Annotated in this window: 184 protein-coding genes, 4 tRNA genes and 1 riboswitch (1 of these 189 cut by a window edge); of the genes, 90 read left to right on the top strand and 98 right to left on the bottom strand. The window is 54.8% G+C overall.

Features of this window, described 5'->3' with window-relative positions:
• The 4 genes from HED22_RS06610 to HED22_RS06595 form a co-directional block, all read right to left on the bottom strand.
• On the bottom strand, nt 1-236 hold a 236-nt coding region (locus tag HED22_RS06610; RefSeq protein ID WP_167720340.1), incomplete at its 3' end, for an efflux RND transporter permease subunit.
• Nucleotides 237-274: 38 nt separating this feature from the next.
• Entirely contained in the window at nt 275-1,447 is a 1,173-nt protein-coding gene (locus tag HED22_RS06605) for an efflux RND transporter periplasmic adaptor subunit (RefSeq protein ID WP_167720338.1), read from the bottom strand.
• A 149-nt stretch (nt 1,448-1,596) separates the two neighbouring features.
• Nucleotides 1,597-2,226: a TetR/AcrR family transcriptional regulator gene (locus HED22_RS06600; protein WP_167720336.1), complete on the bottom strand. Its 630-nt coding sequence runs from the start codon at nt 2,224-2,226 to the stop codon at nt 1,597-1,599.
• Between the two features lie 308 nt (nt 2,227-2,534).
• On the bottom strand, nt 2,535-7,370 hold the full coding sequence (locus HED22_RS06595; RefSeq protein WP_167720333.1) for an NAD-glutamate dehydrogenase: 4,836 nt from the start codon (nt 7,368-7,370) through the stop codon (nt 2,535-2,537).
• Between the two features lie 367 nt (nt 7,371-7,737).
• Between HED22_RS06595 and fabI the strand changes: the two genes are divergently transcribed.
• On the top strand, nt 7,738-8,496 hold the full coding sequence (fabI, locus tag HED22_RS06590; RefSeq protein ID WP_167720331.1) for an enoyl-ACP reductase FabI: 759 nt from the start codon (nt 7,738-7,740) through the stop codon (nt 8,494-8,496).
• 19 nt (nt 8,497-8,515) lie between these two features.
• Here fabI and HED22_RS06585 read toward each other — a convergent pair whose 3' ends face one another.
• From HED22_RS06585 to HED22_RS06575, 3 genes are all read right to left on the bottom strand, one after another.
• Nucleotides 8,516-9,157 (bottom strand): DUF488 family protein, encoded by a 642-nt coding sequence (locus HED22_RS06585; protein WP_167720329.1) that lies wholly within the window; start codon nt 9,155-9,157, stop codon nt 8,516-8,518.
• Between the two features lie 113 nt (nt 9,158-9,270).
• Nucleotides 9,271-9,345, bottom strand: a tRNA-Gly gene (locus HED22_RS06580).
• A 37-nt stretch (nt 9,346-9,382) separates the two neighbouring features.
• Nucleotides 9,383-9,457: transfer RNA gene (locus HED22_RS06575), tRNA-Gly, on the bottom strand.
• A gap of 218 nt (nt 9,458-9,675) precedes the next feature.
• On the opposite strand from HED22_RS06575, the gene HED22_RS06570 reads away from it, so the two are divergent.
• The 5 genes from HED22_RS06570 (at nt 9,676) to HED22_RS06550 (ending at nt 12,584) form a co-directional block, all read left to right on the top strand.
• Nucleotides 9,676-10,194: a prolyl-tRNA synthetase associated domain-containing protein gene (locus HED22_RS06570; RefSeq protein WP_167720327.1), complete on the top strand. Its 519-nt coding sequence runs from the start codon at nt 9,676-9,678 to the stop codon at nt 10,192-10,194.
• Nucleotides 10,195-10,328: 134 nt separating this feature from the next.
• On the top strand, nt 10,329-11,261 hold the full coding sequence (gene trxA, locus HED22_RS06565; protein ID WP_167720325.1) for a thioredoxin: 933 nt from the start codon (nt 10,329-10,331) through the stop codon (nt 11,259-11,261).
• Nucleotides 11,258-11,950 carry an LON peptidase substrate-binding domain-containing protein gene (locus HED22_RS06560; protein ID WP_167720323.1) on the top strand — a complete coding sequence of 231 codons (693 nt, stop codon included), beginning with the start codon at nt 11,258-11,260 and terminating at the stop codon, nt 11,948-11,950. Before trxA (HED22_RS06565) ends, HED22_RS06560 begins: the two co-directional genes overlap by 4 nt.
• Nucleotides 11,951-11,997: 47 nt before the next feature.
• Complete coding sequence (locus HED22_RS06555; protein WP_167720321.1) at nt 11,998-12,186, top strand: Trm112 family protein; 189 nt, start codon at nt 11,998-12,000, stop codon at nt 12,184-12,186.
• A gap of 20 nt (nt 12,187-12,206) precedes the next feature.
• The gene (locus HED22_RS06550) at nt 12,207-12,584 is read left to right on the top strand and encodes a gamma-butyrobetaine hydroxylase-like domain-containing protein (protein WP_167720319.1); all 378 of its coding nucleotides are present in this window, start codon (nt 12,207-12,209) and stop codon (nt 12,582-12,584) included.
• A gap of 131 nt (nt 12,585-12,715) precedes the next feature.
• On the opposite strand, the gene HED22_RS06545 is transcribed toward HED22_RS06550, so the two are convergent.
• Together HED22_RS06545 and ubiH are read right to left on the bottom strand one after the other, a co-directional pair.
• On the bottom strand, nt 12,716-13,372 hold the full coding sequence (locus HED22_RS06545; protein WP_167720317.1) for an OmpW family protein: 657 nt from the start codon (nt 13,370-13,372) through the stop codon (nt 12,716-12,718).
• A 200-nt stretch (nt 13,373-13,572) separates the two neighbouring features.
• A complete protein-coding gene (gene ubiH / locus HED22_RS06540) occupies nt 13,573-14,796 on the bottom strand; it encodes a 2-octaprenyl-6-methoxyphenyl hydroxylase (protein ID WP_167720315.1) in 1,224 nt (407 codons plus the stop codon).
• Between the two features lie 574 nt (nt 14,797-15,370).
• Between ubiH and HED22_RS06535 the strand changes: the two genes are divergently transcribed.
• From HED22_RS06535 to HED22_RS06515, 5 genes are all read left to right on the top strand, one after another.
• Nucleotides 15,371-15,709, top strand: coding sequence for a P-II family nitrogen regulator (locus HED22_RS06535; RefSeq protein WP_007088725.1), 339 nt, complete (start codon nt 15,371-15,373; stop codon nt 15,707-15,709).
• Between the two features lie 23 nt (nt 15,710-15,732).
• Nucleotides 15,733-17,061, top strand: coding sequence for an ammonium transporter (gene amt / locus HED22_RS06530; protein ID WP_167720312.1), 1,329 nt, complete (start codon nt 15,733-15,735; stop codon nt 17,059-17,061).
• Nucleotides 17,062-17,339: 278 nt separating this feature from the next.
• Complete coding sequence (locus HED22_RS06525; RefSeq protein ID WP_167720310.1) at nt 17,340-18,530, top strand: aminotransferase class I/II-fold pyridoxal phosphate-dependent enzyme; 1,191 nt, start codon at nt 17,340-17,342, stop codon at nt 18,528-18,530.
• A 56-nt stretch (nt 18,531-18,586) separates the two neighbouring features.
• Nucleotides 18,587-21,037 (top strand): DNA translocase FtsK, encoded by a 2,451-nt coding sequence (locus HED22_RS06520; protein WP_167720308.1) that lies wholly within the window; start codon nt 18,587-18,589, stop codon nt 21,035-21,037.
• Nucleotides 21,038-21,313: 276 nt separating this feature from the next.
• Entirely contained in the window at nt 21,314-22,999 is a 1,686-nt protein-coding gene (locus HED22_RS06515; RefSeq protein ID WP_167720306.1) for a methyl-accepting chemotaxis protein, read from the top strand.
• A gap of 114 nt (nt 23,000-23,113) precedes the next feature.
• Here the strand turns inward: HED22_RS06515 and HED22_RS06510 are convergent, their stop codons facing one another.
• Both HED22_RS06510 and HED22_RS06505 read right to left on the bottom strand, forming a co-directional pair.
• Nucleotides 23,114-23,323 (bottom strand): hypothetical protein, encoded by a 210-nt coding sequence (locus HED22_RS06510; protein ID WP_167720304.1) that lies wholly within the window; start codon nt 23,321-23,323, stop codon nt 23,114-23,116.
• Nucleotides 23,324-23,606: 283 nt separating this feature from the next.
• Entirely contained in the window at nt 23,607-23,771 is a 165-nt protein-coding gene (locus HED22_RS06505) for a hypothetical protein (protein ID WP_167720302.1), read from the bottom strand.
• A gap of 52 nt (nt 23,772-23,823) precedes the next feature.
• Here HED22_RS06505 and HED22_RS06500 point away from each other — a divergent pair, with 52 nt between their 5' ends.
• Nucleotides 23,824-24,051, top strand: a complete 228-nt coding sequence (locus HED22_RS06500; protein ID WP_175581126.1) for a hypothetical protein — start codon at nt 23,824-23,826, stop codon at nt 24,049-24,051.
• A 147-nt stretch (nt 24,052-24,198) separates the two neighbouring features.
• Here HED22_RS06500 and HED22_RS06495 read toward each other — a convergent pair whose 3' ends face one another.
• The 3 genes from HED22_RS06495 to lanM all read right to left on the bottom strand — a co-directional run bounded on the left by HED22_RS06495 (nt 24,199) and on the right by lanM (nt 28,263).
• Entirely contained in the window at nt 24,199-24,426 is a 228-nt protein-coding gene (locus HED22_RS06495) for a hypothetical protein (RefSeq protein ID WP_167720300.1), read from the bottom strand.
• Nucleotides 24,427-24,703: 277 nt separating this feature from the next.
• Complete coding sequence (locus tag HED22_RS06490; protein ID WP_167720297.1) at nt 24,704-25,000, bottom strand: hypothetical protein; 297 nt, start codon at nt 24,998-25,000, stop codon at nt 24,704-24,706.
• A gap of 98 nt (nt 25,001-25,098) precedes the next feature.
• Nucleotides 25,099-28,263, bottom strand: a complete 3,165-nt coding sequence (gene lanM, locus HED22_RS06485) for a type 2 lanthipeptide synthetase LanM (protein WP_167720295.1) — start codon at nt 28,261-28,263, stop codon at nt 25,099-25,101.
• 85 nt (nt 28,264-28,348) lie between these two features.
• On the opposite strand from lanM, the gene HED22_RS06480 reads away from it, so the two are divergent.
• Nucleotides 28,349-29,290, top strand: coding sequence for a GNAT family N-acetyltransferase (locus tag HED22_RS06480; protein ID WP_167720294.1), 942 nt, complete (start codon nt 28,349-28,351; stop codon nt 29,288-29,290).
• Between the two features lie 68 nt (nt 29,291-29,358).
• Here the strand turns inward: HED22_RS06480 and trxA (HED22_RS06475) are convergent, their stop codons facing one another.
• The 6 genes from trxA (HED22_RS06475) to tsaE all read right to left on the bottom strand — a co-directional run bounded on the left by trxA (HED22_RS06475) (nt 29,359) and on the right by tsaE (nt 38,830).
• Nucleotides 29,359-29,679, bottom strand: coding sequence for a thioredoxin TrxA (gene trxA, locus HED22_RS06475; protein ID WP_008888557.1), 321 nt, complete (start codon nt 29,677-29,679; stop codon nt 29,359-29,361).
• Nucleotides 29,680-29,852: 173 nt separating this feature from the next.
• Nucleotides 29,853-33,317: a double-strand break repair helicase AddA gene (gene addA / locus HED22_RS06470; RefSeq protein WP_167720292.1), complete on the bottom strand. Its 3,465-nt coding sequence runs from the start codon at nt 33,315-33,317 to the stop codon at nt 29,853-29,855.
• Entirely contained in the window at nt 33,314-36,475 is a 3,162-nt protein-coding gene (gene addB, locus HED22_RS06465; RefSeq protein ID WP_167720290.1) for a double-strand break repair protein AddB, read from the bottom strand. The genes addA and addB overlap by 4 nt, the downstream gene beginning before the upstream one ends.
• Nucleotides 36,475-37,236 (bottom strand): nucleotidyltransferase family protein, encoded by a 762-nt coding sequence (locus tag HED22_RS06460; RefSeq protein WP_167720289.1) that lies wholly within the window; start codon nt 37,234-37,236, stop codon nt 36,475-36,477. The genes addB and HED22_RS06460 overlap by 1 nt, the downstream gene beginning before the upstream one ends.
• Nucleotides 37,233-38,357 (bottom strand): aminoglycoside phosphotransferase family protein, encoded by a 1,125-nt coding sequence (locus HED22_RS06455; protein ID WP_167720287.1) that lies wholly within the window; start codon nt 38,355-38,357, stop codon nt 37,233-37,235. Before HED22_RS06455 ends, HED22_RS06460 begins: the two co-directional genes overlap by 4 nt.
• Nucleotides 38,354-38,830 (bottom strand): tRNA (adenosine(37)-N6)-threonylcarbamoyltransferase complex ATPase subunit type 1 TsaE, encoded by a 477-nt coding sequence (tsaE, locus tag HED22_RS06450; protein ID WP_167720285.1) that lies wholly within the window; start codon nt 38,828-38,830, stop codon nt 38,354-38,356. The genes HED22_RS06455 and tsaE overlap by 4 nt, the downstream gene beginning before the upstream one ends.
• 241 nt (nt 38,831-39,071) lie before the next feature.
• On the opposite strand from tsaE, the gene HED22_RS06445 reads away from it, so the two are divergent.
• Nucleotides 39,072-40,094: an NAD(P)/FAD-dependent oxidoreductase gene (locus tag HED22_RS06445; RefSeq protein WP_175581125.1), complete on the top strand. Its 1,023-nt coding sequence runs from the start codon at nt 39,072-39,074 to the stop codon at nt 40,092-40,094.
• A gap of 36 nt (nt 40,095-40,130) precedes the next feature.
• Nucleotides 40,131-40,529, top strand: coding sequence for a GFA family protein (locus HED22_RS06440; RefSeq protein WP_167720281.1), 399 nt, complete (start codon nt 40,131-40,133; stop codon nt 40,527-40,529).
• A gap of 6 nt (nt 40,530-40,535) precedes the next feature.
• Here the strand turns inward: HED22_RS06440 and HED22_RS06435 are convergent, their stop codons facing one another.
• Both HED22_RS06435 and lepA read right to left on the bottom strand, forming a co-directional pair.
• Complete coding sequence (locus tag HED22_RS06435; protein WP_167720278.1) at nt 40,536-40,994, bottom strand: heme-degrading domain-containing protein; 459 nt, start codon at nt 40,992-40,994, stop codon at nt 40,536-40,538.
• Nucleotides 40,995-41,125: 131 nt separating this feature from the next.
• Entirely contained in the window at nt 41,126-42,931 is a 1,806-nt protein-coding gene (gene lepA / locus HED22_RS06430) for a translation elongation factor 4 (protein ID WP_167720276.1), read from the bottom strand.
• A 546-nt stretch (nt 42,932-43,477) separates the two neighbouring features.
• On the opposite strand from lepA, the gene HED22_RS06425 reads away from it, so the two are divergent.
• Nucleotides 43,478-45,541, top strand: a complete 2,064-nt coding sequence (locus HED22_RS06425) for an ATP-binding protein (RefSeq protein WP_167720274.1) — start codon at nt 43,478-43,480, stop codon at nt 45,539-45,541.
• A gap of 111 nt (nt 45,542-45,652) precedes the next feature.
• Nucleotides 45,653-46,126, top strand: a complete 474-nt coding sequence (locus HED22_RS06420) for a hypothetical protein (RefSeq protein ID WP_167720272.1) — start codon at nt 45,653-45,655, stop codon at nt 46,124-46,126.
• 81 nt (nt 46,127-46,207) lie between these two features.
• Here HED22_RS06420 and pheT read toward each other — a convergent pair whose 3' ends face one another.
• The 4 genes from pheT to rpmI all read right to left on the bottom strand — a co-directional run bounded on the left by pheT (nt 46,208) and on the right by rpmI (nt 50,376).
• Nucleotides 46,208-48,616, bottom strand: coding sequence for a phenylalanine--tRNA ligase subunit beta (pheT, locus tag HED22_RS06415; protein WP_167720270.1), 2,409 nt, complete (start codon nt 48,614-48,616; stop codon nt 46,208-46,210).
• Between the two features lie 4 nt (nt 48,617-48,620).
• Complete coding sequence (gene pheS / locus HED22_RS06410) at nt 48,621-49,691, bottom strand: phenylalanine--tRNA ligase subunit alpha (RefSeq protein ID WP_167720268.1); 1,071 nt, start codon at nt 49,689-49,691, stop codon at nt 48,621-48,623.
• Nucleotides 49,692-49,805: 114 nt separating this feature from the next.
• Nucleotides 49,806-50,162 carry a 50S ribosomal protein L20 gene (gene rplT, locus HED22_RS06405; RefSeq protein WP_008888574.1) on the bottom strand — a complete coding sequence of 119 codons (357 nt, stop codon included), beginning with the start codon at nt 50,160-50,162 and terminating at the stop codon, nt 49,806-49,808.
• Nucleotides 50,163-50,178: 16 nt separating this feature from the next.
• Nucleotides 50,179-50,376 carry a 50S ribosomal protein L35 gene (gene rpmI / locus HED22_RS06400; RefSeq protein WP_167445371.1) on the bottom strand — a complete coding sequence of 66 codons (198 nt, stop codon included), beginning with the start codon at nt 50,374-50,376 and terminating at the stop codon, nt 50,179-50,181.
• Nucleotides 50,377-50,629: 253 nt separating this feature from the next.
• On the opposite strand from rpmI, the gene HED22_RS06395 reads away from it, so the two are divergent.
• Nucleotides 50,630-51,580 (top strand): AEC family transporter, encoded by a 951-nt coding sequence (locus HED22_RS06395; protein ID WP_167720266.1) that lies wholly within the window; start codon nt 50,630-50,632, stop codon nt 51,578-51,580.
• A gap of 64 nt (nt 51,581-51,644) precedes the next feature.
• On the opposite strand, the gene HED22_RS06390 is transcribed toward HED22_RS06395, so the two are convergent.
• The 4 genes from HED22_RS06390 to HED22_RS06375 form a co-directional block, all read right to left on the bottom strand.
• The gene (locus HED22_RS06390) at nt 51,645-52,049 is read right to left on the bottom strand and encodes a response regulator (RefSeq protein ID WP_167720264.1); all 405 of its coding nucleotides are present in this window, start codon (nt 52,047-52,049) and stop codon (nt 51,645-51,647) included.
• 52 nt (nt 52,050-52,101) lie between these two features.
• A complete protein-coding gene (gene infC / locus HED22_RS06385; protein ID WP_167720262.1) occupies nt 52,102-52,617 on the bottom strand; it encodes a translation initiation factor IF-3 in 516 nt (171 codons plus the stop codon).
• Nucleotides 52,618-52,846: 229 nt separating this feature from the next.
• Nucleotides 52,847-53,845, bottom strand: a complete 999-nt coding sequence (locus HED22_RS06380; protein ID WP_167720259.1) for a glycosyltransferase family 9 protein — start codon at nt 53,843-53,845, stop codon at nt 52,847-52,849.
• Complete coding sequence (locus HED22_RS06375; protein WP_167720257.1) at nt 53,842-55,056, bottom strand: glycosyltransferase family 4 protein; 1,215 nt, start codon at nt 55,054-55,056, stop codon at nt 53,842-53,844. Before HED22_RS06375 ends, HED22_RS06380 begins: the two co-directional genes overlap by 4 nt.
• Nucleotides 55,057-55,113: 57 nt before the next feature.
• On the opposite strand from HED22_RS06375, the gene HED22_RS06370 reads away from it, so the two are divergent.
• A complete protein-coding gene (locus HED22_RS06370) occupies nt 55,114-55,923 on the top strand; it encodes a carboxylesterase (RefSeq protein ID WP_167720254.1) in 810 nt (269 codons plus the stop codon).
• Nucleotides 55,924-55,961: 38 nt separating this feature from the next.
• Here the strand turns inward: HED22_RS06370 and HED22_RS06365 are convergent, their stop codons facing one another.
• The 5 genes from HED22_RS06365 to tsaD form a co-directional block, all read right to left on the bottom strand.
• Nucleotides 55,962-56,297 (bottom strand): Rieske (2Fe-2S) protein, encoded by a 336-nt coding sequence (locus tag HED22_RS06365; protein WP_167720253.1) that lies wholly within the window; start codon nt 56,295-56,297, stop codon nt 55,962-55,964.
• Nucleotides 56,294-56,707 (bottom strand): EVE domain-containing protein, encoded by a 414-nt coding sequence (locus HED22_RS06360; protein WP_167720251.1) that lies wholly within the window; start codon nt 56,705-56,707, stop codon nt 56,294-56,296. Before HED22_RS06360 ends, HED22_RS06365 begins: the two co-directional genes overlap by 4 nt.
• Nucleotides 56,708-56,710: 3 nt before the next feature.
• Nucleotides 56,711-56,989, bottom strand: a complete 279-nt coding sequence (locus tag HED22_RS06355; RefSeq protein WP_167720248.1) for a YciI family protein — start codon at nt 56,987-56,989, stop codon at nt 56,711-56,713.
• 102 nt (nt 56,990-57,091) lie between these two features.
• Entirely contained in the window at nt 57,092-58,096 is a 1,005-nt protein-coding gene (locus HED22_RS06350) for an NAD(P)H-dependent glycerol-3-phosphate dehydrogenase (protein WP_167720246.1), read from the bottom strand.
• A gap of 68 nt (nt 58,097-58,164) precedes the next feature.
• Entirely contained in the window at nt 58,165-59,223 is a 1,059-nt protein-coding gene (tsaD, locus tag HED22_RS06345) for a tRNA (adenosine(37)-N6)-threonylcarbamoyltransferase complex transferase subunit TsaD (RefSeq protein ID WP_167720423.1), read from the bottom strand.
• A gap of 290 nt (nt 59,224-59,513) precedes the next feature.
• Here tsaD and hemC point away from each other — a divergent pair, with 290 nt between their 5' ends.
• The 5 genes from hemC (at nt 59,514) to HED22_RS06320 (ending at nt 65,543) form a co-directional block, all read left to right on the top strand.
• Complete coding sequence (hemC, locus tag HED22_RS06340) at nt 59,514-60,458, top strand: hydroxymethylbilane synthase (RefSeq protein WP_167720244.1); 945 nt, start codon at nt 59,514-59,516, stop codon at nt 60,456-60,458.
• Nucleotides 60,459-60,482: 24 nt separating this feature from the next.
• Nucleotides 60,483-61,202, top strand: coding sequence for a uroporphyrinogen-III synthase (locus tag HED22_RS06335; protein ID WP_167720242.1), 720 nt, complete (start codon nt 60,483-60,485; stop codon nt 61,200-61,202).
• Nucleotides 61,203-61,259: 57 nt separating this feature from the next.
• Nucleotides 61,260-62,783, top strand: coding sequence for a mitofilin family membrane protein (locus tag HED22_RS19800; protein ID WP_167720240.1), 1,524 nt, complete (start codon nt 61,260-61,262; stop codon nt 62,781-62,783).
• Nucleotides 62,780-64,168 carry a heme biosynthesis protein HemY gene (locus HED22_RS06325; protein WP_167720238.1) on the top strand — a complete coding sequence of 463 codons (1,389 nt, stop codon included), beginning with the start codon at nt 62,780-62,782 and terminating at the stop codon, nt 64,166-64,168. The genes HED22_RS19800 and HED22_RS06325 overlap by 4 nt, the downstream gene beginning before the upstream one ends.
• 139 nt (nt 64,169-64,307) lie before the next feature.
• Complete coding sequence (locus tag HED22_RS06320; RefSeq protein ID WP_167720236.1) at nt 64,308-65,543, top strand: adenylate/guanylate cyclase domain-containing protein; 1,236 nt, start codon at nt 64,308-64,310, stop codon at nt 65,541-65,543.
• Between the two features lie 46 nt (nt 65,544-65,589).
• Here the strand turns inward: HED22_RS06320 and purH are convergent, their stop codons facing one another.
• The 4 genes from purH to HED22_RS06300 all read right to left on the bottom strand — a co-directional run bounded on the left by purH (nt 65,590) and on the right by HED22_RS06300 (nt 72,203).
• Entirely contained in the window at nt 65,590-67,167 is a 1,578-nt protein-coding gene (gene purH / locus HED22_RS06315; RefSeq protein ID WP_167720234.1) for a bifunctional phosphoribosylaminoimidazolecarboxamide formyltransferase/IMP cyclohydrolase, read from the bottom strand.
• Between the two features lie 343 nt (nt 67,168-67,510).
• On the bottom strand, nt 67,511-68,917 hold the full coding sequence (locus HED22_RS06310) for a VOC family protein (RefSeq protein ID WP_167720233.1): 1,407 nt from the start codon (nt 68,915-68,917) through the stop codon (nt 67,511-67,513).
• Between the two features lie 198 nt (nt 68,918-69,115).
• Nucleotides 69,116-71,065 carry a nucleoside-diphosphate sugar epimerase/dehydratase gene (locus HED22_RS06305; RefSeq protein WP_167720231.1) on the bottom strand — a complete coding sequence of 650 codons (1,950 nt, stop codon included), beginning with the start codon at nt 71,063-71,065 and terminating at the stop codon, nt 69,116-69,118.
• 124 nt (nt 71,066-71,189) lie between these two features.
• The gene (locus tag HED22_RS06300; protein ID WP_167720229.1) at nt 71,190-72,203 is read right to left on the bottom strand and encodes a glycosyltransferase family 4 protein; all 1,014 of its coding nucleotides are present in this window, start codon (nt 72,201-72,203) and stop codon (nt 71,190-71,192) included.
• Nucleotides 72,204-72,419: 216 nt separating this feature from the next.
• Here HED22_RS06300 and HED22_RS06295 point away from each other — a divergent pair, with 216 nt between their 5' ends.
• A complete protein-coding gene (locus HED22_RS06295) occupies nt 72,420-73,763 on the top strand; it encodes an RsmB/NOP family class I SAM-dependent RNA methyltransferase (RefSeq protein ID WP_167720226.1) in 1,344 nt (447 codons plus the stop codon).
• Between the two features lie 132 nt (nt 73,764-73,895).
• Nucleotides 73,896-74,561, top strand: coding sequence for a ribulose-phosphate 3-epimerase (gene rpe, locus HED22_RS06290; RefSeq protein WP_167720224.1), 666 nt, complete (start codon nt 73,896-73,898; stop codon nt 74,559-74,561).
• 85 nt (nt 74,562-74,646) lie between these two features.
• Here the strand turns inward: rpe and HED22_RS19795 are convergent, their stop codons facing one another.
• A complete protein-coding gene (locus HED22_RS19795; RefSeq protein WP_368484480.1) occupies nt 74,647-74,778 on the bottom strand; it encodes a DUF1674 domain-containing protein in 132 nt (43 codons plus the stop codon).
• A gap of 377 nt (nt 74,779-75,155) precedes the next feature.
• On the opposite strand from HED22_RS19795, the gene HED22_RS06280 reads away from it, so the two are divergent.
• The 5 genes from HED22_RS06280 (at nt 75,156) to HED22_RS06260 (ending at nt 80,679) form a co-directional block, all read left to right on the top strand.
• Nucleotides 75,156-77,537 carry a Tex family protein gene (locus HED22_RS06280; protein WP_167720220.1) on the top strand — a complete coding sequence of 794 codons (2,382 nt, stop codon included), beginning with the start codon at nt 75,156-75,158 and terminating at the stop codon, nt 77,535-77,537.
• Between the two features lie 117 nt (nt 77,538-77,654).
• A riboswitch (TPP riboswitch) is annotated at nt 77,655-77,762 on the top strand.
• A gap of 69 nt (nt 77,763-77,831) precedes the next feature.
• Entirely contained in the window at nt 77,832-78,641 is an 810-nt protein-coding gene (thiM, locus tag HED22_RS06275) for a hydroxyethylthiazole kinase (protein ID WP_167720218.1), read from the top strand.
• Entirely contained in the window at nt 78,638-79,285 is a 648-nt protein-coding gene (gene thiE, locus HED22_RS06270; RefSeq protein ID WP_167720216.1) for a thiamine phosphate synthase, read from the top strand. The genes thiM and thiE overlap by 4 nt, the downstream gene beginning before the upstream one ends.
• Before the next feature lie 152 nt (nt 79,286-79,437).
• A complete protein-coding gene (locus HED22_RS06265; protein WP_254869802.1) occupies nt 79,438-79,776 on the top strand; it encodes a hypothetical protein in 339 nt (112 codons plus the stop codon).
• Between the two features lie 297 nt (nt 79,777-80,073).
• Nucleotides 80,074-80,679, top strand: coding sequence for a superoxide dismutase (locus HED22_RS06260; protein ID WP_167720213.1), 606 nt, complete (start codon nt 80,074-80,076; stop codon nt 80,677-80,679).
• Between the two features lie 60 nt (nt 80,680-80,739).
• Here HED22_RS06260 and HED22_RS06255 read toward each other — a convergent pair whose 3' ends face one another.
• The gene (locus tag HED22_RS06255) at nt 80,740-81,348 is read right to left on the bottom strand and encodes a TetR/AcrR family transcriptional regulator (protein WP_167720211.1); all 609 of its coding nucleotides are present in this window, start codon (nt 81,346-81,348) and stop codon (nt 80,740-80,742) included.
• Between the two features lie 109 nt (nt 81,349-81,457).
• On the opposite strand from HED22_RS06255, the gene HED22_RS06250 reads away from it, so the two are divergent.
• Nucleotides 81,458-81,988, top strand: coding sequence for a DUF1772 domain-containing protein (locus HED22_RS06250; protein ID WP_167720210.1), 531 nt, complete (start codon nt 81,458-81,460; stop codon nt 81,986-81,988).
• 51 nt (nt 81,989-82,039) lie between these two features.
• Here the strand turns inward: HED22_RS06250 and HED22_RS06245 are convergent, their stop codons facing one another.
• Genes HED22_RS06245 through HED22_RS06235 form a run of 3 tightly spaced genes read right to left on the bottom strand, consistent with a single transcriptional unit; the run spans nt 82,040 to nt 86,142 of the window.
• Nucleotides 82,040-83,539 (bottom strand): aldehyde dehydrogenase family protein, encoded by a 1,500-nt coding sequence (locus tag HED22_RS06245; RefSeq protein WP_167720208.1) that lies wholly within the window; start codon nt 83,537-83,539, stop codon nt 82,040-82,042.
• Nucleotides 83,540-83,599: 60 nt separating this feature from the next.
• Complete coding sequence (locus HED22_RS06240; RefSeq protein ID WP_175581124.1) at nt 83,600-84,916, bottom strand: aspartate aminotransferase family protein; 1,317 nt, start codon at nt 84,914-84,916, stop codon at nt 83,600-83,602.
• Nucleotides 84,917-84,954: 38 nt separating this feature from the next.
• Complete coding sequence (locus tag HED22_RS06235; protein WP_167720206.1) at nt 84,955-86,142, bottom strand: FAD-binding oxidoreductase; 1,188 nt, start codon at nt 86,140-86,142, stop codon at nt 84,955-84,957.
• A 280-nt stretch (nt 86,143-86,422) separates the two neighbouring features.
• Here HED22_RS06235 and gcvA point away from each other — a divergent pair, with 280 nt between their 5' ends.
• Complete coding sequence (gene gcvA, locus HED22_RS06230; protein WP_167720204.1) at nt 86,423-87,355, top strand: transcriptional regulator GcvA; 933 nt, start codon at nt 86,423-86,425, stop codon at nt 87,353-87,355.
• Between the two features lie 22 nt (nt 87,356-87,377).
• Here the strand turns inward: gcvA and HED22_RS06225 are convergent, their stop codons facing one another.
• From HED22_RS06225 to HED22_RS06190, 8 genes are all read right to left on the bottom strand, one after another.
• The gene (locus tag HED22_RS06225) at nt 87,378-88,208 is read right to left on the bottom strand and encodes a heme ABC transporter ATP-binding protein (protein ID WP_167720202.1); all 831 of its coding nucleotides are present in this window, start codon (nt 88,206-88,208) and stop codon (nt 87,378-87,380) included.
• On the bottom strand, nt 88,205-89,272 hold the full coding sequence (locus tag HED22_RS06220; protein WP_254869823.1) for an iron ABC transporter permease: 1,068 nt from the start codon (nt 89,270-89,272) through the stop codon (nt 88,205-88,207). The genes HED22_RS06225 and HED22_RS06220 overlap by 4 nt, the downstream gene beginning before the upstream one ends.
• A gap of 14 nt (nt 89,273-89,286) precedes the next feature.
• A complete protein-coding gene (locus HED22_RS06215; RefSeq protein ID WP_167720200.1) occupies nt 89,287-90,144 on the bottom strand; it encodes a hemin ABC transporter substrate-binding protein in 858 nt (285 codons plus the stop codon).
• Between the two features lie 7 nt (nt 90,145-90,151).
• Complete coding sequence (locus tag HED22_RS06210) at nt 90,152-91,234, bottom strand: hemin-degrading factor (protein WP_167720198.1); 1,083 nt, start codon at nt 91,232-91,234, stop codon at nt 90,152-90,154.
• A 59-nt stretch (nt 91,235-91,293) separates the two neighbouring features.
• On the bottom strand, nt 91,294-93,357 hold the full coding sequence (locus HED22_RS06205) for a TonB-dependent hemoglobin/transferrin/lactoferrin family receptor (protein WP_167720196.1): 2,064 nt from the start codon (nt 93,355-93,357) through the stop codon (nt 91,294-91,296).
• A gap of 118 nt (nt 93,358-93,475) precedes the next feature.
• Nucleotides 93,476-93,643, bottom strand: a complete 168-nt coding sequence (gene hemP, locus HED22_RS06200; protein ID WP_167720194.1) for a hemin uptake protein HemP — start codon at nt 93,641-93,643, stop codon at nt 93,476-93,478.
• Nucleotides 93,644-93,844: 201 nt separating this feature from the next.
• On the bottom strand, nt 93,845-95,098 hold the full coding sequence (locus HED22_RS06195) for an MFS transporter (protein WP_167720192.1): 1,254 nt from the start codon (nt 95,096-95,098) through the stop codon (nt 93,845-93,847).
• Nucleotides 95,099-95,172: 74 nt separating this feature from the next.
• Entirely contained in the window at nt 95,173-95,805 is a 633-nt protein-coding gene (locus HED22_RS06190) for a LysE family translocator (protein ID WP_167720190.1), read from the bottom strand.
• A 429-nt stretch (nt 95,806-96,234) separates the two neighbouring features.
• Here HED22_RS06190 and HED22_RS06185 point away from each other — a divergent pair, with 429 nt between their 5' ends.
• The 12 genes from HED22_RS06185 to HED22_RS06130 all read left to right on the top strand — a co-directional run bounded on the left by HED22_RS06185 (nt 96,235) and on the right by HED22_RS06130 (nt 109,196).
• Nucleotides 96,235-96,468: a hypothetical protein gene (locus HED22_RS06185; RefSeq protein WP_167720188.1), complete on the top strand. Its 234-nt coding sequence runs from the start codon at nt 96,235-96,237 to the stop codon at nt 96,466-96,468.
• A gap of 382 nt (nt 96,469-96,850) precedes the next feature.
• The gene (locus tag HED22_RS06180) at nt 96,851-97,147 is read left to right on the top strand and encodes an SCP2 sterol-binding domain-containing protein (RefSeq protein ID WP_052657683.1); all 297 of its coding nucleotides are present in this window, start codon (nt 96,851-96,853) and stop codon (nt 97,145-97,147) included.
• A 33-nt stretch (nt 97,148-97,180) separates the two neighbouring features.
• Nucleotides 97,181-97,849: a DUF6134 family protein gene (locus HED22_RS06175; RefSeq protein WP_167720186.1), complete on the top strand. Its 669-nt coding sequence runs from the start codon at nt 97,181-97,183 to the stop codon at nt 97,847-97,849.
• Between the two features lie 55 nt (nt 97,850-97,904).
• On the top strand, nt 97,905-99,215 hold the full coding sequence (locus tag HED22_RS06170) for an OmpP1/FadL family transporter (RefSeq protein ID WP_167720184.1): 1,311 nt from the start codon (nt 97,905-97,907) through the stop codon (nt 99,213-99,215).
• Nucleotides 99,216-99,311: 96 nt separating this feature from the next.
• Nucleotides 99,312-101,003, top strand: coding sequence for a long-chain fatty acid--CoA ligase (locus HED22_RS06165; RefSeq protein ID WP_167720182.1), 1,692 nt, complete (start codon nt 99,312-99,314; stop codon nt 101,001-101,003).
• A 104-nt stretch (nt 101,004-101,107) separates the two neighbouring features.
• A complete protein-coding gene (locus HED22_RS06160; protein WP_167720180.1) occupies nt 101,108-101,512 on the top strand; it encodes a MerR family DNA-binding transcriptional regulator in 405 nt (134 codons plus the stop codon).
• Nucleotides 101,513-101,557: 45 nt separating this feature from the next.
• Entirely contained in the window at nt 101,558-102,694 is a 1,137-nt protein-coding gene (locus HED22_RS06155; protein ID WP_167720178.1) for a thiolase family protein, read from the top strand.
• A complete protein-coding gene (locus HED22_RS06150; protein WP_167720176.1) occupies nt 102,694-105,018 on the top strand; it encodes a 3-hydroxyacyl-CoA dehydrogenase/enoyl-CoA hydratase family protein in 2,325 nt (774 codons plus the stop codon). The genes HED22_RS06155 and HED22_RS06150 overlap by 1 nt, the downstream gene beginning before the upstream one ends.
• Nucleotides 105,019-105,040: 22 nt before the next feature.
• Complete coding sequence (locus tag HED22_RS06145) at nt 105,041-106,825, top strand: acyl-CoA dehydrogenase C-terminal domain-containing protein (protein ID WP_167720174.1); 1,785 nt, start codon at nt 105,041-105,043, stop codon at nt 106,823-106,825.
• A 55-nt stretch (nt 106,826-106,880) separates the two neighbouring features.
• Nucleotides 106,881-107,411, top strand: a complete 531-nt coding sequence (locus tag HED22_RS06140) for a thioesterase family protein (protein WP_167720172.1) — start codon at nt 106,881-106,883, stop codon at nt 107,409-107,411.
• A 62-nt stretch (nt 107,412-107,473) separates the two neighbouring features.
• Nucleotides 107,474-108,280 (top strand): enoyl-CoA hydratase/isomerase family protein, encoded by an 807-nt coding sequence (locus HED22_RS06135; protein WP_167720170.1) that lies wholly within the window; start codon nt 107,474-107,476, stop codon nt 108,278-108,280.
• 22 nt (nt 108,281-108,302) lie between these two features.
• On the top strand, nt 108,303-109,196 hold the full coding sequence (locus HED22_RS06130) for an NAD(P)-dependent oxidoreductase (protein WP_167720169.1): 894 nt from the start codon (nt 108,303-108,305) through the stop codon (nt 109,194-109,196).
• A 271-nt stretch (nt 109,197-109,467) separates the two neighbouring features.
• Here HED22_RS06130 and HED22_RS06125 read toward each other — a convergent pair whose 3' ends face one another.
• The 4 genes from HED22_RS06125 to HED22_RS06110 all read right to left on the bottom strand — a co-directional run bounded on the left by HED22_RS06125 (nt 109,468) and on the right by HED22_RS06110 (nt 115,110).
• Nucleotides 109,468-109,947, bottom strand: coding sequence for a hypothetical protein (locus HED22_RS06125; protein WP_167720167.1), 480 nt, complete (start codon nt 109,945-109,947; stop codon nt 109,468-109,470).
• A gap of 137 nt (nt 109,948-110,084) precedes the next feature.
• Nucleotides 110,085-112,202, bottom strand: a complete 2,118-nt coding sequence (gene mdoH, locus HED22_RS06120; protein ID WP_167720165.1) for a glucans biosynthesis glucosyltransferase MdoH — start codon at nt 112,200-112,202, stop codon at nt 110,085-110,087.
• A 57-nt stretch (nt 112,203-112,259) separates the two neighbouring features.
• On the bottom strand, nt 112,260-113,978 hold the full coding sequence (locus HED22_RS06115) for a glucan biosynthesis protein (protein ID WP_167720163.1): 1,719 nt from the start codon (nt 113,976-113,978) through the stop codon (nt 112,260-112,262).
• A 238-nt stretch (nt 113,979-114,216) separates the two neighbouring features.
• On the bottom strand, nt 114,217-115,110 hold the full coding sequence (locus HED22_RS06110; RefSeq protein WP_167720161.1) for an AraC family transcriptional regulator: 894 nt from the start codon (nt 115,108-115,110) through the stop codon (nt 114,217-114,219).
• 118 nt (nt 115,111-115,228) lie between these two features.
• Between HED22_RS06110 and HED22_RS06105 the strand changes: the two genes are divergently transcribed.
• Nucleotides 115,229-115,768: a YHS domain-containing (seleno)protein gene (locus HED22_RS06105; protein ID WP_167720159.1), complete on the top strand. Its 540-nt coding sequence runs from the start codon at nt 115,229-115,231 to the stop codon at nt 115,766-115,768.
• Nucleotides 115,769-115,903: 135 nt separating this feature from the next.
• Here HED22_RS06105 and HED22_RS06100 read toward each other — a convergent pair whose 3' ends face one another.
• The 4 genes from HED22_RS06100 to HED22_RS06085 are packed head-to-tail and all read right to left on the bottom strand — an operon-like array spanning nt 115,904 to nt 120,544.
• Complete coding sequence (locus tag HED22_RS06100; protein WP_167720157.1) at nt 115,904-117,502, bottom strand: gamma-glutamyltransferase family protein; 1,599 nt, start codon at nt 117,500-117,502, stop codon at nt 115,904-115,906.
• A gap of 9 nt (nt 117,503-117,511) precedes the next feature.
• Nucleotides 117,512-119,038, bottom strand: coding sequence for a tripartite tricarboxylate transporter permease (locus HED22_RS06095; protein ID WP_167720155.1), 1,527 nt, complete (start codon nt 119,036-119,038; stop codon nt 117,512-117,514).
• A gap of 13 nt (nt 119,039-119,051) precedes the next feature.
• Entirely contained in the window at nt 119,052-119,603 is a 552-nt protein-coding gene (locus HED22_RS06090; protein WP_167720153.1) for a tripartite tricarboxylate transporter TctB family protein, read from the bottom strand.
• A complete protein-coding gene (locus HED22_RS06085; protein WP_167720152.1) occupies nt 119,600-120,544 on the bottom strand; it encodes a tripartite tricarboxylate transporter substrate binding protein in 945 nt (314 codons plus the stop codon). Before HED22_RS06085 ends, HED22_RS06090 begins: the two co-directional genes overlap by 4 nt.
• Nucleotides 120,545-120,755: 211 nt before the next feature.
• Here HED22_RS06085 and HED22_RS06080 point away from each other — a divergent pair, with 211 nt between their 5' ends.
• Together HED22_RS06080 and HED22_RS06075 are read left to right on the top strand one after the other, a co-directional pair.
• Nucleotides 120,756-121,589 carry a sulfite exporter TauE/SafE family protein gene (locus tag HED22_RS06080; protein ID WP_167720151.1) on the top strand — a complete coding sequence of 278 codons (834 nt, stop codon included), beginning with the start codon at nt 120,756-120,758 and terminating at the stop codon, nt 121,587-121,589.
• Nucleotides 121,590-121,725: 136 nt separating this feature from the next.
• The gene (locus HED22_RS06075; RefSeq protein ID WP_167720150.1) at nt 121,726-122,397 is read left to right on the top strand and encodes a FadR/GntR family transcriptional regulator; all 672 of its coding nucleotides are present in this window, start codon (nt 121,726-121,728) and stop codon (nt 122,395-122,397) included.
• A 24-nt stretch (nt 122,398-122,421) separates the two neighbouring features.
• On the opposite strand, the gene HED22_RS06070 is transcribed toward HED22_RS06075, so the two are convergent.
• The 5 genes from HED22_RS06070 to HED22_RS06050 all read right to left on the bottom strand — a co-directional run bounded on the left by HED22_RS06070 (nt 122,422) and on the right by HED22_RS06050 (nt 127,472).
• Nucleotides 122,422-123,180 carry an aspartate/glutamate racemase family protein gene (locus HED22_RS06070; protein WP_167720149.1) on the bottom strand — a complete coding sequence of 253 codons (759 nt, stop codon included), beginning with the start codon at nt 123,178-123,180 and terminating at the stop codon, nt 122,422-122,424.
• Nucleotides 123,177-124,013, bottom strand: coding sequence for an ABC transporter permease (locus tag HED22_RS06065; RefSeq protein ID WP_167720148.1), 837 nt, complete (start codon nt 124,011-124,013; stop codon nt 123,177-123,179). The genes HED22_RS06070 and HED22_RS06065 overlap by 4 nt, the downstream gene beginning before the upstream one ends.
• A 2-nt stretch (nt 124,014-124,015) precedes the next feature.
• Nucleotides 124,016-124,873, bottom strand: coding sequence for an ABC transporter permease (locus HED22_RS06060; protein ID WP_167720147.1), 858 nt, complete (start codon nt 124,871-124,873; stop codon nt 124,016-124,018).
• Nucleotides 124,874-125,033: 160 nt separating this feature from the next.
• Nucleotides 125,034-126,350 carry a PotD/PotF family extracellular solute-binding protein gene (locus HED22_RS06055; protein WP_167720145.1) on the bottom strand — a complete coding sequence of 439 codons (1,317 nt, stop codon included), beginning with the start codon at nt 126,348-126,350 and terminating at the stop codon, nt 125,034-125,036.
• Between the two features lie 36 nt (nt 126,351-126,386).
• Nucleotides 126,387-127,472, bottom strand: coding sequence for an ABC transporter ATP-binding protein (locus HED22_RS06050; RefSeq protein ID WP_167720143.1), 1,086 nt, complete (start codon nt 127,470-127,472; stop codon nt 126,387-126,389).
• A 308-nt stretch (nt 127,473-127,780) separates the two neighbouring features.
• Between HED22_RS06050 and HED22_RS06045 the strand changes: the two genes are divergently transcribed.
• From HED22_RS06045 to HED22_RS19790, 3 genes are all read left to right on the top strand, one after another.
• On the top strand, nt 127,781-128,530 hold the full coding sequence (locus HED22_RS06045) for a GntR family transcriptional regulator (protein ID WP_167720140.1): 750 nt from the start codon (nt 127,781-127,783) through the stop codon (nt 128,528-128,530).
• A gap of 509 nt (nt 128,531-129,039) precedes the next feature.
• A complete protein-coding gene (locus HED22_RS06040) occupies nt 129,040-130,617 on the top strand; it encodes an aldehyde dehydrogenase (NADP(+)) (protein ID WP_167720138.1) in 1,578 nt (525 codons plus the stop codon).
• A gap of 177 nt (nt 130,618-130,794) precedes the next feature.
• The gene (locus tag HED22_RS19790) at nt 130,795-131,220 is read left to right on the top strand and encodes a GFA family protein (protein ID WP_167720137.1); all 426 of its coding nucleotides are present in this window, start codon (nt 130,795-130,797) and stop codon (nt 131,218-131,220) included.
• Between the two features lie 50 nt (nt 131,221-131,270).
• On the opposite strand, the gene HED22_RS06030 is transcribed toward HED22_RS19790, so the two are convergent.
• Entirely contained in the window at nt 131,271-131,720 is a 450-nt protein-coding gene (locus HED22_RS06030) for a PaaI family thioesterase (protein WP_167720136.1), read from the bottom strand.
• A gap of 300 nt (nt 131,721-132,020) precedes the next feature.
• Here HED22_RS06030 and HED22_RS06025 point away from each other — a divergent pair, with 300 nt between their 5' ends.
• Together HED22_RS06025 and HED22_RS06020 are read left to right on the top strand one after the other, a co-directional pair.
• The gene (locus tag HED22_RS06025; protein WP_167720135.1) at nt 132,021-132,197 is read left to right on the top strand and encodes a hypothetical protein; all 177 of its coding nucleotides are present in this window, start codon (nt 132,021-132,023) and stop codon (nt 132,195-132,197) included.
• Nucleotides 132,198-132,287: 90 nt separating this feature from the next.
• Nucleotides 132,288-133,220, top strand: coding sequence for a LysR family transcriptional regulator (locus HED22_RS06020; RefSeq protein ID WP_167720134.1), 933 nt, complete (start codon nt 132,288-132,290; stop codon nt 133,218-133,220).
• Nucleotides 133,221-133,230: 10 nt separating this feature from the next.
• On the opposite strand, the gene HED22_RS06015 is transcribed toward HED22_RS06020, so the two are convergent.
• Complete coding sequence (locus HED22_RS06015) at nt 133,231-134,031, bottom strand: sirohydrochlorin chelatase (RefSeq protein WP_167720133.1); 801 nt, start codon at nt 134,029-134,031, stop codon at nt 133,231-133,233.
• A 247-nt stretch (nt 134,032-134,278) separates the two neighbouring features.
• On the opposite strand from HED22_RS06015, the gene HED22_RS06010 reads away from it, so the two are divergent.
• The 3 genes from HED22_RS06010 (at nt 134,279) to HED22_RS06000 (ending at nt 136,879) form a co-directional block, all read left to right on the top strand.
• Complete coding sequence (locus HED22_RS06010) at nt 134,279-134,980, top strand: pirin family protein (protein ID WP_167720132.1); 702 nt, start codon at nt 134,279-134,281, stop codon at nt 134,978-134,980.
• A gap of 160 nt (nt 134,981-135,140) precedes the next feature.
• Nucleotides 135,141-135,614, top strand: coding sequence for a response regulator (locus tag HED22_RS06005; RefSeq protein ID WP_167720131.1), 474 nt, complete (start codon nt 135,141-135,143; stop codon nt 135,612-135,614).
• A 14-nt stretch (nt 135,615-135,628) separates the two neighbouring features.
• Entirely contained in the window at nt 135,629-136,879 is a 1,251-nt protein-coding gene (locus HED22_RS06000) for a response regulator (protein WP_167720129.1), read from the top strand.
• Between the two features lie 65 nt (nt 136,880-136,944).
• Here HED22_RS06000 and HED22_RS05995 read toward each other — a convergent pair whose 3' ends face one another.
• The 3 genes from HED22_RS05995 to HED22_RS05985 form a co-directional block, all read right to left on the bottom strand.
• Nucleotides 136,945-138,420 (bottom strand): sensor histidine kinase, encoded by a 1,476-nt coding sequence (locus tag HED22_RS05995; protein ID WP_167720128.1) that lies wholly within the window; start codon nt 138,418-138,420, stop codon nt 136,945-136,947.
• Between the two features lie 31 nt (nt 138,421-138,451).
• On the bottom strand, nt 138,452-138,931 hold the full coding sequence (locus HED22_RS05990; protein WP_254869801.1) for a hypothetical protein: 480 nt from the start codon (nt 138,929-138,931) through the stop codon (nt 138,452-138,454).
• An 89-nt stretch (nt 138,932-139,020) separates the two neighbouring features.
• Entirely contained in the window at nt 139,021-140,205 is a 1,185-nt protein-coding gene (locus HED22_RS05985; protein WP_167720126.1) for an EAL domain-containing protein, read from the bottom strand.
• A 152-nt stretch (nt 140,206-140,357) separates the two neighbouring features.
• Here HED22_RS05985 and HED22_RS05980 point away from each other — a divergent pair, with 152 nt between their 5' ends.
• The 5 genes from HED22_RS05980 to HED22_RS05960 all read left to right on the top strand — a co-directional run bounded on the left by HED22_RS05980 (nt 140,358) and on the right by HED22_RS05960 (nt 145,841).
• On the top strand, nt 140,358-141,326 hold the full coding sequence (locus HED22_RS05980) for a response regulator (protein WP_167720125.1): 969 nt from the start codon (nt 140,358-140,360) through the stop codon (nt 141,324-141,326).
• Between the two features lie 134 nt (nt 141,327-141,460).
• On the top strand, nt 141,461-142,165 hold the full coding sequence (locus HED22_RS05975) for a sugar transferase (protein WP_167720124.1): 705 nt from the start codon (nt 141,461-141,463) through the stop codon (nt 142,163-142,165).
• The gene (locus tag HED22_RS05970) at nt 142,165-143,367 is read left to right on the top strand and encodes an outer membrane beta-barrel protein (RefSeq protein ID WP_368484478.1); all 1,203 of its coding nucleotides are present in this window, start codon (nt 142,165-142,167) and stop codon (nt 143,365-143,367) included. Before HED22_RS05975 ends, HED22_RS05970 begins: the two co-directional genes overlap by 1 nt.
• Nucleotides 143,368-143,928, top strand: a complete 561-nt coding sequence (locus HED22_RS05965) for a polysaccharide biosynthesis/export family protein (protein ID WP_254869800.1) — start codon at nt 143,368-143,370, stop codon at nt 143,926-143,928. It begins immediately after the preceding gene.
• 227 nt (nt 143,929-144,155) lie between these two features.
• A complete protein-coding gene (locus HED22_RS05960; protein ID WP_167720122.1) occupies nt 144,156-145,841 on the top strand; it encodes a thiamine pyrophosphate-binding protein in 1,686 nt (561 codons plus the stop codon).
• A 38-nt stretch (nt 145,842-145,879) separates the two neighbouring features.
• On the opposite strand, the gene HED22_RS05955 is transcribed toward HED22_RS05960, so the two are convergent.
• Entirely contained in the window at nt 145,880-146,527 is a 648-nt protein-coding gene (locus tag HED22_RS05955; RefSeq protein ID WP_167720121.1) for a 5'-methylthioadenosine/S-adenosylhomocysteine nucleosidase, read from the bottom strand.
• A gap of 341 nt (nt 146,528-146,868) precedes the next feature.
• On the opposite strand from HED22_RS05955, the gene HED22_RS05950 reads away from it, so the two are divergent.
• Genes HED22_RS05950 through HED22_RS05940 form a run of 3 tightly spaced genes read left to right on the top strand, consistent with a single transcriptional unit; the run spans nt 146,869 to nt 151,076 of the window.
• Nucleotides 146,869-147,561 (top strand): DUF4956 domain-containing protein, encoded by a 693-nt coding sequence (locus HED22_RS05950; RefSeq protein ID WP_167720120.1) that lies wholly within the window; start codon nt 146,869-146,871, stop codon nt 147,559-147,561.
• Between the two features lie 41 nt (nt 147,562-147,602).
• Nucleotides 147,603-150,314 (top strand): CotH kinase family protein, encoded by a 2,712-nt coding sequence (locus tag HED22_RS05945; protein WP_167720119.1) that lies wholly within the window; start codon nt 147,603-147,605, stop codon nt 150,312-150,314.
• On the top strand, nt 150,315-151,076 hold the full coding sequence (locus tag HED22_RS05940; RefSeq protein ID WP_167720118.1) for a polyphosphate polymerase domain-containing protein: 762 nt from the start codon (nt 150,315-150,317) through the stop codon (nt 151,074-151,076).
• A 91-nt stretch (nt 151,077-151,167) separates the two neighbouring features.
• Here HED22_RS05940 and HED22_RS05935 read toward each other — a convergent pair.
• From HED22_RS05935 to HED22_RS05925, 3 genes are all read right to left on the bottom strand, one after another.
• Nucleotides 151,168-151,244, bottom strand: a tRNA-Arg gene (locus tag HED22_RS05935).
• A gap of 150 nt (nt 151,245-151,394) precedes the next feature.
• Nucleotides 151,395-153,131: an adenylate/guanylate cyclase domain-containing protein gene (locus tag HED22_RS05930; protein ID WP_167720117.1), complete on the bottom strand. Its 1,737-nt coding sequence runs from the start codon at nt 153,129-153,131 to the stop codon at nt 151,395-151,397.
• Nucleotides 153,132-153,298: 167 nt separating this feature from the next.
• Nucleotides 153,299-154,267: an alpha/beta hydrolase gene (locus tag HED22_RS05925; RefSeq protein WP_254869799.1), complete on the bottom strand. Its 969-nt coding sequence runs from the start codon at nt 154,265-154,267 to the stop codon at nt 153,299-153,301.
• Between the two features lie 285 nt (nt 154,268-154,552).
• On the opposite strand from HED22_RS05925, the gene HED22_RS05920 reads away from it, so the two are divergent.
• Complete coding sequence (locus HED22_RS05920; RefSeq protein WP_167720115.1) at nt 154,553-154,840, top strand: coiled coil domain-containing protein; 288 nt, start codon at nt 154,553-154,555, stop codon at nt 154,838-154,840.
• A gap of 98 nt (nt 154,841-154,938) precedes the next feature.
• Here HED22_RS05920 and HED22_RS05915 read toward each other — a convergent pair whose 3' ends face one another.
• Nucleotides 154,939-155,901 (bottom strand): ABC transporter ATP-binding protein, encoded by a 963-nt coding sequence (locus tag HED22_RS05915; protein WP_167720113.1) that lies wholly within the window; start codon nt 155,899-155,901, stop codon nt 154,939-154,941.
• Between the two features lie 195 nt (nt 155,902-156,096).
• On the opposite strand from HED22_RS05915, the gene HED22_RS05910 reads away from it, so the two are divergent.
• From HED22_RS05910 to HED22_RS05890, 5 genes are all read left to right on the top strand, one after another.
• Nucleotides 156,097-156,276: a zinc-finger domain-containing protein gene (locus tag HED22_RS05910; protein ID WP_040822460.1), complete on the top strand. Its 180-nt coding sequence runs from the start codon at nt 156,097-156,099 to the stop codon at nt 156,274-156,276.
• Between the two features lie 123 nt (nt 156,277-156,399).
• Nucleotides 156,400-157,623, top strand: coding sequence for a tryptophan synthase subunit beta (gene trpB / locus HED22_RS05905; protein ID WP_167720111.1), 1,224 nt, complete (start codon nt 156,400-156,402; stop codon nt 157,621-157,623).
• A complete protein-coding gene (gene trpA / locus HED22_RS05900) occupies nt 157,620-158,468 on the top strand; it encodes a tryptophan synthase subunit alpha (protein ID WP_167720109.1) in 849 nt (282 codons plus the stop codon). The genes trpB and trpA overlap by 4 nt, the downstream gene beginning before the upstream one ends.
• A gap of 55 nt (nt 158,469-158,523) precedes the next feature.
• Entirely contained in the window at nt 158,524-159,450 is a 927-nt protein-coding gene (gene accD / locus HED22_RS05895) for an acetyl-CoA carboxylase, carboxyltransferase subunit beta (RefSeq protein WP_167720107.1), read from the top strand.
• Between the two features lie 4 nt (nt 159,451-159,454).
• Nucleotides 159,455-160,741 carry a folylpolyglutamate synthase/dihydrofolate synthase family protein gene (locus tag HED22_RS05890; RefSeq protein WP_368484477.1) on the top strand — a complete coding sequence of 429 codons (1,287 nt, stop codon included), beginning with the start codon at nt 159,455-159,457 and terminating at the stop codon, nt 160,739-160,741.
• Between the two features lie 193 nt (nt 160,742-160,934).
• Here the strand turns inward: HED22_RS05890 and HED22_RS05885 are convergent, their stop codons facing one another.
• Nucleotides 160,935-161,696: a hypothetical protein gene (locus tag HED22_RS05885; protein WP_167720103.1), complete on the bottom strand. Its 762-nt coding sequence runs from the start codon at nt 161,694-161,696 to the stop codon at nt 160,935-160,937.
• 302 nt (nt 161,697-161,998) lie between these two features.
• Between HED22_RS05885 and polA the strand changes: the two genes are divergently transcribed.
• Both polA and HED22_RS05875 read left to right on the top strand, forming a co-directional pair.
• A complete protein-coding gene (polA, locus tag HED22_RS05880) occupies nt 161,999-164,818 on the top strand; it encodes a DNA polymerase I (protein WP_167720101.1) in 2,820 nt (939 codons plus the stop codon).
• A gap of 15 nt (nt 164,819-164,833) precedes the next feature.
• Nucleotides 164,834-165,211, top strand: a complete 378-nt coding sequence (locus HED22_RS05875) for a hypothetical protein (RefSeq protein WP_167720099.1) — start codon at nt 164,834-164,836, stop codon at nt 165,209-165,211.
• Nucleotides 165,212-165,307: 96 nt separating this feature from the next.
• Here HED22_RS05875 and dapB read toward each other — a convergent pair whose 3' ends face one another.
• The 4 genes from dapB to HED22_RS05855 all read right to left on the bottom strand — a co-directional run bounded on the left by dapB (nt 165,308) and on the right by HED22_RS05855 (nt 170,244).
• Nucleotides 165,308-166,108, bottom strand: a complete 801-nt coding sequence (gene dapB, locus HED22_RS05870) for a 4-hydroxy-tetrahydrodipicolinate reductase (RefSeq protein WP_167720097.1) — start codon at nt 166,106-166,108, stop codon at nt 165,308-165,310.
• Between the two features lie 129 nt (nt 166,109-166,237).
• On the bottom strand, nt 166,238-167,386 hold the full coding sequence (gene dnaJ, locus HED22_RS05865) for a molecular chaperone DnaJ (RefSeq protein ID WP_167720095.1): 1,149 nt from the start codon (nt 167,384-167,386) through the stop codon (nt 166,238-166,240).
• Nucleotides 167,387-167,490: 104 nt separating this feature from the next.
• Complete coding sequence (gene dnaK / locus HED22_RS05860) at nt 167,491-169,407, bottom strand: molecular chaperone DnaK (RefSeq protein ID WP_167720093.1); 1,917 nt, start codon at nt 169,405-169,407, stop codon at nt 167,491-167,493.
• A gap of 336 nt (nt 169,408-169,743) precedes the next feature.
• Nucleotides 169,744-170,244: a DUF2244 domain-containing protein gene (locus HED22_RS05855; RefSeq protein WP_167720091.1), complete on the bottom strand. Its 501-nt coding sequence runs from the start codon at nt 170,242-170,244 to the stop codon at nt 169,744-169,746.
• A 127-nt stretch (nt 170,245-170,371) separates the two neighbouring features.
• On the opposite strand from HED22_RS05855, the gene HED22_RS05850 reads away from it, so the two are divergent.
• Both HED22_RS05850 and nth read left to right on the top strand, forming a co-directional pair.
• Complete coding sequence (locus HED22_RS05850; protein WP_167720089.1) at nt 170,372-171,322, top strand: glycosyltransferase family 2 protein; 951 nt, start codon at nt 170,372-170,374, stop codon at nt 171,320-171,322.
• A 25-nt stretch (nt 171,323-171,347) separates the two neighbouring features.
• On the top strand, nt 171,348-171,989 hold the full coding sequence (gene nth / locus HED22_RS05845; protein WP_167720412.1) for an endonuclease III: 642 nt from the start codon (nt 171,348-171,350) through the stop codon (nt 171,987-171,989).
• Between the two features lie 42 nt (nt 171,990-172,031).
• Here nth and HED22_RS05840 read toward each other — a convergent pair whose 3' ends face one another.
• The gene (locus HED22_RS05840) at nt 172,032-173,339 is read right to left on the bottom strand and encodes a penicillin-binding protein activator (RefSeq protein WP_167720087.1); all 1,308 of its coding nucleotides are present in this window, start codon (nt 173,337-173,339) and stop codon (nt 172,032-172,034) included.
• Nucleotides 173,340-173,407: 68 nt separating this feature from the next.
• On the opposite strand from HED22_RS05840, the gene rsmI reads away from it, so the two are divergent.
• Complete coding sequence (rsmI, locus tag HED22_RS05835) at nt 173,408-174,466, top strand: 16S rRNA (cytidine(1402)-2'-O)-methyltransferase (RefSeq protein WP_167720085.1); 1,059 nt, start codon at nt 173,408-173,410, stop codon at nt 174,464-174,466.
• A 2-nt stretch (nt 174,467-174,468) separates the two neighbouring features.
• Nucleotides 174,469-174,852, top strand: coding sequence for a YraN family protein (locus HED22_RS05830; protein ID WP_167720083.1), 384 nt, complete (start codon nt 174,469-174,471; stop codon nt 174,850-174,852).
• Between the two features lie 22 nt (nt 174,853-174,874).
• On the opposite strand, the gene HED22_RS05825 is transcribed toward HED22_RS05830, so the two are convergent.
• Nucleotides 174,875-175,282 (bottom strand): DUF2000 family protein, encoded by a 408-nt coding sequence (locus HED22_RS05825; protein ID WP_167720081.1) that lies wholly within the window; start codon nt 175,280-175,282, stop codon nt 174,875-174,877.
• Between the two features lie 32 nt (nt 175,283-175,314).
• Between HED22_RS05825 and HED22_RS05820 the strand changes: the two genes are divergently transcribed.
• From HED22_RS05820 to HED22_RS05810, 3 genes are all read left to right on the top strand, one after another.
• Nucleotides 175,315-176,178: an AraC family transcriptional regulator gene (locus tag HED22_RS05820; RefSeq protein WP_167720079.1), complete on the top strand. Its 864-nt coding sequence runs from the start codon at nt 175,315-175,317 to the stop codon at nt 176,176-176,178.
• 147 nt (nt 176,179-176,325) lie between these two features.
• Nucleotides 176,326-176,958, top strand: a complete 633-nt coding sequence (locus HED22_RS05815) for a BON domain-containing protein (RefSeq protein ID WP_254869798.1) — start codon at nt 176,326-176,328, stop codon at nt 176,956-176,958.
• 93 nt (nt 176,959-177,051) lie between these two features.
• The gene (locus HED22_RS05810; protein ID WP_167720077.1) at nt 177,052-178,014 is read left to right on the top strand and encodes a transglutaminase-like domain-containing protein; all 963 of its coding nucleotides are present in this window, start codon (nt 177,052-177,054) and stop codon (nt 178,012-178,014) included.
• Nucleotides 178,015-178,217: 203 nt separating this feature from the next.
• Here HED22_RS05810 and HED22_RS05805 read toward each other — a convergent pair whose 3' ends face one another.
• A complete protein-coding gene (locus HED22_RS05805; RefSeq protein WP_167720075.1) occupies nt 178,218-178,556 on the bottom strand; it encodes a hypothetical protein in 339 nt (112 codons plus the stop codon).
• A gap of 123 nt (nt 178,557-178,679) precedes the next feature.
• Between HED22_RS05805 and HED22_RS05800 the strand changes: the two genes are divergently transcribed.
• The 4 genes from HED22_RS05800 (at nt 178,680) to HED22_RS05785 (ending at nt 184,073) form a co-directional block, all read left to right on the top strand.
• Nucleotides 178,680-179,669: an adenosine kinase gene (locus tag HED22_RS05800; RefSeq protein WP_167720073.1), complete on the top strand. Its 990-nt coding sequence runs from the start codon at nt 178,680-178,682 to the stop codon at nt 179,667-179,669.
• A gap of 438 nt (nt 179,670-180,107) precedes the next feature.
• Nucleotides 180,108-181,919, top strand: coding sequence for a translational GTPase TypA (typA, locus tag HED22_RS05795; protein ID WP_167720071.1), 1,812 nt, complete (start codon nt 180,108-180,110; stop codon nt 181,917-181,919).
• 159 nt (nt 181,920-182,078) lie between these two features.
• A complete protein-coding gene (locus HED22_RS05790) occupies nt 182,079-182,417 on the top strand; it encodes a hypothetical protein (RefSeq protein WP_167720069.1) in 339 nt (112 codons plus the stop codon).
• 90 nt (nt 182,418-182,507) lie between these two features.
• The gene (locus tag HED22_RS05785; protein ID WP_167720058.1) at nt 182,508-184,073 is read left to right on the top strand and encodes an MFS transporter; all 1,566 of its coding nucleotides are present in this window, start codon (nt 182,508-182,510) and stop codon (nt 184,071-184,073) included.
• A gap of 111 nt (nt 184,074-184,184) precedes the next feature.
• Here the strand turns inward: HED22_RS05785 and ptsN are convergent, their stop codons facing one another.
• From ptsN to rph, 13 genes are all read right to left on the bottom strand, one after another.
• Entirely contained in the window at nt 184,185-184,649 is a 465-nt protein-coding gene (gene ptsN, locus HED22_RS05780; RefSeq protein ID WP_044829846.1) for a PTS IIA-like nitrogen regulatory protein PtsN, read from the bottom strand.
• 38 nt (nt 184,650-184,687) lie between these two features.
• A complete protein-coding gene (gene raiA, locus HED22_RS05775; RefSeq protein ID WP_167720056.1) occupies nt 184,688-185,281 on the bottom strand; it encodes a ribosome-associated translation inhibitor RaiA in 594 nt (197 codons plus the stop codon).
• Nucleotides 185,282-185,443: 162 nt separating this feature from the next.
• A complete protein-coding gene (gene rpoN, locus HED22_RS05770; protein ID WP_167720053.1) occupies nt 185,444-187,033 on the bottom strand; it encodes an RNA polymerase factor sigma-54 in 1,590 nt (529 codons plus the stop codon).
• Between the two features lie 64 nt (nt 187,034-187,097).
• Nucleotides 187,098-187,931 carry an LPS export ABC transporter ATP-binding protein gene (gene lptB / locus HED22_RS05765; RefSeq protein ID WP_167720051.1) on the bottom strand — a complete coding sequence of 278 codons (834 nt, stop codon included), beginning with the start codon at nt 187,929-187,931 and terminating at the stop codon, nt 187,098-187,100.
• A gap of 14 nt (nt 187,932-187,945) precedes the next feature.
• Complete coding sequence (locus HED22_RS05760) at nt 187,946-188,824, bottom strand: LptA/OstA family protein (protein WP_167720049.1); 879 nt, start codon at nt 188,822-188,824, stop codon at nt 187,946-187,948.
• Nucleotides 188,825-188,834: 10 nt separating this feature from the next.
• Nucleotides 188,835-189,578: an LPS export ABC transporter periplasmic protein LptC gene (gene lptC, locus HED22_RS05755; RefSeq protein ID WP_167720047.1), complete on the bottom strand. Its 744-nt coding sequence runs from the start codon at nt 189,576-189,578 to the stop codon at nt 188,835-188,837.
• A 3-nt stretch (nt 189,579-189,581) separates the two neighbouring features.
• On the bottom strand, nt 189,582-190,592 hold the full coding sequence (locus HED22_RS05750) for an SIS domain-containing protein (RefSeq protein ID WP_254869797.1): 1,011 nt from the start codon (nt 190,590-190,592) through the stop codon (nt 189,582-189,584).
• Nucleotides 190,593-190,753: 161 nt separating this feature from the next.
• Nucleotides 190,754-191,368, bottom strand: coding sequence for a ribonuclease D (locus tag HED22_RS05745; RefSeq protein WP_167720045.1), 615 nt, complete (start codon nt 191,366-191,368; stop codon nt 190,754-190,756).
• 112 nt (nt 191,369-191,480) lie between these two features.
• Nucleotides 191,481-192,281, bottom strand: coding sequence for a hypothetical protein (locus HED22_RS05740; protein WP_167720043.1), 801 nt, complete (start codon nt 192,279-192,281; stop codon nt 191,481-191,483).
• 121 nt (nt 192,282-192,402) lie between these two features.
• Nucleotides 192,403-192,489, bottom strand: a tRNA-Leu gene (locus HED22_RS05735).
• 167 nt (nt 192,490-192,656) lie between these two features.
• Nucleotides 192,657-193,850, bottom strand: a complete 1,194-nt coding sequence (gene hemW, locus HED22_RS05730; RefSeq protein WP_167720041.1) for a radical SAM family heme chaperone HemW — start codon at nt 193,848-193,850, stop codon at nt 192,657-192,659.
• A gap of 109 nt (nt 193,851-193,959) precedes the next feature.
• Nucleotides 193,960-194,559, bottom strand: coding sequence for an RdgB/HAM1 family non-canonical purine NTP pyrophosphatase (gene rdgB, locus HED22_RS05725; RefSeq protein WP_167720039.1), 600 nt, complete (start codon nt 194,557-194,559; stop codon nt 193,960-193,962).
• A gap of 186 nt (nt 194,560-194,745) precedes the next feature.
• Nucleotides 194,746-195,462 (bottom strand): ribonuclease PH, encoded by a 717-nt coding sequence (gene rph / locus HED22_RS05720; protein ID WP_167720037.1) that lies wholly within the window; start codon nt 195,460-195,462, stop codon nt 194,746-194,748.
• Nucleotides 195,463-195,743: 281 nt separating this feature from the next.
• On the opposite strand from rph, the gene hrcA reads away from it, so the two are divergent.
• The 3 genes from hrcA to cobB all read left to right on the top strand — a co-directional run bounded on the left by hrcA (nt 195,744) and on the right by cobB (nt 198,404).
• Nucleotides 195,744-196,802: a heat-inducible transcriptional repressor HrcA gene (hrcA, locus tag HED22_RS05715; protein ID WP_167720035.1), complete on the top strand. Its 1,059-nt coding sequence runs from the start codon at nt 195,744-195,746 to the stop codon at nt 196,800-196,802.
• A gap of 51 nt (nt 196,803-196,853) precedes the next feature.
• Nucleotides 196,854-197,495, top strand: coding sequence for a nucleotide exchange factor GrpE (gene grpE, locus HED22_RS05710; protein ID WP_167720033.1), 642 nt, complete (start codon nt 196,854-196,856; stop codon nt 197,493-197,495).
• Nucleotides 197,496-197,639: 144 nt separating this feature from the next.
• On the top strand, nt 197,640-198,404 hold the full coding sequence (cobB, locus tag HED22_RS05705) for a Sir2 family NAD+-dependent deacetylase (protein ID WP_167720031.1): 765 nt from the start codon (nt 197,640-197,642) through the stop codon (nt 198,402-198,404).
• Here the strand turns inward: cobB and HED22_RS05700 are convergent.
• A complete protein-coding gene (locus tag HED22_RS05700) occupies nt 198,394-199,074 on the bottom strand; it encodes a helix-turn-helix transcriptional regulator (RefSeq protein WP_167720029.1) in 681 nt (226 codons plus the stop codon). The genes cobB and HED22_RS05700 overlap by 11 nt on opposite strands.
• A gap of 89 nt (nt 199,075-199,163) precedes the next feature.
• On the opposite strand from HED22_RS05700, the gene HED22_RS05695 reads away from it, so the two are divergent.
• A complete protein-coding gene (locus HED22_RS05695; protein WP_167720027.1) occupies nt 199,164-199,493 on the top strand; it encodes an NIPSNAP family protein in 330 nt (109 codons plus the stop codon).
• Entirely contained in the window at nt 199,490-199,837 is a 348-nt protein-coding gene (locus tag HED22_RS05690; protein WP_167720026.1) for an antibiotic biosynthesis monooxygenase, read from the top strand. Before HED22_RS05695 ends, HED22_RS05690 begins: the two co-directional genes overlap by 4 nt.
• 22 nt (nt 199,838-199,859) lie before the next feature.
• Here HED22_RS05690 and HED22_RS05685 read toward each other — a convergent pair whose 3' ends face one another.
• Nucleotides 199,860-200,831 carry a DMT family transporter gene (locus HED22_RS05685; RefSeq protein ID WP_167720024.1) on the bottom strand — a complete coding sequence of 324 codons (972 nt, stop codon included), beginning with the start codon at nt 200,829-200,831 and terminating at the stop codon, nt 199,860-199,862.
• 248 nt (nt 200,832-201,079) lie between these two features.
• Here HED22_RS05685 and HED22_RS05680 point away from each other — a divergent pair, with 248 nt between their 5' ends.
• Both HED22_RS05680 and galE read left to right on the top strand, forming a co-directional pair.
• Nucleotides 201,080-202,018 (top strand): LysR family transcriptional regulator, encoded by a 939-nt coding sequence (locus tag HED22_RS05680; protein WP_167720022.1) that lies wholly within the window; start codon nt 201,080-201,082, stop codon nt 202,016-202,018.
• 45 nt (nt 202,019-202,063) lie between these two features.
• Nucleotides 202,064-202,177 carry the 5' end (the start) of a UDP-glucose 4-epimerase GalE gene (gene galE, locus HED22_RS05675; protein ID WP_167720020.1) on the top strand. 879 nt of this gene lie beyond the right edge of the window, so only the first 114 of its 993 coding nucleotides appear in the window; the start codon lies at nt 202,064-202,066; its stop codon lies beyond the right edge, outside the window.

Here is a 202,177-nt window from a genome sequence, read left to right as displayed (position 1 = left end):
AGCATCCCCTCAACCCCGTTGATCTGCTCTTCAAGCGGGGATGCAACTGTTTCGGAAATCTCGGCGGGGTTTGCACCGGGGAATTTGGCTTCGACCACGACGGTTGGCGGCACGACTTCCGGGTACTCCGAAATCGGCAAACGCCACATGGCAATCAGGCCCGCCAAAAGTATCAGGACGGACAGGACGCCAGCAAAGATCGGGCGATCGACAAAAAAGCGCGAAAGATTCTGCATGTTTTTCAGCCTTGCTTTAAAGCGCAGTCACACATCGATTACGATGCGGAGGCCTGCAGAATTTCAGGTGCAACAGGCATACCCGGACGGACCTTCATGATGCCGTTGACGATCACAAGATCACCCTCGTTCAGACCGGACGTCACAATGCGCATGCCATTGATTTCCGACCCCAGCGTTACCTCGCGATAGGCAACCGTATTGTCGGGGTCGACGACATAGACAAACTTGCGATCCTGATCGGTGCTGATGGCTTCTGGCGAGACCATGATGACGTCGCTTTTGGCCAGTGTTCCGAGCTGAAGACTTGCAAACGTGCCAGGCAGCAGGCTGCCATCAAGGTTGTCAAACAGCGCGCGGGTCCGGATGGTGCCGGTGCGCGGATCAATGCGGTTGTCAAAACTGTGCACGTGACCGGAAACATGGCGACCATTCGACAGCGTCATATTGACCGGAATGGTTTGGGCTGCTTCGTCGATCTTGCCGCTGTCACCAAGGCTTGCAAAGAAGGTCTGCTCATCAAGGTCAAAGTCGGCATAGATTTCACCGGTTGAAACAATCGTGGTCAGGACCGGGGCATTGGCACCGGCATTGACCTGATTGCCCTCTGTCAGTTCAACCCGGCTGACGCGACCATTGATCGGCGCTTTGACATAGGCGTGATCAAGCTGAATTTCGGCCAGTTCAAGTTTGGCCTTTGCGCGACTGACATCACTTTGGGCAACCTGATGGGTGCTGAGGCGTTCGTCATAAACGCGCTTGGAAACCGTGCCGTTGGAAACAAGTTTCTCGGCCCGTTCCTTTTCCTTTTTCGCAAGCGACAGGTTTTGCCGGGCGGCAGCCAGTTCGGCGCGCGCTTCATCGACCGCGGCCTGATAACTGCGGGGGTCAATGACGGCAAGAATATCGCCCTGCTTGACCAACTGACCGTCTTCAAAGCGGATTTCGACAATCGCACCGCTGACCTGCGGGCGCAGCTGGACCTCTTCCACAGCACTCAGACGGCCGGAAAAGTTGCTCCAGAGGCGGACGGATTGCGTTTTGACACCCGATACGGTGACCGGGGTTGCCGGGGGGGCTGCTTGTTCGGTTTGAACCGCGACCTCATCAGCAGCGGAACCGGTGATATGCAGACCATATCCACCGGCAGCAGCAACCAGCGCCAAGGCAGCGACTGGCAGCAAAATTTTGCGTTTTGATCGAGACTGCATCTTACCATCTTCCAAATAGGTTGCACCGCACGTTGGCGGTCCGTTTGAATGGTTAAATGCATACCGATCGGTTTGATCGCAAGTGTAAAAACGCAAAAAAGCAGAAATTTTTTCAGATTTTTTTCGCGTAATTCACATGTAAATGTGTGTTAATTTTTCTCTAAATCTCTGAATTTACACTGTAAATTCAGGATTCGGCAAATGCCGTTGCGAATATCAGACCGCACGGTATCAAGGTCATTGAAAACCTGGCCATAGGTGAGCAAACCGTGAACATACTGGAAGATCATTCGCGCCAGGGTTGTCACATCACCATCCTGGTCCAGCATGCCCTCGCCTTTCAGGCCGCGCACCATGGACGACAGATATTTGATTTGTTCTTCGGCAAGTTCGCGTGAACAGGCCTGAATCGGTTCGTCTTCCGGCCCGACCTGACCACCGGCAGTAAAAATCGGGCAAACACAGACTTCGTTTTCACCCGGAACGGTATAGCGTTCCTGCTTGTTACAAATGAGTTCGATATAGCCGTTAAGCTGGTCAAGCGGTGGAACATCGGGGGAAAATATGGCGCGGAGCTCGTCCTTGCCCTTTTCCCAGTGATGGCGCGCAGCTGCGGCAAACAGTTCTGCCTTGCTGTCAAAGTGATGATAGAACGCACCCTTTGTGACCCCGGCATGCTTGCAAACATCACTGACACCAACATCGTGATAACTGCGCGTTGCCAATAGCTCCATCGCCGTTTCCAGCAGCTTGATCCGGGTTTCCGCGGCGTTCCTCATAACCTTAACCTGTTCTGTTTATGTAGTGCAGATATACATACCGGTTGGTATTTTTCAAGAAACACGCCGGTAATATTTTGATCACATCATATAATAATGGCAGCAGGATGACAGGAATTCCTATTCATTTCCGAGATCTAGCGCAAGCTCTGCAAAATCGTCATATCTGCCAATGGACCGGTATGTTCAATGTGACCGGCGCTGTCACAAGACGCAGCAGTAATTTAACGCCGGTAAAATCAAAGAAGGGCGCCCGTTACAGGCGCCCTTCCTATGCTTCACGACAGGGTCTTGCGATGTATCAGCGATTAGGCACCGATCAACGCCCTGATCTGCCGGTTGGCGACCGTGATCATGGCGAGATCGATCTGACCAGCCGAGCGCAGCTCGTTGATCAATTCATCGCAACGTGCACATCCGCGCTGGCGATCCTGCACCCAGATATCGAGCAAGTCCGATCCCGATGTGCCCTTCTTGCCGGCAGCCAGAACCGAGCGGGTCAGTTCGCGCTGATGACCGAACAGATCGTCGATCACGGCTGCACGGGCAAGCTTCTGCCAGTACGTGTCGGCTTCGATAGACTCGGCGGCTGAGCGCATCAGGCCCAACTGGAAGCGGGCCCCCACCGCAAAATAGGTGGCAGACACTTCGATGACGTCGCGTCCGGTCGCCTCTGCGATGCGGACCACATCACAAATGGCCACCATTTGCGCAGCGGATGCCACCCGCCAGGCAACATCTTCAGGCACACCTTGTGCCACCAGAGACTCGGCCTTTTGCGACAGTGCCGTGCGTGCAGCGGCATCTTCGGGCACGATTTCTTCAAAGCTTTCGATCACCTTGGAAACCGCAGGACGGAACATCTCGATCTTGTCACCGACATTCAGATCCTCGCAATTGCGCAGGAACCACTGGGTCACGTCGTTTACCATGCGGTTGATTTCGCGGAACATGCTGGTCTGGAGTTTGGCCAGCACCACGTTATCAAGCGCCTCGATCCCGTCCCACAAGTCCCGCAGGCCAAAGACGGACCGCGTGATCAGATAGCCACGCGACACATCAACCGCCGACATACCGGTGGCTTCCATCATGTCATGGACGAAGGTGCCGCCAACGCGGTTGACCAGACTGTTGGTCGCAACAGTCGCGATGATTTCACGCTTCAGACGGTGGTTTGAAATCGCATCGGCGTATTTCTTACGCAAGGCTGTCGGGAAGTAGCGCACCAGTTCTTCGACGAGAACCGGATCATCGGGCAGATCGGATTCAAGAATTTCGTCATAGAGCCACAGTTTCGCATAAGGCATCAGAACCGAGACTTCCGGACGGGTCAGGCCTTCATGCGCGTTGGCACGACGGGTGAGTTCCTCGTCATCGGGAAGATATTCAATTTCACGGTTCAACCGCCCTTCGCGTTCAAGCATGCGGATCAGACGGACCTGCGCATCCAGCAAATCGGCACTTACGGCATCCGAATTTGAAATCGCCTGACTTTGCAGATAGTTGTCGCGCAGCACGAGATCACCGACCTCGTCGGTCATATCGACCAGCAGCTTGTTACGCTGCTTTTCGGTCATATCACCGGCCGCAACCACTTCGCCGACAAGGATCTTGATGTTGACCTCGTGATCCGAGCAATTCACGCCTGCGGCGTTATCAATTGCATCGGTATTCAGACGGCCACCGGCATGGGCGTATTCAATACGGCCCCGCTGGGTCGCACCAAGGTTTGCGCCTTCGCCAACGACCTTTGCGCGAACTTCACGGCCATTGATGCGGATGGAATCATTGGCACGGTCGCCGGCATCAGCGTTAGTTTCGAGACTGGATTTGATATAGGTCCCGATCCCGCCGAACCACAGAAGCTCGACTTCGGATTTCAGGATAGCCTGCATCATTTCAGCCGGGGTGACCTTGCCACTGCCAAGCCCCAGCACCTTGCGGACCTCGGGTGACGGATCAAGAGTTTTGGCCTTGCGATCAAAGATATCCCCGCCCTTGGACAGGGTTTTCTTGTCATAATCGGTCCAGCTTGAACGCGGCATCTCAAACAGACGTTTGCGTTCGGCAAAGCTTTTGGCCGGGTCCGGGTCCGGATCGACAAAGATATGCATGTGGTTAAAGGCCGCGACCAGCTTGATCTGTTCAGACAGCAGCATGCCATTGCCAAACACATCGCCCGACATATCGCCAACACCGGCCACGGTGAACGGCGTGGTCTGGATGTTCTTGCCCATTTCGCGGAAGTGACGTTTGACCGACTCCCACGCGCCACGGGCGGTAATGCCCATTTTCTTGTGGTCATAGCCCTGTGACCCGCCAGATGCAAAGGCATCGTCAAGCCAGAAGCCATAATCACGTGCGACGCCATTGGCGATATCCGAGAAGGTGGCCGTTCCCTTATCAGCGGCCACAACCAGATAGGGATCATCGTCATCAAGACGGCGAACACGTTCGGGGGCAACGATTTCACCAGCAACGATGTTGTCGGTGATGTCGAGCATCCCGCTCATGAGCGTTTTGTAGCAGGCAATGCCTTCTTCAAGGAATGCTTCGCGGGTGCCATCGACCGGCGGACGTTTAACGACAAAGCCACCCTTGGAACCAACCGGCACGATCACGGCGTTCTTGACCATCTGGGCTTTGACCAGACCGAGGATCTCAGTACGGAAATCTTCCTGCCGATCCGACCAGCGAATGCCACCACGCGCAACCGGACCACCGCGCAGGTGGACGGCCTCGACCCGCGGGGAATAGACAAAGATTTCGCGCCACGGACGGGGCAGCGGCAAGTCTTCGATCATGCCGGAATTGAATTTGACCGACAGGTAGGATTTCGGGTTTCCATCCGCATCCACCTGGAAGAAGTTGGTCCGAAGGGTCGCTTGCACCAGATTGAGGAAGGCGCGCAATATACGGTCTTCATCAGGGTTCATCACATCTTCAAGACGGGTGATGATGTCAGCTTCAATTGCCTCAACCTCGTTCGCCAAGCCCGGATCACGATCCGGATCAAAGCGCGCGACAAACAGTGAAACAAGGGCGGACGCCAATGCCGGATTATTGGCAAGGGTCTTGGCCATATAAGCCTGCGAGAAGGCCGAGCCGGTCTGTCGGGTGTAACGGGCATAGGCGCGCAAAATAACGACTTCGCGCCAATGCAAATTGCCCAGAAGGACAAGCCGGTTGAACGCGTCGTTTTCAACCTCGCCATGCCACATGCGTACGAACAGTTCCTGGAACTTGCTGCGTACATCATGCAGGCTGAACTCGCCATCGACCTCAACACCGAAATCATGAATGCGGACATCACTGTCGACATCACGCGGACTGACCGTGAACGGGTTTTCGGTGATGACCTTAAGCCCCATGTTTTCCAGCATGGGAAGAACATCAGACAGCGGCACCGGTGCGCCGGGATTATAGATCTTGAAGCGCAGCTCGTTCTCGGCGGCCTCGATCGGGCGATAGAGGTTCACCCGCAGGTCATTGGCATTGATGACCTCCTCGACGCGTTCAATATCGAGTTCCGCACTTTCGACCGTGAACCGTTCGCGATAATCGCTTGAGAAGCTTTCCCCATAGCGGCGATGCAGCGCCAGACCGCGTTCCTCGCCCAGTTCGCGGACAAGAACCTGACGGAGGGTATCGGACCAGTCACGGGCGGCTTCGACCAGTTGGCGTTCGATATCGGTGACACTGTATTCCGGCAATTCACCAGGATTGGTTTTGACCAACAGGTGCAAACGCGCAAGCGGGCTGTCACCGATAAGGGTGTAATGGGCGGTGACTTTGCCATCAAAGGCATTTTCAATCACCGTCTGGAATTTGAGGCGCAGCTTGGTCGTGAAGCGGTCACGCGGGCAGAACAGCTGGCAGGAAACAAACCGTTCAAAGGCATCGCGACGCACGAACAGCGCGATACGTTGACGTTCCTGCAAATGCAGAATGCCCATGCAGGTGTGATACAGATCGTCGAGATCGACCTGGAACAGTTCATCACGCGGATAGGTTTCAAGGATATTGACCAGCGCCTTGCCATCGTGGCTGGCGGGCGGGAAACCGGCACGCTTGACCGTTTCGGCCAACTTCATGCGCAAAAGCGGGATCAGGCGCGGGCTGAGGTTATAGGCAACCGAGGTAAACAGGCCGACAAACAGATGCTGACCGACGACCTTGCCCTTGGCGTCGAACTGTTTGACGACAATCGTATCAAGATGCACGGACCGGTGCACGGTGGATTGCTTGTTGGCCTTGGTCACCATCAGCAGGTTCGGCTTGGTCACGAAGTCCTGTACCTCTGCCGACAAGTTGCCGATCTGGCGCAGTTCATCAAAAACATGAGTGCCTTCGCGTGACAGAATGCCAAGCTGATTTTTGACTTCGACATCCACCTGGGACTTTTTGCCACCGCTTTTAAAGCTGTATTCGCGATAGCCCAGGAAGGTGAAGTGATCGTTGTGAAGCCAGCCAAGGAAGTCCTGCACTTCGCGGCGATCTTCGTCGCTGGCACCCGCCTTGACCTCGCCGATTTCATCAAGGACTTCTGAGACCTTTTTGAGCATCGGTTGCCAGTCACGTACGGCCAGTGCAACGTCGGTCAGACAGTTTTCAAGACGATCATGAACCTTGGCAAGCACGTCCTGATCGGTTTGCTCGTCGATTTCGACATGCATGACCGATTCACGCGGATCATCGGTTTCTTCGACACCGGCGACCCCTTTTAGGTTGCCCTTGTCATCACGCGCAATGCGCATGATCGGGTGAATGACAAGATGAACCGTCAGATCAAGTTCGTGCAGAGCTGCTGTTACCGAGTCTACGAGGAACGGCATATCGGTATTGTTGATTTCGATCACCGTGTGATCGGATGTCCAGCCATGCTCTTCGAGATCGGGGTTATAAACCCGGATTTTGGCGGTATCGGCCGCGGGGCGCTTTTGCGCGAATTTGTATAGTGTCAATGCCGCGCCATAAAGCGAGTCGACAGATCGACCCGCCATGTCGTCAGGCGGAACGTCCTTATAAAAAAGGCGAACGAATGCTTCTGCATCCTTCGCCATTTCACCAGACATTCGTTGATGGATTTTCTCGACAACCTTGTCGATGACTTCCCGTTTTGGGTCGCCGTTTCGGGCTTTCATGACCAATTTCCCTTTTTCCCGGTTCTGTTTGCCAGAACCGAAACACCGATCTTTGCGACCGGTGCAACACACCACTGATTTTGCTTTATTTGGGAAGGAAAGCGGAGTTTTCCACCATAAACCTGTGTGGAAAGCCTGTGCGTTCCTTCACGCCTACACATAACGGATCATCTGCTTAAAAACTATGCTTCTGCACAAAAAAAAATCATCAAAGCAATAAACTAGCAGACGCCGCAAAATCATCGGCAGGGACCGATTGTCATAGAATTTTGCACTTTTTTGCAGCGCAAAACCCGGTACACTTTGAAATGCGCCCCGTTTTACCGACTACTTCGCACACGCACATGATCCGAAAAGGAACAAAAGCATGCTTGAAGGCAAAAAAGGGCTGATTGTCGGGATTGCCAATGAAATGTCCATCGCCTGGGGCTGCGCGCGCGTTTGCAAACGTGAAGGGGCAGACATAGCGGTCACCTATCTGAACGATAAGGCCAAACGGTTTGTAGAACCGCTCGCCCAAGAAATCGGTGCCCCGATCTTCACCCCATTTGATGTGCGCGACAAAGCACAGGAAGATGCGCTTTTTGCCGAAATCGAACAGAAATGGGGAAAGCTTGATTTTGTTTTGCACTCCATCGCCTTTGCGCCGGCAGATGACCTTCATGGGCGGGTGGTTGATTGCTCCCGCGACGGGTTTATGGCGGCGATGGATATTTCCTGCCATTCCTTTGCCCGTCTGGCCAAACGGGCTGAGCCGCTGATGCGTGATGGCGGTACCCTTTTGACCGTGACCTATATGGGATCAGAAAAGGTCATTGATCATTACGGCGTCATGGGCCCGGTGAAGGCAGCACTTGAAAGTACGACTCGCTATATGGCAGCCGAATTGGGCCCCAAGGGCATTCGCTGTCATGCGATTTCGCCGGGACCACTTCTGACCCGCGCGGCATCCGGGATTGCAGAATTTCAACATCTGATGGATGAAGCCACCCAACGCGCGCCGTCACATCGTCTGGTAACGATTGATGAAATTGGTGAACTGGCGGCGTTTCTGGCCAGTGACCGGGCGAAGTCATTGACCGGTGATGTGGTGCATATTGACGGTGGCTACAACATCATGGGCTAAGGTGAAGTCAGCCCGCCCGCTATCGGCGTTTAATGGCATCCTCTGCCCTGGGCGCGACGCGCTTGATCTGACGCGCCATTGCCAGTTTGCACTCTGCATCCGGATCAGGTGCAGCCGCCGCAAACAGATCGGGCGCATCCCCGCCATTGATCGCGATCATCCGGGCATCGGTTTCCGACTGGCATTCAACCCGACCGTCAAAAAGATGGCAAAGATCAAAACCGGCTTCTTTCAGCGCCGGGGCAATCAGCAACGTGCGATGGCAATCCAGCGGGTCCTTCTCGGCACACATCAGACAGATGCGGTATTTCTCTGCCCCCGAAACCAGCCGTTCGATGCCGGATTTGAAGTCATCTCGCTCAGCCATCAGGCCGTAGTCAAGCTGCCCGTCGGGATAAAGATCTGGGATTTGCGGCTTGCCACCCATCACATCGCCCAAGAAGACATAGGCAATGCCGTTTTCACGCAAGTATGGCCCGAAGCTCTCAGAATCAAAGGCTGTCCAATAACTTGATCGCTTGAAGGTCCGGATATCAGCCACCGCCGTAATACCGTGCTCCTTGAACAGGTTCAGCAAGCTATGCCGATCATGACCGGCATAGCCAACGGTGTAGATGATCCGCTCTGAAGACGCGGGCGAGGGAGAGATTGATCGAGTCATCACGCAAACACACGATAATTCGCGTTTGCTTGCAAGCCAGAAAAAGATCCCCGGCCTTGGGTCCACAAGCAAAAAGACCGCCCCGAAGGACGGCCTTTTTAAAACTTTCATCATGGAGCGGGCGAAGAGATTCGAACTCTCGACCCTAACCTTGGCAAGGTTATGCTCTACCCCTGAGCTACGCCCGCATCATCATGAAAGCGATGACTTCTGAAACCGGTCTGATGGAGCGGGCGAAGAGATTCGAACTCTCGACCCTAACCTTGGCAAGGTTATGCTCTACCCCTGAGCTACGCCCGCGTTCATCAGATTGTTTCTGCCCCTGTGGAGCGGCGCGGATAATAGCCCAACAAAGAGCGATTGCAACCCTTTTTTCCATGAAATCGCGACAACGGGAATTTTGGCGGTTTTCCTTGACTTTAAGCGTTTCAATTGTCGAAATCCGACCCGGTTTACGCAAATTTGCGTCCGGTTTTGAACTTGGTTATCTTTTGGCGCACAGCCGCAAGGGAAAGAGCATGAGCGATCCATCAACCCAGCTTTTCGATCACCTCGCCAAATTGGGCATCGAAACGACCACACATGAACACGAACCACTGTTTACGGTCGAGGATTCGCAAAAATTGCGCGGCGACCTGCCGGGTCTTCATTCCAAGAACCTGTTTGTCAAAGACAAGAAAGGTGAATTGTGGCTCGTCGTTGCCGAAGAAGAGACCGAAATCCGCATGAACCATCTGCACAAGCGGCTGGGATGTGCACGCCTGTCATTTGGCAAACCGGAACTTCTGATCGAAACGCTGGGCATCAAGCCGGGATCGGTAACGCCCTTTGCGCTTCTCAATGATCAGGAACGCAAGGTGAAACTTGCACTTGATGCCAAACTTGCCAACGGGGACGTGTTGAACTTTCACCCCTTGCGAAACGATCGAACCACGACAATTTCCTCGAAGGATCTGTTAACGTTTGTAGACTCTCTTGGCTATGAGGCAATGATCATTGATTTCGATGGCGAAGACGCGGCAACAGAAGATAAATGAACTACGGACATCTGAGGTAACGCCTTAAATTTGCTTATATTTAAGTATAGGTAGCACGCAATATCACATGAGCACCTCTTGTCGTCCGGGCAGGGCGGTATCATCTAGAATTCAGAATTAGCGAGTACACAATAATGTCGATCATTCTTGACGCGAATGCGCCGGATGGCGCCACCAGCCAAAATCAGGATTCAGACCTGATCAAGGACAGTTCTGTTGAAACCTTCGTCCAGGACGTCATCGAACCATCGATGGAAGTTCCGGTGGTTGTCGACTTCTGGGCGCCGTGGTGCGGACCATGCAAAAACCTGACCCCGGTGATCGAAAAGGTCACGCGGGAGGCTGGCGGACGCGTCAAACTGGTCAAGGTCAATATCGATGAGAACCAGGAACTGGCGATGCAGCTGCGCATCCAGTCGGTTCCGACGGTTTATGCCTTCAAGGGCGGGCGTCCGGTCGATGGTTTCCAGGGTGGACAGCCCGAAAGCGAAGTGCGCGCCTTCTATGAGAAGCTTGCTGGTGGCCCGATTGAAAGTCCGGTTGAAGCGCTTTTGGACCAGGCCGCTGAAGCTCTTGGCAATGATGACATACAGACTGCCTACGGACTTTATGGTGCGGTGCTGGAACGCGACGGCGAAGGTGAAAACGAACAGGCCACAGGTGGCGTGATCCGCTGCCTTGTCGCCATGGAAGAACTTGAGGCCGCGCGCCAGTATATTGAAGACATGCCAGAAACCCTGCGCCTGAAGCCGGCCGTCAGCGAAGCGATCAGCGCACTTGAACTGGCCGAGTCCGGTGCATCAAGCGAAGACCTTGATGCTGCCCGTGCCGCCGCAGAGGCCAACCCGAATGACCCGCAGGCGCAGTTTGATTATGGCATGGCGTGCTTTGCCGCGAACAAACGCGATGAAGCAGTCAATGCCATGATTACCATCATTCGCAATAATCGCGACTGGAACGAAGATGCAGGACGCACGCAGCTCCTGAAGTTTTTTGAAGCCTGGGGTCCGATGGACCCTGCCAGCGTCGCCGGACGCCGTGCCTTATCGACGGTATTATTTTCATGAGCATATGCGGCCACTTTGATCCTGAACTTTCGGATCTTCCGGAAACCATGCCGGTATTCCCGCTGAGCGGTGCACTTTTGCTACCGCGCGGGCATCTGCCGCTCAATATCTTTGAGCCGCGATACATGAATATGGTGAGTGATGCACTTGGTCAGGACCGTATGATCGGCATGATCCAGCCGCGTCCGGACCAGCGCAATGCCTATTTCATGGATCCGGATCACCCGGAGATCTTTTCCACAGGATGTGCGGGCCGCATTACCGCCTTTAGCGAGACCGACGATGGACGTTTTCTGATCACCCTGACCGGGGTATGCCGCTTTAACGTGACCGAGGAACTGCCGGAAAATTCTGGCGGGTATCGGCGGGTGCGCGGCGACTTTGCCCCGTGGAAGGATGACCTGACCCTTCCGGGCGATGATGACATGCCCATCAATCGTGACCGGCTGCGTATGGCACTTGAGGCCTATTTTGCCCAGCATTCGCTAAGGTCCTGCTGGGATACGCTTTCTGACAGTGATGATGAAATGCTGATCACCACGATTTCGATGGGCTGTCGCCTGAGTCCGCTTGAAAAACAGGCTTTGCTCGAATGCACAACCCTGTATGATCGCGGCGATATGTTGACAACGTTGCTTGAAATGGCTGTCCATGCCGACCCCAAGCAGACACACAGCAACACCAACTGAACATTCATGCCGTTTCAAGCGGCAGACCCAACCCGAAGGCTGAATTCATGACCGCAACCCCGAGCCCGGTAGACCCGAAACTTCTTGAAATCCTTGTCTGTCCGGTAACCAAGCAGGCGTTGGAATATGACCGTGAGAATAACGAGCTGATCAGCCCGAAGGCCGGCCTTGCCTACCCGATCCGTGACGGTATTCCGATCATGCTGCCCGACGAAGCCCGCGCCATTGAAGATTAAGGCAAAGGCTGTCTGTTATCATGTCCAATGACGGCTTTACCCCGGCTTTCACCCCGGTTGAAATCAATTACCTGCGTGACGACCGTATTCTGGAAATCATCTGGGATGACGGTACTCAAACGCGCCTGAGTGCTGAATTACTTCGGGTGGAAAGCCCATCGGCCGAGGTTCAGGGGCATCATCCATCAGAAAAGAAGATCATTGCCGGACGCCGCCATGTCGGCATTATCGATATCACGCCGGTCGGGAACTATGCCGTGCGCATCAGTTTTGATGATTTGCACGATAGCGGCCTGTTCAGTTGGCAATATCTCCGCGAGATGCACGACAAACAGGACAAGCTCTGGTCGGACTATCTGGCTGCACTTGAGGCCCGCGGGCTATCGCGCGAGCCGTAAAACTCGCGACATACTGGCGCGCATGCCGACTCACCCGTACTGAATGCCAATTGGCACAAAAAACGGCCCTGCCATAGACAGGACCGTTTTCGTATTTTGGCGGTATGGGAAAACTTCCCGAACAGTCGCCCTTAGAAGCGGTATCCAACGCCAAGACCGAAGACCCACGGATCAAGATGGGCTTTGGAGGTGTTGGCGCCATTATTGATGCTGATGTCAGTATCAAGAAATACTTTTTTGACATCAAGGTTAAGCGACCACGGTCCCGAAATCGCATAGTCAAAACCGGCCTGGAAGGCATAGCCAAAGCCATCATCATATTTGACGGAGTTGAACTGGCCCGGCTTGGAGTCATAGAAGAAGGTGTAGTTGATACCGGCACCAACATAAGGGCTCCAGCGGCTTTCCGGCATGAAGTGGTACTGCAGGGTCAAGGTCGGCGGCAGCAAACGCACAGAACCGGCATCTAGGTTCGGGTTCACCCAATCCAGATCATGCTGGGTTGTTGCGGCGATCAGCTCAAGTGCGATGTTGTCGGTCACGAAGTAGGAAAAATCGACTTCGGGCACAAAATCATTGTTCAGCTGGCCTTCACCAGATCCGATCGTATCGTCATAGGTGTCTTCGTCCGGAACCATCGCAATACCACGTGCACGGATAACAATGTCACCGGCCTGTTTGGTTTTGAATTCGGCGGTCTGTGCGGAAGCCGGATTGGCAGCAACAAGCGAAGCGGCCATCATGCCACCCAACAACGCGGTGCCAAGGAGTTTGGATTTGAATGACATTATCTGTCCCCTGTTAATTTGATCAACTCGGGGGGACATTGCGCTTTTCTGTTTGCTGACTTGTTGACACAAATCAACAACCGGTCAGAAAAAACGACACAGTTTTGAACGATTTTAAATGACCTTGTGCCATTTATCTTGAAAATTGCATTTTCTTGTGGAGCGACAACCAGCAATTTTCACCGAAGAAATTCCAGCGGTTACAAAGACTTGCCCTGCATCAGTTTGGGAAGTGTCCCGGCATAGCCCATGGCATGCGACATGAAGGTCTTTTTCAGTGGCGGGATTTTCTCAACAACAGCCAGTCCGATATCACGTGCCCAACGAATTGGTGCAATGTCATTGGAGAACAATCGGGTCGTGAGGTCAGTCACGGCCAGCATCACCGTGTTGTCGAAACGGCGCCACTGTTCATATTCTGCCAGCACATCCGCACTGCCAAGATCACGGCCAAGACGACGGGCATTGACCAGAATTTCTGCGAGAACGGCAACATCACGGATCCCCATGTTAAGCCCCTGACCGGCAATGGGATGCATACCATGAGCCGCATCCCCAATCAGCGCCAGGCGATCCTGGGTATAGTGATAGGCATGCTGCAACCCAAGCGGATAGCAGAAGCGCGGACCAATCACTTCGAGATCACCAAGATAGCCATCAAACCGGCGATGAAGTTCATCGACAAAGGTCTGTTCATCAAGATTGACCAGATAATTGGCCTGCTCGGTACCCTCAGTCCAGACGATTGAACAGCGGTTGTCGGTCATCGGCAGGATGGCAAATGGCCCCGCCGGCAGGAAGTGTTCAACCGCCAGGCCATTATGGGGCTGCTTGTGCTTGACCGTGCAGACGACCGCACTTTGCTTGTAGCTCCAGTTATAAGTCTTGATCCCGGCCCACTCGCGCAGCATCGACTTGCGTCCCTCTGCACCGATTGCAAGCGGCGCGCGCACAGACTGACCATCCGCCAGTGTAATCGTCATTCCGCCCTGATCGCGCGTAATCGTATCGACCCGTGCAGGTGCAATCATTTTGACCAGATCGTTTTTTTCGATGGCACGATAAAGCGCACTGCGCGTGACAAGGTTTTCAACAATATAGCCAAGCGGCTCGTCACCGACATCGTGATGATCATAGTGCAGGAAGAGCGGGCTTTGGCCATCGGCAATGCGGATATCAAGGATCGGTTCTGCACCGTCGGCCATGTTTTCCCAGGCACCGATCACTTCAAGTACCGATTTGGATGCCGCCGCAATTGCACAGGTACGTCCATCATAATTGGCCGTCAGGATGGTTTTGGGATCTGCATAATCAACCACCACCGACTTGATACCACCATGCGCCAGCGCCAAGGCCATGGACGCGCCATTCAATCCGCCCCCAAGAATGATGACATCGGTTTGAAGTGCCTGCTGATCATGCATGTCGCAATTTCCTGTGTCTTTTGGCCAATGCCCTGAATGCCGGTTTACCTTGAGGACCGGACGCCCGCGTTGACCTGACGCAATAGAGCGTCGTGAAAGCATTGTTTGCACATCTTTACCCTGCCAGATACGTCGCCACAACCCGCACCGATCATCCCGAAGCTGTTATCGAGACCTTGAGCACAGACACCGCGACAAAAAGCGTTCTGCACACAGCCATACAATCTCAGACGTCATGTTGTGACACATACGCAGCGGTTGCAGGCCAAACACTTCGGGTAAGGAAATGACGCGCTACAGAGCATTGAGCTGTAAGCGCTTTTCATTTCCCCGGCTGGTTGATTAAAAAATATGCACATTTTTTGAACAACAACAGATTTTGTGCAGATTTTAAGCCCTGTATGACCGCGCAGAGTCACAAACCTTGGGGCGTAACTTCCTATTTTTCATTTTAAAATCAAGTATTTAACAGTTTTATTTTGAGTCTGGCACGATTCTTGGTTTGGAACGTGGGACTGCGAAATCGTGATTACCACGTTGGTACTCAACGGATATGCCGGGAGGTCGCAATATTATGAAACTTGTTACTGCTGTCATTAAGCCGTTCAAACTGGACGAAGTCCGCGAAGCGCTTAGCGCTTTGGGCGTTCAGGGTTTGACGGTCACTGAAGTTAAAGGTTTTGGCCGTCAGAAAGGTCAGACCGAAATTTATCGTGGTGCTGAATACATGGTCAGCTTCTTGCCGAAGGTGAAGCTGGAAGTCGCCATCACGGATAATCTGGTTGATCAGGTTGTCGAAGCCATCACCAAAACTGCTCAAACCGGGAAAATCGGGGACGGTAAGATTTTCGTTCTTGATGTAAGCCAGGCGGTCCGTATCCGTACTGGTGAAACCGGCGACGACGCCCTGTAAGTCCAGAGACAAGGGGAGACATTATGACTATTTCCATGAAGAAAACCGGCCTTGCTGCAGCTGCAGCTACCGCCCTTCTGGCAATCGCTTCTCCGGCTTTTGCTCAGGATGCAGGCGTTCCGGCTGAAACCCAGTTCATTCTCAACAGCTTTAGCTTCCTGTTCAGTGGCGCAATCGTCATGTTCATGGCTGCTGGCTTTGCGATGCTGGAAAGCGGTCTTGTTCGGACCAAAAACGTTACCACCATTCTGCTCAAGAACATTTCGCTCTTCGCGATCGCAGGCATCATGTACTACCTCATCGGTTACAACCTGATGTACATGGATGTATCGGGCTGGATCGGTTCGCTGAGCCTTTGGAGTGCTGATGATGCAGCCGCTCTTGGTGGCGACTTCTCTGGCGGTTATTCCGCAACGTCTGACTGGTTCTTCCAGATGGTGTTCGTTGCAACCGCAGCCTCGATCGTTTCGGGTACTGTTGCCGAACGTATCAAACTGTGGCCGTTCCTGATCTTCGTCGTTGTTCTGACTGGCGTTCTGTATCCGATTACCGGTGCATGGACCTGGGGCGGCGGCTGGCTCGCAGAGATGGGCTTCTCTGACTTTGCTGGTTCCACCATTGTTCACTCCGTCGGCGGCTGGGCTGCTCTGACCGGTGCGATCATCCTTGGTGCACGTAAAGGCAAATACGGCGAAGACGGTTCTGTTCACCCGATGCCGGGTTCGAACCTTCCGCTTGCAACGCTTGGTACTTTCGTTCTGTGGCTCGGCTGGTTCGGCTTCAACGGTGGTTCCCAGCTTGCTATGGGTACCGGCGCTGATGTCATCGCAATTGCCAACATCTATGGCAACACCACGATGGCTGCTGCTGGCGGTGTGGTTGCAGCAATGATCCTGACCCAGATCCTTTACAAAAAGGTCGACCTCACCATGGCACTTAACGGTGCACTGGCTGGTCTGGTCTCGATCACTGCAGCTCCGGACACCCCGACCATTGGTTCGGCGATCATCATCGGTGCAATCGGTGGTATTCTGGTTGTTGTTGCAGTTCCGCTGCTCGACAAACTGAAAATCGACGACGTTGTCGGCGCTGTATCGGTTCACCTTGTCTGCGGTATCTGGGGCACGCTTGCTGTTCCGTTCACCAATGACGGTGCTTCCTTCGGCACGCAGATCACCGGTATCGTTGCAATGGGTGCATTCACCATCGTTGCTTCGTCGATCGTATGGTTGGCTCTGAAATTCACTGTTGGTATTCGCCTCTCCGAGGAAGAAGAAGCCAACGGTGCAGACGCAACCGAGCTAGGCATGGAAGCTTATCCGGAATTCGGTAAGGGTTCCCAGCGCTTCTAAGCGAGACATTCTGACGGGTACCGTGTTCGCACGGTACCCGATCCATCAGATCAAAAGCCCGTCCGGGATATCCGGGCGGGCTTTTTTCGTATGCAAAAGGCAGCTTGCTACGGTTTCGCGCAAAGTCAGCGCACTGGCGGTTTAACGCCGATTTCACGGCGCTCTTAAATGTTTCTTTGCACTTTTGGCATAGGGGTAAAGTCAGGGGATTTTACCCATCTTCTGAACAAGGGCACCGCACATGGCGGGCCACAGATCATGCTGGAATGACGACGAACATGTTTAACGCGCGCCTGGATCAATTGCCTGCCTATCCGTTTCCGCGATTGGCAACCCTGCTTGACGGTATTGAACCCGGTCAGCCGCCACTTGTGATGTCGATCGGCGAACCGCAGCACGAACCGCCCGCGATGATCACCGAAGCCATGGTCAAACATGCCAGCCTTTGGCACAAATATCCGCCCGGTGCCGGCACACCCGAACTCCGTGAAGCCATCAAGAACTGGCTGGATCGGCGCTATGACCTGCCCAAAGACATGATTGATCGTGATGATCACGTCCTGCCGGTCGCTGGCACGCGCGAGGCCCTTTATCTGATTGCCACCACAGTCATTCCGCAGGACCAGCCAGGTCCCAAACCCAAGGTGTTGCTGCCCAACCCGTTCTATCAGGTCTATTGCGGAGCGGCGGTTTTGAATGATGCCGAAATGGTGCCGCTTGCAGCGGGTCCGGAAAATGGTTTTCTGCCCGACCTTGACCAGATTGACCCTAAGGACCTTGATGCCTGCGCTCTATTTTTCCTGTGTTCGCCGGCCAACCCGCAGGGTGCCATTGCGTCGCGCGCCTACCTGGAACAGATCATTTCCCTGGCGCGCAAGCATGACTTCGTGCTGGCCATGGATGAATGCTACGCCGATATCTATGACACCGCTGCACCGACCGGGGCATTGGAAATCTGTTCTGCGCAAGGTGGGAACATGGACAATATTCTTGTCTTCCACAGCCTGTCGAAACGATCGAGCGCACCGGGGTTAAGGTCAGGCTTTGTTGCCGGTGATGAAAAAATCATCAAACGCTTTACAGCACTGCGCAGCTATTGCTCGGCGACCATTCCGATGCCGGTAATGGCCGCATCCACCGTGCTTTGGAACGATGATGCGCATGCCGAAGAAAATCGCGATCTCTATCGGGCGAAAATCGACATTGCCGAGGAAGTCTTTGGCAACCGGTTTGGTTTTTATCGCCCGCCTGGCGGATTTTTCCTGTGGCTTGATGTTGGCGATGATGAGGCCGCCACCCGGAAAATCTGGAAGGAAACCGGGGTCAAGGTCATTCCGGGAAGCTATTTGTCGATGACCGACGCCAAGGGCCACAATCCGGGCAAGCAGTTCATCCGCATCGCCCTTGTGCACGATCTTGAAACCACGCGGGATGGACTGACCCGCATCGCGCAGGCATTGGACAATTAGACTTCAGTGCTTCGCACCCGGCAGAGAAACAGGACCCAACCAGAACGGATACCCAAATGAGCAGCCAGTCAAACACTCTTGGAACCGCCTTCATGCCCGGCAGTCTCGTGACACTGCTAAAGCGCAGCGGTTTACGGTTTTGTGGCCTTGGGCTGGTGTTACTGGCCATGGCCCTGTTCATCATGCTGATTGGTTTTCACCCAGGTGATCCGTCCTTCAACCACGCAACCGACCGCACATCGGTATTTAATCCGCTGGGCATTGTGGGCGCCTATGGTGCGGATTTGATGTTGCGCACACTTGGTCTGGCCTCTGCCCTGATTGCCGTTTTGCTGGTTGGTTGGGGTTTGCGCCTGATTGCCGTGAAACCATTTCGCTGGATGTGGGTCCGCTTCCTTGTCCTGCCACTGGCTTTGCTTCTGGTCGCAACCTCGGCGGCAGCCATACAACCGGGCATGCACTGGCCGCTGACGGTTGGTCTTGGCGGCTTTGCAGGTGATTTGCTGCTTGGCAAGCTTCAAGCCGGGTTTGCGATGATCGGTGTACCCGGTGCGCGCGCATTGATTGCGCTGGCCTCGATGGTGCTTGGTCTGGCGTTGACGATCTTTTGCATGGCCTATTCCCTGTCGGAATGGGAACGACTGGGCACCGCCCTGTCCTTTGCGGGTGGCAAAGTGATATCAGGTATTCGCGCCATCATCCCGACCGGCAGCAATGATGAGCCGCAATCCAAGCGGGCACCGGGATCGCGTCAGGAACCATCCATGGAAAAAGGCAAGTCCAAGCTTGGTACGGCCATCTCGACCCGTAAATCAGAACCGTCAGTCACCCCGGATGAGGATGACGGGTTTGACGATGATGACGGAGATCATGAACCGCCGGTCCATATCGTCGCAGCGCCAGCGGCCAAACTGCAACCAAGCCAGAAAGCCGCTGCCCAACGTCAGGCATCCCTTGATCTGGGGACCGAAGAATACCGCTTCCCGCCGCTTGATCTGCTTGGTGAACCCGATCCGGCCGATGCCAACCCGATTGATCAGGAAGCACTGGCACAGAATGCACGCCTGCTGGAAACCGTTCTTCAGGACTTTGGCGTCAAGGGTGAGATCGTTCAGGTTCGCCCGGGCCCGGTTGTTACCCTTTATGAGCTGGAGCCCGCCGCCGGTGTCAAATCATCACGCGTGATCGGCCTTGCTGATGATATTGCGCGCTCCATGAGTGCAATTGCCGCACGTGTTGCCGTTGTACCGGGCCGTAACGTCATCGGCATCGAATTGCCGAATGTCCGCCGTGAAACCGTGCATCTGCATGAAATTCTGGCATCGAGCGATTTCGAAAAGAACAGCGGCAAGCTTAACATGAGCCTGGGCAAGGATATCGGTGGTACACCGGTCATCGCCGACCTTGCGAAAATGCCGCACTTGCTGATTGCAGGTACCACGGGTTCCGGTAAGTCGGTTGGCGTGAACGCGATGATCCTGTCGCTTCTCTATCGGATGAAGCCGGAAGAATGTCGCTTCATCATGATCGACCCCAAGATGCTCGAACTTTCGATCTATGATGGTATTCCGCACCTTCTGACCCCGGTTGTGACCGACCCGCACAAGGCGGTTGTTGCCCTTAAATGGGCCGTACGCGAGATGGAAGATCGTTATCGTGCCATGAGTCAGGTCGGCGTGCGTAACATTGCGGGCTATAACAAACGCATCAAGGAAGCCGCGGCCAAGGGCGAACAGCTGACCCGGCGCGTTCAGACCGGCTTTGACCCCGAAACAGGCAAACCGATCTTTGAAGATCAGGAACTGCCGATGGAGCCGCTGCCATTCATTGTCATCATCGTTGACGAGATGGCCGACCTGATGCTGGTCGCTGGCAAGGATGTGGAAGCATCCATCCAGCGTCTGGCACAAATGGCGCGTGCGGCCGGCCTGCATCTGATCATGGCGACCCAGCGCCCATCGGTCGACGTCATTACCGGTACGATCAAGGCCAACTTCCCGACGCGTATTTCCTATTCGGTGACCTCGAAAATCGATTCGCGCACCATTCTTGGTGAAATGGGCGCCGAACAGCTTCTGGGTCAGGGGGATATGCTTTACATGGGTCAGGGTGGCCGTTTGCAACGTGTCCACGGCCCGTTTGTATCTGACGAAGAAGTCGAAAGCATCGTTAAGCATCTGCGCGATCAGGGCGACCCGGCCTATCTTGAAACCGTCACCGAAGAACCCGAAGAAGACCCGGTCGCGGCCTATATGGCCGGTGGCAATGCCGGCGCATCTGGTGGCGCTGGATCGGATGATGACCTTTATAATCAGGCGGTCGGGATTGTGCTGCGCGAGAAGAAGGCTTCAACCAGTTTCATCCAGCGCAAACTTTCAATCGGTTACAACCGTGCAGCACGCATCATCGAACAGATGGAAGAAAATGGCGTCGTTTCGGCCGCCAACCATGTCGGCAAGCGTGAAGTCCTGATGGAAAACATGGATGGCAGCCCTTACGAGTATTGATCTAAGCAGACTCGAACGCCGGTCACAAACCGCCCGAAAGTATAAAAACCCCTTCCCCTTCGGTGGGGGTTTTTCTTTATCAAAACAACTACAGGGTGTGTTTTATTAACATTATTAAAACTAAGTTTCCTTTTTTATCATGAGCTTAGATAAACTTGCCCGGAACTACTTGGCATAAGTCAACGACTACCTTTGCGGGAAACGCAATTTAGGCACCTGGTTACCGTTCGCATCAAATGACGTCGACGGAACAACAAATCAGTTAACAGGTGCGTCATGAAACTCTCAGACTACTCTTTCGCGTGGAAACTACGTGGCGTGATGGTCCTCGTCGCGTTGGCCCTTGCCGCAGTGTCGATTAACGACCTTTATTCGCTCTACACGACCATGATCAAGGATCGCGAGCAAACCTTGCAATATGTCGTCGATCAATCGGCGTCGGTCATTGATGATTTTGCCAAGCGCGCAGAGCAAGGGGAGTTCTCTGAGGAAGAGGCCAAAAAGCTTGCCTTGGAAACAGTTAAAGCCCAGCGCTTTGACGGTCATAACTATGTTTTTGTTGCAAGCCTTGACGGCATGATGCTGATGCATCCGATAAATGCCGGTCTCAATGGCAAACCGGTATCGACGGTTAAAGATCCGACGGGTGCAACACCGGTTGTGGATTTGGTCAATGCGGCACGCAGCCCCGAAGGCGGTTATGTCAATTATGTTTGGCCACATCCCGATAGCAAAGAGGTCACGCCAAAGCTGGGATATGCAAAGGCGACCAGTGACTGGGATATGGTTGTCTCGGCCGGTGTCTATATGGACGATGTCATGGCCGCTTTCTGGCAAAGCACCACGAACGGCATCATTGTCTTTGTTGCTGTGCTTGTCGTCATTGGTGGCCTTGGCTTTGCCATTGAAAAAAGCACAACCGCCCCGATGCGCAACATTACCGAGGCCCTGTCACGGGTGGCAAAGGGTGATATTTCCATTCAAACCGAGGGCAAAGACCGCAAGGACGAAATTGGTGATCTTGCCCGTGCTTTGGAAGTCTTCCGGGAGAACCGCGAGAAAGCCGACCGTTTGCAGCAGGAACAGGAAGCTGCCAATCGGGCGCAGATCGAACGAGCCGAGAAAATCGATCAACGCATCAAGCAGTTTGAAAACGACGTTGAAAGCAATCTCGCCGTTGTTAATGCAGCACTTACCCAACTGCGCAGCACTGCATCGGAAATGGCCGGTCAGTCTGATGAAACCACGAGCAAAGCAGCCACAGTAGCGGCCGCGACAGAACAGGCGGCAACCAATGTAGACACCGTTGCCGCCGCGGCCGAGCAACTGGCCGCGGCGATTGACGAAATCACCTTGCAGGTTTCGCGCAGTTCAGAAATTGCACAGTCCGGCGCAGATGAAGCAGATGATGCCAGCAATATCTTTGCCGAGCTTGCCAACGCATCAGACAAAATCGGTGAAGTGGTCGAACTGATCCAGTCGATTGCCGAGCAGACCAACCTTCTGGCCCTTAACGCCACGATTGAGGCTGCCCGTGCAGGTGAGGCAGGCAAGGGGTTCGCCGTCGTTGCAGCAGAGGTCAAGAACCTTGCCAATCAGACAACCCGCGCCACCGAAGATATCGCCGGTCATATCGACGGCATTCAAAGCTCCACGCAGGGTGCGCTTGGCGCGATTGAACACCTCTCAGGACGCATGAAGGAGCTTAATGAAGTGGCCGGTGGCATTGCAGCCGCCGTCAGTGAACAGGATGCCGCAACAGGTGAAATCGCCCGTAACGTTTCTGAAGCTGCATCGGGCACAAAAGAGGTCGCGCACAACGTGGTTGGCCTTCGCGAATCTGCCGAAGAGGAACGCCAGGCATCTAATGAAGTCCTGCAGGCATCTGACAGCATGAGCGACAAGTCACAAGTCCTGCTCAGCCAAATTCAGGAATTCCTAAAGGATATCCGGGCCGCATAAACCCGCACCCGCTAGTACCAACAGACATCAAATGAAAAAGGCGAACCAATTTCGGTTCGCCTTTTTCGTTATGCACCTGTCTCGGGGAGCCGTGCGCAGCCCAAGTCAGGATTTTTAACAATACGGCCAGGTGCTAGAATTAGCTGCCGCCTGAATATCGGCCTCAAGCGCGCTACCGTAACTGGAACCTTGTGTCAGAGCACTCAGTTTGGGATCAGCGGCATCAGCACTGCCGGGCACTCCGTGAATCATAGAGGCCGCTCCGCCGCTGGAAATCCAGTTACGCATCAAGTCACTGGTTGCACCTTCTGAACTTTTCATCATCTCATGTCCCTTTTCATTATCGGAAATTAGTCGCGTTATGGTGGTTATGTTCGCAACAAGACGTTGATTTGGATTCAATTGCAAAACCATGTAGCCAAGTCTCTGCAGGAATGATTTGCAGAAGCTAGGCTTTTCAGAGACCAGCAACACATCCCGGATGGTAGGCAGCCGACATTGCCCACAGGACTGAATTCAATTTCTGTCGGAACACAACCTGCTGCGGTATAGATTTTCTCCGCAAAACAGAGTGGCGCGACACCAATACGCCTTCAAATGCAAGCGCTTAGTAACACGCTGCCGGGGTTGAAGCAGAAGCTGCAGAAGCTTGCAATTCAGCATCAGAATCACGCAACACATCGCCATTGACAGAGTCCGGCGCTGAAACCGCCCCGCCAGTGACCATCCAGTTGTTCATCATCTCGCCAACAGTGCCTTCGGTCGTATGCATTGTTCTCACCCATTCAAAAGGTTAAAAGACATCGCCTTATAATTGAACAACCTTGAGCCCTAAAAGTCAAATTGGTTTGGCTCATTTCTATCGCAACGTTGCTGAGGCTGCGACCGGCACCAAGGAAGTCGCCCATAACGTCGTTGGCCTGCGCGAAGCGGCTGAGGAAGAACGTCAGGCGTCGGGCGAGGTCTTAAGCGCTTCAAACAGCCTGAGCGACAAGTCACAAGCCTTGCTGGCGCAGATCCAACAGTTCCTGAAAGACATTCGGGCCGCCTGATCACGCGCAAAGCCCATTCCATTCATGACAAAGGCGGCCTCGGTTTCAGGCCGCCTTTTTTGTCTTAAACCACCATGCGGCTTCGCACGCTGCCAAACTGAAAACAGGGCGGATACAAACAGGTGTCTGTTCTGGCCAGGTTGCCCGTTAATTACTTAAAGGACAGCTTGTACCATAGTTCGTAACCGCAGCAGCGGACAGACCAGCTTCATTGGCATCAATGCTGTAGCAAGTCTGCACAGATCGCGTCAGCATTGCCGACTGGAGACCGCAATCATCACCCTTCGACATATCGCTTGATCCCGCATGGAGTGCACCACCCGATACCTGCCAAGCATTCATCGCTTCTGAATTCGCTGAAATCATCTGTTCCATTTGCCGGTCCCTTGTTATTGCGTCGTTTTACAGCGCCATTGAAAAAAACCACGGGCGCCAAGTCGACTTATGATTGCACAGACACATCCAAAAACCAGCTATTTTACTGAATGCCGAAGAGATAATTGTAGCGTCACCTCATCAGCCGAACAAAAAAGGCAGGGCTAAAACGCCTGCCTTTTCAAGCTCAACAATCGCGAAGTCGTTCTTGGTCGACATGCAGATGGGTTAATCAAAGTATGACCCGCCGCATTCGATTCTTTTGACTCAGAGCGGGTTAAAAGCACCTCATTGAGGGGGCCGACACGGCACCGGCCTTGAGCGCGGGGTCGGCAAGCTCATCTTTTTCAAGAAAGCCCATGCAACTTGGAACACGGGTCGGAAGTGCCGCGGATAACTCATGGTCGTTTTCAAATTTAACGCATGAGCCGATGTAACCTCCGTTCGACCCTACAGCAGCGGTTAGTTGATCATCCGCATGGTCTTCACAGCTGGTACCAATTGCAGCAATCGCACCACCCGATTGCTGCCATGCCAACATCTGCTCTGAATGTGAAGTAGTCGTTTTCTGCATTTGAGCCACCTTGTTCACGAGAAGCTAATACACTGAGAAGAATTACACACTCTTCGAAATCAATCCACAGTTGATACTCGCCCAATTTCTGAAAATGTTCAGCGTAAAAGCAATACAGGTCGTATCTGGTCAGGTGCAGCGACCTCCAAAAGCGCCTGACCAATACCCGGAAGCCCCTGCATCAGGTTATTTTGAAACACGCGGTCCCGGGCCATCAAGCCTATCGCTGCTGGATCATTCAGGCGATCCATCCAGGCATGAAGTCGATGGTTCAATACTGCTTTCAGATCGCTTGGACCAAGTCCGAGGCCATCAGCGTACTGCAGCATTGAAAACCGCCCGGCATGACCACAACAAAGGTTATCGCGCCCGCCATCGGGAACAGCCAGTACGGCGGCAATGGCGGTTTCGATCTCTTCACGGACATGCTGATCATCAAGCACTTCAAGCCCGGCCATGCGTGCCAGCCCGATGCCTGCAGCGCCATGGCACCATTGTATCGGGTCAGGTTTGGGCGTATCGTCACGCAAATCCGGCCAGCCATGGGCTTCTGGATCGAACAGACCGCGCTCATAATCAAGACCACGCTTTGCCAGAGAAAGGAATTCATCCTTTCCGCTCGCCTGATAAAGCTTCAGCAGCGCATAAACCAAACCCGCCGCCCCGTGCGACATCCCGGCCAATGTGTGATCCGATATGCCGTTCCAGTCCGCCGGATTGTCCGGCAGATGCCGACCACACAAAATGGCGCGTTCAAGCACATCAGGGTCCTGTGTACGATGATAAAGCCCGACAAGCGCAAGGATGGTACCTGCAACCCCGCTGATGACATCAAGTGCCTTGTCTGCATTCACAGCCGTGTCATTGATCGTAGAAGACACATCAAGTGCTTCATCAAGCAGTTCGGGTGCATCAAGCAGATCTGCGCAGCGACACAGCACATAGATCAGGCCGCCAATGCCTTCAAACCCGCCAATACCGTTTGATTGCCGTGCGGTTGCGCGCGGTGCAGCAAGCGCCTTGAACGCCATATCCCGCCATCGATCGAACCGATCAACTCCGTAACAGCTGGCAAAGAACAGGGCCAGACCAGCCGTTCCGCCATAGAGCATTTCATTCATCGCGGTTATCTGTAGCGCTTCGCCATCCGGACTGGCGTCTACTGTCACCCAACACGCGCTGTCCTCACAGACAATGGCCTGATCAGCGATTTCGGTTGCAATGGAAAGGGCAATTGTTTTTGCGCGCTCGGTAACATCGCCCTCGACATGGTTTGTCTGCGTCGGCCATGGGCAGCGGGCGGGTGGGAAATTGACCTCGCCAAGACAAATCATCTGGCGGATGATAGCGCTATCATAATCAATATTGCGTTTGAGCTGATCGAGCCGGTCTGCGACCTTTGGCAGGACGGCCGATGCGGTCAAATCGGTGGACACAAGTTCCCCTTCTGACCAAACGCCATTCTGATCGGTCTTGCCGGTAAAAAGCGGCACATCGAGACGTGCAAGTGCACGGCGTTCATGGGCCAGGATCGCCCAGCCCGGATAGTCATCAAGGTCCCAGCGCGCCCGACGGGCGAGACGTTCGAAAGTCAGGCTCCAGGTAACGCCGTCCTGCTGGTTTTGTGGGATGCAGACTGCCTGTTCAAGTTCCTGATAATAGGCGGTCGGGCGCAAAACGTGACGGATCCTCACATTCCGGAATTTGGCGATGGGTCCATCGGGCCCAAGCACGGCATCGCGATGATCCTGCAGGAATTCAATGGCATCGCGATAGCCTGCCAAAAGATCACTGACATATTCCGCCGGGTTGGCTGGCGCGCCATCAATCAGAAGCTCGATCCCCGAAAGCGGTCTTTCCTCGGTAATGGTCTCAAAGACCATATTGCCGTGATTGATATGAATGAGCTTTTCGATCTTTACCGTCTTTGGGGCGGCGTGGGCCAGACCACCATCATCCACCCAGTGGCCACCGATGTTTTTACGCTGGGGCAGCAAACCGACCGCGGAAATACCGGCATCATGGCGCTGGGTCGCCAGTTGTTTGGCATGAAGGGCAGGATCATTACCAGGCAAAAAGCGCAACTCGGGCTGAAACAGCGTTTCGAGATCAATCACCACCGGGCGACCATCGGCCACCAAGAAGTTTTCGTGATGCATGTCACTGCCTTTAAGCCAGTACATCACCGCCAATAACTGCCCGGACGCCCGGTAAAAGGTGTTCGCGTCGTGCCCGGAAAGTTCGGGTTTATGGGAAATGTATTCCATCCAGCCATAATCTGGCTGACACCACGTTTTCGCAGCACTCAGCCGGATGTCGGACCCGGTATTGATCAACCAGTCTGACAGGCTTTTCCAGGCTTCTTCGGCACGGATCGGACGCGGCTTATAGACGATCTTTGCGCCGTTTTCGAATTCAAGCACCAGAACAGACCGACCGTGGTCATGGGCATCAGATATCCCGCCGATGATCTTGGCCACCCGCCCCGGGCCCGATTGGTTTTCAAACACCGCGAAATGATCCGCAAAACGGGCATGATCACAATCAAGACGTTCAATAAATTCGCGAGTTGCGACAATCCACTGATCAACAATGGTCGCCATCAAACGGATCATCACCGGGCGATTGGAAATCAGATTGGCGAACGGCCCACCACGCAGTGCCGATTTGAAGGCATCGTATAGTTCACGACCCGATGCATCTTCGGGCTTGATACCAACCGCCTGACGGAACGACTCAAAGCTTTCAAAAAGCGTGCGTTCGCAAATCCGTGCCATGCGACGCAGCAAAATCGCATCAAGGTCTGCCTTGGCGCGCGCATTCAGGTTTCTAGACGAAAATCCGGTAACCTGTTTTCGGGCAACGCCAATAACCGGCCACAGGAAATCACCAAAGGCCACCTTTGTGGCAATTTCATCCGGGCAGGAATCCGATGCATTGTCACCGGCGATGATCGCATCAAAAATCCACTGCGCCGTTTCAAGCCATTCCGGTGGCGCTTCGCCGTCACGCAAAGCGACCTCACCCAGAAGCGGGGCACTGTCGTTGGCATGTAATCCGTCACGCGCAAGACGGCGAGCAAACAGATCATGATCGCCGATGGACGCAAAATCACACCAGCGCTGCAAATTGGCCTGATCAATCTCGTTTTGGGTTTCGGGGTCGCCCGAGTTGACATGTTTGGGCACGTATCGGCCGGAAAGACGTTCATCAAGGGTCGCAGCCTTTGCTGCAATTGATGCCCAAAAAGGATCGATGTTCATAGCTTGCCCTTGACCCAGACGCGAATTAAAGCCCTGATAGTTAAAGTGTAAATGTGATCCCGAGCCAAGAAAAGTTTTCGCAAACATGCAGCTGACTGCCGTTTCCAAGGACAATATCAAAGTTTATGCTGCCTATCGTCGCGAAATCGCCGACGAAGAAGGTCGGCGCTATTTCGAGACGATTGACCTTGAAAAGGTCATTCTTCGGGAAAACTGCGATTACTTCATCAAGGGCGACAGTGACGAGATTCTTTGCGCAATAACCATCAGACGCAAAGAGCTCCGCAATGGCAGTGTGCTTGTGATGATCTCAGTCGAGGATGTTGCCAAGAAGCCCGAAACACTGGCCAGTTTTCTGCGCCTTGTGTTGCAGGAGGATATCGGTAAAACCGCCAAAACCGATATCCGCTACCGTGCATATGATCCGCCCGGCTCGAAATTTGCGCCCGCAGCGATGGCGCAGATGGGTTTTGCTGAAATTCCGGGCACCTATCGCTACCTTCGTGAACCTGGCCCGCCGCGCGAAGGGGAATTCCCCCATGCCGATCGCGCGGTTGCCAAGGGGTACAGGACCCTTGTGCTTGATGACGCCTATATTGCGTCAGACCCGGAAATCTTTGAAAAGCTTGCAGATATCTACAACCGCGCCTTTTCAAACCGCGACAGTGTCACTCCGACAACGGCGGAGCGCATTCGCAAAAGCTATGAAGCTGAGGCCAATGAAATCATCATTGCCAAGCTTGGTGACGAGGTCACCAGCAGCATCACCCTGACAAACCTGGGCGATAGCGTTTTTTCACCGCAATATACCTGTGCAAGGCGGCATTGGGGGACCGGATCGGTTGATTTGATGTGTCGGCATTTGGCCGAGTTGGTGGCCGAACGCTGGAACGTCCCGATCATCGGTTATGCCGAAGCCACCAACGCCGCATCCTGGAAGGCGCTTGAGCGGTTTGGGCTGACGCGCGTCGAGGAATATATGGTCTGGGAGCGTGCCCTGAGCGCAGGTGATACATTCACGCTTTAGCCACGCGACAAACAAAAAGGCGGGCTGTTTATCAGCCCGCCTTTTTAAATTCTATGATCCGATGAAGATCAGATCGACTGGTTGATCCAGTCGACAAGAGCGCTTTTCGGAAGGGCGCCGACTTTCATCGCCGCGACTTCACCACCCTTGAAGATCATCAGGGTCGGAATGCCACGAACACCGTATTTCGCCGGGGTGTTCGGGTTTTCGTCGATATTCACCTTGGCGATCTTGAGCTTGCCGCCCAGTTCACCAGCGATTTCATCGAGATATGGGGCAATCTGTTTACACGGACCGCACCACTCAGCCCAGAAATCGACCAGAACCGGGTCATTGGAACCCAGAACGTCGGTATCGAACGAACCGTCGGAAACTTTAATCGTGGTCATACTTTCAGATCCTAGTTGTTACGAGGCAAGGCGGGCGAACCCGCAAACCTCGATCCGCTTTATGAGGCCAAGGTAGGCAGCACGAACCCAAACGTCAAGCGCATTGGAAGCTCCCGCGTCATCACGCGTGCGCGAAGTCAGGCACAGCGCAGAGTCGATACCAGTCGATAACATTAGCCAAATGTCAGAATATGATCGGGCAACTCCACCATCCACGGTCCGTTGGTCCAGAGGATGAAGCACCTGACCTTTTTACCCGGATACATCTGTGCCAGAGCCGCGCGATAGATCGACATCTGGCGGCGATAGGCACGCGGTGTATCTTCGACATTGCGCGGCGGCGGACGATTGGTTTTGTAATCAACAATCATCACTTCATCGCCGCGCACGACAAGCCGGTCAATCTGGGCCGACACCACATCGCCGCCCACGATGCCCACCAAGGGCACCTCGGCCCGTGATCCGGGCGCAAAGACCGGGGCGAAGGCCGGGTTATCAAAAATGCCCAGCGTTTCATTGGCGATTTCAAGCTGCTGGTCGGCCTCAAGGGCATGGACAGGCTGGGCAAGGAAACGCTCGGCGGCCTTGCGACGGGACTGTTTCGGAAGATCTGGCAGCAGTTCCAAAAGCTTGTGGATCAAAAGGCCTCGTTTGAAGCTTTGTCCCTGATCGCCCCCCAGTGGCGATTGAACCGCCGGCTCGTCTTCCAGCGGTCGACTGGGGGCGAGTGGTTTGGGCGGGAAGGATTCGGCTGGTGCAACTGCCCGGATCAAATGACGTTTCGATGATTGTTTTGAATCCGAAACATCTTCTGTGCGATCCGGTTTTGGCGCCTGGCTTTGATCGGTTTCCCACACCCAGCCTTCGCCGTCCCAGCCCGATCCGGAATAGGCCGAAAGATCAATCTGGGCCGGTTTGGCGTAGCCTTCCATTGCCTGTTGACACAGATTGTACCAGCAATGCTCAGGTGCCTTGCGCCGCCCCTGCCAACCGCAGATATACAGCCGGTCTTCGGCGCGCGTCAGCGCAACATACAGCAGGCGGTTATATTCCTGATCACGTTTGAGCGCGATATTATCGCGCAGGCGCGCAACAATATCGGTTTCAAGTGCCACACGCGGCAACCAGAACATCAGATTACGATCTTCCTGCCAGAACAGGTTGGGGGCCTGTGTTGGCACCTGCATGGTATCAGGCAGGAAAACGATGGGCGCCTGAAGGCCCTTGGCGCCATGCACCGTCATGATACGGACTTCATCACGCCCGCTTTGTTCAAGATCACGCTTGATTTCGGCATCGCCTGCCATCAACCAGTGCAGGAACCCCTGCAGGGTGGGTGCATGATCGGCCTCATAGCCCATGGCAAGGTTAAGGAATTCGTCAATCGGGTCATTGGCCTCAATTCCCAGACGGCCAACAAGACGGGCACGCACACCGCGGGCTTCCTCGCCCCGACCGCCAAGCAGTTCGGCATAAAGTTCAAACGGGCGTTCGTAATCGACACGGCCCAGCCACTTGAACAGGAACGCATAGGCGCGTGCAAACGGGGACCCGTCTTCGACCACTGCGGCCTTTTCACGCAGCGCGTGCCACAGGGTTCTGGGCCGGTTATGGGCAATTTCAAACAGCTGATCGTCATCAAGGCCAATCAACGGGCTTTTAAGTACCTCGGCCAGCGTCAGGTCATCTTCGGGCATCAACAGGAAACGCCCGAACGCCACCAAATCCATCACGGCGAGCTGATCGGTGATCTGCATACGGTCAACACCGGCGACCGGCACGTTGCGTTCTTTCAATGCCTTGACGACCTCATCGACAAACGCGGTACGACGGCGCACAAGGATCATGAAATCACCCGCGCGTACCGGACGGCCACGCGATGTCAGGATTTCCTTTTCATCAATCGCATGGCGGATGCGCCCGGCAATGACACGCGCCAGCCTGATTTCCGGGTCTTCCAGACGAACGATGCGGGTTGGCGGCGTCCATGGATCTTCGGGGGTGCGTTCTTCGGGTTCGACCGCCGGCCAAAGTTCGATCCGCCCCGCCTGCCCGACACGAAACGGACTGTGCAAAACGTCATCGCCCTCATCGCCGACACCTTGCCGCGCAACCGGGCCAGCAAAGACGCGATCCACCGTACCCAGCACCGCATCGGTCGAACGGAACGAGATGTTCATCGGGACTTCGCGCCAATCGGCAGCAATTTCACGCGCTCTTTCGCGGAAATAGCGGCGCATGTCAGCAAACTTTTCCGGATCAGCCCGCTGGAAGCTATAGATCGATTGTTTGGCATCACCGACGGCAAAGATGGTGCGCGGCTTATCGGCATGACGACCGGCATCGATAAAGAATTCCTCGGCCAGAATACGCACCACTTCCCACTGTTCGGGGTTGGTGTCCTGCGCCTCGTCAATCAGGACGTGATCAAGGCCTTCATCAAGCTTGAACAACACCCAGCCGGCAATCCCGGCCTGACGTTGCAAAAGCTGCAAACTGGTCAAAATAAGGTCATCGTAGTCAAGGCGAGCGTGCAGGGCCTTTTTGGTGGCGTAGCGATCCAGCATCGCATTGCCGATGGTAATCAGGGCCGATGTCGCACCGGCCATGGCGGCCGCCTTGCGCTGACGGTCCACCTCAACCAGACGCGCGCATTCCTGTTCAAGCGCATCGGCGCCCATCGGGTGGTTTTCGGCGGCATCCTTCGTGATCAGCTTGTCAAAGGGCTTCCCTTTTTCAGTGAAGAACACTCGGATGTAGTCGTTAAAAACAACTACTCGATCTTCAACAGTCGTCTTTTCAAGGAATTGAGCAAGTCCGGGCACCCGCTTGAGGTCGCTTTTTTTCCCGGACTCAAGAGCTGCTAGACCTCGCAATAAGCCGTCTCGATCAAAAGCATCATCCGAAAGCGCACGACGTAATATCTCCTCGTCATCCAAACCCATAGGCACACCAAGTGCTTTATAGACTGCTTGGTGCATTCGGTTGGAGCCGCCATGACTGTGCAACATGCGCTTCAGCCGCCCACGCTCCCGAGCGAGTTCCCGCATCAAATCGCCGAAGGCACCTTCACCGACTTGAGCCGTCACTACTGCAAGGGATCGAGCAAGCTGATCATCCCTTCCTGTACGAGCATATGCGAGAACTTCTTCCTGTACCGCAGCCATAGTTTCGTCCGCTGTACGGTCGTCCATGATTTCAAAATGCGGTGCCAAACCGGCTTCAAGCGGGAAACGACGCAACAGCGATTGACAGAATGCGTGAATGGTCTGGATCTTCATTCCGCCCGGCGCATCCAGCACGCGGGCAAAAAGCTGGCGGGCACGGATGGTTTCATCGGCACTGGGTGCTACACCGGCAAGATTGGCAAGATCAGCCTGAAGATCGCGATCCTCCATCGTCGCCCACAGACCCAATCGTTCATTGACACGGTTGGCCATTTCGGCCGCCGCGGCCTTGGTGAAGGTCAGACACAGAATGCGATGCGGCTCAGTACCCGACAGCATCAGGCGCAACACGCGATCTGACAGGACCTTGGTCTTGCCGGCGCCCGCCGAGGCCGACACCCAGACCGATGCTGTCGGATCAGACGCATTGCGTTGCAGGACGTTGGGATCAGTTTCACGCATTTCGGTCATGATTCATCCCCTTCGCCAACATCCTGTTTTTCCTGGATATTAGCGCTATCATCAACATCCTCGCTGCCCATCCATTCACGCAGGCGGGCGAGATGGACATAGTCGGAATATTTCGGTGCGTGATCAGGATGAGGAACACTGAGATAGGGCGTATCGGGATCGGCAAAGGCCGCAGCAAGCCCATTAACCCCGTCCACCGCCGCGTGTGCCAGTTCGGCCGGAGTGGTTTTCAAACTCTTGGCGTCCAGTTCTTCAATTTTTCCTGCTGGGTCACCGCCGGAGAGCTTCCAAAATGCCAAACTGGCCGGAGGCCCCGCAGGCACGTCGCCAAAGCCCCCCGTTTCAGCAATCGCCGCTTCGAGCGGCAATTGAGGGGCAAAACCGCTCACTACATCTTTTTTCGCAGGTACTTGGCCGGTTTTATAATCAATGATCGCAATCCCGCCATCGCGCAGCTGATCAATGCGGTCGGCACGGGCATAGACCTGAAATCCACTGCTGGTATCAAGGGTTCCGGCTTGCTCGGTATAGGATATTCGTACGGCATCGCGCCTGGCGGCTTCGGTCTGGATGAACCATTTGGCGATGCGTTCAAATCGCGGCCACCAAAAGGCCCAAAGACCCGGACGGGCGGCAAGCGGTTTGAACACTTCGCGACCAATGATCAACAGTTCCTGTTCGCCGTTCGGCGGCAAATGGTCGGGATGTCGGGTAATGAACTGATCAAGGGCATCATGGATCAGGTTGCCGTAGTGAGCTGCACCAGGGTCTTCATCGACAGCATCAAGTTTGCGCAAGCCCAAGATATGGCGGGCATAAATGGCATAGGGGTCGCGCATCAATGTTTCGATCTGGGTGACCGACAGACGATCCGGGCGGGCTGATACGGGTGGTGTGGGGGCCGGACGACCAATTTTAACACGCATATCGGGTGCAGGTTCATCAATCAGATCGGCCAGTGCACGCCAGTCAGCGGCATCGGGTTTTTCCATCGAAACCTTGGATTTGCGCAGAATGTTTTCGATCCGCAGCAACCAGCGTGACGGTACGGTTGGCGTGCCTTCAATACGCAGCGCACGTGTCATCACCACATCGGGCGAACAAAACAGTTGCTGAAAATCATGTGCTGATTGCCCGACCCGGTGTTCAGGCGCTGGCAGTCCAAAATTGCGCCGCATCGGGCGGCTCATCCACGGATCTGCCCCGGCTTCGGGGGGCCAGACACCCTCATTGAGGCCACCCAAGATGGTCAGATCGGCTTGCTGCATTTGGGCTTCGACCGTGCCCCAGATAAACAGGCGCGGATGTTTGCCATAGCGCGGACGCACAGCCCGATCAGCCATCAGCGCATCCAGAAATGCGCCATACCGGTTGCCGGGCATTGATGCGAAATCGCCGAGTGCATTGAGCAATTCATGAACGAAATCCGCCAGCGCCTCGCCCGCTTCGCCGCGCCACAGGCGGTCTGCCCCGGTTTGGGTGTCGCTGGCGGCCAAAGCCTCGGCCGCGGTGATGTGACTGCGCAGCAGATGGACCGGCGCATGCACTTTATCACCGGTCAGATCTTCAATCGGATCCAGACAGGTTTTGAACCGCGCAACCAGATCGCTGAGCCGCGCATGATCATCGCGGATGCGTTCAATCCGACCGGTGACGCTGCCTGACCCGGAAGCAGAGAGACGTGCAATTGTCTCTTCGCACCAGCCATCAAGGGCGGTTTGCAAACCATCAAGTCCCGGGCCCGGCCGGGCACCACGCAGGACTTCCTTTTCCAGCAAACGCGTCAGAACGCGGAAGTTTTCCGGTGACAAACCTGCCGCTGACAACGGGTGCTTGAGCAATTCCAGCAGGGGAACAGGCGCAAATTCCTCCTGCACGGCGCGCACGACAAGGCGCAGATAGATCGCAGGTGCGGTGTCATGCAGCGGGATACCGGCCGAGTCATCAATTTCGACTTCCCACCGGCGCAGTTCGGTCGCGACACGGCGCGCCAAACCGCGATCCGGCGTCACCAGCGCGCAGGTTTTTTCGGGATGTTCCAAGGCCTCTCGCATCATAAGGGCGATCGTGGTCGCCTCTTCGCGTGCACCGGAACAATCGACACGCAAAACCCCATCCATGACTTCCGGCGCAAACCCGGTGATATGGCGCCAGTGATGGGTGGTTTTGGCCGGACGCAAGGCTTCGCGCGCCAAACGGCGGCGCTCAATCGTTGCATCGCTTTCGGCGTCAAGGGCGGGCCATGGCAGGACACTGTCGGCGTGGCGGCCGATATGGCCGAGCGTCTTGCCCAGAAGATGCTGCGGATGGGCGGCATCATCGGAAATCGCGGCCCAATCTTCGTGACTGAGCCCCGCCATCAGACCGGGTAGAACCACACGTCCCTGCGGCATTCTCAGCACCGCAGCCATCAAATCCCGTAAGGCGGGAAACGGGCCAGTAGAGCCAACAATCAGTACCGGTGTTTCGGGCGGGTTATCGGCCCAAAGATCAATTTGCGCCTTGATCAGGGCATTGCGCCGCATCGCCCGGTCACTGACATCCTGTGCTTCGAGAATACCCGGCCAATGCACGGTCAGGATCTGCAGGAATTCCAGGGTAAGCTGCCAGTGTTCGGCGAATTCTTCGGGGACCAGTCCCTTAAGGTCATCAAAGGCGCAGTTTTCGGTTTGCACCTGATCAAGAAAACGTGCGAGTTCCCCGGCAAGGCGGGCGGCCTGATCGGCGGTTGGCTTTTCACCACGGTGATCGGGACGGCCCATGATCAGCTGGGTCAGCAGCAATTTGCGCTGAAGATCGGGGATGGCCGGGGGCAGATCAAGGGCGGCTTGTTCGCCACCCGCACCATAGATTGCCAATTCATCTTCATCGGCCTCACCCAGCGGACGAATGGTCGGAAGCAGGGTCACAGCACCCTGTGATTGCCGCAAAAACGCATCGCGCATTACCTTGGCGGATCGGCGATTGGGCACCATCAAGACATAGTCCGGCAGGCGATCTGGCTGATCAGCGGTCTCAGTGATCAGTTGTTTGGCGATCAGATCGGCAAAGGCAACACCGGGCGGAATGAAAAACAGGTTTGAAGGCGGCGTAACATCACCGGCGAAGGATGCTTCGTCATAGTCGGGCGCGTCCAGGTTATCAAACAGGTCGGCCATCAAACTCCCCCGGATGCGGCTTTCTTGGCACGTTCAACCTCAAGCGCCTTGGCGATAACCGGTTCAGACTCTTTAAGCGCCTCTGGCGTGCCGATATGGAAATATCCACCATCATGGATCAAACCATAACACCGACCAGCCGCAAGCGCCTTGTCATAAACGACATTCAGCGACCAAGCCCCATCTGGCGTGCCTTCAAACAGATGCGGTGCCAAGACCTGCACGCCGGTAAAGAAATAAGGCGCCGAAGCCGCATCACCGCGCCGTTTCAACCGACCATCCACCTGCCAGAAGAAATCACCAGCCCCGTCATAACCATAACCGTCCGCCACCGGATACAGAGCGAGCAACGCATCCATGTGATCCGGGTCAAAGGCATTGATCAGACGATCAAATAACGGTTCATGGCCTTCGGTCCAGAAAACATCGGCATTGGCGATCAGGATGGCATCGTCACCCAGTTTGGGCAGCGCATTTTTCACCCCGCCCCCGGTTTCAAGCAGGTCCTCCTCGGGCGAGGTGACAATGGCGGGTGCGGTTCGCGTCGCAACGTGATCAATGATTTGCTGACCCAGATAATGCGAATTGACCACCGCCTGCGTGACACCGGCTCCTGCCAGCTTATCAAGCACATGATCAAGCATCGGCTTGCCCGCGACCGATATCAGCGGCTTTGGCATCGTATCGGTGATCGGGCGCATACGCTTGCCAAGGCCCGCAGCCAGAACCATGGCCTGTGCCTTTGTTTCCGGTGCGCTCATGATTGTGCCTCTGTGCCGGATGCGTGGTTGGTTTTGGCGAGTTGCGGGGCGGTGCGTGCTTCTGGTGGAATGTGGGCATCCACCCAATCCTGAAGCGCCGGTAGGTTTTCCGCGGCTCCGCGCAGGATCATGTCCCAGCAGCGCGGGATAAAATCGAAATAGCGTGTCTTTCCGGCCTTGATGGCAAGCCAGCCAAACCGGCCAAGAATGCGGAAATTGCGCACCATCGAAATTGCGACATAGGCCGTTTCGAAATCTGAGCGATCAATATCGGGGAACGCGGCAAGGTAAAATTCCTTCATCCGCGCTTCAAGGTCCGGCCCGATATCATGGCGGACATCACGCAGGAGCGATGCCAGATCATAGGGCCTTGGCGCAATGGCTGCGTCCTGAAAATCAATGATACCGCAATCATCACCGCCCTCGCCATTTTCGACCAGCATGAGGTTATCGACATGATAATCGCGATGAATGATCACCTCGCCCACCTGCCAACACAACGGTAAAACGGTTTCAAGAAGTTGATCAAAGGTGGTGCTTGCCGCGTCCCGCTTGACGCTATCTGTGATGATGAGTGGCAGATAATCGTTCTTGAAGCTTGCCAGCATCCGACGCAGGTTTTCCGGGCCATAACGCACCAGACCGCAATCCCTCATTCCGCCGCCATCGCAAAAGCGATGCAAGCTAATCAGTTGTTCGACAGCCCGCAGATAGAGGGCATCTTGCGTCATGCCGTCAAACATCGCACTGCCTTGGAGCGCCTCGGTAAAGGTGATGTCACCAAAATCCTCGATCAGGACCAGCCCACGCTTTTCGTCAGCCTCATAGATTTCCGGCACCCGCCAACCGGCCTGCTTGAACAGGCTTGTGGTTTGCAACACCGGGCTGACCGAGGCCGGGCGTTCGGGATTATCATGAATGCCATGCGGATCGACATGGATGGCAGTGGGCGGAAAATCCATCAGTAGGGCCGTGTCATGACGGCGTTCAAGGCGGAAATACTGCCGGGCCGAGGCATCATCGACCAACGGCATGACCTGTGCGCTCTGCCAGCCGCAGGTGACCAGAAAATCCTGGCGTTCGGCGTTGCGACGTTCCTGATCGGGGCTTGCGCGTTTCATGACGGGTTCACCACCAGATCATTGATCCGGGCCATCCAGTCATCACCATGCGGTTCCAGGGTAAACACACGACCATCAGGGGTTGATCCGGGTTCGATATGAATATCAAGCCGGTTTTCCGGGGTGAGATATTCCAGCCTGTCCGGCCATTCGATCAGGCTGACCGCATCTGAAAAGGCATCCTCTATATCAAGCTCGTGAACTTCTTCGGGATCGGACAATCGATACAGATCAAAATGCCAGACCGGCACGCGATCAAGTTCATAAATCTGCACCAGCGTGAAGGTCGGACTTGGCACTTCTTCGTGCGGGTTCTCGGCCACCGCCCGGATGAAGGCGCGGCAAAACGCACTTTTGCCCATGCCGAGTGTTCCGTGCATCAAAATCACGTCACCTGCCTTGGCAATTGTGGCAAGCTTTGCGGCAAGGGCTTCGGTCCCGTTCTGATCGCTGACAGTGACTGTCCTGGTCATGATGTCCGTCTTTTGAATGGCTCTTGCATTCTGTTTTAGGGGGTTGATGCAGCCTTTCGCAATGATTTTGCGAAAACGGTCGATGCTTGTGCGGCAAATCACGGCGCGCCCCCGGAAAAAGGCCAGTTTACATTGCGATATCGTGCCCCAGATGCTATCTGGCTCGTTAAGAAATCCCGCACACCGCCGGGCTTGGGGTCAGTACCCTACCCAAATTCGATTTTATTTGGATGGAATGAGTATGTCAGACGCATCGCATAGCACAGATATTGCCATTATTGGCGCAGGCCCGGTCGGGCTTTTTGCGGTTTTCGAAGCCGGTATGCTGGGGCTTAAATCCCATGTGATTGACGCGCTTGATATGGTTGGCGGCCAATGCAGCGCGCTGTATCCGGAAAAGCCGATCTTTGACATTCCAGCCCATCCGCAGATTGCCGGTCAGGACCTTATTCATCAGCTGGCCAAACAGGCCGACCCGTTCGACCCGACCTATCATCTGGGTCAGCAGGTCACCAAGCTTGAAAAACGCGATGATGGCCGTTTCACGCTGGAAACCACGGCGGGTACGGTGATTGATGCCGGTGCGGTTGTGATTGCGGCCGGTTGTGGTGCCTTTGGCCCGAACAAGCCGCCGATGGATGGCCTTGAAGATTATGAAGGATCGGGTGGCGTTCAGTATTACGTCAAACGCCGGGCTGATTTCGCTGGCAAGAAAGTCGTGATTGCCGGTGGCGGTGACTCGGCTGTCGACTGGGCATTGTCCCTGCATGATCTGGCCGCAAAGGTCATGGTCGTGCACCGTCGCCCGAAATTCCGTGCAGCCCCAGACAGCAGTGCCAAGCTGCAGGCACTGGCCGAAGCGGGCAAGATCGAGATGGTCATCCCCTATCAGCTTAAAGGCCTTAAGGGTGAAAACGGCATCCTGTCGCATGTGGTTGTCGCGACGCTTAAAGGCGAAGAACGCGAACTTGAAGCCGATCACCTTCTGCCGTTCTTTGGCCTTGCCATGGAACTCGGTCCGATTGCCGACTGGGGTCTTAACCTCGACAAGAACCACATTGGCGTCACCCAATCGACCATGGAAACATCGGTCCCGGGCATCTTTGCCATCGGCGACATCGCGACCTATGAGCACAAGCTTAAACTGATCCTGTCTGGCTTTGCCGAAGGGGCCAGCGCCATTCACGCCGCACGGTCCTATATGTTCCCGGACAAGGAATTCCATTTCGAATATTCGACCACCACGGGCGTTCCCAACGAATAACCCGACATTTGGTCAAAGTTTTCAAGGAAGCGCACCATGACCACAAAACATCCCGAACATCGAGGGGGCTGTCTTTGTGGCGCGGTGCGCTTTGTTGCATCCGGGGACCCGATTGGCGGCAATCACTGCCATTGTGGCATGTGTCGCAAGGATAGTGGTTCGGGCGTCTCGACTTTTGTCACGTTCCCGACCAATGCCGTCATATGGAATGGCAAACCGACGGACTATGAAAGTTCGCCCGGCAAATATCGCGGATTTTGCCCGAAATGCGGATCAAGTGTCACCTGGCGCAAGGGCGATGATGACGGTTTCATTGATTTCCGCCTCGGCACCTTTGATGATCCAAGCCCTTTCAGGGCCCAAAAGCATCTGTGGATGAGCACCGCGCTGCCCAGCTTTGAAGGCATTGATCCGGATATCGAGCATTTCGACTGACGTGTCTCAGATCGAGACACCAAGATGTTCGGCCAGCACCCCAACGATCATGCCGTGATCCTCGTGCGACGCCAGACCCGACACTGTAATCGCCCCGATCACGCCGACACCCGAAACGCGGATCGGGAAGCTGCCGCCGTGATCGGCATAGTCGGCAAAATCAATTCCGTGATCCGCCAAGGTTTTGCCCCCGGCTTTTAGTTCCGCGCCAAAACGCATCGAGCTTTGATGTTCACGTAGAACAAGATTGCTTTTGCGCCGTGCCCAGACATCGTTGGCCGGTTTGGCACCGGCCAGGGATGCGTGAAACAAGGTGCGATCCGGGGTGCGGATATTGATGACAACCGGGGCATTTTGGGCCTGCGCGATGCCCACCAGTTTGGAGCCGATTGACCAGACGGTGTCTTCATCAAAGCGGTCAAACACCAGAATGTCTTCCTGTTTGGCAAGCTGGTCCAAATCCATCGCACGGCTCCTATAAAATGGGTTGGTCTTCGACCATCCTTAACGCAGCAGGCAGGCCACTGAAAGCAGCAAAGAAAAAAGGCTGCACCCACAATCGGATACAGCCTTTGTTTCGATATCGTAATTTCGGCTTACTTGTCGTCGCCCATTTTAAGCGCGTTGATAAAGGCCGACTGCGGAATTTCGACCTTGCCGAACTGTCGCATCTTTTTCTTACCGGCTTTCTGTTTTTCAAGCAGCTTACGTTTACGCGAAACGTCACCGCCGTAACATTTGGCCGTCACGTCTTTGCGGAGGGCCGAGACGGTTTCACGGGCAATCACCTTGCCACCGATGGCAGCCTGAATGGCGATGCGGAACATCTGGCGCGGGATCAGGTCTTTCAGACGCTTACAGATTTCACGACCACGATGTTCCGCCGCCGAACGATGGACCATCAGGGCCAATGCATCAACGGGCTCTTCGTTGACAAGGATGGACACCTTGACCAGATCACTTTCGTCATAGCCCGCGATCTCGTAGTCGAAGCTGGCATATCCGCGCGAGATTGATTTCAGACGATCATAGAAATCAAACACCACTTCGTTGAGCGGAAGTTTGTAAACCGCCATCGCCCGGTTCCCGACATAGGTCAGGTCCTGCTGAACACCACGGCGTTCGGTGCAAAGGGTCAGGATCCCACCAAGATATTCATCCGGCACCATGATTGATGCCTTGATCCACGGCTCTTCAATCGCCTTGATCTTGGTGACATCGGGGAAATCAGCCGGGTTGTGCAGCATGATTTCTTCGCCCTTGCTCATGGTGATCTTGTAGGACACCGAGGGGGCGGTTGTGATCAGTTCAAGCTCGAACTCGCGTTCCAGACGTTCCTGAATGATCTCAAGATGCAGCAGGCCGAGGAAGCCACAGCGGAAGCCAAGACCAAGGGCAGTAGAGTTTTCCGGTTCGAACTGGAACGATGCGTCGTTGAGATGCAGCTTTTCCAGCGCATCACGCAGAACTTCATATTCACTGGTATCGACCGGGAAAATGCCACAGAACACCACCGGGATGGACGGCTTGAAGCCAGCCAGCGGTTTGGCACAGGGACGTTTTTCCTCGGTAATCGTGTCACCGACTTCGCATTCGGCAACGGTTTTCATACCGCAGTTGATAAACCCGACTTCACCCGGGCCCAGTTCGTCAAGCGCAAGCGGTTTTGGCGTAAACACACCGACGCGATCAACTGTGTGGGTGACCTTGGCATTCATGAAGCGAATTTTCTGACCCTTTTTAAGGGTGCCTTCCTTCACGCGCACAAGAATCATCACGCCAAGATAGGCATCATACCAGCTATCAACCAGAAGGACTTCAAGCGGCGCATCCGCATCCCCGGTTGGTGCCGGCAGACGATGGACAAGTGCCTCAAGAACATCAGGGACACCAAGACCGGTTTTGGCGGAAATCATCACCGCGTCAGAAGCATCAATGCCAATGACTTCCTCGATCTGTTCCTTGACCCGATCAGGTTCGGCGGCTGGCAGATCGACCTTGTTCAGGACCGGAACGATTTCATGATCGTTTTCAATCGCCTGATAAACGTTGGCAAGGGTTTGTGCCTCAACACCCTGGGCGGCATCGACCACCAGAAGCGATCCTTCGCAGGCGGCCAGCGAGCGTGACACTTCATAGGCAAAGTCAACGTGACCCGGCGTATCCATCAGATTGAGCGTATATTCCTGCCCATCCTTGGCGGTGTATTTCAAACGCACAGCCTGGGATTTGATGGTGATGCCACGTTCACGTTCGATATCCATCGAGTCGAGAACCTGTTCGGCCATCTCGCGGTCCGTCAGCCCACCAGTCAAATGAATCAGACGGTCGGCAAGGGTCGATTTACCGTGGTCGATATGGGCGATAATCGAAAAGTTACGAATGTTCTTAAGGTCAGTCATTTTTGGCTGCTTCTGGCACTAAAATTGGCTGGCATTTCGCCGCGTGGCACATTTGTTTCGAAACGGTGTGATCACCCTTTATCCGGCTAATCAAAAACGCACAAATCGAAAGTCTTTGCATTGTACCCTGCCACGTCTGCCAGCCGTTTTTCGGCAGCGACGTCAGGTCAGATCGCATCATTGATGCGAACAGGGACAATCAGACAACACGTTTTGCGCGATCATTGCATCCTTCGGGAAATCGGTTTTGTCATTTCCCGGATCAATCACCAGCGGGTTTATAGGGGTTTTTGCGCCGAATTAGAAGCGTTGTGTTATGTTCAAGCCATGCGGCATTTGCAGGTACCCCGGGACGCGGAATTTGACCGGCGGCAAGATGTCATCATCAGGCGGGTTTTCGCGCCGTCAGATAATGTGCGATGGATCGCGAAGCTATGGTCAAACACATGAATTCATTTGTTTGTATCCTTTTCAACCATCTCAAAAAGACTTAGATTTGATAGTTGAGAAAATCATAATCTTGTGTGGCAGGATCACGCCAAAAACATGTTCATAACGTCAATCGAGCCATCCCTGTCGCGGCGCAGCCTTGTCAAGCTGCGCAAACGGCTTGCGGCGTTGACGCTGACAGGCGTTTTCGTCCTGCTTTTTTCTTTCTTCTTCATTCAAAAAACGCTCTATGACGGCGCTGTCGAAAATGCCAGCAGGCAACTCGAAGCTACGGCTTCTCGATTGGGCTCGATGCTGTTGCTCCATAACGATGTCGATTTGCAAAAGATCGTTCCGAACGATTCCGGCATCACTGTTGGCTTGCTTGATAATGACCTTAATCAGGTCAAGGGCTTCATCCCGCCCCATTTGATCGGCGATCTGGGCGAGTATATCAGCAACCAGCAGACAGACCGTGATTCGCTTCTTTGCGTACATAGCAGCGAGGTCATCGTCCTAGCCTATAGCAAGCTTACCGAAATCAACCGTATCGTTGTGACTTACACACCGCGTAGCACGCTTTTGCAGAACTGGCGCGAAGCGTTCATTTTACACGCACTGATGTTTGTCATGGCCATGGCCATTCTGTGCGGCTTGGCTATCTGGTTGTGGCAACGTCTTAAACGTCAGCACATGCGCGCAGCCCACCTGACCGAGCATTTCAGCGATACGGAAAACACCCTGTCAGAATGCGGCTGTGCTGTTTTGAGCTGGCCGGTAGATACCCCTGATGGCAAGTTGGCGACACAACTGAACTGGCCGGAAATCCTTGGTCCGACAGCAGATAAGATCGGCCCGACCATGACTGATCTGCTGGATCGTTTGTCACCGGCATCGCGCACCAAACTGCGTGGACCTTTGATCGACAATGTCTGGCCGGATGCGCGGGTTGGAACGATGGTCGACATTCGAACGGCCAAAAACCAGATGCAGCGTTTTTACCTGATGGCACATCGATTTACCGAGGATGATCGGGAATTCGTTTCAGTATTGCTGCTCGAAACAGCCGCACATCAGGAGTTGAGCCATCCGTTTGAAACCTATTTGCGTCATACACCCGAACCGGCAATTGCCGTTGATCTGGAGGGTATACTGCGCGGTTTCAGCCCCACACTTGAAGACCTGATGGGATTGCCGGTGCATGACATCGTCAATAAACCGTTCTTCAAGCTTTTCATTCCCGATGATCAACAGACCGCGATGACCGCCATGCGTCAGAAAAGCGGCTCAACAATGATGGGCGATGGCAAATCCATCCTGCGGGTTCTTGATCGCAAGGGGCACGTCCGCTGGCTGGCGTGGAATTGCGTCGGCCCGTTTGGAGACATGGTCTTTTGCAGCGCCCGTGATGTGACCGAGTTTGTCGAAAATGCCAACAAGCTGCGTGACGCGCTTGATCAGCTCAAACGCAGCAACGAAGACCTTGAACAGTTTGCCTATGTGGCATCCCACGATCTGCAGCAACCCCTGCGCATGGTCGCCAGCTATACGCAACTTCTCAAGCAGCGTTATAGTGGCACGCTTGATCAGGAAGCCGATGAATATATCGATTTCGCTGTTGATGGTGCCAAGCGTATGCACAAACTGATCAGTCATCTGCTTGAATATGCCAAGACGGGCACCAGCGAAGATTTCTCTCCGATTGACTGCAACCAGGTCCTGAACGAGGCGCAAGCTGACCTCAAGGATGTAATTGGCCGCGAACACGCCACCATTACCCACGACGACCTTCCTGTTGTCAAAGGTGACCGGATTGCACTTTCCCGGCTGTTCCAGAACCTGTTATCCAACGCCATCAAGTATCGCCGCCCCGGGGTTCCGCCGCATATATCCATCACGGTCGAACGCGACCCGGTGATGCCTGATTACTGGCGCTTTTCGGTGCGTGACAATGGCATCGGTATTCATCCGGAACATGCACAGCGAATTTTCCGCCTGTTCCAGCGCCTGCACAAGGACGAGTTTTCCGGAACGGGTCTTGGTCTGTCATTATGCCGCAAGATCGTTGAGCAGCATGGCGGACGCATCTGGCTTGATACCAGCCGCCCGGTCAGCGACCCCGGAACGACCATCATCTTTACCCTGCGGGTTCATCATCCAGACCAGCTGACAAGAAGCTAGCCAAGCCCTGTAACGTTCTTGCCGGGTCGCGCTGGCAAGTATCTTGCTTCGTGTTAAGCATGAAACGGGCAGACAGGTAAAAGCTGCCCTGTGCCTGCTATGGAGCGTTCAATGTTCAAGACCCAAATCCTGTGTCGCCCTGCACTCAAACCTGTTCTGGCGATGCTCGGCCTGTTGGCCCTGAGCGCATGTGGTTCGGACATGCGCACCATGAATGACAGCCACATGCAGACACTGGCTTATTACTTTGCCGAACACGAGCCCGGTGAACCACTTCCACGGGGGTGGCGTCGGCTGGATGGTGCGGAAATCAATTACCGTTTTGCAAATGAAACGTATGGCGTCTACTCGATTGACGAAGATGAGCAGTTGCTGGTCATGCATCTGTATGACAACGGCACCGGCCGACTGGAAGCCGATGATGATCGCGAACGCTGCGAATGGAACAGCATGGTCGATCAACTGACCATCGAATGCGATGACACCGATATGGAATGGCACATCTTTACCAATGGCCCCGACCTGATCGCGCTTGATCTGGACGAGGACGAATATGCTGTTCTGCGCAAACGGCCCGGTCGGTAATTTTGACCGGTTCCCTAAAAACAAAAAACGGGCTGCCCAATCAGGAGCAGCCCGTTTTTCATTGAGATTTCTGAAGCAATCCTAGGCGCGCAAGGAGCCACCTGTTGCCTTTTCGACTGCCTCGACAACCTTCTTGCTGACCGCTTCGATTTCTTCTTCGGTCAGGGTTGCCTTGGTTGGCTGCAGCGTGATCGAGAAGGCGAGTGACTTCTTGCCCTCCTCAATGCCTTTGCCGGCATAAAGGTCAAAGATCGTCACATCCGTGATCAGGTTGCGATCGGCCCCTTTGGCCGCCTTGATGATCGCCTCAGCCTTGACACCCTCATCCAGAAGGAAAGCAAAGTCGCGTTCAACCGACTGGAAGCTTGAAGCGTTCAACGCAGGACGGGTCGTGCCCTTTTTCTTGGGCATGGGCACGTTTTCCACAAACAGCTCAAACGCCACGACCCGGCCTTTGACGCCGAGTGTTTTAAGCACCTTCGGATGCAGTTCGCCGAAATAGCCCAGAACATTTTTCGGACCCAGCTGCAGGGCAGCTGAACGGCCCGGGTGATACCATTCCGGTGCACCGTCTGTATTGACCTGAACATTGGCGGCATTGGTGCCAAGTGCATCAATCAGAGCTTCGGCATCGGCCTTGACGTCAAAGACATCAACATCGCGGCGCGAACCTGTCCAGCTGCGCTCTGTGGTTGCGCCTGAACGCAGGCCAGCGGCCACCAGACGCTGATCACCCGGCTGATCACCAAAGAATTCCGGACCAACTTCAAACAGCGCCAAATCCGAGAACCCGCGTGCCTGATTGCGACCTACCGCTGCGATCATGTTGATCAAGGCGTTCGGACGCATGATATCAAGGTCGGAACTGATCGGGTTGGCCAGATAGAGACCGTCTTTGATTTCGCCAAACAGTTTTGCCCAGCGCGAATCTGTAAAGGACCAGGTCACGGTCTCGTATAGACCGCGCGATGCCAGGACACGGCGGGTCAGCCCCACACGTTTTTGCATCGGCGACAGAGCCGGAACCGGCAAGCTGCTCTCACGTTCAAGCGGGACGGTCGGGATCTTGTCATACCCGACGATGCGCAGCACTTCCTCGACCAGATCAGCTTCACCGACGATGTCCGGACGCCAGGTTGGCGCAACGGCGGTAATGACCGGCGCGGAACCACTGACTTCAAAACCAAGCGATTTCAGAATGTCGATGGCACGATCCGCCTCGACGGCAACACCACCTAGTTCCAGAATGCGGTCGATGCGCAGGTCAAAGGCATTGCGTGGGTTTGGTACTTCGCCTGCCTTGACGACATGCGAAACCTCGCCACCACAAAGCTCGGTGATAAGATGGGTCGCAACTTCCATGCCCCATGCAATCGACTGCGGATCAACGCCGCGCTCAAACCGATAACGGGCATCGGAATTGACCTGAAGCTTACGGCCGGTCTTGGCAATGCTGATCGGATCGAACAAAGCACATTCAACAAACACATTGGTCGTTTCATCAACGCAGCCGGTTTCTTCGCCACCGATGATACCGCCAATGCCAAGCGCCTTGGCCTGATCTGCGATCACGACCATCGAATCCGAAAGTTCGTATTCCTTGTTATCAAGGGCTGCGATCTTTTCACCATTGGTCGCGTAACGCACATTGATGTCACCTGACAGCTTGTCGGCATCAAAAACATGCAACGGACGGCCCAGATCGTGGGTCACAAGGTTGGTGATATCAACCAGTGCCGAGATCGGACGCAGACCAACGGATTCAAGACGGGCTTTGAGCCAATCCGGACTTTCAGCGTTTTTCACACCGCGGATGTAACGACCATAGAAGGCCGGTACCGCGTTGATTGCCGCAATGTCGCTGCTGATCGCAACGCCAATCGGGCTGTCAAACTTGCCGGCAACCGCTTCTTGGCGCGGATCATCTTTAAGCGAACCAATGCCCGCAGCCGCAAGGTCGCGAGCAATACCACGTACACCGGTGCAATCCGGGCGGTTCGGGGTCAGTCCGATTTCAAGGATCGGATCATCCGCCCCCAGAACGCTTGCGACCGGCGCACCGATTTCAGCGTCTTCCGGCAGTTCGATGATGCCGTCATGGTCTTCGCCAAGGCACAGCTCGCGGGTGGAGCACATCATGCCCTGACTTTCGACACCGCGGATTTTGCCCGGTTTCAGTTTGGAGCCATCAATCGGAATGATTGCGCCCGGCTGTGCGAGTGCGACTTTGATTCCGGTGCGCGCATTCGGTGCACCGCAAACGACCTGAATAACCTTTTCACCGGTATTAACACGGCAAAGCTTCAGGCGATCAGCATCAGGATGCTGACCGGCTTCCTCGATATGAGCGACACGGATGTCGGCAAGGGATGCCGCGCGATCGGTCACACCTTCGATTTCAAGACCGATATCGGTCAGTTTTTCGGCGACCACCTCGATCGATGCATCGGTATCAAGGTGCTCTTTCAGCCAATTCAGTGTGAATTTCATAATCTCAGCCCCTTACCATGTTCGGTACATCCAGCGGCACGAAACCATAATGTTTCAGCCAGCGCAGATCGGTATCGAAGAAGGTGCGAAGATCGGGAATGCCGTATTTCAGCATCGCGATACGTTCGATGCCCATACCAAAGGCAAAGCCCTGATATTCCTCGGGATCAAGACCACAGGCGCTCAGCACGCGCGGGTGAACCATGCCGCAGCCGAGAATTTCCAGCCAGTCGTCGCCTTCACCAATCTTGAGTTCCCCACCTTTGCGCGAACAGCCGATATCCATTTCGGCACTCGGTTCAGTGAATGGGAAGAAGCTCGGACGATAGCGCACCGGCACATCATCAAGTTCGAAATAGGTTTTGACGAACTCAAGCAGGCACCCCTTGAGGTGACCCATATGGGTCTTCTTGTCGATCACCAGACCTTCGACCTGATGGAACATCGGCGTATGGGTCATATCGCTGTCAGAGCGATAGGTACGACCCGGCGCGATGATGCGGATCGGCGGCGTTTTGCTCTGCATGGTGCGGATCTGCACCGGCGAGGTGTGGGTCCGCAGCACAAGGCGCGAACCATCTTCCTGTTCGGGCAGATAGAAGGTGTCCTGCATTTCACGCGCCGGGTGTTCCGGCGGAATGTTCAACGCGGTGAAGTTATGGAAGTCGTCTTCAACATCCGGGCCTTCAGCAAGGGCAAAGCCCATTTCACCAAAGATCGAGACGATTTCATCGATCGTCTGGCTGATCGGGTGAACACGACCCGCGGTTTCATCCGGACGCGAGGACAGGGTGACGTCGATCCGCTCACCCGACAGACGCGCCTCAAGGGCAGCATCTTCAAGGGCGGTTTTTCGGGTTTCGATTGCGCCAGCGACCTGGTCCTTGACGGCATTCAGCGTCTGACCAAATTCGCGACGCTGGTCCGGGTCCATCTTGCCAAGGTTTTTCATCAGGCCGGTAATGCGGCCTTTCTTGCCAAGGGCGCTGATGCGGACGTCTTCAAGCGCGGTCAGATCCGCTGCGTTTTCAACTTCCGCCAGAACCTCTTCGCGCAATGCTTCGATGTTTTCCATAACTTCCGACGCTTTGGCTTGGGTTTAAAATTCACAAAAAGAAAAGGGACGGCCAATATGGCCGCCCCTGATCAAATCAGGCAAGTGCCGATGAAACCTTTTTACAAAGGTTTATCAGTCCAGTGCAGCCTGCGCCTGGGTGACCAGAGCTTTAAAAGCTTCCGGCTCACGCACTGCGATGTCGGCAAGAACCTTACGGTCCAGTTCAACACCAGCCTTTTTGAGGCCATTCATGAACTGGGAATAGCTCAGACCGTTCTCACGTGCGCCAGCGTTGATACGCTGAATCCAGAGCGAGCGGAACTGGCGTTTCTTAACGCGACGATCGCGGTATGCATACTGCAGACCTTTTTCCACAGCCTGAACGGCGGTGCGGAAAGTATTGTTGCGGCGACCGCGGTAACCCTTGGCAGCCTTAATAACCTTGCGGTGACGAGCGTGCGAAGACACGCCCCCTTTTACACGAGCCATTTAACTCTCCTTAACCTTAACCGTACGGCAGGAATTTTTTGACGATGCGGGCATCGGCGTCACACAGAATCTCTGTACCACGCGCCTGGCGCTTCATCTTGGTCGGTTTTGCAGTCAGCAGGTGGCGTTTGTTTGCCACGTTGCGACGCACTTTTCCGCTTGCGGTCAGGCTAAAGCGTTTTTTAGCACTCGCTTTGGTCTTCATCTTGGGCATTTTTCTATCCTTGCAAAAGCAATGAAAACGAAATCCCCTACGGCGGCTGGGCATGCCCTGAAGGACCAATACAGACCTTCCAGCCTCACCACCTGTTTTGGGGACGGGTGGTTATAGACTCCGACTTGACCTTTTTCAAGGGCCAATTCCGCCCTTTCCCCTTGCTTTTTGCGGCATTGCGCCGCCATTGTGCCCAACGGCCACTTTTTGTAGCCTGAACTGCCACCCCGTATTTTGCCAACTGACTGATTACATGTCGCAAATCACATCAATCATTTTGCCATTCTTCGCCCTGATCGGCCTTGGCTGGGTCGGCGGAAAATTTCGGATCGTCTCCCCCGATGGCATGCGCGGCATCAACGGGTTTGTGTTCTATTTTGCCTTGCCCGCCCTTTTGTTCAAGGCACTGGCAACCCGCAGCCCCTCGGAAATCTGGCAACCTGATATCATACTGGCCTATGGGGCGGCGACCCTTGTGGTTTACGGTGTAACACGCCTGATCGCAGCAAAGGTGTTCGACCTCGACCCAACCAGCCAGACGCTGTTTTCCTTTGCAGGGACCATGGGCAATGTCGGCTTTATGGGGCTGCCGCTCATCATCGGATTACTGGGCCCCGAAGCCTCCGTACCACTGATTGTTGCCTTGGCAGTTGATCTGATTTTGATGCTGCCTCTATCCCTTTTGCTACTCGAAAGTGCAAAGCATGCCAAGGGCAGCAATCCGGCTGGCAAGATCATACGTGGTACCGTTACCAATCCGGTGGTATTGGCGATTATCGTTGGTGTCGCTGCAAGCTTGCTTGATCTTGAGTGGCCAGACGGTGTCGACTATCTGCTTGATCTTCTTGGGCAAAGTGCGGGCCCTGCAGCGCTGTTCGCCATCGGCGTTGCGCTGGTCGGTCGACCGATTGCCGAGAAGCGTGCGGAGCTTGCCACCATGTCGGTTGCCAAGCTGATCGTGCACCCGATCGCAGTGTTTATCGGTTTTTGGATTGTTGGTTCGACAAGCGGGCTTGAGACAAAGGCTATCCTCTTGCTTGCCGCGCTGCCCACCGCAGGAAATGTGTTCGTCGTTGCCACGACCTATGACCGCTATATCGTGCGGAGTTCCTCAATCGTGTTGGTGACGACGGCCCTTGGCGTCATCAGCTTTTCAGCATTTTCGGTTTATATCGACACGATTGTTGCTTGGCTTGTCCCCTAGTGGTGGACAAACCTGCTAATGCTCAAAAACGATTGAAAATCAGGACGCCGTAACAAACAGCAGATCAAATGGCGGTCTTGATGGTATGTGCCCGGCCGATCCACTTTTCGATTCGGCTCATCAGTTTTTCGCGGTTGATCGGTTTCAGGACAAAGTCGTTGCCCCCTGCCGCAACGCCGCCGCGCAGGTCTTCTTCGCCTTGCCTTGCAGTGACATAAATGATGGCACAGGCCAGATCGGGGAAATGCGTGCGGACATTGATCGCGGTTTCGAACCCGTTCATGTCAGGCATCATGATATCCATCAGGATAATGCGTGGACGCTTGGTCTTGAGAAGCTTGAGAAGATCCTTGCCAGAGGAAACGCCCTGAAACGTGAACCCGCCACTTTCGACGATTCGTTTCAGAAGAACCAGGCTCTTGGGGTCGTCATCGACACCAATAATCAGCAGATCATTTCCAGCTGGCATGGCATTCCCTCTTTGGCTTGGACCTTGGGGTAGAACGGCAAAACGCCGCGTCTTAACGCGGCGCCAGCACCATAATCATAACACGGCCTTCCATCTTTGGCATCATTTCGGGCTTTGCGAGGTCTTCAAGATCCCCCGAGAAGCGCTGCAACATGCCAAGACCAAGGTCCTGGTGAGCCATTTCACGTCCACGGAAACGCAACGTGACTTTCACCTTGTCTCCGCCGCCAAGAAACTTCTGCGCGGCGCGCAGTTTGACGTTGTAGTCATGGATATCGATATTTGGACGGAGTTTGATCTCCTTGACCTCGATAACCTTCTGTTTCTTTTTGGCCTCGTTCTGCTTCTTGCTTTGTTCGTATTTGAACTTGCCGTAATCAATCAGCTTGCACACTGGCGGCTCGGCATTCGGAGCAACTTCGACAAGGTCGAGGCCAACTTCGGCTGCCATTTCAATGCCTTCACGCACCGTCATCGGGTCGGACATGTTGCCTTCAGCGTCAACAACACAGATGGAACGGGCTTTGATATCCTCATTGACGCGCGGACCTTCCTTGGTCGGCTGCATCGGTTTGCGTGGTCGTGCTATGGATAATCTCCTATGGTCATCAAACAAATCGGTCAGAAACAGAAACAGTAAAACACACAGGCAACTTAACAGGTGTTTTCTGCAAGACCTGACCTAGCATATCCACGTGCGTTCAGAAAGCAATGATTTTAGGCACCTATAGCGGCTTCAAAGCGCCATTTTCCGCGCTTTTGTTCCTTAATGCCAAATAGAGCAAACACCCTAAATCCTAATCAACCAGATCAAGGCGCTGACGAATGACATCCATAACCCGATTTACGGTCAGTTCACGCAGATCGCCTTCACGCACGATACTCACGGCATTCGGGCCATGACCGCGCGGCGCACAGCGTTTCGGATCAGAATCACGGGAAAACAAAACGACTGACGGCGCACCGGCAGCAGCGGCAATATGCATGGGTCCGGTATCATTGCCAATCGCCAGCACCGATCGCGCAGCAAGCGATGCAATATCAAGAAAACCTGTCCGCCCCATCAGATTACGCGCCTTGGGGCACATCTGATCAATCCGGTTCAGAACATCTGCTTCACTGTCAGTGCCGATCAGAACCGGCGTCAACCGATAGTCAGCCAGCTTCTTGGCCAGCAACCCGAACCGTTCGGCAGGCCACCGTTTCACAGGGCGATGCGGCGCACCGCCAGGACAGATCAGCACAAACGGGCTTCGAATACCAAACCGGTCCAGATCGATATCCGGCCCTGAAATAAACGGCGCCGGAACATCCTTGATACCTGCGTCAGCAAGCTGTTCAGCCAAGCGGTCGATCGTATGCATGCTTGCGCGTTCCGGATTTGCATGCGGATGTGAACATCCCCTGGCAATACCCGACCACTCAGGCTTGGGACCTGGCCATAGAAGCTTGAAATAGAAACCGGTTCGATCAGACGTCTGAAGGTCATAGATACGATCAAAGTTGCCATTCTTCAGAAAACGACGCAGTGCGAGCACTTCCCGCGGCTGGCTCAATTTCGGACGGCGGTCAATGGCGATTGAGTCAAAAAATCCGGTTGCCTTCATCAGATCGACATAAGGCCGCGTGGTCAGAACAGTGATATGCGCATCGGGGTGGGCAGCGCGAATGGCCGCAAACGGCCCCATGGCCAACACAACATCGCCAAGAGCCGACAGCTTAATCACCAAGATACGCTCGCGTGCATCAGAACCGTCGGATTCCGTCGCCAAATGCTCAGCTTGCTTGTCGATCATGCAGCGTTCCTGATCACGCGGCGCAGCGCCTTGGCATAAACATTCAACGTCCGCTCTGCCATTTGCTCTAACGAAAACTCGGCGATAACGTGATTTCGTCCCTTGGTTGCCAGTTTGGCGCGTTTTTCCGGTGTCAGGTTCAAAACCTGAATAAGCGCCCGAGAGAGTTGATCAACCTCACCGGGACTTACCAGCCAACCAGTCTCACCGGGCAGCACCGTCTCCATCGCCCCACCATGGGCAGTCGACACAACCGGGCGCCCCATTGCCTGCGCCTCAGAGGGGATACGACCGAAGGCTTCGGGCTCTGTCGATGGACATGCGACAACATCTGCCAGCATGTAAGCTGCCGGCATATCGTTGCAGTGGTCAACGATATGAACAATGTCCTCAAGACCCAATCTGCGAGTCATCTGCAAAACTTCTTCACGATATCCGGTGCGGCCCTGATCGGAGCCGACAATCAGACAGCGAACCTTACGATGGCCAAGTGCCTCAAGAACGGCGGGCAGCGCTTCTATCAGAAAACAATGGCCCTTCCAGCGCGTGATACGCCCCGGCAACATAATCACATATTCTTCGCCATCGAGACGCCACTGGTTAGAAAGTGCTATCAGGCGTTCCTGACTGACATTCTCCGGGTTGAACAAATCAACGTTCGTGCCGCGCGGTACGATATTCAGGCGGTCCGGCTCGACCTTGTAATACTTGTTGATGTGATTGGCGATGTGCTTGGAAATCGCGATCACCTGATCACCCATGGTCATTATCGCATTATAGCGGCGCTTGAAGGGGTTATTGTAGCCGGAATAGGTGCCGTGGAAGGTCGTGACAAACGGAATGCCAGCCTTGCGTGCAGCAAAGTAAGCACTCCAGGCCGGGGCACGCGACCGTGCGTGGATGATATCGACACCCTCGTCGCGGATGACCTTGACGAGTGCATCGATATTCTTGCGCATGGTCAGGACGTTTTTCGACTTTAATGGCAGATTGATATGCTTCGCACCAAAACGGGCCAATTCACGTTCCAGCCGGCCACCCTGTGAAGCGACAAGCGCCTTGCCACCGCCATCAACGATGGCGCGCGCAATATCGACTGTCCCGCGCTCCACACCACCAGCATCCAGTTCGGGAAGTACCTGTAAAATAACGGCAGGTCGATAGTCCCCGCCTTGCGCTTGGGGCTCTGATCGATAGACTGTATCTGTCATTACTTCTGACGCGCTCATGCAACTCCAACCATCAACACCCAAGGACCCAAGCCCCGAATGACACATGACCTGCCGACGCAACAGCCTGCAAAGCCCGAATTTCTCAACCGTCCAGATGGCTTAAAAATCGCATACCATCACACACCGGGCAAGCAATCTGACGTACAGGTGCCCAATACGCCCGGTGTGATGTTTCTTGGTGGTTTCATGTCAGACATGACCGGAACCAAGGCAACTCACCTTGAGGCGCACTGCATTCGGCAGGGGGTGGGTTATACCCGCTTTGATTATTCCGGTCACGGACAATCGTCGGGCAAATTTGCCGACGGTACGATTGGTCAATGGGCCGGAGATGCCATTGCAGTTCTTGATGAAATCACCTCAGGCCCGCAGATTCTTGTGGGGTCGTCGATGGGTGGCTGGATCATGCTTCTGGCAGCCCTTGCCCGCAAAGAACGCGTTGCCGGTCTGGTTGGTATTGCTGCTGCACCCGACTTTACAGAGGACCTGATGTGGGCGCAGTTCAGCGAAGATCAGAAAAAGACCATCATGGACGAGGGTGCCCTGATCGAGCCGACCGAATATGGCGATGATCCCTACACGATTACCCGCGATCTGATCGAAGATGGCCGTAACCAACTCTTGCTGTGCAAGCCAATTGACCTCACCTGCCCTGTCCGGCTGGTTCAAGGCATGCAGGACCCGGACGTGCCTTGGCAAACGGCGATCCGCCTGACCGAGGCATTGGTCACCGACGATGTCCGCGTGGATCTGATCAAGACCGGCGATCATCGCCTGTCAGAGCCAGATCAGCTGGACGTAATCACCAAACACATTGATGAAGTGATTGCAAAGACGACAGGATAACGCCCGATCCTGGCAATAACTCCACATATGGCAGACGATCAGGCCAGCACGACCTGATCGTCTTTAACTTTCACCGCAACTGGTTCAAGCATGTCGCCTGCGCACGGGCCGGAGACGCATTCGCCGTCTTCGATACGAAAACGTGCACCATGGGTCGAACAGATGATTTCATCGCCAAAATCGCTGATGAATTCGTCGGGCTCCATATCCAGCGGCACGCCGATATGCGGGCAACTGTTGATATAGCCAAAAACGTCATCGCCACTGCGGACAACGAAGATGCCGGTGCCGCCAAGATTAAGGCCCTTGGCACCAGTGGCATCGAGATCGCTGAGCGCACACAGAACTGTTCCGGATTCTGGCAGGTCGCTCATGGGTCGACCCCGCCCATCTCGCAAATCGCGGCCCAGGATGCGTCATCAATCGGCATGACCGACAAACGTGATTGTTTGAGCAAGGCAAGATCGGCAAAGCGTGGATCAGCCTTTATATCGGCGAGGGTCACAGGTGTTTTCAACGGCTTGACCGTTTCGAAATCCACCTGAACGAACTTGCCCTTTTCATCGGTAGGGTCCGGATAATATTCGCGCACCACCTCAACAATGCCGACAATCCGCTTTTCATTCACCGAATGATAGAAGAACGCCTTGTCGCCGATTTTCATCGCACGCAGGTTCTTGGCGGCCTGATGGTTACGTACACCATCCCAGCCTTCCACACCCTTTTTGACCTGGTCGTCCCACGACCAGCTTCCCGGTTCGGTTTTGACCAGCCAGTATGCCATTTATCAGAAGACCTTTTTAAACGGGCGAATGACAACGGATTCGAACAGGCCAGCCTTGGCATAAGGATCATTGGCTGCAAATTCGCGGGCATCATCGATACTGTCGAACTCGATGATAAAGACAGACCCGTTCATGCCTTCCATATCGGGATCAAGGGTCGGACCCGCCGCGACAATACGATCGGTAAAACCGCCTTTGATGTAAGCAAGGTGGTCTTCACGATTGGCCTTGCGGACATCAAAGTGCCCCGGCTTATCGACACAACGAATGTAGAAATGCATGGACGGTTTCCTGCTTCTTTATGAAATCAATTTCCGTAAATTGACAGAAGCCCCGCGCATTCTCAAGCCGAACTGCGACGCAAATAACCGTGAGAAAGGGATTTAATCAGTGTTTTCAAGTTCATCGCGAAACGGACGCTGCAACAAGGCATTGATCGTACTGCGCAGATCCGCATCGTGATTTGCCACCTGATCAACCGCCGCACAGATTGGCATTTCCACACCATATTTGCTGGCAACGGCGGTGATGGATGCGGCTGTATGGACACCTTCGGTCACGGAACGACGTTCTGCCAGAATGTCTTGCGCCTTGCGGCCCTCGCCCAGTGCAACGCCAAAGGTGTAGTTGCGAGATAGGGTCCCGGTACAGGTCAGGGTCAAATCACCAAGACCGGCAAGCCCCAACATGGTTTCAACCCGACCACCCATGGCAACCGCCAGACGCGACATTTCGGCAATACCACGTGTAATCAGGGCCGCACGCGCGTTGTCACCCAATTTCAGGCCGGCCACCACGCCACTTGCAATCGCCAAAACATTCTTGATTGCACCAGCAACCTCCACACCGGCGACATCGGTGCTGAAATAAGGACGGAATTCCGGCGTACCGATCAACTCCACCAGACGTTTGCCCAAGGCACGATCTTCGCAAGCCAGTGTAATGGCTGCTGGCAGCCCGACGGCGACTTCCTGTGCAAATGTCGGTCCCGAGAGGACCGCGACCGGCACATCACCAAGGGTTTCGGACACCACTTGTGCCATCAGCGCGCCGGTTTCCTTTTCAATGCCCTTGCAGCAAATCACCGCCGGAAGCGTATCTGGCCAATGAGATGACAATTTTGTCAGGGTTTCTCGCAAATGCTGCGCAGGTGTTACCAGCAGAACCGCATCAGAATCGCGCAAACCCTCATAATGCGTGGTCGCCCGCAAGGCACCCGGCAGTTCGATACCGGGCAGATAAAGGTCGTTTTCACCCTTTGTGTTAATCCGGTCAGCCAGTTCATCGTTGCGCAAAATCAGTTCAACGTCTTCACCAGCCCGCACCGCCTGAACAGCCAAGGCCGTTCCCCAGGCACCGCCACCGACAACAGTAATGCGCTTTTTCATGATGTTTTTCCGGCAAAAATGAAGTTATTTCGAGGATCGGCAACTACGTCAAACACGGCGGATTTGTCTTACGCCTTAACCCCGGCACCCGGACGTTTGGGCGCTTCGGGATCAAGTGGCCAACGCGGACGCGGCTTGAAATCAAGATCATCGCGTTCCCCCAGCCGGAACCGTTCCAAGCCAGCCCAGGCGATCATCGCGGCATTGTCGGTGCAAAGATGAAGTGGCGGCGCGACAAGCTCCATACCGGCCTGATCGGTCAGCTCCACCAGTCGGCTGCGCAGGTACTTGTTTGCAGCAACCCCGCCCGCAAGCACCAGCGTCTTGCCAGCGGGATAATCGCGCATGAATTCAAATACCGCATTGCGTGCGCGATCAATCAGGGTGTCACCTACCGCGCGTTGGAATGATGCAGCAAGGTCGGCTTTGACTTCCTTGGTCTGCTGTTCGACCGGAAAACTATCCATATAGGTCCGAACGGCAGTTTTAAGACCGGAAAAGGAAAAATCGCACCCCGGACGCCCACGCAAGGGGCGTGGCAGACCGAAACGGTTCGGGTCACCCTTGGCAGCGATCTTTTCAAGCGCCGGGCCACCGGGATAACCAAGCCCCATCATCTTGGCCGTTTTATCAAATGCTTCGCCGACTGCATCGTCAATCGTGGTGCCGATACGCTTGTATTTGCCAACACCCTCGACAATCAGAACCTGACAGTGACCGCCGGATACCAGCAATAACAAGTAGGGAAATGCGACATCGTCGGTCAGTCGCACAGTCAGCGCATGACCTTCAAGATGATTGACGGCAAGGAACGGTTTTTGCGCGGCAAAGGCAATCGCCTTGGCGGTCATGGTACCGACCATTACCCCACCGATCAGTCCCGGGCCACCAGTGCAGGCCACGGCATCAAGATCATCAAAATCAACACCGGCATCATCCATGGCCTCGGCCACCAGACGATCAAGATGTTCAAGATGGGCACGCGCGGCAATTTCGGGCACAACCCCGCCATAGGGGCGATGATCATCAAGCTGGGACAAAACACGGTTTGCCAAAATTTCGCGCTTGTCATTCACGACGGCTGCGGCCGTTTCATCACAGCTTGTTTCGATACCCAGAACGATCATGATCCTGATCCGTTTCACCAACTCTGCCGACATGCGCGGCAATCGGAATTCGATTATAGGCGTGGCGATGATGTAGCGGAAAGTTTCTGTGCTTTCCACCCCTGTGCTGCGCAACGGCCATATGCAGTTATCGCGTTTCGCCGGCGGGTCGAAGTTTTTTGACCTGCGACCTAAATCAATGCAGCCGAGTTTCGAGCAATTACAATCACCGAAAATTCTCGCCTTTTATCGGGGCAGAAGGCTGCCCGCAGACCTTGTTTTCAAACAGTTTTAAGACTAAGACTTCACCCATGACAGATACAGCAAAACTTCGCATCGGCACCCGTGGTTCGCCCTTGGCTCTGGCTCAGGCACATGAGGTCCGTGACAAACTGGCAAATGCCCATCCGGAACTTGCCGAAGAAGGCGCAATTGCCATCACCGTGATCACAACAACCGGTGACAAGATCCTTGATCGCGCCCTGTCGGAGATCGGTGGCAAGGGGCTGTTTACCAAAGAAATCGACGACGCCCTTCTGGGCGGCGAGATTGACCTTGCAGTTCACAGCATGAAGGATGTCCCAACGGTCTTGCCCGATGGCATGATCTTGCCGACCATTCTGCCGCGTGAAGATGTCCGCGATGCGTTTATTTCGCTGAAATACAAAAGCTTTGCCGAAATGCCGGCCGGATCCGTGATCGGATCGGCATCTCTTCGCCGTCAGGCCATGATCTTAAACAAGTTTCCCGATCTCAAGGTCGTGACCTTCCGTGGCAATGTGCAGACACGTCTGCGCAAACTGGGCGAAGAACAGGTGGACGCAACCCTTCTGGCGATGGCTGGCCTGAACCGCCTGGGGCAACCTGATATTGCCACTGCACCCATTTCCGAAGACGAAATGCTGCCCGCCGTTGCACAGGGCGCAATCGGGATTACCATCCGCGAAGTTGATACGCAGAGCAAAGAATGGCTTTCTGCACTTCATTGCGAAACGTCCGCCGTTCGGGTTGCAGCAGAACGTGCGGCCCTTAAGGCACTTGATGGATCATGCCGCACCCCGATTGCAGCACTGGCCGAATTTCAGGATGATGGCAGCCTGCGACTGCGTGTCTCAATTGTGCGTCCCGATGGCAGTGAACGTCTTGATACAGAACGCATGATCGCCCAGCCGGATATGGAAACGGCGAGTGCGGCGGGTACAGATGCCGGTGAAGAGCTTAAGCAGCGTGGCGGACCGGATTTCATTTCCGCTTGATCTTGGCAACAGACAGGGACGCAGATGGGACCCTTGGTACTAAATACCCGGCCCGACACAGACTCTGCCGACCTTTTGGCCGCGCTTGACAAGCGCGGCTTCCGCCACCTGTCTGCGCCGATGCTGAGTATTATCTTTCCGACACCGGCAGACCCGCTTGATATCAGTGTCTACCAGGCAGTGATCTTTACATCTGCCAACGGCGTGCGGGCCTTTGCCAAGCTGACCGAAGACCGTTCACTTCCCGCCTATTGTGTTGGCGATGCCACTGCCCGAACATGCCGTGACTACGGCTTTGATGATGTCCATTCGGCCAATGGTGACATCCATGATCTGGCCGCATTGATTCGCAAAATGATTGATCCCGCAGGCGGAACCCTTTTTCATCCGGCCGCGCGCAAAACCGCCGGTGATCTTGGTCAAATGCTATTGGCTGACGGGCATCGGGTCGACCGGCAAACCGTTTACGAAGCGCAGGAAAGCGACACCCTTTCAGGGGATGTCCTTGAGGCGCTTCGCAAGCATCATATTGAAGCCATTTTATTTTTCTCTCCCCGCACTGCAGAAACCTTTGTTAAGCTTGTGCACAGCTATAAGCTGGAGAGAGACTTGGCCGGAACAAGCGCGATTTGCCTGAGTCCGGCGGTGCAATCGAAGATATCCGACCTTACATGGCATAGAACGCGCGTTGCATCACAACCGACACAAGAATACCTTCTTTCTGAGCTAGGGTCCCTGTCGTGATGGCATCCTGCGCCTGACGCCGTTTTGGGAATAACCGCAAACTGCAATGGTCTGATCGTGAAAACACCAGAAACGCCAAAAACCAATGCTTCCGCAAAATCGGCCGACACCAAAGAGTCGTCTGATACCATTTCCGTTGATAGCAAGGGCAATGCGAACTCGACCCCGAAAAAGGCCGAGACAAGCACTGCGTCGAAGTCCAGCGTACCAAACGCTGGAACGGCCAAGTCTGGCGAAAGCACCGCGACCAAAGACAACAGTGCTGCCGGCAAACCCAGCAGCGAAAGTGCAGCAACGAGTAGCACAGCAAAACCTGAAACCAAGGATGCCAAACCCGGCGAAAGCGCAAAGGCCGCAGCAGCCAAGTCGGGCACAGCGCCAAAACGCAAAAGTGGTGGTGGCGGCAAAGCCCTGTTCCTGTTTGTGATCATCATCATCGGCGCTCTGGCCGCCGGTTGGTTGACCCGCGCAATCTGGTGGCGCGATGCGGAACCGGTCCTGGCCCAATATGTGCCAAGTGAGCTCCTTGCCGAAATCGCGCCCGAGGGCTTTGGCCCGGATTCCGCGAACGGCAGCGACGTTACCGTTACGAACGCGCCTACAAATGGTACTTCTTCAGATAGTGCAACACTTCCAGACCCCAGCAAAGATGCCGGAATGGCTGAGAAGGATGATGGTGCGCTCGCAACCGAAGAAATGCTGCCAGATGCAACCGATGACAGCGCATCAACAGCAAGTGCCAGCCCCATCCCGGATGGATCTGTGGTTGTTGATCCCGATCTGACAGAACGCCTTTCACGTCTGGAAGGCACGATTGATGCCCTTCGTGAACGTCTGAATAACGAACGTGGCGATACACTGAACAACACGGTCACGCGCCGTATGGCCGAAATCGAAACCCGCACGGCACCGATTGAGGAACTGGCACGGGTCGAAAGCGAACTGGCCGGTGTGGCTAACGAAATGCGTGAACTGTCCGCCCGACTGTCGACCATGGAAGAAGAAGTTCGTGCGACCAGTGGCCTGCGTGTCGAAAGCCGCGGTCAGGCAATTGCCATGGCCGTTACCATCCTGCGCGATGCCCTTCAACGTGGTGGACCGTTCGTAATTGCACTGAACCAGCTTGAGCGCAGTGCAGGCGATGACGAAGTAATTGCAGAACAGATCACAACCCTGAAACCATTGTCAGAACAAGGCGCACCGACCCTTGAAAAGTTGCGCCAGTCTTTCCCTGTTATGGCACAGGAAGCCGTTGCGGCCGCAACCGATGACCATTCTGGCAGTGTCCTTGATGCCACGTGGGCGAACATCAAAAAGCTGATCCCGATCCGCCGTGTTGATGCAGCAGGCGAAGAGTCGCTTGAGGGTCGCCTGGTTCTGGCCGAAAACGCGCTTGCACAGGATGACCTTGATGCAGCTGTCGCCGCCCTTCAGGGGGTTGAGGGCGATCATGCCGCCGCCGCCGTCAGTGACTGGCTCCAGGCCGCTGAAAATCGCCAGACCCTGAATGAGGCGATTGCGACACTCAGCTCACACGCGATCAGCATTCTGACCAGCACCAGTCCGGAGGGCAGCCAATGATCCGCCTTCTGATTTTTATTCTGATCACTGCGGCACTGGTTTTCTGTACCGTCTGGTTTGCCGATAATCCGGGCCGCATGACGATTGTCTGGCTGGGATATCGCTTTGACGGATCAATCGGCATGGTCACCCTTGCACTGCTGGCCCTGACTGCGGTTCTGGTTCTGTTGTGGCGCGGTTGGACGATTATTGCCAATTCGCCGGGCTGGCTTGGCCGCCTTCTGGGCAGCCGCCGCCGCAAAAAAGGTCAGCAGGCTCTGACCATGGGCTTGCTGGAACTGGCATCTGGCGATGTGCGCCAAGCGCTTCGACACACCCGCGCGGTTGATCGCTATCTTGAAGATGACACACTGACCCGCCTGCTGACTGCGCAGGCAGCCGAACTTGATGGCAATAACGACGCCGCCAAGCGCCAGTTCGAAGCCATGCTGGAAAAACCCGACTCGGCGTTCTTTGGCCTGCGCGGCCTTTTGCAGTTGGCCTTGAAGGCCAATGACCGTGAAGCTGCTCTTGATTATGCCGAACGCGCACACCGTTTGCGGCCGCGTAACCCGGCGGTCATCGTCACACTATTTGACTTGCTGTTGACCTCAAAACGCTGGGATCGTGCCCTTAGCCTGCTGGTTGATGCAGAAAAGGCTTCTGTTTTCAGCGAAACTGAACTGACCCATCGCCGTGCCCTTCTGATCACCGCCAAGGCAGAAGATGCGATTGCCGAGGGTGAAAATGCAGAAGCCATCAAGCTTCTGCGCAAGGCACTGAATTCTGCGTCCGACTTCACCGGGGCGGCTGTTCTGCTGGCCGGGCTTTATCGTGATCTGAAACAGGATAGCAAGGCCCGCGATGTGGTGATCCAAAGCTGGCGGACGGCTCCGTCCGCGGCACTGGGTACGATTTTCCGGGAAACGCTGACCGGCGATCCGCTGGCGAAAGTCAAATCGGTCGAGAAACTGGTTGCCAACAATCCTGATCATGTCGAAAGCCAGATTGTTCTCGCCGAGGCTGCCCTTGAAGCAGATCTCTGGGGTATCGCACGCAGCAATATTGAAAAGGCTATGGCAACCAAGGCAGAAGCACGTCATTACCGTCTGATGGCTGATCTTGAGCTGCGCGAAAATCAGGATGGTGCCAAAGCCCGAGAATTGCTGATCAAGGCAAGCCATGCCAACCCGGACCCGGATTGGCGTTGCGGGGCCTGCGGCGCTGAAACCGATCGCTGGGTTGTTTCCTGCCCGTCCTGTCATTCATTTGGCAGTGTCGAATGGCGCGCACCGCTGCGCGTTCATCAGAACGATCAAAACGATAAGCCATCAAACCAGGCAGCCGCAGTTGCCATTGAGGGCAATGTGATTGATCAGGCGCCAGATCAGGCCGTGACAACCTGAAATAAGAAACCCACACGGCTCTTGAGGTCAAACCGGACACGATGGCTCACCCCGGATGGACAAAAGATCAACAAACGACTCGGCGGCTCTGGACCAGCCCTTTCCTTTAAAGCGGCTGTTCAAGCGCCGATTCATGCCGATGGCCGGTGTTTTTCTGCTTCTGTCCATCCTGCTGATCGGAATGACGGCACGTGAAGTCGTAGGATCGATTTATCTTGAGCTTGCCCAGCGCCGCGCACAAACAATCGCGCGCGCAGTAGAAGTCGCAGCACCCGATGCCTGGCAAGCATTGATGTCGGGTCAAACTGCCGAGGAGCTTGCCCACCTATCCGGGGCGCAACCACTTCGCAAAGCATTTTCCGATGAAGTCAGAGAGCTCAATCTTCCTGAACTCAAGGTCTATGACCTCGAGCGAAAGGTGCTGTTTGCGACTATTTCCTCTGAAATTGGCACCAGAGAAGATGGCGCAGCCCTGATTTCTGTCATCGAGAACAGTGCGCCGGAAATTGTCACCAAGGACCTAACCGACGGCTCCCAGCAATATGAGCTATATGTTCCCGTTTTTGATGCTGAAAACACCCTGCGGGCTGTTTTTGAACTCTACGAACCGGTCGGCTATCTGGACAAGATTTTCACCCGAACAATCATTCCGTCGATTGCTGTACCTCTGATATTGCTGCTTGGTCTCTTGTGGGTTCTTAATCAACTTGTTGGCCGTGCACAGGCTGATATTGATGCCCGTACCGGTGCCCTCAACGAATTGCGCAAAAGACTAGAGTCATTTGTCTCGACATCTGCTGTCAATGCTGCGCGCGCGAGCGATCAACAAGGCAAGATCACATCTCAGAATGTCGTTACCACGCTTTTCTTCTCTGATATTCGCGATTTCACCGGCTTTTCAGAACAGAATTCACCCGAAGACGTTGTTGGATTTCTCAATGAACTGATGTCGTTGCAGGTTCGAATCCTGCGTGCCCATGGCGGCGATATCGACAAGATGATAGGCGATGCGATACTTGCCCGTTTCGATAGAGATGATGGCGGGGCAAGCGCGCTTGTCGCCGCAGAAGAAATCCTGACAACAATGGGTCAGTTCAATTTCCCGCGTGCATTGGGCATTGGTATATATCGCGGATCGGTCATTTCAGGTGCAATCGGCCCGGAAGACCGGCGTGATTACACAGTTATCGGGGATTCCGTCAATGTCGCGGCACGGCTCTGTTCGGCAGCAAAGGCCGATGAAATTGTCGTTGATGCCGATCTGACAGATCAGAGTTTCGGACCGCTTGAGGAAATCACGGTCAAGGGCCGAAACGCACCGATTACAGTCCGACGCAAACACATTAAAACAAAAACGGCGCCTCCGAAAAACTGATCGGAGACGCCGTATTTTTAAAGTGAGCTTACTGGGTGCCAAACACCTAGTGGCGGAAATGACGCATGCCGGTAAAGACCATGGCGATGTCATTTTCATCAGCTGCGGCGATGACTTCTTCATCGCGCATGGAACCACCCGGCTGGATCACTGCGGTGGCACCCGCCTTGACCGCGGCAAGAAGACCATCCGCAAACGGGAAGAACGCATCAGAAGACACGACCGAACCCTGCGTCCGCAGATCGCTTTCATCTGCGTTTTTGCCAGCTTCTTCGGCTTTCCACGCTGCAATGCGCGAGCTGTCCACACGGCTCATCTGACCGGCACCGATGCCAACAGTCTTGCCGTCTTTGACATAGACAATGGCGTTTGATTTGACGTGCTTGCCAACGCGGAAGGCAAACAGAAGGTCATCAAGTTCTGAGTCGGACGGTTTGCGCTTGGTAACGACCTTGAGCTCTTCACGTTTGACACGACCGGCATCGCGGTTCTGCAAAAGGTACCCGCCTGCCAGCGACCGAAGAGTCATGTCTTCACCAGCCGGATCGGCCATGCCGCCGGTGACCAGAAGACGCAGGTTTTTCTTCGCTGCCAGAACTTCCTTGGCGGCGTCATCTGCATCCGGGCAAATCACGACTTCAGCGAACAGCTTGGCAATTTCTTCGGCCGTTTGCTTATCAAGGGTACGGTTGACCGCGATGATGCCGCCAAATGCTGATACCGGGTCACAGGACAGCGCCTTGTGATAGGCATCAATCAGAGTTTCACCTTCGGCAACGCCGCACGGATTGGCATGCTTGATGATTGCAACCGCCGGCTTGTCATCGAATTCAGACACCAGCTCAAACGCGGCATCGGTGTCATTCAGGTTGTTGAAAGACAGTTCCTTACCCTGAAGCTGGGTCGCGGTCGCCACACCCGGGCGGTTTTTGCCATTGGTGTAGAACGCGGCCTGCTGATGCGGGTTTTCGCCGTAACGAAGCGTCTGTTTCAATTCGGCTGAAACATTAAGGCGCTGCGGGAAGGTTTCACCGAGTTCACCGGCAAACCAGCTTGAAATCGCCGAGTCATAAGCACCCGTGCGGGCAAAGGCCTTGGCCGCCAGAACGCGACGGGTTTCAGCCGTGGTCGCACCATCGTTGCCCTTCATCTCGGCAATGACGCGGTCGTAATCGGACGGATCGACAACCACAGTAACCGATTCATGGTTCTTGGCCGCAGAGCGGATCATGCTTGGCCCGCCGATATCGATGTTTTCGATGCAGGTGTCGAAATCGGCACCCTTGGCAACGGTTTCCTCGAACGGATACAGGTTCACACAGACCAGATCGATCGGGGAAATGTCGTTATCTTCCATCGCCTGCATATGGCTGGAAAGAGAACGGCGGCCCAGAAGGCCGCCGTGAATCTTCGGATGAAGAGTCTTGACACGACCGTCCATGATTTCGGGAAAACCGGTGTGATCGGCAACTTCCTTGACCGGCACACCAGCGGCTTCGATTGCCTTGGCAGAGCCACCGGTTGAGAGGATTTCAACGCCCTGGGCGTGAAGGGATTTGGCAAATTCGACCAGACCGGTCTTGTCGGAAACGGAAATAAGCGCGCGCGCAATACGAGCAGTCATTGGGTTCGCTTTCATGCATCAATTTGATGAAGGTTGCGGACCCATTGATGATATATCGGCCCACAAAATCAGGAAGCGCATGGCTGCTCGTGCATGCGAAATGACAGTGTGCAGGCGAACCGGCCTTCAAAAGGGATCAGACAACAACGCATCCGATCCGGGCCGACACATGATCAATGAGTCCGAACCATGTTTCGCGCGGAGCTTTAGCATGTGCGGCGCAAAATGTGGACCCCGAATTCTTGCATGGCGGCTTTCTGAGTGTGTTGAGACAAATCCACACGCCAACAAAAAAGCGGGGCAGCATCACTGCCACCCCGTTCAAATTCTACCAAGCTAGCGATCAGGCAACGTTTTTACGCACACCAAGTGTTTCAAGGGCAGTGTTCAGGGAGTCCTGCTCAAGGCCAGCGTAGAGGGCAAGTTCGTCACCAACCGGCGCCCCAAGGCATTCCTCGAACACATCCTGATTGGACTGTTCGGAATAGTTCTTCTGTTCGTCACTGCCAAGATTCGACTGGAAAATCCCGGCGGCACTGACCGGCAGGAAATCCTCATAAATGATCGGATCTGCCCGCAGATACCCCTGATCTACCAGCTCATCGATAGAACTGGTCAACTCACTCTTCCTCGCTGCATTCAGACCAGCCTTGGTCGGGCTATAGCGGAAGAAGGCCAGTTTCTCGACACGCAGGGTTTCGTAATCATCCGGGAAAGCCAGGAAACGTTCGGCCAGTTCCGTTTCGTAATCACGCGCGTTCGATCCACCGGCATTGATCTGCACCGCAAGGCGGGTCGCGGCCAAAAGCGTATCGTAAAGCTTGCGGCCTTCTGCAGTCAGGGCAATGCCGCGCTGCTCGATCTCGCCAAAGCGTGCGGTGTGGGTGCCAGCCTTTTCATCGGCCTTGTTTCCGATGAAGTTTACCGATTCTTCCAACGCCTTGAAGCTGGTCTGACGCAGCACGATCGGGCAGGACCGTGCGGGCGGGCCTTCGACAATGGCCTTGGGCGTAATGCCGCGTTTGGGCATGTCTTGTTGCACGGCATCGATATCAAGGGTGCGCGGCGTCAGGTGGTTGATATGCGGCCCCTTGAAGCAGACAACATCAGCAATCAAGCGATGGGCATCATGCAGCTTCTGATAGGTTTCAAGCGTTACGGTCGCATCACTGTGCCAACGGAAGGTTTCCAGTGCCTCGGAAACGAACTGTTCGGTCTGGCTTCGGGTCAGACCACCATTTTTCTCTGCCAGATAGATCAGCTTGATCGCATCCGCGGTAAAGATGTCACGCTTTGCCAGAATGCTCTCGGCCTGCTTTCGCAGATCTTCGTCTTCGATCAGTTCAAGACGCAGGAGCGAGGTAAAGACGCGGAACGGATTGCGTTTAAGCGCTTCCTCGTCAACCGGGCGGAAGGCGGTTGAATGCACCGGCACACCGGCAACGGACAAGTCGTAATAGCCGACCGGATGCATGCCCATGACCGCAAAAAGTCGGCGCATGTTGAAAAGCTCTTCAGGCTTGCCCAGCCGGATTGCACCATGGCGCTCCAGATCAATACGCTCAAGCTCGCCATTATGCTCGAGGCTTTCGGCAAATTTGGGATCAGCTTCAAGCATGTTCTGATTGATTTCGGAAACCAGCTCCATCAGCGTGCCATATTGCGGTACTTCACTGCGATACATGTCAGACATCGCGCTGGAAAACATCGAACGGATTTCATCAGGATGGACAAAGGCGTCTGTCGACATGGGGCCTCCAAAAGACGGGATCACATTGAACCTGTGGAATGACCTTGCCGGACAAGATCATTCCCAATCAGCATCAGAATGGGAAAATATGGCCCGTTTTCAGGCATGACAAACGACAATTTGGCACGAATTCATTCCAATAAAGAATGAACATGCGGCTCTTCGAACGACAAAAGGAAAATGCAGTGAGAAATAGCTTTAAGAGGCTGTCTCGGTTTCGCTGCCATTCTTGTCAGCAAAGATCGACTTCACGCCGATCTCGGGCGGCTGAAATTCCGGGACCAACTGACTGATCAGTTCCAGCGTTTTTGCCGTGTTGCGGTTGGTCGCACTGTCTTCAAGCGCATCAAAGACCTGCTTGATAAGACCGTAATCAACCACACGCGGCGCTGCCAGAAGCACACCATCAGTTTCGGTCGGAACGGGCGGCTCGGAATCGTGGAAAAGCTCTTCGTAAAGTTTCTCGCCGGGGCGCAACCCGGTGACCTTGATTTCCACATCCTCATCGGGTTGCAAGCCCGAAAGCAGGATCATCTGTCGGGCGAGATCGATGATCTTGACCGGACGCCCCATATCAAGGACGAAAATCTTGCCACCCTCGGTCACGCCATGACGCCCAAGTTCTGCGGACTGCAGAACAAGTTCCACCGCCTCGGCAATGGTCATGAAGTATCGGGTGATACCTTCGTGGGTTACGGTCAATGGGCCGCCAGCCTCAAGCTGGCGCTTGAACAGCGGCACGACGGAACCGGTAGAGCCCAGAACGTTGCCAAAGCGCACAGTGACAAAGCGTGTCGATCCACGTTCTTCAGGCGGCAAGGTTTCCAGCGCCTGACAGTAACATTCCGCCAAACGTTTTGATGCCCCCATGACATTGGCCGGATTAACCGCCTTGTCAGTTGAAATCAGAACCATCGTACCCACACCGGCTGTTCGGCAGGCCTCAGCCACATTGCGCGTGCCAAGGGTGTTGGTCAGGACACCTTCATTGGGGTTGTGTTCGACCAGCGGCACATGCTTGTAGGCTGCCGCGTGAAACACGATTTCAGGTTTGTAGCGATCGAATACCTGACCGATCCGGGTTCGATCCCGTACATCGCCCAGAATACTGTCGCGCGGCAGGTCGGGGTATTTTTCCGCCATTTCCATATCAATGGCGTAAAGCTGGAACTCGCCGGCATCCAGCAAGGTCAGGCTGCTGGGGCCATAGGATGCGATCTGACGCACCAGTTCCGAACCAATCGACCCACCTGCGCCGGTGACCAGAACCCGCTTGCCGGCAATCATTTCGCGCACACGATCGCGATCCAGTCTGGCCTGCGGACGCCCCAGCAAATCTTCAATCGCGACGGGGCGAATTTGCAGCGGATCGGCAAGGCCTTCGCGCAGATCACCAAGTTTCGGCAGACGCGCCAGCGTCATGCCATAGCGATCAGCAACCTCGACCCATTTGGCGTTATCTTCATGGCGCAGGGCATCACCGCTCAAAACCAGTCGACGCGGCAAGCCATATCTGCCCTTTTGCAATTTCCGAAGGACGTCTTCGAGCTGATCGACAGTCGCCAGAACATCAACGCCATGCATGTTCCGCCCGACCCGGCCCTGGGTCAGGGAAACGATACCAATGACCTTGAATGGGGTATCAGCAGAACGTTCGGTTTCACGGATAAAGGCTTCTGCTTCATCCCCTGCCCCGATCAGCAGGACTGGCAGGCGTGATGTGCCTTGGCGCACCAATGCACGCGCCGTCGATTTATCCTTGGCAATCCGATAGGTCAGACGCGATCCGCCCAGAAGCGCCATCAGCAGGAACCACTGAATGATCGGCGCTGAACGCGGCATCCAGTCCAGACGCGTGGTCAGAAACAGAACAAGGAAAAGGACGGCAACCGCAACAGAAACCGCTTTGGCAATCCGGATGACGTCATTCAGCGACGCATACCGCCAGATGCCGCGATACAACCCGAAATACCAGAAGGATACGGCAGCAATCAGCGTAAAGATGCCAGCCGAAAACAGAATATTATGCGGCGCATAGTAAACCACGCCTTCGCCGACCCGCAGGTACAATGCCAACGGGAAGGAGATTGCCGCCATGATGATGTCATGGACAAAGGCGATATGGCTTCGCTGAAACGATCGCAGCATGCGGTCCCTTATTCGCAGGTTTCTGTTTTTATAAGGATATACCCACTTTGCGATTGGCGGATAAGGCTTTCTTTTTCGCGCCCCACCCCGATCAAGTCAAGCAGTGCACGCATCGGATGAATGTTCATTTGTCCATACTGTCGCGCACCGGCATGCGCACCATCATCCCGACCAGTCCTAGCACAACAATCAACGCGGCAATCACCCGCATCCAGTCCGGTGTGTCACTTTGCGCAAAACAAACACCGATCAATACAAGATTGCTGATCAGGATCATGACCGACACCCGTGCGTGGGAAAAGCCGCGCTGAGTGGCCTTTTGGTAGAAATGTTCGCGATGGGCCTGCCAGATTTTTTCGCGCCGCAGAGCGCGCTTGATCAGGGTAAATGTTGCATCAAACAGGTAATAGGATGGCAGGATCAGCGCGATCGCCCATGCGCCTTCGGAAGCGACCTTTAACAATACCCAGCCCAGTATAAAGCCCAGCGGGACTGAGCCAACATCGCCAAGAAACAGTTTTGCCGGATGCCAGTTCCAGATCAGGAACCCGATCATGATCGCAAGAATACCAAGCCCGATATAACCAAGCCCGATAAATTGCGGCAGCGGCACAAAAAGTGCCAAGATGAAAACCCCGAGGCCAATTGACCCGGCCTCGACCCCGGTAATGCCATCAATCCCGTCCATGAAATTGAACAGATTGATAAACCAGACCCAGGCCAGAACCACCAAAACATGATCCAGCCAGATTGGAACCAAACCACCCAGAACCGGTTTATCAAGCGCCAGCATGCCGATAAGCACGGCAACAAATTGCAGGGCAAAGCGTTTGGCTGCCGACAAATCATGGCGGTCATCAAGCCAGCTCAGCAATCCAAGCCCCGCACAAGCACCCAGCATTAGCCAAGGCCCGATTGCACTCACGCCAGTGAAACCAAAAACAACTGCAACCAACACAATCAAAAGCGGCGTTACGGCAAGCCCGCCACCACGCGGAGTCGGCACAGCATGGCTGGAACGATGGTTGGGCATATCGAGGATCGCCTTGCGCCGCAAATAGTTCAGAACCACCCACGTCAGCAACATTGAGCCGATCAGAAAGATGCTTGCAAAGGTCGCAAGTCCGGCAAAAGTCATCGTTGGATCGCCCTTGTCCCTGTCTCCGTCAGATTGATCCGTCTGGATTAGCCGGACCCATCCCCTACCGCAAGGCTTTTCACCCCGCCCCGTGTAGCATCCATTACCGACACAACCGCACAGATCAGCCATGCCATGCAAAACCATGCTTGATGCTTTACAGTTTGTCGCGCTGCGCTTAACTACTGCACATAAACCGAAACCGGAGATATCCCTTTGGCAGAACGTCGTTCCCGTCCGTCCCAGCGCAACGCCCCCCGCAAACAGGTGGAGGCCCCGGATCCGCGCATGCTTGCGCTTAAAACCCTGCAGGAATTGCGCGGCGGTGAAGTGACGCTGGACGAACTTCTGTCAAAGCATGGCTATGGCCTGCCATCGCTTGATCGTAATTTCCTGCGTCAGCTTCTTGGCACCACATTGCGCCATCTGGGTGAAATTGATGCGGTGCTTGCCCCGCGCTATCAACCACCACAGGACCGGGTTGCTGCACGCCTGACCAACATCATGCGTCTTGGCGTCGCCCAGTTGTTCTTTATGGACACAACCGATTACGGTGCAGTCGACAGCACGGTCAATCTGACCCGCGATGCCGGTTTGCATAAATATGTGAAGCTTGTGAACGCAGTTCTGCGGGGCTTGCAGCGTGACGGCTTTGAGTGGCCAGAAGGTGTCGAAGACTGGCAGCTTAATATCCCGGCATGGCTGCGCGGATCATGGAAAAAGGCCTATGGCGCTGAGATCGCCCAGGGCATTGCCGAGGCCAGCCTTGGTCATGCGATGCTCGATCTGTCGATCAAGGACCGTACGCAATCTGCCGAGTGGGCTGAAAAGATGGATGGCATTGTCCTGCCGACCGGATCAGTTCGCCTTGAACCGGGCCGACGCATTCGTGATCTGCCGGGTTACAAGGATGGTGATTGGTGGGTACAGGATGCGGCGGCGGCCATTCCGGCAACCCTGTTTTCGGCCTACAAGGACAAAACCATCTATGATCTTTGCGCCGCTCCTGGTGGCAAAACCATGCAGCTGGCATCTCATGGCGCCAGCGCAATTGCGGTCGATAAATCCGAAGGCCGCCTGAAACGCGTGTTCGAAAACCTTGAGCGCGTCTCACTGGGCGCGGCTGTTGTCACGGGCGATGCCACCGATCTGGCACCCGATACGCCACGCGCCGATGCGGTATTGCTTGATGCACCTTGCTCTGCGACCGGTACCATTCGTCGCCATCCCGATATTCTGCTGCGTCAGAATGACAAACTGATGCGATCGCTTCTGCCAATTCAGACCAAGCTTCTTAATCAGGCAGACAAGCTTTTGAATGTCGGGGGCGAGCTGATCTATTGCACCTGTTCGCTGCAACCCGAAGAGGGCGAGCATCAGGTCAAATCATTCCTTGCCGATCACCCGAACTATGAACGCAAAGCCATCAGCGCTGATGAGCTTGGTGGCTGGGATGAGGCTATCAATGATGACGGTGAACTGCGCATCTTGCCAATCCACATGGCCGATTTTGGCGGCATGGACGGCTTTTTCTGCGCCCGCCTTGTCAAGAAGGCCTGACTTTCAGCCAAAAGTTCATGGTTTGGCGCACACGACGCAGCCTTGAGTCCCATTCGGGTGACATGGGGGGCAATTTGGGTTATGAGAAGCCCGAATTTCCCATATCCCGCATTGCTTCAGGACCCGAGACGCATGACCTCGTCAAACATTAAAATCGCACCTTCGATCCTTTCGGCCGATTTCGCACAGCTTGGCGTTGATGTCCGCGCTGTTGATGAAGCCGGTGCAGACTATATCCACATTGATGTGATGGATGGCCATTACGTGCCCAACATCACCATTGGCCCGGACGTGGTGAAGGCACTGCGCCCGCACAGCAACAAGGTGTTTGACGTGCATCTGATGATCGCGCCGGTCGATCCCTATATCGAGGCATTTGCCAATGCCGGTTCTGACATCATCACTATCCACGCCGAAGCCGGCCCGCACCTGCATCGCTCGCTTCAGCTGATCAAATCGCTCGGCAAAAAGGCTGGTGTGTCGCTGAACCCGTCGACCCCGGAAAGTGTCATTGAATATGTCATGGACATGGTCGATCTGGTTCTGGTCATGACCGTGAACCCGGGCTTTGGCGGTCAGAAATTCATTCCAAGTCAGCTTGAGAAAATCAAACGCATCCGCAAGATGATTGATGCCACCGGCCGCGATATCGACCTTGAAGTCGATGGTGGCGTAAACCCGGAAATCGCGCCCAAGGTGATCGAAGCTGGCGCCAATGTTCTGGTTGCCGGTTCTGCGACCTTCAAAGGCGGCCCGGGCGAATATGCCAATAACATCAAGGCCATCCGCGGCGCGTAATTCGCAGCTTCACGGATCGCAAAAACAATTAAGGCCGGGGCAATATGCTCCGGCCTTTTGCGTATCTGGCTCAAGCAGCCTGCAATCAAAAATCGATGCAGCGGCCCTTGTTTTCCCAATCGCCAAAGCGGGTCGGTTCCGGGCCTTTGGGTCCGCCGATTTCGCGGGCCTTGGCAGCAGCTTCCTTGGCGGCCTTGGCTTCTGCGAGCGCATTGATTGCATCCTGAGACAACTTGGGTGCTTCCTCTGCCCCGGCAATGTCGTCAGATACCGCATCGGTATCAACCTGCGGCTCTGCCTTTTCCTTGGGAACTTCGTGGATGACGGTTTCGCGGAACTTTCCGGCCATTGGCTTCTCCTGCTGTGGGCGCGGCCTCGTAAATCATATTTGCCAAAGAAATAGCGTCCCCAACGGGTATCGGCAAGTCTGCTTGCCGATACGGCAAACGGTACTCAAACCCGTGTGATTTCAGGCCTTTGGAATCAAACAGGGAATCCTGATGTGGACGCGCGCGAAATTTTGGCAAAAACAGACTCTTTCCCAGTGCGCTCAAAGCCGTTATTCCAAGCGTACGAGCAAAACAAGGAGAAACCATGCGTCCAATCCCCCAGCGTATCGCCGAAGAACTTTCGGTTCGTCCGGAACAGGTCATTGCCACCATCGAGATGCTTAATGAAGGCTCCACCGTTCCGTTTATCGCCCGTTACCGCAAGGAAAAAACCGGCGGGCTTGATGACACCCAACTCCGTACGCTGGAAGAACGCCTGCGCTATCTGACCGAGCTTGAAGAACGCCGCGCATCGGTGCTTGAAAGCATCCGTGAGCAAGAAAAACTCACCCCGGAGCTTGAAGCCCAGATCAACGAGGCCGACACCAAGACCCGCCTCGAAGATCTGTATCTGCCCTACAAGAAAAAGCGTCGCACCAAGGCCCAGATTGCGCGTGAAGCCGGGCTGGAGCCACTGGCCGACAGCCTGTTTAACGACCCGACGCTTGAACCGGAAACCGAAGCGGCGAAATTTGTCGATGCCGAAAAAGGCATTGAAGACACCAAGGCCGCCCTTGATGGTGCGCGCCAAATCCTGATGGAACGCTTTGCCGAGGATGCCGACCTTGTTGCCAAACTGCGTGATCATTTGTGGAATGAAGGTGAAATCACCGCATCCGTGATCGAAGGCAAACAGGCCGAAGGGGCCAAGTTCTCAGACTATTTCGAACATTCCGAAAAAATCAAAACCTGCCCGTCGCACCGTGCGCTGGCCCTGTTCAGGGGCCGCAATGAAGATATCCTGCAGCTAAAACTGACCCTTGGCGCTGAGGATGAGGCGCGTCCGCGCAGCCAGCCGGGCCGGGCCGAGGTGATGATTGCCACCCATGTCGGTATTGCCGACAAAGGCCGGGCTGCGGATAAGTGGTTGATGGATACCGTGCGCTGGACCTGGCGCGTCAAACTGTCGCTGTCGATCGAGCTTGATCTGTTTGGCACGCTGCGTGATTCCGCCGAAGAAGGTGCGATCAAGGTGTTTGCCGATAACCTCAAGGACCTGTTGCTGGCAGCCCCCGCCGGGCAAAAGGCGACCATGGGTCTCGATCCGGGTGTGCGCACCGGGGTCAAGGTTGCGGTTGTTGATGCCACCGGCAAACTGGTCGATACCGCTACGGTTTACCCGTTCCAGCCACGCAATGACGTTGAAGGCGCGATCAATACCATGGCCGCCTTGGCGTCACGCCATCAGATCGAACTGATCGCAATTGGCAACGGAACCTTTTCACGTGAAACCGATGAGCTTGCCGGTCAGATGCTTAAACGTTTCCCGGCACTTAAGGCGACCAAAGTCATCGTCAATGAAGCTGGCGCGTCGGTATATTCTGCATCGCAGTTCGCGGCCGAGGAATTCCCAGACCTTGATGTATCGCTTCGCGGGGCTGCATCAATTGCCCGCCGCTTGCAGGACCCGCTGGCAGAACTGGTGAAGATCGAACCGAAATCCATCGGTGTCGGTCAGTATCAACATGATGTTTCTGAAACCAAACTGGCACGTTCGCTTGATGCCGTGGTTGAGGATTGCGTGAACGGCGTTGGGGTGGACCTTAACACCGCCTCCATCCCGCTTTTGACCCGGGTGGCGGGCCTGACCGAAACACTGGCGCGCAATATCGTCGGATACCGCGACTCCAACGGTGCGTTTCAATCGCGGGCAGATCTTAAAAAGGTCGAACGTCTGGGACCAAAGGCATTTGAGCAATGCGCAGGCTTCTTGCGTATTCGCGGGGCAACCAACCCGCTTGATGCATCGGCCGTGCACCCGGAAGCCTATCCGCTGGTCGAAAAGATCAGCTCCAAAGCTGCTAAACCATTGGCCGAGCTGATCGGGGACTCGGCCTTTATCAAAACGCTGCGCCCGGAAGACTTCGCAGACGACACATTTGGTGTGCCGACCATTCGCGACATCATCGCAGAACTGGACAAACCTGGCCGCGACCCGCGCCCGGAATTCAAGACCGCCAAATTCACCGAGGGTGTGAATGAGATCAAGGATCTGCGCACCGGCATGAAGCTTGAAGGCACGGTCACCAACGTGACCAATTTCGGGGCGTTTGTGGATATCGGCGTGCATCAGGATGGCTTGGTCCATATTTCGCAACTGGCCGACAAGTTCGTCGAGGACCCCCGCCAAGTGGTCAAGGCCGGTCAGATTGTGTCGGTCACCGTGATGGAAGTCGATGCCCCGCGCAAGCGCATCGGGCTATCGATGAAATCGGCCCCCGATTACGAAGGCACACGTGAAAAGCGCGGGGATAATCGCGGTTCTGCACCGCGTGGCGGCCAAGCCGGTCATGGCGGACGCCCACAGCAGTCTTCAGGCCCGCGTCATCAAGGCGGCCAAGGCCGAGGCAATGCCGGTGGCGGCTCTGGCGGTGATGGTGGTGCCATGGCAGCCGCCCTTAAGGCCGCTATGGAACGGCGCAAGTAACGCGAGCCAAGACATGATCGAAACGGCGGGATGACCGATGCCAATCCCGCCGTTTTTGATTTGTACGTTCATGCCAATCGGATGAATTGACAGAACACGGTTTAAAACCCATCTTGAGCCTTCACCAAGGGGAGCCCCGCCAAAGGGGGCTGAGAAACTGCCGCGCAGTGACCCTTTGAACCTGATCCAGTTCATACTGGCGTAGGGACGGTGCGGACGCTGATCACAACGTTCTCCATCTTTCCGACTTCGAACTGGGTCTCCAACCGCAAGTTTCTGCATTGGAGCCTCGACATGACGACTGAAATCCCCCGGACCGCGAGCGATCTGTTTGAACGGATGCGTGCGACCAATCCGCTGGTCCAATGCATCACCAATTATGTCGCAATGAACTATGCCGCCAATGTGCTGCTGGCGGCGGGTGCATCGCCCGCCATGGTGCATACGCCCGAAGAATCCGGTGAATTTGCTGCCATCGCCGGTGCGCTGACAGTCAATATCGGCACCCTGTCGCCCAACTGGGTTGAAGGCATGATGGCTGCTGCCAAATCGGCCAACGAGGCGGGCAAGCCCTGGGTACTTGATCCGGTGGCCCACTTTGCCACCGGCTATCGCCGGGAAGCTGTGGCAGCGCTTTTGAAACTCAAACCCACTGTTATTCGTGGCAACGCATCGGAAATCATTGCCCTTGGCGGCGGTCAAAGTGCCGGTCAGGGTGTTGATAGTGGTGATCCGGTCGAACAGGCTGAAGAAGCCGCGCGCGGTCTTGCCAGTGCGCAAGGTTGCGTTGTTGCCGTCACCGGAGAAGTTGATTTCGTCACCGATGGCAATCGCTCTGTCCGCATTTCCGGCGGGTCGGACCTGATGCCGAAAATCACCGCCACCGGTTGCTCCCTGACCGCGCTTGTCGGGGCCTATCTGGCGGTTGCACCGGATCAGGCGTTTGACGCCACCGTTGCCGCCCTTGGAAACTTTGCCGTAGCAGGCGAAATCGCCGCAAAAACCGCGAATGGTCCGGCATCCTTCATGACGGCCTTTATCGATGGTTTGCATTCTCTTGATGCCGCGACTTACGCCAAGAACCTTCGGATCGACGTTCTATGAAGTCGTTTGATCTGTCGCTTTATCTCGTGCTTGATCCCGATCTGTGTCGCAGCCATTCGATGGTGGAAACAACGATGGCCGCGATTGCAGGCGGGGCGACCCTTATTCAGCTTCGCGACAAGAAGGCCGGGACCGACGGCCTCATTCGGGTTGGTCGGGAACTGATGCAGGCCATGGAAGGCACAAACGTGCCATTGATCGTCAATGACGACATTGATGCTGCCATCGCCATTGGCGCGCATGGTCTGCATGTCGGTCAGGATGATCTGCCATCGCAAATTGCCCGCGACCGCCTTGGCGCGGACAAGATCATTGGCCTGTCGATTGAAAGCGAAGAGGTCGCGCAAAAGGTTGACCACAGCATTGTCGATTACGTCGGCATCGGACCGATCTTTGCCACCCCGACCAAACCGGACCATAAACCGGCCATCGGATTTGACGGGCTTGAAAAGCTGGTGCGGATGGTCGGACTACCATCGGTCGCAATTGGCGGGCTTAAGGGTGAACATGTCCTGCCGGTGCTTGAAAGCGGTGCAGATGGCCTTGCAGTCGTCTCGGCGATCTGTGGGCAGCCCGACCCCGAACAGGCCACCGCCGATATTGCCAAAAAACTTAAGTCAGCGCGGACCCATCTGCCACAATAGGCCGCCAGTCGCGCGGGCGTTGGCTTTCACAGTGCCAATGTACATGCCCGCGCGCCTACTGCATGCCTGCCGCGCCCAAAGCGCAGTCTTTGGCACGGAAATGCCCTATTTGCGCCGTTAATTCTTCGGCTTCGCACGCCAGATTACCAAGCATGAACCAAGCACAACCGCGCGAGGAAGACATGCTTAGATCTCTGCGCAGCAAGCCGGTTGCCATTGCCCTGATTGGTCTTATGACGATCACGACAGCCGCGCTGGCTGCTATCAAATCTGCCCCGAAACCGACAACGGACAGTGTCACCATCCATTCCGAAATGACCAAGGGTGAGGTCACGCTCAGCCATCAGGATGACGGTACTATCGCAATCAAACGTGATTGCGTCCGTTTCCCGTGCAAGATCGATATCTCGTCACTCCGGCGCGGTGAATATGACGTCACCCTGACAAATGGCGACGAAAGCCAGAAGATGATGGGGCTCTATAAAGAATAGGCACCCAGCCTTCACCAACACCCGGACGCGTCAAAATTTTCCAGAAATTTCCGGGAACGTTTTTGGGGCCCGGATGTTCATAATGTATCAGACCATCAAACGGTAACGCCCCGACACGTTGCATAAACGCCCATGCGTGCTAGATAAGAGATCACGGGTAACACACCCAATGCACCTGTTGGTCGTGCAACAAGGCTTTCCAAATTGTTGCACGGGATTTTCACTTTTATCGAAGGTGCAAAAAGGGATATGTTGCGTTACCGCACAGACACATAATGAAAATCGAGGAATTGTATCATGGCATTTGAACTCCCAGCACTTCCGTATGCATATGACGCGCTTGCACCGGTCATGTCGGCTGAAACCCTTGAGTTTCACCATGACAAACACCACAACGCCTATGTTGTGAACGGTAACAAGCTGCTCGAAGGTTCGGGCCTTGAAGGCAAGTCGCTCGAAGAAGTCGTTGTTGCATCCTATGGCGACGCTTCCAAAGCAGGCCTGTTCAACAACGCTGCCCAGCACTGGAACCACATCGAGTTCTGGCAAATGATGAAGGGCAATGGCGGCGGCGCCATCCCGGGCGAACTCGAAAAGAAAATCGTTGAAGACTTCGGTTCGGTTGATGCCTTCAAGGAAGCCTTCGTTCAGGCTGGTGTAACCCAGTTCGGTTCCGGCTGGTGCTGGCTGGCAATGGACAAATCCGGCAAACTGGTCGTCACCAAGACCCCGAACGCGGAAAACCCGCTCGTTCACGGTCAGACCCCGCTGCTCGGTTGCGATGTTTGGGAACACTCCTACTACATCGACTACCGCAACGCGCGCCCTGACTACGTTAAAGCGTTCCTCGACAAGCTCGTTAACTGGGAATATGTCGCAGAGCGCTTCTCCAAAGCTGGCTAATCAGCAACGCTTTGAGATTGAATTAAAGAAAGCGGCTCCTTTTCGGGGCCGCTTTTTTGTTTAGGGATTATGTTCCGCAAACAACTGACAGAGTTGGTCATAGGCACAATCCGCACGTGTTGTAATGTCGGCATTGGATAGATCAGAAAGTGTTCCGATAACCCGGCGCACCTGCCAGTCCCCGACCAGAAGAGACAAATACGTCTCTGCCACATTTTGGGCATCCCCCTCCTTGAGCCAGCCTTGCGCAACCCCGCGATCAAAAACATCGACAATCATCGGCATGACGGTATCGCGGCCACATTCACCAATCACCTCGCCCAACATGCCTGATGTATCGGATGCTGCTGCACGGTTCAGCATCACGGCACGCTCACTGACCAGCAGTTCCAGAAGCCTTGGACCAACGGCCTTGATGATATCTGCGGCTGCATGATCGGGTTGTGATAAATCACGAAGCATGTCTGTCACGGCACGCGCATTTTCGCGCACCAGTTCGGCAAAAAGACCGCGCTTGTCGCCATACCAGCGATACATGGTTTCGTTTGAGGCGCGGGCGCGCTTTGCAATCGCGAGCATCGACGCACCGACATATCCCTTTTCGTGCAGGATTTCATAGGCAGCCTTTTCAATATTTTGTTTTCGTTGAGCCTTGGTAATCGGGGGCATGTGCAGTTTATCTCCGATTGCTTGACATAATCGTACACATATGTACGATTATGTACCGTATAGATATGTACGGTTACAGGATTTTCCCAACCAATGAAAGCGTAGAGCCATGATCATCGCCACCCGTTTTCTTGCCTTTGCCGCCATCCTGTTTCATGGCGCGATTTTCGGGTTTTTCTATGCCTGGGTTTGTTCAACAATGTGGGGATTGGACAGTGCGCCCCCTGAAACTGCTATCGCGGCCATGCAGGCAATGAACGGATCAGTTCGAAATGCGACCTTTGCCCCGGCATTCTTTGGCACACCGGTCATTTCCCTTGTAACCGCAATTCTATGTTTTGCGACCCAAAGCCGTACTGCCGGATACTGGTTTTTGGCCGCATGTGTAACTTATTTTTCGGGCGGACTGTTGCTAACCATGGCCGTCAATGTGCCAATGAATGAAGCCCTGGCATTAATCGAAATACCGGCGGACCCACAAGCCGTTGGTAAAATCTGGTCCGACTATTCCGCACCTTGGCAATTCTGGAACCAGACCCGTACCGTATTGTCCGCCATCGCCCTGGTATTTGCGATGTTGGGTCTTTATATGCTTGCGCAGCGTACCCTTTCCCCGGCAGGTCATAATTCGCATAAATAAACCCCGCCGGAAAACCGGCGGGGCTTGGATCAAACCGGATCAACGATGTGATCAGATATCGAATTTAATACCCTGAGCCAATGGCAGCTCGCGGGAGTAGTTGATGGTGTTGGTTGCGCGGCGCATGTAGCCTTTCCAAGCGTCCGAACCGGATTCACGACCGCCACCGGTTTCTTTTTCACCACCGAAGGCACCACCGATTTCAGCACCGGACGGGCCGATATTGACGTTGGCAATACCGCAATCGGAGCCAACCGACGACAGAAACAGTTCGGTTTCGCGCAGATCGGTCGAGAAGATGCACGACGACAGGCCCTGCGGGACGTCATTCTGAAGCGCGATGGCTTCTTCAAGCGTCTCGTAGGTCATGACATAAAGGATCGGTGCAAAGGTCTCGTGCTTCACGGTCTCGGTCTGACCCGGCATTTCAACCACCGACGGGGTGACATAAAACGCATTCGGGTATTCCGATTCCAGGGTGCGTTCGCCGCCATGAACGGTACCGCCGTCTTTCTTGGCGTTCGAAAGTGCCGTCTGCATGTTGGTATAGGCTTCCTCGTCGATCAGCGGACCAACCAGAACACCGTCTTCCAGCGGATCGCCAATTTTCACCGACTTGTAGGCCGCAATGATTTTCGGCAGCAGCTGATCCTTGACGTCCTTATGCACGATAAGACGACGCAAGCTGGTGCAACGCTGACCACAGGTACCAACAGCCGAGAACACAACCGCACGAACGGTCATATCGATATCTGCCGACGGGGTGACGATCATGGCGTTGTTGCCGCCCAGTTCCAGAATGGTACGGCCAAAGCGCTGCGCAACACGCGGAGCAACTTCGCGGCCCATGCGGGTCGAACCGGTTGCGGAAATAAGCGCGACGTCACGGCTGTCGGTCATGATCTCACCGATTTCACGATCACCGACAACAACCTGATGCAGGTTAGCTGGTGCATCGCCAAATTTCGCCATCGCCTTTTCAAGGATCTTCTGGCACGCCATTGCTGTGACCGGGGTTTTTTCCGACGGTTTCCAGATCACGGCATTACCGCAAGCAAGTGCAAGCGCAGTGTTCCATGCCCACGGTGCAACCGGGAAGTTAAACGCGGTGATCAAACCGGCAACGCCAAGCGGATGCCAGTTTTCCATCATTTTGTGGCCCGGACGTTCGGACGCGATGGTCAGGCCGTAGAGCTGGCGTGACAGACCAAGGGCAAAATCGCAGATGTCGATCATTTCCTGAACTTCGCCAAGACCTTCCTGATAGATCTTGCCGCATTCAAGCGATACCAAACGGCCCAGCGGCTCTTTCGCGGCACGAAGTTCATCACCCAGAAGGCGTACCAGTTCGCCGCGACGCGGACCGGGCACCTGACGCCATGCGCCAAACGCCTTTTTGGCATTGCCGATGACATCGGTCATTTCGGCCGGGGTGGTTTCGGTAACACTTGCGAATTCCGAACCGTCAACCGGGGTCTGGACACTGAGCGTGCCATTGGCAATCTCTGCTTCGGACAGACCAAGTTCGGTCAGAATGGATTTGTAGCTCACAGTAAAACTCCCTTCGTTTTAAACTCTCCGGCGCGGATCACCGGCAAATTCGATCTCTGTTCAATCCTTGATATCGGCCACCTTGGGGAGCAGCTTGGCGATGATGGCAAAGGCCTCATCGACCTGATCAAACGGAATGGTCAAAGGTGCCAGCAGGCGCACAACATTGGCGTGTTCACCACTTGGCATTAACAATAGCCCGTTTGCGCGAGCCAGTTGCAACAAGGTTTGCAGACGTTTGGGTGACGGTTTGCCGTCATCTGCAATCAATTCAAAGGCACGCATCGCGCCGATCCCGCGCATGTTGCCGATCACATGCCCACCGGGCAGATCGCGCAGCCATGCGATATGGGTGGCGTATTTTTCACCAAGCTGTTTGGCGCGTGCGGTAAGATTTTCAGTTTCCAAAACCTCAAACACGCCCGTTGCCGCAGCACAGGCCACCGGGTTGCCCGAATAGGTGCCGCCGAGCCCACCGGGGGCAAGCGCATTCATGACATCCTCGGCACCGGTAATGGCCGCCAACGGGAAGCCACCACCAATACCCTTGCCCATCACAAGGATATCGGGTGCAACACCGGCATGCTCAATGGCAAACATCTTGCCGGTTCGGGCAAAGCCCGACTGAATTTCATCGGCGATCAAGACCATGCCGTTTTCATCACAAAGACGACGCAGGGCGGCAAGGAATTCACCATCCACAGCACGAAAACCGCCTTCGCCCTGAACGGGTTCGATCACCACTGCCCCGACCGATGCCGGATCGGCGGAAACAGCAAACAGCTTGGCAATGCCCGCCATCGCATCATCAACCGATACACCGGTTTCAGGGCAGGGATATGGCAAATGCCAAACAGGCCCCGGCAGCGGGCCAAGCCCGGTTTTGTAGGGTTTGGTTTTTCCGGTCAGTGCCAGTGTGGCAAGGGTCCGACCATGAAACGCCCCCTCAAACGCGATCACCCCGGTGCGACCGGTAAAGGCACGCGCAAGCTTCAGCGCATTTTCCATCGCCTCTGCCCCGGAATTGGTCAGCATTGATTTTGCCGGGCCTTCAATCGGGCAGTTTGCCGACAGCCAATCCGTCACCGCGACATAAGGTTCATGCGGCAGCGCGTTATAGCAGCTGTGGGTAAAGCGTTCGCACTGGGCGGCAACGCGTTCCATCACGACCGGATTGCGATGGCCAACATTCAACACACCGATCCCGCCAATGAAATCGATATAACGTTTGTCGTCGACATCCCATGCCTCGGCATTGAGCGCACGATCAAGATAAACCGGATGCACATTGCGCACGCCAGCAGATACCGAGCCCGTGGCACGATCCCGGATCAGGGTGCTGTCATCAGCAGATTTGGTGTTTTCGTCACGGGGCATGTGGGGGCTGCTCCGACCTTTTTGATGATACAAATGACTTAGATAACGTTCAGTTCAAGCACCGGGGCATTATCGCGGATGCGCTCATAGCCAAACACTGACAGATCAAGGGTTTCGTACGCGCCTGTTGTGATCAGCTCGGCAATGCCACGACCAACTGCCGGGCTTTGTTGCAGGCCGTGGCCCGAGAACCCGTTGGCAAAGATGAAGTTTCCAACATCGGTATGACGGCCCAGAATCGCGTTCTGATCCAGCAGGTTATAGGAATAATGGCCCGCCCAGGCATTAACGACCTTGATCGCCTCGAACCGTTCGCACCGCTCATACAGGCCCGGCCAGATGATGTCGTCAAACAGGCTGTGATCGACATCGAAATCCCAGCATTCCGGATCGCGGTCCTTGGGCGGGGCGATGCCGGTGATAAAGAACTCGCCTTCCGGGCGGACATAAAGACCGCTTGGATCAATCAGCATCGGACAGGATGCGTTGATGTCTTGTGCATCCCGACAATTGAACACAAAGATGCAGCGTTTGCGCGGTTCGACCGGAATTTCGAGACCCGCCATGCTGGCGACCTTTGATCCGCCGGTGCCCGCAGCATTAACAAGCTGTCCACAACCAAAACGACGACCGTCTTTCAGAACCACACCCGTCACTTGATCGCCATCACGCAGGACTTCGACGACTTCGCCGTCAATATAGTCAGCACCGCGACGACGCGCCTGTTTGCGAAACGCCTGCATCAGGGAATAGGCATCAAACCATCCCTCCCCGGTGCGGCCCCAGCAACCAGCCGCCAGATCAGATGTATTCATCCACGGATATTTTGCAGCCAAATCATCCGGCTCCATCCAGATGATGTCGCCACCAAATTCAGTTTGCGTCGCGTGGTTCTGACGCAGGATGTCGCGGCCCTGATCGGTCGCAAGGATCAGATAGCCCTTTTCATGCAGGGCAATGTCGACGTCCGGGTCAAGATCGCGGTTCAGATTGCGCAGAAACTGAATGCCATAGGCCGACATTTCAATATTGATCGGGGTTGAAAACTGCTGGCGGATCGATGCCGCCGAGAGGGCCGTCGAACAGAACTCATAGGTCGAGTCCTTTTCAATCACCAGAACCCGGCCCTTGAAATCATCACGGCCTGTCAGATGCCATGCGATGGAACTGCCGACCACGGCACCACCGACGATGATCACATCATAATTTTCGTCAACAGAACCCATTCTTGCCTTCTACCCAATGCAATATGTTGCCGTCCGGCCCTTGGTGGTCCGGTATTTTGAATGTTGCGCTGGATACCGTTACACGAATGAAAAGGGGGAGCTATCCTTCCAAAACATTCCAAAGTAACAGCATTCCAGCGCGGTTGGCCTTCGGCCCAATCGCTTCTTGGGGTGGCGCGAGGGGGCTTTGAACCGTTTAAAACGGTACGCCTTGGCTGCACAGCAAACAAACGATATATTCGCACCATATCATTCCATTTTGTTATGAACTGGTTTCACCATGCGCCGCGTCCTGCCCTCCCTTACCGCCCTGCAATTCTTTGAAAGCTCGGCCCGCCATCTGTCCTTTACTCGGGCTGCCGAGGAACTCAATGTCACGCAAAGCGCGATTAGCCGTCAGATCCGTGCGCTTGAGGAATACTTGGGTCGCGATCTTTTTCGGCGTGTCAAAAAGCGCCTGAAACTGACAGCGGCCGGTGAAGCCTATGCAGCCCAAGTACGCGACCTTCTGGACCGGGCGGAGGCCGCAACCCTTCAGGTCATGGCCTATTCCGATGCGGGCGGGATGCTTAATGTCGGGACCTTGCCGACATTTGGCGCACGTTGGCTTGTTCCACGCCTGGGCGATTTCAAGTCGACCTGGCCTGACATTCAGCTCAATCTCATTACGCAAACGCGTGAGTTTAATTTCGACCGGGAAGGCATAGATATCGCCATTCACTTTGGCGAAGACAACCTGCCGGGTTGTGTGACGCACCGTCTGATGGGAGAAACCCTGATTGCGGTGTGTGCGCCCAAGCTATTGAAGGAAAATGATGATCTGCCGATTGCACGTGAACGGGTGCGCAACTGCACCCTGTTGCAGCATTCAACCCGCCCGCGCGCCTGGCAGGACTGGCTGGCGGCAACCGGTGTTGCCGTGGTTGATGAATTGGCCGGCCCCCGGTTTGAGCATTTCCACATGGTCATTCAGGCGGCTGTGGCGGGGCTTGGACTGGCGCTTTTGCCGGAATTTCTGGTGCGTGAAGAACTTGAAAGTGGGCGACTGGTCGCACCGTTTGATGTCTCCATCCCCAATCAGCACGCCTATTACGTGGTCTACCCCAAGGAAAAGGAAAACAACTTTGCCGTCCGGGCATTCCGTGACTGGCTGATTGCAACGTGTCGCACCGAACAGGAAGGGCGCACCGTCCCGTCCGGCACCGCCGCCTGATATCGTGCCTGTATAGAGCCAGTCAGGCTGATTGGCTGACTAGAACGACTCCGCCCGCGGGGTCATTGATCGCCCTGATCGGGCTTTTAAACACCGATGACAACAAATCCGGTGCCATGACGTTTGTTACCGGGCCTTGCGCGACAACCTCGCCGGCGGTCAGGATTGCAACCTGATCGGCATAGGTCAGGACCTGATTGAAATCATGCAGGATCATCAGGACCCCGACGCCATGCTCCTTGGCTTCACGCCGGGCAAGGGCCAGAACCGCATGTTGATGAGACACATCAAGACCGGCTGTCGGTTCATCAAGTAGCAAAAACCGCGCGGCAGATGTTGGATCGTCGTCCTCGCTTGCGCCGCTTTTGCCGGTGGCATCCTTCATGCCCCAAAGCTGCACCAGCGCACGGGCCAGATGAACACGCTGTTTCTCGCCCCCTGACAAGGCCGGATAGGCGCGATTTTGCAGATGGGTGATGTCGGCAAGCTCAATCGCGCGACGCACCTGTTTCTGATCAAACTGGCGAGTCGAAACCTTGCGAAACGGGGCACGGCCGAGTGCGACCACATCAAACACCGTAAAGGGAAAGGTCATCGAAGCGGCTTGCGGCATCACCGCACGTTCCTGCGCCAAATCAAGGGCGGAAATGCTCGAAAGAGGACGACCGTTCTGAACAACCGTGCCCCCGCTTGGGGAAAGCTCGCCCGCCAAGACCTTCAGCAAGGTAGACTTCCCTGCACCGTTCGGACCAAGGATGGCCAGCACTTCGCCCGGCGTTACCACGATCGAAACATCACGCAACAGATAACGTCCGCGCGCTTTGAAATCTGCCTTGTGCGCCATCAGGGTCATAGGCGACGCCTTTTCTTTTCAACGATCAGAAGCCCGAGGAAAAACGGTCCGCCGACAATGCCGGTAACAAGCCCGATGGGCAGTTCAGCCGGAAGGACAATGATACGGGCCACCGCATCTGCCGCGGTCAGAATGATTGCCCCGCCGATTGCCGATGCTGGCAGGACGTATCGGTTATCGGGCCCGGTTGCCAGACGCACCAGATGCGGCGCAACCAAACCGACAAAACCGATGATGCCAGAAACCGCCACCGCCGCCCCGACAACAAGGGCAGTGATCACCGTGGCGCGACGTTTAAGATGTTCGACCTCAACACCAAGATGGCGTGCCTCGGCCTCACCTAGCAAAAACAGATTAAGCGGGGTTCCAAGCCGGATCAGATAGGCAATGCCCAACACCATGACGATCAGGGCGGGCATATCGGTCGGCCCATTGCCCGAAAGAGCGCCCATCTGCCAAAAAGTCAGGCTGCGCAACTGGGCATCGTCGGCCATATAGGTAAAGACGCCCACACCGGCAAAGGCGATGGCATTGATCGCAACGCCAATCAGCAACATGATCGCCGCATCCGTCCGACCGTCCTGACGTGACAGAATGCTGATCAGCACCGTCGCCAGAACCGCACCGCCAAAGGCCGCCACCGGCACGCCATAAGGCCCGAAGGCCGCATAGTAACTGCCCATTATCAGGTGACCTGCGACAATCATCGTCACCGCCCCAAAGGCGGCACTGGCCGAAACACCAATGATGCCGGGATCGGCAATCGGATTGCGAAACAGGCTTTGCATTACGGCACCGGCAAGTCCCAACCCGGCCCCAATGACGATCGCCCGCAGGATGCGTGGCAGCCGCAAACTATCAAGAATGCGGGCGTCAAAGGCGTCAATGCCGACCTCGGTTACGCCGATGCGTTGCCCAAGATGAACAAACACATCCCCGACCGAAATCTCGACCCCGCCCATGCCAAGCGACACAACGGTGGCAGCACAGAGCCCGACCATCAAAAGGATCAAAAACAGTGCCGATCGGTTGACCGGTAGCTGCATTTGCAGTGCTGCAACCATCTGTTTCACAGCGATCACGATCCCTGTTCTGCCTTACGAAGATGGTCGGCAAGCGCACGGATTTCCGCGGCTGATGACGGGCCAAAACCAAGAATGGTCGATGCGGAAATGGCAAGTACCCGACCATTCGCCACCGCCTTGTTCAAACCAAGGACCGGGTGGGCCTGAAGCCCTTCAATCCCGCCCAACTGATCGATGGTTGACTGCGTTACCAGCACATAGTCGGATGCGTCAGATGCAATCACCTCGGGCGAGACGGGCTTGAAGCCATCAAAGCCCGCCATGCTGTTGGCCCCGCCGATCATGGTGATGATTTCGTCGGCCGTCGTTTCCTGCCCGGCTGATAACGGTTTGCCATGACCGACCGCCATAAGGAACACGATGCTTGGCCGATCAGCGCCATCATTGTCCTGCAATTGCGCCAGATCATCCTGCACCCGGTCAGAAAGTAGCTTTGCCGCATCCCCCCGACCAAGCGCATCCCCCGCCATCGCAATCGCATCAGACAGGTTTTCCATCTTTGCAAGCGACGGCAGAATGACAATCGGAATGCCAAGGTCGGAAAGCTCGTTCAGAACCACATCCGGCCCGGACTTTTCCACACCGACGATCAAGTCCGGCTTGAGGCCAATGATGCCTTCGGCCGCCAGTTGGCGCATATAGCCAACCTTTGGCAGGGTTGGCACAGGGCCGGGTCGGGTGCTTGTGCTATCAGTTGCAATCACGCTGTCGCCAGCGCCAAGCGCAAAGACGATCTCGGTCGCGGGTGCCCCGACAGTGATCACACGCCGGGGTTTGCCATCGGCAATGGCGGGCATGTACAGCCCGACAATGCCTATGATCGCCAAAATAAATCCGGTGAAATGACGCATGGCCCGATTACTCCGCCACTGCTGCCATAGTGTTTTCCAGACGTGGCAAGCTTTCAGCCAGCTTCTGCCAATCGGGATTTTCCGGATCCTTGCGTTTGCGTTCCCCACAGAAGATCGCGAAATTGTTCAGATCACGGTCATAAAGTTCAATGGTGGTTACCATGCCTTCGCGGATCGGTTTGCGTACAATCCATGCCTCAAAAACCTGATCCATGCGCAAATGCAGGGTAAAGGTCGGATCCATAATGTTGATCCAGTCGCCCATTTCGCGAATGGTCTTGATCGGACCCGTATGGATCTGGATGGCACCACTGTTGCCAACAAAGACCATGATCGAAATACCGCTTTCAGATGCCTTTTCAAGCAAGGTCTTCAGCGCATCCGCACTCAGCCGTTCGGCAAATTCCGGCCCGGCCAGGCGCATGCCTTGCTGACGACCAACATTAAAGTCCTTGAGCATCCCGTGATACTGATGGACGTCCGTCATCCGGCGCCAATGTGCACGCAGGTTTTCAACATCGACATCCTGATCAGGAAGCGTGACCGGTTTTGGAAGTGATGGCAGGACGTCGATTCCCGGCGACTGATTGTCGGCCTTGAAATCATTGACCAGTTTGTCATAGGCGGCTTCATCGGATTGGTCGGTCAGGAAAATCTTGTGAATGGCGCATCCGTCATGACCGAAGATCTGGAAACTGCGGCGGCGTCCTGCGCGCGGGTTGTTGGTTTCAACGGCAAATCCATGTCCCCAACGCCCAAGGAACAGGCGCAAATCAACATCGTGATTAAGCACCAAGCCCATTTCACCATTGATGCTGACCTTGCCAAAGGTCCCGGTCTTTTCATGCACCACACTGGGATTACGCGTCAGGATCTTGACCTGACCCAGTTCTTCCAACCGGGGAATGAAATCGTCCCAGCCAGCATCAAGGCGCACGACATTGCTGCCAATACCAGCAGCAACCAGTTCTCCCTCGCTCAGGCCCAGTTCAGCAGCGATATCCACGGCATATCCATTGGCCTCACCGGTGGAAAAGGCCTTCCAGGCTTCCGTGGCATTTTTGAAATTGTTCAAAGTATTCTTGGTCATGGCGTTTGGTTCTCCATACAGAACAGACGGCGCGCGCTAACGCGCCGTCCGGCCCCGTTTTAGAATTTCATGCTTGCGGAAATTTTGAAGTTGCGACCCGGCTCATAGATGATCGCATCACTGGTGCGGTAGGTCTGATCAAGCAGGTTGTCGATACCGGCATTAACCTGCAGACCATCGACATACTCATCAGCATCCCAGCGGGCGAACAGATCAAGACGGGTATATCCACCACGATCTGCGGTATCGTCGGGCATACGGTCCTGCTTGGCGACCATGGTTGCACGCCCGCCGAGTTCAAGCCCGTAATCCATCAAACGATACCCGCCTGACAGGCTCAGCTTATCGCCCTGGATGTTGGACAGGTTTTCCCCGGTTTCACTGTTTTCACCGCGCAGAATGGACGCTGCCACCCCGGCAAAGACAACGCCGGTATCGTAATTGACATCTGCCTCAAAGCCCTTGATTTCGGCTTCTGGCAGGTTGCTGCTGGTTGTGGTTCCGGTAAAACCACCGGTCACACTTTGTTCGATGTAATCGGTGATCTCGTTTTTGAAGACAGCAACCTTCGCCCGCAAGCTGTCGCGGCTGGTAAACAGCTGATCGGCCTTGAAGTTCGTACCGAATTCCCAGGTCTTTGCCTTTTCCGCATCAAGATCGGGGTTCGGAACAAACTGGTTGTTCCCGAAGTGAATGCCATCATTGTAAAGCTGCGTCAGGGACGGGGCATTGAAGGCTTCCGCATAGCTGACATAGGGCTGCATCCAGCTTGTCAGGCGATAGCTTGCCGAGAAACGCGGCGAAATCGCATCATCCGTGCGGCTGCTGCCACTGTCAGAAGACAGATCGAAGCTGTCATACCGTATGCCTGCTGTCAGTTGCAGCGCATCGGTCACATCAAGCTGATTATCGATATAAAAACCCGAAATCAGCATGTCGGCATCAGGGAAAAGTCCCGGCGTCGGCGCACCGTTACGGCGCCCTTCCTGACTGTCTTCGAAGACCTCCCCCCCAAGCGTGACCGCAAGATCGGTCGATCCAAGCTCGAAACGGGCGGTATTGCTGCCTTCAGCGCCAAGGGTGACGAGATCGCGTTCATCCAGTCGAGTCTGGCTCAGACGGCTTTCATGGATGTTGGTGTTCATGCCATAGACATTGACATTGGCATCAATCAGGTCGCTGCCATCCGAATAATAATCGAACCCAAGCACACCGGTGGTCTGTCTGGTTTTACGTTTAACGATCACGGTGGTGGAACCCACCGCACTATCAGGCGAGGTCGGCAGGATGTGATGGTCAGCATAACGCTGCAACATCAAGTGGACATTGCCGGTATCACCAACATCGACGGACCCCTTGAACAACCCGTTGATATAGTTGTCATCGGTGTATTGTTCTTTGAGGCCATCACCGGTTTCATAGTTGCCGCTGTTCAAATGTGACAGCGACACCAGAACATCGGAACCTTGCGTCGGCTTTGCATAGGCCATGGAATTAAGCGTCAAAGCGCTGTCAACCGATGCGTAGCCGGTTTTGAACCGCGCACCAACGCGTTCACCATTTTCAAGCATGTCATCAGCGGTAACGGTTTCAAGCGCAAGCACACCGCCAAGTGCCCCCGTACCCTGCATCGTTGATGCCGGACCACGGAACACCTCAACCTGTTTGAGGGTTTCCGGATCAAGGAACAACCCGCCCTTGTGACCGGACCGGAAATTGGCGCGCGCACCATCAAGACGGATTACGACACGGTCATCGGTCAACCCGCGAATGCTCGGCATCTGGGCAGTTGCGCGTGGCCCGCCAGACGTTTCAACACCCGGAAGGCTGCGCAGGATATCGCCAAGATTTTGCGGCTGATAGCGATCAAGTTCCTCGTCATCAATGATCGAAATCGACGCCGGCGCATCAATGGCGGTGGTTCCGACCTTGCTTGCGGTAACAGTAACCGTATCAAGTACGACCGCAGTTTCATCCGCAGATGCATTTTGGCCGTCGGTGGCGTCGGTGGTCTGGGTGTCGATGGCGGGCTGGGATGCCGGTTCCTGAGCGTGGACGGCAACGCTGAGCGCGAGCGTGGAAACTGTCGCCAGAAGAAGGCGCACAGAAGTGGTTCGAACCATAATGATTCCCCTGTAAGGCAGCTTTAGCTTTGGACCGATTTCGGCTGGCTGGCTGGCTTGTGCAGGGCACTGGCGCGCTGGCTGGCAAATGGTGTGATGTGAGGTGGCGTTTGAACGCCTATTTGGTCAGGATCAGTTTGTTGTTTGATGTCAGGCGCAATCTGTATTCTTCCCCCTGATGGATAATGATGACTTCGCGATCATCGCCCATCAGTTCCTGCACCTGCATCTGTTTCACCGTGTCGGACTTTCCTGCAAATCCCGGTTCTTCTGCGATGTGGGACATCGCGAACTCCTTGCTGGGCTGAACGTTATTAATAATGATTTGCATCTCTTAGAGTTGTTGCGAATGCAAGTCAAGTTCATTGTTACAAGAAAAATGGCAGTGGTGATAAAGGTCACGTCATAAGAAAAGGGCGCTCATTGCAATCAATGAAACGCCCTTATCCCGGAATGCAAATGTGTCTTTGCAAATGTGCAGGGTCTATTAAGTTCCGATTTTGGTGGCCGATCCGGCCCGCATCGACGCAATAAGCTGGATGGTCACGACCGCGAACAGGAAGTACAGCGCGACCTGCCAGTCGCCCAGAAGGTCGTGCAATGCCCCGAACAAAACCGGCCCAATTGCGGCAAACAGATAACCCACAGACTGAGCCATGCCCGACAGCCGTGCAGAGGTCTGCGGATCGGCGCCGCGCATGCCCACAAGGGTCAGCGCAATACTGATCATGCTGCCTTGACCAAGCCCCATGCACACCGCCCAGACATACGGCAACTCGGTGGTGGCAAAGACAAAGCCCGGAATGGCGATGATCAGCGGGATATGAAGAACCAGCATCGCCAGTTTCTTGTTGGCAATTTTTGAATAAATCAATGGCGCGCCAAAGGCCGCCGGAATGCCAAACACGTTAAACAGGGTCAGAAGCGTCGCCGCTTCAGCTTCGGAAATCCCGTGATCGATGAAGACTTTGGCGACCCAGGCCGTGCCGGTATAAAACATCAGTGACTGACAACCAAAAAACAGTGCCAGCCACCAGGCTTCGACATTTTTCCACAGCGATATGCGCGCAACCGGTGACGGCACAGGTCCGGTATGGCGATACCGCAACATCGGCAGCCAGCAGATAAACGCAATGGCGGCAAATACCGCCCATACTCCAAGCGACCAGCGCCAGTCACCGTCAGCCGCATTTCGGATCGGGATCGAAATGAATGCAGCGATCGTCGCACCGCTGGACATGGTAAAGGTATAAAGCGCTGTCACCAGTGCCACATGGGTCGGGAAACTGCGCCGTACCAGTGACGGGGTCAGAACGTTTAAAACAGCAATCGCGGCCCCCAGAATGATGGTGCCGATCACCATGATGTCATAGGCGCCACTGGCCCTCAGCCCCTGCCCGATGGCAATGAACAGCAGCATGGTCAAAAGTGTCGCTTCCAGACCAAACTTCTGCCCCAGACGCGGCGCAAACATCGACAGCACGCCAAAGCTCAGAACCGGCAGCGTCGTTAGCAAGCCAAGCTGCGTGCCTGAAAGTGACAGGTCGGTACCAATAATTTCCGCCAGCGGCCCCAGTCCGACAATACTGCCACGCATATTTGCCGCCAGAAGCAGGATCGCCAGTAAAAATCCTATATGTGCGCCCAGATGATGGAAGCCGCGCCCGGTGCCAGAAGCCGGGGCCCCTGCCGTTGACGTGCTGTCAGAAGGGTTCGTTTGCGGGGCGGTCTTGTCAGTCATTTCGATGATCCGTGTTATGTCGCGATGGTGGCGCAAACAGAGGTTGGGTTCTCAGTAGTTCGGCAATCCCGGCACTAGACAGCAACAACACCCCACAATACGCGAAGCGCAATCAGCACAAACAGAACCGCAATGATACGCTCTATCCAAGCGGCGTGATCGCGCAACCAAGGCAAAACCGCCCCATGCGACAATCCGACGGCCACCAGACAATACCAGGCCGCATCAATCGCAGCAGCAGTGAAGGCAAGAAGGAACTTGCCGCTCCATTCAAATTCGGGAGATACGAACTGGCTAAACAAGGCCAGAAAAAACAACGCGATCTTAGGGTTCAGGAAGGCAATCATGAAGCCATCACGCGCAGCCTGAACAACCGAACCGGATAGCGCCCGCCCCCCTTCGACATTGAACTTTGACCCCGATCCGGCAGCACGCCATGCCTTGATCGCAAGCCAGATCAGATAGAGCGCCCCCAGTATACTGACCGTATTGTGAAAGACCGGCACCGTCTGAAAGAGAATGCCAAGGCCTGTCATGGTGATGACGGCGTAAAAACCAATCCCGAGCCCATGAGCAAGCGCACAGGCAAATCCGGCCTGACGGGATTGCCCGACGGAATAGCGCAGAACGACAGCCAGACTGGGGCCTGGCGTCATTGCACCCAGAACGCAAATGGTTGCAACCGACAACCAGGCGGCAAAGCTCATGACGTTTCCTTTTGGTGGCAAAGGTTCAAGCCTGCTTTGGAAGGCCCAAAGCTATCTGCTTGCCAGAACTGTTTCAACCGAATTGAATTCTGGCGATAAAGCGCAGCTGTCGCCGCCAAACCAATGTGATTTCGCGTGAAATACGGGATTGAAGCATATCGCGAAGGGAAATCGTCCCCTGCTGATACCTTTTTGCACCGGAAATGGCCGATCAGACATTATTGAGAACCAAACAACAGACGAAAGACCGTTTCCAAGCGCCCAATCCCACTTCAGAAGATCTTTCTGGCTGCCATGTTATCGACATAACTGCCCCAAACCCTCCCCATTGCCGTCAAAGTGCTTCCCATTTTCTCTCGCATGCTCTTTTACCTCAAAAAGGTCCATAAATAACCAAACGATAAGAGCAAACGCGAAGGGATAAGAGAGATGCGAAAGACAGCCACAATTCTTGCCGTTGCCGGGGCATTGGGACTGTCCGCCTGCAGTGGATTGAATGACCGCGACCAAAAAATGCTGAGTGGCGGCGCCATTGGCGCCGGTGTCGGCGCGGTCGGAACCGTGATCACTGGTGGCTGCGTCACATGTGGTGCCGTGATTGGCGGGGCCGTGGGTACAGGGGCCGGTTACATCATGCATGAAAACGAGCAAGCCCGAAAATAAACCCGGATTCGGGACAGAGCTGAACCGCACGTTCAAGCGCGACAACGTTTTCATTACGTGCTGAAGACCAGATATACCCCAAAGCGGCGAAAAACCAGGGGTTCTCAGCTTGCCTGTCATCGCGCATGCCAAACCCCGGACCTGCCACCTGTGATTGTTACTAGGTTGGCATTCAGACCAGACCCTACACCTCAAATGCCCGGTATATCCGGGCATTTTTTGTGGTCATTTGGCAAAATGTTCAACATTGAACCTTTTAAAATTCAATGTCTTAATGGTTGTGTATTTTTCCCTTTCGTTATTTGTTTTACGTTAACGTCACTTTGTATTAAGGTCCTGTCATAACCAAAACAAGAATACCAGCTGACTGAGGGAGGCGTTCGTGGATGACATCCTCGAAACCGTAAAAGAAAAACTGCCGCAACTGCGCGGCTTGAATGCTGTCGTTGCCTTTGATTGCGGCGATGACGGGCATATCGTTGTGGATGCCACCGGCGATGAACCGGAAATCAGCGACGATGATCTGTCCGATGCCGATTGCATTCTCAAGATCAAGAAAGCCAACCTCGAAAAACTGATCGCCGGAAAACTTGACCCGATGCTTGCCTTCACCATGGGCAAACTGAAGATCAAGGGCTCCATGGGCGTGGCAGCAAAGCTGTCATCTATGCTCGACTGAGTTGGTCGGAATGATCTGTTGTATGGGGGAAACATGCGTAATCGCATCGCAAAAGGCAGCATATCGGCCCTGATTGCCGGCTTTGTGATCCAGTGTGCCACCACGTCGCTGGCATTTGGATTGGAAACACTGAATTTCCGCGTGCTTAAGGACGGGGAACCGATCGGTTATGAAAAGGTCGAGATCACGCCGACAGTAACCGGCCGAACCGTTGAGGTCGAGACACTGACAGATGTACGGGTACTGTTTCTAAGATTTCATTACGATCATCAGCGCACCGAACAATGGCAGGACGGCAAGCTGGTTTCGGTAGAGACCATCACCAATGATAACGGCACGCACTACACCTGGCAGGCCAGCTATGACGCCGATTGTTATGTGCTTTCGGGCAAGGGTGTCGGGAAACGTGATGCCTGTGACGGCGCTTGGCCTTTGACCTTGTGGCATGAGGATGTCACAGGCAAAACCGATCTATTTAGCGTCATCAACACCGATCCCTATCGCGTCAACACACAGCGGGTCGGGGAAGAAACCGTCATGGTCGAAAGCCGGGAAACACCGGCAGTCCATTACAAAATGTCTGGCGATGTCGACCGGGACCTCTGGTACGGCATTGACGGAAAACTGCTCAAAACAAGTTTTAAAAGGAAAGGTTACGACATCGATTTTATCAGGGTCGATGCGATAAACCTTCAGCAATAAAAGCGGGCGTTTTGAATCACAGATTTGAAGCGTTACAAGATTAAGGGAGAAACGAATGTCCTACTTCAGGAAGGGCTGCCTCTGGGGAGCAGCTTCAGGCACCGCACTTCTATGCGCACTTGCCAGTGTTGGTACCGCGCACGCATCGGGTTTTCAGGTCCGCGAAACCAGCGGCACCCTGCAGGGATCAAGCTTTGCCGGCATGACCACACTGTCCACCGACGCATCCACCATGTCCTATAATCCGGGCACGGTTGGCCAGTACAAGGAAACCAGTTATAGCGCGGGGATCACGGTCATTCGGCCCGTGGCCAAGGCAACCAACACAGTTGCAACCAACGGCGCGCGCACGGTGATCGCACAGACCGGCGGTGGCTACAAGGATATGGCGCAAGATGCTGCGGTACCAAACGCACATGCAGTCTGGAAGCTAAACGATCAGATCAATCTCGGCGTTTCGATTACCGCTCCTTGGGGCCTCGTTACTGATAACGATTCAGACTTCGCCGGTCGTTTCTTTGGCACGACTTCAAAAATCAAAACCGTCAACATCAAACCCGTTGTCGCTTATCGTTTTGACAATGGCTTGAGCATCGGTGCAGGACCGCAGGTTCAACGATTTGAGGCTGCCCTTAGCAAAGCCGTTCCGTCACTTGGTGGCGCAGTCGGAGAGGGCAACTCAACGGTCGAAGGTGACGACATCGGTTACGGTTGGACTGCCGGGATGAACTGGGAACTCACGAACACCACCCGTGTTGGTCTTTCCTACATTTCCGAGGTTGAACACAAACTCAAAGGCGACATCACCTTCGACAGCGCCGCAAAGGGCTTAGCCACCCCCTGGATCGACCGCAAAACAACTGCCAAGATCACCACGCCGGAGTCCATTGCTTTTGGCGTTTCGCACGACCTGTCTGATCAATGGACCGTCATGGGTGACATGCAGTGGACCAACTGGAACTCGGTTAGCGACCTTGTCTTTAACTACAGTGGTCTGATTAATAATGCTTCGGCAACTACAGGCAGTACGACTGAAAACTATCAGTGGGGGACTTCGTGGTTTGGTGCCCTTGGTGCGCGTTACCAACACAACGAAAACTGGTCCTTCACTGGCGGCGTTGCCTATGATGAGACCCCAATCAAAACCCGTAACCGCAATGTGCGGCTACCGGATTCCGATCGCTACTGGGTTTCGCTTGGCGCCACATACAAAGCTGCTGACTGGGCCGATGTGACACTGGGTTACACCCACATCTTTGCAGATGAAGCACGGGTAGATCATGCCTCTTCGGTCGTAGGCAACTATGCTGCCGACTACGAAGCACATGTCGACATCCTAGCACTCCAGGCGAAATTCAAGTTCTGATCTGGTATACTGTCCGATGCGGGGTGCCATGGCGCGCTGCATCGGGCTCCCTTTTTTTGCCCGCAAAGTGACGTTAACGTAATGGAGTTAACGCAAGTGAACAAAGTAAACGTTCAAGATTCCCCGATCCTGCGCGATGGCGTTGATATCAGCTCGCCGGTGAAAACACGTCCCGTGCATGAAATCTTCGACAATGCGGCAGCCCGGTTCCCAATGCGCCCGTGCGTGGATTTTCTCGGTCGGATTTATGATTACAAAACCATCGCCGAACAGATTGATCGCGCGGCTGAAGGCTTCAAACAGCTTGGTGTGCGCAAGGGTGACAAGGTCGGGCTGTGCCTGCCCAATACGCCCTATTATGTGGTCTGTTATTACGCGATTCTGAAATGCGGCGGTGTGGTGGTTAACTTTAACCCGCTCTATGCCAAGCGCGAGATCGCCTATCAGATCGAGGATTCCGGCTGTCGCCTGATGGTGACGCTGAACCTGAAACAGATCTATCCCAAGGTTGCGGCCTGTCTGGATGAAACCTGCCTGAAGCGGATTGTTGTTTGCGAAATGAGCAGCATCTTGCCGCCGGTCAAGAGTGTGCTGTTTTCGCTTTTCAAGCGCAGCGAATTGGCCGAGGTGCCAGCAGATCTGCGTCACATCCCCTATTCGCGTGTCATCGGCTGTAAGCCGATTGATCGTGTGGTGGATATTGATGTCCATGATCTGGCGGTCTTGCAATATACCGGCGGCACTACCGGGCGACCGAAGGGCGCGATGCTGACCCATGCCAACCTGAGTGCAAATGTTGATCAGCTGACCCGCTGGATGCCGGATGCCAATCCGGGCCACGAAGTAACCCTGTGTGTGTTACCGTTCTTCCATGTCTTTGCCATGACGGTTGCTCTGAACACTTCGGTCAATTTGGGGGCGGAACTGGTGCTGCAGCCGCGCTTTGAGCTGAATTCCCTGATCAAGGCGCTGGACAAGAAAAAGGTCACCATCTTCCCGGGTGTTCCGACAATCTATACGGCGATCAATAATTCACCGGAAACACTCAAATACGATCTGTCGCATATCCAATGCTGCATTTCCGGGGGTGCACCGCTGCCGGTTGAAGTCAAAAACCGGTTCGAGGAAATTACCGGTTCCAAGGTGGTTGAAGGATACGGTCTGTCTGAAGCAAGCCCAGTTTGCACCTGCAACCCGCTAAAAGGGGATAACAAGGAAGGCTCGATCGGGCGCCCCCTGCCAGGCACCGAAATCGAAATCCGATCCCTCGACCGTCCGCAACAAGTCATGCCACCAGGTGAAAAAGGCGAAGTCTGCATTCGCGGACCGCAAGTCATGCCCGGTTATTGGCAAAACGATACGGCCACCGATGAAGCATTTGTCGATGGATGGCTAAGGACCGGTGACGTTGGCTATCAGGATGCGGATGGCTACACATTTCTGGTCGACCGCCTGAAAGACGTCATTTTGTGCAGCGGTTACAACGTCTATCCGCGCGCCATTGAAGAGGCACTTTATCTGCATACCCAGATTGCCGAAGTCACCTGCATCGGGGTGCCCGATCAATATCGCGGGCAGGCCCCCAAGGCGTTTGTTCGCCTGAAAGATGGCGTGACGGATGTGACCGCCGAAGACTTGCGTGCATTTCTTGATGACAAGATTTCAAGAATCGAGATGCCGCGCGAAATCGAAATCCGCGAAGAACTTCCCAAAACCATGGTCGGCAAATTGTCGAAAAAGGAACTGGTCGAGGAAGAACGACAAAAAAGGGAAGAAAATACGGCTTAGTTGCAATGCGTTAGCGTCACACTACACACACAGAAAAAATATGAGTGACGTTAACGTAAACTAATTGACGTTAAGTGAAAAATAGATACCATAAAGGGCGAACAATGACCAAAATTGACGAACGGTTTTATACCGTTCCCGAACTGGCCGACGATCTTGGCATCACGCCGCGCACCATCCGGTTTTACGAGCAAAAGGGGCTCCTAAACCCGCAACGTGCCGGCACGACCCGGGTCTATACCCGACAGGATCGCGCCAAATTGCTCCTCATTTTGCGGGGCAAGCGACTGGGCTTCAGCCTGAAAGAGATCGCGGATTATCTCGATCTTTATGGCGCAGACCCAACCCAGGCAGAGCAGATCAAGATGCTTCTGGAACGCGTTCGGGAACGGATTTCTGACCTCGAAGAACAGCGTCAGGCACTGGACGTCACTTTGGATGAACTGCGCGACATCGAACAGCAATCGGTTGATGCGCTTGAAGAAAAAGGACTCGATCCGGCACCGTAACAAGTTTCCCGGATCAGAGGACAGCTCAGGAAGGAAGACAAAGCCATGACCAACGCCGTAATTGCCGGATATGTCCGGTCACCGTTTACCCCGGCCCGCAAAGGGGCCCTTGCCAAGGTTCGTCCTGACGATCTTGCGGCACAGGTCGTCAAAGGTCTGGTCGAAAAGACCGGTATTGATCCCAATGCGATTGAGGACCTGATCCTTGGCTGCGCCTTTCCGGAAGGCGAACAGGGTTTTAACGTTGCTCGCCTGATCACCTTTATCGCTGGTCTGCCCCGCTCAGTCGCAGGTGTTACGGTCAACCGGTTCTGTGGATCTTCCATGCAGTCGATCCATCAGGCCGCTGGCGCAATTGCCATTGGTGCGGGTGATGTCTTTGTCTGTGCCGGTGTTGAAAGCATGACCCGTGTTCCGATGATGGGCTTCAACCCGCTGCCCAACCCGGAACTGTATAAAGCCATGCCCGAAGCCTATATGAGCATGGGCGATACGGCCGAAAATGTTGCCGCCAAGTACAGCCTGACGCGCGCCGATCAGGAAGCCTTCGCGGTTGAAAGCCACAAACGTGCCGCAGCAGCGCAATCTGCTGGCAAATTCAGCGATGAAATCATCCCGATCCAGACCAAAGACGGTGTGGTGTCCGAAGATGGCTGCATCCGCGCAGAAACCACCGCCGAAAGCCTTGCCGATCTGAAACCGGCCTTCAAGGAAGACGGCGTTGTTACCGCAGGTACTTCTTCGCCGCTGACCGATGGCGCGTCGGCCGTTCTGGTTTGTTCCGAAGAATATGCCGCCAAAAACGGCCTGACCCCGATTGCCCGTATCAAGTCGGTCGCAGTTGATGGTTGTTTGCCGGAAATTATGGGCATCGGCCCGGTCGGCGCATCTAAAAAGGCCCTTTCGCGTGCTGGTTTGACCTCGGCTGACATTGATGTCACCGAACTCAACGAGGCCTTTTCCTCCCAAGCGATGGCAAGCATTTCCGATCTGGGTCTGGACGCTGCCAAGGTCAATATTGATGGCGGCGCGCTGGCGATTGGTCACCCCTTGGGTGCGACAGGCGCGCGTATCGTTGGCAAGGCGGCCGCAATCCTCAAACGTGATGGCGGCAAATATGCGCTGGCATCCCAGTGCATTGGCGGGGGTCAGGGAATCGCGACCATTCTGGAGGCGATGTAATGACCGAATTCAAACAGGTTGCCGTTATCGGCGCCGGTGTTATGGGGGCTGGGATCGCTGCCCATATCGCCAACTCAGGGACACCTGTCCTGCTGCTTGATATCGTTCCCGAAGGGGCCAAAAACCGCAATGCGGTTGCCGAAGGTGCGGTCGCCAAGATGCTGAAAACCGATCCGGCGCCGTTTATGTCCAAACGGGTCGCGAAACTGATCACATGTGGCAATATCGAGGATGACCTTGATAAAATCGCCAAATGCGATTGGGTGATCGAAGCCGTCATTGAACGCCTCGATATCAAACAGGATCTCTATCGCAAGATTGACGCAGTACGTGCCAAGGGATCGGTGGTGTCGTCAAACACATCAACCATTCCGCTCGCTACCCTGATTGACGGGATGGATGAAAGTTTTGCGCAGGACTTCATCATCACCCACTTCTTCAACCCGCCGCGTTACATGCGCCTGCTGGAACTGGTTGGATCAGACGTCACCCGTGATGGCGTGATTGATGCGGTTGCCGATTTTGCCGACCGCAAACTGGGCAAAACCTGTGTCACCTGCCATGACGAACCGGGCTTTATCGCCAACCGTCTGGGTGTCTACTGGATTCAGGCCGCCATGGTTGAAGCCATGGACCGCAACCTGACGATAGAAGAAGCCGACAGTGTCATTGGCCGTCCGTTCGGCATTCCCAAAACCGGCGTCTTTGGCCTGATGGATCTGGTGGGTCTTGATCTGATGCCCCATGTGCAGTCCAGCATGGCCGGCCTTTTGGACAAGTCCGATCCGTTCCACGCGATCTACCGCGAAAGCGAACTTGTCAGCAAATTGATTGCCGATGGCTATACCGGTCGCAAGGGCAAGGGTGGTTTTTACCGCCTGAACCGCGAAGGTGGCCAGAAGGTCAAGGAATCGGTTGATCTGCAAACCGGTGAATTTGCCAAATCCGAAAAAGCCCGGCTCGGCAGTGTCCGCGCCGCTGGCAAAGACCCGCGCAAGCTGATGGAAGCTGCTGACAAGGGTGGTCAATATGGCCGCGCTGTCATGGGCAAGACCCTTGCCTATGCTGCCTTTATTGCCGAGGCTGCCGCCAAGTCCATCGTCGATGTCGATGATGCAATGAAGCTTGGCTATGCCTGGAAAACCGGGCCGTTTGAGTTGATTGATGCCATTGGCGTTGATGCGCTGATTTCGATGCTGGAAGAGGACGGCGTTGAAGTCCCGGCCTTGCTGAAAAAGGCAGCTGGCAAGTCGTTCTACAAGGTCGAAGATGGCGATCTTTATTATCTCGGCTTTGATGGCGACTACACCAAGGTCACCCGCCCGGATGGGGTCATCCTGCTTGAAGACATCAAACGCAAATCCGAACGCGTCGTCGGCAACCGCGCCGCATCGCTTTGGGATATCGGCGATGGCGTTGCCTGCCTTGAATTCCATACCAAGATGAATGCCCTTGATGCAGATGTTCTGGGCGCGATCAAGACATCGATCCGGACTGTCAAAAAGCAGTTCAAGGCGATGGTGATCTATAACGAAGGCAGCAATTTCTCCGCTGGGGCAAACCTTGGACTGGCATTGTTTGCCGCCAATATCGCCGTATGGCCGGAAATCGAAAACCTGGTTGAAACCGGTCAGGAAACCTACAAGGCGTTGAAATATTCACCCTTCCCGGTGGTCGGTGCCCCCAGTGGTCTTGCCCTTGGCGGCGGCTGTGAGGTCCTTCTGCATTGTGATGCGGTTCAGGCGCACGGCGAAACCTATATCGGGCTGGTTGAACCCGGTGTTGGTCTGATCCCGGCTTGGGGCGGGTGTAAGGAAATGATCCGTCGTTGGGCGGAAAATCCGAAATTCGTCAAAGGCCCAATGGCGCCAAGTGCCAAGGCGTTCGAGATCATCTCGGTCGCGACCGTTGCCAAATCGGCAATGGAAGCCAAGGAAAACCTGTTCTTCCGCGAAGGCGACGGCATCACCATGAACCGCAATCGTTTGCTGGCCGATGCCAAGGAACGCGCATTGTCGATGGTCGAAGGTTACGAAGCGCCCGAAGAATTCACCTATCGCCTGCCGGGCGAAAGTGCGCGGGTGGCCTTTGAAATGGCTGTCGATGGGTTCCATCGTCTTGGCAAGGCCACCGATTATGACCGCGTTGTTGCAGGTGAACTGGCAAAGGTTCTGGCCGGTGGCGATACCGACGTGACTGAGGAACTGTCCGAAGACGACATGCTTGAACTCGAACGCGAAGGCTTCATGCGTCTGGTCCGCAATGAAGGCACCATGGCCCGGGTCGAGCACATGTTGCTGACCGGCAAGCCGTTGCGCAATTAACCGGTCCAGGAGGAAACAGAAAATGGCTGAATATAAAGCACCCTTGCGCGATATGCGCTTCGTCCTGACCGAACTGTTTGATTTCAACGATATCAATCAGATGCCCGGTTGCGAGGATTTCACCCCTGATGTCGTTGACGCGGTTCTCGAAGAAGCCGCCAAGGTCTGTGAAGAGGTCCTGTTCCCGATCAACCGGTCGGGCGACGAGGAAGGCTGCACGTGGGATGACGGGGTCGTTACGACACCGAAAGGTTTCAAGGAAGCCTATCAGACCTTTGCCGAAGGCGGCTGGACGGGCATCGCCTGCGATCCAAAATACGGCGGTCAGGGCGCGCCGAAATCGATCAATGCACTGGTCGAGGAAATGATTTGTTCGACCAACCTGTCCTTTGGCATGTATCCGGGTCTGTCGTTTGGCGCCTATGCGGCGCTACACAGCCACGCATCGGATGAACTCAAAGACAAGTTCCTGCCCAAAATGGTCGATGGCACCTGGTCAGGGACCATGTGCCTGACAGAGCCGCATTGCGGAACCGATCTTGGCATCATCAAAACCAAGGCAGAGCCGCTTGGCGACGGGTCCTACGCGATTTCCGGCACCAAGATTTTCATTTCCGCCGGCGAACATGACCTGACGGAAAACATCATCCATCTGGTTCTGGCCAAACTGCCTGATGCACCGGCGGGAACCAAGGGCATCTCGCTGTTCCTTGTTCCGAAATTCATGGTCGGCGAAGACGGATCACTTGGAGATCGCAACGCGGTCAAATGCGGTTCCATCGAACACAAGATGGGGATCAAGGCATCCGCGACCTGCGTGATGAACTTTGATGGCGCTGTCGGCTATCTGGTGGGCGAACCCCATCAAGGCATGCCCGCCATGTTCACCATGATGAATCAGGAACGGTTGTCGGTTGGCATTCAGGGTCTTGGCCTTGGCGAGGCGGCCTATCAGGGCGCACGTGCCTATGCCAAGGATCGCCTGCAGGGCCGTGCCCTTACGGGTGCGAAATCCCCCAACCAACCGGCGGATTCGATCATCGTGCATCCCGATGTCCGTCGCATGTTGCTGAGCGCGAAGGCCACCAATGAAGGTTGCCGGGCAATGGGCATGTGGGTTGCACGTGAGCTTGATACCGCCAAGCATCACGAAGACCCGGTCAAACGCGAAGAGGCCGACGAGTTCGTTCAACTGATGACCCCGATCGTCAAGGCACTGTTCACCGATTGGGGCTTTGACAACACAAACACCGGTGTTCAGGTCTTTGGCGGGCATGGCTATATCCGCGAATGGGGCATGGAACAGTATGTCCGTGATGCCCGTATTGCCCAGATTTACGAAGGCACGAACGGCATTCAGGCCCTTGACCTTGTCGGGCGTAAAATGCCGTCCAAGGCCGGGCGTTACCTGCGCCGGTTCTTCCATCCGGTGCAGGAATATATCGAGGCCAACGTTTCAAACGGTGAACTTGGCGAATATGTCCAGCCGCTTGCAAAGGCTTTCATGCGCCTGCAACAGGCAACCGGTGAGCTGGCCCAGCGCGGGATGAAAAACCCCGATGAAGCAGGCGCCGCTGCGACCGAATTCCTGCGTCTGTTCGGTCTCGTTGCGGTTGGCTTCATGTGGGCCCGCATGGCGGAAATCGCGCTGGCCAAACAGGGCGATGATGAAGACGGGTTTTACAAGGGCAAGCTGATCACGGCCAAGTTCTATATGGAACGCGTCCTGCCGCAATCAGGTGCCCTGTTCAGCCAGATCATGTCGGGGTCTTCGACCATGATGGCCCTTGACGAGGAGTTGTTCTGATCATGGCTATGGGCCGCATCCACCAAGAACGGGCATCCAAGCACGGAGTTTTGTCGTGAACCTGATTTTCCGACTGGTCCGTGTGGTGATCCTGTCCTTGTTGCGGCCCCGCCTGCACCCGCTTGATCCATCAACCCTGCATTTTCGGGCATGGCCGCTGGATCTTGATATCAACGTGCATATGACCAATTCACGGTATTTCGCGCTGATGGATCTGGGTCGAACCGAACTGATCATGCGCAATGGCATCGCCAGTCAAATGCTTAAACGCAAATGGCAGCCGGTTGTGTCGGGATCGACCATGCGGTTCAAGCGTGCGATCAAGCCGTTTCAGAAATTCGCGCTCGAAACCCAGGCCCTCTATTGGGACGACAAGGGGTTTTATCTTGAACAGCGCTTTGTCTCTAAGGGCAAAACACTCGCCCTTGGCGTGGTCAAGGCGGTCTTTGTTGGCCCGTATGGCATCGTAGCACCCGAGGATATCTGTCGGATGGTCGGGGCAGATGAAACGTCCCCTTCCATGCCCGATTGGCTTTCCGGGTGGCCCGATATGGAAACCGCGATTGAAGCCCGACTGGCGATTTAACACACTGCAACAACCGGAAAACCGGGGAAAAATGCGCCAAAAACCGCGCAGGAGGAAACACCATGGCATCGGAAGACGCCGTACTGCTTAACATCTCTGATGCGGTCGCAACCATCACGCTGAACCGCCCGGATCGCATGAATGCGCTTGATCAGGCGATGGTCACTGGCTTGTCCGCCGCAATGGACAAGATCGAAGCCAACCAGTCTGACATCGGCGCGGTCATTATCGAAGGATCGGGCGGCACCTTCATGGCCGGTGGCGATGTAAAGTTCTTCCATCAGATCAGTCAAACACCGCCAGAAGAAGCCCGCCCGATGATCGAGGACCTGATTGGCCGGGTTCACGACATCATCTTGCGCATCACAGCCCTGCCCTGCCCGGTGATCGCCAAACTTGAAGGCGCGGTTGCCGGATTTGGCCTCAGTCTGATGAATGCCTGTGACCTGGCCGTTGCCGCCGAGGATACGGTTTTCACACTGGCCTATATTCATATCGGCACCTCGCCCGATGGCGGCGCGACCCATTCACTAACGCGTTTGGTCGGCATGAAACGTGCCAAGGAAATCGCCTTGCTTGGCAATCGGTTCAGCGCCGAGGAGGCCCATGATTTCGGCCTGATCAATCAGAAGGTACCCAAGGATCTTCTGGCCTCGGTCACTGCCAAATATGCCAGCCGCCTTGCCACCGGCCCGCGTGATGCAATCGCCCGCACAAAGGCGCTGCTGAATACGGCACCGGAGGCCGACCTGAAGACGCAACTGCAAGCCGAGGCCAAAGCATTCGCCGACAGTGCTCTCAGTGCTGATTTCCGCGAAGGTGTTGCCGCCTTTGTCGAGAAACGCAGTCCCGATTTCGGCAAATCATAAAAAGAGTTCAGGGAAGAATTTGATGACGAGTCTTAGAGGCAAAACACTGTTCATCACCGGCGCATCACGCGGGATTGGTAAGGAAATAGCCCTGCGTGCGGCGCGCGATGGTGCCAATGTCGCGATCATTGCCAAAACCGATGAACCCCATCCCAAACTGCCCGGGACCATCCATAGTGCCGCCGCCGAGATCGAGGAAGCCGGGGGTAAGGCACTGGCCCTTAAGACCGACATTCGCGATGAAGACCAGATTGCCGCGGCGGTGGCCAAAACCGCCGAGACGTTCGGCGGGATTGATATTCTGATCAACAACGCCAGCGCGATCAATCTGACCCCGACCCTGCAAACCCCGATGAAACGGTTTGATCTGATGCATCAGGTCAATACGCGCGCCAGCTTTGCCTGTGCGCAGGCCTGCCTGCCGCATCTTCTGAAATCGGACAATCCGCACATCCTGACGATGTCGCCACCGCCCAACCTGTCGCCGCAATGGTTTGCCAATCACACCGCCTATACGATTTCGAAATATGGCATGAGCTTGATCACCCTTGGCCTGTCTGCCGAATTTGCCGATGAAGGCGTGGCTGTGAATTCGCTTTGGCCGGTCACGGTGATTGAAACCGCAGCACTGAACATGATCCCCGGCCTTGAACAGGGCCGTGCCCGCACACCGCAAATCATTGCCGATGCGGCGCATGCGATCCTGACCGCCCCTGCGCGCGAGGTTACGGGTGGTTTCTTTACCGATGAAAGCGTGCTTGAGGCCATCGGCGTGACCGATTTCGAACAATACAACCTGACACCGGGCAAAGCGCCCTATCCCGACTTCTTCCTGGAACTTGATCGCAACGGCAAGAACGATCCGCACGTTGCCAAACTGCTTTCGAAACTGGGCCGCTTTCACAAAGCAGCCTGACCGTCATGGCGCCGGGGAAGTGTGTGCTTCGGCGTCTCGTAGGGGCCTGATTTTACGGCTGTGGATGATCTGCACTGGAAATCGGGCTCTCTCGCCCGCTGAACTCAACCCGCCCTTTGTGGCGGGTTCTTTTTTTGCCCAAAGCCTTGCAAATCGCACACATAAAGGCACCGCCACAGGGGATAATGGCGGTGCCGCCTTCGCATTAAACGCTAGACGTTGAGGGATATGATGAAAAAGCGTGAAGCGAAGGAATGGTTATTTAAAGGGTTCAGGAAGCCTGACGTTCCAGTGACTGACGCGGCATTTCACAGGCAACAAGGCCCGGTGTCGGCAACATCATCTGTACTGAAAGTGCTATCGCGAGGTCACGGTGATCGCGTTTCGCATCGAGGAAATGCTCCGACCAGATCCCGTCACGGTTGGCTGACAGAAACGCACAGCGCAGCATCGAAAAACGGTTCGACCCAAAACAATCATGTTCGCCTGTGATCTGTGAAAGCCAACCGGCAATCGCGTCATGGGCGGCCTGATCAAGAATGTCCTGCATGCTGGCCCGGTCATTGGCCGCAATGCTGTCTTCTGCCAGCGCGTCACGCAGGGCATTGATCATGCGCTGACTGGCCTGCGGGGCATTCACACCAAATGAACGCAGCCACGCACCTGCCGTATCTTCGATCAGGCGCGTCATCGCAGCAGATTCAAATGCGGCGTAGGTGAAACCCTGTTTTGCAACGGTCATGTCAGTCATTCGTGTGGCCCTCCGGGCAATAACCAATCAGCGATTTTTAACGCTTCGTTAAGCATGAAGATCGCTGAAAAAACGCGGGATATTTTGCTCGAATCTGGGCATTTTTGTGGCGCAGGAAATCTTTTTAAAACAAACCACTAGTTCGCGGTTGCCGGACCTTCAACCGCTAGGTGATCACGCCCTGCCATGATCTGATCAAGCGGTTTGACCGGCCATGACAAAATCAGAAGCTTTTCATCGCGTGTCAGGCTTTCCACACCCAGCCTAGCAAGCTTTTCATAGATGATGCCGATTTCAATCGCGGTACGGGCATCGGGTTTGCGTACCGGCAACAGGGCCGAATGCAGCGCATTGGCATAGGGATCTTCGATCAGGCGCAACAACCCGTCTTTGACATCGTCATCACCGCCTTCGGCATTGATGCGGTCAAGCGCACGAAGTTCATCCGGACTGTCATATTCTTCGGGGGTAACAAAAAGCTGCATGCGCCTTGCTGCCTTTCCGATGGCAAGGCTGCTGGAATAATGCGTCAGCCACGGCGACAGAATGAGACCAGCCAAAATCGGCGACAGCCACCAGAAAAACGCCGTATCAACAAACACGGCAACCGCCCCCCAGATCAGACCGATCACAATGATGGTGCGATGGGTTTTAAGGGCGGCCTTGAACGGTACCCCGGCATCATCACGTTCCTGCGCATCCCAGCCAACCTGATTGCCGGTCAGAACCGAAAACACGAACTGGGAATGCAGCATCATCATGATCGGGGCCTGCAAGGCCGAGTACAGGGTTTCAAGCAGGCCACTGGCCAGCACCATCACCCCGCCATACTGCTTGCGATCACGCCCCAGACATACCATCAGGATCGAAATGATCTTGGGCAGAACCAGCATGCCGATGGTAAAGATCAGCAACACCAGCATCTCAAAGGATCGATCCACTGGCCATTGCGGGAACATGGTGAACTGACCGGGGAAAAAGCTGTAGGTCAGCTGGGTGTTCTGAAGTGTCGCAATTGTCGAGCTCAGCAACAGCAAAAGCCAAAGCGGCGATGACACAAAGCTCATCACACCCATAAAGAAATGCAGACGGCTGAGCGGCTTGAAACCCGGTGCGACCATCAGACGCGCATGCTGCATATTGCCCTGACACCAGCGACGGTCGCGGATGGCAAAATCAATTAGGTTGGGCGGCAATTCTTCCCAGCTGCCTTCAAGTTGCGGGATCAGCCAGCACCGCCAACCGGCCTTGCGCATGAAGGCGGCCTCGACGAAATCGTGGCTCAGAATATGACCGCCCATCGGCGGCTTGCCCGAAAGCACCGGCAGGCCGCAGCATTCAATAAACGCCTTGGTGCGAATAATCGCGTTGTGGCCCCAATAGTTCGAACTGCCCATGCACCAGAATGACAGGCCCGCTGACATCGTCGGGCCATGCACACGTGAAATGAACTGCAAGATACGGGCAAACAGGGTCTGACGGCCGGTCGGCTGCGGCGGACTTTGGATGATCCCGGCATCCGGGTTGTTTTCCATCAGATAGGCCATATTGACCATGGCCTCGCCGGACATGACGCTATCGGCGTCAAAGACGATCATGTGATCGTAATTGGCAGCATAGGTCTCACAGAATTCCTTGAGGTTACCGGATTTACGTTCGGTATTTTCCGCCCGGCGGCGGAAGAAGATCTTGCCGCGCGCATTCAGATCCGAACACGCCTTGGCCCATGCCATTTCCTCGGCAATCCAGATATCGGGATCGCGGGTGTCCGACAACACAAAGAAATGAAACGCATCAAGTTCCCCGGTCGCGGCCAGACTTTCGTAACTGGCGCGCAACCCGGCAAAGACGCGGTTGGGGTCCTCGTTATAGACCGGAATCACCACAACGTTTTTCGACCGCAAATGACCTTTGCGCGTGATCGGTTTGAGGCGCTTGAGCGTGATGGCATCCAGTTTCAACCCGCGTAAGACAAGCCCGACAATCCCGGTAAAGAACGAAAGTGAAATCCAGGCAAAGTTGATGGTAAAGAACGCCACCACCACCATTTCCATGATGGTCAGCTGGTCCGCCCCCAGAACGTCGGCCATCAGCCAGGCGGCATAGGCGGTCGCTGCAATCGATGCCCCGAACAGGAAAAACCGCCGGGACCCGACGCCGGGCCCGCGCAGTTTGACCGTCGGATCACAATGGGTGTCATCAAGGCCGTTTGCGGGGATAGTCCCTTTTGATGTGGTGTTGGCGGCTTCTGTCATCTGGCTCATCCGGGCTTGTTTGTTTCTTGCAATCGATGGCACGTGATCCCAACAGGATCAGAAGGCCCACGGCATGGTCCAGGTCTCGCTCAGGACCTTGTCCTGATACAGGATGAAGGCCCGAAGGTTGCTTGACGTGGCATCACCGGTATTGACCAGATCAAAGGTCACGCGCACACCGCCATTTTCGGGATCAGGCAGGACACGGACATTGCGGATATCCCCCTCGGATGTGCTGATATCAGCGCGCAGGTTCTTGGCATCCTTGGTGAAATAATCCAGATCACCACCGGCAAAGTTCAAAACAAACCGTGTTCCGGCCTGATCGTCATCGCCTTGGCTTGCCAGACGTTGAATTCGGGTGTCGGTTGCCTGCGCCATACCATGAAGGCCCGTGCCGTCACGGGTCGCGGTTACACTATATGCGACCTGCATTTCACCACCTGCGACCGGTTTGGTTTCCGGCACCCAATAGGCAACGATATTGTCGTTGGTTTCCGACGGGCTCGGGATTTCGACCAGCTCGATATGGCCCTTGCCCCATTTGCCCTTTGGCGTCACCCAATAGCCCGGCTGCTGGTCAAAGCGCCGTTCGAGATCCTGATAATGATCGAAATTGCGATCGCGCTGCAAAAGGCCAAACCCGATAGGGTTTTCATCGAGGAACGAGCTCATCTGCAGGTCTTCCGGATTATCAAGCGGGCGCCACAGCCATTCGCCGCGTCCGTTATTGATCAGAAGCCCGTCGCTTGAATGGACTTCGCCGCGATAGTCATCAAAGAACCGGCGGCGCTGTTCACCAAACAGGAACATGCCATTCAGCGGCGCAATGCCGATCTTCTCGACCGCGTCGCGGAAAAACAGGTGAGCCTTGATATCGGCCTGACTGCGCGTACCCGGCGTAATATCAAACTGATAGGCACCGGTGACCCGCGCGCTATCAAGCAGGGCATAAACCGTAATGGTGTTGCTGCCATCCTTGGGCTCGACAATCCAGAATTCGCGAAAGACCGGGATTTCCTCGCCAGTCGGGCCGGCAAGATCAACCGCAAGGCCGCGCGCCATCTGCCCAATCGACTGACCCTGCCCCTGAAGGCGGAAATAGGATGCGCCAAGAAAACGGGTCAGTTCATCATTGCTGGTGACATCCGAAAGTGGATATTTCAGGCGGAACCCGGCATAGTTTTGCGTGGAGAAATTATTGCCCGACAGGCCGGTCTTGCCGAAATCAAACAATCCGGCCGAATACGGAATGACCTGAACTTCACCGTCACGCACCAGATTGATGGTGACCGGCACATCATACATGCTACCCGGATGAAACAGCTCCAGACTGAAATCCGTCTCGGCCGGGTTAAAGAAGGCACGCTTCGATTTGAAGCGGATCTCGGCGTAATCCTCTGCGCTTAGTCCCGAAAGGGATTCAGACAGTTCGCGATGCGGATTTTCAAATGGCTGTTTGGCCAGATTGCGTGCAAGCTCGGTCACCATCGCCGGATCAAACATCACAGGCTTGGAAACATTGGGCTGTTTCGGCAAATCTGGTTGATCTGTGGGCGCGGCATCCGCAGTCACTTTTTCTGACGGGCCCTGGCTATCTTCTGCGTTTTCGCTTGGCGCTATTTGCGCCGACGGCGCCACAGTTGCCGGGGCCGGATCACTTTCCTGTGCATGGATGGTCGCCGCCCCGCCGATCATGATCAGTGCGGATGCAGCGGCACCCAAAAGAACACGCCTGAGGGGCAGCTTCATGTGCTGCTGGAAATGTTGCGTCATGCTCTTATCTGCTACCAACCGTTGGATTTTTTACGAATTTATTGGTTGCTGTTGTGCACAGGAAACAGGGCAGGAATGTGTCGTGATCAGGGTAAGAATCCGCAAAAGGCGCACATGCCAAGCAGCCCGAAAGGATTGCTTTAATCCCGGACATGTCATTGGCAAAGCGTCATTTTTGCATGGGCAGTAACGAAAAAACGCGGCAAAGAACCGCTTGACGGAAACCTGAAACCGTTTGTCAAACGACAGTTTGCAACAGGCTGTTTTCCCCGCTGGAATCGGCATGTAATTCGCGCGGTGAAACCTTGTGGCGTTGCTGGATGGCGCGCGCAAGTGCGGTGGTACTGCGATAACCGACCTGACTTGCCACCGCCTGCAGTCTTTTGCCTTCGCGCAGCAGGCCAAACGCCAGATCAAGTCGGATGGTTTGCAAAAAATCACCGGGTGACGTGCCCAGCAAGTCGCGAAACCGTGCTGCAAAGCTCGCGCGTGACATGCCAGCCGTTTCTGCCTGCCGCTCAACCGACCAGTTTTCACCGGGCTTCTGATGAAGTTCACCCACCACGCGCGCAATCCGTGGATCACGCATGGCGGCCAGGATCCCCGGCCGCACAAGGTTCTGCGCCTGACAATGGCGCAACACCATCAGCAACAGCAGATCGACCAGAAGATTGATCGCAGTGCGTTGTCCGGGTTGTGTCATCTGCGATTCAGAAAAAAGCTGGCCGGTAATTGCCTCAAGCCCGGGGATCTCGTCAAAGGGCAGCACAAGATATTCCGGCAAGCCCAGCTTCGCCGGGCTAAGACCCGTATCGGGAAAATCCAGATTGGCACAGACAACTTCCGAACCACGTTCAGGCGTATCGATATCGTGCGGCAAGGGGCTTCCGAACAGAACAATACCCGGCCGATCAAGAAGGATCTGTTCGCGCCCGTCAAACAGAACGCGCATGCTGCCGCGTTGCAGAACATGCAGCATCCCCTGTTGTTGGGCTGGCAGGTCTGTTGAGCCCTGATGATGACTGCTACCACAATGGGTTCCGGCAAAAATCACATCGCCACGCGGATGATTTCCGGCAAACAGATCGGAAAGAACATCCTTCTCAGACGAATTGCGTGCTTCCTCAGACAACAAGTCACTTCTCCGACGATAGGCTGTTTTCAGATTTCAAGACGTCCTCTTGATGAACCAGTTCCGTGATCGCCTGCCAGTAAACACCCGGTGATCACCCCGTGAAGGAGATGAAAAAATGACCAAACGTTCGAATTTCATGCGTTCCGCTGCCCTGGCTGCTGTCCTGGGTATCTCTGCCGTTGGCAGCACTGTCGCGACCACCGCAACGGCAAACGCTGCACAGGAAGTCAACATTGTTGATGGCTACGCCCTGCAGGGTTTCGACCCGGTTGCCTACTTCACCGTTGGCGCCCCGACCCCGGGCAACTCCGAATTCAAGACCGAATTTGGTGGCGCAACCTATCGCTTTGCCAGCGCTGAAAACCGTGACCTGTTCAATGCAAACCCGGAAAAATACGCGCCGCAATATGGCGGGTTCTGCGCCTTTGGTGCGGCAATGGGTCGCAAATTCGGTGCTGATCCGCAGGCATGGCGCATCGTTGACGGCAAACTTTATCTGAACCTGAACAAGGAAATTCAGAAACGCTGGGTTGCCGATATCCCGGGCTTCATCCGCGGTGCTGACCACAACTGGGACATCATCGAGACGATCGAAGACGCCAAACTGGCCGACGAAAAAATGGCGCCAGAAGGCCTGACCATCGGCGCTCAGTAATCCGGCAAACGGATTATTCTATCCGGGTTCCTCTCTGGCTCCCTGTTGCCCGGTAAGGAAATGGCCGGTCCACAAAAGTGGACCGGCCATATCTTGTTTCAGATGACTGCGAATGCCGATCTGAAAGCAAACCCGTCAGTATCCGACAGCACAACCATCCTTGCGCGGGTCCGAGCCGGCAACGTACCCGGCATCGGTTTTGGCAATCAGCTGCGCGCCGCCAAAACCGAAGTTTGTGCTGTCAGGCGTCTCGACCTTGATCGCATGGCCCTTGGCCTTGAGCGCGTCGATCACATCCGCCCCGACCGAGGTTTCCACCGCAACATTAAGCCCCGAAAGCGCCTGCCAGCGCGGAGCATCGGCTGCGGTTTGCGGATCCTGCCCCCAAAGCTGGGTGCGCAGCGTCATTTGCAAGTGCCCCTGTGCCTGCATCGGACCGCCCATGACGCCAAAGCTCATCACCGGATTGCCATCCAGTCCCATAAGGAAGGCCGGAATGATCGTCTGGAACGGACGCTTGCCACCCTTGACCAGGTTGGGGTGACCGTCTTTCAGGCTAAAGCCATGACCACGGTTCTGCAGGCTGATCGAGGTGCCCGGCACCACAACGCCGGACCCAAAGCCCATATAGTTCGATTGAATGAACGACACCATCATGCCGTTTTCATCCGCCGCACTGACATAGACCGTACCGCCATGTTTGGGGGCACCGGCCTTGAAGTCCTGCGCCTTGTTGGCATCAATCAGGGCGGCGCGCGATTTCAGGTAATCATCAGACAGCAGATGCTCGACCGTGACATCGGTCATGTAATCGAGATCTGCGACATATTCACGCATATCGGCGAAGGCCAGTTTCATCGCCTCAATCTCAAGATGAAGCGCCTCAACCGAATCCGGTTCATAATCGGTAATGTTGGTATGGCGCAGAATACCCAACGCGATCAGGGCCGAAATGCCCTGCCCGTTTGGCGGGATTTCATGGAGTTTCACATTGCCAAAGCTTTGCGAAATCGTGCCGACCCAATCAGCCTTGTGATTGCCAAGGTCGTCTTCGGACAGGGCCGCACCATGTTCCTTGGCAAAGGCCGCAATCTTGCTGGCCAGTTTACCGCGATAGAAACTCTCGCCCTTGGTTTCGGCAATATCGATCAGGCTTTCGGCTGCGGCCTTATTCACAAACAGCTCGCCCGCTTTCGGCGCATTGCCGCCCGGCAGGAACGCCTCGGCAAAGCCCGGCTGTTTGCCAAGCAAATCACCGCCCATTTCCCAAAGGGTAGCGATGATTGGCGATACGGCAAAACCGCGGGTCGCATATTCGATGGCCGGCTCGAACAGTTTTTCGAACGGCAGTTTGCCAAACTTGGTGGAGATTTCCTGCCACGCAGAGACAGCACCCGGCGTGGTAACGGCTTCCCAGCCACGCTGTGGCATGGTGTCCGCCCCGGCAAAGCGTTCCGGTGTCCAGTCGGCCGGTGCGCGGCCCGATGCATTCAGACCATGCAGTTCCTTGCCGTCCCAGATAATCGCATAGGCATCCGAACCAAGACCATTACCGGTCGGTTCAACCACGGTCAGCGCAATGGCAGAAGCCAATGCCGCATCGGCGGCATTACCACCCGCCAGCAACATTCGCAAACCGGCCTGGGCCGCAAGCGGCTGGGATGTTGAGACCATATTGCGCGCCAGCACCGGTGAGCGGCGTGAGGCATAAAGCGCGTCGTGACGAAGTTTCATTGGAGTCTCCTAATCGCCGTCTTGTTCATCGGTGGCAGGACGGTCTTTTTTGCGCATCTTCAGGACCGAACGGACACTGAAGATGACCGAAAGAAGGGCCGCCGCCAACAGAACGGCGGAAATCGGACGGGTAAAGAACACCGTCCAGTCGCCGTCACTCATCAGTGCGCGGCGCAGATTGGTTTCGGCAATCGGCCCCAGAATGACCCCCAGCACCAGCGGGGCCAGCGGATAATCAAGCGATTTCAGGCCATAGCCAACAAGGCCAATCGCGCCGAGCAGATAAAGATCGGTCACCCGGTTATTGAGCGCAAACGCCCCTATGACACAACAGATCATCACGGTCGGCACGATGAACTGTTTGGGAATGTCGGTCACGCGCAGGAACAGACGCATCGACAGGACACACACCACCAGCATCATCAGCGACGAGACAACCATGGCAACGAACATGCCATAGGCCAGATCGGCATTGTCCATGATCAGACGCGGACCCACCGAAATGCCATGCACCATAAGGGCCGCCATCAGGATGGCATCAACTGCAGACCCCGGAATACCCAATGCAATCATGGGAATAAGACCACCGCCCGCCGTGGCAGAGTTCCCGGCTTCGGACGCAATCACGCCATCGGGCGTGCCTTTGCCAAACTCCTCGGGATTTTTGGAACTGCGCTTGGCCTGATCATAGGCCAGAAGGTTGGCGATTGATCCCCCCGCACCCGGAAGGGCACCGATAAACACACCAACAAGTGACGAACGCACCAAGTTGACCGGATGCATCAAAACTTCACGCATCACCGACCATGTCTTGAATTCGATCACATCGGGAATAAGCGCATCGCTGCTATTGCCTTTGCCGTGATCCTCGACCTCGCCCATCAGCTGGCTGATGGCAAAGATCCCGATCAGAACGACAAGGAATGGCAGGCCGGGCAGCAAGATCGATGACTCAAACGTCAGGCGCGGCTGACCCATCATGGGGTCCGGGCCAATCGTCGCCAGACCCAAGCCAATCACACCGGCGATCAGTCCGCGCATCAACGAATTGCCCACAAGGCTTGCGACAATGGTCAGCGCAAAGACGATCAACGAGAAATATTCCCAAGGCCCCAGCTTGACCGCAATCATCGCAAGCGGCGGAGCGGCAAGGATCAGAACGATGGTGGAAATGACAGTCCCGAAGAAGGATGACCAGACACCAAGTGAAAGCGCACGCCCCGGTTCACCACCACGCGCCATCGGATAGGCATCAAAGGTGGTTGCGACCGAACTTGGCGTTCCGGGAATCCCCAGAAGGGCGGCACTGATCAAACCACCGGTATAACCGCCGACATACACCGACAGCATCACCGAAACCCCCTGCAGCGGCCCCATGGAAAAGGTCAGCGGCAAGGTCAGAATGATCGCCATTGTGACGGTGAAGCCCGGAATGGCCGCCGCAATGATCCCGGCAATCGACCCGATCAGCATGTAAATCAGGGTATCGAATGCGAAAACCTGATGTGCACCGGCAAGAAATGCATCCAACATCATCGTAAAACTTTATCTAGCCCGCGAACAAAACGCCGCGCGGGAGGAACACGTTAAAGACTTCTGCAAACAGCATGTTCAAGCCGACCGAGAAAATCATGGCGGCGATCAGCGATTGGATGAGAGTCTTTTTGGAAATACCTGCGATCATTAATTGGGCGATCAGCAGAAACACAAAGGTGGTCAGTGAAAAGCCACCAAGCGGCAGCAAAGCCAGATACACCACCAAAAGCCCGAACAGGGCAAAGGAATAGCGTCGGGCAACAAGCCATTTGGCAAATGACGTCCCCAGACGATTCGCGCCCCCGGCCTTGCGGATATCAATCACCGCCCGTACCGCCGCAGTCAGGCAGAGAACGGCAAGCACCCCAAACACCAGCTCAGGGAAGGAACCCGCCCCAAGCGGCTCCCAGCGCGAGGTCGGCAACGTGCTGGCGCGCAGGCTCAGAAAGGCGGCACCCGAACCGATAACGATATATGAAATCAGCCGTGCGACTTCACTTCTTGCACGAAGAGCAGCGGACGCACTTGCGTCCGCTGCTGCTGCTTTCGCAGTCGACTGACTCATCCCTGAAGTTTGCCGACAACTTTGTCGACTTCACTGTCAAGTTTGTCGAGATAGGCTTTGTATGCCTCGTGACCGAGATAGATTTCCGCCGAACCGGCATTGGTCATCTTTTCACGAATATCAGGCAGGGACATCGCTTTTTCGAGTGCGGTATCCAGTGCTTCAACGATCTCGTCCGGGGTACCGGCCGGAAGCACAACACCACGGGTCACAGCCATCGACAGATCATAACCCTGTTCGGCCATGGTCGGGACGTCCGGCTCTTCTGCAGTACGTTCTTCGGTGCCGACACCGGCAAAGATCAGATCGCCGTTTTTGACAAACTCGCTGGCCGATGCAACGTCACCAATAACGATGTCAACGTTGCCACCAACAGCAGCGCGGATACGCTCGCCGGTATCACGGAAACCGACATAGCTGAACTCGACACCAAGCGCTTCTTCGATCATCGCCATGTGAAGATGGGGAACCCCACCAAGTGTCACACCGGCGCGCACGGCACCCGGATTTGCTTCGGCATAAGCCTTGAGCTCTTCAAGGTTCGAGAAGTTGTCGTTTTTCGACAGAACCAGATACTGCGGCGAGGAGGTCACAAGTGCGACCGGAATGAAGTTCTTGTAGCTCAGCTCGGTGATGCCAAGCTTGTTGGCGGTGTAAAGACCTTCATGAATCTGGGAAATGGTATAGCCATCTGCCGGTCGCTTGGCGAACTCGGCCAGACCAACCGTCCCGCCAACACCGGGCATATTGACGATCGGCACCGGCTGACCGGTGACTTCGGTCAGACCCATTGCGACGATACGCATCAGGGTGTCACTGCCGCCACCCGGGCCCCATGGCACGATGAATTCGATCGGTTTTTCTGGATAGTCCTGCGCCTGTGCCGGACCTGCGATGGCCGCGGCCAGCAAACCGGCAGCAACTGCAATCTTGCGGAACATGTGTATCGCCTCCTGATATGTCGTCTGCAATATCTGAACCATTAATACTTTGGTTCAATTTCTTTGTCCGTGCATTGTTGGCAGCAACAAACCAATTTCGCAAGTGCAAAAATAATATATGGCTGTAAATAAGGATTATGTTGCACATTTCCGTCAAAGATGAATAGTACCACTTATAGATTGATATCATAATTGGTACGGATTGGTTCGAATGTTTGAAATGGATGGCGCCATGAGCCTGTATCTCGTCTGGGGGGCAGCCATGCTGTTTGCCGGCGTCCTTGGCGGGATCATGGCCGGGCTTCTTGGTGTTGGCGGCGGGATTGTGATTGTCCCGGTGCTGTATCATTTTCTGACCACCATGGGTGTTGACGAAAGCCTTCGCATGCAGGTCGCCGTTGCCACGTCGCTCACCACCATCATTGCCACGGCAATTTCATCAACCCGCAGCCATTATAAAAAAGGTTCGGTCGATACCACCCTTCTCAAACATTGGGGTCCGGCCATCATTGTCGGTGTGATTCTTGGCACCGCAATTGGCGGTCTGGCCGACGGCCGGGTTCTGACCATCGTCTTTGCGGTTGTCGCCCTGCTCGTGGCTGGCAACATGATCCTGGTCAAAGACCGCGAAACCGGCGCAACCAAGAACCCGCCGAAATCCGTCTGGGCGGTGCTCGGTGTCATTGCCGGCAGTCTTTCGGCAATGATGGGAATTGGCGGCGGTACCATCTGCGTACCGGTCCTGAATTTCCTTGGCTATGACATCCGCCGTGCGGTTGGCACCTCGGCTGCAATCGGCCTGATTATCGCCCTGCCCGGCACCATCGGCTATGCCATGTCAGGTATCGGCGTTGATGGCCGCCCGCCCTTTTCGCTGGGTTATGTGAACGTTTTGGCCGCAGCCCTTCTGATCCCGATGACGGTTCTATGCGCCCCGATCGGCGCCCGGATCGCGCATACCATCCCGCGCCGCGCCCTTCGCATGTGCTTTGGCCTGTTTCTGGCGATCACGTCTGCGCGCATGTTCTATGACCTGCTAAGCTGAAGAACCGCCCACACATCTGATTACAAACAGAAATAGTGCGGGCTTGTTCTTTGATAAACCAATAGCTTACAATGATAGGTGCGCATTGGTTCGCGCGAGGGAACGATAGAAACGTCATTAAAAATGAACAACAACCATGACTGAATTTGCCACTCAGACGCTGGCGGAAAAGCTCAAGACCGGCTTTACCCAAGGCGCTTTCGTCAAGGACGGACGCGTCATTGCCGAACGCACACTTGCCGAACAGCTTGATGTCGGTCGGCGCGCACTGCGTAAAGCACTTGATCAACTGGAATCCGAAGGCCTGATCTGGCGCCGACAGGGTCAGGGCACCTTTGTTGGCACGCCGCCAACCCCGCGCCTGCGCAAACTTGAAGGACTGGCCACCAAGACCAGCCCGTTTGAAATCATGGAAGTACGTCAGGAAATCGAACCGTCCATGGCGCGGTTCGCAGCTCTTCGCGCCTCACAGGGCGATATCGATGCCATGCGGGGCATGATCGAAAAGGCCGCCAGCGCAACCACACAGGCCGAATACGAAAAGTGGGATGCGGCCTTTCATCAGCGCTTGGCCGAGTCGGTCAAGAACACTTTATTTCTGGCCGTATTCGAGGCCGTCAACGCCGTTCGCCGCGAAGCCGCCTGGGCCCGACTGCGCGAAAGCAGCCATTCAGACACATTGATTGAAGAACTCAGCACCCAGCATCGTGACATCATCAATGCGATTGAGCAGCGCGACCCCAAACGCGCCGAAGACGCGATGCGCCGCCACTTGTCAGAGGTGGAATACGCGCTGAAACAAACCTGACCCTTCTGAAGGTTGGGCCGCGGTTCAGCCTTGGGGGGCAAATTCCGCAAACATCCCTTGATAGGGTTTGAGTGGCGGTTTGGCATAGGCGCCTGCCTTGCTCGTCCGCAGGCCCAAAAATGCCATGGCTTCGATCATCTTGACCGCCGCACTGACCCCGTCAATCACAGGCACGCCCAGTTCTTCCTGCAGACGATCCGCAATATCGGTCATGCCCGCGCAGCCAAGCACAATCGCCTCGGCATAATCATCCGAAAGGCACATCTCGGCCTGCTTTTTAAGCGCTGTGTAGGCTGCGTTAGCATTGTCGCATTCAAAATCAAGCGTGCGCACACCCGCCGCCCGAACGACACATTGCGATGACGCGCCGTATTTGGAGACCAGATGTTCAAGCGGTCGGACGGATACCGCCATCGGGGTGACTATGGCAAATCGCGATGACACGGCAGCTGCCATACGCATGGCGGCTTCACAAAGACCCAGAACCGGTGCACTGGTCAAACAGCGCGCGGCGTCCACCCCGGTATCATCAAAGCAGGCAACAACATAGCCACCGATGGGATCTGCTTCTTGTTCCGGTGCTGCTTCCAGTTCGCGAATGACCGACAACAAGCCAACACTGGCGAAGGCTTCGTCGTAATAGCCCTCGATGCTGTCTGGCCCGAAGGTCGGGTTAAGCGCCAGAACCTTTGCCGTGGGCCCGACAATCTTTTGCGCCTGTTCACCGATCTTCTTGGTAAAGCCGGTCGACAGGTTGGGATTGATAACGGCGATGCGGCTCATGCTTTTTGTCCTTTGCGACGGCGCATGATCGCAACCGTCCCCAATGCCAGCGCAATCACCAGGAACGAGAACCCGGTGGTCACCGTGCCCAGCGCATAAAGTACTGGCGTCGTGACATTGGTCGTCATGCCATAAATCTCAAGCGGCAGGGTATTCAGCGCACCTGCCGTCATCAGGGTGCGGGCAAATTCATCGTAAGACAGGGTGAACGAGAACATCGCAACCCCGATCAAGCTGGGCCCGACCATCGGCAGAACGACATATTGGATGGTCTGCCAGTTGCTGGCGCCAAGGTCACGTGCGGCTTCCTCAAAGGACGGATCAAAACGGTTAAACACCGCAAACATGATCAGAAGCCCGAACGGGAACGTCCATGTCAGATGCGCCCCCAACGCAGAGGTAAACCATTGCGGCTGCCACTGGACAATGTTGAACAGCAACCCGATGCCCAGCGAAATCAGGATCGACGGCACGATCAAACTGGCAATTGCCAGATAAAAGACGATGCTGTCCCCCTTGTAGCGTTTGCGAAACGCCATGCCAGCCATAAAGGAAACAACAACCGTCACCACCATGACAATCAGGCCAAGCTTAAGTGATCGACTGAACGATCCGCCAAAATCACCAACTGCCTGCTTTTCAAACAGATTGCCAAACCAATGGAACGAGAAACCGTTCATCGGGAAGGTCAGGCCGCCATTCTCTCCCTGAAAGGACAGGATGAAAATGGTCAGCATCGGGCCATAGAGAAACAGCACAAACAGCGCGAAGAAGGCCGCAAGGAAATAGAAGCTGGTCGGACGGCGTTCGCGATTTTTTGAGAAAAATGCCATGATCACAGCTCCTTGCGGATATCAACAAGACGCAAAAGCGCCGTCACGATCAGCAACACCGTAATCAGCAACACCACGGCACTGGCGGCGGCGGCTGGATATTGCAAAAGCCCGATTTCATTGGAAATCTGCAAACCGACCGACGCACTCTGGCCACCGCTCATCAGACGCACCGTGATGAAATCCCCCATCACGACGGTGATGACAAAGATCGACCCAATGGCAATGCCGGGCTTTGACAGTGGCACGATGATGGATTTCAACGTTTCAAACCCGCTGGCACCGGCATCACGGGCCGCCTCAACCAGCGACCGGTCAATGCGCATCATCGAATTGAAGATCGGCACCACCATGAACAGCGCATAAAGATGCACATCTGCCAGAACGACTGCGAAATCGGAAAACAGCAGGAATTCAAGTGGTTGATCAACAATCCCCAGATTAATCAGCGCCGAATTCAAAAGCCCGTTACGTCCAAGGAACGGGATCCACGAAATCATGCGGATGATGTTTGAAGTCCAGAACGGAATGGTGCACAGCATGAAGAACACAATCTGCCAGGTCAGACTACGCACGTGGAACGCCAGGAAATAGGCGACCGTAAAGCCGATGATCAGGGTGAAGAACCAGGTCAGAACGGCATACTTCAAAGTATTGAGATAGATGCTCCACGTCACCGAGGAGCCGAGCAGATACTTGTAATTCTCAAAAATGAAGTCAGGCAGGATACGGTATTCGTCATAGTCCCAGAAACTGACCACAACAATGGTCAGAAGCGGGATGACAAGAAACACCGCAAAGATCAGCGCCATTGGCGAGATCAGGAAATAGGACGATCTTTTTGACGTATCAGAAGCCATGCTCTGTCCTTGAAACCCTGCCAGAAAAACAAAAAGAAAAACGCTAAAGGCAAAAACGAATAATTGGCTCCGGCCCGGCACCGGAAAGGTCAAAAACTGACATCAACAACCGGGATGACGGGCGCGGCCAAAACCGCGCCCACCCAATATCTGTCGCAGATTATGCTGCGATGAATTCGTTCCACTTGCGGACCATGTGCTTGTTCTCGTCCATGACGGAGTTCCAGCACGCGACCGAGCCCATACGCTCTTCGTAGGAACCGCCATCGCGAACCGCACCGGCTTTTTCCATGACCTTGCCTTCCGGGCTGAGGATGTCTTCCTTGGCTGCTTCGCCTTCCATCCAGTAGCCCCATTCGTTTTCGGACATGTACTTTTTCGCGGTTTCAGGTGCTGCGCTGTAGTAACCCTGACGGTTAAGATATGCGCCAACCCAGCCCGACAGATACCAGTCGATATATTCGTACGCTGCATCAAGCTCGAGACCCGAGAGGTGCTTGGCAAGGCCGATACCACCACCCCATGCACGGTAACCTTCCTTGAGCGGCTGGTATTTGCATGCGATGCCTTTGGAACGCACAGCAGCAACGGCCGGCGACCACATGGACTGAATGACAACTTCGCCAGATGCCATCAGGTTGACCGACTCATCGAAGCTCTTCCAGAAGGCACGGAACTGACCGGCTTTCTTGGCATCGATCATGACCGCGATGGTCTTGTCGATTTCTTCCTGGGTCATGTTGCCTTTATCGCCATAGGTGACTTCGCCCATGGCTTCGCAAACCATCGCCGCATCCATGATGCCGATTGACGGAATGTTCAGGATCGATGCCTTGCCCTTGAATGCCGGATCAAGCAGATCGGCCCAGCTGTTGATTTCGCGATCGATCAGGTCGGGGCGAATGCCAAGGGTATCGGCATTGTAAATGGTCGGGATCAGGGTCATCCAGTTGGTCGGCTCGGATGCAAAGGTCGTGCTGTCCATGCCTTCAACAAAGCCAACAGTATGCGGCGCGGTACCCTGGGCAATCTCGGAATCCGGGGTCAGTTTACCGGTGATGAACAGCTTGGAGATCGCATCATAGTTCTTAAGCTTGGAGGTATCCATCGGCTGCATGGTGCCGGCCGGGAAGACCTTCTTACAGATCCAGTATTCGATGTCGGCAATATCAAACGAGTTCGGCTGGGTAACAGCGCGCTGGGCAACCGCATCGGAATCAAGGGCGGTCATCTGAAGGTTGATGCCCAGATCTTCCTTACATTTTTCCGCAATCGCATTGATGTTCGAAACGCCGGTACCGAACTGACGCAGGGTAACGTCCTTGATGTTCTGGGCCCAGATGGTCGGGAAGCCGGTGATCGCACCCGAACCGATGGCAGCACCGGTAACAGCAGCGGCACCCTTGACAAAGCCACGGCGCGAAACGCCTGTATCCGTCTCAAGATTGGTATCGGAAATTTTCTTCTCGATCGTCATGTGAAGCACTCCTGATAGATTGTTGATTTATTTCATTCAGGCCAGAACATGCGCATGTTCCGGCTTCCAATAGGCGATGAATTTGTCCAGTCGCCTGACCGGTGCCTGCCGAAATTCGCTTTCGGTCTTCATTAGGGTTAGTTCCTTGCCGTCGGACGTGGTGGCGACAATGCGCACCCAGAGGCCGAGATACTCGACCGTGGTAATTTCGACAGGGATTTGCCCGTTCTTGCAGTCTTCGGGTGGGGTTTCGTCCAGACCGATCAGGTCGGTACGAATGGTGAATTCAATCTCTTCACCCGCCTTGCCATCGGCAAAACCGGGCAGAAGAAAGCTGTCCGGCCCCCTTGTCAGAAGGGTGCCTGCCGGACTGGATTCAGAAACGGTACCTTTGAAGATGTTCTGACCACCCATGAAGTTCGCGATGAAACGCGATTTGGGCTGGTTAAAGATTTCGTGCGGGGTGCCTTTCTGGCGAATGATCCCGTCTTCCATCACGACAACCATGTCCGAAAGGGCCAGTGCCTCGTCCTGGGCGTGGGTCACGTGGACAAACGTGATGCCAAGTTCCTGTTGCAGGCGACGCAACTCATCACGCATGCGCGCGCGCAGGAACGGATCAAGGGCTGAAAGCGGCTCGTCAAGCAACAGGACGGACGGCTCGGTAATCAGGGATCTTGCCAGTGCAATACGTTGCTGCTGCCCGCCTGAGAGCTGGTCGGGCTTGCGGTCCGCAAATTGCTCCATATGGACCCGGGCCAGCATCTCTTTGGCCCGATCTTTACGATCCGATGGGGAGACACCTTGCATCTTAAGGCCAAAGGCGACGTTCTCCGCACAGGTCATGTGCGGGAAAAGCGCGTAATTCTGAAACATCATCGCCGTGCCGCGTTTGACCGGCGGCAGTTCGGTCACATTGCGATCCCCAATCAGAAGATCGCCTTCGCTGATCACCTCGTGACCGGCGATCATGCGCAGTGTGGTTGACTTGCCGCACCCTGAAGGGCCGATCAGGCAGCAATACGCCCCTGCCGGAATTTGCAGATCAATCGATTTAACTGCCTGTGTGCTGCCATAGAATTTACTGACAGCAATCAATTCAATGGCCCCATTACCCGTCATCCGCTCACCCGTCGCTGCATGCAAAATTGTTAACAATCATGTCAGCGATCCAAGGCAAGATGCGTGCCACTTGTTTTTATTGGCAGTTTTTCAGCGAGTCCCAGCAAATGCCTGAAACCGTGCCGTTTGTGCGGAGCGTCATTCTGCCCGTTTTATGTTCATTTTATGCACTTTTATTGAGCACATTGATTAACGTGCAAATTTTATAATCATCTTCATTTGACGGGTGATAATCACAGGCCAGTTTTCTGTTGTGCAAATCGTCAACAATTTTGTAGAAATATATAACCACCAAACGAACATGAACGATGGAAAGTATCGTCACGATGGCCAAGGCCGAGCAGACCGGCAGCTATAAAGGCAGTGAAAAACTGCGCCCGGAGGAAATGATCTATCACGAGATGCTCGACGCGATCCTTGATCGTCGTCTTGAACCGGGTATGAAGCTTGTCGAGGAAGATCTTGCCAAGACCTTTGGTGTCAGTCGTGCGCGTATTCGCGCAACCTTCCTGCAGCTCGCCCATGACAAGCTGATCAATCTGGTCCCCAACCGCGGTGCCTTTGTATCCGAACCGACCATTGACGAGGCCATCGAAGTCTTTTCTGCACGCCGCATGATCGAGGATGGCGTTGTGCGCAAAGTCGCAACCAACATGACGGACGAACGCGCTGCACAGATCAAGACACATCTTGATCGTGAACATGACGCCCATCATCGCGGTGATCATCGCGCGGCCATCATCCTGTCGGGGGAATTCCATCTGCTGCTGGCGCGCCTCAGCGGAAATCTGGTGATCGAGGAATTTCTTGAACGGCTGATCCTGCGCACATCGCTGATCATTGCGATGTATGAAAGCCCGCAACCGGTCGATTGCTCCCACACCGAACATGACCAGCTGCTTAATGCACTGCTTAGCGGTGACGGGGATGTCGCGGCAGCCGAAATGTCACGTCACCTTGACGCCATCCGCGACCGCCTGCAATTGCAGCGCCCCAAGCCGGGCAAAACCGATTTCGCCAGCATCTTTGGCCGCATGCCGACCTCTGAAGCTAGCTGACCACCGCCACGCCAGGCAGCGACAGACAAACGCGCCCGACCTTGGGGCCACAATCGCGTTTGTGAACCTTCCTCACATTTCTGATTTCAAATGCGCTGAACCATCACGCTTGCATGTCGTCAAAACCAGGAACGGCGGAAATTGACGGCGCCATCCTGCGCGCGCTGTCCGCATTCATGCGCTGCTTCGCAACTTCTTCCCAAGACAACGTCCACCAACGCAATGCCAGAAAGACTTGCGTTATCAATCGGATTTATTTTTTGTATAAAGTATTCGAATAGTAGATTGGTGCATTTTATGACCCCACCTCGTTAGGCCGCTCAGCGATGCCACGTTATTATCATATTGTATGATGTTTACATCAGCAGTCCGAAAATCTAAGCTGCGGCCAGTTTTCAGATTGCGCCATTTGGCTTGATCCCGCCCGCTTTGTCGGGTGTGTGGTGTCAGGCCGGGTCGAACTGCGCAATCCCGTCAGGTACAGGATTAACCCCACAGGAGATTCCCACATGCTAAGTGGAAAGCACTATATCGCAGGCGAATGGCTTGATGGCCCGGACGTATTTCAGGCTGACAATCCGTCGACGGGCGACAAGCTCCCGACCAAGTTCCAGCACGGCACCGAGGAAATTGTCGATCAGGCGGTCGCCGCAGCCCAGGCCTGTGCGGAAGAATTCGCATCCATGCTGCCGGCCAAGCGTGCCGAATTCCTGCGCGCCATTGCTGATGAGATTGATGCACGCGGCGATGAAATCACCGAAATCGGGACGCTTGAATCTGCCCTGCCTGCTGCACGCCTGACCGGCGAGCGCGGCCGTACAGTTGGCCAGTTGCGTTTCTTTGCCGACTGGATCGAAGAAGGATCCTGGTTCGAAGCCCGCATCGAAACCGCACAGCCCGATCGTGAACCGCTGCCAAAACCCGACATCCGCGTGATGAACAAGGCGCTGGGTCCGGTGGGTGTCTTTGGCGCATCGAACTTCCCGCTGGCCTTTTCGACCGCAGGCGGTGATACCGCCTCCGCACTTGCTGCTGGTTGCCCGGTTGTCTTCAAGGGCCATGCTGCCCATCCGGGCACCTCGGAAACTGTCGCAAAGGCCATTGAGGCCGCGGTCAAGAAAACCGGCATGCCCAAAGGCGTGTTCAGCCTGATCCATGGCGGCACCCGCAAGGTCGGCCAAGCACTGGTTGCCCATCCGCTGATCAAGGCGGTTGGCTTTACCGGATCGACCGGTGGTGGTCGTGCGCTGTTTGACATTGCGGTTTCGCGTCCGGAACCGATCCCGTTCTATGGCGAACTGGGTTCGAACAACCCGGTCTTCCTGCTGCCAGAAGCCATGAGCCAAAAGGCGGCCGACATTGCCAAAGGCTGGGTTGCGTCGCTAACCATGGGTGTGGGGCAGTTCTGCACCAATCCGGGTCTTCTGATCGCGCTTAAGGGTTCTGACCTTGATCGCTTTGTCGATAAAGCTGCAAGCGAGCTTGGCCAGATTGAAGGTACGGCGATGCTGACCGATCGCGTATCAAGCGCCTATCACGACGTCACCGATGCCATGACCAAACATGGCAAAGTGACATGCGCGCTGAAACGCCGCGACTCTGATGGCAAATTTGAAGGCAGCCCGGCGATCTTCCGCACCACAGCCGCTGACTGGAAAGCCAACCTGGAACTGGCCGAGGAAATGTTTGGCCCGGCTGGCATCATTGTCGAATGTGACAATGTTGAAGAAATGATCGCCCTTTCCGCCACGCTGATCGGTCAGCTGACCGCAACCATACACATGGTTGATGGCGATGCCGATCTGGCCAGTGCACTGCGTCCGGCGCTTGAAAAATGTGCAGGTCGTATCCTGATCAATGGTTGGCCGACCGGTGTCGAGGTCTGCCATTCGATGGTGCATGGGGGTCCTTATCCGGCCAGCACAGACTCGCGCTCGACCTCGGTCGGGTCGCTTGCGATCAAACGCTTTATCCGTCCGGTCTCCTATCAAGCCTTCCCGGATGCCTTGCTGCCCGCCCCGATCAAGGATGCCAATCCGCTGAACATTCCGCGTCTGGTGAATGGCAAATGGCAGATGCCGGGCTAATCCGTTACATATGAGACGAACAAAAGGGGCGCGGTTTGGTTATCGCGCCCCTTTTCGTTTTTTCATCTTCAGGGATCATCACGATTCTTTGTGTGTCAGGTACGGTATTTCCGCCGCTACACTCAGTATTCTGAACCACAACGATAACCCACCAAAACCGCAGAGCGAGCCTGGCCCATGAGTAAAAACTACACCGGAAAATGCGCTTGCGGTGACGTCCGCTATGTTGCCCACGGACAGCCGAAAGTTGTCGCACAATGCCATTGTGAAGAATGCCGTCGCCTGAGCGGGACGGGTCATACAGTGGGTGCCATGTTCCCATCGAAATCTGTTTCGGTAACGGGAAAACTGTCCCAGTTCAAATACATGTCCGGCGAAGGGTCAGAAGTTACCAAATCGTTTTGCGCCACTTGCGGCAGTCCCATCCATGGAACGAATACGCGCACACCTGACCATATGACCCTGTCACTCGGGACAATGGATGATGCTTCCGACTTGGGTATCGAGGTTGTCATCTTTGCGTGTGACAAACCCCATTGGGACCAACTCGACGAGCACGTCATTTCATTTCCGACACAGCCAGATTGGAAACCGGAAGACTGAACTGAGGCCGTCGCCTCAAACCCTCCTCAGCACGAAACCGAAAGCACACATCAGGCGTCGCGTGGCACACCGTTCGGATCGTCACTGCCACGATGATATTTGAACGTGCCTGTTGATGTGCCAATCACATTGCCTGCTGCGTCATAAGCCGTTGCCTCGGTAAAGACCACCTTGCGACCGCCCCCTTGCTTGCGCGCAACCACACGCACAATTCCCTGTTTTGCCATGCCCAGAAAATTGGTGGTCAGCGACAGTGTCAGGGATCTGCGCACATTGCCCGGCACCGGACAAAAACACACCGCATAGCCCGACGCCGTATCCATCAGGGTTGTCAGAACCCCGCCATGCAGAATTCCGGCCCGGTTGCAGTGATGGTTTTGCACATCAAGTTCGACCACCGCATGGTCTTCGGCCCATTCCACCAATCGATAGCCCAGATGATCCTGGAGGCCACTGCCGTGGGCCTGTTCATAGGCAAGATTATCGTTTGAACCGGTCATTTTCGGGCCACCCCTGTGATCAAGAATTCCCAAGCTATAGCAGAAATTGTCCAGACCGGAAAACCGCGTTGAGTCGCCTGCAACAGATGGCACCCAAATCGGTCAAACCCGGTTCATCATTCTCAAACCTGCCTGCTTGTTGCGCAGCGCAACATGAAATAACGACTTTATTTCAATATCTTGATTATACCGTTCTCCAAACAAGAACGGGATAGCGGTGAAAGGAGAATAGTCATCAAAACCGGCTGCCGATATACCTGAAGTCACCCCAGATACACACGATCTACAAGGATCAAAGCCATGACCACGATTGCTTATAATGACGCCACCAGCATTGAACGTGAAGTCCGTACCGGCTGGTTCAAGGCCCTTGTGCAGGCCTTTCAGGTGGCAATCATCATGAAGGCCTCCCAGGCGAAAAACCACGCAGATCTGACTGCAGACTGGAACAAGGCAATGCGTCAGGTTCAGGGTTAATTTCCCAAAACCTTGCGGTTTGTGAAGATCTTTGTGTCATCGCATTGCAAAGCCCTTGACGCTGCGGGGTGAACCACCGACAACGGTTCCATGCAAAAGTTTGACATCGTTACCATTCGGCTGTTTGTCGCCATCGTGCGCGCCGGAAGCATCAATGAAGCCGCCCGGCGCGAACATATCGCGACATCGGCTGTTTCGCGCCGCATTGGCGAACTTGAAGCCATGCTGGGTGTCAAACTTCTACGCCGCCTGCCACGCGGGGTCGAACCGACCGAAGAAGGCACGATCTTTGCCCGTTACGGCGAAAAGCTTTTGGGCGATCTGAACCACCTTTCCAACGAATTGCGTGATTTCAACGCAGGCGAAAAGGGCAAGATCTATCTTGCCGCCGTGACCTCGGCGATCCTGACGGGCCTGCCGGGTTTTCTGGCCGATTTTGAACGCGATTTTCCCCATATATCGGTCGATGTCCGCGAACTGACATCGCGCGAAAGTGCCGAGGCCGTCCGCGAAGGTCGGGCTGATCTTGCCATTCTGGCCGATAACAGTCCGCTTGGCAGTCTGGCCCATGATGTGTTTTGTGATGATCCGATCTGGGTTGTGACACCAAAGGGCCACCCGCTGATTCCCAATGCAGACAATCCCAAACCGGTTAAATTTTCCGAGGCTGCGAAATACGACATCATCTCGCTGTTTGAAGGCGGGGTAATCGATGATCTGATTTCAGAAGCCGCCGCCAAAATGAAACTCGACATGCATCCACATATCCGCGTGGTGCGTTTTGGCTCCTTGCGGCAGATGATTGCAGCCGGTCTTGGTATCGGCTTTTTGCGCAAAAGCTCGGTCGCGGGATATCTGGGGCATATGAATATCGCCGGCGCGCCAATTGCCGATGACTGGGCAAAGCGCCAGCTGCTGATTGCCCACGAGGGTGACTCAAACCTGACCAGTGCTGCGCGTTTGTTCCGCGATTATCTGTTACGGAAATCGGCTGAAACCCGGTTCAAGCCGGTCTTGGGCTGAACCGCGATCCTCAGGCGGATCGTTGAACCCGTTCGCCCCACAGATCCTGACCGGTCGGGCCAAGCGGAACCGCCATGCCGCCAAAGCGCGCAACATGTCGTTCAGCTTCGTCCAACACCAGTCCGGGCAATTCCGACCACTGCCCAATGGGTGGCAAGACGTCGATCATTTCACCGGATTTTGCATCAATCAGTTCGGGTAAATCTTCCCGTGCATGGGTACCGCCACCTGCCAGCATCGGAACCACGATGACCTGGCGGTGCGATCCGATATCGCGCCAATCGGCAAGCGACGGAGATCCTTCGATATTGCCAATGCAGATTTCCGCCCCGACGCAAATCCGGCTCAGCCGATCAGCCAGTCGCGCGGTTTCCGGCAGCGATTGCGTCAATGTCTTCAAGCCGTGCGGAACAAGGAAAACAGAGGTCTGCGACAAATCCCAATCGCGCTTGCGTGCAGATGCATGGACGCGCGCGGCAATCATTTCAGCAAAACCGGGCAGATTGATTGCAGGCGGCAGGATAACAGTGTCACTTAACCCCGCCTGATGCAGCTTGGCGGGCAGTTCTTCGAAAACCAGATAGCCCTCGCTAAAGAACAGCGGAAATACAATCAGGCGATCGGCAGCACCAGATGCCTTAAGCATTTCAAACTGGTCACTGACCGCTGGCGTGCTTCGCATATAGCCAAAGCTGACCGGACCATTCCAGTCAGGCGCAATGGTCCGGGCAAGATCACCAGCCGGGTCGCCACCTTTACCACTGTTGCCATGGGACACCATCATCAGTGTCGGCATTTCAAGATCTGTCATGCCCTTCACCATTATTGCTAACTCTAGAGCTTAGTTTGTAATACGCGTCGTGCAACCATCTGGATCGCTGGTTTGACATGAAAACTCAAATAGGGCGGGGACCTTCTGGGTCTGGGTCTGGGTCTGGGTCTGGGTCGATTGTTGCGCAATTCGCAACACATTGGCGATAATTACGTGAATTGTCTCCTTATTGGAAAAAGGTATTCTGTTCTCAACAACAGTACAGACAACCTCATGGAGGTAGACAATGCTTATCAAAGTTGATGCAGATACCCGTGGCCGCGCCCAGTTTGGCTGGCTTGATTCCAATCATACCTTCTCGTTCGGGCACTATTACGACCCCAATCGCATGGGTTGGGGTCCACTTCGCGTGATCAACGAAGACCGGGTCATTCCCGGTGCCGGTTTTGACACCCACGGTCACAAGGATATGGAAATCATTTCCTATGTTCTGGACGGTGCGCTTGAACATAAGGACAGCATCGGCAACGGGTCGGTCATCCGTCCGGGCCGCCTGCAACGCATGACGGCGGGGACCGGTATCCGCCATTCCGAATACAACCATTCGAAAACCAATCCGGTGCATTTCCTGCAAATCTGGATCATTCCCGAGGCCGCCGGTCTTGAGCCGGGCTATGAGGAAAAGGAAATCGCACGGCGTGATACCGGTTCCGGCCTGACCCTGATTGGCAGCCGCGATGGACGGGAAGACTCGATCACCATTCATCAGAATGCCGATCTCTATGTCGCCCATCTCAATGATGGTGAAAGTGCGCAGCACAAGATCGGAAAAGGCCGTATCGCCTGGGTACAGGTCGCACGTGGCAGCCTGAGCGTGAATGGTGAAACCCTGCGTGCCGGTGATGGCGCAGCAATCAAGGATGAAGACGTTCTGGTCTTTGATGATGCCAGTGATGCAGAGGCCCTTGTATTTGACATGGCCGCCTGATCGAAAACAGAAAACATCCGCTATCCGCAACGCGGCCTGCCATCCAGGCAGGCCGCGTTTTTTTGCTGTCCTCATATGGGGATATTGAAAACGGCTCAAACCGTGGAAAATGTCACCTGAACACTACATATATCTTGTACAATCCATTCGGTGGCACGCCATGAACATCGCCTCACCAAGCAACAGTCAGAATGATATTGAAATCGCCGAGGGCCTGCGCCGATGCAAGGGCGACAATGCCTACGGCAAAGCCAATGCAGAAAAACGTTTTCTGCTGGTTGATGACAGTATTGAAGTCCGCTTTTCGGTGCGGCGCGTCTTGCGCAGTGCTGGAGTGACGCAAATTGATGTCGCCGAGAATGGCGAAAACGCCCTTCAAATGATTGCCCAAGCTGGCCGAAAACAGACGCCTTATGACGTGGTAATCCTTGATTACATGATGCCGGGCATGTCAGGCATCGAGTTGCTCTATGAAATCAAGCGCCGCGAAATCAAGAATGCGGAAGGAACCCGCAAAATCATGCTGACCGGGTTTTACGATACCAAGGTTAACGAGGAAGCCAAATCCGTCGGGGCCAGCATTGTGCTGAGCAAACCCTGTGACGCCGCCAGCCTGTCGGCGGCGATTTCCTAGATACGCCCAAAGAAATGACCCAAAATGCTTCGATCATATTCGTCGACGATGACCCCAATGTCTTGCGGGGTTTGCGTCGGCGCATGTTTTCAAAGCGGCCAAGCTGGCATGTGCGATTCTACGAAAGCGCAGAACAGGCCCTTATCGGGTTGGAAGAACAGCCTGCAGATGTGGTCATTTCCGACATGCGCATGCCATCAATGGACGGGGCAGAGTTCCTGCGCATTGTCGCAAAACGATCCCCGCAGACATCGCGCATTTTGCTGTCGGGCTATGCCGACGAAATCGCCATTCAGAATGGTGCGGCCGCCACGCATCACTTCCTGACCAAGCCGTGCAGCGACAATGACATCATTCATGCTGCCGAACGTGGTTTGATCCTTAACGGGTATTTGCGCGATCCCTTGCTGGTTGATCTGCTGTCTCGTGTGCCAGCTGATCTGATGTGGCCATCGACCTTCCGGCGCTTGCACACCATTTTGCAATTCAGCGGCCCAAGCAGCCATACGGAGCTTAATGAATTCGCCCACGATTGCCCGGCACTGACCGCACTCGCGGGCGTGCTTGCCCGGCGTGAAGACCTTGTTCCGAAAGAGGCACATCCCGATTTCATCACGCTTTTGGATATTCTTGGCATCGAGACGATCAAGGCATTGTGTGCCCTTTGGTGCGAATTGGGTCAGCCAAGCAATTTTGACAGCGACCAGATCGATATCGCCCTTCACCGTCCAATTGTCCTCGGTCAGATGGCCGCCAATATCGCGCGCCTTCGAAATCTGGCTCCTGAAGCCGTCGATCAGATCCGTGCAGCAGCGCTTCTGTGTCACATCGGCGAAGTCATTACCGCCAATGTTCTGCCAGACGAACATGCCGCCAGTCGTCGGCGGGCAGACGCCGATAACTGCGATATCATATCGGCCGAAGTCAGCGAGATGGGGTTTGCCCATCCGGCTGTTTCCGCCTGCATTAGCGCTTGTTGGGGCTTTCCCCATCAAATCACGGAAAACATCGCGTTTCACCATCGTCCGGAATCCGCACCAACGGCCCAATCGGAAAGCCTGCTGATTGTCTATGCCGCACAGCATTTTGCCCGCAAGGCCGGTGTTGATGGTGCCAAACGCGCCCGGAAATACGATCTGGCCAGCGGCTATATCACCAAATGCGGCGCGGCCGCCGACTGGCCAGTCTGGGAACGGACCTGCCTTGAAAAACATGTTCCGCTGGAACGCGCCGTGCACGGAACAATCACGCAGACCGCGATCTGAAATTTCTCATGCCAAATTGGACATCGAACTCCATCTGCCGGACTGGTTGGTTTTATTTCAGCGGACTATCTCAGAAGACTGTTAAGGTCACTCGGCCCTTCAAGAAGGTCGGAACTGGTGTCGGCCATCGCGGCGTGATCGGGTTTTGGCAGCCGGATCACGAATTCGGCCCCGTCAGTATAATCCGCTGACAAGGTCAGATCGCCGTTGAAATCATCCTGAATAAGCTTGCGACAAATCGGCAAGCCCTGCCCCGTCCCGACCCCGCGTTCCTTGGTGGTAAAGAAGTAATCAAAAATCCTTTCACGGATTTCTTCAGGCACCCCACCACCATTATCGCGCAGACGGATATAGACGTTGTCCTCGTCAGACGTCACCAGCAGGTCGATATTGCCCCGTCGCTGGTCACTTTCGCGAATGGCCTGGGATGCATTGACAATCAAATTGATCAGCGCCTGCGACAGATGGTTTCGGCGCCCGCTGACCTCCGTGACATCCGATTGCATGACAACGTCCAGATCAGCGATATGCTTGACCTGGTTACGGGTCAGCGTCACAGCAGTATCGATTTCCTCGGTGATGGAAATCAGTTCGACTGCATCAGTGGTCGGATGGGCGAACTTGCGAATGCCACGCACGATTTCAGCAATGCGGTTCAGACCCTGAATGCTTTCATCTATGGCCATCGGCACTTCTTCGGTAATGAAGTCGATCTTGTCTTTTTCAAGATTGAGCCGTGCCGGTTCGCTCGGATTCTTGCGTTCTATTGCACCGACCAGATCGGAAAAACTGTCCGAGAGGAATTCCAGATTGTTCTGGATGTATTGTGCAGGCGTGTTGATTTCATGGGCAACCCCGCCAGCCAGTGTTCCAAGGGCGTGCATTTTGGCGTAATCGGCGGCTTCTTCGATCACTTCCTGTTCCTGACGTGCCTTTTGGGCAGCGATATCGGCAGCAAAAATCTTCTGGCGCTGGCGGATCAAAAAGCTGCAAAGAACCGCCATGACGACTACGCCAATAAAGAACAGATAGGACAGAACCTGAATGTCGGTCTTCACGACCGAGATATTGTTGGCATTGTAGACCGAGACAAAGTTGGTGGTTCTCACCACCGCCTGCTGCAACGCCTCGTTCATCGGCTCCAACAAGCGATAAAGCGTGCTCAGCTTTTCTTCGGGATCGGCGATGGTCGCGAGGGTAGCGTCGATCTTGTCGATCTGGACTTCAAGCTGTTCGATCGTTTCGGCAACTTCCGGCACTGTGAAAAGCACCTTGAAACCTTCGCCATCGCGCAGCAGGAAGACGCGGCTTACCAGAATTTCATATTCCAGCAGAATCTCGTCGACGATATTGTCATCCAGACCAGCCCGGCCAAACGCGGCCTCGATATCGCGCTGAACCACCAGAAACTGGCGCTGAACCTGAAAAACCGCCCAGACGAAATTTTCGCGATAGGTGAACCGCTCATCGTCAAGCTGGCGGACAATTGCCGTGGAAAGAATGCCGTAAAGCGCGACAAACAGGACCAATGCGATAAACATGGCCCTGCCCGTCGTCTTGAAAAAGAATGACTTAATTCGCTGCATCAACCGACTTTACCTGCCAGACGGAATAAGCCCAATAGGTGTCCGTCTGAAACCGCTCGTCTGCATCATATGGAAAGATGACCCAGAACGGTCCCTTCTCGCGCACCGACATTTCGGCATCGTTGAGGTGATAGGCCAGAATGGCACCGTCTTCACGCAGGATATCGACCGGCACCATCACGTTGTAATCATTAAGTGCTGAAACACGCACGGTGTCTGCTTCCAGACCATAGGTGTCAAACAGCAGGTCAAAGGCAACACCACGGAAGGTTTGAACACCCTCCGTCCACTGGGTCGAGGTGTTGATTTCAGTGGCCTGCAGTTCCTTCAGTTCCTGAAGGGGCACCTGGATCGTTTCACCATCTGCCTTGGTCATGGACAGCGTGCCACCCGCCAACGCCGGGCCGGCAAAAAAACCAAGCAGTGTGATCGCGGCCACGATCCGTTTAAGTGTGCTTTTCATCATCGTTTTCATGCTCCATCACATGCCTATACAGAGTGGTCACCGGCAAGTGTTTTTCAATGCCCAAAACCGGAAATTTGACGCGATATTACCTAGCCCGATGCCTGAAGCGATGCCATCGCGGTTTCTTCCCACAATTCGAGAGGAACCGGCGTGCCAAGGTGGAAGCCCTGCAGTTCGGTGATCCCGTATAGCTGCAGCTTCTCGGCGATCTTGGCGTTTTCGATGCCCTTGGCAGAAATTGACAGACCCATTTTCGAGCAGACCTGCGCGATCCATTCGACAAACGCATCATCAAGGAAATCAGTCATGATGCCCCGCACCAGATCACGATCAAGCTTGATCCCGGCAAAGACTTCATGGCGCAGCAAATCAAGCGAGTTGTTCCCCGAGCCGAAATCATCAATCAAAAGCCCGATCCCCCGTTCGCGCAGACGGGTGGCATTTGCCAGCATTTCCAGATCGTTGGACAGTAATTGGCGTTCGGGTATTTCAAAGGTCACATGGACCCCGCGCATACGCATCTTTTCGTAAAAGCGAAGGATCAGCTCGAAAAATTGCGGGGTCTTGAGCGAAAAGGCCGCCAGATTGACCGCAAGGTTGGCCTGATCCCCCAGAAGGGCACTATATCGCGGCGCCTGATCGACCATGATCGCCATCAACTGACTGCCAAGGCGATTGATCACCGGATTGTCCTGACAGCTTTCGAAGATCTCGTCGATGCCAAATTCCTTTTCAAGTGACGGCATGCGACACAGTACCTCTGCCCCGCACAGACCAAGGTCACTGGCGCGGAAACGCGGCTGCAGGACGGTGTGGAAGTCTGCGCGATCGATCGCATTGTTGACCATAAGTGCAGACGGGCCTGACGGCGCCTTCTTGACGTCCATGTCTGCGTTGAGAATACGGTCAATCGACTCTTTGAGGTCCGCAACCGAGATCGGCTTGGCCAGAACACGGGTTACCATGGCCTGATTAATTGCTTCACGCAGCGACAGGTTCGATACATTGCCAGACAGCAGCACGCGATGAATGCTCGGGGCCATGCGCGCCGACTGCTTAAGGAACGAGATACCATCAAGGTCAGGCATGACCAGATCGGCGATGATCAGGTCGGTCCGCTCGCGGTTTTGCGCGAGCCAGTCCAGTGCCGCCTGCCCGTCCGTATGGGTGACAAATTCAAAGCACACCGACAGGGTGCGGCGCACCGCAGCCAGCAACTTTTCATCATCATCAACCATCAGAACGACGGGGCGTTGTTTTTCAACCTTATCCATAAATGGACAACTCCGGAACGCGGATCACCGCGAAAATCTTCTCAGACAGAGGCCCATAAATGCGTGATATACAAACAGCAGGGCTTTGAAGGTCCGGAGATTAATGTCAGACTAGCTTGCTCCAACATCCCCATTTGTGGAGGGCACCTTTAATGACGGCCAAAAAGACGGTCCGGATTGCATTTGTTGATGATGACGAAAACCTTCTCTCGTCTCATCGTCGCAATTTTGCCCGCCTGCGTCCGGATTGGGAGGGCACCTTTTTCAATGATCCGCTTGCCGCGCGCGATGCGATTGCGGCGGATGCGGATATTTCAGCCGTTATTCTCGATATTCATATGCCCGGCATGACCGGTCTCGAACTTGCTGCCGAGCTGCGCACGGCCCGCAAGGACCTGCTCATTCTGATGCTGACGGGATATGCCGATCTGCAATCAGCATTGCTGGCAGTCAATGAATTGGGAGTGTTTCGTTTCTATCCAAAGCCGACCATGCTTGAAACGATGCTTGATGACATCGAGGCCGAGATCAAAAGTCGTCTTGGTCAAAGCGAAGACACCCTGCCGACCGAATTTCTTGATCTGTTTGAGCTGGGCGTGATTGCCGTTGATGAGAACCTCAATATCCTTCATCTGAACTCGCAGGGGGCCGACGTATTGCGACGATCGTCGCTGGTGCAGTCCGGATCCCAAGGGCGCCTGATCATTGATCCAAGCCCCGAGGGACTGGCAGCCTTTCTGTCCCCGCCCGGAAAGAATGTACCGCGCAGCCATCAGAGCTTCTCGCTTGAAAGTGACGGGGAAAAGCTTTCGCTTCTGATCCGTCGCGTGCCGAAAAAGGCCGACGGCAAACAGAGCTTCATGATCATTCTGGTCGATCCGACCCAACAGCGCCCGCCAGCCATTGACGATTTGATGGATCTGTTCGGACTGACGCGCTCCGAAGCCAAACTGACCCAAAAACTGGCCGAAGGACTGGCCCTTGATCAGGCAGCAGAACTTGTCGGGATTTCACATAGTTCCGCGCGCACCTATCTTAAAACCATCTTTTCCAAGACCGGTGTGAACCGCCAGCCACAACTGATGAAAACGGTGCTTTCAAGCATCCCGTCATTGCGCTAACGCGCGGAAATTTTGGGCATAAATCAACCCATTCAACCAAAGACCCACACCATAAAAACTTGAAAACGCCACCAATATATCTACCCTGAGTTATGAAATATCAGGGTCTTAACTGTTGAGGTGAGGCATCCGGATTGATAGGGGATACAGACACATCAGAACTGCGGCCAATCTGTAATCGGTCGATTGCCTCTCATGACGGATGTGTCAAACGCCTGTGTGATTGTATGCTGGCCGGGATCGGTCTGGTTGTTCTTTCCCCGGTCCTTGTCATTATTGGCGCAGTACTGTTTGGATTGGGCTTCAACAAACCGCTTTTCGTTCAGAAACGCGTGGGTCAAAACGGCCGAACCTTTGTGATTTTCAAGTTTCGCACCCTGCGCGACAGAACCTGCCGTCCACTATCCCCACGCGTTCGGCGATATGCCGAAACCTTTGCTTCCTTATTGCGCCACAGCGGGCTTGATGAGTTACCGCAATTTATCAATGTGCTTCGGGGCGAGATGTCACTCGTCGGGCCACGTCCGCACAGCCTTGCAGATCACCACAGCTTTGCCCGGCATATTCCGGATTATGCAGGCCGGCTTGTGATCAAACCGGGAATGACCGGCTGGGCACAAGTTCAGGGCTGGCGCGGCCCGGTTTGCACACCCGATCAGTTGCGCGGGCGCCTAAATTGCGATCTGGACTATATCGCCCGTCACAGTCTTGCTCTTGATGTTGTAATCCTGATCCGCACAGCCGCCCTGCCGCTCAAAATGCTGTTACGACCAGCGCGATACCGCAAAAACTGCCTTGGCCCACAACCCTGTCTTCGTTGTCACCGGCGTATGGTATAATGCAAAGATATTTGTTGCCAATCCTGCTCCTATCCGCGTGCATACCGACATCCGCCAGCGGGATGGATGAACCAGAATACCCCGGAGGCATCCGGTTGGGACGCGTCCTTGCAACCCCGTCGCTTGATACCGGCACGCGATATGACAGCAACATTTATAAAAGCGATACCAACCCGACCAGCGATGTCATCACAACCCTGACCCCGCGTCTGACCGTTCAGGGTGATTGGCGGGCTTTTCATCTGCATCTGGCGGCGGGCGGTGAGCTGGGCTTTTTTGCCGATTCATCCAGCGATGATTATCAAGACCTTGAAGTTCAGGCGGCGGGCAGTCTTGAGCTTGGCCCAACGTCCTTTGAAGGCGCGATTGATGTCAAACGCGCCCATGACCCGCGTGGCAACAACGATGTCCCGACCAGCGCGACAGAACCGGTGATCTACCGCGATATCGATGCCCGGCTTGGCGGACGCCATGTGGCCAATGGCCTGCATTATGAATCACAGTTTTCACTTCGCCGTCTTGCCTTTGATGACAGTACGGCACGCAACGGATCGCGCATCCGCAACGATGATCGTGACCGTCTTGAATTGCGCGAAACCCTGCGTGTTCTGATGCCGCTTGATCTTGGCCGCGAAGCCTATGGCGAGGTCAGCTTTAACCAACGGCAATATGACCGTACCCCCGATGACGGCGGGCGCATCCGCGATTCATCGGGCTATCAGGCGCTTGGCGGCATCCGACTTGATCTGACCGATTTGATCAGGGCCGATCTGGCGGCGGGCTGGATGAGCCAGTCTTATGCTGATCCGGCCTTTGGCAACATTGGCGATTACACCCTGCGTGGTGATTTTGACTGGTCGATGACTCGCCTGACCGACATCACGTTCAATGCCGCGCGCACCGTGCGCGAAACGACCCAGACCGGGGCCAGTGGCATTCTGGCCTTTGAGGCCGGCACAGGACTTTCCCATGAACTGCGCCGCTGGCTTAGCGTTTCAATCAATGCCGCCTACAGCGCTGAAAACTATCAACAGACCAGCCGACGTGACACGATCAGTCAGTATGGGCTTGGCATGCGCTATGACCTCAATCGCTTTGTCCAAATTGAAGGCGGGATTGACTATGAGCTGCGAAATTCAAACAGCACCGGCGAAGATTATGAACGCCTGCAAAGCCACATCCGCCTCAAGCTGGAGATGTAGATGACCACCAAGAGCCTGATGCCCGGATCGATACACCGAGACCTTTGTGCTGTCCTGAGCCTGCTCTTCACACTGTTGATCGCGCCGGTGGCAGCTGCTCAGACCATCTATGTCATGGATAGTGGCGATACGGTGCGCGTCACTGTGTTTGGCGAACCGGACCTGTCAGGTGAATTCAAGGTCGATGCGATGGGCAGGCTTAATCTGGCGCTGATCGGACCGATTGATGTCCGCAATCTCACCACAGATCAGGCGCGGCAGAAAATCCATGATGCCTATCTGGACGGTTATTTGCGCCATCCAGATATCGCAGTCGAAATCATCGCCTTTCGCCCGTTCTTCATCATGGGGGAGGTCAATCAACCGGGATCCTATGATTATGTCCCGGGCATGAATGTCCTGAATGCCATCGCGGTTGGTGGCGGCCTGACCTATCGCGGGGATGAAAATGATATCGAAATCCTGCGCGGTCATGATGCCTCGCGCGTCATCATCCCGGCGACGCTTGCCACCATCGTCATGCCCGGTGATATCGTCAGGGTGGCGGAAAGGTACTTCTAAATCACTACGATCTGGCAGATTTGCAGTACAATCCACTATGAAATTTCGATCAAAACGCAGGGGTTTTAGAACCGCTCCACATATGGTCGGATTTTCCGCTGTCTTGCCAGCCTCACATCTTTACCTTTGCCCGTTTTCCATGATGAAATCGCGATCACGCCATTGAACGATGGCAAATAGATAAACACAAAAACCGACTTTGCCCCACGCAACGGAGTTCTTAAAACATGTCCGGGAAAACAGAGATGCGCCAATCTATGCAGCAACGACATGGTGGACGTATTCTGGTCGATCAACTGGCCCTGCACGGGGCTGAACGTGTCTTTCTTGTCCCGGGCGAAAGCTATCTCGCTGTGCTGGATGGCCTTGTCGATCATCCCGACATTGATCCGATCATTTGCCGTCAGGAAGGCGGGGCCGCCATCATGGCAGAGGCCTATGGCAAGCTGACCAACAAGCCTGGCATCTGCATGGTCACCCGCGGTCCGGGTGCGACCAATGCATCGGCCGGTGTGCATGTTGCCCATCAGGACAGTACACCGATGATCCTGCTGGTTGGCCAGATCGGGCGTGACATGGTCGATCGCGAAGCGTTTCAGGAAGTCGATTACCGCAAGATGTTCGAACCCTTGGCAAAGTGGGTCGGGCAGATCAATGACATCAACCGCATCCCGGAATATATCAGCCACGCCTACCACATCGCGACATCCGGCCGCCCCGGCCCGGTGGTTCTGGCCCTGCCCGAAGACATGCTGTCATCCAGTGCCGAGGTGCTCGACGCCAAACCCTATGTCCCGATTGAGGCCAAAACAGCGCCTGATGACGTCTCGCGCTTCCGCGATGTTTTGGCCAAGGCGCAAAAACCCGTCATGATCGTCGGCGGGGGCGGCTGGACCCGTGAATCCACTGAAAGCCTTAAATCGTTTGCAGTTCGTAACAATGTGCCGGTGGCGACCAGTTTCCGGTGCCAGGACTATATCCCCAACACACATTCCCACTTCATCGGCGATGTCGGCATCGGCATCAATCCGAAACTGGCCGAATTCATCAAGGACAGCGATCTTGTGATCCTCGTCGGATCGCGCATGGGGGAAATGACCAGCAGTGGCTATAGCCTGCTGGAGATCCCCTGTCCGAAACAGAAACTGGTTCATGTTTACAGCGGGCCGGATGAATTGGGCCGGGTTTATCGCCCGGATGTGGCAATCAATGCCTCCCAACGATCCTTCCTGCGGGCGATTGCCATGATGGAACCGGTAGACGGATCTGCACGTGATGAGATGACCGAAACTGCGCACGCCAATTACATTGCCTTTTCCACCCCGGTCGAAACCCCGGGCGATGTCAAAATGGCCCATATAGTCGCCGAACTGCGCGAAAAGCTGCCTGACAATGCGATTGTCACCAATGGGGCGGGCAACTATGCCGCCTTTTTGCACCGTTTCTTCCGCTATCGCGAATACCGCACCGAACTGGCCCCGACGTCGGGCTCGATGGGTTATGGCTTGCCCGCCTCAGTCTCGGCCAAGCTCGCCCATCCGGATCGCCCGGTGGTCTGTCTTGCTGGTGATGGTTGCTTTTTGATGCACGGGCAGGAATTCGCCACCGCCGTGCAATATGGTGCGAATATCATCACGCTGGTGGTCAATAACGGCATGTTTGGCACCATTCGCATGCATCAGGAACGCAACTATCCCGGTCGCGTTTCGGGCACCGAACTGCACAACCCCGATTTCGCCGCCTACGCCAAGGCCTTTGGCGGATATGGTGAAACCGTCACCAAAACTGAGGATTTCGGCCCCGCCTTTGACCGCGCGGTCGCAAGTGGCAAGCCCGCCATCCTTGAAATCCAGGTCGACCCACAGGCGCTCACCCCAATCAAAACTCTTGATCAGATAAGGTCTGGTACGTAATCGAAACGATTTGGCAATATATGAATGTAGTGGCGGGATCAGGCCTTTGGCAGTATGATCTCGCCGCTTTCCAACCCGGCTTTCAGTGCATCAACAGCACCGGCCAGTTTTTCGTCAACCACATGCAGATAGGCCGTCCAGTCTGACAGTTTGGAAAGCTCTTCCTTACCATCGGAAATGCCGCGCAGGCCAATCAACGGCACATTAAACTTATGGCAGGCGCGCAGGATGGCAAAGCTTTCCATATCGACCATGTCCGCATCAATCACGTCATAGGCCGCACCCGACACCACATTGGCCCCGGTCGACAAACGGGCTTCAGGAATGCCCGGTATACGGTGCGGCATGTCGATTTCGGCTGGTAAATCAACAAACGGTGTGCAGCCCTTCTCAAAGCCCAGGACCGACGCATCCATATCCCGATACGATACCGAAACGGCCTGATAAACTTCTGCCTGCTCCAGCGTGCGCGACCCTGCCGATCCCAGCGTCACCACAAGATCAGGCAAATCATCCGACAGCTTTAATTCGGTCAGAGCTGCGCTCAGATTGATCGCAGCCTCCACCGGCCCTACCCCGATCATCAACGGCGTAAACCGCTCCTTGAGGTATTCGCCATACTCCGCCGGTGCCGCCATGCAAAACAGCACATTATGACCTGCAAGATCGTGAAGGTAGCCGCGCATTCAAATTGCCTCTGTCCGTCAAAGTGTCGATTTTTCACAATAATTGTGAACTATGGTCTTGCAAGACTGACTTATCAATCCGCAGAGACCGAAAACTAACTGATATGCCAATTCAATTCTGCATCGGCGAATGAGCCTCTTCATTACTTGGCCTTTTGGGAAGCAGTTGAATGCACGAATTAGTCGCCTGTTACCGCAACCTGCGTCATAGTTTAGTCATTTTCACCCTTGTTCCCAACCGTCAAACTGTACTAAACCAGAAATCGAAATTTATAGTGAAAATTTCCAAAAAGTAAGAACCTCACAATTTAAGCGTGGTTACCACTGAAAGCATACATAGAATGGATGAACTAATAAGAGAGTCCTTAGGTGACTTTAATATTATCACAACGATTGCCGTTATTGATGTTATATTCTCAATAGTTGCAGCAAGTTTTTTAAATATTGTTCTCGCTAAATTCTACATCATGACACATGGTGGATATTCTTATTCTCGTTCTTTTGTACATTCTATCGTACTAGTTGGCGTTACTATCTCATTAATCATGATTATTATTGGGTCAAACATAGCGCGTGCATTCGCACTGGTTGGAGCCATGTCGATCGTCCGCTTTCGGAACCCCGTTAAGGACTCAAGAGATCTTGTTTTCATATTTGCAGCAATAGCTGTTGGAATGGCTTGTGGCACACAGTTCTACCAATTCGCGGCAATTTTTGTTTTTGTCTTTTGCCTTCTGCTTTTGGGGTTCAAGTTCTTCCGGTTTGGCGACCTCGCACATATGGGTTATGTCATCAAACTGCACATGAAGACACAAGATCGCCCTATGCTCAACGAAACACTTCATGAATTTGCGAGCCAATACAATATTATCGCTGTCGAAAAGATGCAGCGAGGCGAAGGCATGGAAAGCGTGATTGTTGAACTTGAGCTTAAACGCAAAGTAATTCATCAGGATCTTCTCAGCGCCATTGAAGAACGTGTAAACCCAGAATCCGTTAGTATTCTTGTTGGTGAAGGAAATGTAAGTGCTTAATTTTAACATCCGCGCCCAGAAGACATGACAACTCGCAACACATGATGACAAAACGAAGAATATCTCTGATTTCCCTAGGAATTGTTCTTGCATTGTTTGGTGTATTGTTTTCCGGTGCGTACTCAAACATTGCGAAGTATAGATTTGTTATTCTTCAAGCTAACGAGCCGCTGTATCACAAAGCGCTTGTAGCTGCTGCTCTGAGCTATGATGCAACACTTACAGTGTTTAACAGCATTGCTGCGTCGTTTGACGATGAGAAGTTGCAAGCTAATTCTCAGCTTAGCGATCTTCGAATTTCTGTACCGCCAAACGCTTTCAAACACATGGCCTCGAATCTGCCTGAAAGCGCAAAAGCTAAGTATTTCCGGGGAGAAATATTATACCCGGATGGTGAATGGCGGAAAATGAAGTTTCGGTTCCGAGGGAGGAACATCTGGCATTGGTCACCAGAAAAACCTTCTTTGCGCATTAAGCTGAAGAAAGATAACCCGATTGATCTGCAGCGCCACATCAATCTGGTAAATCCCGAAGACCTAACAATGGCCGCTAATTATTACGGCGAAGAGCTCGCGAAAAAGTTTGGTGTACTCAGTCATAACAGCGAAATGGTGCGCCTGTTTGTCAATGACGCTTATTACGGTGTCTATCAGATGACAACACGCGAAGACGAAAATATGCTCCGTGTAAACAAACGAATTCCCGGCCCGATATTTGTCGGGGATCAACTAGGCAGACATTGGGCACCACAGCAGTTTGAAGTCTCTGGAGACCTCGATGCTTTGGAATATATTTCTCCGATAGAGCAACTGGTATCTAGTATCCACATGCCAAACGGTCCTGAGAAATATGAGGCACTCTGGTCCATTCTGGATATGGAGAAAACTGCCTCGTGGATCGCCATGCTGAACCTAACCGGCGGAAAACACACGGATTTCCACCATAATCACGCCTATTATTTTGACCCATCAATCGGCAAACTCGAGCCTCTGACTTCAGATATCCTGGCCTTGGGTACAGCACTGTACCCAGGGCCAAGGGACAGACTCACCAAAGATCATTTCCCCGATCACACTCTACCGCTAAACGAACAAATACACCCATTACTTGACGTAGCACTAAAAGATCCACGGTTTTACGACCTTCGAAACAAACGTCTGTATCAAGCGATGGAGAGTTTTGGCTCCGTCGAGCAACAGCATATAGAGCTAAATGAGCTTTATGAGAAAATTGAGCCAGATGTCAAAGCTGACCGGCGCAAGGCCTTTGTCATGTCGACATTTGCTGGATGGTTTCGAATGCCATACTCCAACGGTCAATTCGACGAAGCACGCGAGGATGTTCTTAAATGGATTGAGCTGAGGGACTCATGGCTGCGAGACAAACTCTCTAACACTGCCCTGCAAATAACTTCATCCCCCGATGATAGCGGAGGTAGTTGGCTGCTTGTCTCGGTGAATGGAGATTCCTCGGTTGATTTGGATTTGTCGCAATTTCCATCTGGTTCAGTTTATGGGAAAATCCCGTTTTCCGAAAGGGTGTTACCTTTGTTAGCTTCAAAGCTAACTTTGTATCCTGGCCTCAGAGAAGACCACGAATATTTTTACGACCTGACCGACGACAGGCGTGTCCCCGAATATTACCTGTTTGCGGATAAACAAAATTATCTGCTGCACTTCACCCAAACCTCTGCGACCGATCTTCAGGAAATGGTTTCGTCGATCTGGTCAAATGGGGTTACAGGACTCGCGATTTTGCCAGAGCATAGGATTGAAGATCGCATCGATGTCGATAGCGTCGAGTATAACCCTGTATCGCAGCATATCTGGACTTTCCCCAATCCAAACATAGATGAAATCGTCTTGGGCCCCGGTCTCGTCAAACTTAACGAAGACCTGATTTCAAACCCAGGCCAAGCAATTCGTATTCTTGCGGGGACAACCATTGAATTGGCCCATGGTGTGTCTGTTGTCTCACAAGGACCCTTGAGAATCGAAGGAGAGCGCGAATCACCAGTAAAAATTTTGCGTCAAAACCCAGATGAAGCCTGGGGAGTAATCGCTGCGCACGGGCGGGAAACTTCGGGCAGCTATATCCAATATGCCGACATTTCAGGGGGAAGTCGTGCGACGATATTAAACGTGCAGTACTCCGGAATGGTTACGTTTCGCTGGAGCAAGAATGTTTCAGTCTCACACACTTCAATTCACAACAATATTGTTGGAGATGACACTCTTCACCTGGTGCACAGCACTGGTACACTTTCCAATGTCAAACTGCGTGACTGTTTTGGCGACTGCGCTGACCTCGACTACTCTAGCGCAAGTTTAAACAAGATATACGTGCAAAACGCTGGCAACGACGCTTTGGATTTCATGACGTCAGAAGCCTCAATTATGGACAGCTATCTCGAAAAAGTTGGGGACAAGGGTGTCTCTGGCGGCGAAGCTTCCAAGATTGAGATAACTTCTGTGCAGATCGAAAATGCCGTTACTGGCGTCGCCGCTAAGGATGACAGCCAAGTAAATTTGAAGAACATTACGTTTTTCAAAAATGAAGTGGCAATTGATGTCTTCCACAAGAACTGGCGTTACGAAAAAGCTGGCTCTGTTGAGGTATTAAACAGCGAATGGAAAGACAACATTGTTGATATCCGTGCCATTGATGGAGGCCAAGTTACTGCAACGGCCTCGATAGGCTTGGAAACCCTGATTGAAGACCAAGGCAAAATAACCATCAATGTTGGGTCCTAGATGCTTCATCGAACATTTACGAACCGGTTTGAGGTCAAGTACCTTGTATCCCAGAAGAAAGCTTTAGATCTACGAGACGCTTTGGGAGATTTGTTTGTTACAGATGAAAACACCCAAGGACAAAGTGGTTATTTCAATTACTCAATCTACTTTGACTCTCCGAGGTACTACTTTTACCGCCAAAAACTCGAAGGACAACTGGAACGTGTCAAGCCGCGCTTGCGGGCGCACCTTCCAAGTCTGGCCGCGAAACCCGATCAATGGTTTCTTGAGCTCAAGGGGCGTCATGGGCAAACGGTGCAAAAGCGCAGAGCAGCAATTGATTTAATCAGCGCCCAAGGACTGGTCGACGGGGAAAATTTTGTCGCTGACGGAGAGCTTGAAGCACTGCGAGATTTCGAGTTTATGTGGCTGCGTCTTGCTCTTCGACCAGCGGTTACAGTCTTGTATTTCCGAGAACCGCTCAATAGTCATATATTCCCGAATGTCAGGATAACCTTCGATCACCGGATATCCGGGAACCTAGATTTCAATCTTAAAAATGCGGGCCAACGTATGGATTTTATCACCTCACCGAGTGAGGTGTTGGTCGAACTGAAGTTTACCGACTCTATCCCACGACTGGTGATGGAGATATTTAGGCGACTTGAAATGAAACAGATAACGTTTTCCAAGTACGCGCTATGCTTGGAATCCTGTATTGATAAACTTCCTGAAACCGCAGGATTCCAACGAAAAGCCATGCGAGTCCCAAAATATTAAATTTCATCACGCTGCAACAATGACAGACGTCGAAGCACAATGCGCTCACGAATCGTTTCAAGACATTGGAAGTGAATTCAAAAAGGAAAGATGGCGCACCCGACAGGATTCGAACCTGTGGCCTTCGCCTTCGGAGGGCGACGCTCTATCCAGCTGAGCTACGGGTGCGCAATATGTGGGGCCATGACTGGAATATGTGGCCCGAGTGCGATGGGTGATACAGGTTTTGGCCTTAACGGGCAAGGGTTTTCGAACCCGTTTGCGGCCTTAATGATCACCGATCATGGTTAAGGTAACGTTGGCGCGGAAAGCCTGCAATCAGCTTTCTACATCGCGGCGTTCATACGGATCGCGCACCACCCATGTCCCGTTCCATTCGCGGTCCTGTTCGCGCCGCTCAAGGCGTTCCATCCGGTTCATCATCAGTTGGGCGGCGAAGTCGCTGTCATCAAATTCCATGACTTCTTCATAAAGCGGGCGGGCCGCATCGAAATTGCCATCACGGTAATGCGCCATAGCGGCTTCGTATTTGCTGCGCCATCCGCGCCGTTCCTCGGAAAGCTGCCCACCGGGGGCGAGGACTTCATACAGGAACACGACCTTTTCCGTGCCCAGAAGCACGACATGATCAAGATCACGCATTTCAACCTCACCCGAGGCCATGCTGGCGGTTTCGTGCGAGGCCAGAATTTGCGTACCATAGACCCGGTTGGCCTTTTCCAGACGGTTGGCATAGTTCACGCAATCGCCAACCACCGTATAAGCACGTGATTTGTCCGTCCCGATGGAGCCCACAACCACCTCACCGGTCGCGATCCCGATGCGGATTTCAAGGCCATGATCGCCAATCAGATCAGCATATTTGGTTTTAAGCGCATGAAAACGTGCGACCTGTTCAAGGGCGGCCTGACAGGCGTGACCGGCATGGGCGCCCTCGCCACAGAATGGCGGGCCCCAGAAGCCAATCACCCGGTCGCCAACAAAGTTGTCGATAATGCCGCTGTGATTGGCAATCGGTTCGGTCATTGCCGTCAGATAGTCATTGAGGAAATCAACAAGCTTTTCGGGCGGGGTATGTTCGGCCAGCCAATCAAACCCGGTCAGGTTCACGACACTGACCGTCATTACGCGCTTTTCGGAGTTCTCAAGCGCGGTTTCCTGATTAATAAGATTATTGATGACTTTCGGATCAACATATTTGCCAAACCGTTCACGCATGCGGAACCGTACGCGGAGTTCACGGGTCATGCGGTTAAAGGCATCGCCCAAGCGACCAAAATCGCCCTTTGAGCTGAACTCAAGCTTGGTATCGAGCTTGCCCGACTGAATGGAATTCAGCGCATTCGTGGTCTTGCGCACGGCAACCACCACCGCATGCGCCATGTAATACGCCAGCGAAATGCCGATGATGACCGCGGCCAGCATCATGATGAATTCGGCCTGGATCAGGAAATCTTCGCGCTTGGAAACGTTTTCAACCGTTTGCGCGGCATAGTCTTCCAGAAGACGGATTTCATTGCGCAGGTTAAGCACGATAATCCGGTGCAGACCGCGCACGGTCTTTTCCTGTGCCCCGGCATCGGGCAGGTTGCCCGCGCGCACCTGATCAAGAAGCCGTTCAACACCAAGGGAAAACTGTGCAGACACATCGGCAAATTCACGCATCCGCACATCAAGATCAAGCAGCACCCCTTCGTCAAAATGACCGGATGCCTGTGCGCGTCCAAGGGCGGCAAAGGTAAAGGATTTGCGGAAAGCCTGTTCGATCTGGGTTTGCTTGGCTTCGATTTCGATCTCGATGCCATTCAAAAGCGATGTCTGCGGCCCGTCACTTTCGACCACACGCATGTAACGGTCGATCAGCGAAATCTGTTCAAGCTGGCGCGCACGCACATCGGAAAGGGAATCCTTTACCGGTGTGACATAGCGCGACACCGCCTCAAGATCGCCATTGATGCCAAGGGACTGGATCACGGAGAACCCGGTGGCCACGACGAGCCACACGACAAAAAAGGCCGCGACACCCAGGAACTTCGCCCGAATGGTCCTTAGCATGCCGGTCCTGATCCTCCGGTTAAGTGATATTGCACCGTCAATCGCTGCTTGGCATATCGGAACGAAGCAACGGTTCGACAACCCGCATAATGCATTGCAACTCTTTAAAAAAGTCTACCAGACCTTAAAAAAGGCTACCTGATCGGCAAACGAGGGTCAAAATACAATCATTTGATTGTGCAGGAATAATTTTGTTCGGTTTGCTCGACCGTCACCCAACGCCGAATATCCTCGATCACCACCGGCCCGTTCAGATCACGCAGAAGCATGTGATAACCCGCGTCATACAGACAGCGCTGATAGGCCGGCAACCCAAGGCTTGATAGCTCATTATCAAGGGCCTCGACCGCGTCGGGCGGGATCACCTGATCCTGCTCACCCGAAAGCAAAAGGGTGGGTACGGAAATGTCACTGGCCCGCTTGCGTGCCATATCCATGATATCGGCAACACCGGCAATCATATCCACACGCACTGATGACATCATGTAGGGATCGCGCGAAAGGCGACGCAACATTTCGATATTGTCCGACGGCCAGATATCAAGCCCCCGCCCGGTCAACGGCAACCAAGGCAGGCTGTGCGAGAAGATCGAAAGCGGGGCTGTCTGATACCACGGCATCATGTCACGGTTCCAAACCGCCGGTGCCACAAGAACCAGCCCGTCCATCAGATGCCCGCGCGTCGCAGCCGCAATGATCGCGACCGCCCCACCCATCGAATTGCCGAGAAGGTAAATCGGCGTATCGGGGTAGCGGGCGCGCAGCAGCGTCAAGGCATCACTGGCATCATTGACCATGCTCGCCGCCCCGGCCCAGAACGGTCGCGTTGGCGTACGGCCAAATCCGCGCTGATCATAGGCATAGATCGCAATCCCGCGCGGGCCGATTTGTTCACCAAGTTCCATGAAGGCATTGGCGTAATCGCCCATTCCGTGCAAGCCAAGGATCACCGCACTCGGATTTTCCAGATCGCCCCAGCTTTGCAGCGAAAGCTTCGTGCCATCACTGGCAATATAGGCTTCATCTTCAAGGGATATTTGGGCAATCGGTGGGCCGGCCGGATGGATGGTTGGCGCACAGGCGCTAATCATCCCGGCAAACAGCAACAGGACACAGAGGCGGACAACGGGGAGCATAAAACACGCTGACAAGACGGTGACCAACCCTAAGCGGGAAACAGAACCACTCAATGAAGATTATAATGCCTGCGCCCGCAAGTTATTGTCGCAAATTAGATATTTTAAATGGAAACGCGCGTTATTGGGGAAATTCTGGTTTAAGGTTTAACCAACCGGACCAATCCATTAGAATTGCAAGCGGTTCAGCGGGTTTTATAATCCAATGACAGATGCAGACATTGGGTATTATGCCTTGTTGCCATATCGATCGTTCCACACGTTTTTCAACGAAAGGATACGACCATGAGCATGAAAGAAGCTTACGAGAAAAAACTGGAAGCCCAACTCAAAGAGTGGAGCGCCCAGGTTGACAAGCTTAAGGCGCAGGCTGACGCGGCAGAAGCCGATGCACAACTGCAATATCAGAAACAAGTCCAAGAGCTCCGCGCCATGCAAGAGGACGCCGAGCAGAAGCTCCGGCAATTGCAAAAATCAAGCGATACCGCCTGGCAAGACCTGAAAGCTGGCATGGATAACGCTTGGGACTCGCTTGAAACCGCGATGAAAATGGCCTCTAGCAGGTTCAAGTAGTCGAGCAGATCAAAACAGCAATCAAACAAAACCCCGCAAGTTTTTTGCGGGGTTTTGCATATCTGGCCAGATAACTGAATAAGTTCAGGCACGCAGGATCATGCAGCCTGACCCGCGCGCGCTTTATTGTTGTCACGCGTCAGCTTCAGGAAGATGTCTTCAAGATCGCCTTCCTCGGTCGACAGGTCCTTGATCGCCAAGCCGCAGCCGTGGATCGCCTCAAGGATTTCTGCCATCTGCGTATTGCTGGGGCGATAATGCAGGGCGATCTGGTTTTCCGATTTAAGCTCTGCGCCCCATGGCGACAGGGCATCGGGTACTGCGTTCAGCTCATTATTCACGGTCAGAACCAGCGTCTTGTGATCGATCCGACGCAGCAGGCTGCGCTTGTCTTCATGGGCAATCACATTGCCCTGATTGATGATCGCGATCTCGTCACAGAGCTCTTCGGCTTCTTCAAGGTAATGCGTGGTCAGAACAATGGTGACACCAGCGGCATTGAGCTCCTTGACATAGGACCAAAGCTGCTGACGCAGTTCGATATCAACACCCGCAGTCGGTTCATCAAGAACCAATACTGGCGGGGTATGAACCATCGCCTTGCCGACCAGAAGACGACGACGCATCCCGCCCGAAAGGGAACGGGAATACGAATCAGCCTTGTCCGACAAGCCAAGGGCGGCAAGAATCTCGTCCGTGCGGCGTTCCGGTTTAGGAACACCATAAAGACCCGCCTGCAGTTCCATCACCTGACGCGGGGTGAAAAATGCATCAAGGTTGAGTTCCTGTGGCACGATCCCGATGGAACAGCGCGCGGCCCGCATCTGGGCTTCGATATCATATCCCCAGATTTTTGCCGTACCGCTGCTCTTGGTCACCAGACCAGCCAGGATGTTGATAAACGTAGACTTTCCGGCACCGTTCGGGCCCAGAAGAGCAAAAAACGAGCCGCGTGGAATCTTCAGCGAAACGTTATCAAGGGCAAGTTTTTCGCCGTTTGATCCCTTATAGACCTTTGTCAGCCCCTCGACTTCGATGGCATAGTCGGGCATTGCAGTCATATGTCAGTGATCTCCACTCTTTTCCGCGTCGCTTGTTTGCGCTAAGACCATGGGGCGCCATGAGCACGCGGAAGTATTGATTGAATATGGCCAATCGGTATCATTCCCGGGAAACCGGGGTCAATGCTGTCCACGCTGCGTGGCCAATCCCGATGGTCATACAAGCCTGAAAATGGCAAACTTGGAACTGGATATATGAAGATCACCGAAGAAATCAAAGTCGGCACGCTAAATGTTGCCTGTGACGGCGGAAAAGGTCACCTTGGGCACCCGACCGTGTACCTTAATCTTGAGGAAAAAGGCGAGGTGGTCTGCCCGTATTGCTCGAAAAAATATATCTTCGACAAATCCTTGGCCGAGCACGCCGCCCATTAATCCGTTACACCCGTTTCGGGGTACAGTAACCAGCCAGCGCGACAAACCCTGTCTGCGCTGCGGATTAATCAGTCGTCGCCAGTCTATGCCGCAGTTCTTGCGGTCTACCCACGGGGAATTTCTATGACGTCTTCATCGCCCAAGCCCAACAGCTACCGCACCTTACCCGATACAGACGGGCATTTTGGCAATTACGGCGGACGTTTTGTCGCCGAAACCCTGATGCCGCTGATTCTTGAGCTCGAGCAGGCCTATAAAGACGCCAAGAATGACCCGGAATTTCACAAAGAGCTGGATTATTACCTGAAATATTATGTGGGCCGCCCGAGTCCGCTTTATTTCGCCGAACGCCTGACCGAAGAACTTGGCGGCGCCAAGGTCTATTTCAAGCGTGACGAGCTCAACCATACCGGTGCGCACAAGATCAATAACTGTATCGGGCAGATCCTGTTGGCCATGCGCATGGGCAAAACCCGGATTATCGCCGAAACCGGCGCCGGGCAGCACGGTGTCGCGACCGCAACTGTTTGCGCACGTTTCGGCCTGCCCTGCACGGTCTATATGGGTGCCAAGGACATTGAACGTCAGTCGCCCAACGTGTTTCGTATGAAGCTTCTGGGGGCTGAGGTCAAAGCAGTCGAATCGGGTTCACGGTCGCTGAAAGACGCGATGAACGAAGCGCTGCGTGACTGGGTGACCAATGTCGCTGATACGTTCTACATCATCGGAACGGCTGCCGGTCCGCACCCGTATCCGGAGCTTGTCCGTGATTTCCAGTCGGTCATCGGCAACGAAGCCAAAGAACAGATCATGGAAGCCGAAGGGCGCCTGCCGGACCTTCTGGTTGCTGCCATCGGTGGTGGCTCGAACGCCATTGGCCTGTTCCACCCGTTCCTTGATGACAAGGATGTCGAAATCACTGGCGTCGAAGCCGCCGGTCACGGCGTTCACACCGGCAAGCATGCCGCCAGCCTGACGGCAGGCGCACCGGGGGTCCTGCACGGCAACCGCACCTATCTTTTGATGGATGATGATGGCCAGATCACCGAAGCAGATTCGATTTCTGCCGGTCTTGATTATCCTGGCATCGGTCCGGAGCATAGCTGGCTCAAGGATATCGGACGTGTCGATTACGTCGCGATCACGGACAAAGAAGCACTTGAAGCATTCAAGCTGTGTTCTGAGTGCGAAGGTATTATTCCTGCACTTGAGCCAAGTCACGCACTGGCGCATGTCATGAAAATCGCACCGAAAATGAGCAAAGACAAAATCATCATCGTCAACCTGTGTGGACGTGGTGACAAAGACATCTTCACTGTGGCCGAAGCTTTGGGAGTTAAACTGTGAGCGACGCGATCATCGGCGGCAAAGACCGCATCGAAAAACGTTTTGCCAAGCTCAAGGAAGAAGGCCGTGCAGGTCTGGTCACCTTCATCACCGCAGGCGACCCGGACCCCGAAGCATCGTTTGAGATTCTCAAGGGCCTGCCCGAAGCCGGTGCCGATATCATCGAACTGGGCATGCCGTTCACCGATCCGATGGCCGATGGCCCTGCCATTCAGGAAGCATCGAACCGTGCGCTTGCCGCAGGCATGCATATGCGCAAGACGCTTTCGCTCGTGCGGGGCTTCCGCGATCAGGACCACGAAACGCCGATCATTCTGATGGGATATTACAACCCGATCTATATCTATGGGGTTGCTGAATTCCTTGAAGATGCCCGCAATGCCGGGGTTGATGGCCTGATCGTCGTCGATCTGCCACCTGAAGAAGACGCAGAACTTTGCGTTCCGACCGTGGAAAAGGGTCTGTCCTTCATTCGTCTGACCACGCCGACCTCTGATGACAAGCGTCTTCCGAAACTTGTTCAGAATACCTCGGGCTTTGTTTACTATGTCTCGGTTGCTGGCGTGACCGGTGCCGGATCGGCCAGCAACGAGCAGATCGTCGAAGCAATGGAACGCCTGAAGCGCCATACCGATCTTCCGATTGCGGTCGGATTTGGCATCAAGACCGCAGCCCAGGCAGCAGACGTGGCAAAACAGGCAGATGCTGCTGTCGTTGGATCGGCAATCGTATCAAAAATTGCCGAAAGTCTTGACGAAAATGGCAAGGCCACCGATAAGACCGCCTCTATGGTTACCGACCTTGTGAGTGAACTTGCAAACGGGGTCCGAAACGCGCGCAAATAGCCTGCGCTGCGTTTGATCGAACCGATATAGACAGAACCAAGGATCAGTATCCGATATGTCCTGGCTGACTGAATTCGTCCGTCCAAAGATTCAGAAACTTGTTCGCCGCACCGATGTGCCAGAAAATCTCTGGCACAAGTGCAAATCCTGCGAACAGATGATCTTCCATCGTGACCTGGCAAAGAACAATCATGTTTGCCAGCATTGCGGTCATCACATGCGGATTTCCGCCAAGGACCGTCTCGCGACCCTGTTTGATGGTGGCAAGTACCAGACCATCGAACTGCCGAATGTTCCGGTCGATCCGCTGAAATTCCGCGATCAGAAAAAATATACCGACCGCCTCAAAGCCGCACAGGCCAAAGCAACCTTCAAGGATGCGCTGGCTGTGGCCCATGGTGAAGTTGGTGGGCATGCAACCGTTATTGCCGTTTTCGATTTCTCCTTCATGGGCGGATCAATGGGCATCGCGGTGGGCGAAGGCATCGTTGCTGCGGCCGAACTGGCCTGCGTGCAGGATGCAGCCCTGATCATTGTCCCGGCTTCGGGCGGTGCGCGTATGCAGGAAGGCATTCTCAGCCTGATGCAGATGGCACGTACCACGGCCGCGATTGAAAAGGTCAAGGAACAGGGTCTGCCGTATTTCGTGCTCCTGACGGATCCGACCACCGGCGGTGTTTCGGCATCCTTTGCCATGCTGGGCGACATTCAGATCGCCGAGCCGGGCGCACAGATCGGCTTTGCCGGTCGTCGCGTGATCGAAAGCACCATCCGCGAAAAACTGCCAGACGACTTCCAGACGGCCGAATACCTTCTGGAACATGGCATGGTGGATATGGTTGTGCCGCGTTCGGAACTGAACGCGACCTTTGGCCGCCTGATCGACATGATCCGTCGCACCAAACCGGGTGCTTCCATAGTCCCGATCAAGGACGCCAAGGAAAAGGCCGCCAAATCCAAAGCACCGGCTGCGGACAAGTAACTTGGTGCGGAGCGACGCAATCCTTGCCCGTCTGGGCAAGCTGCACCCAAAAGTCATCGACCTTTCGCTTGGGCGGATTACCGGGCTTCTCGACAAGCTTGGCAATCCGCACCTTGCCCTTCCGCCTGTCATTCATATCGCCGGCACCAACGGCAAGGGATCGACCCTTGCCTATCTCCGCGCGATCTATGAGGCTGCCGGGCTACGTGTGCATTGCTCCACCTCCCCGCATCTGGTGCGCTTTCATGAACGCATCACCCTTGCCGGTGAAATGATCTCCGAAGACGCGCTATGTGACCTTCTTGAAGAGGTCGAGGCGGTCAATGACGGGGAATCGATCACGTTCTTTGAAATCACCCAGGCTGCCGCATTCCTCGCTTTTTCGCGCGCTCCGGCTGATGTTTTGCTGCTTGAAACAGGGCTGGGCGGACGTGTGGACGCGTCCAATGTGATTGATGCTCCTGCGGCAACCGTGATCACGCCGATCTCGCTCGATCATCAGGGGTTTTTGGGCGATACCATCGCCAAGATCGCATTCGAAAAGGCCGGTATCATGAAAACCGGCGTTCCCTGCGTTATCGCACCGCAAAGCCTTGAGGCCTTTAACAAATTGGCCTGTTACGCCAATCGCATCTCTGCCCCGATCTTCAATGATTTTGAAGTTACCGAGGAACGCGAAGACGGCTTTGCCATCCGCATCGGCACCGACCATATCAACCTGCCCCATCCGGCCTTGCCCGGACGCCATCAATACACCAATGCCGCCACCGCGATTACCACGGTACGCAAAGCACAGATTCCGGGCTGTGACGGCATGGATACCAACATCCTTGCCCGTGGTCTGGAAACTGCAAGCTGGCCGGCACGGTTGCAAAAACTCAGCAAGGGCCCGCTTTGCGATGCCTTGCCGGACGGCTGCGATCTGATTTTGGATGGTGGCCATAACATTGCCGCGTCCGAGGCGATTGCCGATTGGCTGTCGCGCCAACCAGCGGGCGATACCGCCGTCATCATGGGCATGCTTGATAACCGTGACGCCGAAGCGTTCCTCAAACCGTTAGCAATGCACATTAACGCATTTGCCGGTGTGCCGATCCCCGGCGAACATCAGGCGCATCTGCCCGAAACCCTGCGCGATGCAGCGATTACGTGCGGTATTTCACCAGCCTTTGCTTGCGACGGATTTGAAGCGGCGATTACCCCGCTTCTGGATGCCTGCCCGACCCCGAAACGGGTTCTGATCCTTGGATCGCTGTATCTTGCCGGTCTGGTCCTCGAACACCATTCCTGACAGCTTCCCGGCCCATTATGCTCAGGTCATGGTTCAACAACGGACCACACCAGGCTGATCTTAAAAAAAACTTTTCTGATGTGACGTAATCCATGCGACATCGCAGATTTGATGGGCCTTGATGGCCTGATAGTGTCGCAAGACTTGAAGATTACTGCCCAAGATATTGAGATCGCAGTTGAAACGCGGCACATCAGACGTCGGGAAGTTGGATCTTGCGGCGCGGCGTCCCGTTTGTCGGACCTTCACCACCATCCGTGCTACGCAGACGCAGATTACCCGCCTTGTGCACACGGCGACGATCGCCCTGCACCGGGGGCGGAAGGCCCTTTTCGCCGTTGTTCGCACCATCGTTTTTGGTCAGGCCAGGATCACTGTTCTTGGCGGCCTCGCGTTTGACCTTGCGCCCAGTGACCCACGTATACCCCAGCACATAAAGTAAAAAGCCACCCACCCCGACAGTCAGGGTCAGGAACTGCAAGACCGGCAGGAAACTGCCAAAAATCTGCCCACCACCATATATCATGAAAATGCACAGGGCAGCCACAGGTGCCAAAGCCAGAAAGAAGATGCCGCGCACCTTGTGACGGATCGGGCCGTAATGCATCAGCATCGCATAGAACAGATACATCAGGGCGACAAACACCACGAGTTTGATCAGCAAGATGAAGTGATCAAAATTGGGCAGGCTTTGATTACGGTCATAAATGCCAAAGAAGACAAACAGGCCGTGAACGATCAGGCCAAACAGACCAAAGGTCAGGATAAAGCGCAGCCAAGCGCTGACGCTAAAAAAGCTGCGCCATCCGCCACCGTTCGCCTTGCGACGGTCTTTCTGCTTTTTGCGTTTCCGGGTGGCGAGCATCATGTCTTCTGAAAGCTCACGCGCCGGACCTGCAGTTTCCACGCCGATGCCTTTCGGCAAAAATTCCGGCTTGCTTGATTTCCGGGCCACGAACCCGATCTCCCATGTCCCTTGGGATGAATTTACCCGTTACCATAGCAATCCCCGGGCAAGCTGATAAGCACAAAGAAGAATGATGCTAAAAAACCCGGTAAATGAGGACTTTACCTTTCCTGTTTCGAAATCGAAATAATATTTGATTTCGCCCCTGACTTGCCTGGCAATCGGTAGCGTAATTCTGTCAGGAGCCTTGGTGGTTTTTGCCAGAACTTGGCAGGCGGCACTCGACTTAACGGCGCGGATCGGGCATTCTTCCGGCCAATCTTTTTAACGCATACAAGAGCACGAAACGCATGACAGATTCCGCCCCGTCCAACACCGGTTCGTCCGCCGACAAAGCCCCGCGTCGCGTCGTACTGGTTGACGGTTCCGGCTTTATTTTCCGCGCTTTCCACGCCCTGCCACCGATGACGAGCCCCGATGGCACGCCCGTCAATGCGGTCTATGGTTTCTGCACCATGCTGATGAAGCTGCGCGAAGATACCAAACCCGACCATATGGCGGTGATCTTTGACACCAAGGGCAAGTCGTTCCGCAATGACTTCTATCCGGAATACAAGGCGCATCGTCCGCCGCCCCCCGAAGAACTGGTGCCGCAGTTCGGCCTGATCCGCGATGCGACGCGTGCCTTTAACCTGCCATCCATCGAACTTGAAGGCTTTGAGGCCGACGATCTGATCGCAACCTATGCCCGTCAGGCCGAGGCAGAGGGTTCTGATGTGATTATCGTGTCTTCGGACAAGGACCTCATGCAGCTTGTTACCGATCGGGTGCAAATGTTTGATGCGATGAAGAATCGCACCATTGGCGCTGCCGAAGTTATGGAAAAATTCGGGGTCAACCCGGACAAGGTTATTGATATTCAGGCCCTTGCGGGTGATTCCGTCGATAATGTGCCCGGCGTTCCGGGGATTGGCGTTAAAACCGCCGCCCAACTTATTGATGAATATGGTGATCTTGATTCTCTATTGGAGCGCGCCGATGAAATCAAACAGCCCAAGCGCCGCGAGAAACTGATCGAAAATGCCGAACTGGCCCGTGTCTCACGCGATCTGGTGACACTCAAGACTGATGTGCCAGTGGTCGAACCGCTGGGCGACTTCGAATTGCGTGAACCCGATCCCGAAGTTCTTTTAAGCTTCATCGCAAGTCACGGCTTTAAATCATTGCTTTCTAAAGTAAAGTCGAAATTTGGCGGTGATGTTGAGTTTGAAAGCCCGACGGCGGCCGGCGTTGGCGTGAATGATATCAAGGTCGAAAAGGCCGAATATGAACTGGTGCAGGATGAAGAGCGCCTAAAGCACTGGATTTCCGAGGCTGAATACCTTGGCACCGTCGCGGTTGATACCGAAACCACATCGCTTGATGCCCATCAGGCGAAATTGGTCGGCGTTTCGCTTTCAACCGAGCCCGGCAATGGCTGCTATATCCCGCTCGGTCATGTCAGCGGCGAGGCGCAAGGCGGCTTTGATTTCGGCGACAATCCGGCAGAATCAAAAGACGACCCCAAGCAAATCAAGCTGGAGCGCGCGATTGAGCTTCTTAAACCGCTTCTGGAAGACCCGGGCGTTCTCAAGGTCGGTCAGAACCTGAAATACGACATGATCGTTCTGGCCCGCCACGGCGTCAATGTTGCCCCGATGGATGACACCATGGTGCTGTCCTATGTGCTTGACGGCACCAGCCACGGGCACGGCATGGATGAACTGGCCGAGCTGCATCTCGATTACAAGCCGATTTCCTTCAAGGACGTCTGTGGCAGCGGCAAGACCCAGATCACCTTTGATCAGGTCCCGCTCGACAAGGCGCTCGATTACGCCGCGGAAGACGCCGATATCACGCTACGCCTGCATCGGTTGCTGAAACCCCGCATCGCACAGGAACATATGGCCAGCGTCTATGAGACGCTGGATCGTCCGCTGGTGCCGGTTCTGGCCAAGATGGAAGGGCTTGGGGTCAAGGTCGATGCCGAGATCCTTAAAAATCTGTCCGATGATTTTGCCAAGCGCATGGCCGCCCTTGAAGAAACCATTCACGAAATGGCGGGCGAACCGTTCAATCTTGGCAGTCCCAAGCAGCTGGGCGAAATCCTGTTTGATAAAATGAGCCTGCCCGGCGGCAAAAAGACCAAAACCGGGGCTTGGCAGACCGGTGCGGACGTGCTTGAAGCCCTTGCCGCACAGGGCCATGACCTGCCCGCCAAGCTTCTGGAATGGCGTCAGCTTTCCAAGCTCAAAAGCACCTATACCGACGCGCTTGCCCATCACATCAACCCCAATACGGGGCGGGTGCACACCAGTTACGGTCAGACCAACGTCAATACCGGGCGTTTGTCATCCAATGACCCCAACCTGCAAAATATCCCGATCCGAAGCGAGGAAGGCCGCAAGATCCGTACCGCCTTTGTCGCCGAACCCGGTCACAAGCTGATTTCTGCCGACTATTCGCAGATCGAGTTGCGGCTTCTTGCCCACGTGGCCGAGATCGAAGCCCTTCGCGAGGCGTTTAAGAACGGCGAGGATATCCACGCCGCAACGGCCTCAAAGGTGTTTGGTGTGCCAATTGAAGGCATGGACCCGATGGTCCGTCGCAAGGCCAAGGCGATCAACTTCGGCATCATTTACGGCATTTCGGCCTTTGGGCTGGCCAACCAGCTTGGCATTCCGCAAAAAGAAGCCAAGGCCTTTATCGAAGCCTATTTCGAGATCTATCCAGGCATCCGCGATTACATGGACGAGGCCAAGGAATTCGCCAAAAAGCACGGCTTTGTCCGCACGCTGTTTGGTCGCCATATCCATATCAGTGGCATCAATGACAAGAACGGCATGCGCCGAAGCTTTGGCGAGCGTGCCGCCATCAACGCGCCTATTCAGGGCGGGGCCGCCGACATCATCAAACGTGCGATGATTGCCGTGCCCGGTGCCTTGGTCGATGCCGGGCTCAAGACCCGCATGTTGCTTCAGGTCCACGATGAACTGATCTTTGAAGCCCCAGAAGACGAAGCCGAAAAGGCGATCAAAACCATCCGCGAAGTCATGGAAAACGCCGCCCATCTATCGGTTCCGCTGATTGCCGATGCTGGCATCGGTGATAGCTGGGCGGATGCACACTGATAAGGGATTTGGGCTATGGACAACGGACAGGTTGAAGTCTCTTACTTTCCGTTCTTGGAAATAGCCCAAGCCCTTAACAAGGACCCGTCCAAATCCTCTGGAAGAAGCTTGGATTACGAAAGGGCATTCCAAAGCAAATATAAGCTGAACGAAAATATGATCATTGAGCTTACCGGCCGCGCACTGAACGAAGTTCTTGATGAACCAAATCCCGAAAGCTCTGAACGAGCTAGAATTTGGCTGAACGATCTCAAGGACGGGTTATCGGTAAAAGAGATCAATGACGGGATAAAGCAGAAGAAGCTCTCAGGTCAGTATAAAAACGCGAGGCCAGATGGCGATATCATCATAGCCCTCCTCCAAGGCTACATTACCCTGCGGCGTGGTACATAGAGCCCCCGTAAAGCGCTAAAAGACAAAAAAAGACCCCGCTGCAGATCATTACAGCGGGGTCTTTTTGTATCAGGTCAGCTTTGATGAGCTAAGCGCTTAGAGTCCTAACACTTCACGCATGGAATACAGCCCCGGTGCCTTGCCCTCGGCCCATTTGGCGGCACGGACGGCACCCTTGGCGAAGACTTCGCGTGACGATGCCTTGTGGGTGATCTCGATGCGTTCGCCCTCGCAGGCAAAGACAACCGTATGATCGCCGACCACATCGCCGCCACGCAGCGTCGCAAACCCGATGGTGCCATCTTCGCGGGCACCGGTATGGCCGTCGCGCGAACGGACAGAAACCTCATCCAGATCAACACCACGGCCCTTGGCAGCGGCTTCGCCAAGGCCAAGCGCAGTACCCGACGGGGCATCGACCTTATGTTTGTGGTGCATTTCGACGATTTCGATGTCGGCCACGTCCTTATCAAGGACGCTTGCCACCTTCTCGACCAGTGCAAAGGCCAAGTTAACCCCGACACTCATATTCGGGGCAAAAATGATCGGCGCTTTTTGGGCCGCAACTTTCAGCTCGTCTTTCTGATCATTGGAAAGCCCGGTGGTGCCAATCACAAGGATGGAGCCGGTTTCGGCTGCCAGTTTCGCATGTTTCATGGTCGCCGCCGGGGCGGTGAAATCAATCACCGCATCAACTGCCTCAAACAGTGCCTTGGGATCATCGCCCACGACAACGCCGCTTTCTTCAAGACCGGCAATCAGGGTGACGTCCTTGCCAATGAATGGACTTCCGGGCAGGTCGGTTCCACCACCAACTTCACAGCCCTTGGTCTTGGCGGTTTCATTCACCAGCATCCGCCCCATACGGCCAGCACATCCAACAATTCCGATCTTCATTTCCGGTCTCCTCCGGGCAAGCAAATTCATACGTGCAATTGCTTTAACACAAGGCCCCGACTGCGCAAAATAAAACCCCCGACAAAGCTGCCGGGGGTTTGGGATATCGATCTTTTAAACACAAGCCGATCAGTCGGTCAGGTCTTTCCAGATTTCCTTCATCTTGGAGAAGAACCCTTCACTTTCCGGGCTCGACCCCTGTTCGCGGGAAATCTCGTCAAACTCTTCAAGAAGCTCTTTCTGACGGTCTGTCAGATTGACCGGCGTTTCGACGCTGACTTCGACAAACATATCCCCGCGTGCCTGAGACCGCAGGATGGTCATGCCCTTGCCACGCAGACGAAGCTGCTGGCCCGACTGAGTGCCTGCGGGGATGTTGATCCGCGTGCGCGTGCCTTCAATCGTCGGCACTTCGATGGTGCCACCAAGGGCGGCCTTGCCCATCGGGATCGGGATCCGGCAATACAGGTTGGCCCCTTCGCGCTGGAAGAAGCGGTGATGCTGAATATCAAGGAAGATATAAAGATCACCCGGGGGTGCACCATTGGTACCGGCTTCGCCTTCGCCCGCAAGGCGAATGCGCGTGCCGTCTTCGACACCGGCCGGTATGGTGACCTGAAGGGTCTTTTCCTTCTCGACGCGGCCAACACCGTGACAGGATTTGCACGGGTTCTTGACCATCTTGCCTTTGCCATGACAGCTCGGGCAGGTGCGCTCAATGGTAAAGAAGCCCTGCTGCGCACGGACCTTGCCATGACCATTACAGGTTGGGCACGTAACTGGCTGGGATCCCGGTTCTGCACCGGTCCCGTCGCAGCTTTCGCACGACACAGACCCTGGAATGGTAATCTCGGCCTTCTTGCCTTCGAACGCTTCTTCAAGCGAGATCGCCATGTTGTAGCGCAGATCCGCCCCGCGGGAAGATCCACCACCACCGCGGCGTCCGCCGCCCATGGCGCCAAAGATTTCGTCAAAGACATCGGCAAAACCGCCGCCGCCAAAACCACCGCCGAAGCCGCCACCAAAGCCGCCTCCGCCACCGGGACCGCCCTGTTCAAAGGCTGCGTGGCCAAACCGGTCATAGGCCGCACGCTTTTCCTGATCCTTCAGGATTTCGTAGGCTTCATTGACCTGTTTGAACTTGATTTCAGCTTCTGTATCGCCCGGGTTCTTATCCGGGTGATACTTCATTGCTTGCTTACGATAGGCGCTTTTCAGCTCGGCTGCGCTGGCATCTTTGCTGACGCCCAACAGCTCGTAATAATCTTCTTTCGCCATCTGTAACTCCGAAATACGGTCGGGCCGTTCCAGCAAATCCTTGCGTCCGGAACGGCCCGATTTTTCTTTACAGGGCGTCGTTCAAGACGACCTCTGCGGTCGTCTTATTTGTCTTTTTTGTTGTCATCGACTTCTTCGAAGTCGGCGTCAACAACACCGTCATCGGCCTGTGCAGAGGCATCGGCTTCTGCTGCTTCGCCGTCACCAGCTTCTTCCTGCTGCGCCTGATACATGGCTTCGCCAAGTTTCATCGAGGCCTGCTGCAGTTCATTCAGCTTGGTGGTGATGGCTTCGGCATCTTCACCGTCCTTGGCTTCTTTCAAAGCCGACAGGGCGTTTTCGATTTCCGACTTGGTCGCATCGTCAACCTTGTCACCATGCTCCGAAAGGTTCTTTTCGGTGGCGTGGATAATGGCTTCTGCCTGGTTGCGGGCTTCGACAAGGGCCTTACGCTGTTTATCAGCTTCGGCGTTGCTTTCCGCGTCCTTGACCATGTTTTCGATCTCGTCATCGGAAAGACCACCAGATGCCTGAATACGGATCTGCTGTTCCTTGTTGGTCGCCTTGTCTTTGGCAGACACGTTGACGATACCGTTGGCGTCGATGTCAAAGGTCACTTCAATCTGCGGAACACCGCGCGGTGCCGGCGGGATACCAACCAGATCAAACTGGCCGAGCATCTTGTTGTCGGCTGCCATTTCACGTTCACCCTGGAAGACGCGGATGGTCACGGCCGTCTGATTGTCTTCAGCGGTCGAGAAGGTCTGCGACTTGCGGGTCGGGATCGTGGTGTTACGGTCGATCAGGCGGGTGAAGACACCACCGAGCGTTTCAATACCAAGCGACAGCGGGGTCACATCCAGCAGAAGAACGTCTTTGACGTCACCCTGCAGGACACCACCCTGAATCGCGGCACCAAGGGCAACAACCTCATCGGGGTTCACACCTTTGTGCGGATCACGGCCAAAGAACTCTTTAACGCGTTCCTGAACCTTCGGCATACGGGTCATACCACCGACCAGGATGACGTCGTCGATTTCACCTGCGGTGATACCGGCATCTTTCAGGGCTGCCTTGCAAGGCGTCATGGTGCGTTCGATCAGATCGCCCACCAGACCTTCAAGCTTCGCACGCGACAGCTTGATATTGAGGTGTTTCGGACCGGATGCGTCAGCGGTGATGAACGGCAGGTTGACATCGGTCTGCATCGACGAGGAAAGCTCGATCTTGGCTTTCTCTGCAGCTTCTTTCAGACGCTGAAGGGCCAGACGGTCTTTACGCAGGTCGATCTGCTGTTCCTTTTTGAACTCCTCGGCAAGGTAATCAATGATCTGCTTGTCGAAGTCTTCACCACCAAGGAAGGTATCACCGTTGGTCGATTTAACTTCGAAAACGCCATCGCCGATTTCCAGAACCGACACGTCAAAGGTACCGCCACCAAGGTCATAAACGACCACGGTGCCGCCGTCTTTCTTGTCCAGACCATAGGCCAAGGCAGCTGCGGTCGGCTCGTTGATGATACGTTTGACTTCAAGACCCGCGATCTTGCCGGCGTCTTTGGTCGCCTGACGCTGGGAATCGTTGAAGTATGCCGGAACGGTAATCACGGCTTCGGTCACCGGTTCGCCAAGATGGCCTTCGGCGGTTTCCTTCATTTTCTGAAGCACCATGGCTGCGATCTGGCTCGGTGCCATTTTCTCGCCATTGACTTCAACCCATGCATCGCCGTTCTCGCCCGAGATGATTTTGTACGGAACGAGATCCTTGTCTTTTTCGACTTCCGCGTCGCCGTAACGACGGCCGATCAGACGCTTGATGGCAAACAGGGTGTTTTCCGGGTTGGTGACTGCCTGGCGTTTCGCCGGCTGACCGACAAGGCGCTCACCATCGTCGGTGAAAGCGACCATTGACGGGGTGGTACGAGCACCTTCGCTGTTTTCAATCACACGGCCTTCTTTGCCGTCCATGACTGCAACGCACGAGTTGGTGGTGCCAAGGTCGATACCAATAATCTTACCCATAGTAAGTTCCTCTTTTAGCGGCCGGTCCGTCCCGCAGCCTCCGAAATGAAGCGCCGCGCAGGACCTCCTGGGACCAATGGTTGTAATACACGTAATTTTTCTGGGGGTTCTTCGTTACCCCGCGAACCTATATATGAAAGTCACCACAAAGTCGCAAGCGCTCAAAGTGGGGAATCTTGGGTGTTTTTTGCCTTTAAACCGCAATTTTGATCCAATCACAGCCGTGAGAGCCCCTCTAAACCGGCAAAATCAACGTAAATCACCGGTTTTTTGCGGGCAAAACCCGGCTTTCGAATTGTCTCATAACCGGGTTGCAAAACATTCAGATCAGATCGACTAGACCGGGATATCGGCAGGATTACAGCGGGTTTGGCGCAAGACGGCCTCAAGCTTGATCGCGAGACTTTCCTTTTCATCAGCACCTAAAAAACGCGCAATTTCGAGACTTTTGCCATGCGTACGCAAAAACAACGCAGATTGCTCATCCTCGCCACGCTCATGAACGACGCGCAGCCAATAAGGCTGAAAATCAAATTCCTGACGTTCACCACGCACAGAAATCCGGGTCACCCGAAGGTTGCCCGGTGCAAGCTCGATCCGTTCTTCCTGCCGCGCGGAGCGGAAGCTGAAATAGAACGCCAGTGACAGCAAGACAACATCAAACCCCAAAAACCCGATCACCGGCCAGGCCCCCACCGACCAGAAGATAAACCCGATGGTCGTGGTCAGGGCGGCCAGAAACAGGACGATATTGCGCGCCGCTCGGCGCGACAGCGATCGCGGCGGAAACAAATCCACCCGAAAGATCGGTTTTGCGGAACGCGGCACGTTTGGCATTTGCAGTTTCTCGAATGCTCGGTGATACCAAGATAAGGGTTTGGGGCACCAATAACCCAACGCCATTTACATTGCGCCGACAAGCGCTAGATTGGCAGCTTGCTTATCCTTCATCGCGGTAAAATCAATGACCAAAGTCAGTTACGTTATAACACTTTTCAACAAGCAAGAGTATATTCGACCTGTGCTCGATGCCGTGCTTGCCCAAACAGGTGATTTTGACCGCGAGATCATTCTGGTTAACGACGGTTCTACGGATGACACATTGCCACGGATCGAAGCCTATGCAAGCAAGCACCGCAATATACGAATTATCTCGATCGAAAATTCCGGCCCGTCGGTCGCCTTCAACACCGGGATTAATGCGACCACCGGGGATTTTATCAAATTCGTCGACGGCGACGACGTATTGTGCCCGAATTCTACAGAACTTTTGCTACGTGCAATCACAGATACCTGCGCCGGATTGGCACATTCAGGCATCGAAGAGGTCGAGGTTAGTTCTGATACGTATCAGAACCCAACCGCAAATCTTGGCAGCCCAAAACCGATACCAAACAAGACAGCGATCGCGACAATGATTGAAAAAGCCCATTTCAATCCAAGCTGCGTACTTGTCCGAACTGAACTTGCCAAAAAAGTCGGCGGCTCTGACGACAGGGTGTTTATTCAGGACTATTCGCTGTGCTTGCGCGTCTCTCGCATCGCCGACTTCGTTCAGGTTCCGCTCGTTCTAGCATTTGCGCCCAAAGAAGCTGGCAGCCGTTTGTCGGGTTATGGCGCGGGCGCACAGGTATTACACGACCTTAACCTTGCGCTTGCTTATCTACTCGAGGACCATTCCGATCTCTCTTCCGAAATGCGTAGCAGAATTGTCAAACGGGCAACAAGCCGGTCTTGGCGTTGGGCCAAGCGGCTTGAAAACAAGTCGGTGTTCTCAAGAGAATTCAGAAACTACATGCTTGCAAAAATTGGACTTACCGGACCTCAACCTGAAAAGCTCGTTTTTGAAAGCTGTGAAACATTCCGGCGGACCTCCACCATCAGGTTCCCGAAACATTTAACCGGTCAATCTTGATAAGGACGTTCTTATGGCCCGCCCGATGAACAAAGCCGCCATCGAAGAGTTTTTCCAGCGTCTGTCTGATGCGGACCCGGAACCAAAAGGGGAGCTTGATTACACCAACCCCTATACTCTTCTGGTCGCGGTTGCGCTATCGGCACAGGCAACTGATGTCGGCGTGAACAAGGCAACCAAAAAGCTGTTTCAGATCGTTGCGACCCCGCAGGACATGCTGGATCTTGGCGAAGAAGCGCTGATCGAGCATATCAAGACCATCGGGCTGTATCGTGGCAAGGCCAAGAACGTGATGGCAGCCGCCAAGATTCTTGTTGAAAAGCACGGTGGCGTTGTTCCCAATGATCAGGAAGCGCTTGAAGAACTGCCCGGTGTCGGTCGCAAGACCGCCAATGTGGTGCGCAATATCGCCTGGGGCGAACATACCATGGCGGTCGACACCCACATTTTCCGTCTGGGCAATCGGACCGGCATGGCCAATGGTAAAAACGTGCTTTCCGTTGAAAAGGCGTTGCTGAAAAAGGTTCCGGCCCGTTTCATGACCCATGCCCATCACTGGCTGATCCTGCATGGCCGTTATATCTGCAAGGCGCGCAAGCCGCGCTGTGGCGACTGCATCGTCAATGATCTGTGCAATTACAAAGACAAAACACCTGCCGAAGCTTGATCCGGCAGGTGTTTGAAAGTTCAGGACTTAATCAAATCCGGATCAGAATACCTGATCGAAGCTTGCGGGCGCGGGTGCAATCACCTTTGCGCCATCGGCCTGTATTTGCATGATGGCATAACCCCGCTCGGACTGGCCGTCCGGGGTCAGGCGGAAGATACCGTCCACCCCGACAAACCCGCTTGGGTTGGTCAGCGTTTGCTGGCTCATATTGTTTTCATCACGCGCCATCAGGGCTGCCAGCGCTGTGCTGTCATAGGCCAAGCTTGAAATACGTGGTGGCTGACTGCCAAAGGTGCGCTCAAAGCGGGCGGCAAACAGCTCCCAGTTTTCCGGGTTAGGCGCGGCAAAAATCCCGCCCTTGAGTGCCGGTTCGGCAAACAGGCCCGGATCGTTCCAGCCAAACGTTCCGATAAATTGCACCACTGATGGATCGACGTCGAAGTACGCCAGAAGCGAGGAGACCTGACGCAATTCACCACCGGTGGCCGGCAGGATCAAGGCGTCAAAATCAAGATCGCCAAAGGTATCAACCCCTTCAAGACGACGCAGTGCACGTTTGGACCCGGCACTGCCATCGGCTTCAAGCTGTGCCTTGTGGGCGCGCAGGTTCGCACGGCGCGCGTCATAATTGGCAAAGTCACGAATGGTTTGTTGCAAATCTTCCGAACCGGGCTGATAGAACGCCACCCGGCCAAGTGTCCCGCCAATGCGCGAGACAACGGTATTAAGCCCACTTGCGATCTGGCGGCCATAATCGTTCTGCGGCAACAGTGCTGCGAAACGATAGCGCCCCTGTGTCGTGGCATATCCAGCCGCACGGGCAATCTGGTCTTCTGGGATCAGGCCATTGACCCAGACACCGCTTTCCGCCACCCGACGATTGTTGGAAAAGGCCACGACCGGCACATTGGCCGATTTGGCCACTTCGCTGGCGCCGCTGACCGATTCGGCAAATAGCGGGCCAAGGATCATCTTTGCCCCGGCATCAACCGCCTCGCGCGCGGCATTTTGGCCACCCTGATAGGTTCCGGCCGTATCAATCGGCATCAGAACAAAGTCATCACCGGCAATGTCAAACATCGCCAGTTCCGCCGCATGACGCATCGCACGGCCAAGTTCCCCGTGCTGGCCCGAGAGCGGCAACAACAACGCGACCCGTTTTTCAAAGGCAGCAGCATCGTCGTTATAAAGCATCGGCAGTTCGGCACCCTCGCCTTCCGGCAAGGCGGCGTCGCTCGGCCAGGGATTGGCATCAGGGATCAGGCCCTGATCAGGCGCGCTGGTGGGATCAACGGTATTGGGCGCAGGCTGATTGGCGCTTTCAACCGGAGCCCCATCACGTTGCATGCCGAAAAGGTCCGTGATACTCGTGGTCGCATTACATGCGCTCAGCCCGAGAGAGAGGACAACCACAGATGCCGTCCGGCGCGCGATCCGGCCCCAAGCCGGCAAAAGATCCGAAAACCGATCCTGATCTGACAACGCGTCACAAGGCAGCGCCTCTTTCTGCATCCGGTTCTTTGACGGATGACGTTTCGGACAACCCACTCTCACCTCCAGATAAGTCGTTTCGACCGCAGGGTAATGCGGGCGAGGATGCAAGTAAACATGATGAAAGCCATTTGCCGCTTTCAGCTGGTCTTTATCTTGTCGCTACTCCAATCGGAAATTTGGGCGATATTACGTTCAGAGCACTTGAAATCCTCAAACGTGCTGATGTGATCCTGTGCGAAGACACCCGAACATCGGGCAAATTGCTGTCGCGCTATGGCGTGAAAACCAAGCGAATCGCCTATCACGAACATAACGCCGCAAAAATGCGCCCTGAAATCATGGACCGCCTTGGCAAGGGCCAGGGACTGGCGCTGATTTCCGATGCCGGAACACCGCTGATCAATGATCCGGGCTACAAGCTTGTACGTGATTGCAAGCAAGAAGGATTTAACGTCACTGCCGCCCCGGGTGCGGCATCACCGATTGTGGCTTTGGTCCTGTCGGGTCTGCCGAGTGATCACTTCTTTTATGCAGGCTTCCTGCCACCCAAAACCATGGCGCGCAAAAAGGAACTCACACGTTTTGCGCCGATTCCGGGCAGCCTGATCTTTCTTGAAAGCCCCAAAAGGCTGGCCGCAAGCTTGGCCGATATGGCCGAAATGCTGGGCGGCACGCGCGAAGCGGCCGTAACCCGCGAACTGACCAAGATGTTTGAGGAAGTTCGCAACGGCACGCTTGATGAACTGGCCGCCCATTATAATGAGGCCGGCGCGCCCAAAGGCGAGATCGTGGTGATCGTCGGTCCCGCCGATGCCAGCAAGAACGAACCAAGTGCCGAGGATATCGATCAGCGCTTAAGCGAGTTGATCAAAACCCACCGCACCAAGGAGGCTGCTGATATTTTGGCCCGCGAAACCGGCCTTAAAAAGCGCGATCTCTATAATCGCGCCCTTGAGCTCGCCAAGTCGGACGCGGATTGACCATGGCCCGATCCCGCCCGTTGCCTGATGACACATCAAGCCGCAAGCGGGCGGAAAAGGCCGGACGCCGGGCAGAAACACTCTGCACCTTTTGGCTGCGCCTGAAGGGCTACCGCATTCTGGCAACCCGTCACAAAACCCCGGTCGGTGAAATCGACATCATCGCCAGGCGCGGAAATGTCATGGTCGCTGTTGAGGTCAAAAACCGTACCGACCGTGAAACCGCCCTGCATGCCATTACCCCCAAACAGCAAAATCGCATCGCCCGTGCACTTGAAGCCTATGCAGGCAAGATCGGCCACGCAGGTGATTTGCGCCTTGATCTGATGATTGTCCGAAATTTGGGACGGATCGAGCATCTGAAGAATGCCTGGCAGGTTTCCTGACAGGCATCCCCGCCATTTGACCTCAAGGATGCATCTTCGCACCCTTGGTAATCTTGTCCACACTGCGTTTGTCAGCATGAATGCCAAGGCCAACGAAGCTTGCCGTTTCCGGGTCTGCGTTGGCAAAAACATCGCGATTGGCTGCATCATGGCCGGTAGCGAACATTTCTTCGATATAGGCCGATACCCTGACCCCGCGATTTAGGGCCCGCTTATGAATTTTCGCGATGGTGTCACCATCGGCAGCCAGGACGATGGCGGGCTGTCGCGACAACGGGTTATAGATATTTTGATTGGCGTCGATATAGGGTTCGCCAATGATATCAGGCGTCTGGGCGACAATCCCGCTCATCAGGAACGCTGTCACATTCAGGGATTGCCAAGTTTCAAGGTCATTGCGCAAAATGAGGGCGACTTTGGTATCAAACATTAACTTCCTCCAATCGGTCGGATGATCCGGTGATGCAAGAAGCAATAGAACAGGCAGATGATCGTGGTATTGAACGTTTGTGCAAAAAGCGCGAACGCTTTATCGCGGCACCGAACGCCCCCGGGATCGAGCGGATCGAAGCCCTGTTCTATGGAAATATGTTCACCCCGCACCGCCACGATACCTATGCGCTGGGCATCACCCTGCAAGGCATTCAGACCTTCAACTATCGTGGGGAATTTCGCGCCAGCAATCCGGGCAATATCATCATCCTGCATCCCGACGAACTGCATGACGGCGGGGCCGGAACCGAGGACGGATTGCAATATCGCATGCTGTATCTTGAACCGGCATTGCTGCGATCCGGCCTTGATCACGAATCTGATCCCCTGCCGTTCGTAGGCGAACCGGTTATTCAGGACCCGGTTTTGTGGTCGATCATGGCGTCTGCTTTGGGCGAACTTGAAAGCGACATGGATCCGCTTTTGCGCGATCAGTTTGTCAGCGACATCGCCCAGCGCCTGTCCCTGCACGCCAAGGCACCGCTCAAACGCCCGCGCTTTACGGCCAGTCAAAGCATGGATCAGGTACGCGCATTTCTGGAAGATAACTACGACCGCCCGGTGCAGTCCGATGAGCTTGAACGCGTTGCCGATATGGACCGTTTTCGCCTGACCCGGCATTTCCGCACACGGTTCGGGACAACCCCCTATCGCTATTTGATGATGCGCCGCCTGCAAAAGGCGCGCGCACTGATGGAGCTCGGCCAACCGCTGGCCGGGATTGCAGCAGAAACCGGTTTTGCCGATCAAAGCCATTTTAACCGTCATTTCCGCCAGACCTATGGCGTGTCACCCGGGCGCTGGGCGGAATTGTTTGCTGACAACACCTTTTGATCGTAGGCCTGATATATCCAGCCATCGCGTGAATTTGCAGAAAAATGCATTTTTGCTGATAAAGCAGTTCGGATTTTAAAACTCTTTAACCCCCACGCGCCATGATGGCTCTTGTGAGACTGGGGGAACTGGACGAGACATCCGTAAATGTCACCAAAAAGAATGGTCGACCGACTGCATGGCGTAGCCAAAGCACTTCTGCTGACAGGCATATGCATTTTACCACTTTCGGGATGCACACCTGCATCCGTTGTGGTCGGGGCAGGCGCAACTGCCGGTGTCGCTGCCTTTCAGGAACGCGGCTTTGACGGGGCGGTCAACGACACGGCGATTACCGCCCAGATTTGGCAGAAGTTTCTGGCACAGGACGAAAAACTGTTTCTCGATATCGAGATTGAAGTGGTTGAAGGTGAAGTTCTTTTGGCAGGCCAGGTTCCCACCGTCAGTGATCAGCTTGAAGCGGTACGCCTAAGCTGGCAGGTTGACGGGGTCAAAAGTGTTCATAACGAGATTGAAATCGGCGAGAGCATGACGCTCGTGGATAATGCGAGCGATCTGTTGATCACCACCAAGATCAAGACCGCCCTGATGTTTGATGGCGATGTTTTCGCGATCAATTACAGCATCGAGACTGTGAACGGGACTGTCCATCTGATGGGCATTGCCCAGGATGAACTTGAACGCAATCGTGTCATTTCGCACGCCCGCGACACCAGCTATGTCAAACGGGTTGTCAGTCACATTCGACTGAAAAACGATGCCATTCGACAAGGAACATGAGCCATCAGCAGCGTAAGCCACATAACTGCACCGACCGATGCGGATCGCCAATGGCTTGTCGATTATGGCAAGGGCAAGAAGCCTGACGCCAGTGTGGCCGAGGCAGCCTTGCATTTTGCCCGTCTGAACCAGTCAAACGGCACCCACAAGCGCGACATCGCGCCGTTCCTTGCCATCCTTGATGATCTGGCTGATCAGGTCCGTGCCGAGTTGGCCGGGCTGACCTTGCAGCCCGATCTGGCAGTGGACGGCGACCATCAGTCGCTTCCCGTTGATGACAAGGAAGCCGAACCGACCATTGATCAGGTTGTCCGTGCCCTGCAAACCGTGATCGCCGAACGCAACGGCTTTCAGGGAGATGCAGAAAACTATGACGATTTGGCCAATGCCGATTTGATGCAGGTGATTGAGCGCAAGCGCGGCCTGCCGGTTGCGCTGGGTATGCTTTATATCCATGCCGCGCGCCGGTGCGGCATTGCGGTCACCGGCATTGATTTTCCCGGTCATTTCCTGCTGCGCGTGCAGGCCAATGGCAAACGCAAGATGATCGATCCGTTCCATGGCGCGATCAGCCTCGGTCCCGCTGAATTGCGTGAACTTTTAAAGTCTTTCAGTGGTCTGGATGCCGAATTGGCACCGCAACACTACAGGCCATCTTCTGACATCGATATTTTGTTACGACTTCAAAACAACATAAAGGTACGGGCGCTTCGCGCCGGTGAATTGGAGCTCGCGACCCGTGTCGTCGAACACAGTTTGCTGATCGCGCCAGAGCATGAAGGTCTCTGGCATCAGCTGGGCGCGCTCTATGCCCGCCTGGATCAGGACCATATGGCGCTTGGTGCCTTTGAACAGTTCGTCAAACGCTGCGAAGACCCGCTTCATCGCGCCCGGATAGAGGCCGTGATCGAAGAATTACGCGATCGGCTTCGTCAGGATGGTGTTAACAAGGACCCGATCGCGAGGACCGAAAGCAGCGTATCGGGCTCGGCTGCCAAGGACGACACAGGATCAACCGATAACAACGATCCGATCCCGCTTTTCCCCGACCAATAACCCCCGCGTTCCATCAGAAATCCTTTAATTCGCACCGGAATTCATCGGTTTGGCGTCCAAAATCGCGTGGCCCGTCTAGCGGATAGCTTTGGCGTCTAAATGCCACTATTTGCAATATAGAGTTAAATGAATAACTCTATTATTTAATTTATAGCTTGATGTAATTATTCTTATTTCACGACAAACTGGTCTGTCTGATATCATCACCCATACCAAAAGGGTGAAATCAACGCCTCAAAGTCATGTAAATTTGCTTGTTTTGGCAATTTCGGCCTAATTTTGGTGCCATCGCGCGGCTGTACCTGCAAAAAGACTAAATAAAGCCCGAACCGTTGATTTCCGGGGGTTTGCGTTAAACCGTCTGTAAGGGCGCGAGTTCGAAATCGAATTTCTCGACCTTTGGTTTTGATTTCGGACCGCTCCAAGATCGAAATTTGCCGATCTGCATCCGAAAAAACATCTTTTGTAGTTTTTCTGGATGTTAATGACAGGTTAAACGACCGGGGACGAAACAGTTGCAGGACTTGCACCGAAAAATGCATTCCCTATACTCCGCAGCAGTCCAAAACAAAGGCGCCTGAACATGGCCTTGCGTCATCTCACCCGCCTTGCGGCTTACCGGGTTTGTCACGGTGCCGTTCAAACCAAAAGCAGGAAGACACTACATGAACGACACCAAATTCGACGTCGTTGGGATCGGCAATGCGATTGTTGATGTCCTTGCCCATTGCAAGGAAGAAGACCTCGAGCGCCTGGAGCTTGTCAAAAACGCCATGACCCTGATTGATGCGCCCACGGCACACAATCTGTACGACCAAATGGGTCCGGGCCTTGAAATGTCGGGTGGCTCAGCTGGCAACACCATGGCAGGCATCGCAGCCCTTGGCGGCAAGGGTGCCTATATCGGCAAGGTCCGTGATGATCAGCTCGGTCAGGTTTTCCGCCACGATATCCGCGCGATCGGTGTCTCGTTCAATTCTGCGGCGGCAACAGACGGTGCTCCGACCGCGCGCTGCCTGATCTTTGTTACCCCGGATGGTCACCGCACCATGAACACCTTCCTTGGTGCCTGCACCGAGCTGGGTCCGGATGACATTGACGAAGATCTGATCAAATCCGCCAAAGTCACATATATGGAAGGCTATCTCTGGGACCGTCCGGAAGCCAAGGATGCCTTCGTCAAGGCCGCCAAGATCGCCCATGACGCTGGTCGTCAGGTGTCGATCAGCCTGTCTGATTCCTTCTGCGTTGACCGCCACCGTGAGTCCTTCCGCGAGCTGGTCGATGACCATATCGACGTGCTGTTTGCCAACGAGGACGAAATCAAGTCGCTGTATGAGGTTGAAACCTTTGAAGAAGCGCTGGCAGAGGTCCGCAAGCATTGCCGTGTCGCTGCACTTACCCGCAGTGAAAAAGGTGCTGTCATCGTAAGCCAGGACGAGCTTTACGAAATCAGTGCCGAGCCGGTCGCCAAAGTCGTTGATACCACCGGTGCTGGCGATCTGTTCGCATCTGGCTTCCTGTATGGCTACACGCAGGGTCACACCCTTGAGATTTGTGGTCAGCTGGGCGCAATTTGCGCCGCCGAGGTCATTTCGCACATGGGTGCACGCCCGGATGCGGATCTGAAAGAACTGATCACAAAAGCGATCTGATCACTTCCTTATATAAAAAGTGATCACGCTCAGAAGATTTCACGGGACGGCAACAAATCGTTGCCGTCCCGTTTTTTCTTGCGCAAAGGCCGGATTCGCATGGCGCTGCAGCGCAACACAACCATTGACTTTGTCCAGAGTTTGGCGCAAACAGCCCGCATTGCAGAATAATCAACCCGACATGGCGCTTACAACGCTGGCCTTTCGCCTTCACATTGGCTATGACAGGGCGGCCTTCGGGCATATCTGCAGATAAACGATCCGGGCCAGTAAACATTCAGCACATACGTTGATGTGGGTTTCCCGCCGGTGCTACCGGTGCACGGCAACCAATGCGGGTGTTGCTGAATATCTACTGGCCTTGAAACACTTACTTACTGACCGATGCGCATGGGCATGCCCCGGCGCGCGGCATTTTTATTTCTGGAGTCCGCGCCCATGAGCTTGCGCAATATCGCCATCATCGCCCACGTTGACCACGGCAAAACCACGCTGGTCGATTCCATGTTCCGTCAGTCCGGTGTCTATCGTGACAACCAGCGTGTTGACGAACGCGCCATGGACAGCAACGACCTGGAACGTGAACGTGGCATTACCATCGTCGCGAAACCGACGGCCGTTCAGTGGGGCGACACCCGTGTGAACATCGTTGATACCCCGGGCCACGCCGATTTCGGCGGTGAGGTCGAGCGTATCCTGTCCATGGTTGAAGGCGTTGTCCTGCTGGTTGACTCGGCCGAAGGCCCGATGCCGCAGACCAAGTTCGTTCTTGGCAAGGCACTGAAACTCGGCCTGAAGCCGATTGTTGTCATCAACAAGATCGACCGCCCGGACCAGCGCGCCGAGGAAGTTCTCGACGAGATCTTCGATCTTTTCGTATCGCTCGAAGCATCCGAAGAACAGCTCGACTTCCCGGTTCTGTATGCATCCGGTCGTGATGGCTGGGCAGCAGAAAGCCCGGAAGGCCCGAAAGACAACCTGACCCCGCTGATGGAACTGGTTCTGAGCCACGTTCCGGCACCGGACGTTGATGAAAGCGCCCCGTTCGCCATGCTGGCGACCATGCTGCACGCCGATAACTTCCTTGGCCGTATTCTGACCGGTCGCGTCTATCAGGGCCGTGCGAAACTCAACATGCCGGTTAAGGTTCTGCGCGGTGATGGCACGGTTGAAACCGGCCGCTTGTCCAAACTGATGGGCTTCCGCGGTCTGGAACGTGTCCCGCAGGACGAAGCTGTTGCTGGTGACATCATCGCGATTGCCGGTTTGACCGAAGCAACCGTGGCCGACACCATCTGCTCGACCGAAGTTAATACCGCGATCGAAAGCCAGCCGATTGATCCGCCGACCCTGGCGATGACCTTCTCGGTCAACAACTCGCCGTTGGCCGGTCAGGAAGGTGACAAGGTTACCTCGCGCATGATCCGCGCCCGTCTGGAGCGCGAAGCCGAAGGCAACATCGCCATCAAGATCGGTGAAACCGCCGACAAGGATGCGTTCGAAGTGGCCGGTCGTGGCGAATTGCAGCTGGGTGTTCTGGTTGAAACCATGCGCCGCGAAGGTTTTGAGCTGTCGATCTCGCGTCCGCGCGTTCTGTTCCAGGAAATCGACGGCGTTCTGTCCGAGCCGTTCGAAGAAGTCCAGGTTGACGTGGACGAGGAATATTCCGGCGTCGTGGTCGAGAAAATGAGCCTGCGCAAGGCCGAAATGACCGACATGCGTTCTTCTGGTGGCGGCAAGACCCGTATCATCTTCATCGCACCCTCGCGTGGCCTGATCGGTTATCACGGTGAATTCCTGACCGATACCCGCGGTACCGGCGTGATGAACCGCGTGTTCCACTCCTATGGTCCGGTCAAGGGCTCCATCGCGGGCCGCCGTAACGGTGCGCTGATCTCCAACGATCAGGGTGAAGCGGTTGCCTATGCACTGTTTAACCTTGAAGACCGCGGCATCATGTTCGTTGAACATGGCGAGCGAGTCTATCAGGGCATGATCGTTGGCGAACATAACCGCGACAACGATCTTGAGATCAACGTGCTTAAGGGCAAGAAACTGACCAACGTCCGTGCATCAGGCAAGGATGAGGCTGTTACCCTGACCCCGCCGCGCCGCATGTCGCTTGAAGAAGCCCTGTCCTACATTCAGGACGACGAACTGGTCGAAGTCACCCCGAAAAGCGTGCGTATCCGTAAACTGCACCTTGATCCGAACGTTCGTAAGCGCGAAAGCCGCAAGAAAGAAGGCTAAGCCTTTCTCTTGCCACGCAAAATTCAAAAAGGCCGGTCCACATGGATCGGTCTTTTTTATTTGGCTTTTACTCAACTAAAAGTTCATCACGAGTTTTGTATTTTCAAAATGTCATGCTCTAATTATCAGGGTCACTCTTGGAGCATAAGCGAGGCAACGATGGTAGATGAAGTTTTTGCAATCAAGGCAGCGTTCGATAGCGTCCGCTCAATCCTCGCCATCATCAAAGAAACAAAAGATGTATTGCCTGACGCCTCCAAGAAAGAGGCGCTTGATCTGACAATTGAACAATCAAAGTCTCAACTTTTGATAGCAGAATCTCAAATTGCTCAAAGTTTAGGTTACCCGCTATGTCGCTGCCAATTCCCACCTACGCCAATGCTTAAAGTTGGTTACAGAACACCTTATGGTACTAGAGAACCTAAGGACGTGCACGAATGCCCAAAGTGTAAACAGACCGACGCAGGCAATAATACATTCTCCAGAATGGTTGATTGAAATAGGGTTATTTGACGCTCTTTCGCTTTCAGTTTCCTTAACCTGTTTGCCCTAGCTTCATGCCAGCATGCTTCAAGTTGGGGGAAATCGATGCGCAGCGCAGAAAAACGAAGCTGGGGCGAGGCCTTCGGCGCCTTTATCCATCCACGTGTCATTACGATGCTGTTTTTGGGTCTGTCGGCAGGTATTCCCATCCTTCTGATTTTCTCGACCCTGTCGATCTGGCTGCGCGAAGCGGGTGTCGATCGGTCGACTGTCACCTATTTCAGCTGGGCCGCCCTTGGTTATTCCTTCAAGTTCGTCTGGGCTCCGCTGATTGACCGGCTTCCCTTCCCGGTCTTGCACAAAATTATGGGCCGCAGGCGATCTTGGCTGATCATATCCCAGATCGCGATTATCGCCGCCATCTTGTGGATGGGACTGACTGATCCGGCGCAAAACCTGACCATGATGGCCTTTGCCGCTGTCGCCCTTGGCTTTGCATCCGCCACACAGGACATCGTCATTGATGCCTATCGCATTGAGGCGGCCGAGGCCGACCTGCAGGCAATGATGAGTTCGGCCTATATCGGTGGTTATCGCATCGGCATGATCATTGCTGGCGCCGGGGCGCTGACCATCGCCGGTCTGTTTGAAGCCGAAGGCGTTTATCAGCATTATGCCTGGACGGTAGCCTATGGCTGCATGGCACTTACCATGTGTATCGGCGTCATCACCACCCTGCTGGTCAGCGAACCTGATATCCAACGCCTCGAAAGCAAGTTTTTCCACAAAACATCAGACTATGCCCGCTTTCTCACGATGTTTGCCGTCACGGTCATCGCCTTTGTCGCAGCGATCTATTACGCGGGAAACATCACTGATCCACTGCGTACCTCACTGACTGAAGGCGGCATGATCAAGGAGCTCGCCGGGTTTATCGCCGGCACGCTTAAGCTCGGTATTGCCATTGCCTTTGCCATTCTGGTTGCCTGGTTGACAACGCGCGTCGGTCTGACACCGACCGGAATGGTGCAGGAAGCTTACATCTCGCCGGTGAAGGATTTCGTTGATCGCTATGGCAAGGCCGCCATCGTTGTTCTGGTGCTGATTGGCGTGTATCGCATTGCCGACATCGTCATGGGTGTCATGGCCAATGTGTTCTATACCGACCTTGGCTTTTCCAAGGAAGAAATCGCCGCCGTCTCCAAGACATTCGGTCTGTTCATGACCATTGGCGGCAGCTTCCTGGGCGGGGTGCTGTCGGTCCGCTATGGCGTTTTGAAAATCCTGTTTCTCGGCGCATTTCTTGCCGCCATTTCCAACGTTCTGTTTGCCATACTTGCCCAGATCGGGGCGGATACGACCATGTTTATCGTGGTTGTGATGGGCGACAACCTGTGCGGTGGTCTCGCCACGGCGGCCTTCATTGCCTACCTTTCCGGGCTGACGAACATATCCTTTACCGCCATGCAATATGCGATCTTCAGTTCGATCATGACCCTGTTCCCCAAAATCCTTGCCGGGTTCTCGGGCACGGCGGTCGATATGGTCGGTTATAGCTGGTTCTTTATCGGTACCGCCGTGATCGGTATTCCGGTCCTTTATCTTGTTGTTCTTGCCGGTCGACTGACTGACGTCAAGGAAGCCGAGGACGCCAAAGCTGCCGAGGCCTGAGCAACCGCCACGCCATACAAGACCCCAAAACAAAACCGGACGCCTGATATGGCGTCCGGTTTTTTAAATCTTGTATCGGTTACGGGGGTTACCCGCCACTCACTGACCGTTTCACGCGGCCTGTTCGGCCTCGTCCTGGGTCAGCAGTGCATAAATCGCATCGGCCGAACCGGCTCCGCGCAGCTTGTCACACATGCCCTGATTGCGCAGCAGACGGGAAATCCGTGCCAGTGCTTTCAGATGATCGGCACCGGCTTCTTCGGGTGCAATCAGCATGCAGAACAGATCGACCGGGTGTTCATCCACGGCATCGAACTCGATCGGATTGCCTGCACGGGCAAAGACCATATACAGGCGATCAAGATCATTGAGCTTGCCATGCGGAATCGCAACACCACCACCAACGCCGGTGCTGCCGAGCTTTTCACGGTCAAGCAGGACAGAGAAAATCTCGCTTGCAGGACGACCGGTAACTTCGGCAGCCTTTTCGGCAAGTTCCTCAAGCACAGCCTTCTTCGCGCCGGAACGCAGTGCCGGGATAACTCCGGACGGAGTAAGAATCGATGATATGTCCATTTTTCGCGTTGCGTTGTTTGGCTCGGAATCTGTGTCAGTCACGCGCCGCTCGCTTCACTATCGTTTGGGTCCAACCATCCGATATTGCCGTCCGAACGACGGTAGACAACATTCAGTCCGCCATGTTTGCCATTCCGGAACATCAGTGCCGGAATGTCCCCCAAGTCGAGCCGCATGACAGCTTCCCCAACGGAAAGCGTATCGATGCGATCGGGTGTCTCGGCAACAATCACCGGTTCAAAACCGTCGTGATTGTCATCCGTTTGATCTTCATCTTCCTGTTCGATCACATAATGGATCGCTTCCAGGCGAGCCTCCTCATAATGGTCTCGGGTTGCGTGATGATCACGCAGGCGCCGTTTATAACGCCGCAACTGTTTGGCTACTCTGTCACAGGCCGAATCAAACGCGGGATAAACCTCGTTCGCGGATGCCTTTGCCTGAACCATCATGCCTTTGCCGACATGGACCGATATCTGCGCGTGATAGAGATGTGCCTGTTTGGTGACGGTCACCGTGGCTTCGATCGCGTGATCGAAATACTTCTCTACTGCAGGGTCCAAGGTCTCGACGACGTGCTGACGAAATGCTTCGCCGACGTCAAGTTGCTTACCGATAACCGTAATTTGCATGGATCGCCTATCCCCGGTTGAGTGACTTACCAGTCCATGTGGAAGTTTGGTGCCCCTCTCTCAGGTGGGCGCACCATATGCCCTCGTCATTACCAAGTCAAGATATGGGTATGTTCCCTTGAATTACAGCACCTTAAGGTACTTTTTTTCGATAAATTCGTGCTAGGATGCACGTGATTTTTTCTCGCGCCGACGCTGCACTGACGAAGGAATGCGCATCGCTTCACGGTATTTTGCCACTGTTCGGCGCGCGATGTCGATCCCTTCCTTGCCCAGAAGTTCAACCAGTTTGTCATCCGACAAAATCTTCTTGGGATCTTCGTTATCGATCAATGACTTGATCCGATGGCGCACCGCCTCTGACGAATAGGCATCACCACCGTCCGAAGATGAAATTGCCGTGGTGAAGAAGTATTTCAGCTCGAACATGCCGCGCGGGGTCGACATGAATTTGCCGTTTGTCACGCGCGAAACCGTACTTTCATGCATGCCGATCGCCTCAGCAATGTCACGCAGGATCAGCGGGCGCAGATGCCCGACCCCGTGGGTAAAGAAGCCATCCTGCTGGCGCACGATCTCGCTGGCCACCTTCATGATGGTGGTCGCGCGCTGATGCAGGGCCTTGACCAGCCAGTTGGCACTTTGCAGCTTTTCGCTCATGAACCCGCGCTCTTCGCGGTCGCGCAGTCCCGATCCGATCTGTGCAACATAGTCTTCATTGACCAGAACCCTTGGCAGGGCCTCGGAATTAAGTTCCAGATGCCAGTTACCATTGCCGGCAGCCCGCATCAGGACATCGGGGATCACAGGGGTCGCGACCTCGCCATCGGCGGTCTTGCCCGGGCGCGGATCAAGGGTTTTGATCTCGGCGATCATGTCATGAAGGTCATCCGAATCGACCCCGCAAACACGGCGCAATCGATCAAAGTCGCGTTTGGCCAACAATTCCAGATTGGCCAGAAGGGCGGCCATCGCCGGGTCATACCGGTTCAGTTCGCGCAATTGAAGCTCGAGACATTCCGACAGATCACGGGCAAAGATGCCGACCGGATCAAAGCCCTGCATGACTTTCAGAACCCGCTCGACATCGGTGATGTCGCATTCAAGGTCTTCGGAAACCTCGACAAGCTCGCCGCTGATATAGCCGTTCTCATCAAGCATATCGATCAGATAGCTACCAATCATGCGCGACATGGCATCGGCAAAGGCGATGTTGAGTTGATCATCAAGCGACTGGCGCAGTGTGGCTTCATCGGCCAGTGTCTGTTCAAGTCCCGGAAGGTCATCACCCCCCGCAGCCGAGCCACCACCCGTGCCGCCAGCGCCACCTGCACCGCCGCTATAGGGGGCGGAATAATCATGACTGCCCGAAACCGGTTCACCATTGCGGGTAATCTCACCCTCGCCGCCATACAGCGCATCGCTTGATACATCCAGCGGGCCGTCGTCACTGCCCATGGTTTCACTGGCCGTCAGACGGTCGGTGCCAAACTGGTCATCGCGATCGGTAAAATTGTCATTGGATCGGCTATCAAGCCCTTCATCGCCATTGCCCACCGCGCCGTCGCCGGCCTCGGCATAGGTTTGGCCGGGGTCAGCCCGCTCCAGCAGCGGGTTTTCCATCAGTTCACTGTCGATGAAATTGGAAAGCTCAATATTATTGAATTGCAGCAGTTTGATTGCCTGCTGCAGCTGGGGAGTCATGACAAGTGACTGGGACTGGCGTAGATCCAGACGCGCCTTCAGGGCCATTTATCCACTACCCCGTGTCAATCCGAACTCCCCCCAAGACTTCATTGACGGTCCGGCGGCATTATCAAAGGCTGAAACGATCGCCCAGATAAACCCTGCGTACATCGTCGTTTCGAACGATTTCCTCAGGACCACCTTCCATCAAAACCCGACCATCATGCAAGATATATGCCCGGTCAATAATGTCGAGAGTCTCGCGCACATTGTGGTCAGTAATCAAGACCCCAATGCCACGATCTTTCAGATGACGTACAAGATCACGAATATCGCCCACTGCAATCGGGTCAATCCCGGCAAGTGGTTCATCAAGCAAAACAAAGTTCGGATGAGCCGCAAGGGCGCGCGCAATCTCGCAACGGCGGCGTTCCCCGCCCGAAAGCGCCAGGGCCGGTGTGCGGCGCAAATGTTCGATGGCAAATTCCGCCAGAAGGTCTTCAAGCGATTGTTCACGTTTGATGCGGTCATCCTCGACCACTTCAAGAACCGCCATGATATTCTGTTCAACCGTCATGCCCCGGAAGATCGAGGCTTCCTGCGGCAAATAGCCGATTCCCATGCGGGCGCGCTGATACATCGGCATCATCGTGATATCGCGCCCATCAAGGGAAATGGTGCCACGGTCTGCGGCAATCAGGCCGGTAATGATATAGAAACTGGTGGTCTTGCCTGCACCGTTCGGGCCCAGAAGGCCAACCGCCTCACCGCGCTGCACCGACACGGAGACATCTTTCAGCACCGGGCGCTTCTTGAAGCTTTTGCCCAGATTGTGTGCCACAAGACCCTTGTTGGTGCTAATCAGGCGCGGGCCGGCTGCCCCGCCGTCAGATGGCTGTGCGCTGCCAGATACAGCTTGCGCCTTTGCGTTGTCGGTTTTTACGCTTTTGCGCGACCAGAACAAATGACCGACCTTTCTCAGTTACCGTCCCCGGCATTGGCCGGGCTGTTGTTTTCGTCTTTTTGCGGAACCAGAAGGCCCCGAACACGGGTTTTGCCATCGCCACTACCGTCAGCCGTCAGACGACTGATCCCGGTATTAAGGTCGACAACGGCACGATCCCCGTTCAACTGGTTCTCTCCGCGGGTGATCTTAACCGATCCGATCAGGGTGGCGATACCTGTTTTCGCATCATAAACACCCTGATCACCCACAACAAACTCTGTTGCAGTACGAATATTGACATTGCCCTGGCCGTCAATACGGCGCAATTCGTTCGCGCCTGCCTGACCGGCCTCAAAGCGCGCGGTCAAAACATCGCCGCGCAATGTGCGATCCTCGGACACTGCAACCGCATCCCCGCGTGCCACTGCAACCCGCTGGGTTTCCCAGTATTCAAGGCTGTCACGTGCGGTCAGGGTTTCGGTTGGCGTGGTGTATTTCAGGTTATCACCAGTCAGTACCACCACAGCCTCGTCAATGTCATAGACCGCGCGATCCCCCACCGCGACATCGGTATCGGATGACAATTTGACATTGCCGGTCGCGATGATTCGGTAAATCTCGCTATTGCCGTCGCGATCACGATACAGCGCCTGCAGCTCGTCGGCATCAACGCGCGATGTGCCGCGCTTGGCCACCGCATTGCCACGCGCGATCAGAACCTGTTCATTGCGGCGCCATTCGATGCCGTTATCAGACTCGACCTCAAGCCCGCCCGTGCCATTTTGCGCCAGCCCGAGCGGGTTGGCCGCAACGTCATGTGCCGTGGCGGACAAGCCGATCACGGCAGCCCCCAGCATAAGGGTTGTCAGCAGCGTTCCAGTCTTGCGGGCGAGATGCGGCATCGCAATCATGACTTCCCTCTCATTGCTCCGTTGAATTCAGTGCACTGTCGAAAATCACCAGACGGGATTTCCCCAAAAAGCGGATCACCGCCCCCTTGTCTTCAAGCTCAAACCCGGAATCGGACGCAATCGTGCCAAACGGCCCCTGCCCGGCCACCGGTACCTCTCCGCTGGCACTGCCGGAATTCATGGCAATTTCAGCTTCCTCGGTATGAATTTCAAAGCCGTTATCGTGGTACATGTTCACCGTCCCGACGAGATCAAGCATCCCGTCAGTTTCGGTATAGAACCCCTCATTCGCCGTCATCGCAATCCACGATCCGTCATTCAGCGTAATGTCGGCCTGCGGACCGGCCAGATAAATATGATCAGGCCGGGTTTCGGTTGCACCGGTTTCAACCGCTTCGCTCGCCGTCACCGTAAAGGGTTGACGATTGCCATCGACGCCAAAGAAGCGCGGATTGTTCATCGCGACATTTTCCATCAGATCCTCGGGCGAGGTCGAAAAGCCCAGCCGAAAGCCGCTATCCTGAACCTGTTCGATCTGTGGCCACAGGACCACCAGCGCCATGATCGTCATCGCGATCAGCGGCAGGACGAATTTCAGCATGTTGACGATGACACGGCGGAACGGATTGATCCGCACATTACGCCGTGCCGAGGGCGTGCGATCCCGCGAAAAGCCGCGCGCATGACGTTTCTCACGCGCTTCGACCTTGCTTTCGTCGCTATTTTCGACCTTTGGCGTGCCCTCGTTGCTCATGCGTTATGCCACCCCGACACGCAACAGATCGTGAATATGAACAAGGCCCACCGGCACACCAGCGTCATCAAGGACAAACAGCGACGTGATCGAACGATCATTCATGATGGCAAGCGCCTCAACCGCCAGCGCATCGGCACTGGTCACTTTCGGACCGGCGGTCATGACATCGCCTACCTTCATCGCCACCAGATTGTCAGCCATATGACGGCGCAAATCGCCATCGGTCACGATCCCGGCCAGAACGCCAGCTTCATCAACCACACCGACACAGCCAAATGAATGGCTGGTCATGGTGACAAGCGCCTCGGACATCAGGGCATCAGGTTTGATCAATGGCAGGGTATCGGCCCCATGCATGACATCAGACACATGCAGCAACCGCTGCCCAAGCTTGCCGCCGGGATGGAAGGTGCGGAAATCTTCGGATGAAAAGCCGCGCCGCTCCATCAATGTCACGGCCAGCGCATCGGCAAGGGCCAGCATCGCCGTGGTGGAGGTCGTCGGCGCCTGCTTGTTCGGGCAGGCTTCCGGGCTTGCCGGTAAAACAAGCGGGCAATCGGACTGCTTGGCAAGCGAGCTTTGCGGTTTGCGGGTCATGCCGATAAGCGGCACATTAAAACGCCGGGTAAAGGCAATAATGTCGGACAGTTCCGGGGTTTCACCGGAATTGGACAGGGCCAGAACCGCATCATCCTTGCCGATCATGCCCAGATCACCGTGGCTGGCCTCGGCGGGATGGACAAAAAACGACGGCGTGCCGGTTGAGGCAAAGGTTGCGGCAATCTTTTTGGCGATATGGCCGCTTTTGCCCATGCCGGTGACAACCAGTCGGCCTTTCAGGCCCTCGATCAGGTTGATGGCATCGCAAAACTCGCCATTCAGCGATTCTGCAAGCTCACGCAGAGCAGTTGCTTCGATATCAAGAACGCGGCGCGCGATGACAAGATCGGCTTCCGTTGCCGGTGCAGGCAGGTTGGAGGACTCTTTGGACACGTCTGGGGTCACTGTCATTTGTTTCTTGTTAGCGTTTCCCGCCCGGAAATAGGGCATTCGACCCAATATGCAAGTTCATTGGGCCAAAACTATGAACCCGCTTGGCATGGGGGTCAATTCCCTAGCATGCGCAATCTTCACAGGCGGTTAACCGGGCTTATGCCGATTTCATGCCATCGTTATGAATGAGCGAAGATATCGGTGTCTTCCCAACCGGCCAGATCAAGGGTTGCGCGCATCGGCAGGAAGTCAAAACAGGCCTGTGCCATTTCCATGCGCCCCTCGCGCACCAGACGACGATCAAGCTCTTCACGCGCCTTGTGCAGATAGAGCACATCAGACGCTGCATAATCGATCTGTTCCTTGGAAAGCTCAGGCGCGCCCCAGTCAGAACTCTGCTGCTGCTTGGAAATCTCGACGCCGACGGTTTCGCGCAACACATCCTTCAAACCATGACGGTCGGTATAGGTGCGCACTAGTTTAGACGCGATCTTGGTGCAATAGACGGGCGCACAACGCACGCCGAGATATTTGTCCATCACCGCGATGTCAAAACGCCCGAAATGAAACAGCTTGAGAACGCTGTCATCAGCCAGAAGTTTTTTGAGGTTCGGCGCGCTGTAATCTTCCCCATCAAACTTGACCAGATGGGCGTTGCCATCCCCGCTTGAAAGCTGCACGACACACAAACGGTCGCGGTGCGGATTAAGGCCCATGGTCTCACTGTCAATGGCCACAACCTTTCCAAGGTCAAGGTCATCGGGCAGATCTCCGAGATGGAGGAAATTGGTCATCGCGGTTCTCCAAATGTCAGAATTTGCCTGTTCTTAACACAGCAAACCGCGCATCGCATCGCAAAAGTCGGGGTAATTGGAGGAACTGAGCTTAAAAACTCCTAGTATAGGTTTACATGGTTTTACTCTTGGCCCATGTGGAAAATCTTTTCCTCTTCAAACCAAATTTTTCAGAAACAAATAAATCTAGCTCCTGACATATATTGTAATAATTGTTGGCGATAACAACCAAATCATCATAATCGACCTCATATAGATCACCAACATCACATGGTGAATAAAGATTATTACCCTTCATCTTTCTCTTGAAAATATTATCGACAATCCCTCTGTTATGGGTATAAAGGTTTCTTAAATTTACTGAATATGAAATTATATTCTTAGCATTTTCGTCTTCTAAAATTGAAAAACCAATTCTACTCATAATAAAATTATCAATATCATTTACACCACCGTAAGTAAGTCCGTTGATTTTTTTATCAACAACAAATCTTATAATATCCTTATTTCTCTTGAAGTTTAAAATATCTTCAACTGATAATTGTTCTTTTGATTTTATTATGTTCGGGTTTTTCAACGCACATGCCTGAATAATCTCAGAGAGGTAGCATAAGAAGTTGTCAGAAAGACGTATGCACATATTTTCGGTTTGATAATCTCGAAATTGCTGCAATCGCTTGAAAGCGCCCCGCCTTTCTTTGTCACTTCCAACATCATACTTTTCTGGATCAGCTAGTGAGAGAGCCTTTAACGCAATCTTCCGAGACTCATCTTGGGTACGCGCAAGGTTAGAGGCAAAAAACAAGAAGTCAAAAATCTTCCAGTGCCGCTCAAAAAACCGGAAACCTGGCGCAGTGCAAACTTCTTTGGCCGGAACTTTTGGGCCTTTTATCTCTTTATCACTTTCGCTCATCGGCACCCCAACCACTACAAAACTGGAGACTGGCTTTCAGGATGACCAAAATTATCGATGAAACAACGAAAATCAGCCCCAAAACGACAATACCCCAGCACATCAGAAATGTGCTGGGGTATGGTGCCCAGGAGAAGACTCGAACTTCCACGACCTTAAGGCCACTGGCACCTGAAGCCAGCGCGTCTACCAATTCCGCCACCTGGGCATAGGGGCTTAGGTAATGTCCGGGGTTTCCCGCCGGAACGGGGCGGAATATACGCGGTCAGGCTTAAGTGTCAACCAACTTTTTGATGGTTCGGTGAAACTAAATCAGGCGCCTGCGCCTTCATTGACAATCACACGGTTTTTCTTGGCGTTTTGCGGGTTTGGGCATCACACCGCGTGGTCGAACAAATAGGCCAGAACACCGTTCAAACGGTTCCTGCCCTGATCGGTCGCACGCAGACCCGCGGAATCACAGATCAGATCACCAGACTCGATAAGGGTTTTCAGCCGATCCTGCGCCAGAACGTCACGCGGTCCCTTGCCGATGATGCGGTCAAACCGTGCGGTCGGGATGGTTTCATTCAGGCGCAAGCCCATCATCACCATTTCAAGCAGACGTTCATCAGACTCAAGCGTGGTTTCTTCCTGCGTGCCATGACCATGCTGTTCGACCCGATCCAGCCAGACATCCGGCGCACGGTGACGGCGCACCGCCATTGGCGTGGTGGTGCCATCTGAGCCCACCACCGCCTCGCGGCCATGCGCGCCCGGACCGATGCCAAGATAATCGCCATAGCGCCAGTAGACGAGGTTATGGCGGCTTTCCTGCCCCGGTTTGGCGTGGTTGGACACTTCATAACAACGATAGCCAGCCCGCTCGGTTTCTTCCTGGGTGATCTCGTAAAGTTCGGTCGCAAGGTCTTCGCCCGGCACCACCAGATCACCGCGCTGGTGCAGGGTATAGAACTGTGTGCCCGGCTCGATGGTCAGCTGATAGAGCGAGATATGGCCATTGGCGATCTCAAGCCCCTCACGCAGTTCCTTGCGCCAGGCCTCGGGATCGTGTTCCGGCCTTGCATAGATCAGATCAAAGGAAAAACGATCAAACACCGAAGTCGCGACATCCAAAGCCCGCATGGCTTCCTCGGCACTGTGCAAGCGACCAAGGAACTTGAGATCGCGGTCATTCAGGGCCTGAATGCCAATTGACACCCGGTTAATGCCGTTGGCGGCAAAGGCCGAAAACCGGTCAATCTCGACCGTACCCGGATTGGCCTCCAACGTGATTTCAAGATCATCCGTCACCGGCCAGAAGGACTTGATATCGTCAATCAAGGCCCCGGCAGTTTCCGGATCCATCAGGGATGGCGTGCCGCCGCCAAAGAACACTGAGCCCACTGTCCGCCCCGGATGGCGGGCAGCGCCAAACGCCAGCTCCGCCCGGAGCGCCTTGCGCCAGCGCACGTGATCGACGCTGTTCGCCACATGGCTGTTGAAATCGCAATAGGGGCATTTCGACAGACAGAATGGCCAGTGGATATAAATGCCAAACGGCACGGTTTCACTTGAGGCTGCGGACACGCGGGACTCTTTTCAAACGCGGGAATGTTGGCCGATAAACTAACACGCACCGCCGATGATGACATCCGCGATGCGTGCATAAGTTCAATGCAGGTGATTAAACCTGAAATCAGTCTTCGAAGCAGGCCTTGACCAACTGGCGGAAGGCATCAGCCCGGTGGCTCATTTCATGCTTTTTCGCCGGGTCCATTTCACCAAAGGTTTCGGCGTAACCCTTGGGTTGGAAAATCGGGTCATAGCCAAAGCCATGCGGACCGCGTTTGGGCCAGACGATTTCCCCTTCTACCCGACCTTCGAAATTCTCGACATGGCCATCCGGCCAGGCCAGCGACAGGGCACAGATGAAGGATGCCCGGCGGTCCGGGTGCGACCCAATACCGTTCTGGACTTTCTCCATCGCCATGTCGAAATCCTTGTCCGGCCCGGCCCAGCGCGCCGAATAAATCCCCGGTGCGCCATCAAGCGCGGAAACGGCAAGGCCGCTGTCATCAGCAAGGGCGGGCAGATTGGCCCCATTGGCCGCCGCCGTTGATTTCAGCTGGGCATTGCCAATAAAGGTCTTTTCGGTTTCTTCGGGTTCGGGAAGATCAAGTTCACCAGCCGAGAAGACCTCGATCCCGAAAGGTTCGAGAAGTTCGGCGATCTCCTTGATCTTGCCTTTGTTATGGCTGGCGATGACGAGTTTTTTTTCCGTGAAACGACGGGCCATGGTCTTGCCTGAAAATGCGGTTTCTAGGAGGGGTGTGATCATAACAAGGTTGTTGAGATTCGTTTCATGCTGAGCCGAAAATGGCTGGTCGCGAGAACCGAAGCGCAGCGTACTTGACGTTACGTGAGCATCGGAAGCGCAGTGACCCGCCATTTGCAGGCCAGCATGGGACGAAGATCAGCGACCTTAAAGACCCAAGGCTTCACGCTGTTTGGCGAACAATTCCTTGCAGCCTTTTTCGGCCAGCGTGAACATCTGATCATAGGCCGCGCGGTCAAACGGTACGTCTTCGGCGGTTGCCTGCACTTCGACGATGCCACCATTGCCCGCCAGCACGAAGTTGGCATCTGCCCCGGCATTGCTGTCTTCGGCGTAATCCAGATCCAGTACCGCTTCACCTTCGTAAATGCCGCATGAAATGGCCGCGACCGGCTGGGTCAGCGGGATTTCCTTGATCAAACCAAGGCGACGCACGCCCTGAAATGCCAGATGGGCCGCAACATAAGCACCCGTGATCGATGCCGTGCGCGTGCCGCCATCGGCCTGGATAACATCACAATCAAGGCGCATCTGCATTTCGCCCATCGCCTTCATGTCGGCAACCGCACGGATCGAACGGCCGATCAGGCGCTGGATTTCCTGAGTACGACCGGACTGACCACCACGGGCCGCTTCGCGGTTCATACGCGAATCAGTAGCGCGCGGCAGCATGCCGTATTCCGCCGTGATCCAGCCCTTGCCGGAATTGCGCATCCAGCCCGGGACCTTGTCCTCGACGGTGGCGGTACAGATCACATGCGTGTCGCCGAATTTGATCAGGCAGGAGCCTTCGGCATATTTGGAAATGCCGGTTTCAATCGTCACATCGCGAAGCTGATCGGGGCTACGGCCGGAAGGGCGCATGAGAAGGAACCTCTTGTTTGTTTTGGCAGCGTTCACAGATCGGAACACAGCAAAATTGTCCTGTGAAATTTGGCCCAAAGTAAGATGTGACCCGGCAAACGTCCAGCAGTTTCCCCGCATGTTTTTATCGGTTTTCGTGCAATCTTGGCGCAATGCAGCTAAACCAACAACTTGAAGCGATTCCACAAGCTTTGCTGGCCGATGGGCCGTGCAATTGACGCAATGGGTTTGCCTGACTAAATTCTCAACAGTTTCACGACAACAGGTCCCGACCGAACCAGATGGCGCATTTTGACGATACATTGCTGGGCGACATGAATGCGCGGTCACGTGAAGTGTTCCGCCAGATTGTCGATGCCTATGTCGAAACGGGCGAACCGATTGGCTCGCGCTCGATCGCGCGGCGCATGTCGGAAAACCTGTCGGCTGCGACCATTCGCAATGTCATGTCCGATCTGGAAGAAATGGGTCTGCTGGTCGCACCGCACATCTCGGCTGGCCGCCTGCCCAGTGAAAAGGGCCTGCGTCTGTTTGTGAATGCCTTGATGGAGGTCGGCGACCTTCCCAATGCCGAACGCGACCAACTGACCAAAAACTGCGAACAGGCGGGCTATTCGCTTGATCAGATGCTGGGCGAAGCCACCACCATGTTATCCGGCCTGTCGCGCTGTGCCGGACTGGTGGTCGCGCCCAAAACCGATGGCATTCGCCTTAAACAGATCGAATTTGTTGCCCTGTCGCCGGGCAAGGTTCTGGCTGTGCTGGTCTCCCAAAACGGCAATGTTGAAAACCGAATCCTTGATGTTCCGCCCGATTTGCCCGCCTCGGCATTGACAGAAGCGGCAAACTATCTAAATACCCGGTTGGCTGGAAAGACGCTTGATGATGCGCGCCTTCTGATGACTCAGGAGCGTGATCGCCTCAAGCAGGAGCTTGATGATCTTTCCGCCAATCTGATTGATGCGGGCCTGGCAACCTGGGCTGGCGGGGTCAAGGGATCGTCCCTGATTGTGAAGGGCCAATCCCAGCTGCTCGAAAGTATCGATACGATAGAACAGCTTGAGACCGTTCGCCGCCTGTTTAACGTGCTGGAAGCCCGCGATCAGATGATTGAATTGCTCGATGTGACGACGGATGCCCAGGGCGTTCAGATTTTCATCGGGTCGGAGAACAAACTGTTCGGCGGATCGGGTCTTTCGATGGTGATTTCGCCCTATCAGAATGCTGAAGGCAGCATTGTGGGTGCAATCGGGGTTGTCGGACCGACCCGGATCAATTATGCCCGGATCATTCCGCTGGTCGATTATACCGCCAAGCTGGTCGGTCGACTGATTGGATAAATCGCGGCGCTGCGTGTCAGGCCGCATAACGTGAAAGTAGCAAGGTTAGCCATGTCGGAAACCGCAAAGAACAATCCGGAAGATCTGCACGACGTCAATGCAGAGGAAACCGCTTCTGACGAGGTCGCAGCAGAGGCGACCGAGGAAGCGCGCGAAGATGCTGCACCCCAGGACCCGATCGAGGCGCTTGAAGCCGAAGTCGCAGAACTGAAAGACCGTCTGTTGCGTCAGGCCGCCGAGGTGGAAAACACCCGCCGCCGCGCAAAGAAAGACGTCGAGGATGCCGGCAACTACGCCATCACCAAGTTTGCCCGCGACCTTTTGGATGTCAGTGACAACCTGCGTCGCGCCCTTGATGCCGCCGGTGACACGTCCGATGCCGACCCGGCGATGAAAACGTTGGTCGACGGTGTCGAGATGACCGAACAGGCGCTGCAAAAGGCGCTTGAAAAGAACGGCATCGAAAAGCTTGAACCGCTTGGTGAAAAGCTTGACCCGAACAAACATCAGGCCGTGTTTGAACTGCCGCATCCGGAATATCCGGACGGTCATGTCGCACAGGTCATGCAGGCCGGTTACGTCCTTAAGGGCCGCTTGCTGCGCCCGGCCATGGTCGGTGTCACCAAAAACCCGGCAGGGGATGCGCCCAAACAGGACGATACCCCGGGCGGCAACGTTGATACCTCTGCCTGATTGGTCTGATCGCCAAACGAATTTCAGATAACCGGTCATAGACGATCGGTTTTACATTCACCCCTGCCAGACAGACTTGGCGGGGGTGTTTTGTTTGCATTAGGCTGTTCAAACCATCAGGACACCAGTACAGGACCGCACACCATGCCACTTCGCCCCGATCTGATCGAAATCCTGCGCGATGAAAAAGCTCCGATTGTTATCCTGACAGGGGCAGGCATTTCCAAGGAAAGCGGCCTGCATACCTTTCGGGACGCGGACGGCATCTGGGCGAAATACGATATCTCCGAGGTCGCAACGCCCGAAGCCTTCATCGCCAATCCCGATCTGGTGCATCATTTCTATAATGACAGGCGGGCTGGGCTGCATGATCCGAATGTGCAGCCCAATGCCGCCCACGTCGCACTTGCAAGGCTTGAGGCCGAATGGCCCGGTGATGTGTTGCTGGTCACCCAAAACATCGATGATCTGCATGGCCGGGCAGGGTCAAAAAACCTGATCCATATGCATGGCGAGCTTTTGAAAATCCGCTGCAATCATTGCGACCTTCTGACCGAATGGCCCGGCGATCTTGCCAAGGAAACACCCTGCCCCGCGTGCGGCAAGGCAGGCGGATTGCGCCCGCATGTGGTGTGGTTTGGCGAAATGCCCCTTGAGATGGAGCGCATTTATGCTGCCCTTGGCGATTGCGGACTTTTCATCTCGATTGGCACATCGGGCAATGTCTATCCCGCAGCCGGTTTTGTTCAGGTTGCCCATGAAGAAGCCGGGGCCGAAACGGTCGAGCTCAATCTCGAACCCAGTTCCGGTGCCACCTTGTTTGATCACAGCACTTATGGCCCGGCCACCGAGTTGGTCCCGGCCTTTGTTGCCACCCTGCTGGAAGACGGATCGGGTCCTAGGGATTAATAAGGTCGCGGAATGATTTCTCGCCCGCGTTGCTAAACCGCACAATACGCGAATCGGTCACGCGCCGCGCCCAGCCAAGATCATAAAACCGGTCCAGCAACGCCGCGCCGAATGATCCCGCCAGATGCGATTGCCGGGCGCTCCAATCAAGACATTCCCGACAGAGCGGTCGGCGCTTGGCCCGCAAACCATCCAGATCAATGCCAAATTCACTGGCAAAATCGATCCCGGCTGGCGTCAGGGCAACCCCATTAAGATCACTTGCAATCAGCTTGCGCTTTGCAAGGCCATCAAACAACGCAACGCCCATATCACCGGCCAGATGGTCATAACAAACGCGTGCCTTGCGCAGTTCCGGGTCCTTGGGGCCGGTCCGCACCCGGTTATGCCCGACCCGATTGGCGATCCCCATCAGAACTTCCAGCGCCTCGACAATATCAGGCCCGCTGAGCGTAAAATAACGATGCCGCCCCTGTTTGCGCGGGGTTACGATCTGGCCTGCTTCAAGCTTCGCCAGATGCGAGCTTGCAGTTTGCGGAGTCACCCCGGCTTCCTGCGCCAGCTCAGTCGCCGTCAAGGCACGGCCACTCATCAATGCGGTCAGCATGTTTGCGCGCGCCGGATCGCCAAGCAATGCAGCCACGCGGGCAATATCGGGTCCTTCTTTCATAGTTCGATGCTAATCGAAGCATTGATGCGCAGCAATCGGGATAATGGATCTGTCACCCAAAAAGACCCCTCTCCTGAAAGGACGCTGTCATGATCACTTGCTTCATTCGCTATGAAATCGATCCCTATAAAAAGGATGCCTTTATCGAATATGCGCGGAACTGGGGGCAGGCCATTCCGCGCTGCGGGGCGGACCTTGTCGGTTATTTCGCCCCGCATGAAGGCTCGGTCTCAACCGCCTATGGCATCTATCATTTGCCCGATCTGGCATCATATGAAGCCTATCGCGCCCGATTGAAAGACGATCCACTGGGTCGTGAGAATTACGAATTTTCCCAGTGCGAGAAATTCATCCTGCGCGAAGAACGCCAGTTTCTTAAAATTGCGTCCGCGCCACATGCGGAGCTGATCAAACCATGATTGCTGTCATTTTCGAAGTCACGCCACATGAAGGGCGCTATGACGATTACCTTGCGATTGCGGGTGATCTCAAACCCGTGCTTGAAACCATGGATGGTTTTATTTCGATCGAACGGTTTCAAAGCCTGACCACACCGTGCAAGGTTTTATCGCTGTCTTTCTGGCGCGATGAGGACGCGATTGCCGCCTGGCGCAATCTGGGCGAACATCGCAGAGCCCAGATCAAAGGCCGCCATAAAATCTTTGAAGATTATCGTTTGCGGGTGGCTGGTGTGATCCGTGATTACGGCCTGAATGACCGCGATCAGGCCCCGGACGATTCCCGGACACAACATGATCGCTGATCATTAGGCCTGGATGCAGGGCTCAGGCCTCGGCCGGCTTCGGGGATGCCTCTTCATCCCCGATTTGACCATTCCCGGCAAATTCATCGAGTTCCGAGATTTCTGCTTCCACGACATCCTCGATGGCTTTGGCCCCGCCCTTGTAATCCAGCAACATCACGGCAAGCACGACGATGCCCGCCCCAATGAAAATGACCGGCACCGGCAACATGTCAAAGAAGATCAGATCCATTGCGACGGAAAACGGCAAGGCCGTATAGGCCGCTGGCGACACCACACTTGCGTCTGCCACGCGAACCGCACGCAACACCATGTAATTGGTCAGCATGGCAAAGAAACCGGCACCCGATGAATATAGCCAATCAGCCACTGACGCCGGATGCCAGGTGATCATCGCAATCGGCACCCAGATCACAACCGCAATGATCTGTGGCCAGAACAACATGGAAAAATTGGTCTCGGTCCGGGTCAGCACCTTGGCAAACAGGGTTTGCGCCGAAAAGCAAAACGCCCCGATCAATGCCGCCCCGACACCCAGCGGCACACCTAACCCATCCATGCGCGGAACACACATTACCCATACGCCAACAAGCCCCAGAAGGGTTGCGATGATTTTGCGCGGTGTCAGTTTCTCGCCCAAGATCACCACCGCCATCATCACGGTCAGAAGGGCCTCGATAAACAGATAGGCATTGACCTCGGCAATGCTCATCTGGCGCAGCGCAAAGAACACAAAGAACAGCGACCCGTACCACAAAACGCCGCGCGCAATATGGGCCATGGGGCGGCGCGTGCGGATCTGGCGCGTGCCCATGAACATGACAATGATCAGAAACACCGCAACCGTGGTCAGCGCACGCATCGCAAGGATCTGCCCTGTCGGAACGTCGTGGGAGACAAGCTTGGCACAGACATCGACAAAGACGCCCGATGCCATGGCAGCCGTCATCCACAGGACGCCGCGGAAATTACCGCTTAATTGCATCGCAGCCATCATCAATCCCGGTTCTGAAAAGGGATACTGGGGTTTCCGGCAGTCGGGGGGCGACTGGCTTGCTGGGTGGCGCAAGGGGACGTCAAAGTAACTTGGCCGGAAACCCTGTATGGCGATGATATTGCCTGCTTGTTTGGAAAAATACGAATGAAGCTTTTTCAGCCATTGTTGAGATTTTTTTGGCCCAATTTCTCATCAGTCCTGATAGACAGGACAAAAGCCTTTAGCACCGTCCGGATGGAGACCCGATGCGCAGAAAACTGCCCCCGTTGCGCGCCCTTGTCGCCTTTGAAGCCACCGCCCGCCACCAAAGTGTAAAGGGGGCGGCCGAAGAATTGCATGTCACCCAAAGCGCGATCAGCCATCAACTCCGTCAGCTTGAAGAAAACCTTGGCGTGGTGCTGTTCACCCGCAAGGGCCGTGGACTGACGCTGACCAAATCGGCAGAACTGCTTTTGCCCCGCCTGACAGAGGCACTTGATGGCATTGCCGATATCACCGGTGAAGTCGGCCCGGACAAGGGCAAGGCGATCCGCATCGGCGCACTGGCGACCCCGGCACTGACAGTATTGCTCTATGAGCTTGATAACCTGCGTGACCGGTTACCCGCTGATATCCCGGTTCAGTTCCGCAAGATCGAATTTGATGATGGGCTCGATCCGCTCGAGATTGATCTGGCCCTTCAGATCGCGCCAAAGGACCTGCCCGGTCCCGAAGACTGGATTACCGAGCTTCTGACACCAGAAGTCTACACCGCCTTTGCCGCCCCGGAATGGCTCGCAAAGCGCGGCTACGATGCTGGCAATGTCGATGTCGGTGAACTTGGCCCCCGCGACATCCTGTTGATTGACAGCGACAGCGAACAGTTCTCCCAGATCGAACAATGGTTCAGTGATGCCAGCTTTTCGCTGGCCGATTGCTGGACCTTCAGCCACCATATCTGGGCGCTTGAAGCCGCACGTGCCGGTCAGGGCATTGTTGCCAGTACCGATGTGGTCGCGCGGAACTACGTCGACCGCGGCGAACTTGTGCCGCTTAATTTCCCGGATTTCATTTCGAACTGGTGGTATCGCCTGCTGATCCGCCCGGCCCGCCAAAAAGACCCGATCGTCATTGAGGCCGCCAACTGGATCCGCGAACTGATCAATCCGAAAACTGCATCACTTGCGCGCAAAAAGGTGATGTGAGCTTATTTTATGCCTGAATTCAGGAACGAAAAGTAATTCATTGTTATGCAGAACATCTTGATAACTGGCGGCGCGGGATACATTGGCTCGCACATTTGCATCAAACTTCAGGAAAATGGCTTTCAGCCAGTCGTTTTTGACAACCTCTCAAATGGCCAC

The sequence above is a fragment of the Thalassospira sp. HF15 genome (assembly GCF_011806525.1).
Classification (GTDB): Bacteria; Pseudomonadota; Alphaproteobacteria; order Rhodospirillales; family Thalassospiraceae; genus Thalassospira.
The sequence above is the reverse complement of the archived record's forward strand: the minus strand, read 5'-3'. Positions and strand labels throughout refer to the sequence as shown.

What these genes read in the sequence shown, in the direction of transcription:
- HED22_RS06605 (WP_167720338.1), bottom strand. Translation starts at nt 1,447, where the DNA reads ATGCAGTCTCGATCAAAACGCAAAATTTTGCTGCCAGTCGCTGCCTTG.
- HED22_RS06600 (WP_167720336.1), bottom strand. Translation starts at nt 2,226, where the DNA reads ATGAGGAACGCCGCGGAAACCCGGATCAAGCTGCTGGAAACGGCGATG.
- HED22_RS06595 (WP_167720333.1), bottom strand. Translation starts at nt 7,370, where the DNA reads ATGAAAGCCCGAAACGGCGACCCAAAACGGGAAGTCATCGACAAGGTT.
- fabI (WP_167720331.1), top strand. Translation starts at nt 7,738, where the DNA reads ATGCTTGAAGGCAAAAAAGGGCTGATTGTCGGGATTGCCAATGAAATG.
- HED22_RS06585 (WP_167720329.1), bottom strand. Translation starts at nt 9,157, where the DNA reads ATGACTCGATCAATCTCTCCCTCGCCCGCGTCTTCAGAGCGGATCATC.
- HED22_RS06570 (WP_167720327.1), top strand. Translation starts at nt 9,676, where the DNA reads ATGAGCGATCCATCAACCCAGCTTTTCGATCACCTCGCCAAATTGGGC.
- trxA (WP_167720325.1), top strand. Translation starts at nt 10,329, where the DNA reads ATGTCGATCATTCTTGACGCGAATGCGCCGGATGGCGCCACCAGCCAA.
- HED22_RS06560 (WP_167720323.1), top strand. Translation starts at nt 11,258, where the DNA reads ATGAGCATATGCGGCCACTTTGATCCTGAACTTTCGGATCTTCCGGAA.
- HED22_RS06555 (WP_167720321.1), top strand. Translation starts at nt 11,998, where the DNA reads ATGACCGCAACCCCGAGCCCGGTAGACCCGAAACTTCTTGAAATCCTT.
- HED22_RS06550 (WP_167720319.1), top strand. Translation starts at nt 12,207, where the DNA reads ATGTCCAATGACGGCTTTACCCCGGCTTTCACCCCGGTTGAAATCAAT.
- HED22_RS06545 (WP_167720317.1), bottom strand. Translation starts at nt 13,372, where the DNA reads ATGTCATTCAAATCCAAACTCCTTGGCACCGCGTTGTTGGGTGGCATG.
- ubiH (WP_167720315.1), bottom strand. Translation starts at nt 14,796, where the DNA reads ATGCATGATCAGCAGGCACTTCAAACCGATGTCATCATTCTTGGGGGC.
- HED22_RS06535 (WP_007088725.1), top strand. Translation starts at nt 15,371, where the DNA reads ATGAAACTTGTTACTGCTGTCATTAAGCCGTTCAAACTGGACGAAGTC.
- amt (WP_167720312.1), top strand. Translation starts at nt 15,733, where the DNA reads ATGACTATTTCCATGAAGAAAACCGGCCTTGCTGCAGCTGCAGCTACC.
- HED22_RS06525 (WP_167720310.1), top strand. Translation starts at nt 17,340, where the DNA reads ATGTTTAACGCGCGCCTGGATCAATTGCCTGCCTATCCGTTTCCGCGA.
- HED22_RS06520 (WP_167720308.1), top strand. Translation starts at nt 18,587, where the DNA reads ATGAGCAGCCAGTCAAACACTCTTGGAACCGCCTTCATGCCCGGCAGT.
- HED22_RS06515 (WP_167720306.1), top strand. Translation starts at nt 21,314, where the DNA reads ATGAAACTCTCAGACTACTCTTTCGCGTGGAAACTACGTGGCGTGATG.
- HED22_RS06510 (WP_167720304.1), bottom strand. Translation starts at nt 23,323, where the DNA reads ATGATGAAAAGTTCAGAAGGTGCAACCAGTGACTTGATGCGTAACTGG.
- HED22_RS06505 (WP_167720302.1), bottom strand. Translation starts at nt 23,771, where the DNA reads ATGCATACGACCGAAGGCACTGTTGGCGAGATGATGAACAACTGGATG.
- HED22_RS06495 (WP_167720300.1), bottom strand. Translation starts at nt 24,426, where the DNA reads ATGGAACAGATGATTTCAGCGAATTCAGAAGCGATGAATGCTTGGCAG.
- HED22_RS06490 (WP_167720297.1), bottom strand. Translation starts at nt 25,000, where the DNA reads ATGCAGAAAACGACTACTTCACATTCAGAGCAGATGTTGGCATGGCAG.
- lanM (WP_167720295.1), bottom strand. Translation starts at nt 28,263, where the DNA reads ATGAACATCGATCCTTTTTGGGCATCAATTGCAGCAAAGGCTGCGACC.
- HED22_RS06480 (WP_167720294.1), top strand. Translation starts at nt 28,349, where the DNA reads ATGCAGCTGACTGCCGTTTCCAAGGACAATATCAAAGTTTATGCTGCC.
- trxA (WP_008888557.1), bottom strand. Translation starts at nt 29,679, where the DNA reads ATGACCACGATTAAAGTTTCCGACGGTTCGTTCGATACCGACGTTCTG.
- addA (WP_167720292.1), bottom strand. Translation starts at nt 33,317, where the DNA reads ATGACCGAAATGCGTGAAACTGATCCCAACGTCCTGCAACGCAATGCG.
- addB (WP_167720290.1), bottom strand. Translation starts at nt 36,475, where the DNA reads ATGGCCGACCTGTTTGATAACCTGGACGCGCCCGACTATGACGAAGCA.
- HED22_RS06460 (WP_167720289.1), bottom strand. Translation starts at nt 37,236, where the DNA reads ATGAGCGCACCGGAAACAAAGGCACAGGCCATGGTTCTGGCTGCGGGC.
- HED22_RS06455 (WP_167720287.1), bottom strand. Translation starts at nt 38,357, where the DNA reads ATGAAACGCGCAAGCCCCGATCAGGAACGTCGCAACGCCGAACGCCAG.
- tsaE (WP_167720285.1), bottom strand. Translation starts at nt 38,830, where the DNA reads ATGACCAGGACAGTCACTGTCAGCGATCAGAACGGGACCGAAGCCCTT.
- HED22_RS06445 (WP_175581125.1), top strand. Translation starts at nt 39,072, where the DNA reads ATGTCAGACGCATCGCATAGCACAGATATTGCCATTATTGGCGCAGGC.
- HED22_RS06440 (WP_167720281.1), top strand. Translation starts at nt 40,131, where the DNA reads ATGACCACAAAACATCCCGAACATCGAGGGGGCTGTCTTTGTGGCGCG.
- HED22_RS06435 (WP_167720278.1), bottom strand. Translation starts at nt 40,994, where the DNA reads ATGGATTTGGACCAGCTTGCCAAACAGGAAGACATTCTGGTGTTTGAC.
- lepA (WP_167720276.1), bottom strand. Translation starts at nt 42,931, where the DNA reads ATGACTGACCTTAAGAACATTCGTAACTTTTCGATTATCGCCCATATC.
- HED22_RS06425 (WP_167720274.1), top strand. Translation starts at nt 43,478, where the DNA reads ATGTTCATAACGTCAATCGAGCCATCCCTGTCGCGGCGCAGCCTTGTC.
- HED22_RS06420 (WP_167720272.1), top strand. Translation starts at nt 45,653, where the DNA reads ATGTTCAAGACCCAAATCCTGTGTCGCCCTGCACTCAAACCTGTTCTG.
- pheT (WP_167720270.1), bottom strand. Translation starts at nt 48,616, where the DNA reads ATGAAATTCACACTGAATTGGCTGAAAGAGCACCTTGATACCGATGCA.
- pheS (WP_167720268.1), bottom strand. Translation starts at nt 49,691, where the DNA reads ATGGAAAACATCGAAGCATTGCGCGAAGAGGTTCTGGCGGAAGTTGAA.
- rplT (WP_008888574.1), bottom strand. Translation starts at nt 50,162, where the DNA reads ATGGCTCGTGTAAAAGGGGGCGTGTCTTCGCACGCTCGTCACCGCAAG.
- rpmI (WP_167445371.1), bottom strand. Translation starts at nt 50,376, where the DNA reads ATGCCCAAGATGAAGACCAAAGCGAGTGCTAAAAAACGCTTTAGCCTG.
- HED22_RS06395 (WP_167720266.1), top strand. Translation starts at nt 50,630, where the DNA reads ATGTCGCAAATCACATCAATCATTTTGCCATTCTTCGCCCTGATCGGC.
- HED22_RS06390 (WP_167720264.1), bottom strand. Translation starts at nt 52,049, where the DNA reads ATGCCAGCTGGAAATGATCTGCTGATTATTGGTGTCGATGACGACCCC.
- infC (WP_167720262.1), bottom strand. Translation starts at nt 52,617, where the DNA reads ATGCAGCCGACCAAGGAAGGTCCGCGCGTCAATGAGGATATCAAAGCC.
- HED22_RS06380 (WP_167720259.1), bottom strand. Translation starts at nt 53,845, where the DNA reads ATGATCGACAAGCAAGCTGAGCATTTGGCGACGGAATCCGACGGTTCT.
- HED22_RS06375 (WP_167720257.1), bottom strand. Translation starts at nt 55,056, where the DNA reads ATGACAGATACAGTCTATCGATCAGAGCCCCAAGCGCAAGGCGGGGAC.
- HED22_RS06370 (WP_167720254.1), top strand. Translation starts at nt 55,114, where the DNA reads ATGACACATGACCTGCCGACGCAACAGCCTGCAAAGCCCGAATTTCTC.
- HED22_RS06365 (WP_167720253.1), bottom strand. Translation starts at nt 56,297, where the DNA reads ATGAGCGACCTGCCAGAATCCGGAACAGTTCTGTGTGCGCTCAGCGAT.
- HED22_RS06360 (WP_167720251.1), bottom strand. Translation starts at nt 56,707, where the DNA reads ATGGCATACTGGCTGGTCAAAACCGAACCGGGAAGCTGGTCGTGGGAC.
- HED22_RS06355 (WP_167720248.1), bottom strand. Translation starts at nt 56,989, where the DNA reads ATGCATTTCTACATTCGTTGTGTCGATAAGCCGGGGCACTTTGATGTC.
- HED22_RS06350 (WP_167720246.1), bottom strand. Translation starts at nt 58,096, where the DNA reads ATGAAAAAGCGCATTACTGTTGTCGGTGGCGGTGCCTGGGGAACGGCC.
- tsaD (WP_167720423.1), bottom strand. Translation starts at nt 59,223, where the DNA reads ATGATCGTTCTGGGTATCGAAACAAGCTGTGATGAAACGGCCGCAGCC.
- hemC (WP_167720244.1), top strand. Translation starts at nt 59,514, where the DNA reads ATGACAGATACAGCAAAACTTCGCATCGGCACCCGTGGTTCGCCCTTG.
- HED22_RS06335 (WP_167720242.1), top strand. Translation starts at nt 60,483, where the DNA reads ATGGGACCCTTGGTACTAAATACCCGGCCCGACACAGACTCTGCCGAC.
- HED22_RS06325 (WP_167720238.1), top strand. Translation starts at nt 62,780, where the DNA reads ATGATCCGCCTTCTGATTTTTATTCTGATCACTGCGGCACTGGTTTTC.
- HED22_RS06320 (WP_167720236.1), top strand. Translation starts at nt 64,308, where the DNA reads ATGGCCGGTGTTTTTCTGCTTCTGTCCATCCTGCTGATCGGAATGACG.
- purH (WP_167720234.1), bottom strand. Translation starts at nt 67,167, where the DNA reads ATGACTGCTCGTATTGCGCGCGCGCTTATTTCCGTTTCCGACAAGACC.
- HED22_RS06310 (WP_167720233.1), bottom strand. Translation starts at nt 68,917, where the DNA reads ATGTCGACAGACGCCTTTGTCCATCCTGATGAAATCCGTTCGATGTTT.
- HED22_RS06305 (WP_167720231.1), bottom strand. Translation starts at nt 71,065, where the DNA reads ATGCTGCGATCGTTTCAGCGAAGCCATATCGCCTTTGTCCATGACATC.
- HED22_RS06300 (WP_167720229.1), bottom strand. Translation starts at nt 72,203, where the DNA reads ATGACTTTTGCCGGACTTGCGACCTTTGCAAGCATCTTTCTGATCGGC.
- rpe (WP_167720224.1), top strand. Translation starts at nt 73,896, where the DNA reads ATGACCTCGTCAAACATTAAAATCGCACCTTCGATCCTTTCGGCCGAT.
- HED22_RS06280 (WP_167720220.1), top strand. Translation starts at nt 75,156, where the DNA reads ATGCGTCCAATCCCCCAGCGTATCGCCGAAGAACTTTCGGTTCGTCCG.
- thiM (WP_167720218.1), top strand. Translation starts at nt 77,832, where the DNA reads ATGACGACTGAAATCCCCCGGACCGCGAGCGATCTGTTTGAACGGATG.
- thiE (WP_167720216.1), top strand. Translation starts at nt 78,638, where the DNA reads ATGAAGTCGTTTGATCTGTCGCTTTATCTCGTGCTTGATCCCGATCTG.
- HED22_RS06265 (WP_254869802.1), top strand. Translation starts at nt 79,438, where the DNA reads ATGAACCAAGCACAACCGCGCGAGGAAGACATGCTTAGATCTCTGCGC.
- HED22_RS06260 (WP_167720213.1), top strand. Translation starts at nt 80,074, where the DNA reads ATGGCATTTGAACTCCCAGCACTTCCGTATGCATATGACGCGCTTGCA.
- HED22_RS06255 (WP_167720211.1), bottom strand. Translation starts at nt 81,348, where the DNA reads ATGCCCCCGATTACCAAGGCTCAACGAAAACAAAATATTGAAAAGGCT.
- HED22_RS06250 (WP_167720210.1), top strand. Translation starts at nt 81,458, where the DNA reads ATGATCATCGCCACCCGTTTTCTTGCCTTTGCCGCCATCCTGTTTCAT.
- HED22_RS06240 (WP_175581124.1), bottom strand. Translation starts at nt 84,916, where the DNA reads ATGCCCCGTGACGAAAACACCAAATCTGCTGATGACAGCACCCTGATC.
- HED22_RS06235 (WP_167720206.1), bottom strand. Translation starts at nt 86,142, where the DNA reads ATGGGTTCTGTTGACGAAAATTATGATGTGATCATCGTCGGTGGTGCC.
- gcvA (WP_167720204.1), top strand. Translation starts at nt 86,423, where the DNA reads ATGCGCCGCGTCCTGCCCTCCCTTACCGCCCTGCAATTCTTTGAAAGC.
- HED22_RS06225 (WP_167720202.1), bottom strand. Translation starts at nt 88,208, where the DNA reads ATGACCCTGATGGCGCACAAGGCAGATTTCAAAGCGCGCGGACGTTAT.
- HED22_RS06220 (WP_254869823.1), bottom strand. Translation starts at nt 89,272, where the DNA reads ATGGTTGCAGCACTGCAAATGCAGCTACCGGTCAACCGATCGGCACTG.
- HED22_RS06215 (WP_167720200.1), bottom strand. Translation starts at nt 90,144, where the DNA reads ATGCGTCATTTCACCGGATTTATTTTGGCGATCATAGGCATTGTCGGG.
- HED22_RS06210 (WP_167720198.1), bottom strand. Translation starts at nt 91,234, where the DNA reads ATGACCAAGAATACTTTGAACAATTTCAAAAATGCCACGGAAGCCTGG.
- HED22_RS06205 (WP_167720196.1), bottom strand. Translation starts at nt 93,357, where the DNA reads ATGGTTCGAACCACTTCTGTGCGCCTTCTTCTGGCGACAGTTTCCACG.
- hemP (WP_167720194.1), bottom strand. Translation starts at nt 93,643, where the DNA reads ATGTCCCACATCGCAGAAGAACCGGGATTTGCAGGAAAGTCCGACACG.
- HED22_RS06195 (WP_167720192.1), bottom strand. Translation starts at nt 95,098, where the DNA reads ATGACTGACAAGACCGCCCCGCAAACGAACCCTTCTGACAGCACGTCA.
- HED22_RS06190 (WP_167720190.1), bottom strand. Translation starts at nt 95,805, where the DNA reads ATGAGCTTTGCCGCCTGGTTGTCGGTTGCAACCATTTGCGTTCTGGGT.
- HED22_RS06185 (WP_167720188.1), top strand. Translation starts at nt 96,235, where the DNA reads ATGCGAAAGACAGCCACAATTCTTGCCGTTGCCGGGGCATTGGGACTG.
- HED22_RS06175 (WP_167720186.1), top strand. Translation starts at nt 97,181, where the DNA reads ATGCGTAATCGCATCGCAAAAGGCAGCATATCGGCCCTGATTGCCGGC.
- HED22_RS06170 (WP_167720184.1), top strand. Translation starts at nt 97,905, where the DNA reads ATGTCCTACTTCAGGAAGGGCTGCCTCTGGGGAGCAGCTTCAGGCACC.
- HED22_RS06160 (WP_167720180.1), top strand. Translation starts at nt 101,108, where the DNA reads ATGACCAAAATTGACGAACGGTTTTATACCGTTCCCGAACTGGCCGAC.
- HED22_RS06155 (WP_167720178.1), top strand. Translation starts at nt 101,558, where the DNA reads ATGACCAACGCCGTAATTGCCGGATATGTCCGGTCACCGTTTACCCCG.
- HED22_RS06150 (WP_167720176.1), top strand. Translation starts at nt 102,694, where the DNA reads ATGACCGAATTCAAACAGGTTGCCGTTATCGGCGCCGGTGTTATGGGG.
- HED22_RS06145 (WP_167720174.1), top strand. Translation starts at nt 105,041, where the DNA reads ATGGCTGAATATAAAGCACCCTTGCGCGATATGCGCTTCGTCCTGACC.
- HED22_RS06135 (WP_167720170.1), top strand. Translation starts at nt 107,474, where the DNA reads ATGGCATCGGAAGACGCCGTACTGCTTAACATCTCTGATGCGGTCGCA.
- HED22_RS06130 (WP_167720169.1), top strand. Translation starts at nt 108,303, where the DNA reads ATGACGAGTCTTAGAGGCAAAACACTGTTCATCACCGGCGCATCACGC.
- HED22_RS06125 (WP_167720167.1), bottom strand. Translation starts at nt 109,947, where the DNA reads ATGACTGACATGACCGTTGCAAAACAGGGTTTCACCTACGCCGCATTT.
- mdoH (WP_167720165.1), bottom strand. Translation starts at nt 112,202, where the DNA reads ATGACAGAAGCCGCCAACACCACATCAAAAGGGACTATCCCCGCAAAC.
- HED22_RS06115 (WP_167720163.1), bottom strand. Translation starts at nt 113,978, where the DNA reads ATGACGCAACATTTCCAGCAGCACATGAAGCTGCCCCTCAGGCGTGTT.
- HED22_RS06105 (WP_167720159.1), top strand. Translation starts at nt 115,229, where the DNA reads ATGACCAAACGTTCGAATTTCATGCGTTCCGCTGCCCTGGCTGCTGTC.
- HED22_RS06100 (WP_167720157.1), bottom strand. Translation starts at nt 117,502, where the DNA reads ATGAAACTTCGTCACGACGCGCTTTATGCCTCACGCCGCTCACCGGTG.
- HED22_RS06095 (WP_167720155.1), bottom strand. Translation starts at nt 119,038, where the DNA reads ATGATGTTGGATGCATTTCTTGCCGGTGCACATCAGGTTTTCGCATTC.
- HED22_RS06090 (WP_167720153.1), bottom strand. Translation starts at nt 119,603, where the DNA reads ATGAGTCAGTCGACTGCGAAAGCAGCAGCAGCGGACGCAAGTGCGTCC.
- HED22_RS06085 (WP_167720152.1), bottom strand. Translation starts at nt 120,544, where the DNA reads ATGTTCCGCAAGATTGCAGTTGCTGCCGGTTTGCTGGCCGCGGCCATC.
- HED22_RS06080 (WP_167720151.1), top strand. Translation starts at nt 120,756, where the DNA reads ATGTTTGAAATGGATGGCGCCATGAGCCTGTATCTCGTCTGGGGGGCA.
- HED22_RS06075 (WP_167720150.1), top strand. Translation starts at nt 121,726, where the DNA reads ATGACTGAATTTGCCACTCAGACGCTGGCGGAAAAGCTCAAGACCGGC.
- HED22_RS06070 (WP_167720149.1), bottom strand. Translation starts at nt 123,180, where the DNA reads ATGAGCCGCATCGCCGTTATCAATCCCAACCTGTCGACCGGCTTTACC.
- HED22_RS06065 (WP_167720148.1), bottom strand. Translation starts at nt 124,013, where the DNA reads ATGGCATTTTTCTCAAAAAATCGCGAACGCCGTCCGACCAGCTTCTAT.
- HED22_RS06060 (WP_167720147.1), bottom strand. Translation starts at nt 124,873, where the DNA reads ATGGCTTCTGATACGTCAAAAAGATCGTCCTATTTCCTGATCTCGCCA.
- HED22_RS06055 (WP_167720145.1), bottom strand. Translation starts at nt 126,350, where the DNA reads ATGACGATCGAGAAGAAAATTTCCGATACCAATCTTGAGACGGATACA.
- HED22_RS06050 (WP_167720143.1), bottom strand. Translation starts at nt 127,472, where the DNA reads ATGACGGGTAATGGGGCCATTGAATTGATTGCTGTCAGTAAATTCTAT.
- HED22_RS06045 (WP_167720140.1), top strand. Translation starts at nt 127,781, where the DNA reads ATGGAAAGTATCGTCACGATGGCCAAGGCCGAGCAGACCGGCAGCTAT.
- HED22_RS06040 (WP_167720138.1), top strand. Translation starts at nt 129,040, where the DNA reads ATGCTAAGTGGAAAGCACTATATCGCAGGCGAATGGCTTGATGGCCCG.
- HED22_RS19790 (WP_167720137.1), top strand. Translation starts at nt 130,795, where the DNA reads ATGAGTAAAAACTACACCGGAAAATGCGCTTGCGGTGACGTCCGCTAT.
- HED22_RS06030 (WP_167720136.1), bottom strand. Translation starts at nt 131,720, where the DNA reads ATGACCGGTTCAAACGATAATCTTGCCTATGAACAGGCCCACGGCAGT.
- HED22_RS06025 (WP_167720135.1), top strand. Translation starts at nt 132,021, where the DNA reads ATGACCACGATTGCTTATAATGACGCCACCAGCATTGAACGTGAAGTC.
- HED22_RS06020 (WP_167720134.1), top strand. Translation starts at nt 132,288, where the DNA reads ATGCAAAAGTTTGACATCGTTACCATTCGGCTGTTTGTCGCCATCGTG.
- HED22_RS06015 (WP_167720133.1), bottom strand. Translation starts at nt 134,031, where the DNA reads ATGACAGATCTTGAAATGCCGACACTGATGATGGTGTCCCATGGCAAC.
- HED22_RS06010 (WP_167720132.1), top strand. Translation starts at nt 134,279, where the DNA reads ATGCTTATCAAAGTTGATGCAGATACCCGTGGCCGCGCCCAGTTTGGC.
- HED22_RS06005 (WP_167720131.1), top strand. Translation starts at nt 135,141, where the DNA reads ATGAACATCGCCTCACCAAGCAACAGTCAGAATGATATTGAAATCGCC.
- HED22_RS06000 (WP_167720129.1), top strand. Translation starts at nt 135,629, where the DNA reads ATGACCCAAAATGCTTCGATCATATTCGTCGACGATGACCCCAATGTC.
- HED22_RS05995 (WP_167720128.1), bottom strand. Translation starts at nt 138,420, where the DNA reads ATGTTTATCGCATTGGTCCTGTTTGTCGCGCTTTACGGCATTCTTTCC.
- HED22_RS05990 (WP_254869801.1), bottom strand. Translation starts at nt 138,931, where the DNA reads ATGATGAAAAGCACACTTAAACGGATCGTGGCCGCGATCACACTGCTT.
- HED22_RS05985 (WP_167720126.1), bottom strand. Translation starts at nt 140,205, where the DNA reads ATGGATAAGGTTGAAAAACAACGCCCCGTCGTTCTGATGGTTGATGAT.
- HED22_RS05980 (WP_167720125.1), top strand. Translation starts at nt 140,358, where the DNA reads ATGACGGCCAAAAAGACGGTCCGGATTGCATTTGTTGATGATGACGAA.
- HED22_RS05970 (WP_368484478.1), top strand. Translation starts at nt 142,165, where the DNA reads ATGCAAAGATATTTGTTGCCAATCCTGCTCCTATCCGCGTGCATACCG.
- HED22_RS05965 (WP_254869800.1), top strand. Translation starts at nt 143,368, where the DNA reads ATGACCACCAAGAGCCTGATGCCCGGATCGATACACCGAGACCTTTGT.
- HED22_RS05960 (WP_167720122.1), top strand. Translation starts at nt 144,156, where the DNA reads ATGTCCGGGAAAACAGAGATGCGCCAATCTATGCAGCAACGACATGGT.
- HED22_RS05955 (WP_167720121.1), bottom strand. Translation starts at nt 146,527, where the DNA reads ATGCGCGGCTACCTTCACGATCTTGCAGGTCATAATGTGCTGTTTTGC.
- HED22_RS05950 (WP_167720120.1), top strand. Translation starts at nt 146,869, where the DNA reads ATGGATGAACTAATAAGAGAGTCCTTAGGTGACTTTAATATTATCACA.
- HED22_RS05945 (WP_167720119.1), top strand. Translation starts at nt 147,603, where the DNA reads ATGATGACAAAACGAAGAATATCTCTGATTTCCCTAGGAATTGTTCTT.
- HED22_RS05940 (WP_167720118.1), top strand. Translation starts at nt 150,315, where the DNA reads ATGCTTCATCGAACATTTACGAACCGGTTTGAGGTCAAGTACCTTGTA.
- HED22_RS05930 (WP_167720117.1), bottom strand. Translation starts at nt 153,131, where the DNA reads ATGCTAAGGACCATTCGGGCGAAGTTCCTGGGTGTCGCGGCCTTTTTT.
- HED22_RS05925 (WP_254869799.1), bottom strand. Translation starts at nt 154,267, where the DNA reads ATGCTCCCCGTTGTCCGCCTCTGTGTCCTGTTGCTGTTTGCCGGGATG.
- HED22_RS05920 (WP_167720115.1), top strand. Translation starts at nt 154,553, where the DNA reads ATGAGCATGAAAGAAGCTTACGAGAAAAAACTGGAAGCCCAACTCAAA.
- HED22_RS05915 (WP_167720113.1), bottom strand. Translation starts at nt 155,901, where the DNA reads ATGACTGCAATGCCCGACTATGCCATCGAAGTCGAGGGGCTGACAAAG.
- HED22_RS05910 (WP_040822460.1), top strand. Translation starts at nt 156,097, where the DNA reads ATGAAGATCACCGAAGAAATCAAAGTCGGCACGCTAAATGTTGCCTGT.
- trpB (WP_167720111.1), top strand. Translation starts at nt 156,400, where the DNA reads ATGACGTCTTCATCGCCCAAGCCCAACAGCTACCGCACCTTACCCGAT.
- accD (WP_167720107.1), top strand. Translation starts at nt 158,524, where the DNA reads ATGTCCTGGCTGACTGAATTCGTCCGTCCAAAGATTCAGAAACTTGTT.
- polA (WP_167720101.1), top strand. Translation starts at nt 161,999, where the DNA reads ATGACAGATTCCGCCCCGTCCAACACCGGTTCGTCCGCCGACAAAGCC.
- HED22_RS05875 (WP_167720099.1), top strand. Translation starts at nt 164,834, where the DNA reads ATGGACAACGGACAGGTTGAAGTCTCTTACTTTCCGTTCTTGGAAATA.
- dapB (WP_167720097.1), bottom strand. Translation starts at nt 166,108, where the DNA reads ATGAAGATCGGAATTGTTGGATGTGCTGGCCGTATGGGGCGGATGCTG.
- dnaJ (WP_167720095.1), bottom strand. Translation starts at nt 167,386, where the DNA reads ATGGCGAAAGAAGATTATTACGAGCTGTTGGGCGTCAGCAAAGATGCC.
- dnaK (WP_167720093.1), bottom strand. Translation starts at nt 169,407, where the DNA reads ATGGGTAAGATTATTGGTATCGACCTTGGCACCACCAACTCGTGCGTT.
- HED22_RS05855 (WP_167720091.1), bottom strand. Translation starts at nt 170,244, where the DNA reads ATGCCAAACGTGCCGCGTTCCGCAAAACCGATCTTTCGGGTGGATTTG.
- HED22_RS05850 (WP_167720089.1), top strand. Translation starts at nt 170,372, where the DNA reads ATGACCAAAGTCAGTTACGTTATAACACTTTTCAACAAGCAAGAGTAT.
- nth (WP_167720412.1), top strand. Translation starts at nt 171,348, where the DNA reads ATGAACAAAGCCGCCATCGAAGAGTTTTTCCAGCGTCTGTCTGATGCG.
- HED22_RS05840 (WP_167720087.1), bottom strand. Translation starts at nt 173,339, where the DNA reads ATGCAACGTGATGGGGCTCCGGTTGAAAGCGCCAATCAGCCTGCGCCC.
- rsmI (WP_167720085.1), top strand. Translation starts at nt 173,408, where the DNA reads ATGCCGTCCGGCGCGCGATCCGGCCCCAAGCCGGCAAAAGATCCGAAA.
- HED22_RS05830 (WP_167720083.1), top strand. Translation starts at nt 174,469, where the DNA reads ATGGCCCGATCCCGCCCGTTGCCTGATGACACATCAAGCCGCAAGCGG.
- HED22_RS05825 (WP_167720081.1), bottom strand. Translation starts at nt 175,282, where the DNA reads ATGTTTGATACCAAAGTCGCCCTCATTTTGCGCAATGACCTTGAAACT.
- HED22_RS05820 (WP_167720079.1), top strand. Translation starts at nt 175,315, where the DNA reads ATGCAAGAAGCAATAGAACAGGCAGATGATCGTGGTATTGAACGTTTG.
- HED22_RS05815 (WP_254869798.1), top strand. Translation starts at nt 176,326, where the DNA reads ATGTCACCAAAAAGAATGGTCGACCGACTGCATGGCGTAGCCAAAGCA.
- HED22_RS05805 (WP_167720075.1), bottom strand. Translation starts at nt 178,556, where the DNA reads ATGCATTTTTCGGTGCAAGTCCTGCAACTGTTTCGTCCCCGGTCGTTT.
- HED22_RS05800 (WP_167720073.1), top strand. Translation starts at nt 178,680, where the DNA reads ATGAACGACACCAAATTCGACGTCGTTGGGATCGGCAATGCGATTGTT.
- typA (WP_167720071.1), top strand. Translation starts at nt 180,108, where the DNA reads ATGAGCTTGCGCAATATCGCCATCATCGCCCACGTTGACCACGGCAAA.
- HED22_RS05790 (WP_167720069.1), top strand. Translation starts at nt 182,079, where the DNA reads ATGGTAGATGAAGTTTTTGCAATCAAGGCAGCGTTCGATAGCGTCCGC.
- HED22_RS05785 (WP_167720058.1), top strand. Translation starts at nt 182,508, where the DNA reads ATGCGCAGCGCAGAAAAACGAAGCTGGGGCGAGGCCTTCGGCGCCTTT.
- ptsN (WP_044829846.1), bottom strand. Translation starts at nt 184,649, where the DNA reads ATGGACATATCATCGATTCTTACTCCGTCCGGAGTTATCCCGGCACTG.
- raiA (WP_167720056.1), bottom strand. Translation starts at nt 185,281, where the DNA reads ATGCAAATTACGGTTATCGGTAAGCAACTTGACGTCGGCGAAGCATTT.
- rpoN (WP_167720053.1), bottom strand. Translation starts at nt 187,033, where the DNA reads ATGGCCCTGAAGGCGCGTCTGGATCTACGCCAGTCCCAGTCACTTGTC.
- HED22_RS05760 (WP_167720049.1), bottom strand. Translation starts at nt 188,824, where the DNA reads ATGATTGCGATGCCGCATCTCGCCCGCAAGACTGGAACGCTGCTGACA.
- lptC (WP_167720047.1), bottom strand. Translation starts at nt 189,578, where the DNA reads ATGAGCAACGAGGGCACGCCAAAGGTCGAAAATAGCGACGAAAGCAAG.
- HED22_RS05750 (WP_254869797.1), bottom strand. Translation starts at nt 190,592, where the DNA reads ATGACAGTGACCCCAGACGTGTCCAAAGAGTCCTCCAACCTGCCTGCA.
- HED22_RS05745 (WP_167720045.1), bottom strand. Translation starts at nt 191,368, where the DNA reads ATGACCAATTTCCTCCATCTCGGAGATCTGCCCGATGACCTTGACCTT.
- HED22_RS05740 (WP_167720043.1), bottom strand. Translation starts at nt 192,281, where the DNA reads ATGAGCGAAAGTGATAAAGAGATAAAAGGCCCAAAAGTTCCGGCCAAA.
- rdgB (WP_167720039.1), bottom strand. Translation starts at nt 194,559, where the DNA reads ATGGCCCGTCGTTTCACGGAAAAAAAACTCGTCATCGCCAGCCATAAC.
- rph (WP_167720037.1), bottom strand. Translation starts at nt 195,462, where the DNA reads ATGCGCCCTTCCGGCCGTAGCCCCGATCAGCTTCGCGATGTGACGATT.
- hrcA (WP_167720035.1), top strand. Translation starts at nt 195,744, where the DNA reads ATGGCGCATTTTGACGATACATTGCTGGGCGACATGAATGCGCGGTCA.
- grpE (WP_167720033.1), top strand. Translation starts at nt 196,854, where the DNA reads ATGTCGGAAACCGCAAAGAACAATCCGGAAGATCTGCACGACGTCAAT.
- cobB (WP_167720031.1), top strand. Translation starts at nt 197,640, where the DNA reads ATGCCACTTCGCCCCGATCTGATCGAAATCCTGCGCGATGAAAAAGCT.
- HED22_RS05700 (WP_167720029.1), bottom strand. Translation starts at nt 199,074, where the DNA reads ATGAAAGAAGGACCCGATATTGCCCGCGTGGCTGCATTGCTTGGCGAT.
- HED22_RS05695 (WP_167720027.1), top strand. Translation starts at nt 199,164, where the DNA reads ATGATCACTTGCTTCATTCGCTATGAAATCGATCCCTATAAAAAGGAT.
- HED22_RS05690 (WP_167720026.1), top strand. Translation starts at nt 199,490, where the DNA reads ATGATTGCTGTCATTTTCGAAGTCACGCCACATGAAGGGCGCTATGAC.
- HED22_RS05685 (WP_167720024.1), bottom strand. Translation starts at nt 200,831, where the DNA reads ATGGCTGCGATGCAATTAAGCGGTAATTTCCGCGGCGTCCTGTGGATG.
- HED22_RS05680 (WP_167720022.1), top strand. Translation starts at nt 201,080, where the DNA reads ATGCGCAGAAAACTGCCCCCGTTGCGCGCCCTTGTCGCCTTTGAAGCC.